General features: G+C 55.6%; 184 protein-coding genes (2 of these 184 cut by a window edge). 94 read left to right on the plus strand and 90 right to left on the minus strand.

All coding sequences use genetic code 11. The features are described 5' to 3' along the window. From sucC to tnpA, 5 genes are all read right to left on the minus strand, one after another. A protein-coding gene (gene sucC / locus A3850_RS12040; protein WP_068216821.1) for an ADP-forming succinate--CoA ligase subunit beta crosses the window boundary here: on the minus strand, nt 1-166 show its beginning. 1037 nt of this gene lie to the left of the window's left edge; 166 of the gene's 1203 nt are visible here — the first part of the coding sequence; the start codon lies at nt 164-166; the stop codon falls past the left edge of the window. A 135-nt stretch (nt 167-301) separates the two neighbouring features. Continuing rightward, nucleotides 302-799: an RDD family protein gene (locus A3850_RS12045; RefSeq protein WP_068216823.1), complete on the minus strand. Its 498-nt coding sequence runs from the start codon at nt 797-799 to the stop codon at nt 302-304. A 129-nt stretch (nt 800-928) separates the two neighbouring features. After that, on the minus strand, nt 929-1408 hold the full coding sequence (locus A3850_RS12050; RefSeq protein WP_068216825.1) for an RDD family protein: 480 nt from the start codon (nt 1406-1408) through the stop codon (nt 929-931). 52 nt (nt 1409-1460) lie between these two features. After that, on the minus strand, nt 1461-3005 hold the full coding sequence (locus A3850_RS12055; RefSeq protein WP_068216827.1) for a cryptochrome/photolyase family protein: 1545 nt from the start codon (nt 3003-3005) through the stop codon (nt 1461-1463). Between the two features lie 398 nt (nt 3006-3403). After that, nucleotides 3404-3892, minus strand: coding sequence for an IS200/IS605 family transposase (gene tnpA / locus A3850_RS12060; RefSeq protein WP_076639948.1), 489 nt, complete (start codon nt 3890-3892; stop codon nt 3404-3406). Nucleotides 3893-4084: 192 nt separating this feature from the next. On the opposite strand from tnpA, the gene A3850_RS12065 reads away from it, so the two are divergent. From A3850_RS12065 to A3850_RS12095, 7 genes are all read left to right on the plus strand, one after another. Then, nucleotides 4085-7210: a glycosyl hydrolase gene (locus tag A3850_RS12065; protein ID WP_076639949.1), complete on the plus strand. Its 3126-nt coding sequence runs from the start codon at nt 4085-4087 to the stop codon at nt 7208-7210. 302 nt (nt 7211-7512) lie between these two features. Beyond that, a complete protein-coding gene (locus A3850_RS12070) occupies nt 7513-8718 on the plus strand; it encodes a M48 family metalloprotease (protein ID WP_197494044.1) in 1206 nt (401 codons plus the stop codon). Nucleotides 8719-8733: 15 nt separating this feature from the next. Next, on the plus strand, nt 8734-10251 hold the full coding sequence (locus tag A3850_RS12075; RefSeq protein ID WP_157501101.1) for a DUF6770 family protein: 1518 nt from the start codon (nt 8734-8736) through the stop codon (nt 10249-10251). Between the two features lie 393 nt (nt 10252-10644). Then, a complete protein-coding gene (locus A3850_RS12080; RefSeq protein WP_068216836.1) occupies nt 10645-11694 on the plus strand; it encodes a hypothetical protein in 1050 nt (349 codons plus the stop codon). A gap of 75 nt (nt 11695-11769) precedes the next feature. Then, entirely contained in the window at nt 11770-14778 is a 3009-nt protein-coding gene (locus A3850_RS12085; protein WP_068216839.1) for a T9SS type A sorting domain-containing protein, read from the plus strand. 60 nt (nt 14779-14838) lie between these two features. Beyond that, entirely contained in the window at nt 14839-15108 is a 270-nt protein-coding gene (locus A3850_RS12090) for a hypothetical protein (RefSeq protein ID WP_068216841.1), read from the plus strand. A 250-nt stretch (nt 15109-15358) separates the two neighbouring features. Continuing rightward, a complete protein-coding gene (locus A3850_RS12095) occupies nt 15359-15568 on the plus strand; it encodes a hypothetical protein (RefSeq protein ID WP_068216843.1) in 210 nt (69 codons plus the stop codon). A gap of 121 nt (nt 15569-15689) precedes the next feature. On the opposite strand, the gene rplT is transcribed toward A3850_RS12095, so the two are convergent. Together rplT and rpmI are read right to left on the minus strand one after the other, a co-directional pair. Continuing rightward, nucleotides 15690-16034, minus strand: coding sequence for a 50S ribosomal protein L20 (gene rplT / locus A3850_RS12100; protein ID WP_068216845.1), 345 nt, complete (start codon nt 16032-16034; stop codon nt 15690-15692). 115 nt (nt 16035-16149) lie between these two features. Continuing rightward, the gene (gene rpmI / locus A3850_RS12105; protein WP_068216847.1) at nt 16150-16344 is read right to left on the minus strand and encodes a 50S ribosomal protein L35; all 195 of its coding nucleotides are present in this window, start codon (nt 16342-16344) and stop codon (nt 16150-16152) included. A gap of 305 nt (nt 16345-16649) precedes the next feature. Here rpmI and A3850_RS12110 point away from each other — a divergent pair, with 305 nt between their 5' ends. Beyond that, nucleotides 16650-17351, plus strand: a complete 702-nt coding sequence (locus A3850_RS12110) for an alpha/beta hydrolase-fold protein (protein WP_068216849.1) — start codon at nt 16650-16652, stop codon at nt 17349-17351. Nucleotides 17352-17512: 161 nt separating this feature from the next. Here the strand turns inward: A3850_RS12110 and A3850_RS12115 are convergent, their stop codons facing one another. Then, nucleotides 17513-18127 carry a uridine kinase gene (locus tag A3850_RS12115; protein ID WP_068216850.1) on the minus strand — a complete coding sequence of 205 codons (615 nt, stop codon included), beginning with the start codon at nt 18125-18127 and terminating at the stop codon, nt 17513-17515. 174 nt (nt 18128-18301) lie between these two features. On the opposite strand from A3850_RS12115, the gene smc reads away from it, so the two are divergent. The 3 genes from smc to A3850_RS12130 all read left to right on the plus strand — a co-directional run bounded on the left by smc (nt 18302) and on the right by A3850_RS12130 (nt 30806). Continuing rightward, on the plus strand, nt 18302-21862 hold the full coding sequence (gene smc, locus A3850_RS12120) for a chromosome segregation protein SMC (protein WP_068216851.1): 3561 nt from the start codon (nt 18302-18304) through the stop codon (nt 21860-21862). A gap of 248 nt (nt 21863-22110) precedes the next feature. Further along, entirely contained in the window at nt 22111-29715 is a 7605-nt protein-coding gene (locus A3850_RS12125) for a T9SS type A sorting domain-containing protein (RefSeq protein ID WP_068216852.1), read from the plus strand. Between the two features lie 122 nt (nt 29716-29837). Beyond that, complete coding sequence (locus A3850_RS12130) at nt 29838-30806, plus strand: transglutaminase domain-containing protein (RefSeq protein WP_082921783.1); 969 nt, start codon at nt 29838-29840, stop codon at nt 30804-30806. Here the strand turns inward: A3850_RS12130 and A3850_RS12135 are convergent. Both A3850_RS12135 and A3850_RS12140 read right to left on the minus strand, forming a co-directional pair. After that, nucleotides 30793-31908, minus strand: coding sequence for a glycosyltransferase family 1 protein (locus tag A3850_RS12135; RefSeq protein WP_068216854.1), 1116 nt, complete (start codon nt 31906-31908; stop codon nt 30793-30795). The two genes, A3850_RS12130 and A3850_RS12135, sit on opposite strands and share 14 nt — an antisense overlap. Next, nucleotides 31905-33911 (minus strand): glycosyltransferase, encoded by a 2007-nt coding sequence (locus A3850_RS12140; protein ID WP_068216856.1) that lies wholly within the window; start codon nt 33909-33911, stop codon nt 31905-31907. Before A3850_RS12140 ends, A3850_RS12135 begins: the two co-directional genes overlap by 4 nt. A 168-nt stretch (nt 33912-34079) precedes the next feature. Here A3850_RS12140 and A3850_RS12145 point away from each other — a divergent pair, with 168 nt between their 5' ends. From A3850_RS12145 to A3850_RS12175, 7 genes are read left to right on the plus strand one after another with little or no spacing between them, the layout of a single operon-like run. Continuing rightward, entirely contained in the window at nt 34080-35459 is a 1380-nt protein-coding gene (locus tag A3850_RS12145) for a sulfotransferase family 2 domain-containing protein (protein ID WP_068216858.1), read from the plus strand. Beyond that, nucleotides 35452-36321, plus strand: coding sequence for a sulfotransferase family protein (locus A3850_RS12150; protein WP_068216860.1), 870 nt, complete (start codon nt 35452-35454; stop codon nt 36319-36321). Before A3850_RS12145 ends, A3850_RS12150 begins: the two co-directional genes overlap by 8 nt. Nucleotides 36322-36324: 3 nt before the next feature. Then, nucleotides 36325-37401 carry a glycosyltransferase gene (locus tag A3850_RS12155; protein ID WP_068216862.1) on the plus strand — a complete coding sequence of 359 codons (1077 nt, stop codon included), beginning with the start codon at nt 36325-36327 and terminating at the stop codon, nt 37399-37401. A 32-nt stretch (nt 37402-37433) separates the two neighbouring features. After that, a complete protein-coding gene (locus tag A3850_RS12160; protein ID WP_068216864.1) occupies nt 37434-38252 on the plus strand; it encodes a hypothetical protein in 819 nt (272 codons plus the stop codon). A gap of 27 nt (nt 38253-38279) precedes the next feature. Continuing rightward, the gene (locus A3850_RS12165) at nt 38280-39239 is read left to right on the plus strand and encodes a glycosyltransferase (RefSeq protein ID WP_068216866.1); all 960 of its coding nucleotides are present in this window, start codon (nt 38280-38282) and stop codon (nt 39237-39239) included. Between the two features lie 7 nt (nt 39240-39246). After that, a complete protein-coding gene (locus A3850_RS12170; RefSeq protein WP_068216868.1) occupies nt 39247-40671 on the plus strand; it encodes an MBOAT family protein in 1425 nt (474 codons plus the stop codon). A gap of 4 nt (nt 40672-40675) precedes the next feature. Next, a complete protein-coding gene (locus tag A3850_RS12175; RefSeq protein WP_068216870.1) occupies nt 40676-41599 on the plus strand; it encodes a hypothetical protein in 924 nt (307 codons plus the stop codon). 154 nt (nt 41600-41753) lie between these two features. Here A3850_RS12175 and A3850_RS12180 read toward each other — a convergent pair whose 3' ends face one another. The 3 genes from A3850_RS12180 to A3850_RS12190 are packed head-to-tail and all read right to left on the minus strand — an operon-like array spanning nt 41754 to nt 44064. Then, the gene (locus A3850_RS12180; protein ID WP_068216873.1) at nt 41754-42380 is read right to left on the minus strand and encodes a sulfotransferase family 2 domain-containing protein; all 627 of its coding nucleotides are present in this window, start codon (nt 42378-42380) and stop codon (nt 41754-41756) included. Next, entirely contained in the window at nt 42377-43213 is an 837-nt protein-coding gene (locus tag A3850_RS12185) for an ABC transporter ATP-binding protein (RefSeq protein WP_068216875.1), read from the minus strand. Before A3850_RS12185 ends, A3850_RS12180 begins: the two co-directional genes overlap by 4 nt. Beyond that, nucleotides 43213-44064, minus strand: coding sequence for an ABC transporter permease (locus A3850_RS12190; RefSeq protein WP_068216877.1), 852 nt, complete (start codon nt 44062-44064; stop codon nt 43213-43215). The genes A3850_RS12185 and A3850_RS12190 overlap by 1 nt, the downstream gene beginning before the upstream one ends. Nucleotides 44065-44215: 151 nt before the next feature. Here A3850_RS12190 and A3850_RS12195 point away from each other — a divergent pair, with 151 nt between their 5' ends. Beyond that, entirely contained in the window at nt 44216-44698 is a 483-nt protein-coding gene (locus A3850_RS12195) for a hypothetical protein (protein WP_068216879.1), read from the plus strand. Between the two features lie 12 nt (nt 44699-44710). Here the strand turns inward: A3850_RS12195 and A3850_RS12200 are convergent, their stop codons facing one another. The 4 genes from A3850_RS12200 to A3850_RS12215 are packed head-to-tail and all read right to left on the minus strand — an operon-like array spanning nt 44711 to nt 49963. Beyond that, a complete protein-coding gene (locus A3850_RS12200; protein WP_068216881.1) occupies nt 44711-45802 on the minus strand; it encodes a glycosyltransferase family 4 protein in 1092 nt (363 codons plus the stop codon). Next, complete coding sequence (locus A3850_RS12205) at nt 45799-46146, minus strand: DUF2304 domain-containing protein (protein WP_068216882.1); 348 nt, start codon at nt 46144-46146, stop codon at nt 45799-45801. Before A3850_RS12205 ends, A3850_RS12200 begins: the two co-directional genes overlap by 4 nt. A 53-nt stretch (nt 46147-46199) precedes the next feature. Next, nucleotides 46200-46889 (minus strand): glycosyltransferase family 2 protein, encoded by a 690-nt coding sequence (locus A3850_RS12210; protein ID WP_068216884.1) that lies wholly within the window; start codon nt 46887-46889, stop codon nt 46200-46202. Then, the gene (locus tag A3850_RS12215; RefSeq protein WP_068216886.1) at nt 46886-49963 is read right to left on the minus strand and encodes a hypothetical protein; all 3078 of its coding nucleotides are present in this window, start codon (nt 49961-49963) and stop codon (nt 46886-46888) included. Before A3850_RS12215 ends, A3850_RS12210 begins: the two co-directional genes overlap by 4 nt. A 188-nt stretch (nt 49964-50151) precedes the next feature. Between A3850_RS12215 and A3850_RS12220 the strand changes: the two genes are divergently transcribed. After that, nucleotides 50152-51636 carry a xylulokinase gene (locus A3850_RS12220; RefSeq protein ID WP_068216888.1) on the plus strand — a complete coding sequence of 495 codons (1485 nt, stop codon included), beginning with the start codon at nt 50152-50154 and terminating at the stop codon, nt 51634-51636. A 5-nt stretch (nt 51637-51641) separates the two neighbouring features. Here A3850_RS12220 and A3850_RS12225 read toward each other — a convergent pair whose 3' ends face one another. Both A3850_RS12225 and argB read right to left on the minus strand, forming a co-directional pair. Continuing rightward, nucleotides 51642-51818 (minus strand): hypothetical protein, encoded by a 177-nt coding sequence (locus A3850_RS12225; protein WP_157501103.1) that lies wholly within the window; start codon nt 51816-51818, stop codon nt 51642-51644. Nucleotides 51819-51891: 73 nt separating this feature from the next. After that, a complete protein-coding gene (argB, locus tag A3850_RS12230) occupies nt 51892-52662 on the minus strand; it encodes an acetylglutamate kinase (RefSeq protein WP_068216892.1) in 771 nt (256 codons plus the stop codon). A 163-nt stretch (nt 52663-52825) separates the two neighbouring features. On the opposite strand from argB, the gene A3850_RS12235 reads away from it, so the two are divergent. Then, nucleotides 52826-54013, plus strand: a complete 1188-nt coding sequence (locus A3850_RS12235; protein WP_068216894.1) for a hypothetical protein — start codon at nt 52826-52828, stop codon at nt 54011-54013. Nucleotides 54014-54169: 156 nt separating this feature from the next. After that, a complete protein-coding gene (locus tag A3850_RS12240) occupies nt 54170-54706 on the plus strand; it encodes an NUDIX hydrolase (protein WP_068216896.1) in 537 nt (178 codons plus the stop codon). Nucleotides 54707-54713: 7 nt separating this feature from the next. Here the strand turns inward: A3850_RS12240 and A3850_RS12245 are convergent, their stop codons facing one another. Next, nucleotides 54714-55961 (minus strand): VWA-like domain-containing protein, encoded by a 1248-nt coding sequence (locus tag A3850_RS12245; protein ID WP_068216897.1) that lies wholly within the window; start codon nt 55959-55961, stop codon nt 54714-54716. After that, entirely contained in the window at nt 55948-57177 is a 1230-nt protein-coding gene (locus tag A3850_RS12250; protein WP_068216898.1) for an AAA family ATPase, read from the minus strand. The genes A3850_RS12245 and A3850_RS12250 overlap by 14 nt, the downstream gene beginning before the upstream one ends. A 161-nt stretch (nt 57178-57338) precedes the next feature. On the opposite strand from A3850_RS12250, the gene A3850_RS12255 reads away from it, so the two are divergent. Continuing rightward, nucleotides 57339-57584 (plus strand): GlsB/YeaQ/YmgE family stress response membrane protein, encoded by a 246-nt coding sequence (locus tag A3850_RS12255; protein ID WP_068216899.1) that lies wholly within the window; start codon nt 57339-57341, stop codon nt 57582-57584. Between the two features lie 57 nt (nt 57585-57641). Here A3850_RS12255 and A3850_RS12260 read toward each other — a convergent pair whose 3' ends face one another. Continuing rightward, complete coding sequence (locus A3850_RS12260; RefSeq protein WP_068216901.1) at nt 57642-59381, minus strand: 1-acyl-sn-glycerol-3-phosphate acyltransferase; 1740 nt, start codon at nt 59379-59381, stop codon at nt 57642-57644. 11 nt (nt 59382-59392) lie between these two features. Beyond that, nucleotides 59393-60010, minus strand: coding sequence for a ribosome biogenesis GTP-binding protein YihA/YsxC (gene yihA, locus A3850_RS12265; RefSeq protein ID WP_068216903.1), 618 nt, complete (start codon nt 60008-60010; stop codon nt 59393-59395). Between the two features lie 278 nt (nt 60011-60288). Between yihA and A3850_RS12270 the strand changes: the two genes are divergently transcribed. Further along, nucleotides 60289-60753 carry a DUF805 domain-containing protein gene (locus A3850_RS12270; RefSeq protein WP_068216905.1) on the plus strand — a complete coding sequence of 155 codons (465 nt, stop codon included), beginning with the start codon at nt 60289-60291 and terminating at the stop codon, nt 60751-60753. A 129-nt stretch (nt 60754-60882) separates the two neighbouring features. Here the strand turns inward: A3850_RS12270 and A3850_RS12275 are convergent, their stop codons facing one another. Next, nucleotides 60883-61641, minus strand: a complete 759-nt coding sequence (locus A3850_RS12275) for a heme exporter protein CcmB (RefSeq protein ID WP_197494045.1) — start codon at nt 61639-61641, stop codon at nt 60883-60885. Between the two features lie 153 nt (nt 61642-61794). On the opposite strand from A3850_RS12275, the gene A3850_RS12280 reads away from it, so the two are divergent. Further along, entirely contained in the window at nt 61795-63132 is a 1338-nt protein-coding gene (locus tag A3850_RS12280) for an N-acetylmuramoyl-L-alanine amidase (RefSeq protein WP_068216907.1), read from the plus strand. 220 nt (nt 63133-63352) lie between these two features. After that, nucleotides 63353-63847, plus strand: a complete 495-nt coding sequence (locus A3850_RS12285; protein WP_068216909.1) for a TlpA disulfide reductase family protein — start codon at nt 63353-63355, stop codon at nt 63845-63847. Nucleotides 63848-63974: 127 nt separating this feature from the next. Here the strand turns inward: A3850_RS12285 and A3850_RS12290 are convergent, their stop codons facing one another. The 4 genes from A3850_RS12290 to A3850_RS12305 all read right to left on the minus strand — a co-directional run bounded on the left by A3850_RS12290 (nt 63975) and on the right by A3850_RS12305 (nt 67162). Next, on the minus strand, nt 63975-64181 hold the full coding sequence (locus tag A3850_RS12290; protein WP_068216910.1) for a dodecin family protein: 207 nt from the start codon (nt 64179-64181) through the stop codon (nt 63975-63977). Between the two features lie 40 nt (nt 64182-64221). Further along, nucleotides 64222-65088, minus strand: coding sequence for a hypothetical protein (locus A3850_RS12295; RefSeq protein ID WP_157501107.1), 867 nt, complete (start codon nt 65086-65088; stop codon nt 64222-64224). Between the two features lie 80 nt (nt 65089-65168). Then, on the minus strand, nt 65169-66404 hold the full coding sequence (locus A3850_RS12300) for a 3-deoxy-D-manno-octulosonic acid transferase (RefSeq protein WP_068216912.1): 1236 nt from the start codon (nt 66402-66404) through the stop codon (nt 65169-65171). Further along, nucleotides 66401-67162 carry a hypothetical protein gene (locus tag A3850_RS12305; RefSeq protein WP_068216913.1) on the minus strand — a complete coding sequence of 254 codons (762 nt, stop codon included), beginning with the start codon at nt 67160-67162 and terminating at the stop codon, nt 66401-66403. The genes A3850_RS12300 and A3850_RS12305 overlap by 4 nt, the downstream gene beginning before the upstream one ends. A 161-nt stretch (nt 67163-67323) precedes the next feature. Here A3850_RS12305 and A3850_RS12310 point away from each other — a divergent pair, with 161 nt between their 5' ends. Continuing rightward, on the plus strand, nt 67324-68664 hold the full coding sequence (locus A3850_RS12310; RefSeq protein WP_068216916.1) for a pitrilysin family protein: 1341 nt from the start codon (nt 67324-67326) through the stop codon (nt 68662-68664). Between the two features lie 585 nt (nt 68665-69249). Here the strand turns inward: A3850_RS12310 and rpe are convergent. The 8 genes from rpe to A3850_RS12350 all read right to left on the minus strand — a co-directional run bounded on the left by rpe (nt 69250) and on the right by A3850_RS12350 (nt 79930). Beyond that, the gene (gene rpe / locus A3850_RS12315; RefSeq protein ID WP_068216918.1) at nt 69250-69921 is read right to left on the minus strand and encodes a ribulose-phosphate 3-epimerase; all 672 of its coding nucleotides are present in this window, start codon (nt 69919-69921) and stop codon (nt 69250-69252) included. Nucleotides 69922-69960: 39 nt separating this feature from the next. Continuing rightward, on the minus strand, nt 69961-70773 hold the full coding sequence (locus A3850_RS12320) for a bifunctional 2-polyprenyl-6-hydroxyphenol methylase/3-demethylubiquinol 3-O-methyltransferase UbiG (RefSeq protein ID WP_068219743.1): 813 nt from the start codon (nt 70771-70773) through the stop codon (nt 69961-69963). Nucleotides 70774-70857: 84 nt separating this feature from the next. Beyond that, nucleotides 70858-72591: a sulfatase-like hydrolase/transferase gene (locus A3850_RS12325; RefSeq protein WP_068216920.1), complete on the minus strand. Its 1734-nt coding sequence runs from the start codon at nt 72589-72591 to the stop codon at nt 70858-70860. 13 nt (nt 72592-72604) lie between these two features. Then, nucleotides 72605-73399 carry a hypothetical protein gene (locus tag A3850_RS12330; RefSeq protein ID WP_068216925.1) on the minus strand — a complete coding sequence of 265 codons (795 nt, stop codon included), beginning with the start codon at nt 73397-73399 and terminating at the stop codon, nt 72605-72607. A 31-nt stretch (nt 73400-73430) separates the two neighbouring features. Next, nucleotides 73431-75974 carry a TonB-dependent siderophore receptor gene (locus A3850_RS12335; protein WP_068216927.1) on the minus strand — a complete coding sequence of 848 codons (2544 nt, stop codon included), beginning with the start codon at nt 75972-75974 and terminating at the stop codon, nt 73431-73433. Further along, nucleotides 75974-77887, minus strand: coding sequence for a gliding motility-associated C-terminal domain-containing protein (locus A3850_RS12340; RefSeq protein ID WP_068216929.1), 1914 nt, complete (start codon nt 77885-77887; stop codon nt 75974-75976). The genes A3850_RS12335 and A3850_RS12340 overlap by 1 nt, the downstream gene beginning before the upstream one ends. A 47-nt stretch (nt 77888-77934) precedes the next feature. Then, a complete protein-coding gene (gene lspA, locus A3850_RS12345; protein ID WP_068216930.1) occupies nt 77935-78489 on the minus strand; it encodes a signal peptidase II in 555 nt (184 codons plus the stop codon). A gap of 88 nt (nt 78490-78577) precedes the next feature. Next, nucleotides 78578-79930, minus strand: coding sequence for a TlpA disulfide reductase family protein (locus A3850_RS12350; RefSeq protein ID WP_068216931.1), 1353 nt, complete (start codon nt 79928-79930; stop codon nt 78578-78580). A 201-nt stretch (nt 79931-80131) separates the two neighbouring features. On the opposite strand from A3850_RS12350, the gene A3850_RS12355 reads away from it, so the two are divergent. From A3850_RS12355 to A3850_RS12365, 3 genes are all read left to right on the plus strand, one after another. Continuing rightward, a complete protein-coding gene (locus tag A3850_RS12355) occupies nt 80132-80620 on the plus strand; it encodes a hypothetical protein (protein WP_068216932.1) in 489 nt (162 codons plus the stop codon). A gap of 6 nt (nt 80621-80626) precedes the next feature. Next, complete coding sequence (locus A3850_RS12360) at nt 80627-81832, plus strand: glycosyltransferase (RefSeq protein WP_068216933.1); 1206 nt, start codon at nt 80627-80629, stop codon at nt 81830-81832. 95 nt (nt 81833-81927) lie between these two features. Continuing rightward, the gene (locus A3850_RS12365) at nt 81928-82944 is read left to right on the plus strand and encodes a DUF1015 family protein (protein WP_197494046.1); all 1017 of its coding nucleotides are present in this window, start codon (nt 81928-81930) and stop codon (nt 82942-82944) included. On the opposite strand, the gene A3850_RS12370 is transcribed toward A3850_RS12365, so the two are convergent. Next, the gene (locus A3850_RS12370) at nt 82907-83758 is read right to left on the minus strand and encodes a sterol desaturase family protein (RefSeq protein WP_068216935.1); all 852 of its coding nucleotides are present in this window, start codon (nt 83756-83758) and stop codon (nt 82907-82909) included. The two genes, A3850_RS12365 and A3850_RS12370, sit on opposite strands and share 38 nt — an antisense overlap. 248 nt (nt 83759-84006) lie before the next feature. Here A3850_RS12370 and A3850_RS12375 point away from each other — a divergent pair, with 248 nt between their 5' ends. Continuing rightward, a complete protein-coding gene (locus A3850_RS12375) occupies nt 84007-84780 on the plus strand; it encodes an ion transporter (RefSeq protein WP_231915317.1) in 774 nt (257 codons plus the stop codon). Nucleotides 84781-84810: 30 nt separating this feature from the next. Here A3850_RS12375 and A3850_RS12380 read toward each other — a convergent pair whose 3' ends face one another. Together A3850_RS12380 and prmA are read right to left on the minus strand one after the other, a co-directional pair. After that, entirely contained in the window at nt 84811-89496 is a 4686-nt protein-coding gene (locus tag A3850_RS12380; RefSeq protein ID WP_068216936.1) for a hypothetical protein, read from the minus strand. Nucleotides 89497-89502: 6 nt separating this feature from the next. Next, nucleotides 89503-90324 carry a 50S ribosomal protein L11 methyltransferase gene (prmA, locus tag A3850_RS12385; RefSeq protein ID WP_068216937.1) on the minus strand — a complete coding sequence of 274 codons (822 nt, stop codon included), beginning with the start codon at nt 90322-90324 and terminating at the stop codon, nt 89503-89505. Between the two features lie 66 nt (nt 90325-90390). Between prmA and rlmH the strand changes: the two genes are divergently transcribed. From rlmH to A3850_RS12410, 5 genes are all read left to right on the plus strand, one after another. Further along, nucleotides 90391-90864, plus strand: a complete 474-nt coding sequence (gene rlmH, locus A3850_RS12390; protein ID WP_068216939.1) for a 23S rRNA (pseudouridine(1915)-N(3))-methyltransferase RlmH — start codon at nt 90391-90393, stop codon at nt 90862-90864. Nucleotides 90865-91227: 363 nt separating this feature from the next. Next, nucleotides 91228-91794 (plus strand): RNA polymerase sigma factor, encoded by a 567-nt coding sequence (locus tag A3850_RS12395; RefSeq protein ID WP_068216940.1) that lies wholly within the window; start codon nt 91228-91230, stop codon nt 91792-91794. A 2-nt stretch (nt 91795-91796) separates the two neighbouring features. Then, nucleotides 91797-93362, plus strand: coding sequence for a hypothetical protein (locus tag A3850_RS12400; RefSeq protein ID WP_068216941.1), 1566 nt, complete (start codon nt 91797-91799; stop codon nt 93360-93362). 81 nt (nt 93363-93443) lie between these two features. Beyond that, nucleotides 93444-95135 (plus strand): DUF1800 family protein, encoded by a 1692-nt coding sequence (locus tag A3850_RS12405; RefSeq protein WP_068216942.1) that lies wholly within the window; start codon nt 93444-93446, stop codon nt 95133-95135. Between the two features lie 166 nt (nt 95136-95301). Beyond that, a complete protein-coding gene (locus tag A3850_RS12410; protein ID WP_068216943.1) occupies nt 95302-96861 on the plus strand; it encodes a DUF1501 domain-containing protein in 1560 nt (519 codons plus the stop codon). 16 nt (nt 96862-96877) lie between these two features. Here the strand turns inward: A3850_RS12410 and A3850_RS12415 are convergent, their stop codons facing one another. Then, nucleotides 96878-99844: a GDSL-type esterase/lipase family protein gene (locus A3850_RS12415; protein ID WP_068216944.1), complete on the minus strand. Its 2967-nt coding sequence runs from the start codon at nt 99842-99844 to the stop codon at nt 96878-96880. 318 nt (nt 99845-100162) lie between these two features. Here A3850_RS12415 and A3850_RS12420 point away from each other — a divergent pair, with 318 nt between their 5' ends. After that, a complete protein-coding gene (locus A3850_RS12420; protein WP_068216946.1) occupies nt 100163-101200 on the plus strand; it encodes a hypothetical protein in 1038 nt (345 codons plus the stop codon). 257 nt (nt 101201-101457) lie between these two features. Here A3850_RS12420 and A3850_RS12425 read toward each other — a convergent pair whose 3' ends face one another. From A3850_RS12425 to A3850_RS12440, 4 genes are all read right to left on the minus strand, one after another. After that, nucleotides 101458-102339, minus strand: a complete 882-nt coding sequence (locus A3850_RS12425; RefSeq protein ID WP_068216948.1) for a glycosyltransferase family 2 protein — start codon at nt 102337-102339, stop codon at nt 101458-101460. Between the two features lie 33 nt (nt 102340-102372). Continuing rightward, nucleotides 102373-103107: a 5-oxoprolinase subunit PxpA gene (locus A3850_RS12430; protein WP_068216950.1), complete on the minus strand. Its 735-nt coding sequence runs from the start codon at nt 103105-103107 to the stop codon at nt 102373-102375. Nucleotides 103108-103123: 16 nt separating this feature from the next. Further along, nucleotides 103124-105820, minus strand: coding sequence for a TonB-dependent receptor (locus A3850_RS12435; RefSeq protein ID WP_068216951.1), 2697 nt, complete (start codon nt 105818-105820; stop codon nt 103124-103126). A gap of 69 nt (nt 105821-105889) precedes the next feature. After that, nucleotides 105890-106639 carry a GLPGLI family protein gene (locus tag A3850_RS12440; protein ID WP_068216953.1) on the minus strand — a complete coding sequence of 250 codons (750 nt, stop codon included), beginning with the start codon at nt 106637-106639 and terminating at the stop codon, nt 105890-105892. A gap of 320 nt (nt 106640-106959) precedes the next feature. On the opposite strand from A3850_RS12440, the gene A3850_RS12445 reads away from it, so the two are divergent. The 8 genes from A3850_RS12445 (at nt 106960) to A3850_RS12480 (ending at nt 113069) form a co-directional block, all read left to right on the plus strand. Then, nucleotides 106960-108342 (plus strand): ATP-binding protein, encoded by a 1383-nt coding sequence (locus A3850_RS12445; RefSeq protein ID WP_068216955.1) that lies wholly within the window; start codon nt 106960-106962, stop codon nt 108340-108342. A 3-nt stretch (nt 108343-108345) separates the two neighbouring features. Next, complete coding sequence (locus tag A3850_RS12450) at nt 108346-108921, plus strand: hypothetical protein (RefSeq protein WP_157501109.1); 576 nt, start codon at nt 108346-108348, stop codon at nt 108919-108921. A 107-nt stretch (nt 108922-109028) separates the two neighbouring features. Continuing rightward, complete coding sequence (locus A3850_RS12455; protein WP_068216957.1) at nt 109029-109772, plus strand: response regulator transcription factor; 744 nt, start codon at nt 109029-109031, stop codon at nt 109770-109772. Nucleotides 109773-109812: 40 nt separating this feature from the next. Then, nucleotides 109813-110073: a NifU family protein gene (locus tag A3850_RS12460; protein WP_231915318.1), complete on the plus strand. Its 261-nt coding sequence runs from the start codon at nt 109813-109815 to the stop codon at nt 110071-110073. 18 nt (nt 110074-110091) lie between these two features. Next, nucleotides 110092-110796, plus strand: a complete 705-nt coding sequence (locus tag A3850_RS12465; protein WP_068216959.1) for a 16S rRNA (uracil(1498)-N(3))-methyltransferase — start codon at nt 110092-110094, stop codon at nt 110794-110796. Between the two features lie 5 nt (nt 110797-110801). Next, nucleotides 110802-111470: a DUF4159 domain-containing protein gene (locus A3850_RS12470; protein ID WP_068216960.1), complete on the plus strand. Its 669-nt coding sequence runs from the start codon at nt 110802-110804 to the stop codon at nt 111468-111470. Between the two features lie 31 nt (nt 111471-111501). Beyond that, the gene (locus A3850_RS12475) at nt 111502-112173 is read left to right on the plus strand and encodes a GDSL-type esterase/lipase family protein (protein WP_068216961.1); all 672 of its coding nucleotides are present in this window, start codon (nt 111502-111504) and stop codon (nt 112171-112173) included. A 65-nt stretch (nt 112174-112238) separates the two neighbouring features. Continuing rightward, on the plus strand, nt 112239-113069 hold the full coding sequence (locus A3850_RS12480) for a glycosyltransferase family 2 protein (RefSeq protein WP_068216963.1): 831 nt from the start codon (nt 112239-112241) through the stop codon (nt 113067-113069). Here A3850_RS12480 and A3850_RS12485 read toward each other — a convergent pair. Further along, nucleotides 113066-113833 carry a glycosyltransferase family 2 protein gene (locus A3850_RS12485; RefSeq protein ID WP_068216965.1) on the minus strand — a complete coding sequence of 256 codons (768 nt, stop codon included), beginning with the start codon at nt 113831-113833 and terminating at the stop codon, nt 113066-113068. The two genes, A3850_RS12480 and A3850_RS12485, sit on opposite strands and share 4 nt — an antisense overlap. Nucleotides 113834-113960: 127 nt before the next feature. Between A3850_RS12485 and A3850_RS12490 the strand changes: the two genes are divergently transcribed. From A3850_RS12490 to A3850_RS12510, 5 genes are all read left to right on the plus strand, one after another. Continuing rightward, the gene (locus A3850_RS12490; RefSeq protein ID WP_068216967.1) at nt 113961-115085 is read left to right on the plus strand and encodes a glycosyltransferase family 4 protein; all 1125 of its coding nucleotides are present in this window, start codon (nt 113961-113963) and stop codon (nt 115083-115085) included. Nucleotides 115086-115231: 146 nt separating this feature from the next. Beyond that, nucleotides 115232-118732, plus strand: a complete 3501-nt coding sequence (locus tag A3850_RS12495; RefSeq protein WP_068216969.1) for a pyruvate carboxylase — start codon at nt 115232-115234, stop codon at nt 118730-118732. A gap of 131 nt (nt 118733-118863) precedes the next feature. Further along, nucleotides 118864-119106, plus strand: coding sequence for a hypothetical protein (locus A3850_RS12500; RefSeq protein ID WP_157501111.1), 243 nt, complete (start codon nt 118864-118866; stop codon nt 119104-119106). A gap of 11 nt (nt 119107-119117) precedes the next feature. After that, nucleotides 119118-120017, plus strand: coding sequence for a hypothetical protein (locus A3850_RS12505; protein WP_068216972.1), 900 nt, complete (start codon nt 119118-119120; stop codon nt 120015-120017). A gap of 88 nt (nt 120018-120105) precedes the next feature. Further along, nucleotides 120106-121179 (plus strand): nucleoside hydrolase, encoded by a 1074-nt coding sequence (locus A3850_RS12510; RefSeq protein ID WP_068216974.1) that lies wholly within the window; start codon nt 120106-120108, stop codon nt 121177-121179. A 63-nt stretch (nt 121180-121242) separates the two neighbouring features. On the opposite strand, the gene dnaA is transcribed toward A3850_RS12510, so the two are convergent. The 4 genes from dnaA to A3850_RS12530 all read right to left on the minus strand — a co-directional run bounded on the left by dnaA (nt 121243) and on the right by A3850_RS12530 (nt 125169). Next, nucleotides 121243-122685 carry a chromosomal replication initiator protein DnaA gene (gene dnaA, locus A3850_RS12515; protein ID WP_231915319.1) on the minus strand — a complete coding sequence of 481 codons (1443 nt, stop codon included), beginning with the start codon at nt 122683-122685 and terminating at the stop codon, nt 121243-121245. A gap of 349 nt (nt 122686-123034) precedes the next feature. Further along, nucleotides 123035-123949: a bifunctional UDP-sugar hydrolase/5'-nucleotidase gene (locus A3850_RS12520; protein WP_068216977.1), complete on the minus strand. Its 915-nt coding sequence runs from the start codon at nt 123947-123949 to the stop codon at nt 123035-123037. A gap of 52 nt (nt 123950-124001) precedes the next feature. Then, on the minus strand, nt 124002-124778 hold the full coding sequence (locus A3850_RS12525; RefSeq protein WP_068216979.1) for a 5'-nucleotidase C-terminal domain-containing protein: 777 nt from the start codon (nt 124776-124778) through the stop codon (nt 124002-124004). Continuing rightward, the gene (locus tag A3850_RS12530; protein ID WP_068216981.1) at nt 124771-125169 is read right to left on the minus strand and encodes a DUF423 domain-containing protein; all 399 of its coding nucleotides are present in this window, start codon (nt 125167-125169) and stop codon (nt 124771-124773) included. The genes A3850_RS12525 and A3850_RS12530 overlap by 8 nt, the downstream gene beginning before the upstream one ends. Nucleotides 125170-125276: 107 nt before the next feature. Here A3850_RS12530 and fabD point away from each other — a divergent pair, with 107 nt between their 5' ends. From fabD to A3850_RS12555, 5 genes are all read left to right on the plus strand, one after another. Continuing rightward, a complete protein-coding gene (gene fabD, locus A3850_RS12535) occupies nt 125277-126158 on the plus strand; it encodes an ACP S-malonyltransferase (protein WP_068216982.1) in 882 nt (293 codons plus the stop codon). A gap of 96 nt (nt 126159-126254) precedes the next feature. Further along, nucleotides 126255-126503 (plus strand): CcmD family protein, encoded by a 249-nt coding sequence (locus A3850_RS12540; RefSeq protein ID WP_082921786.1) that lies wholly within the window; start codon nt 126255-126257, stop codon nt 126501-126503. Beyond that, nucleotides 126496-127917 carry a Glu/Leu/Phe/Val dehydrogenase gene (locus A3850_RS12545; protein WP_068216986.1) on the plus strand — a complete coding sequence of 474 codons (1422 nt, stop codon included), beginning with the start codon at nt 126496-126498 and terminating at the stop codon, nt 127915-127917. The genes A3850_RS12540 and A3850_RS12545 overlap by 8 nt, the downstream gene beginning before the upstream one ends. 98 nt (nt 127918-128015) lie before the next feature. Beyond that, nucleotides 128016-128495, plus strand: a complete 480-nt coding sequence (locus A3850_RS12550) for an Lrp/AsnC family transcriptional regulator (protein WP_068216988.1) — start codon at nt 128016-128018, stop codon at nt 128493-128495. A 75-nt stretch (nt 128496-128570) separates the two neighbouring features. Beyond that, nucleotides 128571-129449, plus strand: a complete 879-nt coding sequence (locus tag A3850_RS12555) for a carbon-nitrogen hydrolase (protein ID WP_068216990.1) — start codon at nt 128571-128573, stop codon at nt 129447-129449. A gap of 18 nt (nt 129450-129467) precedes the next feature. Here the strand turns inward: A3850_RS12555 and A3850_RS20020 are convergent, their stop codons facing one another. Both A3850_RS20020 and A3850_RS12565 read right to left on the minus strand, forming a co-directional pair. Beyond that, nucleotides 129468-130256: an NINE protein gene (locus A3850_RS20020; RefSeq protein ID WP_068216991.1), complete on the minus strand. Its 789-nt coding sequence runs from the start codon at nt 130254-130256 to the stop codon at nt 129468-129470. 177 nt (nt 130257-130433) lie between these two features. Further along, nucleotides 130434-131963 (minus strand): aldehyde dehydrogenase family protein, encoded by a 1530-nt coding sequence (locus tag A3850_RS12565; RefSeq protein WP_068216993.1) that lies wholly within the window; start codon nt 131961-131963, stop codon nt 130434-130436. A gap of 140 nt (nt 131964-132103) precedes the next feature. Between A3850_RS12565 and A3850_RS12570 the strand changes: the two genes are divergently transcribed. The 3 genes from A3850_RS12570 to A3850_RS12580 all read left to right on the plus strand — a co-directional run bounded on the left by A3850_RS12570 (nt 132104) and on the right by A3850_RS12580 (nt 136679). Then, nucleotides 132104-132715: a Uma2 family endonuclease gene (locus tag A3850_RS12570; RefSeq protein ID WP_068216995.1), complete on the plus strand. Its 612-nt coding sequence runs from the start codon at nt 132104-132106 to the stop codon at nt 132713-132715. A gap of 227 nt (nt 132716-132942) precedes the next feature. Further along, on the plus strand, nt 132943-134667 hold the full coding sequence (locus A3850_RS12575; protein ID WP_068216996.1) for a DEAD/DEAH box helicase: 1725 nt from the start codon (nt 132943-132945) through the stop codon (nt 134665-134667). Between the two features lie 215 nt (nt 134668-134882). Beyond that, nucleotides 134883-136679 carry an acyl-CoA dehydrogenase gene (locus tag A3850_RS12580; RefSeq protein WP_068216998.1) on the plus strand — a complete coding sequence of 599 codons (1797 nt, stop codon included), beginning with the start codon at nt 134883-134885 and terminating at the stop codon, nt 136677-136679. Between the two features lie 98 nt (nt 136680-136777). Here the strand turns inward: A3850_RS12580 and A3850_RS12585 are convergent, their stop codons facing one another. After that, nucleotides 136778-137539: a sterol desaturase family protein gene (locus A3850_RS12585; protein ID WP_068217000.1), complete on the minus strand. Its 762-nt coding sequence runs from the start codon at nt 137537-137539 to the stop codon at nt 136778-136780. 142 nt (nt 137540-137681) lie between these two features. Here A3850_RS12585 and A3850_RS12590 point away from each other — a divergent pair, with 142 nt between their 5' ends. Together A3850_RS12590 and A3850_RS12595 are read left to right on the plus strand one after the other, a co-directional pair. Continuing rightward, the gene (locus A3850_RS12590; protein WP_068217002.1) at nt 137682-139601 is read left to right on the plus strand and encodes a UbiD family decarboxylase; all 1920 of its coding nucleotides are present in this window, start codon (nt 137682-137684) and stop codon (nt 139599-139601) included. Nucleotides 139602-139788: 187 nt separating this feature from the next. Continuing rightward, nucleotides 139789-140868 carry a GNAT family N-acetyltransferase gene (locus A3850_RS12595; RefSeq protein ID WP_068217005.1) on the plus strand — a complete coding sequence of 360 codons (1080 nt, stop codon included), beginning with the start codon at nt 139789-139791 and terminating at the stop codon, nt 140866-140868. Here the strand turns inward: A3850_RS12595 and A3850_RS20200 are convergent. Further along, nucleotides 140858-140995: a hypothetical protein gene (locus A3850_RS20200; RefSeq protein WP_157501115.1), complete on the minus strand. Its 138-nt coding sequence runs from the start codon at nt 140993-140995 to the stop codon at nt 140858-140860. The two genes, A3850_RS12595 and A3850_RS20200, sit on opposite strands and share 11 nt — an antisense overlap. 171 nt (nt 140996-141166) lie before the next feature. On the opposite strand from A3850_RS20200, the gene A3850_RS12600 reads away from it, so the two are divergent. Both A3850_RS12600 and A3850_RS12605 read left to right on the plus strand, forming a co-directional pair. Next, nucleotides 141167-141973 carry an enoyl-ACP reductase gene (locus tag A3850_RS12600; RefSeq protein WP_068217006.1) on the plus strand — a complete coding sequence of 269 codons (807 nt, stop codon included), beginning with the start codon at nt 141167-141169 and terminating at the stop codon, nt 141971-141973. A 191-nt stretch (nt 141974-142164) separates the two neighbouring features. Then, nucleotides 142165-144207 carry a putative porin gene (locus A3850_RS12605; protein WP_157501117.1) on the plus strand — a complete coding sequence of 681 codons (2043 nt, stop codon included), beginning with the start codon at nt 142165-142167 and terminating at the stop codon, nt 144205-144207. A 102-nt stretch (nt 144208-144309) separates the two neighbouring features. On the opposite strand, the gene glgB is transcribed toward A3850_RS12605, so the two are convergent. Beyond that, entirely contained in the window at nt 144310-146232 is a 1923-nt protein-coding gene (glgB, locus tag A3850_RS12610) for a 1,4-alpha-glucan branching protein GlgB (protein WP_068217010.1), read from the minus strand. Between the two features lie 472 nt (nt 146233-146704). On the opposite strand from glgB, the gene A3850_RS12615 reads away from it, so the two are divergent. Next, nucleotides 146705-147103: a PEGA domain-containing protein gene (locus tag A3850_RS12615; protein ID WP_082921787.1), complete on the plus strand. Its 399-nt coding sequence runs from the start codon at nt 146705-146707 to the stop codon at nt 147101-147103. An 83-nt stretch (nt 147104-147186) separates the two neighbouring features. Here the strand turns inward: A3850_RS12615 and A3850_RS12620 are convergent, their stop codons facing one another. From A3850_RS12620 to A3850_RS12630, 3 genes are all read right to left on the minus strand, one after another. Continuing rightward, on the minus strand, nt 147187-148011 hold the full coding sequence (locus A3850_RS12620) for a DUF4332 domain-containing protein (RefSeq protein ID WP_068217014.1): 825 nt from the start codon (nt 148009-148011) through the stop codon (nt 147187-147189). Nucleotides 148012-148251: 240 nt separating this feature from the next. Then, nucleotides 148252-148923 (minus strand): CatA-like O-acetyltransferase, encoded by a 672-nt coding sequence (locus A3850_RS12625; protein ID WP_068217016.1) that lies wholly within the window; start codon nt 148921-148923, stop codon nt 148252-148254. Between the two features lie 200 nt (nt 148924-149123). Next, nucleotides 149124-149723 carry a hypothetical protein gene (locus A3850_RS12630; protein WP_068217018.1) on the minus strand — a complete coding sequence of 200 codons (600 nt, stop codon included), beginning with the start codon at nt 149721-149723 and terminating at the stop codon, nt 149124-149126. A 363-nt stretch (nt 149724-150086) separates the two neighbouring features. On the opposite strand from A3850_RS12630, the gene A3850_RS12635 reads away from it, so the two are divergent. Continuing rightward, nucleotides 150087-150923, plus strand: coding sequence for an AraC family transcriptional regulator (locus A3850_RS12635; RefSeq protein WP_231915320.1), 837 nt, complete (start codon nt 150087-150089; stop codon nt 150921-150923). Here A3850_RS12635 and A3850_RS12640 read toward each other — a convergent pair. The 4 genes from A3850_RS12640 to A3850_RS12655 all read right to left on the minus strand — a co-directional run bounded on the left by A3850_RS12640 (nt 150920) and on the right by A3850_RS12655 (nt 155730). Next, nucleotides 150920-151885, minus strand: a complete 966-nt coding sequence (locus tag A3850_RS12640) for a sugar phosphate isomerase/epimerase (protein WP_068217022.1) — start codon at nt 151883-151885, stop codon at nt 150920-150922. The genes A3850_RS12635 and A3850_RS12640 overlap by 4 nt on opposite strands. 133 nt (nt 151886-152018) lie before the next feature. Beyond that, nucleotides 152019-152948 (minus strand): alpha/beta hydrolase, encoded by a 930-nt coding sequence (locus tag A3850_RS12645; protein WP_068217023.1) that lies wholly within the window; start codon nt 152946-152948, stop codon nt 152019-152021. 77 nt (nt 152949-153025) lie between these two features. Then, complete coding sequence (locus A3850_RS12650) at nt 153026-154345, minus strand: Gfo/Idh/MocA family oxidoreductase (RefSeq protein WP_068217025.1); 1320 nt, start codon at nt 154343-154345, stop codon at nt 153026-153028. Between the two features lie 29 nt (nt 154346-154374). Then, complete coding sequence (locus A3850_RS12655) at nt 154375-155730, minus strand: DUF1080 domain-containing protein (protein WP_068217027.1); 1356 nt, start codon at nt 155728-155730, stop codon at nt 154375-154377. Between the two features lie 71 nt (nt 155731-155801). On the opposite strand from A3850_RS12655, the gene A3850_RS12660 reads away from it, so the two are divergent. From A3850_RS12660 to A3850_RS20325, 5 genes are all read left to right on the plus strand, one after another. Continuing rightward, nucleotides 155802-156410: a hypothetical protein gene (locus A3850_RS12660; RefSeq protein WP_068217029.1), complete on the plus strand. Its 609-nt coding sequence runs from the start codon at nt 155802-155804 to the stop codon at nt 156408-156410. A 98-nt stretch (nt 156411-156508) separates the two neighbouring features. Continuing rightward, nucleotides 156509-158002 (plus strand): sulfatase, encoded by a 1494-nt coding sequence (locus A3850_RS12665; RefSeq protein WP_068217031.1) that lies wholly within the window; start codon nt 156509-156511, stop codon nt 158000-158002. Between the two features lie 429 nt (nt 158003-158431). Continuing rightward, nucleotides 158432-161512, plus strand: a complete 3081-nt coding sequence (locus A3850_RS12670; protein WP_082921788.1) for a TonB-dependent receptor — start codon at nt 158432-158434, stop codon at nt 161510-161512. Between the two features lie 21 nt (nt 161513-161533). After that, the gene (locus tag A3850_RS12675; RefSeq protein WP_068217034.1) at nt 161534-163147 is read left to right on the plus strand and encodes a RagB/SusD family nutrient uptake outer membrane protein; all 1614 of its coding nucleotides are present in this window, start codon (nt 161534-161536) and stop codon (nt 163145-163147) included. Nucleotides 163148-163266: 119 nt separating this feature from the next. Further along, nucleotides 163267-164826: a glycerophosphodiester phosphodiesterase family protein gene (locus A3850_RS20325; protein ID WP_068217036.1), complete on the plus strand. Its 1560-nt coding sequence runs from the start codon at nt 163267-163269 to the stop codon at nt 164824-164826. Between the two features lie 15 nt (nt 164827-164841). Here the strand turns inward: A3850_RS20325 and A3850_RS12685 are convergent, their stop codons facing one another. From A3850_RS12685 to A3850_RS12695, 3 genes are all read right to left on the minus strand, one after another. Next, complete coding sequence (locus A3850_RS12685) at nt 164842-165543, minus strand: VanW family protein (protein ID WP_068217038.1); 702 nt, start codon at nt 165541-165543, stop codon at nt 164842-164844. Further along, a complete protein-coding gene (locus tag A3850_RS12690; RefSeq protein ID WP_068217040.1) occupies nt 165540-166214 on the minus strand; it encodes a class I SAM-dependent methyltransferase in 675 nt (224 codons plus the stop codon). The genes A3850_RS12685 and A3850_RS12690 overlap by 4 nt, the downstream gene beginning before the upstream one ends. A 218-nt stretch (nt 166215-166432) precedes the next feature. Next, a complete protein-coding gene (locus tag A3850_RS12695; protein WP_068217042.1) occupies nt 166433-166798 on the minus strand; it encodes a hypothetical protein in 366 nt (121 codons plus the stop codon). Nucleotides 166799-166947: 149 nt separating this feature from the next. Here A3850_RS12695 and A3850_RS12700 point away from each other — a divergent pair, with 149 nt between their 5' ends. After that, the gene (locus tag A3850_RS12700) at nt 166948-167538 is read left to right on the plus strand and encodes an RNA polymerase sigma factor (RefSeq protein ID WP_068219753.1); all 591 of its coding nucleotides are present in this window, start codon (nt 166948-166950) and stop codon (nt 167536-167538) included. Continuing rightward, nucleotides 167519-167770 carry a hypothetical protein gene (locus A3850_RS12705; protein ID WP_157501119.1) on the plus strand — a complete coding sequence of 84 codons (252 nt, stop codon included), beginning with the start codon at nt 167519-167521 and terminating at the stop codon, nt 167768-167770. Before A3850_RS12700 ends, A3850_RS12705 begins: the two co-directional genes overlap by 20 nt. A 124-nt stretch (nt 167771-167894) precedes the next feature. On the opposite strand, the gene A3850_RS20205 is transcribed toward A3850_RS12705, so the two are convergent. Next, complete coding sequence (locus tag A3850_RS20205; protein WP_157501121.1) at nt 167895-168071, minus strand: hypothetical protein; 177 nt, start codon at nt 168069-168071, stop codon at nt 167895-167897. A 270-nt stretch (nt 168072-168341) separates the two neighbouring features. Here A3850_RS20205 and A3850_RS12710 point away from each other — a divergent pair, with 270 nt between their 5' ends. The 6 genes from A3850_RS12710 (at nt 168342) to A3850_RS12730 (ending at nt 177445) form a co-directional block, all read left to right on the plus strand. Continuing rightward, the gene (locus tag A3850_RS12710; RefSeq protein WP_068217046.1) at nt 168342-169790 is read left to right on the plus strand and encodes a hypothetical protein; all 1449 of its coding nucleotides are present in this window, start codon (nt 168342-168344) and stop codon (nt 169788-169790) included. Next, nucleotides 169787-170806, plus strand: coding sequence for a RimK family alpha-L-glutamate ligase (locus A3850_RS12715; RefSeq protein ID WP_068217048.1), 1020 nt, complete (start codon nt 169787-169789; stop codon nt 170804-170806). The genes A3850_RS12710 and A3850_RS12715 overlap by 4 nt, the downstream gene beginning before the upstream one ends. Beyond that, a complete protein-coding gene (locus A3850_RS12720) occupies nt 170772-171761 on the plus strand; it encodes a succinylglutamate desuccinylase/aspartoacylase family protein (RefSeq protein WP_068217050.1) in 990 nt (329 codons plus the stop codon). The genes A3850_RS12715 and A3850_RS12720 overlap by 35 nt, the downstream gene beginning before the upstream one ends. A gap of 345 nt (nt 171762-172106) precedes the next feature. Then, the gene (locus A3850_RS12725) at nt 172107-176360 is read left to right on the plus strand and encodes a hypothetical protein (RefSeq protein ID WP_157501123.1); all 4254 of its coding nucleotides are present in this window, start codon (nt 172107-172109) and stop codon (nt 176358-176360) included. A 67-nt stretch (nt 176361-176427) separates the two neighbouring features. Next, complete coding sequence (locus A3850_RS20210; RefSeq protein ID WP_157501125.1) at nt 176428-177108, plus strand: hypothetical protein; 681 nt, start codon at nt 176428-176430, stop codon at nt 177106-177108. A 19-nt stretch (nt 177109-177127) separates the two neighbouring features. Further along, nucleotides 177128-177445, plus strand: coding sequence for a hypothetical protein (locus A3850_RS12730; RefSeq protein WP_157501127.1), 318 nt, complete (start codon nt 177128-177130; stop codon nt 177443-177445). 45 nt (nt 177446-177490) lie between these two features. Here A3850_RS12730 and A3850_RS12735 read toward each other — a convergent pair whose 3' ends face one another. Continuing rightward, nucleotides 177491-177958 (minus strand): helix-turn-helix domain-containing protein, encoded by a 468-nt coding sequence (locus tag A3850_RS12735; protein ID WP_197494047.1) that lies wholly within the window; start codon nt 177956-177958, stop codon nt 177491-177493. Between the two features lie 68 nt (nt 177959-178026). Between A3850_RS12735 and A3850_RS12740 the strand changes: the two genes are divergently transcribed. The 4 genes from A3850_RS12740 (at nt 178027) to A3850_RS12755 (ending at nt 184979) form a co-directional block, all read left to right on the plus strand. Then, nucleotides 178027-180570 carry a toprim domain-containing protein gene (locus A3850_RS12740; RefSeq protein WP_068217054.1) on the plus strand — a complete coding sequence of 848 codons (2544 nt, stop codon included), beginning with the start codon at nt 178027-178029 and terminating at the stop codon, nt 180568-180570. A 60-nt stretch (nt 180571-180630) separates the two neighbouring features. Continuing rightward, nucleotides 180631-181548: a tyrosine-type recombinase/integrase gene (locus A3850_RS12745; protein WP_197494048.1), complete on the plus strand. Its 918-nt coding sequence runs from the start codon at nt 180631-180633 to the stop codon at nt 181546-181548. Further along, nucleotides 181535-182410, plus strand: a complete 876-nt coding sequence (locus tag A3850_RS12750) for a tyrosine-type recombinase/integrase (protein WP_068217056.1) — start codon at nt 181535-181537, stop codon at nt 182408-182410. The genes A3850_RS12745 and A3850_RS12750 overlap by 14 nt, the downstream gene beginning before the upstream one ends. A gap of 709 nt (nt 182411-183119) precedes the next feature. Further along, the gene (locus A3850_RS12755) at nt 183120-184979 is read left to right on the plus strand and encodes a hypothetical protein (RefSeq protein ID WP_068217058.1); all 1860 of its coding nucleotides are present in this window, start codon (nt 183120-183122) and stop codon (nt 184977-184979) included. Between the two features lie 25 nt (nt 184980-185004). Here the strand turns inward: A3850_RS12755 and A3850_RS12760 are convergent, their stop codons facing one another. Both A3850_RS12760 and A3850_RS12765 read right to left on the minus strand, forming a co-directional pair. Then, complete coding sequence (locus A3850_RS12760; RefSeq protein WP_068217060.1) at nt 185005-185592, minus strand: aminotransferase class IV; 588 nt, start codon at nt 185590-185592, stop codon at nt 185005-185007. A gap of 49 nt (nt 185593-185641) precedes the next feature. Further along, entirely contained in the window at nt 185642-186646 is a 1005-nt protein-coding gene (locus tag A3850_RS12765; RefSeq protein ID WP_197494049.1) for an aminodeoxychorismate synthase component I, read from the minus strand. Between the two features lie 208 nt (nt 186647-186854). Between A3850_RS12765 and A3850_RS12770 the strand changes: the two genes are divergently transcribed. From A3850_RS12770 to mnmH, 4 genes are all read left to right on the plus strand, one after another. Next, entirely contained in the window at nt 186855-188099 is a 1245-nt protein-coding gene (locus tag A3850_RS12770; RefSeq protein ID WP_068217062.1) for a VCBS repeat-containing protein, read from the plus strand. A gap of 18 nt (nt 188100-188117) precedes the next feature. Continuing rightward, nucleotides 188118-189335, plus strand: coding sequence for an FG-GAP-like repeat-containing protein (locus A3850_RS12775; protein ID WP_068217064.1), 1218 nt, complete (start codon nt 188118-188120; stop codon nt 189333-189335). A gap of 239 nt (nt 189336-189574) precedes the next feature. Then, nucleotides 189575-192607, plus strand: coding sequence for a CotH kinase family protein (locus A3850_RS12780; RefSeq protein WP_068217066.1), 3033 nt, complete (start codon nt 189575-189577; stop codon nt 192605-192607). A gap of 28 nt (nt 192608-192635) precedes the next feature. After that, on the plus strand, nt 192636-193655 hold the full coding sequence (gene mnmH, locus A3850_RS12785) for a tRNA 2-selenouridine(34) synthase MnmH (protein WP_068217068.1): 1020 nt from the start codon (nt 192636-192638) through the stop codon (nt 193653-193655). A gap of 87 nt (nt 193656-193742) precedes the next feature. On the opposite strand, the gene A3850_RS12790 is transcribed toward mnmH, so the two are convergent. The 4 genes from A3850_RS12790 to A3850_RS12805 form a co-directional block, all read right to left on the minus strand. Then, nucleotides 193743-196142, minus strand: coding sequence for a choice-of-anchor B family protein (locus A3850_RS12790; RefSeq protein ID WP_068217069.1), 2400 nt, complete (start codon nt 196140-196142; stop codon nt 193743-193745). Between the two features lie 158 nt (nt 196143-196300). Next, nucleotides 196301-197443: an LOG family protein gene (locus A3850_RS12795; RefSeq protein WP_068217071.1), complete on the minus strand. Its 1143-nt coding sequence runs from the start codon at nt 197441-197443 to the stop codon at nt 196301-196303. A gap of 71 nt (nt 197444-197514) precedes the next feature. Next, the gene (gene coaE / locus A3850_RS12800; protein WP_068217073.1) at nt 197515-198114 is read right to left on the minus strand and encodes a dephospho-CoA kinase; all 600 of its coding nucleotides are present in this window, start codon (nt 198112-198114) and stop codon (nt 197515-197517) included. Next, the gene (locus A3850_RS12805) at nt 198107-200791 is read right to left on the minus strand and encodes a TonB-dependent receptor (protein WP_197494050.1); all 2685 of its coding nucleotides are present in this window, start codon (nt 200789-200791) and stop codon (nt 198107-198109) included. Before A3850_RS12805 ends, coaE begins: the two co-directional genes overlap by 8 nt. Before the next feature lie 226 nt (nt 200792-201017). Here A3850_RS12805 and A3850_RS12810 point away from each other — a divergent pair, with 226 nt between their 5' ends. Next, nucleotides 201018-201950 carry a D-2-hydroxyacid dehydrogenase gene (locus tag A3850_RS12810; protein ID WP_068217076.1) on the plus strand — a complete coding sequence of 311 codons (933 nt, stop codon included), beginning with the start codon at nt 201018-201020 and terminating at the stop codon, nt 201948-201950. A gap of 53 nt (nt 201951-202003) precedes the next feature. After that, the gene (locus A3850_RS12815; RefSeq protein ID WP_068217078.1) at nt 202004-204124 is read left to right on the plus strand and encodes a helix-hairpin-helix domain-containing protein; all 2121 of its coding nucleotides are present in this window, start codon (nt 202004-202006) and stop codon (nt 204122-204124) included. Here A3850_RS12815 and A3850_RS12820 read toward each other — a convergent pair. The 8 genes from A3850_RS12820 to A3850_RS12850 all read right to left on the minus strand — a co-directional run bounded on the left by A3850_RS12820 (nt 204121) and on the right by A3850_RS12850 (nt 210477). Next, on the minus strand, nt 204121-205614 hold the full coding sequence (locus A3850_RS12820) for a hypothetical protein (RefSeq protein WP_068217080.1): 1494 nt from the start codon (nt 205612-205614) through the stop codon (nt 204121-204123). The genes A3850_RS12815 and A3850_RS12820 overlap by 4 nt on opposite strands. Nucleotides 205615-205650: 36 nt before the next feature. Continuing rightward, nucleotides 205651-206298 (minus strand): protein-L-isoaspartate(D-aspartate) O-methyltransferase, encoded by a 648-nt coding sequence (locus A3850_RS12825; RefSeq protein ID WP_068217082.1) that lies wholly within the window; start codon nt 206296-206298, stop codon nt 205651-205653. Between the two features lie 100 nt (nt 206299-206398). Then, complete coding sequence (locus tag A3850_RS12830) at nt 206399-206866, minus strand: nucleoside triphosphate pyrophosphohydrolase family protein (RefSeq protein ID WP_068217083.1); 468 nt, start codon at nt 206864-206866, stop codon at nt 206399-206401. 238 nt (nt 206867-207104) lie between these two features. Beyond that, nucleotides 207105-207794 (minus strand): 50S ribosomal protein L27, encoded by a 690-nt coding sequence (gene rpmA / locus A3850_RS20605; protein ID WP_068217085.1) that lies wholly within the window; start codon nt 207792-207794, stop codon nt 207105-207107. Nucleotides 207795-207970: 176 nt separating this feature from the next. Continuing rightward, nucleotides 207971-208282 carry a 50S ribosomal protein L21 gene (gene rplU, locus A3850_RS12840; RefSeq protein ID WP_068217087.1) on the minus strand — a complete coding sequence of 104 codons (312 nt, stop codon included), beginning with the start codon at nt 208280-208282 and terminating at the stop codon, nt 207971-207973. A 94-nt stretch (nt 208283-208376) separates the two neighbouring features. After that, nucleotides 208377-208517, minus strand: a complete 141-nt coding sequence (locus tag A3850_RS20215) for a hypothetical protein (protein ID WP_157501133.1) — start codon at nt 208515-208517, stop codon at nt 208377-208379. A gap of 86 nt (nt 208518-208603) precedes the next feature. Beyond that, nucleotides 208604-209701, minus strand: a complete 1098-nt coding sequence (ychF, locus tag A3850_RS12845; RefSeq protein ID WP_068217089.1) for a redox-regulated ATPase YchF — start codon at nt 209699-209701, stop codon at nt 208604-208606. A gap of 131 nt (nt 209702-209832) precedes the next feature. Further along, nucleotides 209833-210477 (minus strand): rhomboid family intramembrane serine protease, encoded by a 645-nt coding sequence (locus A3850_RS12850; RefSeq protein WP_068219763.1) that lies wholly within the window; start codon nt 210475-210477, stop codon nt 209833-209835. A gap of 68 nt (nt 210478-210545) precedes the next feature. On the opposite strand from A3850_RS12850, the gene A3850_RS12855 reads away from it, so the two are divergent. Genes A3850_RS12855 through A3850_RS12865 form a run of 3 tightly spaced genes read left to right on the plus strand, consistent with a single transcriptional unit; the run spans nt 210546 to nt 211542 of the window. Continuing rightward, nucleotides 210546-210866, plus strand: a complete 321-nt coding sequence (locus A3850_RS12855; protein ID WP_197494051.1) for a Dabb family protein — start codon at nt 210546-210548, stop codon at nt 210864-210866. Between the two features lie 10 nt (nt 210867-210876). Further along, nucleotides 210877-211116: a MoaD/ThiS family protein gene (locus A3850_RS12860; RefSeq protein ID WP_068217091.1), complete on the plus strand. Its 240-nt coding sequence runs from the start codon at nt 210877-210879 to the stop codon at nt 211114-211116. A gap of 9 nt (nt 211117-211125) precedes the next feature. Beyond that, nucleotides 211126-211542: a molybdenum cofactor biosynthesis protein MoaE gene (locus A3850_RS12865; RefSeq protein WP_068217093.1), complete on the plus strand. Its 417-nt coding sequence runs from the start codon at nt 211126-211128 to the stop codon at nt 211540-211542. Here the strand turns inward: A3850_RS12865 and A3850_RS12870 are convergent. The 3 genes from A3850_RS12870 to moaA are packed head-to-tail and all read right to left on the minus strand — an operon-like array spanning nt 211539 to nt 214093. Further along, complete coding sequence (locus tag A3850_RS12870; protein ID WP_068217095.1) at nt 211539-212570, minus strand: HesA/MoeB/ThiF family protein; 1032 nt, start codon at nt 212568-212570, stop codon at nt 211539-211541. The two genes, A3850_RS12865 and A3850_RS12870, sit on opposite strands and share 4 nt — an antisense overlap. After that, nucleotides 212570-213088, minus strand: a complete 519-nt coding sequence (gene moaC, locus A3850_RS12875; RefSeq protein WP_068217097.1) for a cyclic pyranopterin monophosphate synthase MoaC — start codon at nt 213086-213088, stop codon at nt 212570-212572. The genes A3850_RS12870 and moaC overlap by 1 nt, the downstream gene beginning before the upstream one ends. A gap of 27 nt (nt 213089-213115) precedes the next feature. Further along, nucleotides 213116-214093 carry a GTP 3',8-cyclase MoaA gene (moaA, locus tag A3850_RS12880; RefSeq protein ID WP_068217099.1) on the minus strand — a complete coding sequence of 326 codons (978 nt, stop codon included), beginning with the start codon at nt 214091-214093 and terminating at the stop codon, nt 213116-213118. A 189-nt stretch (nt 214094-214282) separates the two neighbouring features. Here moaA and A3850_RS12885 point away from each other — a divergent pair, with 189 nt between their 5' ends. Both A3850_RS12885 and A3850_RS12890 read left to right on the plus strand, forming a co-directional pair. Next, entirely contained in the window at nt 214283-216811 is a 2529-nt protein-coding gene (locus tag A3850_RS12885; RefSeq protein WP_068217102.1) for a DNA translocase FtsK, read from the plus strand. A gap of 281 nt (nt 216812-217092) precedes the next feature. Then, a complete protein-coding gene (locus A3850_RS12890; protein ID WP_068217103.1) occupies nt 217093-217401 on the plus strand; it encodes a DUF3817 domain-containing protein in 309 nt (102 codons plus the stop codon). Nucleotides 217402-217472: 71 nt separating this feature from the next. On the opposite strand, the gene A3850_RS12895 is transcribed toward A3850_RS12890, so the two are convergent. Next, nucleotides 217473-220745, minus strand: coding sequence for a caspase family protein (locus tag A3850_RS12895; protein ID WP_068217105.1), 3273 nt, complete (start codon nt 220743-220745; stop codon nt 217473-217475). Between the two features lie 68 nt (nt 220746-220813). Continuing rightward, on the minus strand, nt 220814-222352 hold the full coding sequence (locus tag A3850_RS12900) for a DUF4384 domain-containing protein (protein WP_068217107.1): 1539 nt from the start codon (nt 222350-222352) through the stop codon (nt 220814-220816). Between the two features lie 208 nt (nt 222353-222560). On the opposite strand from A3850_RS12900, the gene A3850_RS12905 reads away from it, so the two are divergent. Continuing rightward, nucleotides 222561-223370 (plus strand): DUF547 domain-containing protein, encoded by an 810-nt coding sequence (locus A3850_RS12905; RefSeq protein WP_082921794.1) that lies wholly within the window; start codon nt 222561-222563, stop codon nt 223368-223370. A 75-nt stretch (nt 223371-223445) separates the two neighbouring features. Here A3850_RS12905 and murA read toward each other — a convergent pair whose 3' ends face one another. Both murA and A3850_RS12915 read right to left on the minus strand, forming a co-directional pair. After that, nucleotides 223446-224759 (minus strand): UDP-N-acetylglucosamine 1-carboxyvinyltransferase, encoded by a 1314-nt coding sequence (murA, locus tag A3850_RS12910; RefSeq protein WP_068217109.1) that lies wholly within the window; start codon nt 224757-224759, stop codon nt 223446-223448. 401 nt (nt 224760-225160) lie between these two features. Further along, on the minus strand, nt 225161-226189 hold the full coding sequence (locus tag A3850_RS12915) for an LLM class flavin-dependent oxidoreductase (RefSeq protein ID WP_068217111.1): 1029 nt from the start codon (nt 226187-226189) through the stop codon (nt 225161-225163). Nucleotides 226190-226347: 158 nt separating this feature from the next. Between A3850_RS12915 and A3850_RS12920 the strand changes: the two genes are divergently transcribed. Beyond that, nucleotides 226348-228402 (plus strand): M13 family metallopeptidase, encoded by a 2055-nt coding sequence (locus A3850_RS12920; protein WP_068217113.1) that lies wholly within the window; start codon nt 226348-226350, stop codon nt 228400-228402. A gap of 273 nt (nt 228403-228675) precedes the next feature. Here the strand turns inward: A3850_RS12920 and aroC are convergent, their stop codons facing one another. The 3 genes from aroC to A3850_RS12935 all read right to left on the minus strand — a co-directional run. Beyond that, the gene (gene aroC / locus A3850_RS12925; RefSeq protein ID WP_068217115.1) at nt 228676-229758 is read right to left on the minus strand and encodes a chorismate synthase; all 1083 of its coding nucleotides are present in this window, start codon (nt 229756-229758) and stop codon (nt 228676-228678) included. A gap of 47 nt (nt 229759-229805) precedes the next feature. After that, complete coding sequence (locus tag A3850_RS12930; RefSeq protein WP_068217117.1) at nt 229806-230204, minus strand: hypothetical protein; 399 nt, start codon at nt 230202-230204, stop codon at nt 229806-229808. Between the two features lie 142 nt (nt 230205-230346). After that, nucleotides 230347-230686, minus strand: partial view of a bifunctional nuclease family protein gene (locus A3850_RS12935; RefSeq protein ID WP_068217119.1) — the 3' portion only. 251 nt of this gene lie beyond the right edge of the window; 340 of the gene's 591 nt are visible here — the last part of the coding sequence; its start codon lies off the right edge, out of view — the gene reads right to left on this strand; its stop codon occupies nt 230347-230349.

A 230686-nucleotide genomic window follows, 5' to 3' on the forward strand; every position in this document is an offset into this window, starting at 1 on the left:
CGGCGTGGATCTGCGCCTTGATGACAGCGAATTCGCTGCCGGATTCCGCGCTGAGTTTATCGTAATTGGCCATGGCTTCTTCCACCGTGTCGGCTGCGTAGCCCTTCTGGATGGGGACGCCGTACTTTTCGAGGATGGATTTGCCTTGGTATTCGTGGAGGTTCATATGTGGGCTATTGTATTTAGCGGGTTGGTTACCGGGCGCGAAGATAGTTCGCGGCGGCTTATCTATTAAGGCTTCAGCTTAGGGGATGTTGAGTAGCTACGGGAAAATCAACGCAGGAGCGATGGAAATTCGGCATTAGTCCCAATTGGAGGTTCCCCGTGACTTATCGCTCTCATCAATCACGATGGTTTTGGACCATTTGTCGTGCCAGCCGATGATGGGCTCTTTGCCCAGAAAGCTGAGAGGATCGAAGGGGACAATTCTGCTAATCGTCCGAATCATGATGTCTTCCATGGACACCGGATTGCCATCCCGCTTCACCGTCCTTGTTTTGGTGATCATCTTGCCCAGTGATTTGCCTTCGAGCAGACCTTCGGTAAGTGGGTAATAGATGATGATCAGTAGCGCGCCGAGCAAGTAGTCCGTAATCTGATTGTTCTCATCGAATAGGGCGGTATCCAAAATTTCAGGATAAATGGCACCTAAAATAACTCCGATAACTAGGCCAAGCACGGTGTACCCCGCGTAATCAATGAGGTAATTCAAAAAGCGTTTGCCGCGGCTGGCGATGGGGAAGTTTTCGTAGGGGGTGGTGTCGGAGAAGCCTTGGTCTAGGAGGGTGTCGTTTAGCATTTCTAGGTGGGGTGTGGTTTAAATGTAAGCAGATTTTCGAAGTCATAGGCTGACATACATCTCAAGGGAAGGCCCATGCACCGACCGACTAATTCTATTTTTATAGCCCGAGCCTTAACAGTATTGCTATCAAAGTAGGTCCTCATTTAAGACAGATCCCACTTCAATCACCAGCGTCTGACTGTAACGGTCGTGTAAGCCAATAGGCCGTTCGTCTCCAAAATAGGACAGCAGTTCCAGTGGGATCAGCCGGCAAAGTGACCGTTTTAACACCTGAGTAAAAGAGATTTTTGAACCATCAAGTCGGACAGCACGTGTTTTGGTTATAAGCTTCCCGAGAGACCGGCCACTCAGTAGTGATTCACTGATCACGTAATACAAAAAGTACAGAAGAAGGTAGATCAAGCCAGGCAAATGGCTATCGATGAAAATAAGAGCCTCCGCCGAGAGAAATTGATGAAGCGTTACCATCATCAACCAGTACGTCAAGGTTGAGAAGAAAAAATAAAACAGAAGGTCCAGTGCGAATGCATAAGCTCGGCGTTGCTTCGAGGCAATCATTATGATACGCGAATCGCTCGCTAAATCTCCGTCTAGTGTTTCTCGCATGTCAGCTGCATTTGCTGACCATGAAGGTAAGCATCGTCTAATCAGCTGCTACCTACAACTCCTCCCGGTGCGCCTTCACCCACTCCGCCCGCTCCAAAATGGCGGCTTTCTCTTCCCCATCCTTTTTGTCCCAGGTCCGGTACATGAAAGCCATGCGAAAATTCTTCTCAAACTTGTCACGGTGGCGCTCCAGGAAATCCCAGTAAAGGGAGTTGAAGGGGCAGGCCTTTTCGCCGACTTTCTTCTTGTGGTCGTAGTGGCAGTTCTTACAGTAGTCGCTCATCTTGTTGATGTAGTTGGCGCTGCTGCAGTAGGGTTTGGTAGCGATTAGACCGCCGTCGGCGCGTTGGGACATCCCCCTCGTATTGGTGATTTCCACCCATTCAATCGCATCGATGTAGACGCCGAGGTACCAGGCATCGACGTCGTCCGGGTGGGCACCGAGGACGAGGGCGAAGTTCCCCGTCACCATTAAGCGTTGGATGTGGTGGGCGTAGGCGTTGTCCAGGCTCTGGTTAACGGCGTGGGAGAGGCAGTTCATCTTGGTGTCGCCCGTCCAGTACCACTTGGGGAGGCTAAGCTGGTGGTCCAGGTCATTTTTGTAGGAGAACTCCGGCATCTTGGCCCAGTAGACCCCGCGCATGTATTCCCGCCAGCCGATGATCTGACGGACGAAGCCCTCTAGTTGGTTAAAGGTGATCTCGCTGCTTCGTTTGCGGTAGGTCTCGATGGCCGCGTCGATCACCTCCTTTGGAGAAATCATCTTGAGGTTCATCGCGAAACTCAAGTTAGCGTGATAGAGGAGGGGGTGCTTCTCCGTCATCGCATCCTGGTAGGTGCCGAAGAATTGGAGGCGGTTATCGCAGAAATCGTGCATCGCCTCCAGGCACTCGTTGCGGGTGACGGGGTAGGTGAAAAGGTTATCACGCATCCGCCCCATAGTTTCGATCCCGTTGCGTTCGATCATGGCGACGATGTCGCTGGCGTCCCGCTCGAAGATGCTGGCTTCGGGGAAAACAATGTCCTTGGGCAGGGAGCCCCGATTTTCCTGGTCGTAGTTCCACGTCCCGGTTTCTGGCTCGCCGGAGGGATCCATTAATACCTGATGGCGCTTGCGCATTGTCCGGTAGAAGGTCTCCATGAGGTAGGTCTTCTTCCCCTTGAAGATCTCCTCCAGGTCGTCGCGGGTGGACATAAAGTGTTCGGTATCTACCACTTCGATTACTCCTCCAAAACTTTCTGATAATGATTTAAGCTCTTCGTCTAGCCGGTATTCATCCGGTAGCTGGTAGCCCAACTTCTTAGCGCCGATTTCCTCAGCGAGCGCTAGCAGGTTATCGCTAATGGATTCCAGTTGCGCCTCCCGCGTTTCATCGAGCGTTCGGTATACGACTTGGTGGCCGGCGTCCCGAGCCCACTCCGCGAAGTGCCGCATCGCCAGGAAGAACCCCGTGATCTTCTGGACGTGGTGCTTTGTATACGTCGCCTCCGACCAGGTTTCGAAGAGGGCGTAGGTGACGTCGTCGTCGACTTCGTTGAACCAGCTGTGGTGTTGGTTGAGTTGGTCGCCGAGGATGAGGCGGAGGGTTTTGGGCATGGGGTGGTTCCTTTTTTGGTGGAACGGTGGGGTGGGGGTTTGGTTTTTTGGGAGGGTGGGTTTAGAAGTCATCGAAAGCCCAGGGTCTTCAGCCTTCGGCTTCGGGACCCTGGGTTTCGGGGGACCCCTTCAGGGTCTAACGTTCTAAGTGTCATCGAAAGCCCAGGGTCTTCAGCCTTCGGCTTCGGGAACACGGGTTACGGTGACCTGTTCAGGGTCTAGCGCCGTAGGTGTCATCGAGTACCCAGGGTCTTCAGCCTTCGGCTTCGGGACCCTGGGTTTCGGGGGACCCCTTCAGGATCTAGCGTCCTAGGTGTCCTCGAATACCCAGGGTCTTCAGCCTTCGGCTTCGGGACCCTGGGTTAAGGGGGACCCCTTCAGGGTCCTGTGTGCCCGTACTAGGCAGCCAGTACTTCAGGGTCTGGTGGGAAGAGGTATCGTAAATCGAACTCTACGCCATGCCTAGTTAGCAGACCGATTAATTCACTCTGAAAGGAGCTATTTCGCGCTGAGGAAGCGTGGTGAAGCTTTTGATTTTCCACGTATTCCGTCAGCTCATCGAGGTTCGCGTAGTGGGCGGAGAATGATGCGAAGCCATTTTGCCACCCGATCCAATCGTAGTGAGAGTGGCGTAATTTTATGTACTTGGTCGACTTCTTCTTGACCTCCCGAATCAACTCTGCTATCGACCGTGTCCGCGGTAGCGTATGGATGATGTGGACGTGGTCCTCTACGCCATTGATACGAATGACGTGGCTATCCAACGTCTTAAGAATCCGTGTCATCTCGCGATATAAGTCGGGCTCGAACTCAGAAGATATTAGCGGCCTCCGGTATTTGGTGGAGAAGACCGAATGAATGACGATCCGGGAAAGTGATTGTGCCATGCTGCTGTAGTTTTGTTTGTTTTTCACGTAATATTAAACATAATTCTATAAATAAACACGAATTGTGTCAAATTTACTGAGTTGGACCCTGAAAGGGTCCCCATTAGCCCAGGGTCCCAAGGTCCGAAGGACCGACGACCCTAGGCGAATTATCCACCCCATCCCTATCTTCCCCCTCAAATCACGCCCAAAATGCGCTACCTCCTCCTCCTAGCCCTCCTCCTCGCCCAAATCCCCTTCCCCCAATCACTCGGCACCCGCGTCAGCGCCCAGGAACTGGAGGCGATGGCGAAAACCAGTTCCCTCCAATTCCGCAACATCGGACCCTTCCGCGGCGGGCGATCGTGTGCCGTGACGGGCGTGGCGGGCAAGCCGAACCTCTACTATTTCGGGGCAACCGGCGGCGGCGTTTGGAAGACCAAGGACGGTGGCCAGACCTGGACGAACGTTTCCGACGGCTATTTCGGCGGCTCCGTCGGGGCGATCGCGGTGGCACCCAGCAACCCGAACGTACTCTACGTTGGGGGCGGGGAGAAGACGGTGCGCGGAAACGTCAGCTACGGCTACGGAGTCTGGAAATCGATCGACGGGGGGAAATCGTGGCAACAAACGGGGCTCAACAACTCGCGCCACATCGGCCGCATCCGCGTGGACCGCAACGACCCGAACCTCGTCTACGCTGCCGTGATGGGCGACCTTTATAAAGACACCGAAGAACGCGGCGTTTACCGCTCCAAAGACGGTGGCCAGACCTGGGAACGCATTCTCTTTGCGGGCGCTGCCGCAGGTGCCGTGGATTTGGACATCGACGCCTCCAACCCGAGGATCCTCTTCGCTAGTACCTGGAAAATCCGCCGAACGCCGTACAGCCTCTCCAGCGGAGGTGAAGGGAGCGCCCTCTGGAAAAGTACGGACGGCGGCGACACCTGGCTGGATATCTCCTCCGCAAAAGGACTGCCGAGCGGCACCTGGGGCATCAACGCCGTGGCCATCAGCCCCGTGGACGGCGAACGCGTCTACGCCATCATCGAAAACGAAAATGGCGGCGTTTTCGTGAGCAACGACGGCGGCGAAACCTGGGCCAAACGCAACGACGACCGCGCCCTCCGCCAACGCGCCTGGTACTACACCCGGATCTACGCCGACCCGGTGGACGTCGACGGCGTCTACGTCATGAACGTGAACTACCACTACAGCCTGGATGGCGGGCAGACCTTTGAATTCCACCGTGCGCCCCACGGCGACCATCACGACCTCTGGATCGCCCCCGAAAACCCCGAACGGATGATCATCGGCGACGACGGCGGCGCCCAGGTGAGTTTCGACCGGGGCGAAAACTGGTCGACCTACTACAACCAACCCACCTCCCAATTCTACCGGGTAACGACGGATAACCACTTCCCCTACCGCATCTACGGCGCGCAGCAGGACAACTCAACCATCCGCATCCCGCACCGGACGGACGGCGGCACCATCGGAGAAGCCGACTGGGAAAGCACCGCCGGTGGGGAATCCGCCCACATCGCCCCGGATCCCAATAATCCGGACGTCGTCTACGGCGGCAGCTACGACGGTTTCTTCACGCGCTACGACCACGCGACGGGCCAACGCCGCGCCATCAACGTGTGGCCGGATAACCCGATGGGCCACGGTGCGGAAGGGATGAAATATCGCTTCCAGTGGAACTTCCCCATCTTTTTCGGGGCCGATGGTGAGACCTTATATACTACGAGCCAACACGTCCACAAAAGCACGGACGAAGGGGAGACGTGGGAGATCATCAGCCCGGACCTCACCCGCAACGAAGCCGAAAAACTCGGCCCTTCCGGAGGCCCCATTACGAAGGACAATACCTCCGTGGAATACTACGCGACCATCTTCGCCGCCACCGAAAGCCATCGCGAGCCCGGTTTGATGTGGGCGGCTTCGGACGACGGCCTCGTCCACGTGAAAACGCCCGGCAGCGCCGACGGTGAGTGGACGAACGTCACCCCACGCGACGCACCGAAGTACATCATGTGGAACTCCGTCGAAGTGGACGACGCTCGGGAGGGTGCCGTATTCCTCGCTGGCACCAGTTACAAATCAGGCGACTACACCCCTTACCTCTACCACCTGACGGATTCCGGCAAAAAGGCCAACCGGATCGACGCTGGCATCCCGCGTGATGAGTTTACCCGCGTCGTTCGTCAGTACCGCAAATCACCGAATATCCTTTTTGCGGGGACGGAAAAGGGCCTGCACATCAGCTACGATACCGGCCGCTCGTGGGAACCTTTTCAGCAAAACCTCCCCATCGTCCCCATTACTGATCTGACGATCAAAGACGACAACCTCATTGTCGCTACCCAGGGTCGCGCCTTCTGGATTTTGGACGACCTGACGATACTAACGCAGTTGAAGGACGTTGCCGCCGACGCTGCCTTCCACCTCTTCCAACCCGCCGACGCCTGGCGGATGGGTGGCTCAACGCGCAGTAGCCGGACGTCCGGCCAGAACCACCCCGGTGGCGTCAACTTCCACCTCTGGCTTACGGAGGACACGGCCAAGGATACCAATGAATATTTCCTCCGCATTGAGCAGGGTGGGGAGGTCATCCGCGAGTGGACCACCACCGATAAGGATAACATGCTGGAGCTGAAGCCCGGTGGCCAGGTTGTTAACTGGGACCTTCGCTATCCCTCCGGTACCAAGGTGCCGGGGATGATCCTCTGGTGGGCGGGCACCGGCGGGCCGATGGCGCTGCCCGGCGACTACGTGGCCACCTTTGGTACGGAGGGCAACGAGCAATCCCGCGAATTCACCGTCAAGGCAGACCCCCGCGTGACGGCGAGCGAGGCGGACCAACTGGCCCAGTTCAATTTCATGAAGGAGGTGCGGGATAAGGTCAGTGAGGCCCACCAGGCCATCATCGACTTGCGGGAGGTCCGCGACCAGATCAAGACCTTTCAATCTCGCTTACCCGAAGATTCCGCGGAGGAGTTGAAGGCGTTCGGCAAGACCATCATCGAGGAGTTAACCGAGGTGGAGGAAACGCTGTACCAAACCAAAAACCGTTCCGGGCAGGATCCGCTCAATTATCCCATCCGGCTGACGAATAAACTTGCTCATTTGAATAGCCTCGTCGGCGTTGGTACCTTCAAACCGACAGCGTCCTCCTACGCGGTGAAGGCGGAGATGACGGCGGCTATTGATGTGGAGTTGGCGAAGTATCGCTCGGTGATGCAGGAGAAGGTCCCGGCGTATAATCGGATGATCATGGCGGCTGAGGTGCCGGTGATCGCGGTACCGGTGGGGGAGAAGGATGCGCGGAAGTAGCGGTCTGGTTCTCCTACGAAGTAGGGTGCCTGAATTTTATCCGTACTTTCGCTAACGCAAACGCCCTATTAAGTTGACCGCCAGCTTTTGTTGTGTTGTCGAGTCTGGAATTTTAGATCACCCCCGTTATTTTACGTTTTTCTATTAGCCTCCTATTGTTATTGCCTTTTCTAGTTGCCCCTTCACTGTTCGGGCAAGTAGCCTGGCAAGGTATAGGCCCTTACTTACCGGCGGATACGGCTTCTACCTTTACGCTAATTCGCAACAAAGTCGAAGAAGCAACTTCAACTTGGGAGGGTGAAGTGCCCCCCTCCTACCTCCAAGTGTTTGAACGACGATCCGCAGCCTTGATTGAAGGCGTATTGGACGAAGAATTTTATTTCGAACCAAGCGCCACCGCTTACCTGGAAGGGATTTTGTTGGAAGTTGCCGCAGCCAATGGTATTGAATTTTCTCCACTGCTATTGATTGAGCGATCTCCTACGGTGAATGCCTACAGTATGGGCCACGGGCTCTTCGTAGTCACGACTGGCTTGTTGGCAAACATGCCCCGGCGCGATCAACTTGTCTTCATTCTGGCGCATGAACTGGCCCACGACCAGCTGGATCACCTGGGTGATAAACTCGCCCAGCTTCCACCAATCCCAGAGGACGCTCAAAGTGAAAGAGATAAGCGTGCCGCCAGGAGAGCGCAGCGAAAAGAACTGAAGGAGCGCGGCCAATTCGCCATGATGAAAGACCAGCGTGACCAACTGTACAACGCTCGACGCTTCAACCGCGCCAATGAGTTGGAAGCCGATTCTATGGCTGCCGTCTACCTACAGCAAACCAAGTACGACGTTCTGCGTGCAGCAGATGCACTGGCCAATCTCAACCCTGGCGTTGCTTTCAATATTACCAGGGAACAAACCGTATCCGCCCTTACCAGTGCTGGTTACCCACTACAGGAACATTGGTTACGCGCTAAGGCAACGATGTTTGGCGGTTCCTTTGGCAAGAAGGAAACTGAGGAGGCAGAAGAGGAATATTTCTGGGCGGCTGACAGCCTCCGAACACACCCGGATATTGACTTACGACTGGCCAGGTTAGGCCTGGATTCTGCGCTCGCACGCAACGGTGCGTCCGCTGTCGACCATCCGCTGGCTACCCTGGCCCAGCGAGAACAGATGGCCCTGTACGATGCGGCTGAGTTGCCCATCCACACCATTTGTTTGGCTATACCTTACCTGGATAAGCCGGAAGACCCTAATTACCTGATTGCCCAGGCTTTTGTCGCCCGGTCTCTCGATCGTATCGGTCGCTCGATCCCGGAACACAACTACGCGAAAATGGTTCCCCCAGCCGCTCACTTCGAAGCGGAGGGTGCCCACCTTTTAGTGGAAATGACTCAAAGAATGAATGCTGGTGATCTGCGGCAGCTTGCCCTCGCCCTAGCGGAAGATGCCAAAAGAGAATTTCCGGATTCATCAATATTTACCGCGCTCCTATTAGAGCTGCGCGCTGACTAATACAACCCCACAACCATGTTATCAAGACTTACGCTAACAACTTTGCTTTGCCTTTTCACCCTTTCCTTCTTAAGTGCGCAGAGCGTCACCATGAACGAGCTCTACGGTGTGAACCTGCGCCAGAGCGGTGCCATCGACAATAACGGTACGGTAACCGGCTACTACTTTCTGACGGTCCGCCAGAAAGAGCGCCGCGTAAAAGGAAAGAAGAAACCTCAAATCACTAAGAATTATCACCTCGAGCTTTACGACGTCGATATGGCGAAAATTGGTGAGAAGGTAATCAGAGATAAGCCTGGCTTGGCGATTCGGCAGGTCGCCTACAACGGAACCTACCTGGCCGTCAAAATGGCTAACCACGTTGATGAACGTAAGTGGGTGGAACTCCTGGACGGAAGCGGCGAAACCGTTAATCGCGCTACGTTGAAATACAGCGCTTACGATGATCCTAAATTAGTCGCCAGTTTTGCAAATTATGGTTTCAAAGAGCTACATTCTATCCCGGGTGGTTTCGTCAACGTCGACGTCATGGCGGAGAAGAAGCTAGGCCGTAGTAAGTACGAGGTCAAGTTCATCTCGAACGAGAAGGAGGTAAAAGGTTGGACGAAACGGAGCTCCTCAAAAAGTAAGGACTACGAGTTCTCTACCTTCATTACGACAACCGATAGTCTAGCCATCTACAACGTATGGACGCGCCCGAACTTGCTTAGCCAGAAAATGGAGGGTGCCATTGCCGGTGTCCATTTAAGAACGGGCAAGCTAGTCTTCAAGCGCCAAGTAAAAGGTGATGAAAACACAGTTGCCTGGTCATCTGGCCAAGTGGTTGATGACCAGATCATGATTACCGGCCATGACGTTGGCTCCAGCAATAAAATTTACACGGACTCGCCCAAGGGGCTGAATGCCGTATGGTTTGATCTAGAAGGGAAGCAAATCAACCAGAAGCGCCTGTCGATGGATGAAGTATTTCAGTTTACCAGCGCCTCAATCGGTGGAATTAAGGGTAAAAACCTCTATATCCACGAAACAGCCATTGACGAAAAGGGCAATTTTATCATCGCCTGCGAATACTACAATAGCTTCAACGGTGGCCTCTCCGCTCTTGAAGGTTTGGTCATTGGCCTTGACGAAACCTTTAATCTTGAGGCCGTAGCGCTGGTTGAGAAGGGTAGGTCGCGAAACGGTGAAGGCATCGCAAGAACACTCTCGGGTGGTATTAGTCTTGGCCGGAAGGAAACTGTCGCTGCGATCGCGGCGGCTAACGGGGAGTTTGACCATGCGCTGCTGCACACGGAGGCGGGCGCGACAACCGTTGCCTACTTTGGTGGAAATAAGACCGTTCGTCAAGACGGCAACCTTTCGATTTTCGTCAACTTGGTGAAAGATGGCCAAATCAAGCAGGAGAAAATGTCTTTCAGCGCCAACACTGATTTTGTGCGCATCCTACCCGCTCGCCCCGGCTACATCGCGGTTGCCGAGTACGACAAAGACACTAAAAGCCTCAACGTCCGGGTAGAACGACTCAATTTCTGATCATTCTATACCTACTCATTGCCAATCATCAACCATTCAGAACGTTTGAGGAACTGCATGGCTGATGATTGGCTTATTTTTTTCAGGGCGCTGCCGCAGGTGCGGTGTGAATGAGGGGAAGGATGGGCAGAAGTAGGAGGGCAGCTTTTCTCTTAAAGACCGTTGTTTCCCATCCCCCACCTATATTTAACCCGTCTTAGTCTTACAACACCCTATTGTTTACCCTTTACCTATTAACATGAAACACTTAACCTGTACCTGGTAGCCCTGTTTTTAGGGACTACCGGCCAACTCTTCGCGCAACAAATTCCCTACGGTGTTGGCTTCATCGATGCCGAGCAAACCGCCGAACAAACGCGCGTTATTCAAGGAACCTACCCTGTTAGCAACGGCGTGTATCTGGATTTTGTCGAATCCGGTACTAACGACGGTATTATCAGTTATTTTGATGGTACGACTGCGCGGGACATCTTCACCACTGCTCAGCCCATCCGGGTGATTGGTGTGAGCGAAGATGGATTGTTTCTCCGCTCGTTTGATGGAAGCAATTTGGCTACCCTTATAGGTCTATCACGAGACGGAGTTGCAACGAATCTCAATCCTGACGGCTTTGCCCTGGAAACTACCGCCGTCGTCGATGACAAATTGTGGGTCTTTACGGAGCAGGGCATCTTTAGCTACGATGTTGCCGGGACAGAGACCATCGTCGAAGCTGATTACGCTGGTTGCGCATGCGGGGAATTCATAGCAGCCCCGGTGTTGACGGAAGACTACATCTTCTATCCATTGGGCGATGCATTTCAAGTGCGGCGGCGGACTGGGGACTTGGTTGCCTCCAGCATCCTCTCCTCCGCGGAGGCGCTCGTTGAGTCCAACGGGGTGATGTTCGGCGTTAGCCAGGAAGTGCTAAAGGCCTTCAACCTGACTGACCTGGTAGAGAATGATCTTAATCGAAATAATGAGTTTGTAGAAATCGAGCGGGTTACCAAAACCACCTCGGGAATCGTCTTTTTCGCGGATGACGAGGATGGTGTTCTACGCGAGCTGTATGGAACGGATGGCACGGTAGCCGGTACCCGCTATTTGGCAGTTGATGCACCAAGCAGCATTTTCGATCGCCTCATCGAGCCCTACGAAAGTGGGCGTAATGATGCAGGTGTATTTGTATTTACAGGTTTTCAGGATGACGGCGAACAGTACCAGCTGTACGCCACTGATGGTACGCTAAACGGTACCCTCGCAATCGCTGACCCCTTCCCGGTAACGAATCTCCGAACCTTCAAGGTGAGAGCCGTAGACCGCTTATCCGATGGTTCCATCGCCACAGAAATTATGGATGGCCGTACAGATATGGATACTTCCTTGATCTATAACATTCAGTTAGATGGCGCGGCTCCGTCGGCAACGCTCGTCGCAAGTCTGGAAACGGACTTTGCCGTATAACCGCCACTACTAATTGGTGATCGCTACTTCATTGGTGACAGTAGGTTCAGCAAAAATTACTATTCGATCGGGCAGGTGCCCGGTGACGTTTTTGAACTCGAGGGTGGGCCATACGAGGAAGCTTATCATCAGGATGGTGAGGACGCCGTCTATCTGCGGAAGGATTTATTTCGAGAGGATTTTACTGAGCTATACATAAGCGACATCGCTTCACCGGCGGTCACCTTAATTACCGAAATCCGGGAAGATTTTTCCCTAAATGGCCGTAACGCCGTGCCGATCGCTTTCGGCAGCCGGCAGTACGTCTACACGTTTGACGACCTCGAGGGCGAATCCATTTATGAAGCCCTCCTGGACCAACCGAGCCAGCTGTTGGGCGACTTTTCGGACCGCACCATAGGGGATAGAATTGATGCCCTGGTGGACCTGGAAGATTACTTCCTGGTCGGAAAAACCGCAAGAAGTGGCAGTATTTCGAGTGCTTGGGTTTCCGACGGGACCGAGGAGTCCTCCCAACGAGTTCCCGGGCTGACCACGGTGAGCGGTGATTACCGGTATGTCGGGCAAATTGGAAATAACCTATACCTAGGCGGACGGGGTTCCAATGGAGGGGATTTCGTTGAATATGATCCGACAACCGGCCAATCCACTGTATTACCCCAATTCCCGGACGAATCTCCAGGAATTTATCACAGCCCTACCGTATACAAAGGGAGCCTTTACGTAATGCAGACGCTGGGCTTTTTTTCATCGGCCCGCCATGAACTCAGGGTATTGCGTTACACACCCGGCCAGGAAGCCGTAGATACCATTTACTTCTACGACAATCAGTTTTCTCCCATCAACGCAGGATTGGACGCCATGGGTACCGACGGGGAAACGCTGTATTTTACCTCGATGCGTCGCAGCGATCAAATCGATATCTTCAGCTATCAGGGTAACGATACCGACCCGGTTATAACTGATTTTGTAAGTAGCTCAGAAAACGGTGAGTTTCCCAGCTTTCACCGTGATGGTGATCGCTTATTCTTTTACCACGGTCGAGGCTTCCAAGCCTCCAGACTCAAGCAACTAAAGAACGGTTTGCTCAGCGAATACTTTGTGGAAATAGGTGCGGTTGAAAGCATTGTTCGATCGGGGGGTCTATCCATTATCGCCTCACGATTCGGGCGCGCGAGCGCCTTTGGGGAAAACGATGCCGTTGTGTTGGTAGAAGACCCAATGTTCTTGATCCGAGAAAATACGCTCGCAGCTTCCGCTACTCAGGGTGCCTACTTCATCCGCGAAAACCGGGATGATGGATTCCGACTCTGGAGAACGGACGGTACCCTTGAATCAACCGCTGAAGTACTTGCCTTACCCGTCGGCGACAATAACTTTTTGACTGATGTCGCTATGCGGATTGTCGGTGATCTTGCGGTGGTCGTATCAACGGATGAGCAAGGTGCCACCGCTCTGGTCATCAATTTACTCACGCTGGAAATAACGGAGTTGGACGTAGAAGTGACTGGTATCGAGGGTAGCCGCATTCCCATACTACAACAAGGTAACCGCGTCTATTTCCCCGCTTTCGCCGAAGGCTACGGTATTGAACCTCACTACATCGAAATTGCCGGGCAGGACTTCATCACCGGCCGGGTGTTCCGAGACTTCGACGCTGACGGGGAATTGAACATGGAGGATATCGGTCTGAAGGGCGTCACCATCAGAAACGGGGAGGGGCTACGAAGCTTCACCGGCCAAAACGGGGAATACGCCATCCCGGCTGAGGCTGGCGTTGAGTACACCATCTCCGCGGACCCACCCGAATGTTACGAGCTAACTACCGCCGGAAGCTATCCGGTCACCTACGAATCGGGCTTCTCGACTTCACTTGATTTTGGTTTCAAACTCAATAAGTCAACCGCCAGCGTAAGGTCGCTCGTCGTCTCCGGCCCGGTCCGCTGTAACGTGGAGGTCCCCTTCTGGCTGACGGTCCTCAACGACGGTTGCCAACCCCATGCCGGGACGGTGGATCTTATCCTCAGTGACCAGGTGAGTTTCGTCTCCAGCGATAGCACGCCAGTATCCCAAACTACCGATCGCATTCAATTCAGCTACGATACGCTCCAACCGGGCGGGGAATCGCAGATTGAAGTCATCCTGCAAATGCCCGATGAGTTGTCAACTGGCGACCTCATTACGCTAAGTATGGTCGCCGCCTTTGAAGACGCAACTACGGAAGTCGTCGCCGATACGTTTGAATTTCGGGAAGTCCTCCGTTGTGCTTATGACCCCAACGATAAGCAGGTCAGTCCGAGCCGGACGGAACCCTCCAACAGCAATTACACCCAACTCGACGAGATGCTGCGTTACACCATCCGCTTCCAGAATACCGGAAATGATACGGCCCAAACCGTGCGGATTGAGGACCAGTTGAGTTCCGACCTGGACTGGGAGACCTTCCGCCCCCTTACGTCGAGCCACCCATTCTCTACCAACCTGACCAAGGCCGGAAGAGTTACCTTCACCTTTGACGATATCCTTCTGCCGGATTCAACCACTAACCTAACGGGCAGCCAGGGCTTCGTCACCTTCGAGATTGCCGCGAATCCTGATCTGACGGACTTCACCCGAATCAACAATACGGCCAGTATCTTTTTCGACTTTAATCGGCCCATCGTCACCAATACGGTGAGCTCCACCCTCGTCGAATTTTTGGACCAGGATGAAGATGGTGCCCTCTTCTACGAAGATTGCAACGATATGGACCCACTGATTTCTCCGTTCGCCGAAGAGATCCCGGGTAATGACGTGGACGAGAATTGCGACGGCTCACTGTTCCCGGTCAGCACGGATCAACCGGCCTTGGTCGGCGTGAGCATCTTCCCGAACCCAACTTCTGGCCGGGTAACGGTAACCTACTCCGGCAACCAACGCCTATCGTATAAAGTCTTCGATCTCTTCGGGCGCCAATTGCGCGCCGGAGCGTTTAGCGGCAGAGCAAGTGTAGATATCAACGATTTGCCGAGTGGCGGCTACTTCCTGCAAGTTGTTGATATTGCGTCCGGAAGGGTAGCGGTAGAGCATCTGCGGAAGTGGTAGGTGTGGATTGTAGCTACCACCATAAAGTGATAAATTGGTGATTGGAAAATAGCTGATGATATGTCCACAACCACCATTGTTTCCAGCTACGCCGCCATCATCTTAATCGGCATCTTCCCAATCCTCTCCGTCATGCTTTGCGCGGCGTTGGCCAACTACTGCGGCTGCCGGGCCGACGAGTCGAAAGTCCACCCCTGTAAATGCCACGGCGTCGAAATCGGCGGGTTTCTCTATACTGCCGGCGTCATGGGCTGGCTGATGCTTGTCACTTTGCCTATCGCGGGCATCTTACTGGTGCTGTTTACGCTGCGGCTGTTGATCTGGGGGTAGGGCAGTTAGCGGTTGTTTAGGCGCTGCCGCAGGTGCAGCGTGATGAGGATGAAAACAAAGTGATGAATCAATAGAAAGCATTCTCTCCGTAGTCTGGACAGACCACGAAGTACTGGCGCGCAACCGAAATTCTTGGCTGTTAAAAGTAGCGTGTTGGCCGTTCCGGTAGGGTTAGAGGCAGCTTGTAGACACAGATAGGCTCTACCTCTCCGTATTTTTCCGCATATTGAAGCCCTAAAACAGCAACGATATGAAAACACAGAACATCGGATTCGTACTGATGATAATTGCCATCGGCTTGATCGGCTTTCAAATTGGAGCCACTGCAAAGCATGAGGATAACAGGTACTTCTACCTTTTACCCATTGCCATGGCATTCTTGCTCACGGGTATGTTTTTATGGATGAGGGTGGCACTGAAGAGCAAAAGTAAAACCAACGACGCTTCGGAAGAGGCTTAGCTTTCCACTGACTTGAGCGAGACGTGCTCTCCGCATTGAAGTAATACTATAGTACAATATGAAAGCCCCGCTCATCCAACGGACGAGCGGGGCTTTACTTGTTTTAGCTGGTTGCTAAGGCTTACTTCACGCTATTCACTACCGCCGTAAACGCAGCTGGGTGGTTCATCGCCAAGTCAGCCAGAACCTTACGGTTCAATGGGTTACCCGCTTGAGCGAGACCGTGCATAAGGCGGCTGTAGGTAGTACCGTTCTGGCGAGCGGCGGCGTTGATACGTACGATCCACAGGCGGCGGAAAGCGCGCTTCTTATTGCGGCGGTCGCGGTAGGCGTAGGTAAGGCCTTTTTCAACGGCGTTCTTGGCTACGGTGTAGACTTTAGAACGTGCACCAAAGTATCCTTTGGCGGCTTTGAGGTAGCGCTTGCGGCGCGCGCGGCTGGCAACCGCATTTACTGAACGTGGCATAAAGCTCTGTTTTTGTGCAGTACGGAGACCGAGTGGTTCTTTTTGGCCCGTACTCTCGTGGAAAATAGAACCCCTCCCTAAGACGCTGGGAAGGATGGAGAAGAGAAACCTCTTCTTACTTACAAAGAAGACGCTTGATTCGCTTCTCGTCCGCCGTAGAAACCATCGCCGCGTCACGCAGACGAAGCTTAGCTTTGTTGGACTTGTTGCGCATCATGTGCGACGTGTAAGCCTGGAAACGCTTCACTTTACCAGATCCGGTAATCTTGAAACGCTTTTTTGCACTACTGTGCGTTTTCATCTTAGGCATAGCACCAAGTTTTAAAATGGAGCGCAAAGGTAATTAATCTCCCGCTGACAAACAAATACAACCCGAGCACTAATCTTTCGATCTCGAAGACTACAGACTAAAAATCCCCGGCCGCTCCAGGAACCTCCCATTGTCGCTGCGCTCGGATGCGAGGCCACCTGGAGAACCTAAGTCGCGTGACTACAGACTAAAGACTAAAGACTATAGACTACAGACTGAAGACTACAGACTGAAGACTGAAGACTACAGACTACAGACTATAGACTCTAAACTCCAGACTACAGACTAAAAATTTACCTTGCACCATGCGCAACCTCCTCCTTACCCTCTTACTCCTTCCAATCGGATGCCTCCAAGCCCAGTGGCAACCCGGGATGCTGGACCGTGGCCTGGACACCATGCACTACCTCGTCCACTTCCCCGAAGGTTACGATCGGGATACCGCCGACTGGCCCGTGATCCTTTTCCTTCACGGAGGTGGCAACAGTGGCTCAGATCTCCAACGGGTACGCGAGTCCGGTTTGCCAAAGGAGATTGATAATGGCCGGAAGGTGCCCGCCATCATCATCGCCCCCCAGAACCGATTCGTGGCTGGTTTTTGGGACCACGTCACCCTAACCCATTTGCTCGACGATTTTATCGCCCACCACCGCGTGGATGAGCACCGCCAGTACATTACCGGGTTCAGCCGCGGCGGATTCGGTGCCTGGATGACGGCCATGCACAACAATGGCAGGTTCGCCGCGCTCGCTCCCGTCTGCGGAGCCGTTCCCCACAGCTATAATGTCTGGATCGATCCTGAACTCCCCATCTGGGTTTTCCACGGTGCGCAGGACCAGTCCATCTACCTCTCCGAATCCGTAGATATGCTGGAGATCCTACAGCGCAAGATGACCGTCAAACCCAAATTCACCGTCTTCGAAAATACCGCCCATAATGCCTGGGATCCAGCGTATGCTACCGACGAGCTTTATGAGTGGATGCTGGCGCAAAAGAAAAGTCTATAGTCTACAGTCTTTAGTCTATAGTAGCACCACTACAGACTGTAGACCAACGAGGCCCGGCCGCTCCTGGAACCCTTCACTGCGCTACGCTTGGGTGAAGGGCCACCTGAAGAATCTAAAGTCCGATGACTGCAAACTACAGACTATAGACTACAGACTGTAGACTAAACAAGACTCTCCACAAAAGCCCGAACCACCCGCAGCCCCATCCCAAAGTCCGTATTATTATTCACGATGATGTCCGCCTTCTCCTTGTAAGGGGATAGGTACTTTTCGTAAGCGGGCAGCACGTGGAATTCGTAGCGGTACAGGACGTCATCCAGTGGGTAATTCCGCTCTACCCGGTCGCGCTTGATGCGGCGGACGACTTTAAGGTTATCCTTGGCGTGGAGGAAGATCCGTAGGTCAATCATCTTCCGTAGTTTCTTGTAGTGGAAGACGAAGAGGCCTTCCACGATGATGACCGGGGCCGGCTTGAAGACCAGCGTTTTCGGCTCAGCTACCTCATTATTAAAGACGTACTCCTGGCGGTGGACGGTCTTTCCTTCCATGAGCAGGGACAAATCCCGCACGAATTCCCGTTTGTAGATGGACCAGGGAATGTCGAAATTTTCGATCCCATTATCGTCCTTGCGCTGCAGGTGGATGGGCTTATAGTAGTCATCCATACTAAGGTAGCAGACCTGATCCTCGTCCAGCCCTTCACGCAGTTGTTTGATGAAGGTGGTCTTGCCCGATCCGGACCCGCCGGTGATGCCAATGATGAAGGGTTTCTGCATGGGCCGTAAGGTAGGAACTAGGTCCGGAAAATGAAGCTATTCACCTTAGCTGCTCGGTAGTCCTATTTACCACCCTTTACTCCGCACCCGCGGCAGCGCCCTAAATATTTAGTGCGTGCACACTTAACCCGAAATTCAGCGCGGATTTCCGGACCGCTAATTACCTTCGCCGTCATGCGCCTACGCCAGCTCGAAATCAAGGGGTTCAAGTCCTTCGCCAACCAGACGATCATCAACTTTGATAAGGACGTGATCGGGGTCGTGGGGCCGAATGGCTCGGGTAAATCGAATATCGTCGACGCAATCCGCTGGGTGCTCGGCGAGCAGAAGGGTAAGGAACTGCGCCTCGATAAGATGAGTTCCGTGATCTTCAACGGCACCAAAAAGAAGAAGGCCGGTAACCTCGCCAGCGTAAGCCTGACCTTCGATAACGACAAAGGGCTGCTGCCCACGGAGTACGGCACGGTACAGATCACCCGGATGCTCTACCGCAATGGCGACAGTGAGTACCGCCTCAACGGCGTGCAGTGCCGGCTGAAGGATATCAGGTCCTTATTACTGGATACCGGGATCGGGTCCAACTCCTACGCGATCATTGCCCTGGGGATGGTGGACGATATCCTGGCCGACAAGGACAACTCCCGCCGCCGCATGTTCGAGCAGGCCGCCGGGGTGAGTAAGTACAAGCAGCGCAAGAAGGAGACACTCAACAAACTCAAGAATACGGAGGGCGACCTGGATCGGGTAGAGGACTTGCTGCACGAGATCAACAATAACCTCGTCAGCCTCGAAAAGCAGGCCAAGCGGGCACGTCGCTACCTGGAGATCAAAGCCCAGTACAAATCCATTAGCCTGCAACTTACTCAGGCCCGGGTGGGTGCCCTGCGCAAACGCTTCGGAGAGCTGAAGGGGCAGATCACCACCGCCGAGGACGACTACCGCAACGTGGACGTAAAGATCCGCCAACTCGAAGCCACCCTTGAATCCGAGAAGGCCAAGCACATCGATAAGGAGAAGGCACTCGGTGAGCGCCAGAAGATGCTCAATGCCCTGGTCAATGAACTCCGCGGCCTGGAGAACGAGAAGAGATTGCTCGCCCAGCGCAAGACCTTCGTGAAGCAACAGAGCGAACAGTTGTACCGGGACATCAGCACGGCCGGTAATCAGTTGACGGATCTTTCGGAGCAGATCACCCGCATGCAAACCCAAATTGGGGAAGAGCGCGTCACGGAAGCCGAACGCAAGCAAGCACTTGATGCCGCCGAGGCCGCCCTAACGGAAATCCGTGAGGGCCACCAGTCCATTAAGGGCCGCCTGGAAGAAGGGCTCAAAGAACAGCAGACCGAGGAACGCAAGATCTTCGAGTTCGAAAAGCAACGGGCCATCAAGGCCAACCAGATCGCCAACTACCGCAGCCAGATCGAACGCAACGAAGGAGAGATGGAAGGCCGCCGGGGCGAAAAGGAAAGCCTCGAAGCCGCCCTCGCCGAACTGGAGGCCGAAGAGAAAACCGCCCTCCAGGAATTGGAGCAACTCGAGCGCGCCGAAACCGAACGCCGGGAACAACTCGACCAGGCCCAGGAGGCCACCGACCGCCTGCAGCGCGAACAACAAAAGATCAACCGTAAGCTGGATCGCTTCCGCAACGAGTTTAAGCTCACTAAGAGCATGATCGATAGCCTGGAGGGCTTCCCCGAATCCATCCGCTTCCTCAGCCAGAGCAAGAAGTGGAACTCGGAAGCGCAACTCCTCAGCGATCTGCTGCTGGTGGAAGAAGACTACCGCGTTGCGATCGAGAATTTCCTCGGGCCACTCCTGAACTACTACGTCGTAAACGATGCCGCCGAAGCGAAGGAAGCCATTGAATTGCTGACCAAGAGCCAGAAGGGAAAGGCCAACTTCTTCCTCCTCGACCAAATTCCCGCACGCAACGGCATCGACCCACCCGCGCCCGCCGGCACTCGCCTGGCCAGTGGGGTAGTAAGCGTGGACGCGAAGTACCGTATACTCATGGACATGCTCCTCGGCTACACGGTGATCTCCGAAAAAGACGAGTTCCCGGAAATGCCACCGGCCAGCGAGGCCCACTACGGCGTCATCACCAAGAGCGGCCGCTTCCAGCACACGGGCATGTCCGTCAAGGGTGGTTCCGTAGGCCTGTTCGAAGGCAAAAAAATTGGCCGCAAGAAAAACCTGGAAGTACTCGAAGGCCAGATCCAACAGGCTGAAACGGAACGCAAGGAGGTCGACAAGTCCTTATATAACGAACGCAACCGCCTCAACGAGCTGCGGCAACGCCGGGTGGATAAGGATATTCAGAACAAGCAGCGCGAACTCAGTCGCCTACAGCAAAAACGCGCCGGCCTCAAGGCACGGGTGGAAAGTTTCGCCAATTACTTCCTCGAAACCCAAACCAAGAACGAGCGGCTCGCCGAGCAAGTGAAGGCTACTACGGACGCCATCAAACTGCTGGAGGTAGACCTGACGGGGGCACAAACAGCCGTGGAAGCACTGCGCGAACAGCTGGCCGGGACGGATGGCAATTACCGCCAACTCAGTGAGCAGCTGACCGAAGCTTCGGGTGCCTACAACCAGCAGAACATCGAGTACATCCGCCAGCAGAATAAGGTCCAGACGCTGGAGCAAGAAGTCCAGTTCCGCCAGAACCGCCTGCAGGAGCTAGGCCGCCAGGAAACCTCCAACAAGGATCAACTGGAGAAACTCGCCAAAGAATCCCGACAATTCGAGGAGCAGGAGCAGACCATCGCCCGCAACCTCGAGCAGATGTACGCCAACCGAACGGACTACCAAACTACCCTGAATTCCGTCGAGCAGGAATACTTCGCTGCTCGCACCCACATCAATAACCTGGAAGACGAGCTTCGCCGGGAGAACCGCCGCCGGCAGGATGGACAGATTCTTGTCAACCAGCTAAAGGAAAAGTTCACGGACGTCAAGTTCAAGATCAACGGTATTGCCGAACGCCTCAAAATTGAATTCGACCTGCAGCTGGAAGCCCTGAATGAGATGGACATCCCCGAGTGGGTAGGTTCGGAAGGTGACCTGGAATTGAAGGTAGATCGCCTCCGCTCCCGCATCGCTAACTACGGCGAGATCAACCCAATGGCCGTCGAGGCCTACGACGAAATGAAGGAGCGCCACGAGACTATTTCGGGGCAGCGCGACGACATTCTCAGCGCCAAACAGACCCTGATCAAAACGATCAAGGAGATCGAGGAGACGGCTACCGTCCAGTTTTTAGAGTCCTTTGAAAAGGTCCGCAATCACTTCATCGAGGTCTTCCGCAGCCTCTTCACGGAGGACGATAATTGTGACCTCATCCTCGAAACGCCGGAGGACCCGCTGGAGTCCAAGATCGAGATCATCGCCAAGCCCAAGGGCAAGCGGCCCACGACCATCAGCCAACTTTCTGGCGGGGAAAAGACGCTTACGGCCACGGCGCTACTCTTTGCGCTCTACCTCCTCAAGCCGGCGCCCTTCTGTATTTTCGACGAGGTGGACGCGCCGCTCGATGATGCCAATATTTCCAAATTCAACCGCATTATCAAGAAATTCTCGAAGGAGAGCCAGTTCATCATCGTCACTCACAACAAGCTCACGATGGAAGCCGTGGACACCATTTATGGCGTTTACACCAACGAGCAGCAGGGTAGTGGGGTGTTGCCCGTCCAGTTTACTGAGCTAGAGGGTAGTTCGGTTTTCTCCGCCGTCTAGTGGTTCTGAGCTATTGGATTCTGGGCGCTGCCGCGGGTGCCAGGTAATGGGGAAGGAAAAATGGGAATCACCGAGTTAATACGATAACGGGAAGCAAATAATAATTCCGCGATTGATTACCGTGACGAATATTGTCCGCAAACGAACATTGAAAGGATGTTTAACCTACCTTAGCGGGGTCTAAACACCTGTCAAATGTTTGGGCCCAGTGTTTTCCTCCAAGTAATCTCATTTTAGAATCCTCTTACATGATGAATTTTTTACCCCAGTGGAGCCGGACGGCTCTCTGCTGCCTGCTGCTTATCGGCGGGCTTCCCCTATTGGCCCAGCCCGCAAATGATTTGTGTGGTGACGCTGTATTGATCGCGCTCGACGTACCTACTGACGGTACGACCGTAGAGTCTACGCAAACGGATGCGCCTACGTGCGACTCTGGTTCAAGCGTCGGCCGTGGTGTATGGTACACCTTCGCCGGTACCGGTGACCAGGTGGTAATCACCGTCGACCTGGTAGGTTGGGATGCTGAGATCAACGTCAGTTCCGGCACGTGTGATGACCTGACGAACATCATTTGCCGCGATTCTGGAAACCCAGAAACAGCTACGATCGACACGGAAGTAGGCACGAACTACTTTGTCTACGTCGCTGACTGGATCACAGGCGAAACACGGACGAACGACGGTGAATTCACCATTACCATCTCCGCTCCTCCAGCCCCAGCCCCGGTGCCCGCCAATGATGAGTGTGATGCTGCGGTTGCGCTTACCGTAAATGCTGACCTTGATTGCGCCGTTTTCACGTCAGGTTCTACTGAGTCTGCTACCGAATCTGCGCAGGGTAACGGCACCTGTGGTGGTACTGCTGACGACGATGTATGGTACAGCTTCGTAGCTACTTCCGAAAGCCATACCATTGAACTCTCTAACGCGTCTGCTACCTTCGGTACGACGAGCACTGATCTCTACCACATTGTGTGGAGCGGTACATGTGACGCTCCCGTACAGGTGCAGTGTAGCGACCCTAATACGTCCAGTCTCTCTGGCCTTACCGTTGGTGATACGTACTTGGTTCAGGTCTACAGTTGGTCTGCGACGGGCAGCATTGCCTTTGATATCTGCGTAGGAACGCCTCCACCGCCCCCCGCTAATGACGAATGTGATGCGGCAGTAGCAGTGACCGTTAACGATGATTTTGAGTGTGGTACCACTACTCCCGGTACCATCACCTCAGCTACCCAATCTCCTCAGGGCAATGGCACGTGCGGCGGTACTGAAGACGATGATGTATGGTTCAGCTTCGTTGCAACCAATGAAGCTCACCGAATCACCCTCGGTGACATTGATGGTTCAACCACAGATCTTTACCACGTTGTGTGGAGCGGCACTTGTGATGCTCCCGTACAGGTAAATTGTAGTGACCCGAATACCAGCAATCTTACTGGCCTGACGGTAGGCGAAACCTACCTGATCCAAGTGTACACCTGGACGGCTACGGCTGGCCAAACGGTAGACTTTACGGTCTGTATTGGTACGCCTCCCCCGCCACCAGCGAACGATGATTGTGTGGACGCTATTGAGCTCAATGTTGAGTTTGAAGGTTTCACTTCTCCGGACACCTTTGATAACATTAGCGATACGCCATCGGACCTGCCCGCCCCTACTTGTGGTGGCACCTTCGGTGATGGTGCCGACGTGTTCTTCACCGTAACGCCCACCAGTGATACCCTCATCGTAGAGGTTGCTGATGGTGGCGACGGTTCTAACGACTTCGCCATGACGGCCTACTCCGGCCCCTGTGATGATGCCACGCAAATCGAATGTGATGATGATGACGGCCCCGGCTCTTTCCCCCGCCTTGAGCTTGGCGGTCTGACGCCCGGTGAGCCCATCCTCCTGCGCGTTTACGAATTTGGTCAGAACGGTGATGGTGCCTTTACCATCTCAGCCTTCGAGCCCGCACCAGCTGCGATTGTCCTCGACTGCCCCACACTCGATACGATCTTCGTAAACAGCGATTGTTCCGCCACTATTGAAGACATCACCGGTGACGTTACCGCGGATGATGACGAAGCTACCTTCACCCAGGATTCCGTTGCTGGCACCATGCTAGCCTTCGACCCCGCTGTGCCTACTGCATTTGACGTAACGGTTACGGCAGTAAGCCCCAACAACCCCGCTCCATCGACTTGTGTCGTCAGCGTAGAAATCATTGACACCATCGCTCCCATTTTAGTCTGCCGTGATGTAACCGTAGACTTGGATGACATGGGCAATAGCACGTTGGATAGCATGATGCTGGCTGATAGCGTGTTCGTAGAAGTGGTAGAAAACTGCGCTGGCGAAGTGCTTGTCGCTCAGGACGGTGACCTAAGCATCAGCTGTGCCTCCAACGGTACCGCTCGGATCACGCTCATCGGCACGGATGCTTCCGGTAACGTTGGAACTTGTATCCAGACCATTACGGTACTGGACACTAGTGAATTCTGCCTCGGCGAACTCGTCCTTGAATGTGGCGAGCCTACCGATTCCATCGCCGTTGGTGATGACTGTATGGTTGCCCTCGAAGATTATACGGGTACCGTCATGACGAACGCCAACAACATCACCCAGGAGCCTGCTGCTGGTGAAATGGTTGGCCTGGGTGATACTACCATTTTGGTTATCGCTACGATTGGTGATCAGATTGATACTTGTACTATCCTGGTTAACGTGGCTGACACTACCGCACCCACCGCCGTGTGTGCTGACCTGGTAATCACGTTGGACGACGACGGCAACGCTGCGGTAGCCGATTCAGCTGCTGCCCTGGGTGCCGGCTCTACGGACAACTGCACCGTCGATGCCCTCACCTTCGCCACTGACGTAATGACCCTTACTTGTGCAGAGGCTGGTGACTCCACGGTTACTGTTACCGTTACCGATGAAAGTGGTAACTCTTCTACCTGTACCTCTGTAATTACCATTGCCGATTCCATCGCTCCGGTCATCACGGTAACGACACCAACCATCACTCTCAGCGACGATGGTGAGGACGAAGTTGACGTAACTGAATTCGCTACGGCCACCGACAACTGTGACCCAGCTCCGGTACTTACGGCCAACCGCTCCCTAACGTTCGGTTGTGGTGATATTGGCGCTCAGACGGTAGTAATCACGGCGACTGACGCTAGTGGTAACACTTCTACCGACAGCGTCGAAGTTATTGTTCTCTTCGAACAGCCCGACCTCGCCTGTATTGCTCGCCTGAACGTCACGCTGAACGACGACTGTGCATTCATCGTAGAACCTAGCCAGGTACTTCGCGGCAATACCAACTGTCTCGATGCATTCGGCTTCGACATCATCGTTATGGACGGAGATACCAGCAACGGCCCCATCGTTGACGGTTGTGGTACTTACGACTACATGATCCGCTCCACTGCTTCCCCGACCATGACGGCTACCGGTTTCGTTGGCGATTACGCCGAGGAGTTCTGGACCATTGAGGAAGGCGCCAACAGCAGCGTTGAATTCACTGAAGAAACCATTACCCTACTGTCACCCGGTGACGTAACGATGGGTGGAACGGACGATGACCCCAGCGTGAGCTACCAATTCATGGAAACGGCTACCGTGACCATGACGATTGATTACTCCCTGGAATCAGAGATCCTTCCCGATGTACTTGTCGTTGATTTCAATGGCAATGTTGTATTCGAAAGCGTCGATGCGGGCACTGATGACCCGGACACCGGCAGCGAAGACTTCGAGCTTGAAGTAGAGCCTGGCAATACCCTCATTATCGGTATTGAAGGTGACGGGTTTGTCACCGGTGGCGTACAGTCCGTCGTCACGGTAAGTGACTTCACCGTTACAACTGCTAACCTACTGGGTCTCGACTTTGAAACCTGCTGGGGTACCATTACTGCCGAAGACAAGACGCCCATCGAACTGGAAGAAACGCCGGATGATATCCTCAGCGGTCTGCTCTGTGCAGACGTAGATGCTAATAACATCAACACCCTTCCTGCTTCCGTAAGCAAGTGCTTCCTCGTTGATAACGAAGGTGAAATCATCGCCGGCTCCATGGACGCTGAGTTGATGTCCATCCTTAGCCCCGATATGTTCGACGACGTTGAGCCCGATACCGCACTCATCCCAACCTTCACGGATGGTTGTGCTTCAACCATCGAGGTTTGTGTGTCTGATGTAGTTGCTTCTTCTCCCGACGGTTGTGGTCAGACGATCATCACCCGTACTTTCCGGGCCAACGAAGCTGACGGTTGTGCTCCGCTCAACCCCGACGAAGAAGGTGCCGATGAAGAAGTTGTTACTTCCTTCACGATCTCTTTCGACCGTCCTACTTTGGATAGCCTGAACGCTAACAACATTCAGCCCGTAGTAGAAATCGAAGCTTGTGGTTCTGCCACCAGCCCACTCGAGTTCCTACCCGGTGAGGACGATTACCCCTTCCTCCAGTTGGGTGAGCGTACGTTCTCCCTCGCTAGCAATGAAGCTGCTTGTTCCATGATCGCAACGACGTTCGAGAACAGCCCTAACATCATCCAGACTTGTGCCAATACGGTTAAATTCCAGCGTACCTACACCGTTGTCGACTGGTGTAACCCTACGGAAGTACAGACCTTCAGCCAGTTCGTGAAGATTGGTGATACAACCGGTCCTACTTTCTCTGCTCCTTCCGCTACCGTTGACAATGACGGTAACCTGGACGCTACGCTGACTTACCGTACTAACGTAGGTGGTGAGTGTGCCGCAATGGTTCGCCTCGACGGGCCAGGCGTTGGTGCAGTCGACGAATGTGCCGGAGAGATCACCATGTCGGTAGCCATCTACCCCGAAGGCGACCTGACCCGTGCTCCATTTGGCGCTTACCCCGTGATCATGGATAACGGTGCTCCGGAAATGTCCGACCCACTGGAAGTTGGTGACTACGCCTTCGTGTACACCTCCACTGATGTATGTGGTAACCAAACCGTTTCTACCGTTCCTTTCCAGGTAGTTGACGGTAACGGCCCCGCTGCCTTCTGTGAAGATGGCCTCAACATTGGCCTGAGTCGCCCCGCCGGTCTCGCCGTCGTTACGCCAGACCAAATCGATAAAGGTTCTTCCGACGATTGTTCCTCTGAGCTTACCTACCAGGTAGGTGTCAGTGCGGACATGACTTCCATCCCTACGGAATTCTCCGATGAGGTGGTCTTCACTTGTGATGACCTTGGTACGCAATTCGTAACCCTCGAAGTCACTGATGAAGAGGAGAACGTAAACTACTGTTGGACGACCGTCCTTGTAGAGCTCAAGGTTGGTGACACGCCAACCTGTATCGCTCCTAGCGCTGTAACCCTGACTTGTTCTGAATTCACCACTGCACTTCCTGGCAACCTCGAAGAAGCTACCGACGAAGAGTTGAACGCTGCCTTCGGTGTAGCTACTGGTGTCGGCACCTGTGGCGCTGAGGTAACCGGCGAGTTTATCGTCAACAACCTTAACGAGTGTGGTATCGGTACCGCCGTACGTGAGTACCAGGCGACTGACCCACAGGGTGGCGTTTCCCAGAACACCTGTACGCAGCTGATCACCATCGTTGGGATCTACGACTACCAGATCGTTCTTCCTGGTAACGCCCGCACGAACGACTGTATGGATGAATTCGAAGCTGATGAGCTTGAGATCGTTGGTGGTGCTTGTGACCTCCCCGTTGTTACTCCGGTAACCGAAGAGATCTTCAACACTGCTGGTGAAGAGTGCTACCAGATCCGTACTACGTACACGATCGTTAACACTTGCGAATTTGACCCTGCCACCGGCGGTACTACCGTCATCTCCCGCGACGGTCTTGACGTTTCCGACAGCGACCCCATCTACCTAAACGTAGTGAGCCGCAATGCTGCTACTGAAGGTGATGACCTTGCTTTCGTTTCCGGTTCTGACAACCTGCAGTTCACGCCAAACGATGATGATGATCTCGAACTCGTTGGTTACGCTGCCTCTGCTGGCCGTGGTAACTTCACGTACGTTCAGAACATCAACGTATTTGACCGCACGAGCCCAGTTGTAGAAGCTGCTGCTCCTACCGCTTGTATTCCTGGTTGTACGGCTGACCTCAGCTTGCCATTCACGGCTACTGATGAGTGTCTTGCTCCTCGTATCCAGCTTGAGCTCGATCCTAACTTCACGGGTACCTTCGAAGCGGCGACTGTTGACGGTGTGGTAATCACGCTTGACGCTGCTGATGCTGACAACGGTAACTACGTAATCAATGCTACCGGCGTACCTGCTGGAGACCACGCTATTCGCATCACGGCCATCGACGGCTGTGGTAACGCAACCCCCGTCATCGTACAGGTGAGCGTTTGTGGCGACGTAGCCCCGGTTCCACTCTGTATCCAGACGCTCGTTGCAACGCTGCAAATGAACGAGGACAGCACGATGGCAATGGCCGAAGTATGGGCAACCGACTTCCTGACCAACTCTGCTCTCGTCGACTGTTTCGGAGACGAGGTAACCAAGTACGGTATCGTTCGCGCTGGTGAAGGCCCCGCGACGGAAGACCAGATTGGTGCCAAAGTGTTCTGTGATGACATGGGCGAACTCGTACCATTCGAAGTGTACGCTTTCTCTGATAATGTCAGTGATGACGTCCCCGCTGCTTTCTGTTCCGTACTGGTACAGGTCGCCGAAGGCGAAGGCGTTGAATGTGGAATGGGTGGCAACCTTGCCGGTACCGTAATCACCGCTTCATCCCTTACCATGGCTGATGTAGAAGTGACACTGACGGGATCCAACGACATGGATGAAATGCAGCTGACGGGTACCGACGGTACCTTCAACTTCACGGATTTAATGATCGGTGGTGACTACACGCTTACGCCAGCCTACCAGGAAGCCGTGAACCTGCAAGAAGTGAAGATCTCTGACGTGGTCATGATCTCCAGCGTAATCCTTGGCGCGGCTGACTTCGACTCTCGCTACGATTACCTGGCGGCAGACGTCAACCAGGATATGACGCTCAACGTCCTCGATATGGTCGCTATCCAGCGGGTCATTCTTGGCCTTGACGACATCTACCGTACCGGTGAGAGCTGGGGCTTTGTTCCTGCCAACGTCGACGTAAGCAACCCGTACGCCGTTGCCTTCCCCGAAGTGATCAATACGAACAACTTCGACGCCAACATCCTCAATGCTGACTTCGTAGCCTTCGCTTACGGTAACGTAACCGGTGAAGGCCGTACGGCAATGACCGTCGAAGTTGCTGATGCTGCCCTCGCCGCTGGTGAGACGCACACGCTGACTATCGACGCCGCTGACCTTGCCGGTTTCCAGGGCACGATTGAACTGGCCGCTGGCCTCGAGCTTGTTGCTGCTGACTACGCTGGCGAAGGTGCACTGAATCTGAACTACGCGGCTCAGGGCCAGATCGCCGTTGCTCTCCTCGGTGGTACTGTAACTCTAGAGGTACGGGCTACTGAAGCTGGTAAACTTAGCGACCTCGTTACGCTAACTGACGCCATCGCCGTTCGCGAAGGTGTTGCGGCTAACGGTGCGTCCGGTGCCATCAACCTGACCTTCGGCGCTACTGTCGCTGGTGAGGTTGTAACCATGCTTGGTGAGGCTACGCCCAACCCAGTTGTTGAGTCTACCATGATCAACTACACACTTGCTGCTGACAGTGACGTTACGCTGAGCATCCAGGACGTTCAGGGCCGTACGATCCTCGTACGTAACCTCCGCGGTACTGCGGGTGTGAACGGTGAGCTGATCAATGTTGCCGACCTGAATGGCGCTACTGGCGTCCTCACGTACACACTCGTTGCCGGAGACTTCTCCGCTACGAAGAAGATGGTTGTCGTTCGTTAAGCGATCGCATCAATTGCCTTAAATGCCCCGGCTTACACCTGTAAGTCGGGGCATTTTGATTGCGGCTCAAAAACTTAAGTGTTCCTTATTAGAGGATTCCAGCGGTTAGGTGTTGTGACAGTATGAATGCATCGAAAGTAATCATGGCGTTTTCCATCCTGCTTGCATTGGTGTCTAGCCATCGAGCGGGAGCGGAAGCTGCCTACGATTGGTCCCCCTATCAATATTTGCTCGCCGAACGCTATACGAGCCCTGAAGATTTGGCCTCGGAAGTAAGTGTCAGATTTGCGGGGGATGAAGAGCGTGCCGCGGCTTTATTTTATTGGGTGGCCAATAGTATTAGCTACGATACGAAGTTGATGAACCGCATCGCCGGGTCATCAATAAAAAGCTACACACTGGCAGAGATTGAACGCTTGTATGAAGACCGGATTCAATACGCCTGGAAGAAGAGGAAAGGTGTGTGCGAAAATTATGCACGGCTCTACGAGCGCCTGGCAACCTTAGCCGGCCTGGAAGCGGTGATGATCAGCGGCCACGCCCGCGGAGACTATCTGACTGCAGGCATGATCGGAATAGGCCACGCCTGGAACAGAGTGAAAATAGATGGAAAATGGCAACTGTTGGATGCCACCTGGGGTGCCGGCCACCTAAATGAAAACCTGCAGTTTGAGGCCGAATTTAAGCCACAGTATTTCCTTCCAGAACCGGTGACGTTCAGCTATTCTCACTTTCCTGAAGATGCTAATGATCAACTGCTGGCTAACCCCGTCTCCAAAGTGACTTACCTCATGCGCCCGGCCGTCGGGGAAGGTTTCTTACGCTATGATATAACGGAGCTTAATCTCGATACGTACGCGATTGAGATTGGCCAGGGCAACCAGTTGACGATCTCCGGAATGGGTACGGACCTTCCGAGCCAATTCATTTTAGCTAACCTGTCCACGGGGTATCAAATTGGTGGAAGTACCGAAATTGCTGGGAATCAGTTCTCCATCACGATGTATGCTGAGGAAGTTGCGCCGATGAAACTGGGCGTTCTAAATCCTCGTGGTGAGATCGTGCTGGCCTACGAGCTTACCGTTCGGTAGCTCCGTCCAATGTTGAAAGGACATCATTGAATCTACGGGCGTAATCCGCCCAACTGAAGCGGGCGGACCAGGCTGGGCCGGCTGCCGCCCTTTCCTTTACATGCTGACCGCCGACTAGTACTTCTTGCATTCGGTCCGTCAGCGCAGCGGTATCGTGGGTGGGGTAGTAGTAGGCCAATTCTCCGCCTACTTCTGGAAGGCTGCTGTTGTCCGGACAGATAACGTTGGTGCCGCACGAAAGGGCCTCAAGAATGGGAAAACCGAAACCTTCGTAGATGGAGGGATAGACCAACGCTTCCGCGTGGGAATAGGCTTGCAGTAAATGGTCCTTGCTGACGTACCCCGTTACGATGATATCGTTCCGGTAAGGGTGATCCTTTAAGGCTTGGTCCAAAAGCTCATTCTTCCATCCTTTGCCCCCTACCAAAACACACTGCACCTGCGGCAGCGCCCGCTTTCTTAATTGCGTGAATGCTTGGAGTAAGAGGACGAGATTCTTCCGTGGTTCCAGTGTGCCAACGTAGAGGAAATAGGGTTTGGTGATTTTGTATTCGGAAAGGAAATCGCGGTCCGTGACCGGCTGGAAGGATTCATTGCGGCCCAGCAATATAGTCTGGATTTTACCTTGGGTAAAAGGGTAGTATTGTTCTACATCCCGCTGCGTGTTGAGCGAATTACTGATGATTAGATCGGCCCGTTGAAGGATGCGGTTAAGAAACAGCCGCTGTAATTGTTGGCTGTGCCACCGGTGAAATTGGGGGAAAAGGATGGGCGTCAGGTCGTGGATCATGGTGATCCGCTTAACGCTTTTTGGTAAGTTGAAGGGGCCAAAGTGGGCCGGCTCAAATACTGCGTCCACTTTAAGCCGGCGCAGAATGCGGGGAATAATGAAGAATAAACGCGCCGAAGCGTAACCTATTGGAAGGCGAATATTCTTCACGGCTACCTGTCGGAGCGATAGGTTCGGGTCCACCTTCTCTCGAATAAGGATGTATTCGTGCTCGCCGGGATTGGCCGCCAATGCCCGAACCAACTCCCGTACGTAGACGTGGACACCGGCGTTCTGATTATCCAGCGGATCCGCAATGATCGCCACCCTCATGATCGTGAATAAAGGATATCCTCGTAGGCACTGAGGGTGAGCAAGGCAGTTTTCAGCCAATTCATACGGTGACTTTGGCGACGGGCCTCCTGGCAAAGTTGATCATGGCGCTCTTGATCCGTGAACAGGGTTGAAATGGCCGTTTGGATATCGTCTACACTTTCGGCGTCCACGGCGATTCCTCCCTGGCCGGCCACCTCCGGCTGGGAACTATTATCCCCGTAAATGACGGGTGTGCCGCAGGCAAGCGCTTCCGCGATGGGGAGGCCGAAACCTTCGTAAAGACTGGCGTATAGGAGCCCACGTGCGTTTGCGTAGAGCGCGGGAAGGTGCTCATCTTCAATGAAACCAGTCAGAACAATGTCTGGTCGGTCCAGCGGCAGCCCGGCGAAGATCTCACTGGTTTTCCAACCCTTTTTTCCGCCGATTACTAAAAGGTCCTGCCTTTCCGGGAAGGCATCCTTATGGGCGATGAAAGCCTGAATCATCCGCCGCAGATTCTTCCGTGGCTCAATGGTGGACAGGCAGAATAGGTAAGGTCCCTCCAGAATCCCGTACTTGCTGCGAATGCGGGTAAAGTCCTGCCGCTTTACCGCCGGGTTGAAGAGATTCACGTCGGCGGCTTCCAGGACGACGTGGCGGTGGTCGCTCGGTACTCTGTATTCTTTCTCAAGGTCCTCGTCGGTGGCGGAGGAAACACTCAGGAAGTGAGCGCCCGCCGCGAGGGCTGCCTGCATGCCCCGCTCGGAAAAAGCAACGTTGGCTTCCTCGTGGTACTGCGGAAATAGTCGGTGGGTCAGGTCGTGGACGGTGACCAAAGCTTTGGCATTACCCAGTGGTAATTCGTGAAAGTGTTGCGGTAGGGGAAAGTGGATCAGATCCGCCTCATCAACCAACTTTGTCAGATCCGACGTGCTGAGGCGACCGCCGACTTTGCGGGCTTGCATCTTAATGGCCGCCAGATATTTACGGTAGGGCCCGCGTTCGTACTGACGGGCGAGCGCGCCGTAAAGACTATTCGGGACGATGCTTTTCACCGCATTCTTGATGAGCAACAACAGCTTCTCGTAGCCCATCGTCCGGCGGTCCTGGAGGATCTCTTCGCGGCGGCTCAGGTTGCGGAAGACCGGATCCGCCCGCTGGGCATCCGTCTGGCGGACGAGGACGCCGTTGCCGTAGTACAGTGCGACTTTTAAATGCGGGAAGTAGGGCAAGAGTGGGGCCAATCCGTAGTCGAGACCCGTTAGGTACCGCTTTATCCCGTCGTTATCGTTGGTGAACATCTTGGACGCTTCCACGAGGACAGTCTTCTGTTCCGGCACAGGGGGGAGCTCATCAACGTAACCCATTTTTTGGAGAGTCGGGCCGTGGACGGCCATCAGCAAGCGGTACAACTCCGGAGTGAGGTCCTCTTTGTAGCCGCCGACCTTCCCTTTGCGGAAGTGTTTGCGGTTGTTGGCGGGGTTGAACTTAGCACCCTTGCCACCCCCGTATGCGGGTTCACCCTCCCGCAAGCTTTTGAAGGTGGGGAGTTTGGACCGGTCCGGTTGGGGCAGGTCGATTACGGTACGCAGTTTTTCCACCTCGCGGATCGGGTCGGCGATCAAATCCTGAAAACGGATGACGACGGCGGCGCGCTCCGTCCACTGCCGTACGTTCTCGCTCCAACCGCCAAAAAAGCTGCCGTTTTGGGCGAGGGTAGCCTCGATCAGGTTGTTGTAGAAATCCGTGCCCGGCGCCACGATGTCCTTACGGTGGTGGGCGATGGATACGAGGGAGTCCCGACCGTCACGGACGATATATACGGCGGGCCAATCCTGGGTTTCTTCGGGTAATTGACCGGGCAGGAGGTGGGTCTTAACCACCCGGTAGCTGGCGAAGTTGTCGTCCACCTTGCGGGTACTATCCAGGTGGAAAGTACTGCTCTCGATGCCGTACACTTCGTGCAGGACGTTGCGAAAAAAGGTGTTCCCGGACCGAGGAAAAGAGGCAAGCCAGAGCATGGGGCGAAGGTAGGGATTAGCGGGCGGGCCGGGTAAGGGCAGCGAAGGGAATCATGGGGCCGGTACCGTATTGTTACAGTTAGGCGTTGGTCAAGTCTTCTAGCTAAGCGAGCGGCCCTTCATTCTTGCGGCCACCGTGGTATCTTTGGCCCCGTTAACCCACCCTGTATGTTGTCGAAGCTCCTGCAGCAGATTCGCTCCCCCCGCCGCCGTAAGGACGTTCAGCTCGAGCTGATCTCCCTGCACATTCCGAAGACGGCGGGCACGAGTTTTCGGCACATCCTGAAGAGCAAGTACGGGGAGCAGGAAGTTATCCGCCTGGACATCCCCGCGGGGAAGCGGCGGGTACGCATCAACGAGAAGCGATACCGGGAAACGACGATACCGTCCGGTACCCGCGTCGTCCACGGCCATTTTTACCTGCCGGAACTCTACGCCAAATTCCCGGAGACGAAGGACTTACCCGTCATCACCTGGCTGCGGGATCCCGTTGAACGGGTGATCTCCAACTATTTCTACCTACAGAAGATCCTGCGGCAACTGCTCGACGAGGAAGGGAAGGGCGTTAACCTCCTCAGTAAGATGCAGCGGTCGCTCATCGAGTACGCCCGTGCTGAGGTGAACCAAAATCGTCAGAGTAAATTCCTGGCCGGTAAGGATCTGGAAGACTTTGCTTTCGTGGCCATCCAGGAATATTACGGTGAGGAACTGGTCGAACTGTCGAAAGTCCTGGGATGGTCCGGCGTAGAGGAAAAGAAAGTTAACGTTACGGGTAAGGACCGGCCTGAGGTATCCATCGAAATCAGAGAAGAAATCGCCCGCCTCAACGCTGCCGACGTCGCGCTCTACCAACGTGCATTGCACCTGCGGCAGCGCCGTATGAGTCGAAGACGGCTGGAAATTATCTCCATCCACGTGCCAAAAACCGCGGGCACTTCGTTCTACCACGCCCTACAAACGGCATATGGAAAAGCCGTGAGCCCATCCTACCGCCGGCGGGACGTGAAGCAGTTGGCCGAACGGCACGGGAGTTTTGCCAACGGGATCGACAAGAGTGATGTCGTTCTCCACGGCCACTTTTACTACGAGGAAATTAAGCGCCTGCACCAACCAAGCCGCGTAAAATTGATCACTTGGCTACGCGATCCTGTTGATCGGGTCATCTCCAACTACCGGTTTTTCCGGGCCGGCCTGAAGAATCCCGACCGGAACCCGGAGCAATTTGCGGCCAACCAGCACCGGTTGGAGGAATCGCTGCTCACCTACGCCGAGCGGCCGGAGAATCGTAACGTAATGAGCAAGTTTTTGACCGGTATCCAATTGGAGGAACTGGATTTCGTTGGCTTGCAGGAACACTACGCAACCGACCTCGCCAGGCTAGCAAAGGTGACCGGCCTGCCCCTCATAGCGGTGAAGAAAAACGTCAGCAATCAAGGCGACTGGGACTTCAGTTTCGACGACGAAGCAACGCGCGCCCAAATAGCCAAGTGGAACCGCGAAGACCTCGATCTCTACCAACGCGCGCTCAAAATGCGGGCGGGTGAATAGCTTCCGCCCCGACCGAAAAAACCGCCTCCAAAACGCGTGGGCGCTGCTCAAATCTTACCGTGGCTACCGGTCAACTATCGACTTTTCGGCGATGGATCGGCTCCTACTCTTCACCGGCTACCCCCGCAGCGGCCACACCTTGGTCGGTGCCCTGCTCGACGCCCATCCCCAAATCGTGATCGCCCACCAGGCCTACGCGCTGGAGTATTTTCAATGGGGGATCGCGAAGGAAAGAGTACTCCAGCTACTCATCGACAACTCGACCCGCTTCACCAATTCTGGTCGGGAATGGATGGGCTACCCCTACCGTATCTCCGGGCAGTGGCAGGGAAAACACGAAAATCTGCAATTGATTGGCGACAAGAGTGGCGGCATCACCACGCGCAAAATATTTGAGCGCGGAGACTTCAGCGCATTAAACGAGTTGAAGGAACGGGCCGGATTATCGCCGGTCTTCATCCACGTGATCCGCAATCCCTTCGACATCATCACGACCATGACTACACGCTCCGCTACCCGGCGGAAGACGCTGGTTTCGGAGGAATTACTGGACCGGAAAATTGCTCACTTCCTGAAACACGCCGAAGGCGTTCAGCGGCTAAAGGAAAGCGGCGACTATACGATCATTGACGTTTATTCGGAAGACCTCGCCTACGAAACCGAAGCTACTCTCGGTCAACTTTGCGATAATTTAGGCCTGCCCGCAAGCCGGGAATACCTGGCGGCAGCTGCAGAATTAGTGTGGGATAAACCTAAGCAGTCACGGGGTACAATTAACTTATGGTCAGCGGATAAAGTAGATTCACTAATGAATCGTATTAAGCCCTTTGTCTGGTTTTCGCGCTACACTTTCAACGATTGACGGATGAGTAGCAGCAAAAAACCACGCGTGCTCTTCTACCGGGATCTGCGCAGCCTCAACTCCGGTTCCAACGGTGGCAACCTGAAAGTCCGGGATGCCTTTGACTACTTCCGGGAGTCAGATCTTTGGAATCCCAAAGTGTGCTTTTCCCCCGAAACCAAGTGGTTCCCCGAACGGCCAAATCTTTGGACGGATCTGCGTGACGAGGGTATTCCCAGACTCGATCCGCAGCCCGGCGATCTCCTCTTCTTCTCCGGCCGTGATTGGTTGGCACTGCCCGCAGCCGAACGCCGCAAACCGCCCGTCCCCGTTCTGAATATCGCTCAACCCCGCCACGTTCGGCCCGAAGATGGTCGCCGCGAATTCCTCGCTCATCCCGCGTTGCGTATCGCAAAAAGTGCGCACGGAGCCAGTATCCTGAGCGAGCACGGCGTCAATGGTCCGCTCGTCACCATTCCCGATGCCATCGATTTAGGGGCGCTGCCGCAGGTGCCCAAGCAAAAGGATATCGACATCCTCATACTCGGTTTGAAACAGCCAACCTTCGGGAAACAGGTTTACGAAGGATTATCCGCCTGGAATGAGGAAATGGGTTTAGGCCTCCGGCTCCACCTCCAACTCCCTCCTAAACTCCCTACTCGGAATGATTTCCTTGAACTACTGGCCCGCGCCAAAGTGGTGGCCTGCATCCCGCTGGAATTGGAACGCGGCGGCGAAGGATTCTACCTCCCCGCCCTCGAGGCGATGGCGCTGCAAACCCTGGTTGTCTGTCCCCATTCAGTGGGGAACCTCGGCCACTGTATTGACGGGGTGAACTGCATCGTGCCGCCCTTCACGCCGGAAGGGTTGATACGAGGGGTAAAACAAATGTGGGAAGCGGATTCGACGTGGCAGCAGGCCCTGCGCACCGCCGGCCGGGAGACGGCGGAAGCCCACGATCGACCCGCCGAAAAGCGAGCATTGTTGGAATTAGCGGACCAGGCTTACGATATGTGGTCAAGCTATCCTTTCTCGCTACCTTTGCCCACGGACGAGACCACGCCGCAAAGACGTAAGTGGTGGCAATTTTTCAACCGTTAGACACGGGTCCACCACCCTGAAAATCCATCTTTATGACGAACAACCGGGACATCATTCTTACGGGCGTGCCCCGCTCCGGAACGACGCTGGCCTGCTTCCTGCTCAGTAAGATCCCGCACGTGGTTGCCCTCAACGAGCCGATGCGTACGGCGAAATACCGTTCCCGGAGCGAGGCGCTCAGCGCGGTGCCAGAATTTTACGCGGATACCAGGAAGTCCATCCTGGAACGCGGCGTCGCTACCGCCCGGGCGGTCAAGGGAAAGATGACCACGAACCATTTTGCTCAGGTGAAGGGCAAGCGGGTAAAACTGGTCTCCAAGCAGGAGATCGAAATTGACAAACCGCTCGGCCCCGATTTTCGTCTGGCCTGTAAGCACAATGCGCTCTTCACCATTTTGCAGGATGACTTGCGCCAGGATCATCCTTTTTTCGCTATCATCCGTAATCCACTTGCGGTGCTGGCTTCCTGGAAGAGCGTCGAGATCCCCGCTAGCAGGGGAGAGGTGCGGGCCTTGGATTACCTGCTCCCGGAAGCGGGAGAGAGGCTGAAGGCCGCCGGTGACGTCGACCAACGGCAACTCTTTATCCTGGATTGGTACTTCCGCAAGTACGCCGAATTGGAGGCGAACCAGGTCATCAAATACGAAGACATCATTGCCACCGATGGCAAAGCATTGTCCGTCGTTGACGCTGGCGCTAAGGATCTCAACGAAGACCTCAGTAGCCGCAACCGGAGCAAGGTATACGACTGGGATACGATGGGCCCATTAGCCGAGAAATTGCTGGCTTCCGACAACGCCTGCTGGCAATTCTACGAAAGGGCTGAAGTCGAGAAATTGATCGCTCGCTAAGCGGTGGCTTCCCCAAAACCTATCACTATGTCCGATACTGGTAACGCCTCCTCCGCGGTGGATCTCACGCAAGCATCCGAGCAGTTTGCCATCGTGACGGTGTGTACGCCGCCCTTTCTTCCGGGGACGGTCGTGATGCTCAAGTCCTTCCTCGAGACCAACCCCTGGTTCCGGGGCGACGTAGTGATCCTTACTGACAAGGTGACGGAGGAGCTGCGGGCCATTCTCACCGAGATCTATCCCGTCAAGTTTCGCCTGATTGGTCAGCGCATTCTCGATAACGCCGCCATCGTCCGGGAAGCGGTGACGGACAGGTTGATTCTGGAGGTTCGCTTTTTCGCGATGGAGCTCTTCGCCGTATCCGGTTACCGGAAGGTCCTCTACTTGGACAGCGACCTACTGATTACGCGGGACCTGACGGAATTCTGGTCTCACCCCGAACCCGTCGTTGGGGTAGGTGATGGCTTCCATTACCGCGACAAATTGCGGACGGGGCCGGATTACCTTCCCCACAAGTTGCGCTTCTGGCAAAAACGCTCCAATTACTGGAGTGGCCAGTTCAACGCCGGGGTTTTGTTGATCGACGATACGGTCACGACGCCCGAGCGGTACCAGGAGTTGGTCGACATGATCAACCCGGGCAACTTCAGCAATAAGATCCGCCGCTTCCACAACCAGAAGTTGCTGAATATCTACTTCTACCAGAAGGCAAAGCTCATCTCCGCCAAGTTCAATTACCGGCTCGGGATGGCGGAAGAGATCCTGCAAAAGGATGGCGTTCGCTTTGCGGATGCTCACATCATCCACTACACCGCCAAGCGGAAGCCCTGGATGGCCGAGCAATCCGCTGAACGTCTGGAAGCAGGTGGCGACTACCTGACCGCCTTCGAAATGTGGCAAACTTGTTGGCAAAGTCTTCCCCTGAGTCTACGCGAGCGAGTGGAAGCTGCTACGATGCCTTACGAACCCCACGCCCCCAAAACCTGACTGAGCCTTGAGTTTTAATACGCTCGAATTTGCGGTGTTCTTTGCGGTGTTCTTCGTCCTCTACTGGTTCGTGACGAATAAGCACCTGCGCGTCCAGAACGCCCTGATCGTCGTGGCGAGTTACATCTTTTACGGATGGTGGGATGAACGTTTTCTCGCCCTCATCGCCATCAGCAGCGCGGCGGATTACGCCATCGGCCTACAAATGGGGAAGTCGGAAAATGACCAGGTGCGGCTCCGCTACTTGTGGCTAAGTCTCGCGATTAACCTGGGAATTCTGGGCTTTTTCAAGTACTTCAACTTCTTCCTGGATAACCTCAACGGGGTCAGTTCGCTACTGGGCATGCGCCTGGACTGGCCGATGTTAAACATCATCCTGCCCGTCGGGATCAGCTTCTACACGTTGCAGACCCTTTCCTATACATTCGACGTTTACAAGCGCAAGATTGAACCTACGCGGGATGCCATTGCCTTCTTTGCCTACGTCAGCTTCTTCCCCCAACTCGTAGCGGGGCCGATCGAGCGGGCGACGCAGCTTTTACCCCAGTTCCACCGTACCCGGAAGTTCGATTACGCCGGCGCGGCTGATGGTGCTCGCCAAGTGGTCTGGGGACTGTTCATGAAGATGGTCATCGCCGATAATATCGGCCCCTACGTGGATGCCAATTACTTTAATCCGACGGACTTCAACCAGCAGACTATTTGGATCATGGCCTACCTCGGTGTCGTGCAGATGTACTGCGATTTTGCTGGCTACTCCAATATCGCCATCGGTCTGGCCCGCATTCTGGGCTTTGACCTGATGAAGAATTTTGATTACCCCCTCTTCGCCCGCAACATCTCCGAGTTCTGGCAGAAGTGGCACATCTCCCTCATCACCTGGCTGCGGGACTACGTCATCGTCTGGCTGAAGGGGATGTCCAAGTGGAAAGTCGCGCGCAACATCTTCGTGATCTTTTTCGTCGCGGGGCTCTGGCACGGTGCGGATTGGCGGTACATCATCTGGGGCGTGGGCAACGCCCTCTGGTTCATTCCCTTACTCATCGGGAAGCGGAAGAAATACCGCAAGCCGGTGGCTCACGGAAGAATTCTGCCCACCTTTTCCGAGCTACTCGCGATGTTCTGGGTCGTTACCCAGTTCACATTGGTGGGAATGATGTTCCGGGGCTTTTCCCTCTCCAGCAGTATGGGCGTTTACAAGCAGGCCGTCAATTTCTCGGCGATGGGGGTACCGGTGATCCCCGATTGGCGTTTTGTCTTCGTCATCGTTCTATTCGGCGTCGAATGGTGGCAACGTGAGCAGGACCACGGCATGGACTTCACCAAGCGCAATCTGCCCGGTTGGGCGCGGTGGGCATTCTACTTCGTCGTCATCTTCCTGACGCTCTTCTACGGCGGGCAGGCCAACGATTTTATCTACTTCCAATTCTAAGCGCATGCGTACCTGGCTCTGGAAAATGATCGTCACCATTGGTGTCATCCTCGCCGTTCTCTACGGTGTAGAGCGCTACGCCATCGCCCACGATAATAGCGGCTTCGGAAAACGCGTCGCTTGGTTTGGCGCTAACGCAGGTGCGGTGAAAGGACTGGTATTCGGACCGTCCCTCCTTGTACAGGCCATCGATCCAACTGGATTGGATGCCCCAACGGCCAGCCTGGCCCTCAGCGCAAGCGCTCCGGACGTTGATACCAAGCTACTGACCAAGGCCCTCAAACGCAGCAACCCCGACTTTATCCTTTTCGACCTGACCGTCGGTACGCTGGACCGGCGAAAACCCGTTAAATACTACGAGCAACGGAAACTCTACCAGTACATGGGCATCCCCTTCGAAGGAATGCAACTCAAAGATCGGTTCTTCACCAGCTACCCACTCTACCGCTATTTCTACCCTGACCCTCCGGAAAAGAACTACAACGAACGGGGATTCCCCACTTCCGTGAAAGAAAGCGAAGACTACTTCCGCCTCCTGGATTACGACCCAGAAAAGATCGCCGCGGAAAAGCGTTTGATGCGTAAAATGCGCAAGCAAGGCCTCTACAGTGACGCCGATAATGCCCTCAACCAACGCGACCTGAAAATGGTGATTGAACAGTGCCGGGAACGGGACATCAAATTCATCTTCCTGGCCCCTCCAAAGTATCGTCTCTTCAACGAAAATGTAGAGCCCCTACACCCGGGCCGCCGCCAGGCTTTTCTAGATGAAGTCGTCGATAACGAAACCGTTTTCTTCTGGGACTACGCCACCTTCGGCCAGGATGAGCCGGAGTACTTCCACAACATCAACCATACCAGCCCGCTGGGTGGCCAGGCCTTTACGGCGGAGTTGAATGAGCGCTTGAATGCGTTTTTGGCGGAGTAGTGGCTCCGGAGACCCGACCTCCGGTCGGGTTGCTTTGTGGGACTTTAGATTTTAGATTTTCGATTTTAGACGCAGGGTATTGTAGTTCGTGGCCCTCCCGACATCAAGTCGTGTTGTTTACATCAACTGACCCCGACCAGAGGTCGGGGCTCCATCACCAATTCGCGGGGAAACTATACCCCCACTCAGTAAAAATCCGCCCAAAATAAGCCTTCGCCTGCCCTCGAATAGCCGGCGTATAGTAGCTCAAAAAGTCCTTCTCTTTCCCCTCCGTTCGGTTAAAGACCGGAATGTTGTGCGCCGGCCATCCGCGTTGATTACAGAGCTGGTTGTAATCTTCCGTCAGTGTCTCGTAGCGTAGGACGTGATCAACTTTTGCTAGGGTTTCTTGGTGACGCGGCACCTGGTACTCACCCCGGTGAAATTCAGCGAAGTAGGTTGCAAAGTCAGCGTCATTCTCTACGATGAACCGGTACTCCGCCATCGCACGTGGTGCGATTGGCCGGCCACTTTTAAAGGTGCCGCGGCTGAACCGTCCGTTATGGTCCGATTTCTTTTTGAAATAAGCGCTCACCACGGAATCCATGGGGTTGCGGACGGTAGCGAAGGTGAAATAGTTACGCACGGAGCGATTGGCAGCTTTCATGAATTCCGCGTAGCTCAAGTGCATCGGTTTGATCTCCTCCCCATCAAGGTGTTCGATCATTGCTTTGGAGATGGCTTTGCTGGCCGTCCGAGGCACGGCGAAGAAGCAGGTCCGGTGGGCGTGGCTGACGATCATAGCTCGTAGTTGCGGATCTTCTCAATCTTGGCGGCCTGCTTCTGCGGGTCCAAATCACTGTAGCAGTTACGGATGTAGAAATCCAGCCCGGCGGGTACGTCCTCCGTCCGGTGGATGATGCGGCCCTTTTCCATTACGATCAGGCGGTCGGCTACCTTCAGCACCTTCCCGATCTGATTGGATACGAAAATGACGGCTTTGCCCGGTTGCTCCACGAAACTCCGGAGGTTATCCAGGCACTTTGCTTTGAATGCGGAATCGCCGACGGCAAGGGACTCATCAATAATGAAGACGTCCGGATCCGTTGCCATCGCAATGGAGTAGGAGAGGCGGGCCTTCATTCCGGAGGAGTAGTTGCCAAAGGGTCGGTCGATGCGGTCGCCCAATTCCGAGAAGGACTCAATGAAAGAGATCTTAGCGTCGATCTGTTCTTTGGTCATTCCGTACATGGCGCCCTTGATGTACACGTTTTCGCGGCCGCTGAACATCGCCTGCATCCCCGCGCTGAGGGCAAATATGGCCGTGATGTCCAGATCGGGGCGTCCCCGGACGACGCCGGTATCCGGTTCGTAGATGCCGGAGATCATCCGCATCAGTGTTGTCTTTCCGGAGCCATTTACCCCAACTACGGCCAGGATCTCTCCCGTGCGCAGTTCCAGGTCGATCTTGTGAAGGCCGAAAAATTCTCCTTTCCGCAATTGGCCACGGTCAGTCTTCAACCCAATGATCTGCCGCCCCAGGTCAGACATCCCGTAGAGCATGCTCCGGCGCACTTCCTTGGTGAAGCGTTTGCTCAACCCTTCTACCTTCAGCAATGTCGGTTGGTCAGTCATCAGTTGGCGATTAGTCTTTCCCGGACGCGGGGTTCCGCGAGGCGGAAGAAGCGGAGGGCGAACAGGAAGAATAACAGGGAAGCTAGCGCGCAGATGGCAAATAAGCCCGGCCGGTAAAAGGTGCCCGAGGTGAGTAGCTCCCGGGGGAAGCTGATCAAGTAAGTAAGCGGATTTATGTCAATGATGAAGGAGAGCCCCCCCACTTCCAGCTTCGGTGAATAAACGACCGGGGAAAGGAACATCAGTAATCGAATGCCCTCATCGGCCAGCTTGCTAAGGTCCATCGCCACGATCTTAAGGAGGGAGGCAATCAAGCCAATAGCTGCGGCAAGTAACAGCAGGGGGATTAGAGCAAAAGGAAATAGCAAGGCCGCCCAGGTGAACTTCACCCCGAAGAGGAGCAACACTATGATGTTGAGCCCAAAAGGAATAGCGAACCGAATCAGGTGGACGATCAGCGCGGAAACCACAAAGGTCTGCGGTGGAAAGGGCGTCATCAACAACAGCCGGCCATTCGATTCCAGAATTTTGGCGCAGGCCTTGTAGAGTTCAGAAAAGAAGCCCCAGATAGAAGTACTCAGTAGGACGTAGGCGGGGTAGGGGATGTCCATCTGCCCGGGCTCCAGCACGCCGGCGCGATTGAGTAGGATCCAGATCACCACGGAGACCAGGGGCATCAGGATGAGCCAGGTCAAGCCTAGAAAGGAACGGCGATATTCTGTGACCAGATCGATCCGTACCAGCTGGCGCACTAAGTAGCGGTAGTCGCTTACGCCATCCCGTTTACGATCAATCCGGCCCACGGCAGCGTGAAGGATGGCGTGGTCGGACTTGGAGGATGGGTGGGACAAATTCTGGCGCTGAATGGTGGGGCGAAGTTACAAGATTACCACAAGCCTGCGCGTTTCGTATTTTTGCGGCCCCGAAGGAAAGCTGGCCGCTAGGTTGAGCCCTCTGGGTACTTAACTAAAATACCGCTCCCGAAGCGTTTAAGACCATACCATGAAAAGCATCTACTTCTTCTTCGCCATTGCTTTGCTGGCTTCCACCGTCTCTTGCGACCGCACCGCCGCCGTCCAGGAAGCCAAAGAGGATAACGCAGAACTGGTCCCTACCACCACCGCCGGAGAAACACCAACGACCGCACAGGATGGCGTCAAAACCGACGATGAGAACACCCTCGAGCTGAAGAAAGTGGAAGTGTCCACCAGCCCACTGAAAGACCTGTCTGAAGCCGAACGTAACACCAAACTCATTGAAGCCACCGACGACGGGGTAGCCTCACAGGCCATCGCTTTCATGGAATCCCGCGTCACCCTCACGGCTACCCAAAAGGAGCAAATCGTTGCTTTCGCGGATGAGCTCAACCTCTCCGATAAAAACGCCGGTAGCCGCCGCGCCGCACTGAAGACGATGCGCAAGAAGATCAAAAATGAGATCCTTACGCCGGACCAACTCCGCCAGTTCAAGGCCAGCCGCCGGTAGCATCGCGCTGCCTCAGGCAGTGATCTCCGCGTAAAATTCCAAGTACTGGTCAATCGACTCCCGCAATGGGAAGCGTTTTAGTGGGGTCTCATCCCATTCGCTCCGGTACGCTCTAGTCAAACATTGTACCAGTGCCGGTACGCTCATCTCCTGCATTGTCAGGTGCGGACCGCTTACGGTTTCCACCAGTGCTCCTCGCCCGGAAGAAATGATGGGAATCCCCGCCGCTGCCGTCTCTGCGGCGACGAAGCAAAAGCCTTCGCTGTAAGAGGTGATCAGGACGCAGGAGGAAGTGTTGACCGCCGACCGTAATTCGGCCTCCGGTAATTCGTGGAGCAACTCCACGTATTCACCAATACCCTCGTGGTCAATCATCGCGAGGATGTTACGGTACATCCCTGCCGGTCCTTTCGGGATGATCAGTCGCAACTTCGATTTAGGATACGTTTTGCGGAACTCAGCGGCGGCGGGAATGATCAGGTCCAGTCCTTTACTGACGCCCAGCCTTCCGAAATAGGTGTAGGTGAATAGGTCCGGAGCTTGAAGCTCACTCCCTTCGTACCGCGTGTAGTCCAGGCCGTTGTAGATCCGTCTTACGCGGTCACTTGCCACTCCACCCCGCACCAGCGCCAGCGCCGTAAAATTGGAAACGGCTACGTAGTTATCGAAGGGTAGGGCGAGGATAAAGCGCTCGTAAGCGCGGTAGACCCAGGCCGCAGTGGAAGACAGAAAGGGTAACTTGTTCCAGAGCGCGCCCCAGTACTCGTGAAAGGTGATGACGGTCTTCGTGCCCCGAAATTTGGCGCCCACCCAGGCGGGGAAAGCAGCGTTGTAGGTGGTGGTGTGCACGAGGTCCGCCCAACCGGCCCATTTGATTACGGCGGGCAGCGCCAGTGCGGAAAAAAGGAATCGGTTGCGGCAGTTGATGCGCTCGACGATAACTCCGTTCAGTGCTTCTTCAGCGGGGAGATCCGGCCGGTAGCGGGTGGTGATAACGCGGATTTCGTGGCCATTTTGAGCAAGTGATTCGCAGAGCGTAGTGAAGAGCGTTTCGGCGCCGCCAATGTAGGGATGGTAGTGCTCGAGGACAAAGAGGAGCTTCATTCTCCCTCCTTTTCCGCTTCCAGCAGGGCAATCTTGCGGGCTAATTCCGTGACCTGCCGGCGGTTGAGCCGCATCTCATTGTAAAGCCGGAAAATGAGGTAAAGCAGGACGCCAATGCTCAAAAAGATGATGGCGTTAACGTTATCCTTAATGCCAAAGAGCCGGCCGACGAACTTACTGATCCGGTCGGGCCAGATGGCGATGGCCGCTACGCCCAACCAAAAGCCGATGGTGAGGATCATCTCCCCCAAACTCACCCGCCCCTTTCCGTAACGGACGACGATCACGGCCATGAACAGCAGCGTGAGCAGCGGGACGATGATTTGAAAGACACGTAATTCCATACGGCGAGAACGGTGGTTGCGGTCGCTAAGGTACGGCGCACGCGGAACTGCGATCAGGCCCGGAAAAAGAGGTTCCACAGAAAGTGGATGGCCGTCGTAAAGCCCATCGGCAGGTCCTGCCCCTTGCTCTGCGAGTAATCCGTGTACAGGACCGAGATCGGAGTTTCCCGCAAATCCAGCCCACTCGCTTCTGCCTGGTGGATCATCTCGCTGCAAAACCCGAAGCCGTCAATACGCAATTCCAGTTGCCGAATCGCACGGTGGTTCAGTAGTCGTAGACCAGACTGGGTATCCGTGTAGTTTTGCTTGCAGAACAGATTAGTCATCTGGTTTCCGATGGCATTAAAAATGCGGCGCGAACGCGGGATGCCGGGCGATGGATCCAGGAAGCGGCTACCAATGACCAGGTCGCAATCCGTTTCGGACATCTTCTCGCAAAGACGAGCCACGTCGCTGATGACGTGTTGCCCGTCGGCGTCCATGAAAAGGATGTACTTCCAGCCGCGTAACCTGGCCAATTCGATCGCCGTCTGCACGGCCGCCCCCGCCCCCCGGTTGATGGGGTGGCTGATGGTGTAGGCCCCGGCCATGCGGGCTACTTCCGCGGTGCCGTCACTACTCCCATCGTCGACGACGGCCACGTTGGGGTACCCGGCGTCCAGCAGGTTACGGATCACTTCACCCAAAACGCTGGCTTCGTTGTAGGCTGGCAAACAGACGTATAGGTCGCTCGGGTGAATCATTTGATCTCCATTAGAATAACGCTGCCCTTAAAGACGGTTTTACCCTTGATTCTGCGCCGGGCGTTGGCCCGTTTGCCATCCGGAAGCATAATGACGGGAGCTTTGGGATCGGCAACGTAGTTGTCCGTACTGACCAGTTTTAATTTTTTGGTGGAGAAAATGGCCCGCGCCAAACTGAGGAATTTCTTCTTCAGCGTCTGTTCCGGCGTCCGGTCGACGGCGCCCAGGTTGAGATCGAAGAGTACGTACTTGTACCCTTGCGCCTTAAGCATGTCAAAGAACTTCTCCTCCTCGCCCGGACGGAGGCGGGAGGCAATCTCATCATACCGCGTCAGGACCGGATCGCTAAATACCCGCCGGTCGTTCTGCTTGATGAAGTGGCCCAGCTGGGTAGCTACCCGGTAGATCTTATCGTCCATATCCGCATTTAGTGCATCCAGAATCTCGTTGGAGGCGGGATTGAAAGCCGCCTGCACCTTCCGCTCGTTCATGTCCGATGAGGTTGCCATTTCTACGAAGGGATAGCGGAACAGCCCGGCCGGATCTCCCTCACTTTCAAACGGCGAGGTAAAGTACAGCGCTCCCTGAACGAAAATGGTCAGACCAATCACTACGCTACCGAATACGCTGGTGAAGCGCGCCAAACCAGGACCGAGGAACCGGTCCGGTCGGTCGAAGAACCAAACCAGGAAGACCGGTGCAAGCACAAAAAGCGGCATCGCATACCATATGACGCCGTTGCCCATGATCCAGAAGAGGATGGCGTAGATGGAGAGAAAGGCACCGAACTGGCGGAAGCGTACCGGCAAGCTGGCCAGCCGCCGCTTCGCCCCCAGCGTCAGCAACAGGCCAACACCGAGAATAGAAGTGAATACGGCAGAGAGCGGCAATTCCCCCAAAGATTTAAAGGTGCCAGAAAGAGCCGCGGAAAGATTGAGCAGTGGCGTTGTAGCCGCCCGAACTATCCCGCGCATCGATCCCGGAACCTGGGTAGTAATGAACCGCTTCTCCATATCCACCCAAATGGCTTTTTGGAGGATCTCCCCGTCGCGTTCGTACAGGCTGTAGAGCACGGCGGCCAGGTAAATGAGAATGGGAACGAGTAAAGCCAACTTGGCCCACTTGATTGATCCGCCCGGAGCAATCAGCAGGATAATGGGCAGTAGGAGTAAGCCCAGCCAGCCAATGTCTACCAGCCGAGAACTCAGGTTGCTATTTACCGTCATGTCGTACGGTAAACTGAAGTAACGCCAGAACGGAGCCTCGTAACCGAGGTAGCGTTGGACGTCCTCTCGCGCTCCCTGGTTGATCTCGAAGCTGCTGGCTTCTTCCGCAGGTGCTTCAGCAGCGGGCTGCTGGTCGTACTCCGCAAATTGGAAGGTGGGTTGCTCTACGCTCGGCGATTGATGAGTAAAGTAGAATTCAGGAGTACCCCAGTTATCCAGGAAGGAAAGTTGGTGGATGTAATCGAGCGAAGGCGCTACCGACTCCCCCTGGATAAGGTGATTGACGGAGACGCTGCCATTTTCAGCCACGTTCTTAATTCCCCAGGGTGCAAAGGTCAGCAGGAAGGACGCGGTAAAGAGCCCAATCCCTTTCGCTAGACCAATCCCCGCGGTAATATTCTTTCTGAAAGCGTAGGCAATAAAAGCCAAACCCAGTACCAGAGTAGCCCCGCCAAATGCTAATGACTCTGCCCGTGGCATGGAAATGTAGCCCAGTCGATACACCCCCGTGAAGAAGAGGAAGCCAACGCTACCGAGCACGGAACCCAAGAATGCGATCTTCCCCGCCCGCTGGTACAACCAGTAGCCGCCGAGGGCCAGCACGAAAATGATCGCGGTGTACTTAATGGTGAAGGCAAACCCCACGAGCAGCCCAAGCAACAGCCAAACGTAGTTGTCGGAACTCTGTGCGTGAGTGGATGGGCCAGTCTCGATTTCCTGCGCTTCCTGGACAGTCGTAGCGTCGCTTGCTACCATCACATTGAATGGATTGGTTAGCACAGTCGCTAAGTAGAAAGCAGCAAGACTGATGAAGGTGAAGGCCAGATCCACCTTTTCATCCACCAAGCTGTGGAACACGAAAAAGGGTGCAATCAACACCAGGAGGCAGGCGAGCAGGGCACCGGATTCTGACAAGTAGATGCGAGCTACCCGGTACAGCATCAGTAGGCAAAGCACATTCATGAGGTGGCTGAGCAGAATGCCCATCGTCAGGCTACCGAAGAGGATGTCGCCTACGCCCATCATCACCGACCAGGCGAAAGCTTGGCCACCGTAGGGGAGGCCACCGCTGTCGGCCGTCAGCATCGCCGTATTCAGGTAAAGGGCCGCACCGTCGAAACCTACCGGGAAGGTTTTAAAGGCGCCCACGAAGGTCACGCCCAGAATGGCAACCAGTGCTACCAGTACGGCGGGCACCCAGGCTCTGCTGATGGTAATTTTCTTCTTCGTCCAGAGGGTATTGATGAGAAACCCAAGTACGGATTTGTAGCCAATTCCGATACCTACGGCAATCACGATCCAGCAAACGATGGGAATCAACAGATTGGTTAAACCAATGATTGCAAATAGAATGCCCAGTACGCTGATTCCCAGCGCAATGGAAATGAGGTTGAAACTGGATTTTAACCGTTCCCGGTAGCGGGATAGCAGCACGCTCCCAATGCCAAAAGCCGAAGTGGCCAGGATAAATAGACCCGCCACGTGGTAGGTGCCGTAAGCCGTGAAGTAGAATAAACGCTGGGATAATCCAGTTTGCGGAAGGCGCTCCGCCAATGAAAAGGCCGCAATGGAGCAGAGGGCAGTCAGCAGTACCAATCCGTAAACACTGATGCCCCGAAAGGAAATTTGAAAAGCTTGCCCCTCCGTCTTGCTCAATTTACGGTGAGCCAGAAAAGAAGCGACACCGCCCAATACAACGTAGGTACCCACAAGACCGGCGTAAGGGAAGGCGAGAAAGTCCTTGAGCATCCGTCCGTGGAAGCCGAGGTAATCCAACAACAGGTAGATCGTCCAGATAATGACGGCGGCAATACTGAGGTAGTGGGGTGTCCGTAAGGTTGTCGGCATAGAAAGGGGCAGAATACGAGTCCGCTAAGGTAAGTACTCGGCCGCATCACTTGGCTCCAAGCTTGCTTGACGGTAACACTTTGCCCCCGAGGTTCAGCGCTGAACTTTCCCTTTCCTCTTTTTTGAAACGCGCAAACGTTTGCGTCAGGCACCTTTGGCTATCTTGGGCGCCACTTAAAAAATCACCTATGTACACGATCGGCTACGACCTCGGTTCTTCCTCTATCAAAGCGGCGCTCGTCGAAGCGGCCACCGGCAAAGTCCTGGCGCGCGTTACCGCTCCGGATACCGAAATGGGAATGGACGCTCCCCAACCCGGTTGGGCGGAGCAGAACCCTGAGGACTGGTATAAGTACGTCGGTGAAGCCACCCGAAAGGTCCTGGAAGTCTCCGGTGCTAAGGCCGAGGACGTCAAAGCCGTCGGCATCGGCTACCAAATGCACGGCCTCGTCCTGGTTGATGATAAGCACGCCGTGATCCGCCCCAGCATCATCTGGTGTGACGGCCGGGCAGTAGCCACCGGCGACCAGGCATTTCAGGGAATTGGGGAGGAAAAATGCCTCAGCCACCACCTCAACAGCCCGGGCAACTTCACCGCCAGCAAGCTCAAATGGGTGGCCGAGAACGAACCCGAGAACTACGCCCGCATCAAGTACGCCATGCTTCCGGGCGATTACGTTGCCCTCCGCATGACGGGCGAGGCGACCACTACCGTTACCGGATTGAGCGAAGGTGTCCTGTGGGATTTCGCCGAAAACACGCCCGCCAATCTCGTCCTGCGGGAAATGAACCTGAACGCTAGTTTGCTGCCAAAGCGCGTCCCAGCCGTCGGCCAACAGGGCGTCCTCACCGCTGAAGCTGCCGCTGAACTCGGGCTCGCGGTCGGTACCGTCGTCGGTTACCGGGCTGGCGACCAACCCAATAATGCCCTTTCCCTCAATGTCCTCGCGCCAGGAGAAGTCGCCGCTACGGGCGGCACTTCCGGCGTAGTCTATGGCGTGAGTGATCAACTGGCCTTCGACCCCGACCAGCGAGTCAACTCCTTCGCCCACGTTAACCACATCGGCGATACGCCGCGGATCGGCATTCTGCTCTGTATCAACGGCAGCGGAATCCTTCACCGTTGGGTGAAGAACCTACTGGGTGGTGAAACCCTATCCTACGGCGAAATGGAAGCCATGGCCGCCAGCGTTCCTCAGGGATCCGACGGCCTGCACTTCCTACCCTTCGGCAACGGACCGGAGCGAATGCTCAACAACAAGAATATCGGCGCCCACCTACTGGGGCTCGACCTCAACCGCCACGACCGCAACCACGTCGTCCGGGCCGGATTGGAGGGCATCGCCTTCTCCTTCGTCTACGGGATGAAGATCATGGAAAGCCTTGGTGTTGACCTTAGTACCATCCGGGTGGGGAACGATAATCTCTTCCAGAGCAAGGTTTTTGCAACAACGATCGCCACGCTCACCGGGGCGACCATCGAGGTACACAATACAACCGGAGCCGTTGGGGCCGCCCTCGCCGCCGGTGCGGCCGTAGGTCTGGCCGATTCCCTTGAGACGGCCGTAGGGAAACAAGAAGTATTAGAGCGCATCACGCCCGGTGCGGGTAAAGAAGCACTGACGGAAGCCTACGAAGTTTGGGCGGCCAGTCTCGCCGAGAAGCTGGCCTAGACTGGTCATTCTTCTTTAGATTTCTTCTCCTCGAAGAAAGAAATGGCCATCGAAGCAATCACGAAAACCATGGCGAGGGCGCTCAACCAAGCGCCACTCTCACCGGTCTGGTAGTAGATCACGGCCTGGGCGACGATGATGGCCGTAGCGACGGTAATGAGGATGATTCTAGTGCGGGTCATTTTGGTTTCGCGGATTTGGGGAATGGTGGAGGCGATTGCATCTAGGCTGCCGATCATTCACTAAACTGCTAAATCAGCCCACCAGTTTGGTTCCACCCCGGCCTTCCAGTCCCGGTAGATCCGAGATCACCACTTCCGCTACTCCGCGATTAATCGCATCAAATGCGTTGTCGAGTTTGGGGATCATTCCCCCGGCGATCACGCCGTCGGCCTTCAGTTGCGCGTAGGTGGCCTGGTCAATGGGGGAGATGACGGAGGTTTTGTCATTGATGTCCCGCAGTACTCCGGGTAATTCGAAGCAGTAGCGAAGGGAAACGGTGTGGCCAGCGGCCGCCATGGCTTTCGCTACTTCGTTGGCAATGGTGTCGGCATTCGTATTTAAAAGTTGACCCTTCTGGTCGTGGGTGATGGGGCATACCACGGGGCGGAGATCAAGTTTCAAAAGACCTTCCAAAAGGTCGGCACTCGCTCCTTGCACGTCACCCGCGAAGCCGTAGTCGATCTCTCCGACTGGCCGTTTGCTCGCCTTAATAATGTTGCCATCGGCACCACTCAGGCCAATGGCGTTAGTACCCCGTGCCTGTAATTGGGCCACTACGTTCTTATTGATCAGCCCCGCGTAGACCATCGTTACGATCTCCAGGGTGGGGGCATCCGTAATTCTTCTACCACCAACCATCTTTGGTTCGCGGCCCATTTCGGCAATCACTTCGCTCGCTTTCCGGCCGCCGCCGTGCACGAGGATCGCCGGTTCTTGCAGGCTCGCAAAGTAGTCCAACGCTCGGTGCAATATCGGTTCGTCGTTGAGGACGTTGCCGCCAATTTTAAGAATAGTCAGATTCATAATCTGGGCGCTGCCGCAGGTGCGGGGAAGATGGGCGAATAATCAGAATTGACTTTAAATGTAACGGACCGCGCCTTAACACTTCTTAATTTCCCTTAGCTTTTTCGTAGGCAAATCCGTTCGTTAAGGCCCGTATGTTTGAAGGGTACTAAAGACGTTAGCTATGACACACGCCAAGTTATTCGCCGCCCTATTCTTCTTACTTGCCTTTACCCTGACTTCCTGTAAGTCCGTCGATACCCTGGTGGAAGACGGGAACTACGAGCGGGCCATCCGCATCGCCCAGAACCGACTCACCGGTAAGCAAAAGAAGAACCCCAAGTACGTCGCCGCCCTCGAAGATGCCGTGAACCGTTCCATCGTCCGGGATATGCAGGCCGCCGCCTACCTCGCCAGCTCCGGTACGCCGGACTGGGGGCGCATCCACGGCATTTACGTTGACATCGATAATCGCCAGCGCGCGCTCCAGCCGTTGCTGCCCCTGACGGATAAGAATGGTCGCGCCGCCAACTTCAACTTTGTCGACCTGGGGCCACTACTCGCCAACGCCGAGAATAAAGCCGCCGACCAAGCCTACACTAACGGACTGGAAGCACTCGCCCTGGGCCGTACTGGAGACAAAGCCGCCGCCCGCGCCGCCTACAATGACTTCCTGATCGTCGGGGATTTCAAAGATAACTACCTCGATACGGACGCCCTGATGGCGGAGGCCCGGGAACTCGGAAAGGTCTGGATCTACGTAGCAACCGTCAACGAATCCGGAAGCTTCCTGCCCCGTGGCTTCGAAGAAGAGTTGCTCCGCCTGGAAAGCAATAATATCGACTCGGAGTGGAGATTTTACGACTTCACGCCACGCCCCGAGGTCCAGTACGATTACGACGCCCAAATTGTCATCCGCGACATCCGGGTCAGCCCCGAACGCATCACGGAGCGGGTTTACACGGACGAGCGCAACATCACCGACGGAACCGAGTACGTCCTGGACGCAAACGGAAACGTTGCCAAGGATACCCTCGGTAACGACATCACCCGCCCCCGCCAGATCACCGTCCGTGCCGAAGTGGTCGAAGTCCTGCAAGAAAAGACGGCCGAAGTACGCGGAAGCCTCGTTCTCTACGACAACGACCTTAACCGGATTGTCCAGGAAGATGCCATCACGGCCGAAGCGTTCTTCCGCAACTACGCCAGTACCTACCGCGGCGATCGCCGGGCCCTGAGCCGGGATACCCGTCGGTACATCGGTAGCCGGGCCCGCCCCTTCCCGACGGACGAGGACCTCATCCTTACCGCCGCCGATGAATTGAAGCCTCGGCTGCAAACGCTGCTCTCGCGGAGTTACCAGACCAGGTAAGTCCACAGCCGGAATAGCGATAGATATTGCTTCGCGCTGATGGATGGTCTGCATGACCTTCAGCAAGCCTTCATGAAAGGGGAATGGTAGTTTTCATACTACCGTTCCCCTTTCTAACTGTCCTTGCTAAACACTGGCAACCTATCTTGGCCAGCAATGAAATTTTGCCCCAATTGCGGTTCCGATAGACTTGAAAAGCGTATTCCCGCCGGCGATAACCGGCCCCGGCTGGTGTGCCTCAATTGCAAAACCATCCACTACAGCAACCCCAAGGTCGTGGCGGGGTGCCTTCCGGTTTGGGAGGATAAGGTGCTACTCTGCCGCCGGGCCATCGAACCCTGCTATGGATTGTGGAACATCCCCAGCGGCTACCTGGAAAACGGAGAGACAGTAGAAATGGGCGCGGAAAGGGAAGTCCACGAAGAGGCGGCCGCCAAGGTCAGGATCACCTATCTCATCTCCATGTACAGCCTCCCCAAGATCAATCAGATCTACCTGCAATTCGTCGGTGAGCTCATCAACGGAGCATACGGGGTAGGGGAGGAATCCCTGGAATCCAAGCTATTCACCGAAGCGGAAATTCCGTGGGAAGAGATGGCCTTTACCTCCTCCACCTTTGCGCTTCGACGGTACTTCGAGGATCGTAAGGCCGGCCTGCAACGGCTGCATAGAGGTGAATATCCCATGCTGTAGGCGCAGGCTAATCCTTGATGATCAGTACGGTTTCCGGCGTAAACGGTGGCATCGGTGGTTTAGGAATCTCCGCTGCCTGGCTTTCCTCTTTGACGAGTAGGCCGAAGACAACCGGGATCACCGACCGCTCTTCGGGGTAAGGCGTGAACCCATCCGTGAGCACCAGGATCACGTCCGCCCTAGGGCGAAGTTTCTCCGCCTGAGCAATGCCGGCCCGCATGTCCGTTTGCCCACCACCGGGGAGAGAGGCGATGCCATAAGCTTCCCTTTCTGCCAGCACCCGTACCGGCTCAAAGGTCCGGTCGTCGCAGGGTATGATGGTGACGGGGTAGCGGAAGGTCCGGATCACGCCCGCCACTTCCGCCAGGGACCGTTCGAGTTGGGTTGCCCCCATAGAACCACTGGTGTCCACTACGATGACGATGCGCGCCGTCCGGTCACCCCGTAAGCTCGGGGTGAGGATGGGGTGGTAGACGGCCTGTCGCCGGCTTGGACGCTCAAAGCTGTAGTCGATCCTGCTGCCGATACCGCGTTGCAGGGCGATGCTCATTCGGTGGGAGAGGGAGCGGCGCCAGTTGGTTTTACTGGAGAGTACGTTCTCACCCCAATTTCTCCAGGAAGGTGGGATGGCCTGGGGCCCGGCCTTCTTCATCTCGTCGGCGACTTTGCGGCGGATGAGTTCCTCGTCGAGGGTGGAGAGATCCTGCCGGTCGCCGGTTTCCCACTCGCGGTGTTCGCCGTGGACGCCGCTGCCTTCGTCCGGAAGGAAGGTCCAATCACGGCCGGATTGTTCCATGAAAGTCAGGTACTCTTCGGCGAGGCGGCCGTCTTCGAAACCGTGTTGCCGGGGCAGCATCCCGGGGTAGGCGGCCGGCATGTTGAGTCCGGGCCAGGGGTTATCGTTGATCTCGAAGTCAGCGGCGATGTTCCAGGCACGGGCGTCCACTTCGCGGGAAGCCTGCAATTGTTCCCGCCGTTCCGCGTGTTGGCGCAGCCGGTGGCTGATCTCGTGGATCCACAAGAAGCCGAGTTCCGTTAGGGAGTGGAGTTCGGTGTTGTTGGCCCAGATGTCCTCCACTACGTCCGGGTTCCAGTACACGTTATAGTGGAGGTCGATGGAGGCGACGCTTACGCTTTCCGTTACGATAATCCGGCAGCGGAAGAGAGCCGGGGCGAACCACGGGAGTTTCTGAGCCGCGTAAGCCCGCGCGAAGCGCACCCTTTCCGCCGTGGTGGTTTCTTTAGCCGAGGGCATCTACGAATTGTTGTAGGCCTTCGTCCGCAAAAAAGCGCTCGATCCTTTCCGTTATTCCTTCCCCGGCACCCGCGGCAGCGCCCGAATCATTTCGCTGAACGCTGGCAAAAACCTCGGGCAACCAGCCGGAGCGCGCCAGATCGCGCAGGGGGACGAAAGCAATATCGCGGCGGCCGTCATCAAAAGTGGCGGCCATGAGGTCGAGGTATACCTTGGAATAGGGAAGGAGATGATCGGTACCCACGGCCTGTTTGAGGTAGGGATTGAGGCTGGCGAAGAGCACGTATAGTTCACCGTCGTTTAGGTCCGTTACGTCCACGGTAGTTTCACCGGATAGTAGCTCAGCCGGGGCCGGCAAACGGAGGTTTTGCAGGTACTCCAGAAGCGCAATCGCGATGCCTTCGCCAAGGCAACCCGTAGCAAGTTCCAGGTAGACCTGATTACTTTGGGTATCCTGTAGATCGTAGCCAAGACAAGTAGCACTGGCGAAAAGGGCGGCAACGAAATCCCAACTCCGGGGGCTGGCGAAACCGTACGGATTGTCTTCCGGGCTGGCGTGCAAGTACTCGGGCTGGATACGGAGGAAGGCAGCTACTCTGGCTTTGACCATGGCTAACTCCTCACTATGCTTGGCGGAGTCTATTTGGCGTAACTGTCCGCGCTCCCAACCCGCCAGCAGCGCATTGACGTAGAGATCGCTATCAATATCCCAGGTAAGGTGGAGAAAGCGATTGCGCAGGGGAGGGGAGAGCTCCCAGCCGCCTACCATTAGATCGGGTGGGTTAGCAGCTGCTACGATGCGCACCCCACCGGGCAATTCGTGGAAGCCCACGCGGCGTTCGAAGACTACCCGCAGGAGAGCAGACTGTACGGACGGGGGAGCCGTGCTCAGCTCATCCAGAAACAAAATACCCTGCTGAGTCTCGGTAAAATCATCTACCCACCGCGGGATAGCGTACCGCACCTTACCATCTTCCAGTACGGGCAGGCCACTGAAATCAGTTGGGTCGTGAATGGAGGCAATGAGGGTAGTTACGGGGAAGTCGTCCGTTGCCAATGCTTCAATAAAACTGGACTTACCGACGCCAGGCCGGCCCCAGAGTAGGACGGGGATCCCCGTGAGGCCATTTTGTGTTGGTGTCGCTAACGCAATCAAAAGCGCCGCGGCGCCCTGAGGCAAATTGTGGGTGGGGTAGTTTTCAGTCACGAAAGCCATTAACAGCAGGTTGGTGGGAGAGTTGTACTGGGAGTCGGCAAGCGTAGACTTAGCAATTCTGAAAAGTTGTTTCGAACATCCGGGCTAAGCATCTGCGTTTCAGAATTAGCAGTCGGTCACCCGATTGTAAGATTCATTTACCATCATCAAAACACAGTTCCATGGGCATCTTCGCTTGGATTATTCTCGGCCTCATCGCCGGCGCAATTGCAAAAATGATTCACCCCGGTCCCGATCCCGGTGGTTGGATCGCTTCCCTCATCATCGGCATCGTCGGTGCCGTAGTCGGCGGTTGGGTTTTTAACCTCGTCGGAATGGGCGGCGCAACGGGCATCAACCTGTGGTCCATCATCGTCGCCGTAGTGGGTGCCATCATCTGTTTGGCCATCTACCGTCGGGTAGCCTAAATGAAAATACCGGGTTGCAATTATGGTAAATCTACTGTAAGTGTAACCCGGTAACTCTTACTTGATCAATACCTTAGGGTATTTGATTCGACCTTTCAGTTTGAACGTACTCAGGCGATTGTGGTAGTAATACAACATCGCGTAGCTATCGCAAATAACCCTTCCCTCGGTGTCTCGGTGGAGGGGTTTGTCAATATGGAAGTTACCAATGTGCGCGATGGCGTGGCGGAGGATGCTCGCCGGACTCTCGTACAATTCAGGGGAAACCTGGGCCCTGCCGCTATTGCTCAAGGCCAGCAATTGGTCCCGCAATTGGCCGATAACGTTCAGTAGCGCTTCCTCCTCAAAGTAGTAGTCGTCGGCAGGAATGCGGAGAAGGCCGTACAGGTCCGTTCCGGGGTTAGCCCGCTCCACCATCGCGAACGCTGCGTGGGAGGCAACGTGGCCAGCCAATATGATTCCGTCCGCGTGGTAACGCTCCACAATTTTTTCTCCCAACATTCGCGTGTATTCGCTCTCCCGCTGGTAGTCCGTATTGATCTCCCCGAACTGGTCGCGGAAGTAGGCGCGGGTGCTCACGTGGCGGCCGCTTTTCGTGAAGCTCTTCCCCTCACTATCAACGTGGTTCCCCAGCACGTCCAACGGCTGGCCCAGGCTAATGGTGATCTCGTTACCCTTCGCAAATACACCCCAAATAAATTTGAGGATGGACCGGATAGAATGGAAACTGTCCTCCGATTTAATGTAGCGATCCTGCCCTTCCCGCCGGAGGTGTTCTTCCACCAGGAACTGGGCCTCCAGGACAAAGGGATAGCTTAGGATGACTGGGACAATGAACACCTTATCGTCCCGCCCTTCCAAGTAACGGCTGCGCTGGGCTTCGACGGCGGTTCCGAGCAAGCCAAGCTTCAACTTGGTTTCCAAGGCGCCCGATCGGGAGCGCGTCCCACCCGGGAAGAACAGACTCGGCACGCCCCGCTGGATGATGAGTTTGGAGAACATCTTCAGCGCCGTCATGTAGATCGGGTTCCGCTTGCGGCGGTCCACCCGGTAGGCCCCCAGGCGGTTCATGAAGTAGGCGGTGTAGCCCGTATTGTACAGGTTGAGGCCGGCCCCGAAGCTTACGGCTGGAAGCCCGGCCACCTGGTCGAGCGCGTAGCCGATCAGGATAGAATCCAGATTGGAAAAGTGAGTCGGGACGAACACAACCGTGCCCTTTCCCGAGAGCTCTCGTACCTGTTCCACGAAACCGCGAACCAGTAACTTTTCTTCCAGCAGGATCTTCTTCGAAAAGAAGGACCGGAAACTGCGCCCATCCGCCGCGTTGAGCAGTCTGCCAAAGAAAAAGGTGAGGAAGCGCCGCGCGAATTTGAAGGTGGGAATCTTGAAGTGGCCAACGATCTCATTGGAATAGCGGTGGACGATCTTGCGCAGGATTGACCGCGCGGCGTCGTCGCCCTTCGTTTCCACATCTTCGTCGAGGGAGCGGCTCGCCAGTTTTTTGGCCAGGCTCTTCCAGTAGCCGCGTTCTTTGGGTGGATCCACCTTCCACGGCTCCTTGCGCGTTCTTTCCTGTTCGCTGTAGAGGGTTTTACTGAGAAGTTCCTTCAGGTTGTCGCCGTGTTCTTCGAGCAGACGGCTATACGTTTCCTCGTCGAGGCTCTCCACAAAAGCTTCGCGGTTTTCGTGGAGTTTATAAATATCCCAAGCCTCCAGATCGGGGGCGATGTGGTCGTAGCGCTTTCCAGCGTGTTGAAATTCCTCTACGGGGGCGGTCTTTGGTGTGGTGGCAGTCAAGGAGCGCTAAGTTAGGTGGTTTCGGCGTAGGGCCAGTCGAGCGTCTCGAGGGTGCTTTCGATGAAGGCGAGCAGCTCGTCGCGGCCTTCAAATTTGATGGCGCTCGTCAGGAAGGTGGGAGGAAGTTCTTCCCAGTACTCCAGTAGCTTCTGCTTAAATGCCTCCACATTTTTCAGGCCGCGGGCCTGCTTGCGGTCGGTCTTAGTAAATACCAGCACGAAGGGTACGCCGTGCTCGCCGAGCCAATTCACGAATTCCAGGTCGATCTTCTGAGGTGGCACGTTGCTGTCGATCAGGACCATCGCGCAGGCCATCTGCTCGCGTTTCAGGAAATAGTTGGTGGTCCGCGTTTCCCATTTGGAGCGGGTTTTCTTGCTGTGCAGGGCGTAGCCGTAGCCGGGCAAATCGGTTAGGTTCCAGCTATTGTTGATCAGGAAGTAGTTGATCAACTGCGTTTTACCGGGCTTCCCACTCGTTTTGGCCAGCTCCTTGCGGCGCGTAAGCATATTGATCAGGCTACTCTTACCCACGTTACTGCGCCCAATGAAGGCAAACTCCGGGCGCTGCCCCTCTGGTATTTGGTTCACCCGCGCGTAACTGGTAGAGAAACTGGAAGAAGTAATGGACATCAGTAGGTCGGTAAAACGTGGTGAAGCAATAAGTGCTGGGCGCTGTCGCAGGTGCACTGCAAATGAATAACGGGCAAAGGTAAGCCTCCGCCGTTCCCTTCACCATTCACTGTTCACGGATAGCTAAAGTGATAACAGCAGGAGGGGAAAAGGGGTTGGGCCACGCCGATCACTGCCGTCCGTCGAACTTCCATCCCACTTCGTCGACCAAAGTGGCGCCGTACCACCCTTTGATCCGATCATTGCAGCGTAACCATCAATAAACACCCACTACAACCATGATTAAGTACTTTACCCGGGCCATCGGAAAGTTCGCCACCTTCACTGGGCGCTCGCGCCGCAAGGAATTCTGGTACTTCGTACTGGCCGTCGCCATCATCAAAGCCATCCTCCTAAATATTCACGGTAGCGTGATTGGCAATGAAAAGGGGCTAGAGAAATTTCTGGATCTCCTCTTTTTCGTTCCCTCCCTCGCCGTAGCTGTTCGCCGTCTCCACGATACCGGCCGCAGCGGTTGGTGGATGCTAATGGCACCCACCGGGATCGGTTTCATCATTCTTCTCTTCTGGTTCGCTCAGGACGGAGACCCCCACGCTAACGAATACGGCGCCAACCCCAAAGGATATGATGATGGTAACGGTGACGACCGTACCGGCCGCCGCCGCCGTAAGAATAAGAAGTACCGTAAGCGCCTCTACAAAACCCTGAAGGAATGGGAGCAGGACGACGACCAGCTCGTTTAACGCCTCGCAACCTTGTAGTAAAGAGAGAAACCCGTTAATAACAATCGTTGCCGTGATTCGCAACGATAATTACAAAACCCCGCGCCACGCAACTGGCCGGGGTTTTTCTTGCGGCCGTTCCATCAACGGTCAATCCCTCCACACGAAGGGGAATAGCACCAGGCCAACGGCCAGTCCAATCAAATCGAGGGCCGCGAGGTAAATAATGATGCTTCCCGCCTGGCCAGACGTCAGGCCAAAAGCATTTCCTCCTAAATTGACCAGCAGGTAGAGTAGGGGAGTAAGCAAGGGTAGCGAAAGGATGGCCATCAAAGTTCCATTCCCCCCGGCCCGAGCAGAGATCGCCGCCACAAAAGTGAGGACGGCCGACAGCCCGATCCCACCCAGCCCGATGGCGGCCAGGAAGGCTCCCGTCTCAAACAGGTAGGATTCCCGCGCGAAAAAGGTAAGGATGCCATAGCTCAGCCCCGACACGATCCAAATGATCAGTGTATTGTAGATCCACTTACTCGCCAGCAGGGCCTCCGGGCTCGCCAGTTGGTAATAATAGAGGTGACGCCGGCCCCCTTCCCGCAAGAAACTACGTCCGCTGGCGACCAGGGCGCCAAAGAACAGGACGATCCACAGCACGGCATTGAACGTCATCGCCGAAAAGTTGGTGATCGCCAGGTAAACGATCGTCGCCGTCACCGCCACGTACAGGAATACGCTGCTGATGGCGCTGCGGTCCCGCCACTCCGTTTTGATTTCCCAGCGTAAAAGGTGGGCGATTTGCTCCAGGGTAGTCACGGTCACAATGATACGGCGGTTGGCGGGACGAGGGAGGAGTGCCGGGTAAGTCTTACGTAAAAGGTGAGCCGCCACGGTACTGGTTAGTCCTTTCCGCAAATTTGGTCGCTTACGGTACCCGCCACATTTTAATACGGCCTTAATAATCAGTCACCCGTCTAAAACGTTAGCTGTTTGCTACGATAAGGAAGTGGCTTTCGTACCTTCGCCTACCACTGTCCGTGCATTGTTCCGTCTAGCTTTCACCAACTTATGTTCCCCCAAAAACTAACCCTCCTCTTCCTGTGCCTGCTCTGTTGCTCGGTCTCCCTGAGCGCAGAAGCCGTCACGGTGGTAGCGAAGCGGGGGGACGGCGTCTACTCCATTCTGCGCCACTACGGGCTGCTGGAATTCCCCTGTAACCTGGATGAGTTCTACCGGCTCAATATGTTGCCTAAAAACGCTGGCCTGCGGGTCGGCCGTAGCTACAAGTTGCCCATCGAGGAGGTGACCTACAACGGGAAGAGCATCCGCAGCACCACGAACAACAAGAACTACAACCGGGCGCTGGACATCCAGTACTTCAATGACGGCCTCCTTGAGAAAGGCGTTCGGAAAAAAGACTTTCGGGAGGACAAGAAATTATGGGTGCCCTTCCACATCGACAATTGCCCCACGCCGCCGAAGGTCGAATCAACGACGACGGTGCCCTCCGCCTCGAAACCTACCCCGACGCCAAGCCCGGATAAGGAAATCAAAGATTTAGGGGAGATTACCAAGAACGACGGGATCAAGGAACAGGCTGGTGACGACAACCCCGTGCAGTCCAGCCCCCGCTCCGGTGGGCGACCAACCGGCCCCGCGCCTGAGCAGTCGACGCGCAGCAAGTTCCGCACCTTCGACATCTTCGGTGAAAAGTACGCCTACGTTCCCAAGATTGATGACCGTTTGGCGGGGCGGATCTACTACATCATGTCCGGCCACGGTGGTCCCGACCCGGGTGCGTCGGCTAAACGAAATGGCCGCCGGATCTACGAAGACGAATACGCCTACGACGTAGCCCTGCGGCTGACGCGTAACATCCTCGCCCACGGCGGTACGCCCTACATGATCATTCGGGATAACACCCACGGGATTCGGGACGAGCGCTACCTCCCGGCGGACAAAACCGAAACCGTTTGGGGAGGCGACGCCATCCCTCTCAACCAAAAGAAACGGCTTTGGCAACGGTGCGATATCGTCAATGCCCTCTACGAGCAGAACCTCGCTAAAGGTTTATCCGACCAAACCATGATCAGCATCCACGTGGATAGCCGCCACCGCAACAAGCGGGTAGATCTCTTTTTCTACCATGATGCGAACGATATGATCGGGAAGAAGAAAGCCACCCACATGCGGAACACGATCGGGGAGATGTACGACAAGACCCGTGCCGGACGTGGGTACGACGGGACGGTATCCGCTCGCGATCTACACGTGCTCCGGGAAGCGAAACCCAGCAGCGTCTTCATTGAGCTGGCGAACATGGCCAACCCTTCCGATCAACTACGTATCCTGGAGCCCAGCAACCGACAATTGATTGCCGACTGGCTGTTGCTCGGTCTTTACTAGCATAATATCGTAGGTACCACTGCGTTACCCAGGCGTAAGCCAATCCGTATGGTGGTTACGAAATGAAGAAGTGAGCCTGAGCTTCGCTTAATCATCTCCAGCCGACGGTAGTTTAAGTTAAAGGGTCGTCACCGGCGACTTGCGGTTTATCACTACCTTAACGGCGTCTTATGCATATTTTTGGTCACCTCACTGTTCATAATCCCACAAATACAAATACATGATTAAGCAATTGTTTTTCTCCCTGCTCCTCGTAGGGATGGCCGGTTCACTGTCCGCCCAGGCTGCTTTTCCCACACCGACGCTGAAAACCGTCGATCACCAGTCCGTAGAGCTAGCCGATAAGATTGGCAACGGGCAAGTGACCGTCGTCGCCGTCTGGGCTACCTGGTGCCAACCCTGCCACATGGAGTTGGACCATATGAGTAAGTACCTCGATAAGTGGAAGAACGAACTCGATGTCCAATTCCTCGCCATCAGCGTCGATAAGCGCCACATGGTCAACCGCATCCCCGCGCTCGTTAGCCGCAAAGGTTGGGAGTACGATATCCTCGTCGATTCCAATTCTGCCCTGCAGAGCCAACTCGGTTTCCGTAGCATTCCCCAGATGTACATCATCGACGGTGATGGGAAGATTGTCAAGGAGTTCAGCGGTTACCGCGACGGCCGGGAAGAAGAAGTGGACCGGATGCTTAACCAGCTTTCCAGTAAGTAGCAGGCACTTTCCAACCACCCTAAATCAAGAAAGGCCCGACGATGATTCGTCGGGCCTTTCTTATTGTTGTGGCTATCGTTTCAGCTTACCAGAAGGCTAGCTTTCGAAGGCCTCGTGATACGTAGACTTATACGTCCACTTCGAAGGTGATCTTCACATTCACGCGGAATTTATCCACCTTACCATCCTTGATGGTGACGGATTGCTCGTTGAGGTAAGCGGAACGGATGTTGCGCACGGATTTGCCGGTATCTTCTACCGCATTGCGAATCGCGTCTTCGTAGCTTTTGGATGATTCAGAGAGAACTTCGATTACTTTAAGCACTTTGCCCATAGTCAAATGTTTTGTGGACTGGCACTTCGCCAGGCCGGATTTATCTAAGAAGGATTCCTAGAAAAAGAATGTTTGGCAAAGTATTATTTTCTCTATGTATTCTCAAAGAATAGGTCCCTTTTTGTAATCTTTTTTCGATCAATGGTGCTTGCCCTGGCGTGTTGCTCCGGCCTTCTACTGCTCCCACATCGTTCAGGAGATAAAGTTCTTGATCGGGCGCGTCCGGCGCACTACTGAGGGCGAATAGATAGTCACCCGGGAAAGTGACGATGCCATCAATCTGCAGCTCGTTTTCCGGTACCGCAAAGGCTACTAGCACGGGCCAATTTGGAGTCGTGTCATCCAGTCTAACGTTCGGGGCTGCGGTACGTAAACCCGCGAGACTGCCAAAAAACTTTTTTGCCACAAAGTCATACCTGCTCCTTGGCAGGGTGAATCCATCAGTATCCATAAGGCCGATTCCAACGCCGAGGCGCGGTAGGTCACTGGAGCGTAGGTAGGCTCGCAATACATACGGGCCATCTGACGGCGCGGTAAACTCCAGGAAGGGGGTAGCGTCATCGCCAGCGTCCACCACAAGTAGCTGGCCATCCGCGTCGAGCAGCTGCAGATCGAGGTAAGCCCGTTCCGTTTCCGCCGAAGCGTAAAGTGTGTACGCGCGCCCGCCGGCTAGTTGGATCCGGAGATCTCGGTATTCCCCGACGTTGAGAGACGCCCCCGCCAACGTCACGCCCGTTTTCCACCGCATGGAGCTGATGGCACTCAGCAGGTTGCCCTTCTCGTAAGTCCGCCGTAAGGCTTTTTCAACGCCCATTTCTTGCTGACCTAGGATTGCTCCACCCAACAGCATACAAATCAGCAGGGCGCTGACGCGGGTACACAGTAATTGGGTGGATCGATTGGTCACGTAGATTGTAGAGTTACTCCCTGCTAACGAAAGGCCAGCCTTTTGGTTAAGTCTGGTCTTTGCCCTTGCGTAACGAAGTACTAATTAGCAAGCCCCGCCAGGACGATGTCGGCCGTCCGTCTGCCGGCGCCTGCACTGAGTTCGCTGGTGGTCATTTGTGCTTGGTGAGCTTCCTGCCAGAGCTCTTCATCCTGGAGGGTGTGGAGGCTATTCAGGAGGTCCTCCCCGTCACTAATGCTGAAGGCCCCACCGGCGGCGATGGCGACAGCGGCCTCAGGGAATTTTTCGTGGTTTGGTCCAAAGATCGTCGGTAGTCCGTAGGCCATTGGTTCCAGGGTATTGTGGAGGCCCGTTTTGAATCCACCCCCTACGTAGGCTACCCGGCCGTAGCGGTATACTTTACTCAGCATCCCAATGGTATCGAGGATCAGTACGTTGTTGGAGGCGACGTCCTTCAGAGTGGCGGTGGTGTATCGCACCCCCTTCCACTGCACCTGCGTCAGCGCCAAATCTGCCTCGTTGAGTTGGTGGGGCGCGAAAATGATGTTCCAGTGGTCCGATACTTGGTCCCAAACCTCCTCCCACACGGCCATATCCTGGGGCCATACGCTACCCGCAATAATGGTAGGGCGGCGAGCACAAAAGGCCTCAATGAGCGGATCGCTGAACGGAATGGTGGTGAGCGATCGCGTGCGGTCCATGCGGGGGTCGCCGGCCACGAAGGTGCGTTTGCGCGGATACTTGCCTGCTTGGTTAAGCAATTGCCGCGCAGCTTCCGTCTGCAAAATAATGCCGGTGAAGAACGGTAACATCCGCCGGTACCAACCGCCGTAAGGCTTGAAAAAAAGTTGGCCGGGCCGGAAACTGGCCGCCACCAACCAAGTAGGAACGCCCGACCGGTGCAGGGCCTGCAGATGGAAAAACCAGAATTCGTACTTTACGAAAAGCGCTAGATCCGGCGCCAATTCCCGCACCCAGGCTTCGGCGTTGGTGGGGGAATCTGGAGGTAAGTACAGAACGTGATCGACCAGGTCGAGGCCCTTCGATTTCTCGTAACCGGAGGGGCTAAAAAAGCTCAGAACAAATTCCCAGTCGGGAAGGCGGCGTTGCAATTCATCCAGCACCGGTCGGCCCTGTTCCCATTCACCAAGGCTGGCGCAGTGCATCCAAACGCGCTGCTTTCCGGAGGGTTTGGGGGGAGTAATCTGCTCTTCGCGCCCCGCCACCCACTGGGCTGCCTGCTGATTGCCCAGCTTACCGTAGAGGTGAATGGCTCGGTGGTACAGCGCTGTACCCAACCGGTAGATCGGCGTCACTTGTAATAAATTTCGCGGCCCTCACCGATGTAGATGGGGATGACAATGCCAACGCGTGCACCGAGCGCAACGTCCGTTCGAACCTCATCCGGCAGTGGACCGCCAGTAGGAATATCGAAGGCCCGAAGCGGCTTGGTGAAGCCGGCCAGTAGATCGGCCCCGGCATAAAAGTTGATGCGTTTGTTTTCGCTCAGGATTTGATAACCCACGAATTGGTAGATCGCCGGGCCACCGGTTAGCCGGTCGTAACCCGCCAGCCGCTCTGGCTGAAGCGGCTCCACACCCTGAATGGCATCCTGCTGCACCCGGATCCGACTGAAGAAGTAGCCGACGCTCGTCCGCACGTTGATGCCGGAACGCTTGCTCGCCCCGAGCCCGAACGTATACCCGACCATCGGCCCGACGAACAGTTGCCGCTGCCGTAATTGGATGTCGGCCGGGTCGCGCATGTTGCCGATGATGAAGCCTTGATCCGTCCGCAGATCAGCGACCACATCTTCGTTCACCTGGTTCCCAAACCCATAGTTGGCGCGGACACCGAATTCCCAATTGGTCTTTTTACCGAGGTAACTCACGCCGCCGTCGATGGCAAATCCATTACCAAATCGATCCGCCAGGTCGCCGGCAGATTGAAAAACACCGTACCCGGCCGAGATGAGCACCCCGCGGTCCTGGTTTTTCGCCCCCGCCAACCCCTGGGCGCTGGCGCTGGTGCAAAGGAGGAAGGCAAGTAAGAAAAGGAGTTGGCTTTTAGGCATAGGGCAAAGTTACGGAAAGGGGACACGGGAGAGAAAAGGTAGGTTGGCTGATTGGGCAGGAGGATCCTCGATACTTGCAACTTGCAACTTGCCACTCGCTACTCGCCACTTGCAACTCGAAGTCGATAACCAAAAGGCACCTCAAACGGTTATTCTCCCCAATGAGTCAACCTACCGTACCGAAGATATTGCCGCCGCCCATTCACCTGGCGAGCATTCCCGCCTTGTTGCCAGCCGAACGGTTTACGCTTTCCAACGGACTGAAGGTGGTCGCCCTCGGCGGGGTGGATGCGCCCGTTCTTCGCGTGGAGTTGATCTGGAATGCAGGCCGGTCCTTCGAACCCGGTAAGTTGGTGAGTGCCCTGACGGAAGAGCTACTGCTGGAAGGAACTCCAAAACACACGGGCGCTGACATCGAAGCCTACTTCGAGCAATTCGGCACCCAACTCACTCAGCCAGACCTGATGGATACGGGTAACCTCAGCGTTGCGACCACCCTCCGGTTTGCCGGGGAAGTCTTGCCGATGATGGCGGAAATTGTCGCGGAAGCCAACTATTCGGAGGAGAGCTTCCAGCGTTCCGTCCGCCAGCGAAAGCAACGCTTGCGGGAGAATCTTTCCGACAATGACACCCTAGCTTTCCGGCTCATCACCGTGGCGACCTACGGGAAGGACCACCCCTACGGTTACAATAGCACCCAGTCACTATACGACGAATTGCAGTTGGAGGATGTACGTCAATTCTACCAATCCCACTATCACGCCGGGAATGCCACCCTGTTTGTTGCTGGACAACTGAACGATGAAGTTTTGCAGTTGCTGGAACGGGCTTTCGGCGGACTAAGGTCCGGCCCCGTCGCAACCCCCAGTACGCTGCCTGCGATCCCAGCCAAACCGCGCGTAGTTCAGGTACTCCGTCCCCGCGCCGAACAAACGATGATCAGGATCGGCCGTTCCGGCATCGACATCCGCAGTGCAGACTTTCCCGCCCTCGTCGTTCTGGATACCATCTACGGCGGCTATTTCGGTTCCCGCTTGATGCGCAACATCCGCGAAGAAAAAGGACTTACTTACGGCATCGAATCCGAAGTAGATACCTACCGCTACGACGGCGACTTCGGCGTCTCCGCCGACGTAGCCAACGAAAGTCTCGGCATCGTCCGCCAGGAGATTGCCACCGAAGCCGAACGCCTACGTCAGGACCTCGTAGGTCCAGCGGAGCTAGAGATGGTAAGGGCCTACCTCTGCGGTTCCGTTTCCAATAACCTGGATGGCATTTTCGGCCACGCCTACCGCCACCGGGCGGGCATCCTGAAAGCTTACGAACCCCACGCCTTTTTGGCGGACCTCTCCCAAACCATCCTGGAAATTACTCCCGAAACCATTCGGGATGTAGCGCAACGGTATCTTGATCCTACAAAAGAATGGGAGGTTATTCTGGGTGGCGCGCCAGGAGTTGATGGGGCGGAGGTGTTGGAGAATCCGTTGGGGTTTGTGCCTTGAGTTGTGGGACTTAAGACGCTAGATTTTAGATTTTAGACTGGACACCTATAGCCTTGGAAGTCATCCGTCCCTTAACCGTGGTAGTGATTTCAGCGGGAGAAAGCGTTAAGAAATTTGCACTGTTTGAGCGTGCGATGGATTGAGGAAGAACCACTAAAATGATGCAATCTATAGTTGGTTGCGCATCGCTCAGATCGATTGGCGAGTTGGCAAATTTTAGCTTTCTGCCGCTGAAATCGCGTTAAGCCACGGTTACAGGACAAAGCTTTTGCTTCTTTTGGCTACAAAAGAAGTGGTAAAAAAGAAACTCCAGGAAGACCTAAATTTTGAGACCCGACTTGGAGGTCGGGAGCCGGAGAAAAATCGCGATAATGCCAGGGTAATAGGACGAAGCTTTTGCTACTTTGAGCTGCGGTCCTACTTCGCGGTGGTCACAAAAGAGTGGTAGGATAATCTGTCTTCAGGAGCCTCCTCGGCCTGACCTAAAGGTCAGACTACCGGGTAGCGGGCTTGACCTAAAGGTCAAACTACCAGCTAGCAGGCCCGACCTGGAGGTCGGGAGCCGAGTAAAAGGCAAGAATCGATTTAAACAATACCAACAGGATTCCCCGAAATACCCTTCAACTGCTGAATAACCCCAGCAGGATCCTCCGCCTTAAAAACCGCCGACCCCGCTACCAAAACCCTTGCCCCCGCTTCTAAAACCTTCTGCGCATTCTGCAAACCAATCCCCCCATCCACCTCGATGATGGCCGGGCTGTTGCGCACGACGATCATGTCGTAAGCCTGGCGGATCTTTTGCAGGGAGTTGTAGATGAATTTCTGCCCCCCAAAGCCGGGATTAACCGTCATGATCAACACCAGGTCTAACTCTTCGATCACGTTTTCCAGTACGCTGACGGGGGTGTGAGGATTCAGAGCAACCCCCGCTTTACAACCCGTCTCTTTGATCTGCTGGATCACCCGGTGCAGGTGGTTCGTCGCTTCCGCGTGGACGGTGATACCCGTCGCGCCGGCCCGCGCAAAACTTTCGATGTAGCGCTCTGGCTGGTCGATCATCAGGTGGACGTCCAGGTACTTTTTGGCATCCTGCGCTACCTGCTCGATGATGAACTGGCCGAAGGAGATGTTGGGGACAAAAGACCCGTCCATCACGTCCAGGTGAAACCAATCCGCTTCGGAGGTATTGACCAATTCAATGGCCTGGTCCAAACGGCGGAAGTCAGCGGCGAGTAGGGAAGGGGCAACGTAGTGCATAGCGGATGTCTGAGGAATGAACTGGTGGAAGGCGTTCGGTCAATGAGCCGTAGCCCGCAAACTATAGACCAAAGGTATGAGGCCGGGCAACTGTTTTAACCACCACTGGCCTTCTTCTTTCCCCGGTACCATATCGTCAAAACAAGCGTAGGGGGAGTATTCAAACTCGTGGAATTCATTCAGCGTGAGCCCGGCCCGGATGAGGGTGGTGATGACGGAACTTACGGGGTGGTCCCAATTCACTTCGGTACCGGTCACGGTCTGGTCCCCATCCGTATAGGTGGATTTAATTTCTTCCACGATCGGCTGCTCGTTGAAGTAGGGGTACTTGATGGCCGTCCGGTCCTCATTCCACAGGTAAGCGAAGTTGTGGAACTCCGCGAAGACGAACTGCCCTCCCGGCTTCAGGTACTGGCGGATGATCGTCGCCCACCGGTCCAGATCCGGCAGCCAGGTGATGGTGCCGTAGGAAGTGAAGACGATGTCAAAACTGGCCGCTTCGTCGAGGTGATCGGGCAAGGAGTACAGATCACAATTAATGAATCGGGCCGCCAGACCAGACTGCCGGGCGAGGTCCTTCGCAGCTGCGATCGCGGCATCACTTAAATCCACCCCCGTTACCTCGGCGCCCATGCGGGCCAGGCTAAGGGTGTCCTGTCCGAAATGACATTGTAGGTGCAGTACTTTCAGTCCAGTCAAGTCTTTCGGTAGTAGGTCAAGTTCGGGTGGCATTAGACTTTGGGCTCCGTTCAGCCAGCCGGGAACATCGTAAAAATCACTCTTCAGGTGGATGGCCGTGCGCTGGTTCCATTGGTCTTTATTCAGCGCCAGGTAATCGGGGTGGTTAATCATAGTCAGGATCATTGTACAGATTAAAGGTAGCGGTCGTCGGTGATCGATCAAACGTGGTGATTGCGCCAACTAGTTGCTGATTACTCACCGCCCGTAACTAACTCCACTCTCCTGGTAGCCGATGCGTTGGGCAACGGCTTTCAACGTATCCCCCCGTGGGTAATCGAGCGGTTCGGTGTAGACCAGCCACGGGCCGGGAATGCCTCCCTTCGGCGTCAACTGGTAGGCAATTTGCGCGCCCTCCGTCTTGCTGTACAATTCAAACCTTCCGAGGCTATCCCGCCGCGCCTGCGGGCGACCGGTAGTGGGCATCACCTCCAGCCCATCCCAGAACCGCTGGACGAGTTCGATTTCCGGTACCGCCCCCAAATCACCTATCTCCGCCAGCCAGGCATCCGTGGCCGACCTTAGTTCCGCAAGCTTCCCGGCGTAAGCTGGATCGTCCGCCAGATTTTGTAGTTCGTAAGGGTCATTCTCCGTATCAAAAAGTTCTTCCGTCGGTTTGGTCTTGCGGAACCATTGCGCCTGTGCGTCGGTCAGGGTACACGCATCGCGACCCATTAGTAGAGACTGCATCGCCGCCATCTGTTCCCGGTATACGACGGGCAGGTAGTAGCCCCGCTCCGGGTAGTAGTTGCGCAAATATTTATACCGTTTATCCCGGCAGGCTCGGATCCGGTCGTAAAAGCCATCTAGCCGGTCCGAAGCTGCGAAAACATAGTCCCGCGGCGGGGCGGCGGCGGGGCCGAGGATGGCCTGGCCTTGCAGGTAATCCGGCAGGTCAATTCCGGTTAGACTAAACACTGTCGGTGCGAGATCGACGAAACTGAAAAGGCTGGAATCTATCGTACCCGCCTTCCGCTCATCGGGCCACTTTACGATCATCGGTACGCGAATCCCACTATCGTACAGCAGTCGTTTTTGCCGGGGAAGCGGCCCGCCGTGGTCGGAATAGAAGAAGATGATGGTGTTGCCCATCAGCCCGTCGGCCTCGAGTTGGTCCAGGAGCAGGCCCACCTGCTGGTCCATGATCTCGATGTTAGAGTAGACCCGGGCGGCGTCTTTCCGTGTGGCGGCATCGTCCACGAGGTAGGGTGGGAGGGGGACGTCGGCGGGGTCCACGGTAAGCGGCGGGCGGTCCGCATCCTCGGTCCAGACGTCATCCCAGCGGTGGATTTTTGCCGTCGGCTCTTCGAAGCCTTCCACGAAACGGAGCTGCCCTTTCCCCGTGCGCCACACTTGGCTTTCGTGGGTGATCTCCATGTTGAAGATTGAAAAAAAAGGCATCTCCGGGTCCGGCCGGTGGCGCCAGTGGGCGCGGGGTCCGGTTTCGTCCCAGGCCGTTTTCGGGGCGGCGAATTGGTAGTCGTGCTTCTGGTTATTCGTGGTGAAATACCCGTGCTCCCGCATGATTTGGCTCATCATCTTTACCTCGGGTGGCGGGAGGGCACCGTAAGGCCCGGGCAGTCCGAGCGCCTCCATATCCTCTTGCCGGCTGGTCGTCCGCATGTTGTGGCCGCCAATGCTGATCGGATACATCCCGGTCGCGATGCAGTTTCGGCTCGGGGCACATACACCGGCCACGCTGAAGGTATTTGGGAACCGCACGCCCGCTGCGGCTAGCCGGTCCAGGTTCGGCGTCCGCGCGGTACTGTCGCCAAAGGCAGCGATCATCGGGCTAATGTCCTCACACGTCAGCCAGAGGATATTCATCCGGTCTTTACCCGGCACCTGCGGCAGCGCCTCCGCATCATCACGCTGGGCGCTGTCGCAGGTGCAAAGCAAGAGGGCAAGCAGAAAAAGGATAACGCGGTGCATGGGATCGAGCGATTTAATTGAGGTAGGAACGCAGCAAAATGGCCGAAGCAGCGTGGTACAACAGACCAATAGAAATACCAATGAAAAGGTAGCTCTGAATGAACTTCGGGCCCACCCCAAACGCCCGGTTGATTCCCCGCTGGAGCATCACCAGTAATAACAGGACCACCAGCGAAATTGAAATGCCAAGGGAGATCACGGAGTCTGGATACAGACTGAGGTTGAAGGGGACGGATCCGCGAACAAGTGCAATGATTTGCTGAATATCCTCCAAGCCGTGAAAGCCCAGAAGAAAGGATAAAATGCCCAAGCTCCAGTGCTTTTGCCGGTACAGGCCAATGGTGATGAGGATCAGTAGTAAAGTTGGCACTAAAAGGGGAACAAGGCTGAAGTCGCTCGCCGGCCGAAAGACATCCTGGTTTTCCTGAAAACTAAAGGTGACCCAGCGCCCCCGCATCCACCACATGCAGTACCCGATCCAGACGTACACCAGGCGCACCACCGCTGCACGATCCTGCAGTGGCTGTCGATCATCCGCGGTGATACCAGCATCGAGTAATTCTTCCCGTACCGCCTCGTTCCCTTCGCGCCCGAAAGCAAACCAGGAGGCCGATCGTTTTGGCTTCGACTTGGGGGAAGGTGGCGTTGCCGTAGCCTCGTTTCGAGGTGGAGGTACCGCCAGCCCTCTCCGGTTAAATTCCTCCAGCAATGCGGGAGCTACGGACGTAGATTGGCCTCGTTGTTCCCGGAACAACTGCTTGAGCTCCAAATTGGAAAGGTGCGTATAGGAATTGGACTTACCCGGCATATCCGGAAGGTAGCCCATCCAGGCGCGAAACTCAAAACCGAAGACTCACCCCGAAGCGAATATCCAGCCCTGGCGCCGACACCCCACTCGCAAAAGTCCGGTAGTGGCAGTCCAACAAATTATCCGCCCGCAGACGGAGGCGGAGGGAACGGGTAAGCGCGTACTCCCCCGAAACATTTAGCGTCCACCAGGCCCGGCTACCTACGAATTCGCCCGTGTTGGGGTTGATGGGTGTGAACTCGATGTTGTCCGGGGTGCCCAGGTTGATGCCAATATTGTAGCTATCCCCGGGCGGCACGACTATCGACGACACGGCATAGCGCCAAACGGGTTTGGCCACCTGGAAACGGACATTGCCATTCAACCGTAGCCTTCGCTTGCGGTAACCTATCCCAAGTTTCCCGTAGGCTGGCGGAATGTGATCCTGCGGAACAATTATGCTGTTGGGTAACTCAGGAAAGTTTTGCCGCCGCCTGCCGTAGATGTAGTGGACATCCCCATCCAACTCCCACCCCTCGGCGAATTGCCAATTGAAATAAAAGTCGCCCCCCGCAATGTTTCCACTGATGGCATTGACGTTGGTCTGCGTGCGCAGGGTATCGCCCCGGCTAACGAAGAAATCATCTCCGTTCGGCAGGGCACCATCCTCACGGATAATCGCGTTGCGCAGCCAGGTATGGTATAGCGTTGCACCAACTCGTAGCGTGCGGTCACTTGAAAAGATTTCGTAGCCAAATTCCAGCGTGTTGGATCGCTCCGCCCCCAATTCCGGGTTGGGGATGAGGATGAAGCCGTTCCGCTCCCGGAATTTACCGAAGTCATCCACGTTCGGTGCCCGAAAACCTTGGGTGGCAACGAACCGTAGGTTGGACCGTTCCCCGTTGCGGCGAATACCAAAAGCGCCCGTTGCGGATGTGTTATCGTTCCTGATCCCGTCGAGGTAGGCCCGCGGCCATTCCAACGGATCGTCCTCACCAAAGGTGGCCCGCAAGCGTTGGGAGGCCAGGCGTAGCCCGCCACGCAGCCGCCATCTTCGACCCAATTGTTGGCTCATGTCCAAATAAGCGCCCGCCGCGCTGAGGCTACTGCCCTGGCTGGGGTACCGGGTGGGAAGAGAAAGATTATCCCGCTCCCCGCTGACGATATTTTTTAGGAAGGCATCACTCACTACCCGGTCGTGGCGTAGGTCCACTCCGTACTTCAGGGTCAGGTTGCCGGGTAGCTCCTTGCTGAAATCAACCTGTAGGTTACTGACGAATACTTCCTCCTCGTTGTTCTCCTCCCAGTCATCCCCAAAGCGGCGGCGAATCCGGTCTTCTTCGATGAATTGTTGGCTAAGGAGGTAGGTCACCCGGTCGTAGAGTGCCGTCTTGCGCCGGTCCTTCAGCTCCAGGGCGGCCAGGAGTCTGGTCTGCGGCCCGTAGTCCCACCGCGCCCACCGCAGCTGACCATTCCGCAGCTCGGTAAGTGCGTCGTATCGTGGGATGTCCGAGCTGGTGGAAGCCTGTAGGTTGATGCCCAATTCCAGTTCAGGCGCCAGCTGGAAACGGAACTTCTGGAGCAGGTTGTACTGGTCATAACCCGTTCCAATCTGGACGTTTGGCCGGTCATTTTGTACCACGGTATCCCGTCCGTTGCGTCGATCGACGAACGTATTCCGCAGCCCAAAGTCTGGATACTCGGGGCGCCAGGAACCAGCGCGTAGGTCCGAGGTTTGGGTGGTGGAGAGAATTGTCAGTCCGGCCCATTTCGCTCCGCCGTATTCCAGCCGGCCGCCGAATTGGAGAGAGTTAGCTGCGGTACCAAAGGAGGAGATGACCTCGCCGGTAATTACGGGGTCAATACCCTTCACCCTATACTTCGGTTCCCTGGTCTTGAAGTGGACGACTCCACCCAGCGCATCCGATCCGTAAGCCAGGGAGCCGGCGCCGTAGATGACCTCCAATTGGGAGAGGGCCAGTGGATCCACCGTAATGGCGTTCTGCAGGTGGCCCGAACGGTAGATGGCGTTGTTCATCCGCACGCCGTCCACCACCAGTAAGACGCGGTTCGCTTCAAAACCACGCAGGACCGGGCTGCCACCACCAAACTGCGATTGCTGAACGTAAGCACCACTGAGGTTGGCCAGGGCATCAACGGTAGTGAGGGATTGCTGAGTAGTGATGGTACTGCCGGGTATGACCTCCACCGCCGCCGTCATCCGGTCAACGCGGGTTTCCCGCCGGCCTGCGACGACGACGGAAACGAGGAAGGAGGAACTTCGGGAAAGGACACCTTTGTTCCCACTAGCAATTAAGTTTTCCAGCGTAAAGGCTCCCTGCTCAAACCCCACCCAGCTTACGCGGACGGTATCAGTCAGACCCAGACCGAGCTTCGGCGTCCAGTACCCACCTTCATCGGTTAGGCTGGTATCCAGTTTGGTTTGGACGGTGGCGAAGGGTAGGGGAGACCCATCGTCGTCCGCAACGAATTGGATGGGCGTTTGGGCGATGGCACCAAAGGAAAGCAGGCTCAGGCAGAGCAGCCAGTACGTCCGCCGGTGTCTACGTAATATCCAAGCCCAGCGTGCTGGCATCAACGGACGAGGGAGAATTGCCCCTCAACGCTCATCACTTCGCCCATACCCTCAATGCGGTAGGAGGACAGGAACAAGTAGGTTCCGACGTTCTGCGGCTTCCCGTCGGTCGTGCCGTCCCAACCTTCGGTGTAGGTATTGGTACTGAATACCTCCTGGCCCCACCGGTTGTAGATGAGGAGGCTGTAATCCGTGAGTTCACACTCGCTGAAGGCGCGGAACTCGTCGTTGAGCCCATCCTGATTGGCGGAAATGATCTCGGGGAAGACCGGGTCGTCGCAAGTGCAACCCTCAATCGCCGTCAGGAAGATTAGCTCGTTAGTGGCACCACAGGAGTCGGTGACCGTGGCGGAGATCTCATCTCCTTCGGCCAACGTAAGCAGCAAACTATCCCTTCGCGTACCGTCAAAAAAGACGATGTCGACCGGGGTAGTATCATTCGCGACGTGCAGTACCCGGACGATGGCTTCGCGCCCGTCACAGATCTCCCCCCGCGTGGCGGTGACGGACAGGCGATACTCATCCGCCGTCGGGGCGCTGGTGGGGATGACCGTCTGGCAATCAAAGGTGGTCTCACAACCGTTGGTGATCGTAACACAGTATTCTCCGGGTTCCCGTACAACCAGGATAGAGTCGGTGCTCTCGTCGGACCACAAGTAGGCGTTACCCTCTACTCGTGCTGCCAACTCTAAATCGGTGTCGGGACAATTCTCGATTGTGAGCGGCTCCAGAATGATGGTGTCCGCCAGGCTGGTGCCAATGAAGATGTCATCAACGTACTGTGGCAAATTGGAGAGCCCGAAGGAGCTATTACCAGCATCAATTCGTAGTACGCCCCGGCGGAAGTCCGGCCCTGAATTGGAAGGGCAGGCGATTTCGTTGAGGAGAATGAACGTGTTTTGGCTACCTGTCTCTACCTCACTTTCGAGGTAGTAGAGATTACCGTTCGGCCCCAACTGGAAAGCCGAAGTGGGGGCACCCTGGGTGAATCCTTCGTCCAAAAGGGCCACTTCGAGGCGGGTGAAATCCTCGAGGTCGTACCGGACCAAACGCGGAATGCCGAAGTCGACGCTTTCGATGAGGTACATGAAGCGACTGTCCGCAGTGAAGCCGGCACTGACGCTATTGGAGTTGGGGAAGTTCCGCAGTATTTCACCGGGTGTCCCCGTAGCGTTATCGTAGGCTAATAGGTTGTCGCTGGCGAAGAGGAAATTGCCGTCCGGACTAAAGGTGTAGCGCTCCGTCAGGAAGGGGAAGTCTTTATTCACGGGGGCGCCGACACCGTCCGCCGTAACGGGGATGGTCACGATTTTTGGATTGCCTCCGTCGTCCAGGTTAGCGATGACCCAGTAGCCGGATCCATCCGCCATGGCGGTGGCGTCGAGGGCTTCTACGACGTTAGGGACGTAGGTCTGCCGCTCCTCCGTCACCTTGCCCAGGTTAGCGTCCTGGTTCATATCCACGACGTAGTAGGAGAGGCCGTTGCCGGGGGGGCGATTGACCTGGGCGTTCTCCCGGTCTTCCATCGTGAAAAGGTAGTAGACATTGGGGCGGCCCGGGGCTGGAAAGGCGATGCTACTCTGCCGGGCGCTGATGCCGCCGCCCCGGAAGGTGGCCCAGTCAAACATCCGGTCGTTGTTCTTATTCCAAATGACGCCGTCGATGTCCTGGTCGATCCCGCGGCCACCGCCGTTGCTGTAGAATTGGATCTCCCCCCGTTCGTTGCTCATCGATACACAACCTTCGAGGGCCACCATGGCGGAGGGGCCGGAGAGGGTGGGGCGATCGTTTCCGAAGGTGATGAGGTAGCCGTTACCGAAGTGCCAGTTCTCCGCCTGACGGGCGGGCTGGGCGACCAAGCAAGTGGCAAAGCCGAGCAGGAATACGCAACTCAAAAGGTGCCGTAAGTTCATCCGGTAAAATTAGGGTGTAGGAATAGAACGGTAGGTCGGTACTATGGCTAATCTGCCGACTGTTGAATGGCCGTCGTTTCCCGGTCGGACGGCGCTGCTTCTTCCGTTCTTTCTTCCTCGTCATCCTTTGCAAAGGCGAAAGGTAGCATGATGAACATCCCGGCCATGATGGCCATGTCCGCCACGTTGAAGATGCCTGTCTGGAGCCCGAATAGCTTAAGGTGCAGCATATCTACCACGTGGCCCAGCATCAGCCGGTCGACGATGTTGCTTAGGCCACCGCCTACAATCAGCGCAAGTGCCACCACTTGCCAACCGTTCAGTCGGCGTTCGCGGAAGATGTAGACCAACAGGGCGACTAGCAGGATAGCGGGGAAGCCTTCCAAAAGAAGCGTACGCAGTACCGGTCCGAAGTCGGCCCCTAGCGACAGGAAGGCACCCGTGTTGCGGACGAAAGTGAAGCGCAGGATATCGTTCAGGTAAAACTGATCGGGCTGGCCCTGCAGGTGTTCGATGGCCAGCTGTTTGGTCCACTGGTCCAGGATCACCGTGATGGCAATGGCGATCGCTACTGGGAGCCATCTGGCTTTGAAGTATTTCATGGTATTGTCGTTTCGTCCCCCCGGTTTGCGGGCTGCCTTTTCTTGCTTGGTCCTTAACCTGGCACCTGCGGCAGCGCCCCTGAGAACGTTACTTGCCGGCGAAGACCTGAGCGAGTTTTTGCTCGAGCGCCGCACCGCGCAAATTGCGTGCAAGGATACGACCTTCTGCGTCTAATAACACGGTTTGGGGGATGCTCGATACTCCGTAGAGGCGGCCGACGGTACTTTTCCAACCCTTCAATTCGGAGACGTGCAGCCACGTGAGATTATCATCCGCAATGGCCTTGAGCCAACGGTCGCGGTTGCTATCGAGAGATACGGCGAGGATCTCAAAACCCTGGTCCTTGTACTTCTCATAAACCTTCACGACGTTGGGATTTTCCCGCCGGCAGGGGCCACACCAACTCGCCCAAAAGTCGATGAGGACGACCTTGCCCCGTAAACTTTCGAGGGAAATGTTTTCGCCTTCGGGCGATTCGCTGGTGAAGAGTGGCGCTTCGGCACCAACGGAAAAGGTGCGCAGACCAGCCGCTTGTTGTTTGATCTGCTTGACGGGCGCGGGGTAGTCTGCGGCGAAGCGCTTTTCAATGGCGTCGGCCAGCTTGACGGCCGCCGGGTGCTTCTTCTGCGCAAGTGCGGCGAAGGCACCACTCAGGGCGAACAGCTGGGCGCGGGAGCCTTCGGGCCACTGGGAATTGACTTGCATGAGGATGTCCGCCAGGTTCTCTCCCTTCACGGCGCCAGCCAACGTATTCGTGAAGTTGCGGTTGCCTTCGTAGGACCACGGAAGGTCGTTATACCCCTTGTCGTTCCAATCAACGTTTTCGAAATAGGTATTGACAAAGTAGTCGAGCTCATTGGAGAAACGACCCTGATTACTAGTGAGATAGCTTTTATAGGTGTTCAGCGTGGCGATGCGGCCCAGGATGGGTGTTTCCTTTTGCAGGCGTTCCATCAATTGCTGCTTTTGCTGGTCGATGTCGGCCAGCGTAGCGAGGTGGGTTTGCATGGCTGCGGAGTCGCCAGCCGTCATCGCTTTCTGATAGCTACGGGTAGCGGTGGAGAATTTTCCGTTTTGCACCTGGAACTGCTTTTTCAATTCCTGATAGCCGTCATTAGCGGGGGAGCCGGCGACTTTAGCGCGCTTCATCTGCCCGCACGTAGCCGTCACGGAAGGCTGCTCACCGGGGACTAACAAAACGGGGAGGGCATCCTTTGGCGCCGGGCCGAGGTAACGGAATTTGGCCTCGTCGTAGGCAAAGTCCAACGTGAAGGTGCCGTCGGAGCCCTTGACCAGATCCATCTCCGTATCGAAACCCGCCCCGTTAAATTGGTAGAGGTGGAGGGCGGAGCAACCCTTGGCGGTAACCGTTAGCTGAGATGCCTGGGCGGAGAGGGTAGAAGCACTCAGTAAAACGAGAAGAATACGTAGATAATTCATGGGGCAAATTTACGAAAAACGGCTGCCGTCCGTCGAAGACCGGCCCCGATAAGACGGTTGAATGACGACTTTGGACGAATTCCCCCGTGATCTTAGGCAGGCCTTAACAACCTGGGGGTGATTTGCTGGTTTGGTTTAGGTACTGGCGTTGAAAATTGGCTTCACAAAGCAATTACCTTTAGGCCGGCTCAAACCACTAATATGTCCCGATTCCGCAATCCACTTGAACGATCACCCCTTGGCACCGTGGGGAGTATTCTCGTTGCCCTGTTATTTTTCTACCTCCTGTTTAAACTGCTCGGCTTCGTTTTTTCCCTCATCTGGTACGTAGCGCCGCTGATCTTCATCGCCTCATTGGTCATCGATTACAAGGTATTCGTCGGCTTCCTCACCATGCTCGGCAACCTCTTTAAAAAGAACTGGATCTGGGGCTTGGCGGCGGGCATCGCGAGTGTCGTCCTCTTCCCGCTCGTCAGCCTGTACCTGCTCGGGATGGCCATGTTCAAGAAGAAAATGAAGACCCGCGCCGAAGAGATGGACGAGCGCGTCAACGGCCGCTGGGCGGAGTACGAAGACGTCACGCCGGAGCCGATGGACATCGATATCCCCTACGAAGAACTACCGCCGGCGCCGGAGCCCCAGACCCGCGGCCGCAATAAGGGTACGGATTACGACCAGCTCTTCGAGTAGCCCGCCTTGAGCTACCTCCTCTATTTCTGTTCCGCAAGCATACTGGGTTACTGCCTTTGGCAACTCAATAATTGGCGCGTTTGGGTTCGGCTTACCAAGTTTCGGGTGCCGCCGCCGGGCCCCGTGCATTCGCTTGCGCTCATCATTCCGTTCCGCAACGAGGCCAATAATCTTTCCCGCCTCTTCGCGTCCATCCTGCAACAGGATTTCCCCCGCGAGCAACTCGAAATCATCTTCGTCGACGATAGTTCTACCGATAAGGGGAGGTCCATGGTCGAAACATTTATACGCGAAACAGCGCACGCCGATTTGGGCGCTGCCGCGGGTGCCAAGAAATGGGAGGGGATCAAGCCTCAGACAACCGGATTAAACGTCCGCCTACTGGACCTCACCGATCACCTTAGGACCCGGAAAACGGTGGCCCACAAAAAGGAAGCGCTCACCTACGCCATCAACTCCACGGAGCAAGAGATCATCCTGACGACGGACGCCGACTGCACGCTACCACCAACCTTACTCCGAACGGTAGCTGCCACCTTTCGGGATGGCGTCCAAGTAGTCTCCGGGCCGGTAGCCAATGGCCCACTAAAGAGCTTCTGCGATACCTTCCAGGCGTTGGACCTCGCTTCCTACCAATTCTTAACCGCCGTCCAGATAGAAGTCGGGAAGCCAGTATTGGCTAACGGCGCCTGCTTTGCCTTCCGCCGTTCCGCCTTCCACGATGTTAACGGCTACGTGGGGGTCGACCACCTACCTTCAGGAGACGACGTATTGCTCCTGCACAAATTTCGGGATGCCTTCCCCGGAAATGCATTCCGTTGGCTCAAAGCTGGCCCGGTTACGCTGACGGCCCCCGTAAGAAACTGGAAAGCACTCTGGAACCAACGGCTCCGCTGGGCGGGGAAGGCGGGGAACTACCAGGCGAAGGAATTAGAGCGGGCACAGAATTTAGCGGTTATGGCCGCTTTGTCGGTTTTGTTATTGTTGGTAGTCATCATACTCACCGATTATACGGTGGTGATGCTCTGGCTGTGGCTGGTTAAAATTATTATCGACGGTATCTGTTTATGGGCGTACCAAAGGCACTACCGGCAACCGTTTCCCATCATTGGCTATCTGAAGACGGCTTTGATCCACCCATTTTTTCTGGTTGGTATTGCCGTGGCCCACCTCCGCGGTAAGAAACCCAGGTGGAAGGGTAGGGCTACGTAGAATAACTTACCTTTCCCACGTCAAGCCGACGTATGGATTTAGTACTTACCCCGTTTACACAACTACTCTTCCCCCCGGGCGGTCACGTGCGACAATTGCCCGTTACTCGCAATGGCGTGGCGGCAGTACCGGCGGAAGCACTAATGGCGACCAAGCAACCGAGCTTTGGGCATTTACTCGTACGATCAACCGCAGTGGGAGCTGGTCACCAAGTGAGTGGCAAGATGCTTTGTGGCCTCGTTCCCGCCGCCGCATTCCTCGACGGGCGCATCAAACCCCACGAGAATACGCTGACCGCGCGCCTGAACCGCCAGAAGGAATTGGTCACCGCGGAGCGTGGTGCCCTCGGTAAACCCATCTTGCTTACCGCTGCTGACCTGACCTCGGCCTGGGCGGCAGTCGATCAGCAGGAGATGACCTCGGACCAACTAGTAAGGTTCTCGGGGCACAACGACTACACGTTGATTAATCTCACCGCTAGGGAAGAACAAGGGCTATGTCCTATTTCCCTGGACGGTCTGGGCACCCTCGTCATCGCCGATGGTCACCACCGGGCCGAGACCCACGCCCTATTAAGTGCGGAGGGACACGCTTACTGCGATTACGTACCCGTTTGTATTGCCGACGTTCGGGACCTCACCATCGGCTGCTTCCGCCGCCAGTTGCCGGCCTACGTCGGGACGATCGATGACTTACTCAAATCGCTCCGGCCCTACTTCCGCATTCACCAGCTTGCGTATCCCGTCGCACCCGAATTGCAGGGTAACTGGCTCATGAGCTACCAAGGGAAATACTTCGAACTATCCCGCGATAAAGTGGACGCCAGATACACCACCCAACTGGGCTGGCTGACGGGAGAAGTGCTGGCCAATGTATTCGGCATCCTCGACCCCAAGAATGATGACCGCCTGGTCAATCTCGAAGTAGATACGCTGCCCTCCGGTCTGCTGGACATTGACGGTGACCGCGCGCTCTCCTTTACGGGGAGTTCCGTCAGCCCCCAGGCTTTTTTTAGTGAGGTGGCGGCGGGAAGGGTGTTTCCGCCAAAGTCCACCCGTTTTCTACCGCGAGTGCCTAGCGGCCTGCTGGTGTGGCCGGGTTGGCGGGGGTAGTGGGAGACCGCTTCCCGTCGAAGGGAATCCGGAGCATGCGGCCGATGGATTGGTGGTCCGCCACGTCCATGTGGGTGTCTACTCCGTAAACCAATTCGTTATTGTCCACTTGCTGGTAGGTGCCGAAGAGCCGATCCCAAAAACTGAAGATGTTGCCGTAGTTGCTGTCCGTCAGGGGTAATTGGTAGTGGTGGTGGACGCGGTGCATATCCGGCGTCACGATCAACCAGGAGATCGCTTTGTTGATCCAAGCCGGCACGGTAATGTTGGCGTGGTTGAACTGGCTCAGCAGTGCGCTCATACTCTGGTAAATAAAGACCAACCAGATGGGTGCACCGACGATCAGAATGGCGAGGGTCGTGAACGCAAACCGAATCACGCTTTCTCCCGGGTGGTGGCGATTAGCCGAAGTCGTGTCCACGTGCTGATCCGTATGGTGGACGAGATGAAATCGCCACAGGACGGGAACACGATGCTCCGTCCAGTGCGCAGCGTAAGCACCGATGAGGTCAAGTAGCATCAGGCCGGCAACAACTTCGACGATTACGGGTAAGCTGACCCACTGCAGTAGTCCAAATTGCTCCGCAACGACCCAATCGCTGGCCGCAACGAGAATAAAGGCCAGAAAAAAATTAACGAGGATGGTCGTCAGCGTAAAGAAGAAGTTGATGCCCGCGTGTTTCCATTTGCGGTATTCGTGGCTGAACAGCGGCACGGCTGACTCCATAATCCAGAAGAGGGTGATGCCTCCGACCAGGAGTAGCGTCCGGTGGCTACTGGGGATGGTCGTGAAGTAGTCGATGATCGTTTGCATGTGGGTAAGGTACGGCGTTCACGCGCCTGGTCAAACCGGAGAGGGTGCGGATCAATGCGGGGCGAGGAGTAGACCAATGTTTGGTCAGCCAGTCAACGCTTGCACATAGTGCTCTGAACTGCTGTACATGTAACGCCTATCACGTCTCCCCTCTCCTTTAAAGAGGGGGCCGGGGGAGAGGAATACATAACGTCATGTATAGCGACGTGCCTAGTGCTCCCTGCGGCATTTCGTTACCTTCACGCCCGATGAAGAAGCTATTCTTTAATGAACGGGCCATGCTGACGGCCATCATCCTAAATGCGGTGGTGATCTTTGCGCTCTATTTTCCCGAGCTAAGGAACAACGATTGGCTGCTGCTCCTGGATCATGCCTTCCTCCTGTTCTTCGTAGTGGAGCTGATCGTTAAGTTAGTAGTGCTTAAACCCAAAGCATACTTCGCGAAAGGGTGGAACCGCTTTGACTTTATCGTCGTCGTTGGGAGCCTGCCGGTCTTACTGGAAGGCTTCATGAGCGTTCCCGAAGGTGCCAGTTTGCTGATTTTGCTCCGGCTCTTTCGCCTGGTCCGGCTGATCCGTTTCCTACGTTTCATCCCTAATATTGGGATGATTGTCTCCGGCTTAGGGAGGGCCCTGAAAGCCTCCGTATTTGTCCTGATTGCCTTGGTCTTCCTTAACCTGATGTTGGCCATCGTCACCTGCCACTTCTATGCGGACATCGCGCCCAGGTATTTCGGTAATCCGTTGGTGAGTGCCTACAGCATCTTCCAAATGTTTACCCTCGAAGGTTGGAACGACATCCCCGCCGCCATCGTGAACAACCCGAACGTGCCGATGTCGGACACCATGATCGGGATGACGCGCTTCTACTTCGTCCTGATTGTATTGCTGGGCGGCATCTTTGGGATGAGCCTGGCCAATGCCGTTTTCATCGATGAGATGATGATGGATAACAACAAGGCACTCGAAGACAAAGTAGACCGCCTGATCGAAGAGGTTCGCAGTTTGAAGAAGGAAGGGTAGGGGAGCCTATAAATTCGTCGTAGAGCTTGTCTAGAAGGCATCCTTTACCCTGCGCAAAAAGGTATCCGCCGTAGCGGGGCTGACGGGAAGGATTTCATAAGTTCCGCCATCCTTACCCTTGATTTTCTTGACGAGGTCCTTCGGCTTCATCCCCTCCAGCTCGTCCATGAATTGGGTGTTGTTGGAAACGACATTCAGTACGCCAGCCTGGAAACCGAAAAAGTAGTACAACTCGCTCGGCGTCTTCAGGTAGATGTACAACCGGTCATCACCGCCGGTGGGCATTTTGATTTCCGTGTAGACCTCCACCATTTTGGAGACGGTATTACCACGGATGCTGGCCAGACCATTCAGTTTTTCCGTACTGACGAAGGACTGGTAGTCGTCCGACCACTTCAGTTTCATCTTGGGGAAGAACAGGGTGTGTTCGTTGATCTTGCGCGGTACTTCGAGTACGCCGGCGTCGAGGCTGGCGATGGCGCCGGCTCGTTCCTTGCCTTCGAGGAAGAGGGTCTCGAGCCCGGTCGAATAAAACTCCCGGTCGGTCACCAAATTCAGCCCCGGTGAAGCAAAGGTTCCGGAGAGCACGTCGTTGGCCATCATGTTCACCAGCTTGTCCGGGAAGATCAGATCGATGGCCATCATGGCCTCTACCAGTACCTCCGGGCGTGATGGAGCGACGGGCGCGTTAATGGTGAGTTCCACCTTCTTTTTCTCCTGGGTCGTATCCTTGGCGGTGACGGTTTCTTCTTCCAGCAGGAACATGCTGGGAGGGGGCGTATCCTCCTCTTCTTCGGGTTCCGGCGCTGCGGGCTTCTCCTCAATCTGAACCTGGGCGGCGACGCGTTGGCCAGTGGGCATATCCATTTTGATGGTTCCGTAGGCGTTGATGTTGATGAACTCCAGTCGACCGCCGAGCCCTAACTCTCCGCTGCCATCGATCTTGCCATTGGCATTGTCGAAGCGCATCAGGTTGCCCGTGGTTTGGGTCTCGTCGAAGATGCGGAGGCTGTCGCCAAAGAGGAACACATCGTTCTCTTCGTCGTAATTCATCAACCCATTGGCGTCCAGAATGGCGTGGTCCTTCCGGAAGTCCAGGGTCTGCACCATGCTCGGATAGATGCCCCGGTTGGGCTTACTGAGGTAAAGGCCTGTGAAAAGGGGTAGGCCATCCCGGTCCTTCGGTTCCCGGACTTCCAGGGTGAGGTCTTTCTTATCCCCTTCAGATTGAACGGTGAACCACTGTGCGCCCGGCAGTTTCTCGGCGTCAATCTTGGCGTAGCCGTCAAACAAAAGCGTTTTTGAACCGGCGTCCAGGTTGATGGTGCCGAAAAACTTGGTCTTGTTATCCACGTAGAAGGAGGTAGACTCTTCCACCGTTCCCTCGGCGCGGGTAGCCGTTGCCTTATCGTTTTTCTTGCCCTTGCCGACGCGGGTACCAATGATGTTCTGGAACTCGACCTCCTGCCGGTGGGGGCCGACGTTGTACTCGTAGAAGCCCGAGGCCGTATACTCTTTTCGGCCCATTAAATTAACGGTGGCCCGCTTGATGACGTGGTACTCATTCAGAGTGTCAGCAACGATCCGAGCGTTAGTGAGCTCGCGCACCTTGGCGCCGCCTTCCACCTCAACTCTGCCGTCGCCTGGGTAGATGCGGGCGTCGGCGGCCGTGACGAAGGGTACTCCCTCCACACCCAGTACGTTGGTGTTGATATCGTAGGTGGCCGATTCTCCAGTGAAGGTGAGTTCATCCTGATCCGGGTGGGTACTCGTGAAGCGATCCTTACCGGGCTCCGCCTTGAAGGTGATGTTACCCGTTGCCATATCCCAATCGAACTCGTTGATGCTGGTTTTGAACTGGGTATAAGGAAGGTCCGTACTTAGATCCGTACTGTTATTCCGGAAGCTGGCGGACTGTTTCTCAAAATCAAAGGATGACTGCACATTAGTAGTGGTGAGTGCCAATTGGTCACCCGCCTGCAGGCTCTTAATGGAGACGTTCGAGGTATCCGCTTTGGCACCGAAAAGGGTAAAGTCCATATCCTTCGAGGTCATGCTGGCCGCGTCCCAGTCCAGGGTGCCATTAGCCTTTAGGGCTTCGGGCGTGAGGACGAGGGTACCCTCCAACTGGTGGTCACCCGCCTTGAACATGTCGAAGGCAGCTCCTTCGGCGGCCTCCACGACGAGGCTGTCTCCGTAGGGAATGAACTCGACGTTGACCTCCGTACCCGCTACTTGTGGAACCACGCGGCCATCCTTCGCAGATTCCTCCAGTGCGAAACTATTGGAGCTGGCCGTCGTCCGGTCGAGCCGGAAATCCAGGTTGTCGGATTCGATGTTGGCCTCGAGGTAGCTCAGTTTGCCGGTGCCCTTTAGCCCCTTGTTGGTCAGGACGAGTTCGCCTTCGTAGTTGCCCCGGTCTTCGTAAGTGGATTGGCCGCCCTCCGGCGTTTCCGTCACGAAGCCCAGGCTGCCGTCTTCCTGGATGGTGAGCGTTTCTTCAATGTCGGGGAAGATGCCACCACTGTTCAGTTTTCCACCTAGCGCCAAGTCCGACGCCAGCAATGAATCGGTGCCATTCAGGCTGAAGGGTTGTAGCTCAAAGTAAAACTCATCCCGATCATAGGCAGCCGTGCTGTCGGCGCCATCGTAATAGATGTAGCTGATCTCCTTGCTTTGGAGTGAGGGGAAGTAAGGGATGTTCTCCGTTCCGCTTTTGTTCTTCGGTGCGTCGATTAGCAGGTAGCCAGTTACGTGCTCGATGCGGCTGCCGGCGCTGCGGCGGTTGCCCTTCGCTTCCAGGTCGTCACCTTCGGGCAGGAAGAGATCCACGTAACGGACGGAATCCAGTTCGATGTAATACGGATCATACTTGAAGTGGAACCCCTTGCCGGACATGACGATACCACCGGCGTACACCTCTCCGCTAAAGTCCAGGTCCCGGTTGTTACGGATCGTCAACTGATTGCCGGCGGGGCGGATAGCGATCTTCTTTTCTTTGTTGAATTCTACCGGTAAAACGGCGTCGACTCGAATATCACCCGTTACCATGTTCATCACGGCGTTGGGTTTGGGAGTTCGGGAGACTACCCGGAGTTTGTCGTAATCCACCTCTTCGCGGCTGGCCTCCACGTAGAGGGAAAGCTTGCGCTTGAGGTTGATGATGTTGGTCTGGGGATTGTACAACAGGAAGCCGGCCGTCTGCAGGTCGTAGAGCAGCGGTTTGATGTCCGTTGCGGTGAAGTCTTTGCGGAAGAACTTCGCTAGGTCGTCAGCGTGCAGATCATCCATACCGCCATTTTGGTTTTGGCGGTAGGAGTAAATGCGTTCCAGTGGGTTAGAGCTAGCGATGTCCTGAGTGTACTCATACTCCCGCTGGCTGTAGTAATCCGAGCTTTCAAAAACAACGTCCGGTTTTTCCTGGAAGGATACGGTTGGCTTCCCGATCACGGCGCTGTCACCGTCCAGGTGAATGTCCAGGTAGTCACTGAAGATGGCCATTGCGTTTTTGGAATGGTAGAACGGCGCCCGGTCGGCACTCGACTTAGATCGCCGCAGACCCACGATACGATCCTCGAGATCGACGTACATCGTTACACTGGGGTGGAAGAGGCTGTCCTGTCCCACCTTCACGGTCGTGCGGACACCCTCACCACCGACGCTTTTGCCCTGGCGGACGACGAAACGCCGAGCCTCGCCCTGCACGGACCGGTCGGTCGCGCTACCCTGTAAGCGGAGGCGGACGTAAGCTTCCCTACCTTCTTCACCGATGGCGTAAACGGTGTTGCCCTTCAATTCAAAGTTGCCGAACAGGGTAACGTTTTTGCCGATGTTCTTGATCTCCACGTACCCATCGTCGGAGAGAAACTGGGGAAAGTCCCCTTCGGGCCGTACGCCGCCCACCTGGTTCTTATCGTTGAAACTGCCCATGAGGATTCGGTCGCCGAAGTACTCCGGGTACTGGAACTGGGCGGAGTCACTCTTGTAGATCATCCGGCCCGCGTCGAGTTCGTACTGAACGAGGATGACGAAGATGTCGGGGGAGAGGCCCACCCGGCGCCAATCGGTCCTTCCGCCCTTCCCGCTGGCGGCGTTCATGGCCAGATCAACCAGGAGGTTGGTCTCTTTAATTTTGATCGTATCCTTTGGGCTGATGGCGATCAGTTCCCGGATCGTATCCACCTGAATTTTCAAGCGGTTGTCTTCGGCCAGGAAGGTGGGTTTACCGCCGATGACGCGCCACCCCGTATCTTCCTTACCCGGCTTGAGCCATCCCTTTTCCAGAAAGACGGCGGCGTTCTGCAGAGTTTTGTTCAACTGATCGACGCGGGCATCCCCCGAACTGGCCACCTGCGACAGCGCCGCATGAAAACTTTCGAAAAGCGGATTAGGTGCATCTACCGCACCCGTCAGAAACTCCTGAGCGGCGAGGTAGGGAATGAAGCCGCCGGTAGCCGTGACCCGATTCTGAGAAAGCAAAACGGCCGTGGCGGCGATCTGCTTCTGTTGTTCTTCGGTGAAGCCACCGCCAAAGAAAATGCCGTTGAAATTGGAGTAACTTTCTTTGGCCGCCTTGTTGCCAGAGCCGGTCATGAAGGCTTCCAGGGCTTCGTCGAAGGCCGCTGGTTCACTGGTGGCGTCAAAATCGGCGAGCCCCTGTCCGGTAGCCTGGGCGGCGGTGAACAGGAGTGTCAGTATCAGAAAATGCAAACGCATGTAGGGTCAGTTCTTGGTAAAAACGAAGGCTCGCCAGTCTTCACGCTTACGTGTATCCCGGTGTTGAAAGCCAATGGCTGAAAGGCTTTCCAGCAGTAGTTGTTCGTCCTTTTCGAGGATACCGCTGAAGAGAACCGTGCCTTCCGGCGCCAGCCGCCCGTACAACGCCCGCGCCGTTGCCAGTATTACGTTACGGTTGATGTTTGCCAGCACGATGTCGTAGGGCAGTCCAGCGGGCACGTCTTTGAGTTCGCCAAGGACGACCCGGGAGAGTTCCACGCCGTTGCGTGTCGCGTTCTCCGCGGTGTTTTCGGCGGAGGGTTGCTCGATATCCACTGCATCAATATCGGTGGCGCCCAACTTGGCGGCGAGGATGGCCAACACGCCGGTGCCGCTACCGTAATCCAGTACTCGTTTACCCTTCAGGTCGAGTTCAAAAAGGAGCTGGCACATCATGTAGGTCGTCGCGTGGTGGCCTGTGCCAAAAGCCATTTTGGGCGTGATGACGAGCTCCAGCGGAAAGGCTGGGTTAGAGTCGTGAAAATCGGCACGGATGAAGAGACGATCACCCACCTCGAGTGGTGGAAATTGGCTTTCCCATTCCTCGTTCCAGTTGCGTTGTTCCAACGTGCTCGAGGTGTAGCTGAAGCTAAACTGCTCCGCGTATTCGTCGAGCGCCGCAACCCACTTCTCGTGTTGTGCCGCGGGGGCGAAAGCGAGCAGCCCGGCATCAGTTTCCTGAAAACTGTCAAAACCTGCTTGGCCCAGCAGGGCGACGAGGATGGCGTGGAGGTCCGGTGAATTCGTGAGGGTATACTGATTGTACAAGGGGGCGAGCTTTTGTGGCGGCGAAGATAGGCCTTCCTAACAGGACCCAGCCATTACCTTTGGGGCATGAAGGTGCAGGTCTATTACGTCGGGAAAACCAGTGAAAAATACCTCCGGGAAGGGGAGGCGATCTACCAGAAAAGACTGCGCCATTACTTGCCCATCAGCTTCGATATTTTGCCCGATATCCGCAATGCGGGCAAGTTGTCTTCCGAGGCGCTAAAGGAAAAAGAGGGCGAGCTGATCCTCAGCAAAGTCAACAATGAAGACGGCTTGATCCTGCTCGACGAAGGCGGTAAACGCTTCACCAGCGTCAAGTTTTCGGCCTGGATCGACCGTCAATTACAGATGCCCTACCGCCGGCTGATCTTCGTGGTGGGTGGCGCTTTCGGCTTTTCTGACGCCGTCTACCAACGCGCCAACGGCAAACTTTCCCTGAGCGACATGACCTTCAGCCACCAGATGATTCGCCTGTTTTTCGCGGAGCAGTTGTACCGGGGGATGTCGATTCTGCGGGGGGAGAAGTACCATAATGAGTGAGGCGTTTTTGGGCGCTGACGCGGGTGCAAAAAGATGGGGTAGGGGAAAGCCGATTTACTTTTGACGTATCGCTGTACGGTTTTCGACAAGAAGGAAAAGGGGGGAAAGGAGAAAAGGAAGTGCGGCATTTCGCGCGCTCTTTTCCTTTATCTCCCCTTGGAAAACTACAACGCTAGGTAGATTTTTTGGACCATTCTCAACAAGACGAATAAGGGGGGGAAGGAGAAAAAGGAGTGTATCACTGCACGCCCTCCTTTCCTTCTTTTCCTCCTTTGTCCCCCCTCGGAAAACAGTATCCCAAGCCTAGTAAAGAAATTCTTAAAACCCAGGCAACCCTCCCCCAAACTCCGTATCTAGTGAGTGATGACGGACAAGTTCCGCGATGATATCCAGCTGGCGAAAGCCTGCTCTACCAATGATCGTACGGCCCAACGGGCGCTGTACGAACGCCACCGGAATGCCCTCTACCGAATGGCCCTCCGCTACGCGCGGGACGACGCCGAAGCGGAAGATTTCGTCCACGACGGGCTGATCCACGCATTTGCTAAGATTGGCCAGTACCGGGGGAAGGGTCCGCTCGGTGGGTGGCTGCGCCGGGTGGTGGTGAATGTGATCCTGCAGGAACTGCGCAAGCGCCCCGAGATCACGGAGTTGGATCGGTCCGTGGAACCAGGCGTTGAGCCGGAAGGATTCGACGAGGATGCCGGGGCCATCCCACCGGCAACGCTGCACCGGTACATCAAGGAACTTCCACTCGGATACCGTACGGTATTCAGCCTCTACTATTTAGAGGATCTGACCCACGAGGCGATTGCTAAACAGTTAGGCATCAGTAGCGGCTCCAGCAAGAGCCAGCTTTCTAAGGCCAAGCGTAAACTTCGCCGGACCATCTCTACCCACCACCCCCACCTTCAACGACAAAAAAAGTGAGTATGCCGCCAGGAGAAAACAAGCACTGGGCAAAAAAACTCAGCGAATGGGAAGCCGACGTACCGGGGCCACCACGGCCCGGTGACGCCCTGTGGGATCGGTTGGATGCCTCCCTGCCGCCTCCGAAATCACGGAAGAAGGGGGCTTACTGGTGGTATCTACTGGGTGCCCTGCTATTTCTGGGATTGACAATTGGTCTCGGCCATTTCCTTGGCAACGACGAGGCGGAAATGTTGGCAGGAGAAAGTCCCGTAGAGGAAACAGCGACCGAATTGGAGGCAACAATGGGTACAGACCAATCGGTAACTGATGACAAGCGAACCTCCACTGAGGCAGCGGGTAAAACGGAAGAATTAGGCAGGGCCGAAGAGAAAGCGAAAGCTACCGCAGACGCACCGGGGACTACTGTATCAAGCCAGGGAAACAATAAGCAGCAGGTAGAAAACGTATCCCGCATCAAGCCAGCGCCTCGATCCCAGTCGAAGTCATCTGACTTGCCACCTTCGATGATTAAGGAAACGGAAAATCCAGGTACGGACCAACTCGATCAACCATCAACAACGTCCACCGCTTCAACTACGACTGGTACCAATGCGGTGATCACAAACTCGCAGGGTGCAGCGGAGGAATTTGATTCCGGAGGAAGGTTTCCCGGCAGCCAAGTACTCCCAGTGCTGGAAATAACTTCCGTCACTTCGCTCTACAAGTTCGTTCCATTCGACTTGGACGACAGTAATATTGGACTAGAGAAGTTTATGGAGGCCGCCCAGCAAGATGTAGAATGGCGGTCGTCCGACCCGACAACAGTATTCAGTCTTCAGGCTGGACCAACCTTCGCCAACTACCGGGTGATGCGCCCCAACGAAGAACGGCCGGAGGGTTTTCAACAACGCATCTGGGATGGGGTAGGTGGCCACCTCAATCTACGGGCCAGCCGTAAAAAATGGTTCGTAGAACTTGGGTTAAGTAACGCAAAACTAAAGGACGAAATCACCTTCAACCGCCCCATCCGCATCGAGCGGGAGCGGGAAACGCTGCGTACCGACGGGACCAGAGAAGGAAAGTTCTCCTTGGATCTGAAGTCGATTGACAATACCGCGGAACCCGCCAACATCACCGTCCGGCGTAATCCAGCTCAGTTCATTAACCCGAACCCCACTCTGATTCTTGAGCTAGAGGAGTTGACGGAGTTCAATCAATTCAGCATACCCCTCAAAGTTGGCTACCGGCAACCGCTCTGGAATTCGCCATTTTCCGTAGAAACCAACGCTGGTATCAGCCGCACCTGGGCCACCTTCGAGCGCTCCGTCGCCCTGCAGGAAGCCATGTTCGCTAACGGGGTAAGGCCCCAATTCTTCGAGTTGGCGGACCGCAGTTCAACGACGGACTTCAACTACTGGTCTTATTCCCTGGGTGGCGCGGTCACCTACGGCCTTAAATCTGCTCCACTGGAACTGCGATTGGGCGGAGACTACGTCCACAGTATTGGAGATTGGATCGAGAACCGTCCTGATGATCGCTTCCTGCAGGGAATTGAGCTGCGCCTTTCCGTAGGCTACCGTTTCTAAAAGATTTGAGAAAAATCTTTCAGCTGCGGGCAACCCTTGGGGTAGGGGGTCATCAGAAGGGTGTACTTAACCTACATTCCGATGACGAAAATGAATCGCCGAGCCTTTTTTCGCCCCCTGAGTAAGCAGGGACCAGCACCAGTCACTGCCGGGGTGGCGGCCGCCGTGCAAGCACCCGTGCTCTCCTCAACCGGCTTAGCTCCCTACACCGGGCCGTGGACCAAGCAGGAAGCCGGCCACTTGCTGACCCGCGCCATGATGGGCCATTCCTACGCTCAACTCAACGAAGCGGTTGGTCTCGGTATTGAAGGAACGTTGGATACATTGCTTAGCGACCTCGACCGGCCGGCGGACCCACTCATCACGAGCCGCCTGGATGGAGGAGGCGCCGTCGGGGAAACCTGGATCGACAAACCCTACGCCGCGGGTGATAATTTAATGCGGTCCGTCGTCGTCCGCATCCGTAGCCTTTACACCTGGTTAGGAAAGCAAATGCTGACCGAGGGCATGAGTGCGCGGCAGACGATGGCGCTGTTTTGGCACGACCACTTCGCCATCACCGGTGCCTTGGACCCAAAGTACAATTACCGCTACCTCACGACCATTTACAACCACATCTTCGGAGACTTCCGCCAGTTGGTGAAGGAGATGACCATCGAACCACTGATGCTCACCTTCCTGAATGGTAATCAAAACACGGTCGCTGCCCCGAATGAGAATTACGCCCGTGAACTACTGGAACTCTTTACCCTCGGGAAAGGACCACAAGTAGGGGAGGGCGATTACACCCACTACACCGAGCAGGACGTAGTGGCAATGGCCAAAAGCCTGACGGGCTGGACGGATTATGGCTACAACTCATCCACGATCGGTGAAATCGGTTCCCGGTTCCGCGCTGTGCGCCACGATCGCCAAACGGTACAGTTGAGCCACCGCTTCGGCAATCAAACCTTCGCCAGCTCGGGAGAAGATACTTACGCCCGTTTGGTGGACCTCATTCTGGAGCAAGACGAGGTGGCTCGGTTCATGGCCCGCAATATCTACCGTTGGTTTGTGTACTACGACATCACCCCGGAGATCGAGGCCAACGTCATTGAGCCAATGGCAAATATCTTCCGGGAGAGTAACTACCAGATGAAGCCGATGCTCCGGGCCTTGCTGAGCAGCGAACACTTTTTCGACGTGCTGAGCCAGGGGCCCATGATCAAGCACCCAAAGGACTTTGTCCTGACTTTGCTGCGTGGCTTTGAAGTTAAGCAGGACGGGAATGCTCGAGCACTCGATTCTCTGTACACCGCCGTATCCGGTTTTGCCCGCGATCTAGGCATGACCTACTTCACGCCACCTAACGTAGCGGGGTGGAAGGCCTTCTACCAAGAGCCCCTTTACTACCGCGCTTGGATTAACTCCGCTACGCTGCCCCTGCGGTTGAACTACGCCCGCCAATTCCTCCGGGGGCTGGCCCAGGTCCAGGGGTTTGGCGCGCTGGAGATCAGTTTGCTCGATATCGTGAGGCAGTTCCCCGACCCGGGGGACGTCTACGCGATGATCGATGAATGGGCGCTCTTCATCTTCCCTCGCCCCATTCCGGAAGCGCAACGAGAATTCCTGAAAGAGACGCTGCTACCGGGCCTGCCGGATACCCAGTGGGCCGTCGAATGGGCCGAACTCAACGCGAACCCGAACGACGATGCCTTGGCCCAGGCGCTAGAAAATAAGCTGATCCGTATGCTCGTGGCTATGGTAGAGATGCCCGAGTACCAGCTTAGTTGATTTGTCGGCCCGGCCCGGTAGTTCCAGTATAAAGTAAAGCGTGTGCTTCCGCCGGCGTCGGGCCCATCAATTTTTCACTTAAGGATCACCATCCGATCCAATTACCTCCCCTAAAGAATATCGGTTCACGTTTTGAAAAGAACTGGCCGCTCCAAAAATATTTGCCATGCTACGCAGAAAATTTCTTCAGCGCGCTGCGCTCCTTCCGCTTCCCATCCTCCTGAGCAAGTACAAGCTATCCGCGCTTACCCAGCCGTTTATGGCCGCCGCGGCGGACCCCAATAGTGATCGAGTCCTGGTGCTCCTACAGCTCAACGGTGGAAACGACGGACTAAACACCCTCATCCCGCTGGATCAGTACGATAACCTGGCGGCCGTCCGTAGCAATTTGCTGCTGCCCGAGGCCAGCCTGCTTAAGGTGTCGGACACCAACGCCTTCCACCCCAGCATGGAAGGGGTGCGGGGGATGTACGATGAAGGTAAAGTCTCCATCATTCAAAACGTAGGCTACGCCAACCAGAACCGATCTCACTTCCGGTCTACGGATATCTGGAATACTGGTTCCTCAGCCGAAACCGTCCTGACTACCGGTTGGTTGGGCCGCCACCTTGATGAGCGCTTCCCCGATTACCCCGCCGCCTTCCCGACGAACGATCAGCCCGATCCCTTTGCCATCGTTATGGGAACGGCCGTCAGTGAAACCTGCCAGGGAAGCGCCGGCAACTTCAGTATCGCCATCGCCGACGTAGATAACGTCGGCCAATTACCCACCTTCACCGGCAGCCCGGATACTACTACACCCTACGGTCGGGAACTTGATTGGTTACGCACCACCATCGAGCAATCCAACGAGTACGCCGGAGGTATTCAGGATGCGGTAGGTGCCGGCAATACGATGGCCACCTACCCAGAAGACAATGAAGTTGCCACCAAATTGCGCGACGTTGCCCGGCTCATCTCGGGTGGGCTGGGCACCAAGATCTACGTCGTCGAACTGGGTGGATTCGATACCCATGCCAACCAGGCACCCGAAGGAAATACTACCGGCGGCACCCACGCTGACCTCCTCCGTACCATCTCCGATGCCGTGGCTGCCTTCCAGGATGACCTGCGCCAGCTCGGTTTAGAGGACCGCGTCCTGGGTATGACCTATTCCGAATTCGGCCGTCGCATCCGGTCCAACGCCAGCCAGGGAACCGACCACGGGGATGCAGCGCCCTTGTTCTTGTTTGGTGGGTGCGTATCCGGCGGCATTGTTGGGGACAACCCGGAAATTGACCGTGACGTCACCATCAATGAGGGGGTTGCGATGCAGTATGATTTCCGCAATGTCTACGGTTCCGTTCTGATGGATTGGTTCGGCTTCGAGCAGAGCACCGTCAGTGATTTGCTGACCGACGAGTTTAACTACATCCCCGTTCTCAGCGCCTGCCGTACCACCTCCATAAATAACAACTCCAGTCTTCTCCGCCAGACTGACTTATCGGTGGCGCCCAATCCTTTTGGCGATGGCTTCACCGTAAGTTTCGTTACCGGAAATGAGCGGGCCCGCATTACCATTTTCGACCAACTTGGCCGCCAGGTCCGTACCGTAACGGACCAAGCCTTTAACGCTGGTGAGCACCAGCTGCGGGTGGACTTGGCCAATCTGCCTTCCGGACCTTACTACGTCCACCTCACCATGGCGGGAGGGGCGCGGAGTACGAAACGGGTCATCAAGCGATAATTAATACCCGCCGGGTCTAGCGTTTGATAAAGGACGCCGTGGCTTCTCCACGATCAGTAACTACTCGCACTAAGTAGGTCCCCGCCGGGAGGTCATGCACCTCGAACAGTGTGTCCGTGGTCCGTTGAAGTTCCTGCCCGCCCATGCTTAGTAAGCTGGCGGAAATCAGCTCCAGGCCGTCAGCCAGTTCAACTGAAACCAGGTTCGTGGTAGGGTTGGGAGAAACTACTAGCCCGATACCGGCCGCAGTAACTATTGGGTTCTTGGTATCGACGAGATATTGGCCACCCGCAGCACCAGTACTGAGCGCCAGGTTGGTGAACTTGAGGTTCATTTCACTAGCTGGATCATTTAAAGGAGAATACAGCTCAAGGCTGCCATTTAGTAGAGTATCCTGGTGCAGAAGCAGTACTTCTTCCGGATTCAGTGGAGCCCGGTAGAAGAGTAAATCTTTGATGGTGGCATCCGTAAAATCTCCGCTAGTACCCGCCACCGAGAAACTCTGTACGACGAAGTCATCTTCAGAAACTTCACCCGCTAGCTCGCCATCAACGTACAATCGTAACTGCGTCAACCAAGTTTGGTAGGTAACGGTGATTGTGTGGTTCTGCCCATCCTGCACGTCTATCATTGCTGTAAGGCCATTGCTGAAGGATGGCTTTACGGTGATGCCTTCTCCGGTGATGTTGAGTTCTCCAAGCGGGCCGGCGTCGGTATCCGGCACGAACGTAAAATTGGTCGGCCCCTCCGTTGCCCGGTAATCGAAGGATAACGTCCATGATTCGAGATCGTCTTCGACGCGATAGTCCAGTTCAGTCCTGGCAACCTCTACGCCTGGAGAAGGCACGTAAACTGGAGGGGTTTTGCCGCGGTCCAATGCGTCAAACATGCTTGGGACGAAGGCTTTGAAGAAGGCCCGGTGACCAAGATCATTAGGGTGGCCGATGTCGTCCTGCAAATTAGAGATCCAGCGGCCAGCTCCATTGTCCACCGGGCCGAGCACATTCACGCTGGGTACGTCCCGCGTGTAGATCCACTGGTTGATGTCCTTGATGAATTGGTAGTCCTCCGCATCGTAATCACCCCGCGGGTAGTTACTGACGATAATGGGCGTCAGCCCCGCCGCCCGGGAGCGATTGATCAGCGTCGTCATATTATCCTGGAACTGATCGTAGATCCGCTGGCCGCCGTTGCGGATACCTTCGTTCGCCAGACTGAGGCCAATGACGACGTAGCGACCACAGTTATCTACTACATCGGATCCAAACCGGTCTAGTACATTGACCGTGTTCTGTCCGCCGATGCTTACATTCTCAAAGGTGTAATCATTTGGACTAGCGTCGTCGTCAAAGCGATCCCGAAGGAGGTTGTTCAGTCGGAAAGCGTAGCCCATGTCCATCGGCGCACCCTGGCCGCGTGCTACGGAGGAACCGATCACGGTTATACCGACCTCGTCGCGTTGCGGGCAGATGTCGAAGTTGTCGTATTCGAGCATCCGGAGGGCGTTGATGTAGCCCGCGCCGCCGAGCGCATCGACGACGCGCAGGTTAATCGTGCCGGTCTCGTCCGGCTTTACCAGTTCGGTGATCGCGATGTTGCTGGTATTCCCATTAAATCCATTCGCCCCTAAGCCCGGTCCACTCGTTTGCAGGTCTACGCTGCTGCCGTTAAGGCCCGAGGCGTCGTACTGGGTGGTTTGGGCTACGTCCCGCGCTCTGCTACCAAACAGGTGAAAGCGGTAGCCGCGGTCGGGGTCCAGACCGCTGAAGGTCAGGATGCCGGAGTTGGAGGTGAAGAAAAAATCCTGAGTCGCTTCTGCCAGACCAAGCGGTCCGATGGTGGTTTGGTCCGGATCCAGTAAGCCACCGGCATCAGCGGCGCGGGCGGACATTGCCTTGCCGATGGTCAGCACCACGTCGGACGCCATGCCGCTACCGTCAATCATCGGAATGGGGGCAGCGCTACCAAAGGGTTGGGTGCTGTTATTCCAGTGAATGCCATTTTCGTCCGGGGCGGGGGAAGGCGCGGCATCGGTCCCACAATCCAGGTAAAAACTTCGTGCGGTCTGGTTGCTGATCTGCAATTCAATTTGGGCGCTGACGCGGGTACCGGGTTGAGTGGAGACGGCATACACCACAATAATACCATTCTCTATCGCGGTGAGCACTCCATTCTCATCAATGGTAGCCTTAAAGGGATCTTCAACGGACCAGGTAACGGTTTGGAAGGTGGCGTCCGCAGGCTCAATAGTCGCACGTAACTGGATTGAACCGCCGTTTTCACTGATGTCGTCACCTGTAATAGTGATGCTGGTGACTGGGACAAACGGGTCGCCCTCCAGCTCTTCCACCTTTAAGCCACCCAGGTAGGCGAAATCACCCGCGGTCCGCTTCACGGTAAGGGTGAGCTCTGTCTGTCCGGCTGGTACGGTAAGGCTGACGGTAGTATTGTTGTTGCCGTTGTAGCCATTCGCACCCACACCACCTCCGGACGTAGTCAGGGTGACGGACTGGCCCGCTTGCCCATCTATGCTGTAGGAGGTCTGTCGAGTCTGGGTGTTATTGCGGGTACCAAAGAAGGTGAAACGATGCTCCTTTGTACCATCCAGATTATTGATGGTGATCTTGGCACTATCCCGCGTGAAGAAGTAGTCCTGGGTGACGGTAGGAATAGCAAACTCCCCGAGCAGGTCCGCCGAGGGAGCAAGCAGGCCACCGTGGTTGATTCCATTCGTGGAGAAGGCGGATGCAGGGAAGATGTTCCATGCACAATCCGCTCCGGAAGAAGAAAGGATGCCATTCGCCATCGGCTGGGTGGGATTGATGACGCTGTTCCAGACCTCACCGGTTGCGGCATTCATACTGGTGGCATTACCGTTTGTGCCATCGTCCGGTCCAAAGTCGACGTAGACCGTCTTGGTGACGGTTTGTGCGTTGAGGCAAAGGGACAATAGCGAAATCAGGAGTAGTTGGAGGTAGCGCATACAAATCAGTTGATGCTACAAAGTACGTACCTCAGAAGTGCATTCCGTACCCTACTGTCGCACCTTCCAATGCTTTGTCGTTCGGTTCTTAAAATCAACCCGGTCCTAACTGCTTGCCTATTCCATTGCACCTGCGGCAGCGCTCTGTAATAAGTCTCGTACTTTACTCGGGCGCACCTTGATGGTGGAAGCGATCAGTGGTGGGGAAGGCGGGAACAATCATTTCCCGGTGGTCTAAATTTCTCCGGTGATTCTCCCATCGCTCCCTATCTTTCGTGCGTTCAATACGTACTTTCAGCGCATAAATCTAATTGTGATATGTCCATCTTCAGCGATCTAAAACGTGTATTCTTTGGTGCGAAATCCGTCGCCAAACACCAGGCCAGCAAGGCCGAAGGCAAGGTAAAGGAAGTGGCCGATGACGCCAGCGACGCCGCCAGCGAACTGGCCGACGCCACCCGGGAAGCTGCCCGCGAGCTAATGGACAAAACGCCCGAATACGTAGCCAAGGGTAAGGAAGCACTCGAAGATCTGACCGACAAAATCTGGCGCGAAGCAGACGCCGCCGTGGACAAAGGCAAGGAACTGAAGGACCAGGCCAGCGACGCCATCAACGCTAAATTGGATGACCTTCGTCCCAAGGAGAACGCGAGCGATCCTTTTGCGGAATTGGACCTGAGCCCGAAATCACCCACCACCAGCTCTCCGCCAGATCGTGATTTTGGTGAGCTGACCGTATCCGAACCACCCAGCGCCGCCGGCGAGAAAAAGCTGATCGATTTTGAATCCGAGTTCCTCCAGGACGCCAAAGCGAAGGCCGCCGGCGCCGCCGCGAAAGCCAACGAATTCGTAACCCCCGGCCTCGACGCCGCCGCGAAAGCCGGAAACAAAATGGCTGAGAAACTTGGCGACCTCAGCGAAACGGTAGGTAAAGTCGTCATGGAAAAAGGCGATGACCTCCTCAACCGCGCCGCCGAAACCGGCGCCACCGCCAAAGACAAATTTGATGATTTCGTGGACCACGCCAACGTGGAGGCCGAAAAGATCCGCGCCGCCGAAGCCGCCGAGGAAGCGCGCATCGCCGCCGAAGTTGCCAAGGCCCGCGATAAAGCTTTCGACGGGGCCGAAGGTGCCCGCGATACCAGCGATTCCATCCTCTCCGGTACTGACTCCTTCTTCGAACGCGCCGACCGCTTCGCCAAAGGCGACTACCACGACGAGGGCGGTAAGGACATGACGATCAAGAAAAACCCAAACCCGGAACCCAAGCCGGAAGGCGGTCTAATCGCTGGCTTCCTGGATAGCGATGGGGACGGTGATTCGCTGATTGATGACGCGATTATTGAGGAGGAGTAGGGGCTGGTGTAACTTGGTTTCGACAAGAAGTTTAGGAAGGAAAGGAGGGAAAAGAAGTTTTATAGCTAACGCTCCTCTTTCGTCTCTACCGTCTTAATCGTCTTTGCGAAATTAGAAAGAGCTCAATTGCGCGGCATATATTTAGCTACGCTGCTCCTACGGGGTCGCAAAGGCGTAAAAGAAGATTAAGACGAATGAGGAGACACATATAGCCGTCTTCTTTTCCCCCTTTATCTCCTTATCCCCCTTGTCGAAAACTACCCCAACAAGATCTTAGCAAAAGAAGTCCCCATCTCCTTCCACTCCTCCGGCGTAGCGTAGGAAGACGCTTTCTTTAAAGTGCCCATCGCCTTCATCCTTTTTCCTTTCCGGGAAAGCTGCCGCGCGTAGTGCAAGTATTGGTGCAGCACCTGCTTCCGATATAGATCAAAATCTACCCGTTCGCTGACGCCCTTCAGATTGTAGCACTCCGCCAGCGTGGCGATGTTTTGTTGGAGTAACTCATCGTTGAGGTAATTGCCACTGCGCTGGTCTTCGTGTTGGCGGACAATAGCTGTGTATTTCGGTAATTGGTAGCAGCCGTGGTGGCGCAGGACTTCATTCATCCAGGTGAAATCCTCCAGCAGGAGGCGGTGGTTGTTCCACTCAATGTGGCGGATTGGCTCGGTAGCAAAGAAGTAGCAGAACGCCCCGGTCGGTTGGGCCCAGAATTGGGGGAGGGCATCGTCAATATTATTCCAAAGATTTGTGCGCATCTCTCCCTTCGGCGTGCGGGCGACCTGACCGACGCGATAAACGGGTGACGGTTGGTCCGTCACTTCCAATTCCTCCGCAAGTTGAGCCAGATGTTGAGGATCGAGCAGGTCGTCATCATCCAGGAAACAGAAGTATCGGCCGCTGATTTCCTGCATACCTCGATTTCGTGCCGCGCTGGCCTGCTGGTTGGTTTGATGAAAAGTGCGGATACGGTCGTCCAGTAAACCCTCCAGGAATTCTTTGGTCCCGTCCGTCGAACCATCGTCGATGACGATCAACTCCCAGTTAGTGTAGGCTTGTTCCCGTACGCTTTCGATGGCCTCCCGCAGCAAAGCCAGGCGGTTATGGGTAGGTAAAATTATGGAGATGAGAAGATCGGCCATGGCTGCAAAGGGATGAACCTGCAAGGTAAAGCATTAGCTCGCCGCCAGCGTATCCAGGGCCCGCCGAATAGCCGCCGCTCGCTCCGCCGCCCCGTCGTGATCGCCGTGGAGGCACAGGGTTTGGACATTCACCCTTCCATTATTACCGTCCGGCAACTGAACTTGGCCCCTTGCTAGATCCAGGGCCTGGGCAACGCACTCTTCGGTGCTATGAAGCACGGCATTAGGCTCACTCCTCGGGACGAGGTGATTAAAACGGGCGTACCTGCGGTCCACGAAACCTTCGGCGATGAAAGACAGACCGGCGGCTTTGGCAGCATCCTCCAAATGGGATCCTTCGGGGCCATAAACGTCCAGCCCACCAAAATTAACTGCTGTAGCTACTATGCACTGGGCTACTCCGTCATCTTCACCAAACGCCGCCTCGTGGTACAGCGCTCCGTGGGGTTTAATGTGTTTCAATTGGCCACCCATCACGAGAGTCATGCCGGCGAGTGCGGCAACCTGGTAATCCAGGAGGGCGGATAGGGTAGGAAGGTCCACTGCTAGCTTGCGGCGGCCAAAGTGTTTGCGGTCCGGATAGCTGGGGTGAGCCCCAATCTGAACGCCGTCCTTCAACGCCAGTTCGATCGTCTTGCGCATGGTCAGCGCATCACCTCCGTGGAAGCCGCAAGCGACGTTGCAACTGTCCAAAAATGGCATCAGCACTGCGTCGTTGCCAACGGAGTGCTGATACCAGGATTCGCCGAGGTCGGCATTTAAGATCATGATCTATGCTTCACGCTTACAGCTTATAAAAGAAGGTCGCCAAGAAGTACCGCCCCAAACTATTCGCCGAAGTTTCACTGGTGATGAACTGCGTCACCCGGCGATTGATGACCTGATTCTGGTTGAATAAGTCCGAACCGGATAGCCGGACGTAATGTCCCTTCTTCTTGAAGGGCCGCACCTCCAAACTAACTACCGCGTCGTACAATTCCTGCTTCGGCGCAAAGTCCGTCTCCGCGTAAATGTTGTAGGCGAAGCGGCTTTCCAAGCGCAATATTGGGGTAAATTCCAGACCAGTTGAAACGCTGATGTTGTGGACCACCTGATTGGTATTCGCCGATTCGGCGTCGTCGAAACGGTTACTCTGGTCGGTGATGCCGTAGCCGAAGGTGAAGTAGCTGTCCTCGTTGAGCTCCGTGGTGATGTTGGCCGAAGCGTTGAGGTTGGCATTGATGTTGGTGCGGCTGGCTCCGTCCACAATACCCTCGCCGCGGTTCCAGAAGGCGCCGCCATTGATCTCCATCTGGCCATTCAGGAAGGCCATACCGATGGTACCTCCCAGATTGAAATTGGCCCCCCAGGCGTGGCTCACGTTAATGGGCTTGAAGACCTGCTGGTTGTTCGTAAAGGTGACCTCGTTGCCGAAGGCATTGTCCGTGTAAGTGACACCACCGTTACCGTAGATGGAAATAGCTTTGAATTGATCGTTGAACCAGAGATACCCGTTGGCATTCGCCACCTCCTGTGGCGTAAGGTCGGGATTGCCAACGCTAATCTGTCCGGTAACGGAGGGCTGAGCAATGGTCTGCAATCGCTGGATGCCCGGCTCCCGCACGGAAGTGCGTGCGTTCAGGCTGAGGTAGCCCTTTTTTAAACGCTTGCGGTAACCGATGTAGGGGAGCACGTAATTGAAGTTAGTGGATTGATCAATATCCCCCGCTAATCCTAACGTGGCGTTTTGGTAGTTGACACCAAAGTTTAGGTTACCTCCTTTCTCGTACCGGCGAATGAGGCCAACGCTTCCCTCCGCCTGCGTCCAGGTCTTTTCCAGAATGTTGGTGGTGGTGGCCTCGTTGAAGATGAACCGGTAATCACCCTCTTCGGCGTCGCGGGTAAATTCGGTACCCAAACTAAGATTCCACTTCTCACTAATTGGTTCCCGATAGGTTGCCTGGCCATTAAAATTGAGCGTGTTCGTCAGTCGGTCCTGGCGTTGGCGGCCATCTATCAAGGCGCCGGGGAGGCGCACGGCGAGATCCTCACCTAAACCTTCGGTTAGCAGGTCAACGTCGCGTTGGTTGGTGGAATAGTCGCCGCCGACGCGGAAGCGCCAGGAGCGTTCTCGGTTGGTTTTCGACCGCACGTTATAACTGGCGCTGAGACTGCCATTGCTCTGTCCCACCTCGCTGTTGTTATCTACCAAAAAGTCCTGATCGTCCACTCCCGCTTCTTTGACCAGTGTATTCGAAAAGTCCTGGTTGTCACCGGCGCTGATGTTGAAATTAGCATTAACTCGGAGGCGACCAGTCGTATCAATTTTTTGGCGCAGTTCCGCCCCGAAACTGTGGCGGTAACTCTGGGCGGCATTTGTTTCATCCGTAGCGATGACGCGGTTATCACCCGTCCGGTTAAAAGACTGAAGGTTCTCGGAGAGCTGGGTCTGGTTACGGTCGAAAAGCGCGTAATCCGCCGTCAATTGCCCGTCCTTTCCAATGGTCTTACCGAAGTTGAGGCCAGCGGCAATGGATCGGTTATCGCCCGTCGCATCACCGTCGCGTTGTAGCCCCTGGGTCTGATCGCCGCTCTCGTTGCTGGACCACCAGAAGCCACCACCCCGGCCGGAGCTGGAATTAAAGCCCGAGATCTCGTCGCCACTGAAACCAACCTTATTGATGTTGTTGATCGTCCCCAGTACGCCCCACTGGGTGGCATCGCTGATCCGGAAACCCTTACCACCCGCTTGGTAGCGTTCCTGCGTGCCGCCGCCTGCGTAGACGTCTCCGAATACCTTGGCTTTGAATTCTTCCTTGGTTTCTAGGTTAACGGTAATGTTTTCGTTGCCGTCGTCGTTACCTGTGATCTCCTCATCGTCACTCTTCTGGTCGTAGACTTCAATGTTCTTTACGGCCTTAGCGTCCAGGTTCTGGGTGAGTAGAGTAGTATTCCCACCAAAGAAGGGCTTGCCGTTGATCATCACTTCGCTGATGGGTTTGCCCCGCCAGGTGATCTGCCCGTTGGCGTCTACCGTCATGCCTGGCAGGCGGCGCAGGAGGTCTTCCACCACGGCGTTTTCACCCACGGCGAAGGCTTCGGCGTCGTACATCATGGTATCCCCGACCATGCGGATGGGGATGCGGTCCGCCGTCACCTCGATACCGTTCAATAAAAAGCCGGCGGGGTACATCCGGAGCTCCCCGAGGCCGAGGTACTGGTCTTCCGCGGTGATCTTCAGGGTTTGGTCGCCGCGTTCAAATCCGATGAAGGACAGGCGAAGCAGGTAGTCCCCTGGGGCTACATTTTCCATGCGGAAGATGCCCTTGTCGTCCGTCGTTCCGAAAGCAGTCAGGAGGCTGTCGGAACTTCTTAGCAGCACGGCATTAGCGCCGGGTAGGGTAGTGCCGCTGGAATCAACGACGGTACCAACAATCTCCGTTTGGGCGCTGACGCAGGTGCAGAAAAATAGGGTTAGGGTAAGGAGTAAAAAGTGTTTCATATGCTGGGTGAGTGTGTACAGGGTAAAGGAGGAGGCCGCCAGCCTTACTGGCGGGCGGCCTCATTTGGGCTAGTTTCGGTTCCAACTGCGGCGGCGGCGTTCCATGGCCTCCTTAGCGCGGGCCATGTGCTTGTCGAACTCTTCGCGGGTGATGACTTTTTCGTCGTCAGGTTTGGCAATCACAAGGTCAGGCGCGTTGGGCTGCATTGTCGTCATCTTGTATTCCATGGTACGGCCTTCCTTCTGGACTTTCAGGTAGAGGATGGCGCCGGGCAAGCCGCCATATCCTTTGGGGCCAATACTCATTGGGATGCTGCTCGTGAAGTAAGCAGTTAGCGTATCTCCTTCCTCGGTTATGGCCGTCGCCAACTGGGTCGGAAGTGGAAGTTCCTTCATCCCCACTTTCATGTTGGCGATGTTCCAGCTGGGCGTCTTCCAGGGCTCTTCAAGGATGAAGGCGCGGTCCATCACCCGGCGGCGGTCGGTGCGGGTGGAGTCCTTCATGTTGATGTAGTAAACCTCCGGGTTCTCGTTCATCCGTGCGTACCAGCCGCCACGCCCCTGCGTTTTGGAGGGGTCCGGTGGGACCTGCGAGTAGCTGAAGGCCTCGCCGTTAAAGCTGAGTTGGCCCTCCATATCGAAGGCGCCTTCGGCCATTTTCTTTTCCATTTCCTTCTTGCGGTCGATGCTCATCCAGTCGCCGAAATCCATCGAAAAATGTTCGTTGTAATTGATGGTCCCCTCAGTGATCTGTGCACTTGCGGAAGCAGGTAGTGCCAGGGCAAAGAGAGCCAGGGCGTAAAAAAAGACGTATTTCATTTTCTAGGAGTTAATTCAAGGTGTTAAGGTGCCAGCTGGCAAAGATGTTGCGGGTTCAACTTTTGTTAACACGCGGGGAAGTGGTTCCGCCGCGTTCAGATGGTCTGGTTGATACTGGTAAGACAGTTAGCAGCCGTGTTTTCCTCCGCTAATTGAGGCCTTATTTATCCGAAATAGGTACGTAAAAATTAGCTAAAGGTTGCTCCGTAAAGATAGGAGTCCGCTAAAGTGACCATAAGCCAAAGACGGTTAATTATCGTTAAGTCACTTTGCCTCTCCTCTTTATCCAACGTTCTTTGCGCCAGACCGATCGGCCAACCATGAAAAAATTACTTTACACCTTCAGCGCCATCCTGCTGTTGCTGGCCACCTTTTTGGGGATCTGGTGGAGCCAATCCTACCGCAAGAACGTTGCCAACCTCCGGCAAACCGTGGAGGGGGAGGTCAACCGGCTGGTGACCGACGAATTCGTCTACGCTACCCTCCAAACCTTCATGCGGGACGATCGGCCGCACCGGGCCGGCGCCATCTTCCACCAAAACTTCCCCGGCGGCCGGCAGCGGATGATCCGCATTGAACGCATTGTTTCCACCGACAATGGTAACCCCGAATACGCCGACATCACCATCATCAGCAACGGCCGGCCCATTGCGAACACCCACTTTTTCTACGAAAACAAATACATCGCCCTGGAGGAACTTCCCCAGATCGTTCGGGACAGTATGCAGCGGAAGTTTGGCATTCAACTGGAGCCCATCTTCTTCCAGGCGCCGCGGCAGCGCTACAATGATCGCTTCGGTACTCACCCCGATGACCCGCTCACGGTACGCGTCAAACACCTGACGCCGGAGGACGCCGATCTGCCCAAGGCCAGTTTCGTTATCCGTAACTACCGGGGCACGGTGTTGCTCGATCTCATCCCGGAATTCCTCTTCGGTCTCATCCTATTTGGGGCTACTGGTTTTGCCTTCGCCAGTGCCTACCGGAATATCCACGAGCAGAAGCAACAATTGCAGGCTAAGGATGCCCTCGTGGCCAACGTCGCCCACGAGCTCAAGACGCCCATCGCAACGGTTGGCGTCGCCCTCGAAGCCCTCAACGTCTTCGGTGCGGACGCCGACCCCGCCCGCCGCCAGGAATACCTGAGCATCGGCCAGACGGAATTAAAGCGCCTGAATGAAATGGCCGACCGCGCCATCGATTCCTTACAGGATGAAGATCTCGCCGGGCGGCTTTCGCTGGCCAACGTCGACCTGAAAAGTAGCGTGGACGAAGCCTGGCGGGGCCTTTCGCTTCGTTACGGTTTGCCCGACGAGTCGCTTACCCTCAGTACTTACGGTAACACCGTCGCTGAGGTGGACGAGCACTACTGGCACCACCTCGTCTACAACTTGCTCGACAATGCCTGCAAGTACGGCGGCCGCCCCCTGGCCATCGATGTCAATATCGCTGCTCAGTCCGATCAGGTGGTCCTGACCGTTTCCGATAATGGCCGCGGCATCCCGCAGCAGGAGCGGGAAAAGGTGTTCGACCGTTTCTACCGCATCTACCGGCCGGCCGAGGGGCATACGGCGAAGGGCCACGGTTTGGGCCTCAGTTTTGTCCGCCAGATCGCACGCGCCCACGGTGGTGGGGTGCGGGTGGATAACAATTCCGGCGGCGGCGCCCGGTTCACCGTCACCCTTCCTAATTACAAATCCTAGGTCATGTCTACTCGTCTGTTGCTGCAAATTGGTGGCGCGTTCGCGGTTCTGGTTATCGCCTTATTCGCATCAACGAGCCAGATGGAGCGCAACGCCATTTTCGGGTACAACCAACCGACGGAATACCGACTCAGGCAAGCCTCCGCGAACGTCATACCCCTCAATCACCCCTGGAATGACGTGGTGCGCACGCACAACGCAGGGTGGCCGGCCTTCGATCATTTCTACCGCAATCAGATTCTGGCCGAAAGCAGCGCCCCCTACCACGATCATCTTCGTTTCAAGGCCATCAGCCACCTGGTTGCTGAAACCTATTTCTTGCTCAATGCGCCGGCGGAAACGCGCTGGTTTTACCTCCGCGAACTGGAAAGTCTCCCGTACATCCCTGACCCAAACGTGGCGCTGTCGCTGGTGCAAAGTTTGTGGGAGAATAATGGACCGGTCGACGTCGATCTCTACAACTTTACCCAGGGGATCGAGCACGACAACCGGACGTACCTGGGGGAAGACGGTTTCGCTGCGCACAACGCCATGTACCGGGATACCTACGACGAACTTCGCCGGCTCGGTGACCTTTGATTGGAGGTAGCCATTAGGTTCGAAGGGTTAAAGCGGAATTTTAGCGATATGAGCTAATCCGTTGCAGCAATGGTTACTAAGTTAAGTGAGATAATAAATACATACCCATGAAAGTGCTGTACGTCGAAGATGAACCCCTTCTCGCCCGCATCGTCAAGGAATCCCTCGAAAGTAGGGGGCTCGACATTGATTGGTACACGGATGCGGAGGCCGGTAAGGATGGCATCCTGCAGGCGGGCAACTACGACATCGCGCTGCTGGACGTTCAGCTTCCCGGCGAAGATGGCTTTTCCATTGGGAGACGAATCCGGGCCTCCTTCCCGCGATTACCCATCCTCTTTCTTACCGCCAGAGTACAGGCGAAGGACGCCCTGGCGGGTTTTGAAGCTGGGGGCAATGACTACGTCCGGAAACCCTTCAGCATGGAGGAACTCCTCGTTCGCATGGAGAACCTCATCAATTTGGCGGAAGGTTCCGGACCGGGTTCACCCACTAACTCCGCACCCGCGGCAGCGCCCAATGTTGGGGTACGAGTGACCGGAGAAATCTATGAATTTGGGAATTTCATCCTTGATTACTCCAACCTGCGGCTAACGCTGGTAGGGGAAGAACCACGGGTGACTTCCCTAAGCCACCGTGAAGCGGAACTGCTTCGCTTATTTCTGCAGTCGCACGGAGAAGAGGTAATTGAGCGGAAAAAAATCCTGCTGGAATTGTGGCATGACGACGGCTTTTTCAACTCCCGTAACCTGGACGTTTACGTTCGAAAATTGCGGGCTCTCCTGGAAGCCGACCCGAAGGTGCGCATCCTGACGCTGCGCGGCGTCGGCTACCGCTTTGTCGTTGAATAGGCTCAACTAGCCGGGGCCATTTATCGTTACCTTTGTCACCATGACAGTAACTATGACCCCCGACGAAAAACAGGACTGGATCTCCAAAGTGGATAGCGCCCTCGACGAAGTGCGCCCCCACCTGGCCATCGACGGTGGAAACATTGAAGTCGTTAATATTTCTGACGGCAAGATCGTCGAAATCAAGTGGCTCGGCGCCTGCAACGGTTGCTCCATGACCGCCATGACGATGAAGGCCGGGGTTGAGGAAACGCTCAAGCGCCGCCTTCCTGAAATCGCCGGCGTAGTCGCCGTCAACTAAGCAAGTTCAGCGCCGACCATGCAGTTATTTTATGACCCAAGCATCACCGAGGGCACGCACCAATTGCGCGACGAAGAGGCTGCCCATGCCTTCCGGGTCCTGAGGAAAAAAGTTGGCGACGAATTGAATGTGGTCGACGGTCAGGGGTCATGGTACCGGGCTACCGTTACCTCCATTACCAAAAGAGAGTGTCTGCTTGACGCTCTATTGCTCAAACATGAAGCCGAACGCGCGAGCCATCACTTGACATTGATGGTGGCCCCCACCAAAAGCATCGACCGCTTCGAATGGATCCTCGAGAAGGCGACGGAACTGGGAATCGATCGCATCCAACCTTTCTACTCAGAACACTCCGAACGAAAAAGACTACGGACTGACCGCCTTGAGCGGATTTTAGAATCCGCCATGAAACAATCCCTCAGCGCCTGGAAACCGGTATTGAGTGAACCCTCAACTTTCACTGAAGCCGTTAGCCAGGTGGAGAAAGACGGCCAACGGTATCTAGCTTACCTGGGAACGGGAGGATCTCCCTTGCTCCACCATACCGCCGCGGCGAATGGAAGCGTTACTGTGGCGATCGGCCCCGAAGGTGGCTTCAGCCCCGCCGAAGCCGAACGGGCAAAATCCAACGGCTTCGAATTCGTAAGTTTAGGCCCGAAGCGATTACGGACCGAGACGGCTGCCATTGCATCCGTCCATACCATCAACCAACTAAATTGGTGATCTGCATGAAAAAGTTGACTATCGTTTTTTCCGGACTATTTGCCGTGGCCCTATTGGCTTCCGCGATGACTACACCCGCTGCTCAACTGCGCCTCGGGCTACTTAAATACAATGGGGGAGGGGACTGGTACTCTAACCCTACGGCTCTGCCCAACTTGGCGGCCTTCTGTAACGACCAACTCGGGACTAATTTGGATCTTGATTACGGCACGGTGGAAGTCGGCAGCGCGGAGCTGTACAACTACCCCTGGGTCCACATGACGGGCCACGGAAACGTCGTTTTCAATGCCTCGGAAGCGGAGAATCTGCGTAACTACCTAATCGGTGGCGGTTTTCTACACATCGACGATAACTACGGAATGGACCCCTACGTGCGGGTAGCCCTCGAACAGGTTTTCCCGGAAACCAAACTGGTCGAGGTCCCTTTTAACCACCCCATCTACAACCAGACCTTTGAGTTCACGAATGGCCTGCCGAAGATCCACGAGCACGACGGCGGCCCGCCGCAGGGCTACGGGATTTTCCACGAAGACCGCCTCGTGGTGTACTACACCTTCCAGTGTGACCTTGGCGATGGTTGGGAGGATGAATCCGTCCACAACGACCCACCGGAGATTCGGGCGGCGGCCCTGCGGATGGGCGCCAACGTGATCCAGTACGCCTTCGAACAGTAACCCACCTAAAAGTTAAAGCCACCAACGAATTATGAGAACATTACTCCTCTTCAGTTTTGCCATGATTTTTTCCGGAACAACTAAAGCTCAGGTCGGCTCCGCTGCTGATTTTGCCAATTTTGCGCGGTACGCGGATGCGAATAAGGAGATTATGGGCAAGCAAAACGGTATCGTGTTGCTCGGTAATTCCATTACGGATTTCTGGGCCACGCAAGACCCAAAGTTCTTTAAGGAGAATGGCCTAATTGGCCGTGGCATCAGTGGCCAAACCTCCACCCAACTCCTGTTGCGTTTCCGCGCCGACGTTGTGGAACTCAAGCCCGAAGCGGTCGTCATCCACATTGGTACTAATGACGTGGCGGAGAACACCGGCCCCTACAGCGAAGAGCAGACCGTCAACAACATCGCCTCGATGGTGGACATCGCGATGGCTAATGACATTAAGGTATTCATCGCAACCGTGGTGCCATCCACCACCTTCAACTGGCGTAAGGAATTGGGTAACCGTTCTGCAATGATCGTGAGCCTGAACAAGCAACTGCTCCAACTTGCAAAGGATAAGGGCGTTGGCGTCGTCGACTACCACGCCGCTCTCAGGAATGATGAAGACGGAATGGACGCAGAACTCGCCGAAGATGGCGTACACCCAACGCCAAAGGGTTACCAAGTGATGGGTGCTACCTTGATGGATGCCATCAAATAAGTATGCAAACTTATTGGAGTCACCCCCGGTAAGGGAACAACTACCCATTCAGAATCTCCCTTCGTATGCCCGGGAATAAACCGGACGTGTCCGTAATCGTCAGCACCTACCAGCAACCCGCCTGGTTGGAGAAAACGCTGTGGGGCTACGCGACCCAGGAGTTCCAAGACTTTGAAGTAGTCGTTGCTGACGACGGTTCGGACGACCGCACCGCGAAGCTGATCGAACGGATGCGAGCCGAACTCCCATATTCCCTTTCTCACGTGTGGCACGAGGATGATGGCTTTCGCAAGACAGTCATTCTGAACGAGGCCATCCGCCACGCAAGGGGTGGCTACTTTGTTTTTACGGACGGAGACTGTATCCCCCGGGCGGATTTTCTACGGCAACACGTAGACCGGCGGGAGCCCGGCCGCTTCCTGTCCGGTGGCTACTTCAAGTTGCCGAAAGCCATTTCGGAAAGTATCGCTCGCGAGCACATTACTACTCAGCAATGTTTCGACGTGGGCTGGCTGCGTAAACAGGGATTGCCCAATTCATTCAAAACCAACAAGCTGACGAGCGGACCGACGAAAGCGAGCGTATTGAACCGAATTACCCCCACCGGAGCCACCTGGAACGGGATGAACAGCTCCGGCTGGGCAAAAGATATCCTCGCGGCTAACGGATTCGACGAACGTATGCAGTACGGTGGCGAGGATCGGGAACTGGGGGAAAGATTGGAAAATGCGGGCATCCGCGGAAAACAGATCCGGTACAGTGCGATCTGTTTACACCTCCACCACGAGCGTGGCTACGTCACCCCGGAAATGATCGCTAAGAACGAAGCGATTCGTAAGGAGACCCGTCAAACGGGCCGGACGCAGACCGACTTTGGTCTTGAGCGTCTTACTTAGTTGCCGCCCCCTTTTTCACCGGAATGGGCGCGTAGTTTGGCTTCCCGCATGAATACGTAATGGGCGTCCGTACGGGCGATAAAGTAGCCGGGCAGGCCGTCCAGAAAGCCCAATTTAAAGAGGTACTTACTGACGAATCGGGCCGGGGGTTTGGTAATGAGGCGGGCCAGGTTGCCCCGCTTGCCCCGCTCGTAATAGGCCTTGGCGGCAATGGTGCTGTGCTTATTGAGTCGGTTGTACCGGTCGTGAAAGCCTTCGTCGGTGTAGTGGAGCAGGTCACCCTGCAGTTGAGTGCTCGTGGCACCCTCCACCGGGTCAAAACTATCGTGGGGGTTGATGCCACCGAGTACGTACTTCCGCCGGTCGAAGAGTCGCATCTTACGGTCCGGGTACCAACCACCGTGGCGGATCCAGGCCCCCATGAAGCGATTGAGGCGGTTCATGAAGTAGCAGTCGTGCGTCCAGTTGTCAAGTACGGAACGGATGCTTTCGCGGAGTTCATCGGAGAGGGCCTCGTCGGCATCGATGGAGAGGACGTACTCATTCCTTGCCACCGCGATGGCAAAGGCCTTTTGTTCCCGGTGGCCCAGAAAGGGTTGGCTAATGACCTTGGCCCCGGCGGCCTCCGCGATGGCAACCGTATCGTCGGTGGAGAGGCTATCTACGACCAGTACTTCGTCGGCCAGCCCGGCTACGCTTTCCAGGCAGCGGGGTAGATTAGCCTCCTCGTTTAGGGTGATGATGACGACACTGATCTTTTCCAAAGGGCGGCGGGCTTGGTGGGGGAACGGCGAAGATATACCTAAAACGCCTCGTTTCGGGTATCAAGAGCGCTGAGGCGGACCTTGCGTAAAGCGTCGGCCAAGTTGCCTGCCGTTGTACCTTTGGCGCATGGCGCAGCAACCCTCCATTCTCGTGATCAGTTCCTACCGAGAAACCCTGAATACCGTCCGGCCCGAGGGGCGCTGGTTCCTGGGCTTGGTGCGGGACCACGGCTACTCCGTCACGATCATGACGCCACGGGAAGAAGCGTCTTATTTAGATGAGATGGAAGCCGTCGGCGTCCGCATCATTGATTGGCATCCGAGCAGTAAATGGTCACGGGACGACTCCCGTAGGATTGCCGATGAACTGGCTGCCAATCACTACGATATTCTCCACCTGTTCAACAACGTAAGCGTTGTCTCCGGGATCCGGGCAGCCTCCGGGTGGCCGGGGAAGGTGGTTACCTACCGGGGCTACACCGGTAACATCCACGCCTGGGATCCCACGGCCTACCTGGGCCACCTCAACCCAAGGGTGGATATGGTCACCTGCGTCAGCCAAGCCGTGGCGGATAGCTTTCCGGGAAAGCCGTTTTTCGATCCTAAGAAGTTAGCCGTGGTGGGAAAGGGCCACGAACCACAATGGTACGCGAACGTCGTCCCCACCGATCTCCAGCAGGAATTTGGCATCCCGGCGGAAAAGACCGTCCTCATTATGGTAGCTAACGCCCGGCGGATGAAGGGGATGAACTATCTGGGAGCCGCCATCAAGTCACTGCCCGAGGACTTGGGTCTGCACTTCCTCTTTGCCGGCCGTGGCCTGCAGACGCCGGACTTTCAAAGTGACCTAAAGGCTAGTCACTACGCTGACGCCTATACCTTCTCTGGTTTTCGCACGGACGTACTCAACCTGATAGCTGCGGCCGACATCAGCCTGCTGGCCAGCGTGAAGGGAGAGGGTCTGAGTAAAGTATTGCTGGAATCCATGTTTCTCGGCCGCCCTACCATTATGACGGACATCGGTGGAAACAAGGGCCTGGCAGTGGACCACGAAACGGCGTTGGTCATCCCCCCAAAAGATCCTGTCGCCCTTTCCGCCGCGGTGGAGGAATTGGTCCTTACTCCGCACCTGCGGCAGCGCCTCGGTGAAGGAGCAAAGGAGTACATGGCGAAGCATTACGGAGCGGTGAAAACGACGCAAGACTTGCACAACGCCTACGGTAAATTGTTGGGTAGGCAAGGGAACGAGTGATAGAATCTTGGCCTGCAGGAATGGGGTAGCCAGGTTGGGGAAATTGGCCGCCAGTTTAGGAATTGTATTTCCTTTTGTTTAATCGCTAAACTAAGGTTCGGAATTGGCTGCCGGTAGGTTATCTTGCCAGCCACACATTCCAACCCATGAGCGCACCCATCACTAAGCGATTTAATAAGATCCTCGTTGCCAACCGTGGCGAAATTGCCATCCGGATCCTGCGCGCCGCCAGCGAACTGAAACTGAGGACTGTAGCGATCTACACCTACGAAGATCGGTACAGCCTGCACCGTTACAAAGCCGACGAAAGCTATCAGGTCGGCGCCGACGATGACCCGCTACGACCCTACATTGACATCCAGGGAATCATTAAGCTCGCGGTGGAAAAGAAGGTGGACGCAATCCACCCCGGCTACGGGTTCCTTTCGGAAAATACGGACTTTGCCCGCGCCTGCCGCGATGCCGGAATCGCCTTCGTCGGCCCTTCTCCGGAAAGTATGGACCAGCTGGGTGACAAAGTCGCCGCCAAAGAACTCGCTCGCAAAGTCGGGGTGCCCCTGATCCAGGATAGCGACAAGGACATTTCGGACCCGGAAACGGCCGCCGCTGAAGCTAAGCGCATCGGCTACCCGGTAATCGTCAAAGCAGCCTCCGGCGGTGGCGGGCGTGGGATGCGCGTCGTGCGCAACGAAGAAGACCTGCGGATCCAGGTTGTCGATGCCGCCAGCGAAGCGGAGAAAGCTTTTGGTGACGGCACGATCTTCCTGGAAAAGTTCATCGAAAATCCCCGCCACATCGAGGTGCAATTGCTGGGAGATCACCACGGTAATCTCGTCCACCTGCACGAACGGGATTGCTCCGTGCAACGCCGCTTCCAGAAGGTAGTAGAGATTGCACCCGCCCCGAACCTCAAACAGGAGACGAAGGATAAGCTGTACGAGTACGCCCTCCGCCTCGGAAAGGAGGTCGGGTACTACTGCGCGGGTACCGTAGAATTTTTGGTGGACCACGACGAGTCGATCTACTTTATTGAGGTGAACCCCCGCATCCAGGTGGAGCATACGATCACGGAGGAAATAACCGGGATTGATCTGGTCCGCACCCAGATGCTCGTCACGATGGGCTACCCGCTGGACCACCCGACAATCTTCATCCGCAGTCAAGACGATATCGTTGTGAACGGATACGCCGTTCAGTGTCGGGTCACGACCGAGGACCCCGCCAACAGCTTCAAACCGGACTACGGCACCTTGATCGCCTACCGGTCTGCATCAGGAATGGGCATCCGGCTCGACGCCGGTTCGGCCTTCCCGGGCGCGGTCATCAGTCCCTACTTCGATTCACTCCTCGTAAAAGTGACTGGCTCGGGCCGGACGTTGGCCGGAGCAGCTGACCGCCTCCACCGGGCGCTGCGTGAGTTCCGGGTACGTGGGGTAAAAACCAACATCGGATTCCTCCTCAACCTGCTCGAAAACGATGACTTCCAGCAGGGGAAAGCGACCGTCCGCTTCATTCCGGACCACCCCGAACTGCTGGAAACCCGCAACTTCCGCGACCGCGGTACCAAACTGCTTTCCTATCTGGCCAATACGATCGTCAACGGAAACCCGGACGTGAAGGCCTACGACAAGGACCGCACCTTTCTCAAGCCGGTCGTTCCCCAATTTGACCAGTACGCCGAAATGCCGAAGGGAAACCGGGACCGCCTCCTCGACCTGGGGCGGGAAGGTTTCGTGGACTGGCTCCGCGACGAAAAAAAGATCTACTACACCGATACGACCTTCCGGGATGCCCACCAATCCCTGCTGGCGACGCGCATGCGGATGACGGATATGCTGAAGGTGGCTCGCTCCTACGCCATGAACCAGCCCGGCGATCTCTTCAGTATGGAGGTTTGGGGTGGCGCGACCTTTGACGTCGCGATGCGCTTCCTGAAGGCCGACCCCTGGCGCCGCCTCCGCAAGTTGCGGACGGCCATGCCGAATACCATCCTCCAAATGCTGCTGCGCGGTAGCAATGGGGTAGGGTACAAGGCTTACCCGGATAACCTGATCATCAAGTTCATCGAGGAAGCTGCTCAAGGTTTTGAGACCTTCGATGAGGATGGAAAGGTGAACGGCTACACCGGTGGTATCGATCTCTTCCGCATCTTCGATTCCCTCAACTGGATCGAAAATATGGAGACCTCGATCCGGACGGTTCGGGAGAATACCAGCTCCCTCGCCGAGGCCTGTATTTGCTACACGGGTGACATCACCAATCCGGGCAAGACGAAGTTTACGCTGGACTACTACCTTAAGCTAGCTAAGCGTTTAGAAGACGCCGGTGCGCACATCCTCTGCATCAAGGATATGGCCGGCCTGCTGAAACCGCTCGCCGCGGAAGAGCTTATCCAGGGTTTAAAGGCTACGACGAAGCTGCCGATTCACCTCCACACTCACGATACTTCGGGCATCCAAAGTGCTACATACCTACGTGCCATCGAGGCTGGCGTCGACGTGGTGGACGTTGCGATCAACAGTCTTTCAGGCCTTACCTCCCAACCCGGGTACAACAGCATTGCCGCCATGATGGAAGGGCACGAACGGGAAAATAAGGTAGACCTCAAGCTCCTCAACGAGTACGCGGACTACTGGGAGAACGTCCGGAGTTACTACTATCCCTTCGAGACGGAACTCCGGGCGGGTACGGCCACGATCTACGATACAGAAATTCCCGGTGGCCAGTACTCCAACCTGCGCCCGCAGGCACGTGGATTGGGTTTGGAGGACCAGTTCCCAACCATCCGGGAGAACTACGCAGCGGCCAATGAGCTTTTCGGTAATCTCGTGAAGGTGACGCCCTCCAGCAAGGTCGTCGGCGACATGGCCATGTTCATGACCAGCAATGACCTGACGGCGGAGGACATCCTCCAACGCGGTGATAAGTTGGACTTTCCCGACAGCGTCAAAAACCTAATGCGGGGTGACCTCGGCCAAATCGAGGGTGGCTTTAACGAGCAGGTACAGCGCATCGTCCTGAAGGATGAAAAGCCCTACACGAATCGACCCAACTCCCATCTGGAACCCATCAACTGGGAGGAAGCGGAAAAGGAATACGAGGAGAAATTTGGTGCCAAGCCAACCACGAAAGGTTTGCTGGCCTACCTGCTATACCCGAAAGTCTACGCCGACTTCTACGCTCACGACGAAGAATTCGGCCAGGTGGCCAACCTGCCAACTACCGCTTTCTTTTACGGGCTGCAGCCCAACGAGGAGGTGCTGGTCCGGCTTAGTGCGGGTAAGACCATTACGGTCAAGTACCTCAACATGACGGAGGCGGACGCCCAGGGTAACCGCCTGGTGTTCTTCAGCCTTAACGGCCAGACGCGGTCGATCACCATTCAGGACCGTACCCTCAATCTGAAGATCGTCAAAAACCAAAAGGCCGTTGGGGTAGGCCAGGTCGGTAGCCCGCTCATGGGTAATCTCAGCCGCATCCTCGTCAAGGTTGGTGATAAGGTGGAGGCCGGTGATCCGCTTTTCGTCATCGAAGCGATGAAGATGGAATCAACCATCACGAGCCCAATTGACGGGGAGGTGCAGGCCGTTTCCCTCAAGGAGAAGACCCTGGTGGAGACGGATGATCTCGTCGTGACCGTTGGGTAACCCACTAGCCGATCCGATGAGTAATCGCGAAGCCCACCTGCGTCTCTGGCCGTTAGGTGGGCTTTCCGATTGTGGCTTGCCCGGTGGGGCACCCAAACTAAACGGGTGAGCACCGTGTTTTACCCCTATATTTGGAAACATATTTCATTGCCATGGATGCTCCACAGTCGAAGCGCTTTAAAGAACTGAAGAAGACCAGCCCGGACGCCGGGCAGAAGGTCATCAAGTCCAGCATTGCCGGTCGGCGGCGCTCGTGGGTGGATCGCATCTTTGAGATTGCCGGCAAGAAGTATGAAGTCGTGTCCCTCGGTGAGCGGCAGATCAGCGCCGTTCCCACCAGCAACCAACTCACCAAGAATAAGCTGGACGCATAAATTGTTAGGCTATGAGTTTGGCCATTGGCGCGTTGCTCGTAGCCATTCTTTTGCTGCCCGGCATCGTCTTTCGCTACCTCTACATCCGGAGCGACGCGCTGCGGAAGACCATCGATCTCAGTCTTCTCAGCGAAGCGGTCTTCATTCTGATTCCATCTTTATTGCTTCACCTCTTCGGCCGTTTGGTTGCGGAGCATCTGTTGGGCTGGGACATCAATCTGCGGCAGATCTACCTGTTGCTGACCAACAGCAGCGCGATCGACTTCGCGTTGATTGATGAGGGCTACCCATTTTTCGTCGGGTACATCCTTACGCTCTGCATTCTGGCCGGAGCGCTGGCGATTGGTTTCCAGCAATTAGTCGTCCGACTCGGGTGGGACGAACGATACAAGCTGCTCCGCATCTACAACGATTGGGACAAATTCTTCTCCGGCCACGCACTCCCGAAGGCGGAACGCGAGCAGATTGAGTTCATCCAGGTGGACGTCGTTTGTTCCAGCTCGGCCGGCGACGTGCTGTACACCGGGGTGCTGGAGAACTACTCACTGAATAAAGACCAAGGTATTGACCGCATCTTCCTCAGCAATGCTTTCCGCCGGGAGTTGAAGGATGATCTGCAACTCGACAGCATGACCGTCAGCCTCCCCGCCGATTACCCCAGCTACCGAACGAAGGATTTTGACGACCGCTACTACGCCTTGCCGGGCGCCTACTTCGTCATTCCATTCGGGGAGATCAAGAACCTCAACATCATCTACAATACGCTCAAGGAGACCTCCGCTCCGGCGACCGATTCGCTCATCGTTCAAAAAGCAGCGGGCGCTGCCGCAGGTGCCGGACAAGGACCGGAGAAGGGACCGGGCGCAAACGAAGGACCGACCTCTCCGAGTGATTTGGGGGATGGAAAATGATCCTCTCATCCCTGGTTAAAAGCGGACTTTCACCTGACGATCGAGCTTACGTTCTAAGATCCCTTTTGCATACTAATCAATTCGCCCCATGAAGAAGTCCTTGCCCTACTTCACCTACTTACTGCTTGCTCTCTTCCTGTGCACCTGCGACAGCGCCCAGAATATTGAGGGAGCGGATGATGCAACTGACGTGGACTCCACTAGCGAAAAACCCGCGGTACCAAGGATCATTTTTGACACTGACATCGGCGGTGATATCGATGATCTCGGGGCGCTTTATGCCCTGCACGTCTACGCCGATTCTGGCTTGTGTGAGATCGCGGCGGTGATGTCGTCTTGGTCAATGGAGCACCACGTGGAAGGAATTGATGCGATCAATACTTACTTCGGAAGGGGAGATACGCCCGTGGGTAAGTACGTGGATGGCCCGTACAGTAAGGAAGAATACACTTGGTGGCTGGGTGAAAAATTCCCACGTGACCTGAAGTATGCGTCGGCACCCGGCGCGACACCACTGTACCGGGAATTGCTTGCGGCGGCAGCCGATACCAGCCTGACCATCGTGGTGACGGGCCGCGTAAATAATGTTTACGAACTGATGGAGTCCCCTCCGGATTCCATCTCTCCAATGAGTGGGATGGACCTGATTGCCGCGAAAGTGAAGGCGTTCTACATCATGGGGGGTAACTACGTCCGTACGGGCAAGGCTGAGGCCAACTTCAAATGGAGTGGCCCCGGTGTTGCGAAATACGTCATCGAAAACTGCCCACGCCCCATCACCCTGAACGGGGGAATCATTGGGAACCGGGAGGATGGCTACGGTACGGGAACGGCCATCAACGATTTGCCTGAGGACCACCTAATGCGGTCGGGCTACGGCTATTTTTTCCAGCACCCACCGGAATGGTCGGGACTTGCACCGAGCGATACCATTCCCGAATGGTCCATTTGGGATATCATCACCGTGCAGGTCGCCGTAACCGGGACAGAGGATTATTTCACCGTCGTAGACGAAGGAAGTGTGGCTTTCGACGATGCCGAGTTAACGACTTGGGTAGCTGAACCAGACGGCCCGCACCGATTTCTGAAACCGAAAATGAACCCCAAGCGCTACGCTGACGAAGTGATCCAACCACTGCTCGTGAGGAACCCGAAATATTGATGCTCGGTTTTCATTCTGTAAGGAACGGTGCCAGATTATTGGACGAATCCTGGAGGAAAAATCTTATCCTTCCCCTTTACCGATGCGAATCTTCCGCTCCAATTCAGCAAGGGCGCGGCGGACTTCGTCGTTTGTATCTACCAAGTCTTCGACGGCGCGGAGTGAGTAGATGACGGTGGAATGGTCGCGATTGCCGAAGAGCTGTCCGATCTTCTTCAGGCTGTTATCGGTGTGTTGCTTGACGAGGAACATACTGATCTGGCGGGCGAGAACAACCTGGCGGCGGCGAGTGGTACTCTTGATCTTCTCCACGTCCAGGTTGAAGTGGTCGGCGACAGCCTTCTGTATGACTTCCGGTGTGACCTCCCGGTTGATGTCGGAGACGAAACTCCGTAGCACCTCTTTGGCCAGGTCGATGTCGAGCTTCTCCTTACCGGCGACGCCCTTCTTCATGACCATGGTGTGAAGGATGCCCTCCAGCTGGCGGATGTTGTTCTTAATGTGGAAGCAAATGAACTCGGCTACCTCGGTGGGTAGTTCCACGTTGTTCGTGTGGGCCTTGGAGGTAAGGATGGCCATCCGGGTTTCCAAAGCGGGCTCCGAAAGGTCGGCACTCAAACCCCACTGGAAGCGACTGCGTAAGCGCTCTTCGATGTCCAACTCGATGATGGGCCGGTCACAGGTCATCACGATCGCCTTATTATTCTGGCGGAGGACGTTGAAGAGGTTGAAGAAAATATCCTGGGTTTTCTTCCGGTTGACGAGCTGCTGGATATCGTCCACGAGCAGAATGTCCACGTTCTGGTACCAATTCAGAAGGTCATTGGTGGAGTTCGACGCGATGGAGTCGATCAGGTGCTGGGTGAAGGTATCGGCACCGACGAAGAGCACGGCCTTATCCGGGTACTTTTCGTTGACGTAGTTGCCGATGGCGTGGAGCAGGTGCGTCTTACCAAGGCCACTCTTTCCGTGGATGACCAGTGGGTTAAAGGCCGTCTGGGTAGGGTTGTCGGCTACCGCTTTGGCGGCGTTGCGGGCGAGGCTGTTGCAGTCGCCCTCCACGAAGTTTTTGAAGGTGAAGCCTTTGTTGAGGTTGCTGGGGATCCGCGGCCGTGCTACCCCGGGGATGACGAAGGGATTGCCCGGCATATTCTCGTGCGTCAGCGGAACTTGCTCGGTGACTTTCCCCTGCTTCTGAGGGAGGGTAGGGCGCACCTTATTCTTGACGGGGTTGATGCGGTACTGCAGGCGCCCGGGCTCGCCGAGGGCCGTATTCAGGCTGGTCTTGAGTACCTCAACGTAGTGCTCTTCGAGCCACTCGTAAAACAGCCGGTGGGGAACCTGGATGGTCAGTTCGTTACCTACCAGTTTGACTGGAGTAATAGGGGCAAACCAGGTTTCATATGCCTGGCCCGAAACGGTCTGGCTGATCGTTTGTAAGCATTGGCTCCATAGGCCTTTGTGGTCAGTATTTGAATCCAGTGGTTGAATGATATTTTGTCCCAAGAGCACAGCGAGAGTTGTTCTGAGTAGGGCCGTTGCTCCCCCTCAGGTTGGTTAAAATAGGCTGTTGATTCAGTAAGTGAAACTTCTGTGAAAGGCTAAATCCCTTACGCCCATCGTGGTGGAAACCGGGGCGGAAACTTCGAGCGTAATCGACCGTCTACTAATGACGAGTACTGAAAGTTGAGTGTTGCTTTTCAGCGCAAACGTGCCGTTGGCGCTCGACAAATATGAGGACAAAGCAGTGAGCCCACCAAGTAAAATGAATGTTAATTCAAAAGAAAAATCCTTCGCAAAATTCTGGCAGATTTTGTGCCAGTTTGACGTAAGCAGAAGGTTGAAATTTCTGTATTTATACCCGCAGATTACTACAAGCTACGCATGCCCTTGCCTGGCCACCCGGAAAGGTCAAATCCAGCCGGCCGACTCTCAGACCGCCGAATCCAACCTGGTTGACGACGACGGGAATGCCTTGTTCGTTCGGCACCTCCACCGGCTCGTTGAGGAAGGTGTGGGTGTGGCCACCGAGGATGATGTCGATGTCTTTGCTTGCCGATGCGAGTTTGATGTCATCAACCTTGTCCCCGCGGTAACGGAAACCAAGGTGGCTCAAGCAAACGACGACGTCGCACCGCTCCTTATTACGGAGCATCCCTGCAGTGCGGTTGGCAATTGCGATGGGCTCCAGGTACTGGGTGTTACCGTACAGTTTTTCCGGAACGAGCCCGTCCAGTTCGATCCCCACGCCGAAGACACCCACTTTGATATCCCCGCGCTCGATGATGGTGTAGGGTTTGGTCTGCCCGGCGAGTGGTGTACCCGCAAACTCGTAGTTGGCCGATAGCATGGGAAAGTCCGCATGCTGCAGTTGAGTCGCCAGGTTTTCCATCCCGCCGTCGAAATCGTGGTTGCCGATCGTGGCGGCGTCGTAGCCCATCTTGCTCATCAGCTTCATCTCGAGTTCGCCGGCGAAGAAGTTGAAGTAGGGCGTGCCCTGAAAGATGTCTCCGCTATCCAGCAGGATCACGTTGTCCTCCTGGGCGCGGACGCTTTCAATCAGCCGCATGCGCCGGATGGCACCGCCGCGGTTGGCGTTGCGGCCGCCGTCGTCGGGGAAGGGCTCAATCCGGCTGTGCCAATCGTTGGTGTGTAGGATAGTGAGTTTTGGGGCATCCTTTGGGAAGAGGGTAGCGCTTTGTGCGAGCGTTGGGACCAGCATCAGGCCACCACCGACGGCTGCTTTGCGGATGAAGAATCTGCGGTTCATAAGGAAAAGGGAGGCTTGATGAATAGGAAGGTGGGCGGGAGCGTTGAGGCCATTATAACTTCATCCGTTCCCCGGTGCTCTTCACGTCGATGGGAGCAGTGGAGCGGCCGGCAAAGTCAATCAGGACGTCGCGGAGGAAGTAGCCGGTCTCAATTTGGGGGATTCCCTTGAGCATGGAGGAGTTGGAGCCACCGTTGGCCACGTAATCGATGGTCGCTACGTAGTAGGTCGCGGCGGGGTCCAGCGCCCGGCCCTTGATCTTAACGTTCAACTTGCCACCGGAACGATTGACGCGCAGTTCATCGCTAACGGGCCAGCCGCCGGAGTTAGCAATGTGGTTAATGAATTCCTTTACCTGGACGCCAGTGAGGGGCAGGACGACCAACTTATTGTCGAAGGGCATCAATTCGTAGATCTCGGATACGATGAGGGGGCCGGCCCCGATCTCGCTTACCCGGAGGCCGCCGCTGTTCGTGGCGGCGAAGGCGATGGGGTGGTCCGGGTAGTATTCCGTAGCGGCCACCTGCATGATATCCGCCATCCAGTTGCCGAGGTTGCTTTCGGGGCTTCCTTTCTTTAGTGGAGTGACGATCTCGGCGAGGACGCGATTCATCTTGGCGTCCAGCTGGGCCTTGTAGGGGGCGATCAGGCCTGCAACTTCGTCCACGCTTTCGCTGGTGGTCCCCTCCCCATTACCTGGCACCTGCGGCAGCGCCCCAGTATCTGCATTAATGTTGTAAACACTTGGGCTGACGGTGACGGGACCGTAACTCGTCTTGCAACTCAGCAGGCAGGCGGAAACGGCCAGGTAGGTGAATAGCTTATTCATGGGCGGGGCTTTGGCTGGGGGCTAAAAATAGACAAACCCAACCGGCAATGAAGAAGACGCCGCCAATTGGGGTGACCGGGCCCAAAAATACCGTTGGTATACCATGGACGGATTGTAGCGCCAATAAGTACAGCGACCCGGAGAAGAGCAAAATACCCACCAGGAAAAACAAGGTCGCCCACTTCAGGTAAGGCCGACGAAGGAGAGGCGACAGCGTGAGCACGCTAACTAACCCAATGGCCATTGTATGATAAAAATGATAGCGCACCCCGGTGGCGAAAGTCTCTAGCTCCTGCGGCCCGACGAGGGTCTTGAGCCCGTGGGCCCCAAAAGCACCCAACGCAACGGCGAGGGCGCCCAGCCCAGCGAACAGGCGAATGTATTTCTGCATTGGGTAAAAATACAGTCGGTGCCGGGCGGTGCTACGATGAGATGCGTAAGTCTTTCGTCAAACCGCAGTAGCTTCGCCGCCGTACCTACAACTTAGAAAAGACCACTATGAAAGCATACGTATTCCCCGGCCAGGGCGCCCAGTTCAGTGGAATGGGAAAATCTCTGTACGACCTTAGCCCCATGGCAAAGCAACTCTTCCACCAGGCCGACGAGGTGCTGGGATACTCCCTCTCGAAAGTGATGTTTGAAGGTAGTGACGAAGAACTCAAGCAGACCCGGATCACTCAACCCGCCATCTTTGCCCACTCCGCCATTACTTACTTGGTGGCAACGGATATCGAGCAACCCACCGCCGTGGCGGGCCACAGTTTGGGAGAGTTCTCCGCCTTAGTTGCTGCTGGCGCGTTAGACTTCCCATCTGCACTCCGGCTGGTGGCCGAACGCGCCGAAGCGATGCAGGAAGCGACGGACGCTACCGAAGGCACCATGGCCGCCGTCCTCGGATTGGATGACAGCATGATCGAAGAAGCCTGCGCCGCCATCGAAGAGGTAGTAGTGCCGGCCAATTATAATACTAATGGCCAACTCGTCATTTCCGGTTCCGTCGCCGGCGTAGAGAAAGCCAGTAAGATCCTGACGGACCTCGGTGCTCGCCGCGTCGTCGCCTTGCCAGTCGGTGGCGCCTTCCACAGCCCATTGATGCAGCCAGCGCAGGACCGCCTGAAAGCAGCCATCGAAGAGGCGCGGTTCCGTCCGCCTGCCTGTGAGATCTACCAGAACGTGGATGCCCAGCCATCTACCGATCCTGACCAGATTAAGGAAAAGCTGATCGCTCAACTTACGAGCCCCGTACGTTGGACGCAGACCGTGGCCAATATGCAAGCGGCCGGGTTGACTGACTTCGTGGAAGTAGGAGGTAAAGGAAAGATTCTTGCCGGCCTAATTCGAAAAGTAGATCGGGCACTAAACGTGGAACAATTAGGGTAGAGCCATCACAAATTCGTCTTGTTAGGTCAATATTTCACATTTATTCCGAATCGTCAGACCTAAAGTGCCCTTCCAATCGTAGGGAAATATACCTTTATGCAACTAACCAATACCACCCGGCGAATGATCCGCCCCCTGCTTACCGCGTGTGTTTTGATGACCTCCGTTTCCGCCCTGGTTGCCCAGGCTTCGGCCGCCCCGCCGGCTGATTTTTTGCGGAGCATCAATAAACTGTACGTCGTAGTAGCCGTGATCGTGATCGTATTCCTGGGTTTAGCCTATTACTTATGGTCCCTCGATAGGAAGGTGACCGATTTAGAAAACCAAATAAACGATCATGTCTAACAACGTTTCCTTTTTGGATAGCGTCAACCGCTATTTTGACCAGGCTGCGCCCCATACGGGCCTCGATGACGGTCTGCTGAAACAGATCAAGATCTGCAACAGCGTCTACCAGATCCACTTCCCGGTCAAGATTGGCGGAGACGTCAAGGTTATTGAGGCCTACCGCGCCCAGCATAGCCACCACCGTAGCCCGACGAAGGGTGGTATCCGCTATTCCAACCACGTGAACCAGGATGAGGTAGTAGCACTCGCTACGCTGATGTCCTACAAGTGTGCCATTGTCGACGTACCCTTCGGCGGTGCTAAGGGTGGTGTCAAGATCAACCCCTGGGAGTACAGCGATACGGATCTGGAAAAAATCACCCGCCGTTACACTACTGAATTGATCCGCCGCAAATTCATCGGCCCCGCAGTGGACGTCCCCGCTCCTGATTACGGAACCGGCCCCCGCGAGATGGCCTGGATCTACGATACTTACCGTTCTTTCCACCCCGACGACATCAACGCTGCGGGTTGTGTGACCGGCAAGCCCGTCAACCAAAATGGCGTCCGGGGCCGTACGGAGGCGACCGGTCGTGGCGTCTACTACGGTATTCGCGAAGCCTGTAACCAGCCGGACCTGATGGAAAAACTGGGGTTGAACCTCGGAATTGCCGGTAAGACCATGGTTATCCAGGGCCTCGGAAACGTGGGTTCCCATACCGCAACGATCAGCCAGGATGAAGGTGGCGTGAAGATCATTGGCGTGAGTGAAGTAGAAGGTGCCATCTACAATCCGGAGGGTATCGATATCCACGCGCTGCTGCGCCACCGGGAGCACCACGGAAGCATCCTCAGCTTCCCCGGCGCCCAGGTCTACGGTAAGGATAAGCGCCGCGCCGTAATGGAATTTGAATGTGATATTCTCGTCCCCGCCGCCCTGGAAAACCAGATTGATAAGAACAACGCACCCAGCGTCAAGGCCAAGATCGTAGCCGAAGCGGCCAATGGACCGGTTACGGCGGACGGCGCGGCCATCCTCGCCGAACGGGGTGTAGTGGTGATTCCAGACATCTACCTCAATGCGGGTGGTGTTACGGTTAGCTATTTCGAATGGTTGAAGAACCTCAGCCACATGCGTTTTGGCCGGCTGGAGAAGCGTTTCGACGAACGCGTCTACACCAAGATCGTAGAGCAGATCGAATCCACTACTGGAAAAACCATCAGTGAACGGGATCGAGAGATGATCACCCGCGGTGCCGACGAGATTGATTTGATCCGGTCCGGCCTCGAAGAGACAATGATCACCGGTTTCCGTGGCATCTATACGCTGTACAAGAATAATGACGGGATCAAAGACCTCCGGACGGCGGCTTTTGCACTCGCAATCAGTAAGATATCCAGCGATTATATCGCTCTCGGTATCTGGCCATAATGGATTGAGGGTAAAATTTTATCCTTTTTTCCTGCCTTGTTTTGAAATAATTGTTGGTGCGGCTATCTTCGCCGCCCCAACAATTTTTATTTGTACCTATGTCAGACAGACTCGATAAAATCGACCTTCACATTCTGAAAATTCTTCAGGACAGCAGCAAAATTACCAACCTCGAACTCTCCAAGCGGATTGGCCTCAGCCCAGCGCCGACGCTGGAACGCGTCAAGAAATTAGAGAACAATGGTGTCATCCAGAGCTACCACGCTCAGGTGAACCCAGCCTCCATTGGCCTCATGGTCAAAACCTTTGTGCTCGTCTCCCTGGATTGGCGAAAGGATGCGGCCCGGGAGAACTTCCTGCAGCAGGTCAACAGCATCAAGGAGATTGTGGAATGCCACATCATCACCGGCGAGGCCGATTTCCTGATCAAAATCGTTTGTAAAGACATACCCACTTACGAGCGCCTACTCTTCAAGACGCTTCAGCAGATCGACGAGATCGAACGACTCAAAACACTGATGACGCTGTCTACCGTTAAGCACTCCAAGCTGCTTCCTTACGAGTACGAAACGGAGTAGTAGAAAACTCATTAGTGGGGCAATACCTGAGCTACATCCCGTTAGGTAGCCGCCACCGTTCAAATCAAGGTCCACATGCGGGTAGGTATCGTACAGCAAAAGAACACCGGTAGTCGCTTGGGTAACATCACTCATTCTGCGGGCGCTGCACGCAGGTGCCAGGAAATGGGTGCGGAACTGATCGTCTTTCAGGAGTTGCACACCGGCAGCTACTTCTGCCAAACGGAAGATGTGGACGTCTTTGACCGAGCGGAGTCTATCCCCGGCCCAAGCACTGAGTTTTTTGGGAAGTTAGCCAGTGAGCTGGGCGTCGTCATCGTAACGAGCCTCTTTGAAAAGCGTGCCCCCGGGCTCTATCACAACACTGCCGTGGTCATCGAAAAAGATGGCTCCATCGCCGGTACTTACCGGAAGATGCACATCCCCGACGACCCGGCTTACTACGAGAAATTTTACTTCACGCCCGGTGACAAAGGATTTGGTGTCATCTCCACCAGCGTAGGGAAGTTAGGCGTCCTGGTTTGCTGGGACCAGTGGTTCCCCGAAGCCGCCCGCCTCACCGCCATGGCCGGCGCGGACGTCCTTATTTACCCAACCGCCATCGGCTACGAGAAGGGAGATACACCGGAAGAAAAAGCTCGCCAGCGGGATGCCTGGCTCATCAGCCAACGGGGCCACGCCGTCGCCAATGGCCTACCTGTCATCTCCGTAAACCGCACCGGTTTTGAAGCCGACCCCAGCGGGGTAACGGATGGTATCCAGTTTTGGGGATCCAGCTTCGTGTGTGGGCCGCAGGGGGAGTACCTCCACCAGTTAGGAGAAAACGAACAGGCGGAGGCCGTCGTGGAGATTGACCCCAGGCGCACGGAAGCTGTCCGAAGGATCTGGCCCTTCTTCCGGGATCGGCGGATTGATAGCTATGCGGGATTAACCAAGCGGTACCTTAATGATTAAGTATCGAGGGAACTGCCATCAGCGCAGCAGCCTTTCTTTCTGAGCGGCAAATTCTTCCTGGCTTAAAATGCCGGCTTCTTTTAGTTTGGCCAAGCGCTCCAACTGGCCGAGAAAATCGTCATTGAGCTGTAGGGGCGTTTCCACCTCATCGATGATTTGCTCCTCAATGTCCGGCTGTTTGTATCCGTTTGCCTTGAAGACCTGGTAAGCGCTTTGGGAGCGCAAAAAGGATAGGTGATCGTGGGAGTTGATCCGTTGAAAATCTGCGTACCCCTGGTTGATCGCTTTCTCTAAGTGAGAAAGTGCCTTAGCTGTGTCTTCGTGCATGCTGTGGATACAGGCCAGTTTAAAATGGAGCTTCGGGTTATTACTTCTGTTTTCCAAAGAGCGCATGTACAAGGGGATGGCTTCCCGTGTTTCGTAGTCCCGGTAGAGCCGGTCACCTTCTTCCTCGAAGTGGTCCTTGTGGGCTTGACTGTTATCTTGTCTGATGACCCGATCGGCGGGAATACCCGCAAAGGCTTGCGGTTGCTGATTGTAGGCAGCAGTAGGTTGTGCACCATAGTTTTGGACGACGATCGTAGTACCGCCTGCCCCGTCGGTCACGCCGTTGTACAGCCGGTCGAATTTCCTGTCATCCATCGTCAGTAGAATAATGGCTTCGAAGAAACTGATGATGGCGGGGATAAACGTCCAGAAGAAAACGAGGTACAGCACCCCTCTACCTACCTGGCCCAGATAGAACTTATGGCCGCCAAATGCGCCCAGGAACCAAGCCAGGATGGCCGCTACAATTTTCGATTTCATGGTTGTAGGTTTAGACGCTTGAAGGTAAGGAAATCGGTACTAAGCTTCCCGTGCGCACCTCTGGGTGTAACTAATCAGTCCTGAGGGTACGCGAATGGTCCTACGTTTCCTTTAAAAGAGAACGGCCAGAGCGAGGTGCCCTGGCCGTCCGTACCATTTTGTAATTTCTAGATCGTCCTACAGATCAAACTTGATCCCCTGCGCCAGTGGTAGTTCCGTGGAGTAGTTGATCGTATTAGTTTGCCGGCGCATATATGCCTTCCAGCTGTCGGAGCCGGATTCGCGGCCACCGCCGGTTTCCTTCTCTCCGCCGAAAGCGCCGCCAATTTCCGCACCGGAGGTACCGATGTTCACGTTGGCGATACCGCAATCGGAGCCGGCTGCGCTAAGGAAGCGTTCGCTGTCGCGCATGCTGGTCGTCATGATGGCGGAGCTCAATCCCTGAGGAACGTTGTTCTGGATCTCAATGGCCTCCTCCAGGGTGGAGTAGGGCATGATGTAAAGGATTGGCGCAAAAGTTTCGTGGAGTGGCATGGCGCTTTCCTTGGTCACCTCGAAAAAGGCCGGTTTCACGTAGCAGCCACTCTCGTAACCTTCGCCTTCGATGACGCCGCCTTCAACGACGGTCTTGCCGCCTTCCGCCTTGATCTTCTCGATGGCTTCGAGGTATGTGTTGACGGAATCCTTATCGATCAGTGGTCCGACGTGATTGTTCTGATCCAGGGGGTCGCCAATGCGGAGTTGGCCGTAGGCAGTCTTGAGTTTATCGCGAACTTCCGCGTAGCGCGATTCGTGGACGATCAGTCGGCGGGTAGAGGTACAGCGCTGGCCACAGGTGCCGACGGCTCCGAATAGGGCACCGGTCAGCACGAGGTTCATATCGGCGGATTCGGTGATGATGATGGCGTTGTTGCCCCCCAGTTCGAGGAGTGATTTACCGAGGCGGGCTCCGACGGTAGCCGCGACGATCTTACCCATCCGCGTTGAACCGGTGGCGGAAATGAGGGGGAGGCGCTTGTCTTCGGTCATCCATTCGCCAACCTGGTAATTACCGTTAATGAGGCTGGAAATGCCTTCGGGCAGGTCATTATCCGCCGCCACTTTCGCCCAGATATTCTGGCAGGCCACGCCGCAGAGTGGCGTCTTTTCGGAGGGCTTCCAAATGGTCACGTCACCACAAACGAGGGCGATCATGCTGTTCCAACTCCAAACGGCGACGGGGAAGTTGAAGGCCGAAATGATACCGACGATGCCCATGGGGTGCCACTGCTCGTACATCCGGTGGAGGGGGCGTTCAGAGTGCATGGTGAGTCCGTAGAGTTGGCGGCTGAGGCCCACTGCGAAGTCACAGATGTCGATCATCTCCTGCACCTCGCCTAGGCCTTCCTGAAGGGATTTTCCCATCTCGTAGGAGACGAGTTTCCCGAGCGCGTCCTTGTGCTTTCGGAGGGCTTCTCCGTACTGACGTACGATCTCGCCGCGCTGGGGTGCGGGTACGGTCCGCCAGTGTTTGAAGGCTACTTGGGCTTGGGCGACGACGGCGTCGTACTGCTCGCGCGTCGTCTCACTTACGCGCCCGATCTCCCGCCCATCAACTGGGCTGAAAGAAACGATGTGTTTGGCTTCGTTGTGGTGGCCCTGCTGGCCGGTGCTGGTGCCATGGTTGTCTTCGCGGAGGCCGAGCTCCTGGAGAAAATCTTGGTTCATGATCTTGGTTTAAGCTTGGTTAGGGGCGGCGAAGGTACGGATTTAAACTACTGTTTTGAAGATGATTTGGGCGCTGACGCAGGTGCCAAGTGTGGGATTAAGGAGCAACTAATGTTACCCCAAATCGTTATCTTTAACCTATGACCGCACTACCAATGCAATCTGTTGCTCCCCGGGATATTAACCTTGGGGCACTTGGCATCCAACCATTCAAGATTACGCTTGAACGGTACACTGCTTTAATAGACGCGGGGTTTCTGGACGAAAACGATAAGGTCGAATTGATCTTTGGCCAACTTGTTGAAATTATGCCTGTAGGAAAGAAGCATGGAGATTGTATCGATGACCTAAATGACTTCTTTACCCCCCAATATTTTAAAACTCATCGTTGCCGGGTGCAAAATCCCGTAAATCTTGCGCATAATTCTCAACCAGAACCTGATTTTGCTCTGATCAACAGAGCATCCTACGCGCAGCGTGATGGCAACCCAATAGTCGATGACATCGATTTATTAATCGAAGTCTCAGATTCCACGTTGAGTTTTGACAGAACGATAAAGACCAACCTGTATGCTTACAGCGGGGTCAATGAATATTGGATCGTCAATTTGGTCGAGAATGTGATTGAGGTGCATTTGTCACCGGACTTGAAATCGGGGCTGTATAATTCAGTAAGTAGATTTGGTCTAGAGGAGCAGTTTGAAAGCCCTTTCTGCGGTAGGGTCAGCGTAAAAGAGCTAATTAAGCTTTAACTCTCAGTCGATAGCTACCAACAAAAGTTTGGCCATCGCCCAACAACTAACCTGCCAACCAAATAAACCGTACCTTTGCACCCAATTTCAGGGCCAACCCGGTTTACATTGATACCTCTTTCCGCAAACGTATCCCCAGTAGCATAGTGGTAAACCACGCGCCCGTTCCACTGAACCCCGCACCCGCGACAGCGCAATAGAACGCGAGGGTTTGCAAACTGGCCGTAATGACCACCTACGAAGAAAGTGACCTCCGCGACGAACTCAAACGCGCGGTAGCCGACCTCGGCTTCACTACCCCCACGCCCGTTCAAGCAGAAGCCATCCCCATCATTCTCGCCGACGGCAAGCGTGACCTCGTCGCCCTCGCCCGCACCGGTACCGGAAAAACCGCTGGTTTCGGACTGCCGACCGTCAACGATATCGACACCGACATTGAAGCCGTGCAAGCCTTGATCCTTTGCCCAACGCGGGAACTCTGCCTGCAGATTGCGCGAGATCTCGACACCTTCGCCAAGTATCGCAAGGACGTGAAGATCACCGCCGTCTACGGTGGCGCACCGATCACTCATCAGATCCGGGAAATCCGTTCCGGATCCCAGATCATCGTGGGAACCCCAGGTCGAACGCTGGACCTCATCAATCGCAAGAAGCTGAAGCTGGAAAACTTGAAGCGCGTCATCCTCGATGAGGCCGACGAGATGCTCAACATGGGTTTTCAGGAAGAACTGAACAGCATCCTCGGTGCCACGCCCGAAGACAAGCAAACTTTGCTCTTCAGCGCCACCATGCCGAAGGAGGCCCGCAAGATCAGTAAGGACTACATGACGGACCCCGCCGAGATCAGCGTGGGCCACGAAGATGCCGGCGAATCCAAAGTCGTCCACCAGTACTTCAAAGTGAAGGGCAGCAGCCGTTTCGCCCTCCTCCGCCTGCTGGTGGAACTGGACCCGGACATGTACGCCGTGATCTTCTGTCGCACCCGCCGCGAAGTGAATGGCGTTGCCGAAGACCTTCGGTATGCCGGCCACGCCGCCGACGCCCTCCACGGAGACATGAGCCAGGCGCAGCGCGATGACGTCATGCAACGCTTCCGCAAGCGCCGCATCCAACTACTCGTGGCAACGGACGTAGCCGCCCGCGGCCTCGATGTGCAGGACCTCACCCACGTCATCAACTACAACCTACCGGATGCTCCCGAGGTGTACGTTCACCGCTCCGGCCGTACGGGCCGCGCCGGTAAGGAAGGCATCGCGATGAGCATTGTCACCGGCCGCGAAGTGCGCCACATCCGGGCCATCGAGAAGTACAGCAACATCACCTTTGAGCAGGTCCCCGTACCTACCCAGAAGGAAGTGTACAAGATGCGTGCCCTACGCTTCGCAGAAAAGATCAAAGCCGCAACGTTGGACGACAAGGTGGCGGCCTACCTCCCCGAAGTGATGGATTCCTTCGAAGGCATTGAACGGGAGGAGCTGATTCAGAAGATCTTAGGTTACGGCCTCAACGAACTTTCCCGCCAGCTCACTGGCCAGGGTGAGATCAAAGCCGACAATACCCAGGAAAAGAAGAAAATGGACCGCGGTTCCGGATCCTACACCACGCTTTCCATCGCCGTTGGCCGCAAAAATGGCTACACCGTGCCGCAGATCATCGGCATGATGAACCGCCGCCTGCCCGGCAAGAAGATCAACTTCGGTAAGATCGACATCCAGAATAACCTGACCTACATCGGCGTGGATAGCAAAGCGGCCCGCAAAGTAGTTGCTGCATTTGAAGGGGCACAGGACAAGGGCCAGGACCTCAACGTACGTATCTTCGAAGGAGGCACCAACGTAGACGGTGGCGACCGGGGCGGCTACGGCGGCAAGAAAAAGAAGCAGTACCGGCCGGGTAATTTCAAGCCACGGCCAAAGTTCGGCGCTAAGAAAAAGAAGCACCGCAAGGGGTAGGGGAGGATGTAAAATTCAGACTTGAAAAGGGCCGGATTCCGCAAGGAATCCCGGCCCTTTGCTATTCGCGACTAAGCTTGATAAGTTGGGAGTAAATTGATCTTGGCTTAGTTTGGATGACAGAACCATCACTCATCAAAAGTGAGTGAAACACGGCTAAAAGAAACCCAGCGAATTTTCGCTAAATGCCTATCTTCGGCCAAAGTCCTTTGACCATGCAATACGTTTCTACCCGCAACCTCAACTTTGTCCTTAACGAAGTGCTCAACCTCGATCAACTGCGGGGTTATGATCTCTACGCTGATTTTGATGCGGATACCACCGCCATGGCCCTCGGCGCGGCGAAGGATTTGGCGGATGAACACCTCTTCCCTTACTACCGGGAAATGGATAAGAATAAAGCCTACTACGCCGACGGCGAAGTCCACGTTTTACCGGCAGTCGGTGCCGGAATGCGCGCGATGGGGGAGGCAGGATGGATCAGCGCCGCCTGGCCCTACGACCTGAATGGCCAGCAGATGCCATCGACCATCCTCAATGCGGGGGGGCTCATTTTTCAGGCGGCGAATGGTAACATGGCCGCCTACAGTTTCCTCACTACCGGCGCGGCCAACCTCATTCTGGAGTTCGGCAGTGAAGAATTGAAGGCTACCTATCTCGAAAAAATGGCCCTCGGCCAGTGGCAGGGAACGATGGCGCTCACGGAGCCGCAGGCCGGGTCCTCGCTCTCCGATATCACGACTACCTACGAAGAGTTGGAGGACGGTAGCTACGCCATCAAAGGCCAAAAGATCTACATCTCCGGCGGGGACCATAACTCCGTAGAAAACGTAGTCCACCTCTTACTGGCTCGTAAAAAGGATGGCCCGAAAGGGATGAAGGGCGTCAGCCTATTCGTCGTCCCCAAGTACCTGCCGGGAGAGGATGGGTTGACTGATAACCACGTTACCACCGCCGGCATCTACGGTAAGATGGGCCAGAAAGGCTACGTCGCCGCTCACCTTATGTACGGGGAGCAGGGGCAAACCAAAGGCTACCTTGTCGGGGAAGAATTCCGCGGCCTCAACAACATGTTCCGCATGATGAACGAGGCCCGCATTGGTACTGGTTTGATGGCGGCGGGCAGCGCATCGGCGGCCTACTACACCAGCCTCAAATACGCCAAGGAGCGGCCTCAAGGTCGCCACCCCGGCAACAAGGATATCAACGCGCCGCAGGTGATCATCGCGGGCCACGCGGACGTTCGCCGGATGCTGCTCTTTCAAAAAGCGGTCGTAGAAGGCAGTGCCGCATTGCTTCTCCAGTGTAGCTTCTGGGAGGATGTTTCAAAAGCCAGCCCGGATGCTGACGAACGCGAACAATCCCACCTCTTGCTGGAGCTACTTACCCCGATCGCTAAGTCATTCCCTAGCGAGTACGGCATCGAATCTGTCAGCACGGCCATGCAGGTACTGGGCGGAGCCGGCTACACGGACGATTTCCCCATCGAGCAGATCTACCGCGACATCCGCGTCAATTCCATCTACGAGGGTACGACGACCATTCACGGAATGGACCTCCTCGGCCGGAAGCTATTGATGCACAATGGCAAAGCTTTGCAGCTGCTTAACAAAGAAGTCTCGGGCGCTGTCGCAGGTGCTATGGAAGTGGGTGAATTGAAGGATATCGCCACCAACTTCGGTGGAAGCCTCCAAAAAATGCAGGGCGTCCTCGGGCACTTGATGGGATTGGCCCAGACGGAGGATCCCAAAGTGTTCCTCGCGGATGCGACCATCTTTTTGGATTACTTCAGCCTCCACATCATTGGTTGGTTGCTTTTGCGAGAAGCCACCGTTGCAGCGAAGGCCCTCCCCGCCGCAGATGGAGAGGACGAACGAGCGTTTTATCAGTCCAAGATCGTAACCACGCAGTACTTCTTCAACTACGTATTCACCCGCACGGCCGGCCACCGCCGGACGCTGCTGGCCACGAAACGTATTACGGTGGATCTGGATGAATCAGTCCTAGTTTAAACCTTAATAATTGGGGGAGTCATCAAGTTAATCAAGGTAGAGTGCTTCGTTAATGCAGCAGCGCTTTGGAGTAAACTATTCCATTCGCGATTTTGGCCTCAATCCCTGTCTAGTTGTTGTCGCCAATTATTGGCCTCCGTCCCCATCCACTCATCCCAGAAGGTGAAGTACAGCCCGAAGTGATACTTAGCTCGTTTGTGGTGCACATCGTGGTGCGTTGCCCCGACCAACTTCCCCAGCACCCGCGACCGCGCCCAGCTGCTTGGAAAGATCTCAACGCCAGCGTGGTTGATGGTTGCCGATAAGGTCATGATCGCCAGTAAACCCAAAAAGGCGTAGGCGTGCATGGGAATAAGCATGGCGGCAAGCGGGATAAAGATGGCCTGGAGAATGGCTTCGAGGGGGTGAAATGAAAAGGCCGTCCAAACCGTCGTCTCGATGCTTTCGTGGTGCCACCGATGGACGATCTCGTACACTCCCGGCCGGTGCATCCAGCGGTGGACCCAATAGTAATAGGTCTCTTGTGCGAGAAGAAATAAGATTGGGCCGGCGAAGAGCCACGCCCAATCCCAAGTGGAATCCAGGGTTTGGTAGAGTCGCGTCCAACCAGCATTCCAGGCGTAAAGCAACCCGATGCCGAAAGCCGCGAAAATCAGACTCACTACCGCCGAGCGCAAGATTTCCTTCCTCCGCAGCTGTGTAGCCGCTGCCGTGCGGGGGAAAATGCGTTCTCCCATTTTGCCCTTGAGTAAGTCCGTAAAAAGCCAGGCGTAGCCCCCACTGAACAGGAGGTAACGAACAAAAATGATCGCAAAAAGCGCCACGACCCACAGTAGCCAGTGGTTGAGGTCAGTCGTCATAAAAATGATTGCGCGGCAAAAGTACAATCGGTAACTCAAGGTCATCGCCGATAGTGGATTTGTGACCCTCAAGGGACAACCAAATCCAGTCATTTCGTTTGTACTGCTGTTCTTTAATCGTACCGCCGAACCACCCCGAAATATGTACGCCAGCCAACGCGAAGCCGCCAACGATCTCGACCGCCACGGGCAACTGCTCCGCATCTCCCGTGAGGTAGATCCCGATCTGGAGATGGCCGAAATCCACCGCCGCGTATTCGCGAAGGGCGGCCCCGCCATCCTGTTCGAAAACGTAAAGGGTAGCCCCTTTCAGGCACTCTCCAATATGTACGGCACTAAGGAACGAACGGACTTCCTCTTTCGAAAAACGCTCCCTAAGGTGAAGAAGGTGGTGGAGTTGAAGGCAGACCCCGCCAACCTCGCCAAATCACCACTGCGCTACACGGGGGCGCCTTTCACGGCGTTGAGTGCCCTGCCCCGGAAGCACCTGCGCCCGGCCATCAAGTACGGCCAGACGACGATTGACCAACTGCCGCTCGTCAAGTCTTGGCCAATGGACGGTGGGGCATTCGTCACCGCTCCCCAGGTGTGTACGTTGCCGCCAGGTAGCAAACAGGTGATGCAGACCAACATCGGGATGTACCGCATCCAACTCACGGGGAATGATTACGTAACGAATAAAGAGATTGGATTACACTACCAACTCCACCGGGGCATTGGTAACCATCACGTAGACTACTTAAAATCTGACGAGCCCTTCCGCTGCTCCATCTTCGTGGGTGGGCCACCCAGCCACGCATTTAGCGCCATCATGCCGCTGCCGGAAGGCCTCAGTGAGATGACCTTTGCCGGCATGCTGGCGGGACGACGTTTCGGCTACGCCTGGGACCGCGACTGGCTATTGAGTGCGGACGCTGACTTCGTGATCACCGGAACCATCCGTAAGCAGGGCATGATGCCGGAGGGTCCGTTCGGCGATCACCTCGGTTACTACTCTCTGCAGCATCCCTTCCCGGTGATGGACGTGGAGACGGTCTGGCACCGCAAAGATCCCATCTGGCAGTTTACGGTCGTTGGCCGTCCACCGGCGGAGGATAGCCAGTTTGGTTACCTGATCCACCAGATCGTGAAGGACCTTACACCGGGGGAATTCCCGGGCATCAAACAGATCAACGCAGTGGATGAGGCCGGCGTCCATCCGCTACTGCTGGCCATCGGTTCGGAGCGGTACATGCCCTTCCGGGAGGACGAGCAGATGCTGGTTCCGGAAGAGATCATTACCCAGGCCAATCGCATCATCGGTAGTGGTCAAACTTCGCTGGCCAAGTACTGCATAATCGCTAACCACGCGGATGACCCAAATTTGGACGCGGATGACCAACCAGACTTTTTCCGCCACGTGCTCGAGCGCTACAATCCGGAACGGGATCTACACTTTCAGACTCATACCACCATCGACACGCTAGATTACTCTGGTGCTGGCTGGAATTCCGGATCCAAACTTATCTGGGCCTGCCGAGGTAAAAAACGTCGCAATCTGGCATCCGAAGTGCCCGAATACTTTACGTTACCGGAAGGTTTCGCGAATCCCCAAATCGTAGCCCCCGGTATCGTCGCGGTGGAGGGGCCGGCCGTTCCCGGGGCCGATCCTGATCCAGCCCGACTTGCCGAATTTCCAGCTGGCCCACCGGAGGACAAAGAGTTATTCGCCACCGCTGCCACCCGGAGTCGCTCAGATATGAAGCGCATCGCTTCGGCGGATCTGGGCGCTGCCGCAGGTGCCGTGCTGGAGGGGGGAATAGGACTGATCGTCGTGTGTGATGACGCCAACTTTATGGCGGAAGACTTTTCCAACTTCATCTGGGCCGCCTTCACGCGGAGTAACCCGAGCCACGATGTCTTTGGGCTGGATACCTTCGTGGAGCACAAACATTGGGGTTGCCGCGGGCCGGTCATCATCGACGCTCGGGTGAAGCCCTGGCACGCACCCGGTTTGGTGGCTGACCCAGAGGTCGCACGCAAAGTGGATCAATTGGTAGCGGAAGGTGTTCTTGACTACTAATAGTATCTTGGAGGGTCAACGTATCTAAAGGACTGTGATTGATTGATTTATGTCATCCCGCTACCGTAAACAATACGCTTGCGCAACCGTGCTGGGTGCTTGGTACGTATCTTTGTAGTCCTTACAGTGCAGGGTGATGGTTTGTACCGTCACCTACCTTTTGATAGCTTACTGAGACCACGTTCAATTGCCAACCTTACTCCTTAATTTACAGGAACGACTACCGCCGGCCAAACTCGACGAATTCCTCTTCGCAGGGTGGCGGCCCGTTGGCCAGCAACTGTACATCTGCGACTTCATCCGTACGGAAACCGACGAATTATATGGGTGCGTTCAGATCAGGATGCCGCTGGCTACCCATCAGTTTAAGCGTAAGCAGCGGCGGTTGCTGCGTAATAATGGGGAACGGTTCCGCTACGTCATCCACCCCGCTACGGAAGTCACGCGGGAGATGCGGGAGGTGAACCGCCGCTACCAGGAGAGGCACCCGGACAAAGCACGGACGGACATCGATTTCCACGTTGGTTACTATCCCTCCAAGCGCTTCGTTGATACGCAACAGGTGGAGGTGTACGACGGTGATCGGTTGGTGGCCTTTAGCTACTTCGATCCGGGCGAACAGTGCATGTACTCTAAAGTCGGTGTGTACGACCCCGCCTACAAAGAGTTTAGCCTGGGGATCTACACAATGCTCCTCGAAGTGCAGTGGGCCAAGGACAATGGACTGGCTTATTATCACCCCGGCTACGTGAGTGTCGACTTTCCCATCTTCGATTACAAACTACGGCTGGGCCCAATGGACTACCGGGATTGTGCGACCGGTGAGTGGAAAACCCTTCCGGATAATGACCCCCGCCACGCTCCAGATCCACTCCACCTAAACCAGGCGGCGATGTATCGCTTGTCGGTCGATTTGGAGAAGGCGGGCTTCACCGGAAAAGTCAAAGAGTACCCTTCGCTAACGGCACGGTTCTACTACCCCGGCCACGGTGGCGGACTGGTGGACGCACCCTTTGTATTCCAATTAGATGAAGGCATCGCTAACGGTCGCCTGACGCTGATCACCTACGACCACGTCAAACGGGACTACACCGTTTTTAACCCCGGTCTTTCTTCACTGACTGACATCAAATTACAGCCGATCGGCCCGACGGGGGTACGGCGTTACCCCCGGCCAGTACCGGTGGAGATCGTTCATCTCACCACACCATCCACGGACATTATCGTGGAGCTTTGCAAGAAAGCGCGGGAGGGGTTTAACGATTAAAGAAGAACACGAAGATGATGGCGAGTAGTACGACTACAATGATCGCCGTAATGGTAAATACCTTCTTGATCTGTTCTGCTTCGTTGATTTTCGCCTGAGGCTTCTTCTTTACTGGTACTTTGGCCATTTTACTATTTGTTGATTGGTTGCACGATCCGCGGCCGGTCCATTCCGAGCGCGTAGTTGAGACGCTTAAATATAAGCACGGCGGGTTTGTCCACTCCTTAGCTGGCTTTAAACGGCAGTAGCTAAATACGAACATCGTACCTTCGCGGCCACCATCAAAACTACCTGTAACATGACCCCTCAATTACTAGCTGGCAAACGTGGAGTGATCTTTGGCGCTCTCGACGATCAGTCCATCGCCTGGTCCATTGCGGAAGTATGCGCCGAAATGGGTGCCAAATTTACCCTGACGAACGCTCCCGTGGCCTTGCGCTTTGGCCAATTGAATGAACTCGCCGAAAAACTGGGTGCAGAGATTATCCCGGCTGATGCGACGAGCATTGAAGACATGGAAAACCTTTTCCAGAAGAGTGAAGAGATCCTCGGAGGTAAATTGGACTTCGTCTGCCACGCTATTGGCATGAGCCTCAACGTCCGCAAGAACCGACCTTACACGGACATTAAGCACGAGTGGATGCTCAAGACCTTCGACATCAGCGCCATTAGCTTCCACAAAATGTGCCAGGTCCTCTACAAAGGAGACCACATGGCGGATTATGGATCTATCCTCGGGCTCACCTACATTGCAGCTCAGCGTACTTTCCCAGATTACTCAGAAATGGCGGAGAGCAAGGCCTTGCTCGAAAGTTTTGCCCGTTCCTTCGGCTACCACTTCGGAGAGAAGAATGGGACTCGGGTCAATACCATCAGCCAGTCACCAACGATGACGACTGCCGGTAAGGGCGTTAAGGGCTTCCAAGAGTTTTTCGGCTACGCGGATACCATGTCTCCACTTGGCAACGCCCCGGCGCTGGACTGTGCGAAATACTGCGCCACGCTCTTCAGCGATTATACCCGGTACGTTACCATGCAAAATCTTTTCCACGATGGAGGTTTCTCCAACATGGGCATGAACCCAAAACTGATCGAGGAGAAGTAATTGGATTGGCCTATTCCTGCAAGCCCATTCCCCTAAAATTTTCGCCGACCGGCCATCACGAAAAGCAACCCTGAAGTATCCAATCTTTGCGGTTGCTTTTCGTTCTTTTGGAACGGTGGTTGTCCATCATTCTGAAGCCCTCGCTTTATTGCTAACGCCACTTAGTTTCTACTAAAATATCACTGGCTGGATTGACCGGCCCCTTAACCCATTCCTCACTCGTTAAAGTAGTTGTCCTGCGTTCTTCGTCCGTCCATAGTCGTTTGGTGATCCTATTGTTGTTGCTTGCCTTCCTCCCCGGCACCCGCGGCAGCGCCCAGGTGCTGGACCCCTCGGATGATGGCCGCCCGATGCCCGGTGACCCGGACTACGACGCCAGCCAGGACCGACGCGCCGGACCCCAGGAACAGCGGGAATCGCAACCCGATACTTTTGGCATCTTCCAGTACAACGCCAGCAACCCAAATCTGGAAAAGAGCTGGCGCGATAGCCTCCTGGACGGTCTGCAACGGTACGAACCGGACCGGAAAGTGGCCTTCGATTACGGGACCATCGGACAACGGGGTGGGGCGGCGTACCGCCTGCGCTACGAGCCTACCCTGCGCACCGGGACGGAGATTGGTTTCCGCCAGTTTGACCTCTACCAGGTGGATGGTGAGCGCCTGAATTACTACCGGCTGGAACGCCCGTTCACCTACCTTGGCCACGTGCGCGAAAGCCAGCAGGAGGACAGCTGGACGACGGCCAAGTTCAGCCGCAACTTTGCTGATGGCGTCAATCTGCTGCTGGACTACACAAGAATTTCTCAGCAAGGCACGCAGGATCAGTACCCCAATCAGAATTTGCGGAATACTCACGTGGCCACCGGTCTGAGCGTTCGGCCACCGGGGTCTCGCTACCGTGGGTTCTTCAGTTTTGCCGCGAATACCTACGAGCAGTTACAGAATGGAGGAATCGATCCAGCCTCATTTCTTACCGAGGAGAATCCGGAGGTGCAAAATCTTCAGTCACTGACGAGCCAACTGGATCAAACCCGATTGCGCTACAGTTTCCGGGAAGTGATGGCCACCCAGTACCTGCAGTTTGGTGGGCGGACGGATACGCTATCAGGTGAAGCCAAACGCGCTTTCACCCTGCAGCACCAACTCAAAGTGGACAGTCGGAACTACCGCGTGAGCTCCGAACAGACGGTGGGTGATACGGCATTGTTCTTTCAGCGGTTCCCTCAACTTTACGTGGATCCACGCGGAGTGCGCAACCAAATCCAACACAACATCATCTCGAATGATTTTTCCCTGAGCACCTTCCGGCAGGGTAGGAGCGGCGATCGGGAAACCGTACAGAAGGACGTGCTGGAAGTTGGCCTCAATCACATCTACCACCGCGTGCGCCAAGATGGAGACTCCACGATCAATAACCTCCTTCTGCACGGGAAGATTGGCCTGCGTCCCAGCGACCGGCTTAATTTACTGGTCGATGGTCAATTCAACGTGGTGGGGCAAACCGGTGATTACCGGGTTTCTGGCACCGGAGAATTGGACTTGGGTAAAGCAGGAAAATTAGAGTTGAAAGCGCTGAACCAGCTGTACGCCCCGGATTTGGTGCAGCAGACCTTCCGGCTCAATGGCAACACGCTGTGGCAGAACGATTTTAATAAAACACTGGAACTACGGTTGGAAGGCGCCTACACCTTGCCCGTAGTAAAGATCAGGGCGGGATTGGCGTATTCAATCCTGACAAACTATATCTACTTCGATGAGCTGGGGCAACCCGAACAGGCGACTGGCCCCAACAGTATAATCCAACTGACGGGCGAGCGTGATCTGGCCTTCGGGAAATTTCGACTACAGAATCGCGTACTTCTGCAACAGGCCGATCAGGACGTGTTCAGGCTGCCGCAACTCTACGGAGAGCACAGCCTGTACTACTCCGGTAAGTGGTTCAAAGTATTGAACGTCAACCTCGGCGTGGACGTCCGCTACGCCAGTGGCTTCAAACCCTATTACTACAACACGATCACCCAGCAGTTTCAGCTGCAGGACGAACAGGAAAAAGGTTTCCAGTATCAGTTGGACCCCTTCTTTAGTATGCGGGTGACGCGGTTCCGCTTCTTCGTTAAGTACCTGCAGCTGAATTCTCAGTGGGATCAGCGCAATCCGCTCATTCTGATGGCAGACCATCCCTACCCGGACGCAGCCGTGCGCATGGGAGCTACTTGGCGTTTGCTGGATTAGTCAGCCAGACCGGATAATGCGGACAACAAGAAAGCCGGCCCTCCTTGCGGTGGTCCGGCTTCTCGCATAGTGTGTGGCTATGTGTCTTGGCCTTGTGTATGGCTATTTCTTACCCCCGAAGGTAAACACTACCGTAGAAAGTGGGGGAACGGTAAATTCCAGGTGGTAAGGGCGGCCATTCCACTCGGACTCCACCGCCGTGGCGGTTTTGATTTTGTAATCGCCCGTACCACCAAACTGCTTTTCATCTGAATTGATGAGGACTTTGTACTTGCCCGCGCTGGGGACACCCACCCGGTAATGGTGGCGGACTGTCGGCGTCAGGTTATTAACTACGATGGCCAACTCATTGTCCTTTTTCCCCCGGCGGAGGTAGGTGAGGATGCTGTTCTGGTGGTCACCTCCGTCAATCCACTCAAATCCCTTGGGGTTGTACGCCTGAGCGTAGAGCGCCGGTGTCTCCTGGTAGACTTTATTTAGCGCGGAGATAAACTTCTTCATCCCTTTGTGGGGCGCAAATTCCTCCAGGGACCAGTCCAGACCGGTTTCGATGCTCCACTCCGTCGTTTGGCCAAATTCGTTGCCCATGAAGAGCAGCTTACTGCCGGGGTGGGTGAACATGTAACCGTAGAGGGTACGGAGATTGGCGAAGCGTTGCCAGTCATCGCCCGGCATCCGGTCGATAATCGGCCCCTTGCCGTGGACGACCTCATCGTGGCTGAGCGGTAACATGAAGTTTTCCGAAAAGGCGTAGACCAAGCTGAAGGTCAGTTCATTGTGGTGGTAACTCCGGTGGATGGGGTCATTCTTGAAGTAGCTCAGCGTATCGTGCATCCAACCCATCATCCACTTCATGCCGAAGCCGAGGCCACCGACGTAAGTTGGCCGGGAAACACCGGAGAAGGCCGTGCTTTCCTCGGCGATCGTCATCGTGTCCGGGTACTCGCGGTACACGGCTTCGTTGAACTCCCGGAGGAAGGAAATCGCTTCCAGGTTCTCGTTTCCGCCGTAGCGGTTGGGGATCCATTCCCCCTCGTTGCGGCTGTAATCCAGGTAGAGCATGGAGGCCACGGCGTCCACCCGCAGCCCATCGATGTGGTAACGGTCCAACCAGAAAAGGGCGTTGGAGATGAGGAATGACCGTACTTCGTTCCGCCCGTAATTGAAGATCGCGGATTTCCAATCGGGGTGGAAGCCTAGCCGTGGGTCGGCGTGGTCGTAAAGGTGGGTGCCATCAAACTGGGCGAGGCCGTGGGCGTCAACGGGGAAGTGGCTGGGGACCCAATCCAGAATAACCCCGATACCCGCCTTGTGCAACTCCTGGACGAGATACATGAAGTCCTGCGGCCCACCAAAGCGGCTGGAGGGTGCGTAGTACCCCGTGATCTGGTAGCCCCAACTTGGGAAGTAGGGGTGCTCCATTACGGGAAGGAATTCCACGTGGGTGAAATTCATCTCCTTCATGTACTCCACCAGGTCTACGGCTAATTCCCGGTAGCTCAGGCTCTCGGTGCCCGTCGGTTTTTTCCAACTTCCGAGGTGGACTTCGTAGACGGAGTAGGGACGGTCGATACCGTTTTTCTCGATGCGGGAGTCCATCCACTTTTTATCGTCCCACTCGTAGTAGGTATCCCAGACAATACTAGCGGTCTTGGGTGGCGTCTCCCAGAGGCGGGCGAAGGGGTCACCTTTTTCCAGGCGCTCACCCATTTGGGTCTCCACGACGTATTTGTAGACGGTGCCGCTGCCTACTTTGGGGATGAAGCCTTCCCAGATGCCGGAGCTATCCCAGCGGGCATTGAGGGGGTGGCTGGTTTGGTTCCAGCCGTTGAAGTCGCCAATCACCCCAACCGATTTAGCGCTCGGAGCCCAGACGGCGAAGTAGGTCCCTTTTTGGTCCTCTACCTCAATGACGTGGCTGCCCAATTTATCGTAGGCGCGGAATAATTTACCGGCCTTCCAGAGGTTGGCGTCGTGGTCGGTGAAGAGGCTGTAGGCAATTACGTTGGTGGCGGTCTTACTCATATCTATAATTAAAATCTGGGGCCGAAACCCCTCGCGGGGCCTCGCTAATTCATCTTCTGCAACACCGTGCGCGCGGCGATGTGCACGAAATTTAAGGATTGTTTCCAAAGTAATGCGCGCTGGCCCGATTTAAGAGCTTATTCGGATTTTTGCTTCCTGATAATCAAGCATTTACGAACCTGGCGTCATCAAAATTCACTTACTTAGCCCGCTAAGTGCGCAAATTTTGATTTAGCCAGAACCGTAAATCATTGACTATCAGTTCTCAAAAATCCCAAACAAGCTCTAAAAATCAGGGACCAATTTCAGGGGCGTAAAAGGTGGCCGCTCAAACTTGCTAAAGGGAAAGTCCTGCGTGGTGTGTAATCGTGAGCGAGTACAACCATTACGGTTGGCTAGATAGTCTAATGGCCGGCTTACACTGGATTTAACTAGTTTAGTAGTCCTATTAACCGAACGAAACCCTTCATTTATGCATCACCGAATCCTTCCTCTACTTCTGGTTGCTTTGATGACCAGCAGTTGCGCGACCATATTTACCGGAACGCGCGATCCCATCCTTTTCACTACGGAACCGGCCGGCGCCACGGTATCCATTGATGGAATGCCCGTTGGCCAGACGCCCATTCTTCTCGACGTCCGCCGAACGCTTGGCCAGCGCTGGGCCACCATCGAGTTGGAAGGTTACGAGCCGGAGTACGTTAAACTCCGTTCTTCCTTCAACGCGGTATCCATTGTCAACCTCACCTGCCTGGCTTGCTGGGCGGTGGATCTGATTTCTGGTGCGGCGTCTCAGTATAAGGATACGGCCATCTTCAAAGACATGGTCCCCGTGATCGTAAGTGAGGAGCCCGATCCGAAACTACCCTGATTGAAAGGTTGTCAGGAAGTAGCTCCAAAAGAAAAAGCCTCCCGATCAGTGTTGACCGGGAGGCTTTTTGCATGGGGCGTTGATTATTTGCGGACGCCACCTTTGAGCTCATCCTGAAGCTTCTTCAGTTGCTCTTCCTTACCGGCAGCAGCCAGCTTGGCCTGCTCCTTCCAGGTGCCTGGCTTGGCGAGGCGGAAGCGAGCGCCAGCGGCTTGTAGTACGTCGGCCAATTTCTTGTCCGAAGCTTTACCGAGTTGTGCGAAGGTCATGATACCAGCTTCGTTCAACAGACCGGCGATCTTAGGGCCAATGCCTTCAATGCGCTTGAGGTCGTCTGCTTTCTTGGCGGTAGCCTTCTTAGCGGCGGGTTTTGCGGCAACTTTCTTCGCTGCTGGCTTGGCGGCGGCTTTAGTGGCCGTCTTCTTAGCGGGGGCAGCTTTTTTGGCAGGGGCAGCGGCCTTCTTAGCGGCTGGCTTGGCTACGGCCTTTTTTGCGGCTGGCTTGGCCGCAGCTTTAGTAGCCGTCTTCTTGGCAGGGGCGGCTTTCTTGGCAGCGGGAGCAGCTTTCTTTGCGGCAGGCTTTTTAGCAGCCGTCTTGGCTTCTACCGGTGCGAGAGAGAAGCAGCAGTTGGTGGTTCCGTAGCCAGAATCGGTGTAGCCGTCAGCGCTGTCGTCGTTTACCCAGTCGTTACCGTCGGCGAGGTAGCGGAATTGGTAGTGGCCAGCGGGCAGCATGGCAGAACCGGTGTACTTGCCTTTGCCGGCTTTGAGCGGCAGGCCGCCGTCCCAGCTCCAGTTGTTGAAGTTGCCGAGTACGCGTACGTCACGCTTTTCGCCAATCTCCTCCGCGGAGAGTTCGAAGCTGACTTTGTACTGCTGTTTTGATTTGGTGTAGGTGGACTTGATCATAGTGGTATTTGTTTGCGAGAGCAAAAATTAGTTAGTGTGTTTATTACACTAACGTGATAACCTGACGCAAAGTTATGCGGAAGTCACTGATAACCAAAGGTTTTGGGGCGCTGCCGCAGGTGCGATGGAATGGGTTAACAATGGGTTTACACGAGCGATTCACCCAATTGTTTGGCTTTTGCTGGATTCCCTACACAACTTTTTTTGGTTTGCTGGCAGCGGGCAAATATTACTTTGCTTTTACGAATCGGAACAGTTTCCACTGGCCGTGAAAACTTTTTTACAATTCTTCAATAAATTTTGCAGGACCCGGTAATATTCGCCCAAATCACGGCCATCCACGAGTGCGTGGTGGGCTTGTACAGCAACGGGCATGTCTACTTCCTCTACCTGTTTACGGTACTTTCCCCAAACGATCCGGGGCACGCTATCCCGACCATCGCCCGGCATGGCGTGTTGCACGGAGGTGAAAGTGGCCCAAGGGAAGGTCGATAAGAAGAGGTAGTCGTCTGCCCCCGGTTCATCCTCGAAGGAAGGGTCCTCCTTCATCCGTTCCATTTCCGCGATTGCGGCGGCGTGGAAGGCCAGCGGATCATCTTCGTAGGGTACCGTGCAGAAACTGAATACGGAACTCCGCTTTGTCGGCACCGCAAAGCTGGGACGTAGGGTGTCGTGAGCAACGACTTCTTCTCCACGGATTCGCCAGGTAAAACTGGGTACCTCCAATGCGGCCCGTGTGATCAGATAAACCAGGGCGGGCGTAAAGCGCAGGGTAGGGGACTCGCGCACCAGTTGCAGGAACTCCGATATATCCACTTCCGCCGTTATCCCGAAGTGGGGGGAGGCCATTTTGCGAAAGTGATCAAAGTGGCGCTGGCGGTGCGGGTCGTCCTTGAAAGTGATCTTTTTCATGGAGGTAAAATACTAAGCGGGAGATATCCTCTTCGTCTAAGGTGGCCCGTCCCATTTCCTGGCACCTGCGGCAGCGCCACGCAGTATGTACTGTACTCAGTCGGGGCGCCCAGATCATAAGGGAAGTATATCGCACAAAAAAGCCCTCCCCGAAAGTCGGAGAGGGCGAAACTTAAAGTCGATCATGCAAAATTCTTGAGCTACCGCAGCGTAATGGCGGTGCTGTGTATTCTTGTTGAGCGCTGGTTGACGGTGAGCGTGTAGGAACCCGCAGCCAGTTTATCGAGCGCGTAGGATTTCTTGGTGGCTTGGTCAGTGGGTAAAACTTCCCGGAAAACGGCGTTGCCCGTATCATTCTTCAGCTCAACGGCAACGGGCTTGCCCGAGTACGCAGGGTAGTTGACGACGAGTAACTTATCGTCCGTCAAGTCCACATTGGGATAGAGCATCCGGCGTGCATCGGCCGTTTCGTGGCTGACCCGACCGCGCTTGGCGGTGAAGGGCAACACCGTACGGCCCCGCTCATCCGCGAAGGTGAAGATGTATTTACCGGAGGGAAGGTCAGCGGCGGCAAAGCGCTTGCTGAAGAAGTCGTTAGCCTTGACGTGGCAGCGAAAGATCTCGTTGCCCCAGTCGTCAGCGACCGTCAGCAGGGCAGCACGCTCCACCGGAATGGTAGAACGGAAGACCGTAGTCTCCGAAGTAGGATCAGTAAGGATCTCAACGTCAATTGGGTCAATGGACGCAAAAAGGCTACAGAAACTAAAGAAGGCCAGGAAGATGGTTAAGGTAACTTTCATAAGCTGGAAGTTTTCGTTTGCGAGTGCATGCTCGACTTCCTTTGATAGGGCAAAGTTCCGGCGGAAATTCGCTGGAGTAGACGCATATTTTGGCGGTGGTCACGCAGAATTTGCTCAATTCAAGTACATGGGGTAATCAGTGCGTAGGGTAGGGTAAAATTGGACAATAGCGGTTTTTTTCATACCCTTGCGCCAAATCTATATTTCGTGTTGGACGTTCTATTGCCGAACTATCACTCCCCGGCATTCCGCCCGAATTGGCGTAATGACTGACTTTTCGCCCTCACCTTTCACGACATCGATATGGAAGCTTCCTCCCGCCCCGTCTTAGAGCGTGTTCTACAAACCCCGGATTCCTCGTTTTTGCTAAAGCACTATCCGGACCCTAGCCTGCGGACAAACAAACTACCTAATTACCACTACCACCCCGAATTGGAACTGGTTTTCGTGAATGGTGGGAATGGCCGCCGCCACGTCGGTAGCCATGTCTCACACTTCGAGGATGGTGAATTAATACTGATTGGCTCCAATTTGCCCCACTGGGGTTTTACGGATAGCAATACCCGCAACCGCGCTGAAACAGTGGTACAATTCGCGCCGGACTTCCCCGCCGCCGGCTTTCGGGAACTAGGAGAAGCCCAACAACTCAACAATCTCTTCGAGCGCGCGCGCGATGGCATCTCCTTCACCGGGCGGACGAAAGCCGTACAGGGCGCCCGCCTCGAACGTATGATCGATCTCGACCCCATGGGCCGGCTACTGACCTTACTGGATATCCTCCAGCAACTGGCCGTCTCCGAAGAATTCGAGAGCCTGAACGCAGATGGCGTCCACATCGAAATCGCCAGCCACGGTTACGACCGGTTCAATGAATTGCAGCAATTCATTTCGGATAACTTCCGCCGCGAACTGGCCGTCGCCGAAGCCGCCAGCGTTGCGGCGATGACGGTGCCCGCCTTCTGCCGTTACTTCAAAAAGGTGACGGGTAAGACTTTCGTGACCTACCTCACCAACTTCCGGATTGTCTTTGCCTGCAAACTCCTCGCAGACGGCCACGGCACCATCGCCGAGGTCGCCTTCGAGTGTGGGTTCAATAGCCTCAGCCAGTTTAATCGGGCCTTCAAGAAAATTACCGGCCGTACCCCCAGCCAGTACCGCCAGCACCTGCGGATGACGGTGGGTGGGGAATTCACCGATTAGCCAAGCGCCTTGTTTACGCTCGCCATCATGGCTCGGTGAGTCGCCTTGATCGCTAAGTCAGGACCCATTTGGTTCAGTGTTTTACTGAAGGGTTCCGCACGGAGCGGTCCGTCGTAGCCTATTTCCACCAGCGTCTGTAGGAACGCATCGAGGTCGATTACCCCGGTCGCGCCGGGCAGCTCCCGCGCTACGTCCGTTTGCTGGTGCAGGGTGAGTTGATCGTTGGCATCGTTCAGGTCGACGGCGATGATGTCCTCATTCTTCCAGATCTTCAGGTCGTCCACTCCTTCCTGCGCAGTGTACCAGTGGTAGCTATCGAGGACGACCCCGACGTTACCGGTGCCGATCATTTCGATGAGTTCCTTTAACTCTCGGCCGGAGGAGAGCCAGGCGAAGCGCCCCTGCTGGCGGACGGCCGTCGTGCCGAGGTATTCTAACCCGAGTTTGATATCGTGGTCCTTCAGGATGCGGGCGGCCTGCCGGAGCCGGTCCGCGTGGAAGCGCATGTTTTCGTTGTAGGTCCGTTCGTCACTGCTGGAAATGAGCCACGTGCCGATGCGGTCCACGCCGATATCCGCCAGGTTTTCGGCGTGGCGGGGCAGTTCGGCGAGTTCCTTTTTGAACTGAGCTTCCGTTTTCCGGAATTCGATGGGTAGGCCGTTAGCACCCCAGCTGATATCGTTCTTCTTGGCCTTTTTGGCGAAGGCCTTTTTCTGCTTCTTGCTCCACCCTTCAAGCCACTGACCGGGAACGCTGAGGGCTTCGTACCCTTCGGCGATGGCGGCATCCAGCAGTTCATCGGCGCCCATACTGTAAATACCGATGGCATCCGCCTTAAGGCTGATCTTGAATTGCCCCTTGTGTGCGGCACTCATGCGTTCATTGGAAGCGCCCTTGGAGGTTCCGGCGGAGAGGGCGGTGGGTATGGCCAGGGAAGCGGCTAAAAAGTTTCGTCTTTGCATGATCGATTAGTCTTGAGGGCTTAAGATAGGAAGTGTGGGTGCCCTAAGAAACCCAGGCTACCGCGACCCAATGATACAATCGATTGAAAATGGGAGGCGGCGCAAATTTTTTTACCGGAGCTACGCGAAGTAGTTATTCCTCGCAAAAATCACCCACAAAATCCAGCACCTTTTCCTTGTACTCATCGGGCCGCCAGATGACGTTGTGGGCGTGCCAGGCGCCCCAGTTCAGCGCGTGGTAGGTCACTAGTTCTTCTGGCGTAGCGTCGGCTATCAGTTTGGACTGGGCCGGGCCGGTCAGGGTGTCCGAATCGGAATGGAAGAGTAACAACGGTACCTCAAGTTTAGCCGCCGCCTTAACGGGGCTGACTTCGTAGAAATCCATATCGTTGCGTGCACTAGCCCAGGCAAATGCTCCTGGGGTAAGAATTTTTAGGCCTTCGCCGTAATCCTTGAGGCCACGCTCCATCACGGCGGTGTACCAATCGGAGAAGGGACTTTCGGCCACGAGCCAGGCGGGTTTGTTCTCGGCGCGCTCGGCGGCGATGATGACGGTGGAGCCGCCCCAGCTTTCGCCGTACCAGCCAATTTGGTCGGTCCGTAGCCCGGTCTTCTCTTCCAGAAAATTGGTGGCCGTGATGAGGTCGTCCGCCTCGTGATCGCCACCGCTACCGTAGGCTTCGTCTGAACTGCCGTGGCCACGGTGATCGTAGAGCAGCATCGCGCAGCCACAGTCGCGGAAGATCGGCGTATACTTCAGCATATTGGCGCGGTTGACGCTGTAGCCGTGGGCGAAGATGATGCCACACTTCACCGTACCGGGCGTGAAGAGCCAGCCCTCCAGGTTAGACCCATCGTAATCACTCGTAAAATTCACTTCTTCTTTACCGGGGAGGGTTTGGACGAGGCTGTCCAGGTCCAGATTCCACCGGTCCATATTCATCTGGTAGACGGTAGCGATGTCCCGGTCCGGCGTATTGAGGATCAGTGTGCTGAAATAGTAGGTCACCCCCGCGTAGAGGATCATTAGAACGGCGGCGGCAATCAGCAGAAATTTCTTCACGGTTTTTGTTGTGTTTCGCTTCCACGGAAATGGAAGATTAAGGTAGGGGAGCGGCTCGCCTACCAGCGTTTATCCTGTTAAACCTTTGGTGCCCACCCAGCGGCGTATTCCCGGCTCCAGAGTGCCATGGCGTCCTCATTTTTGCTGGGTTTGCCGGTAGCAGGGTCGATGTCCAACGCGGCGCCCACCCGTTGGGCGATGTTACCGAGATGGCAGGTGGTTACGCTGACATTGGCGTCTTCGATCGGGCTATTGAGCTTAGCGCTGCCGTTGAGCGTTTGGATGAAGTTGTCGATGTGCCGCGCGTCGAGGGAGCCACCACCGGAGGTACCGAGGTTTACGCTCTTACCGCCTTCTTCCTCCTTGCGGATCTCCTTGCCCCACATGTCGTAAACGATATATCCCTGGCGGTCCATGAGCACACTGCCCTTGGTTCCGTGGATGAGGGAGCCACGTCCGCGGTTCCAGAAGCCCATGCCGTTGCAGCTGCGGCCTTCCCAGTTAATGGTTTTGTCGTCCCCATATTCCATCCCAACGATCTGGGTATCGTAAGCTTCCCAATCGTCATCGTAGTGGTAGCGGCCGCCGGAACTGGTGATTTTGGTGGGATAGTCCACGCCCAAGGCCCAGCGGCACATGTCGATCTCGTGGGTGCCATTGTTGAGGATCTCCCCGGTGCCGTAGCGCCAGAGCCAGTGCCAGTTGTAGTGGACGATGTTGTCCGTATAGTCCTCGCGGGGGGCGGGGCCCTGCCAGAGGTCCCAGTCCAGCCAATCCGGTACCGGGGCGGGCTTGCCTTCGCCGATGCCATCACGCTTATTGGCGTACCAAGCCTTCCCGGCGTAGGCCTTACCAATGAGCCCGTCGTGGATTTCGGCGACGATTTTATTCAGCGTTACTGAACTGCGGGTTTGGTTGCCCATTTGTACGTAGTGGCCGTATTTCTTCTGGGCGGCGACGAGCATATCCCCCTCGGCCGGGTTGTGGCTGCAGGGCTTTTCTACGTAGACGTGCTTGCCGGCCTGCAGGGCCATGATGGCCATGGGGGCGTGCCAGTGGTCCGGGGTTGCGATTACGACGGCGTCTACCGATTTATCGTCGAGGAAGCGGCGGAAGTCCTGGTCACCCTTCGGCAATTTCCCTCCTTCTTTCATGGCCGCCATTTGGCCCTTGGCGATGGCGCGGGTATCGACGTCGCCGATGCCGATCACGTTACAGTCAGCGGCTCCCGCAAAGGTGCCAGTGAGGGACGCTCCCCGCCCGTTTGTTCCGAAAACGGCAACGTTGATCCGACGGTTGGCGCCCAGGATGTTGCCGTAGGAAATGGCCGGCATTCCGATCCCTAAGCCCGCACCCGCGACAGCGGCTGATTTGATAAATTTTCTTCTACTGGACACGATCTACTTTTTTAGGTAATTAGGTAAGGTTAAAGCTCCTTGATCTTGATGGAACGGAAGCTGACGAGGTCGCCGTGGTCCTGCAACAGGATCGGGCCGGAGGGCCAGCGGCCAAAATTTTCCCAGTCCTTATACTTAGAGTAGGCGACGAGGGCCTTGAAGGTCTGAGAGAAGCGGTCGAACTCGACGACCTTGTAGCCATTCAGCCAGTGCTCAACGTGCCCGTCCTTAGAGATGATGCGGCCGCGGTTCCACTCGCCGACCTTCATTTCTTTGTTGCGGGGCGTATCGAGCACCTCGGCCGTGATCAGATCGTAAAGCGAACCGACGGTGCGGTTTCCAGCGACGCCCTTCTTTGCGTCGGGATGGACCTTGTCGTCCAGGATTTGGAATTCTAAGCCGATCGCGCTGCCAGCACCTTTATTTAGGCTGGGATCTACGTAGTACTTCACGCCGGAGTTGGCACCCTTAGTGGGTTTAAATTCAAACTGCAGCTCAAAATCGCCGTAGTGGCGCTTGGTCACGATGTCGCCGCCGTTGGTGCTTTCACCGCCGTCGGAAGCCAGGACGCTGAGCACGCCGTCTTGCATTTTCCAGCCGGCCCGGGGGAAGGCATCCAGTTTCGCGCCACGCCAGCCGTCGGTGGTTTTGCCGTCCCAAAGCAGGCTCCAGCCGTGTTGCATTTCCCAGTCCGTCAGGCTGTTGGGCACCAAATTGTACTGGGGTGCGCTACTGTAAAGTCTGTCCGCCTTACTTGGCCGATCGTTGATCATGATGTTGCGCCAGCGCATCTGCTTGCCGGCGAGTTCTTCCTGGATGCTGTGGACCTGGAGACAGATCATTCCGGACGCGTCCATATTATCCACCAGGTTAGCCACGGCGTGGCCGTTTACGAAAGTCGTCAGGTGATTTCCGATAAATTCGATGCGGAGCCTATTCCACTCCCCGTGCTTAAAAGCCGCCCGCGCCGGCGGGTTGTAGTGGACGGGGTAGATCCAACCGCGGCGCTGCTCATCGTAGACGCCACCCGTATAAGCGCGCTGGCTGGGGTCGATCTCAACCTGGTAACCGTAGATGCGCCGGATGTCTCCGTCCTGCCGCCACTGCCCGCGGGCCATCACGCCGCTGTTGAGAGGTGCCTCGTTTTTGAACTCCATCTCGACGATGAAGTCGCCGTACTTCTGTTGGGTACAGAGAAAGGTATTGGGCGTATTGACGATGGCCGTACCCAAAATCTCGCCGTCCACTACTTTGAAGGGGGCTTCACCGCCGTAGCTTTCCCAACCACTTAAATTATTGCCATTGATCAGGGGGCGCATCTGCGCGGTCAGCAGGGTAGGGAGGACCAGCAAAAGTCCGGTCAGACAGTATAAAAGGCGTCTCATCAGAAGAATTTGCCGTAAAGTAGGTAAAAAAGCGGCATATTGGAACGTTCCAATCGCTCACCATCGCGCCCATGCAATTCCTCCTTCCGGTACTCCTGATTTTTGCGCTGTCGCAGGTGCCGGGGAAGGGGCAAGCACAAAATTGGACCCTCGAACACGATGAGGATGGCGTCAAAGTCTACGTCCGCCCCGAAGCGAATGAGGATATGTCCGTAAGGGTAGAAACCAGTACCTCCCGCTCCGTAGCCGACGTGCAGGCCGTCATTGACGAGGTCGGCACCTACCCAGAATGGGTCCACCGCTGCGGCGAGGCCTACCGCGTTGATGGTGGGTCGGACGACAACTACGTGTACTACTCCCTCATCGATATGCCCTTCCCCTTTTCGGACAAAGAAGTGGTGGCCCGCATCAACCAATCCATTGATGCGGAGACCGGAACCCTGACGCGGGTGATCAGCAGCGAGCCGGAGGCCGTCCCTCCCGTAAAGGGTCGCGACCGGTTAGCTACCTACGAGGCGGAGTGGAAAGTCAGCCCCACCGCGGACGGAAGGGTGAGCATCATCTGTACTTGCCGGACGGCCGCCGGCGCCGGGCTCCCCAATTGGCTACGCAAGGAAATCATGACTGGTGGCCCCGCCAAAACGGTCGCCAATCTCGTGGAGCGGTTGGAGGCGCGCTAACAATTTAACTGCGGGTTTACTTGGCGAGCTTATCTTGTGTTCAACGTTTCTGACCAAATGCGCTCCCCACGTGGGAATCGCGACCCAACCACCACCTGATGTTACGACTGTTTTCCCTGCTTGCGTTTGCGGCCCTGCTCGCCTGCGACGCCGAGCCATCCGCCGATAACTCACCGACTGACCGACCGCCGAACGTCCTCCTCATCGTCGTCGACGACCAAGGGTACGCGGACTTCTCGCCCTTTGAAAATTACTCTGGCACGGCCTACACCAAAAGCATGGCCCGGCTGGCTGAAACCGGGACTGTTTACACCCAGGCCTACGTCACGGCACCCGTCTGCAGCCCTTCCCGCGTAGGGATGTTGACGGGGAAGAACCAATTCCGTTGGGACGGCCCGGCGAGTTGGGGACCTGGCCTGCCGGATAGCGTCCGGACCATCGCTGAGTATTTACGGGACGCCGGGTACGCCACCGCTCGCATTGGCAAGAACGACCTCGGCCGCAACTTCCACGCGAAATTTGATAAGCGAGAATATCCGCTGCGCCACGGCTACGATGAGTTCCTGGGTTTCAACGCCCACGCCCACGATTTCTGGCTCCACAGCGAGGAGGTGCGGGATCGGACGCCGGACCCATCCGGAACGAGTGCCGTCCTCGGGCCCCTCCTCCACAATGAGGGGGAGAAGGGTTACGACGAAGGCTACCTCACCAACATCCTGACGGACGAGGCAATTGACTACGTGACGGCGGAGGATCGGGGGGAACAACCCTTTTTCCTTACCCTGGCCTATAACGCTGTTCACCACCTCATCCACGAGGTGCCGCCCGCCTACTTGGAGAAATACGACGTACCGGAGATCCCCAACTACGACCCTGATGGAGAGGTGAGCTACGGGAAACACCCGGCGGGTTCCTATTCCGCCTATTACGACAAGTATTCCCGCTTGGGAGCGATAACTGAAGGCCCGCTGCGGCAATACTACCTCGCCAATTTGCACTGCCTGGACGATAACATTGGCCGCCTCCTGGATGTCTTGGACAGCACGGGTATTGCGGAGGAAACGATGATCATCTTCGTATCCGATAACGGTGGCTCCCCGCTGACGGGTGCGGATAATACGCCGCTTACCGGGGGGAAGTACTCCTTGTGGGAAGGAGGCATCCGCGTCCCCATGGCCGTAAGTTGGCCGGGCCACGTTGCGGCGGGTAAGACGGAGGGCCGGGTGGTTTCCGCATTGGACGTCCTGCCTACCATCGCCGAAGCCACTAATCTCTCCCTGGATGACCCCACACTGGACGGCCGCTCACTGAATGTGCCCGACCCCAACCGCCTGCTGGTGTGGAAATGGCAGAAGACCTGGGCGGTGCGCAAGGGCGACTACAAACTGACGAATGCCAAAGAGAACCACTGGAAGAGTCGCCCCTCCGCCCAGTACATCGCTCCCATCGCGGATAACCTCGAACTAAAGCTCTTCAACGTTGCCGCGGACCCGGGTGAACGTCAGGACTTGGCCGATCTTCAACCGGAGAAGATGGCGGAACTTAAACTGGCGTACGAGGAGTGGTGTGCAGCTAATCTTCAGCGGTACTGATTGATTTAAGCAGTCAGGTCAACCTTCACAATAAGTCACCTCGTGTTTGCCCGTCCTTGCATAGCACCTGCGGCAGCGCCCTTACCTGATTGCCACTATCACCTTGGACGCTAGGTTGATGTTCGGTATCACTTTCTGCGCATGTTTGTTCGAAGACCAATATTATTTCTGCATTAAGGGATTCTTTATTAAAATTAAACACCGGAGGGGTAGTGTAATCTTTGTTTTAAACCTACCAATACGAGATGATTTTATTTGTGCCGAAAGAAATTAATTCGGTGATTTGATTAATTATTCCTTACATTGAACGTGGAATTAGCATTTATTAGCAAATAGTTTTGCTGACTAAGCGAAGTCTTCTGGCCTATTTTTGGAAGACCCATCTTAACCAGCCCAGCACCCTTACCAGTTATATAAAACCACCTTTTTATGAGATATTGCCTGCCCTGGCGACGACTCCGGTCGTTGCCCGCAATACTAGTGGCCTGTCTGGCCTTTTGTATTGCTCCACTGACCGCACAAACCGTAGTGAGTGGTACCATTTATGGTCTCGCCGACGGCCAACCACTGATTGGCGCTACCGTCATGGAAAAAGGGACCACCACCGGAACGGTGACCGATTTTGACGGGAAGTTTTCCCTGTCAGTGACCCAGCCCAACGCTACCCTGCGGGTTTCCTACCTTGGTTTCGCCACCCAGGAAGTGACTGCTTCCACCAGCACAATGACAATTCGCTTGGCGGCGGACGAAAACTCGCTCGATCTCATCACCGTAGTTGGCTATGGTACCCAGAAGAAGAGTGACCTCGTCAACGCCGTGGCTACTACCGACATGGAAAAGGCGCGGCTGACGCCCACCTCGGACGTCAACGAAATGCTCCGCGGCCGCATCGCTGGCTTGCAGGTTGATGTTGGCGGCGGCAGCCTCCGACCCGGTGGTACGTCGGACATTATCTTCCGGGGCCGCGGCTCCATCGAAGGTAGCGTGAGCGCGATCTACGTCGTTGACGGCATTATCCGCGACGGTGGAATTGAGGACATTGATCCGGACGACATTGAGTCGATTGAGTTCCTGAAGGACGCATCCGCCCAGGCCATCTACGGATCGCGGGGCGCCAACGGGGTAGTCCTGATCACCACCAAGCGGGGTGAGGCCGGCGGGGTTTCCGTTAGCTACCACGGTTTCCTGACGACCAAATCCATCGAGCGCAATTTTGACGTTTACAGTGGCCAGGAATTCGCCCAGTTGCGCCGGGAAGCCGTACGGTCGACGCGTGATGACGATACCTTCGCCGATGACCTCGACGTGTTTTCCGAAGTGGAACTCGACAACATTAACAACAACCGCTTCGTGGACTGGGAGGACGAATTGCTTAGCAACGGCATGGTCAACAGCCAGGCCGTCAGCATTAGCGGTGGTACGGAGAAGACCAAGGTATTCGCCAGCTTCAACTACTTCAAGGAGGATGGCATCATCCCCACTTCCAGCTACAACCGGAATACGCTGCGCTTGAACCTGGACCAGGAGATCAGCAAAAAATTCTCCGTCAATTTCGACCTGAACCTGCTGAACGACCGGACGGACCGGGCGGCCAACGTCAACGTGATCACCATCTCCCCACTCGGTACCGCGCGGGATGAGAACGGTGCCATCACCCGCTTCCCCAGCGGGGAAGAGCTTTCCGCCGTCAACCCACTCTGGAACCTGCGGGAACAGGAAAATACCCGGAAGGGCAACGACTTCGTCATCAACGTGACGCCGGTTTGGCGCATTACCGATGACCTGACCTACCAATTGAAAACCAACTTCACCCGCCGTACCGAAGAGGGTGGCCAGTACCAGTCCTCCCTTAGTTCTGCCGGCGACGACGTTGGTGGCATCGCCCGAATCGATAGCCGCCTGAGTGAGTCCTACCTCGTGGAGAATATCCTGACTTACGACAAGTACCTCTCCGACGCCCATAACTTCAACGTGACGTTGGTGCAGTCCGCCCAGGAAAACCAGTTCACGCGGAACTTCACCGAAGGGCAGGGTTTCACCAATGAGGACCTCGGCTTCAACGGCATCACGAACGCCATCGGTAACGTCTTTACGGAACGGGACCAGAACCGTCAGCGCCTCGCATCCTTTATGGGGCGGGCCCGCTATGGTCTGCTGAACAAGTACCTCTTCACGGTGACCGGCCGTGCGGACGGCGCTTCGGTCAACTCCGCCGACAATAAGTGGAGTTTCAACCCCGCTGCATCTTTCGCCTGGAAGATGCACAACGAGCCCTTCCTCGAAAACGTGGACGCCGTGCAGGAAATGAAGTTCCGTGTCAGCTACGGCTCGCTGGTCAATGACCTCGGCCGGGCTTACACCTCCCTGTTTACCGCCGACGGGCAGAACTACATCTTCGACGGGCAGTCGGCTTCGGGTTATTCCCCTTCGGTCATCCTGCCGAACCCGGACCTTCAGTTTGAACGAATCACGACCTTCAATGTGGGGCTTGACTTCTCCATTTACAAGCGCCTGCTGCAGGGTACGATCAACTACTACGATGCGCGGACGACCGACCTACTGCTGCGGCGTGGCGTTCCCTCCACGACTGGTTACCAGTTCACCTTCTTTAACGCCGGGGAACTGCAGAACACCGGTATTGAACTAGGCCTGACGGCTAACCTGATCAATACGGATGACTTCACCTGGTCGGTATCCACCAACTGGTCCAATAACAAAAACGAAATCCTGGAGCTCTACGACGATGGGGAAGGCAACGCCATTACCCGCGACGATAACTTCAACTACTTCGTAGGCCAGCCCGTCGGGGTGATCTACCAGTACCAGTTCGATGGTATCTGGCAGGAGGGTGATGACTTTGATGGCGCACCCCAGGCTAATCCAGAATCCATCCTCACGCAGGAGAACCTCCGCCCCGGTGACATTCGGATCAAGGATACCAACGGTGTGGACGAAAACGGTAACGAAACCGGCGTGCCGGACGGGAAGATCACGCCGGAGGACCGGGTGTTCATCGATCCGAATCCGGACTGGTTCGGCTCGCTCTCTACCAATCTCGCCTTCAAGGGCTTCGATCTTTTCGTGGATTTTTACGCCGTTAGCAGCGCGACGAAGGTCAACCCATTTCTCTCCGACTTCAACAACGGTGGTACCCTCTCCGGCAAGCTCAACGGCGTACGGGTGGATTACTACACGCCGGAGGATCCCTCAACGGAGTTCCCGCGCCCCAACTTTGACGCGACGCCGCTTTACTTGAATTCCCTGGCCGTGAAGGATGCCTCCTACGTGCGTCTGCGGACGGTCAGCCTTGGCTACACCTTCCCCAACTTGGTGACGGAGAAACTGCGGATGCAGCAACTGCGCCTATACGTTACTGGTACGAACCTATTCACCAATACGGATTACATCGGGTACAGCCCGGAGGTGAATATCCGCAGCACCTTCTCCAACGCCGATACTGGTTACCCGGATTCACGGGCCTTCACCGTTGGCTTGCGCACCAAATTTTAATCAACCCTAACCACTACAAACATGAAAGCGATTAATATCATTTCTCCGGCTAAGGGCCTCTGGTTACTTACCCTGGTATTTTTGGTTCTCGGCGCATCGTCGTGTGAGGATTACCTCGAAGAGCAGCCCAGCACGCTCATCGATTCTGACTACATCTATACCACTGAGGAAGGCCTGAAGTCGGGCGTCGTCAGTCTCTACAAGTTCAACCGCGACCGTTACGACCGGCGGATTGAGGACTTTATGGGCGCCACGCTCATGTCCTCCCGCAGCGATCTGGCCTTTAGCCGGACGGGATATACCGGTCTGATGGGCCGTTACCAGCGGGGGGTGTCCCCGGTGGACCAGGGAGCGAATTTTGTTTCCACCTTGTTCTGGCGCCACTTCTACAACATCACCAACAAGGCGACCGAGCTCATCAACGCCGCCGAAACGATTGATGGGGTGGACGAAGATACACGCAACCAGATCCTGGCCGAAGCACGATTTTTCCGGGCCAATTCCTACTTCTACCTGTACCGGATGTTCAACAACATCTACGTATCCACGGAAACGATTACGCCGGATAATGCTTTTGACGTCATCAACGACCGGAGCTCCGACGAGGAAATTCTTGGGCTCATCAACAGCGACCTCGACTTTGCCATTGAGCACCTCGAATGGAACGACGTCTTCGGCCGCGTTACTAAGGGAACGGCGAAGCACGTCAAGGCCAAGGTCGCGATGTGGGAAGGTGACTGGCAGGAAGCCGCTACCCAGGCTCGTGACGTCATCGAAGGGGAGGATAGCCCCCACGCCCTCGTTGGTACTACAGCCGCCGTTTTCGCTGGTGACCGTAACCACCCCGAGGCGCTTTTCGTCATCCAATCGCAGGACGACCTGCTCGGTGGCGGCGATAACACGATGATGAATGCGAACTACGTCACCCAGTACTTTCAAATCCCGAATATTGAGTCCAACATCGCTCAGGGTGGCCGCGGCTTCTCCCGTGTTCTGCCGAATCTCTACCTCCAGGGCTTGCTGGAGCAGGATTCTTCCGATACCCGGAATGATGATACCTACTTTCGCCTCCGTTACTTCTACACCTCCGGCGATCGGGTAGGGCAGCAGGTTGACGACTACGCCCCGATCACCGATTTGGATAACCCCAGCCCGACCTATCAACGCTACTACCAGCGGATGCACCCCTCCTGCATCAAGTTCGCGCAGGACGACGACAATCCGGACAGCTACCTCAACCGCAGCAACATCATGGTTTATCGTCTCGCAGAGACTTACCTGATCGCGGCCGAGGCCCTCATGCGCAGCGGTGGAGATGGTCTTCCCTACCTCAACGCCATCCGTGAACGCGCCGGGGCAGCTCCCGTCGAGGACCTGGACGAACAGATGATCCTGGACGAGCGCGCGCGGGAGTTGGCCTTCGAAGGTCAACGCTGGTTCACGCTCAAGCGCATGGGTCAGGACGTCATTGACCGGCAGATCACCAGCTTTGCGGGCGACGGCGAGTTCTTCCCCGCCAACCTCGGCGCGAAAGACCCCCGGACCAACTGGCAATCCCACTACATCAACTTCCCGATTGCCCAGCAGGACCTGGATCTCCTGGGCGCTAGTTATCCACAGAACGACGGGTACTAACGTCTCGCCTCTGGTCACTTTTCGCCGGCCAGCTATTACAACGGTGCCACGTCCGCCCAGTGGGTGGGGGTGGCGCCGTAAGTTTTACCCAACTTTCTATCCTCGAAAAATCATCTTCGATGCCTTACCGCCAATTTCACATTCTGCTATTATTCCTGCTTTTCACCACGGGGGCGCTGGCGCAGGTGCCGTGTGAAGGATCCGGGGACCAAGCCCTACGCGTGATGACCTACAACATCCGTTTGGATGTCGCCAGTGACGGGGATAATGCCTGGCCAAAGCGGAAGGAATTCCTCGCCAACCAGATCGAATTCCACGCGCCGGACGTCATCGGCACTCAGGAAGGCACCCCCGGGCAGATCGATTGGCTCGATGGCCGGCTCACCGATTACGCACGGATCGGCGAAGGCCGGGAAGGTGGTCACCGGGGAGAGTACTCCGCCATCTACTATAACCGCCACCGGCTGGCTCCGGTGGAATCGGGGACATTCTGGCTCTCCGAAACGCCGGAAAAAGTCTCCACGGGTTGGGACGCCGCCCTGCCCCGCATCGTAACCTGGGGCCAGTTTTCGGACCGCCGGGGTGGGGGAGATTTCTTCGTCTTCAATACCCACTTCGATCACCGGGGAGAGCGGGCCCGCAACGAAAGCGCCGACCTCATCCTCAGCATGATTGATTCCCTCAACAAAAATGAATTGCCCTACGTCGTGATGGGCGACCTCAACCTGACGCCGGAGACCGAGCCCATCGGTCGGCTCACCGCACGGCTGACGGACGCCTTCGAGGCGGCCCCCATTCGCCTTGGCCCCGCGGGAACGTTCACCGGCTTCAAGCACGACCAACCGGCTACGCGTCGGATTGACTACATCCTGGTGGATCCCTCCATCGAAGTAGCCAACTTCGCTACCCTGACGGACGCGGTAGAGGGGCGCTATCCTTCCGATCATTTTGCCCTGGTCTCTACTTTGCACCTGCGGCCGCGCCCGCTAATTATTGCGCACCGAGGAGCCAGTGGATACGCCCTGGAAAATTCCCTCGATGCCTTCCGCCGGGCCGTGGATATGCGGGCCGATATGATTGAATTGGACGTGTTTACCCTGAAAGACGGTAACGTCGTATGCTTCCACGATGGCGGTTTAAAACGACTGACCGGGGTAAAGGGCAAAATAGTTAACTACACGCTGGAGCAGCTTAACCAGTTGAGTTTGAAGGATGGATCGCGCATTCCGTTGTTGAGCGATGCCATGCGGGTGATGGGCAAGCAGCTGCGACTGAACGTGGAGCTGAAGGGCCCCGGGACGGCAAAACCGACCTACGAGATCATCCAGCGGTTTATCGCCGACAAAGGCTGGAAGATTGAGGACTTTCACATTTCCAGCTTCCGCCACGACGAGCTCAAGATCATGCGTGGGCTGGATGACCAAATTGAAATCGGCATCCTGCCCCACGGCTCGCCAGTCGCCGCGCTGGACGTTGCGCGGGAAGTGCAGGCATATTCCATCAATGCCTACCACGGTAGCCTCAACGAAAAATCAGTCGCTGAGATCCGCGCGGCGGGCCTGAAGATCTTTGCCTGGACGACCAATGCTTACGGTACCATCAGCCGCCTGGCGGAGCTGGGGATTGATGGCTACATCACGAATTATCCGGACCGGGTGGAGGCGGTGCTGGGGGAGTAGAGCCACCCGGTAAGGCTAGTTTCTTTGGTAAACGGAATGGGCCAAAACGGTACCGTCCCCCGCTTCGGAGATTACTTCTATACTGCTGGTATCTGAGTTCACGCGCCGGAAGTAGATGGTCTTCGCAGTTAGGTCTGTGAGGCAACACAATGAAGCGGTAAGGTCGGTATCGGCCACAGTAATTAAAAAGTGAATGGGCGCGGAAAGCCTATTGCGAAATATCAAATCGCGGTATCCGTAAACCACCGTGGCGTCGGACCCCAGCGGCGTGAAACGCTCGGCCTCCCGGTAACTGTCGACCGAATGGTGATGGCGTTCAACGATTTCCAGCCCGGCTAAAAGCGCCAGGTGATAAAGGATGCCGGATAATTGGCAGAGCCCGCCGCCGTAGTCCTCCCGTAGCCGGCCCGCAATAAGGTTCCGTCCGGGCAAATAGCCCCGCCGTTTTGTAGGTGGGCCAACGCAGTGCCAAAAGGAAAAAGCTTCACCCGGATGGATGACAATTGCCTCCACCAGTGTACTCGCTAGCCGAAGATTGTGCACCTTGTTACTGAGGTGACTGCTCGGCCGGATCGGCTGGCAGAGGCTAATTTGGATGGGGAACGCAACGCCGTCAGGACGAAACTGCGCAAATCGCCAGCCACGGTGCCGAACCTTTCTCCTGGCGAGTTGCCAGGCTATCTTCAGAAACCGAGGAGTGATGGCTCGGAACATCATATCTTTTCAATTACATAAACCCGGTAGGAGGCAGCGCGGGCAAGCGGTGTCTTCCCCAACCAGCTATCCAGCGAACGCAGCGTTGGGCGCAGGCGCCGTGGAATGCGGTGGACGGGAAAGACGGCAATCCCCCGAGTGGTAAGGATACGCCAGCGGTCCCCAAGTACCTCGGTCACGTCTGCGTGCGTAAACGCATTGGCTCCGTGCCAATGGTTTTGCCGGCGACGAAGCAGCGTCCGGCGCTCAGCGGAGGGCAAATCGAAAATAAGGCGACCACCGTGGCGTAACAGGCGGTAGCCTTCAGCGCAGAATGCCCGTAGGTCTTCCGGCTGAAGGTGCATCAACAAGTGGAAAGAAATGATGGCGTCGAAGCTGTCTTCCGTGAAGGGTGTACGGAGTGCATTAGCAACGGTAAAGTCTTTTTCCGGAAACTTCCGCCGGGCTACGGCAATCATTTCCGGGCTTAGGTCGAGGCCCACGCTGCAGTGATGCATGAAGCGGCCGGTGCCACAGGCGAGGTCCAGGACCTGGTCGTGTTCCGGCGGGCTGAGGTAGCGTTTAAGGATATTTTCTTCCTGCCAGTGCAGGTAGCGGCCGTAAGAATTGCCGAACCGATTGTGGTCGTAAGTGGGTGCAAGTTGATCGTAATAGCTTTGTACGGATGGAACCATGGGTAGTGTTTTGTGATTCCAAAGCTATTGGCGGGCAACAAAGATTTACCCGGCGATGAACCGGTGCGGTAAGCTATCTAGTATTCGTGCGTGGCTCGGTATTTTTCGAAATACCTCAGGCAAGGAAAGGGGTTCAAAGGCTACTGTCAACGAGCCCGTCAAGCTTATTTCGGTCTCGCTCAAAATGGCTTGCAGTAGCTTAAATTCAGGCGTTTGCCTCACTCTTCCTCCAACCCAACATCATCCGGATCCAGCAAATCCGCGTCGGCAATGTCCGCGTCGTCTTCGTCTACGTCGAGGTTGTCCTCGTAAGTTTCGCGGGCTTCGTCGAGGAGGTTGCCGTCGTCATCGTAATCGTCGTCGTCATCGATGATGAGGAGGGCTTCGGACTTCGTCATGCGGATGAAGTAGTACTTCTCATCCGTTTCGAAGGGGAGGCCACTGTTGAGGCGGCCGTCCACGTCGCGGAAGCGGATCAGGTGTTGGGAGAAGCCTTCCGGGTAGGCAAGTTTGATGCCTTGGATGGTTTCCTCATCAAGCTTTTCGTAATTCTTGATGACGCGAGGTTTCTGAACTGCAGACATTAGGTTATTTATTAGGTAGTGGGCGACCGCCAGATTGCCGGTGCCGGGCCATAAAGAGTCGTTATTTTGGATTGGTCACTTCGTCCTGGGCTACCTTTAACCTCCCGAAGCTATTGCAAAATACAGTCTCGGTTGAAATGTACCTAACCATGGCTGCAACTTCATCGCCGGAAAATTTACCGCCACCTCCGTCGCTATCGGACGCCGCCCTTGCGCAAGAGATAAATGCTGGAAACGAGCGCCTACTGGGTGAATTATACAACCGGTACGCGGGAAAGATTTACTACAAGTGCCTGGGGATGATGAAGGACGCCGGGGTGGCTCAGGATATGGCGCATGACGTGTTCATCAAGGTGTCCCTCAACCTGCACCGCTACCAAGGTACGGCGGACCTTTCCTTCTGGATCTACGCCATCACTTACAACCACTGTATCGCCCAGCTCAAAAAGGACAAGCGCCTCCGCTTCGGACCCATCGACGAGAACGCAGACCGGGAGGATGAGGGTGATATTGAGTTAGAAGCCAAGGTGATCAGCGATCTCCGCCTGACCCAACTGAAGCGTGTCCTCCAGCAACTCCGGCCGGACGAAGCCATTTTGCTGACCATGCGTTATCAGGACGGAATGAGCGTCAAACAAATCGCGGCCATCTTGAAACTGGGTGAAAGCGCCGTGAAAATGCGCCTGAAAAGAGGTCGTAGCCACCTCGCCAAACTAATGAATGACCTGGACGATGAATGAACAACCGAGCGTTGAACAACTGCTGCGGCAAAAGCTACTTCGCATCCGCAAGGACCGCGTCGAAAGCAATGATTTGCCGACGGACTTAAAGGAGGAGATCTTCGCCACGCTGGAACAACGGGACCAAGTAGCGGAAGTAACCGACCTCTTCGTAACGGACTGTGCGCCCACGCCTCCAGCGTTGCTGGAACGGATCGAGCCGGCGGCTGAATCCGATAATACCGACGACTAGCCAAAAGAAAAAGGCGAGAAAGCCGAAGCCTTCCCGCCTGAGTAAGTGCGTGATCGTGAGTTTCTGGTTCTTCCGGTTTAGGTGAAGCTGGTGATCGTAATTACCGCCCCACCATTACGGGTATCTACTTATTCTTCTTGGTCTTGCTCTGGTTGACGAGCGAAGGGCCTTTTTTGCCGGGGCGACCGCCGGCGACGACGTTTTTCGCACGCTGGTCACGGGCAGTTTTGCGCTGTGCTTTAAGTGCTTCCGCGTTTTTGCGGGCGAGGGATGCTTTGGAGGCTTTAGTAGTTGCAGCCATGGTTGTGGTTGTTTGTACTTGGTTGGAAGAGATTAGATTTTGCCGCGGGCCAGTCTGGCTGCCCGCGCGCCCACTAAAGAGTGTGGTTTGGGGGATCGGTCACCTTCGAGATGAAGATTTTTTCAATTTATTTTATCGCTCGATTTCGGCTCAACTGAGGAGCCGAGGGGACGACCATTTCCCAATCAAAATAAAGTCTGCCCGCAGCGTAAATTCTTGCCTCCATATTGAAATTAGGAATAGCTTTGTAGCCCCTAACCAAGCACCCACTTGATCCAAAATACCCCCGTCCAGTCTATCAGTCCGGGAACCTTCCAGGCTGAGGCACACTGGTACCCGAAGGCACTGAACGCTACGATTCACCCCCTCGTCAGTTTTTTCCTGAACCTTTCTACGGAAAGGATCGTCAGCCGCTATTGCCACCTCAACCCGAAGACGGACCGCGACGAACTGACCCGGCTCCTGGAATACAAATGCCAGCACTTTCTTTGGAGTGGGGCCGACCTCATCCACGCCACCACGGCCGAGGGAAACCGCCGTATGGTCGTCATCGAAAACAACTCTTGCCCCAGTGGACAAAAGTCCATGCCCTTGCTGGATGACCACGAGGAGGAAGGCGGCTACCGGCGGCTGGTAGAACGCACCTTCCTGCCTTTCGTAAAGCGTAAAACGGGTGGCACCAAAGTCGAGGGCCGCCTCGCCGTCCTTTACGATAAGAACCCGATGGAAACCCGGGGCTACGCCGCCGTCATTGCGGACGTATTTAAGGAAGAAGTCCTGCTCGTCACCGATTACGACGGTGCCGAATCACGGAACCTGCAGTTAGCTGACAACCAACTTCACGCCAGGGTGGGAGAGGAGTGGGTGCCCCTGCGCGCCGCCTTCCGTTACGTCACCCAGAAACCGTGGACGCGCCTGCCCCTCAACTGCCGGACGAAAATCCTCAACCCCATCGTCGCCTGCCTGGCCGGGGGGCGGAACAAAATGGTGGCCGCCAAAGCCTACGATTTCCTTAACGGTGAATTAGCCGGATCGGGCCTTCGCATCCACGCGCCAGAAACTATTCGGGACGTCGCCAAAGCGGAAATCCCCCTCTGGGTAAACCGCTGGGGTGGCCAAGCCGTCGTCAAGATCCCTTACAGCAATGCGGGGCAGGGCGTCTTCACCATCACCAACCAGCAGGAGTTGGATGACTTCATGGAGACGGACATCCATTACGACCGGTACATCGTTCAGAGTCTCATCGGTAACTACCAGTGGAGTTCCAATAGCAGCACTGGGCGTTATTTCCACGTGGGTACAATCCCCGATAAGCAAGGTAAAACCCACGTTTGCGATATCCGTATGATGGTCAGTAGCACCAAGGATGGCATCCGGCCCTTAGCCTGTTACAGTCGCCGCGCCCGGGCTCCTCTCACCGACGAGTTGACGGGCAACGACGACTCCTGGGCGATGCTTGGTACCAATTTATCGGAGAAATTGGGAGATAATCAATGGTCCAGCGACGTCAACCGGTTACTCCTTATGGACCGCCGTGACTTCAACCGCATGGGCGTCGGGCTCGACGATTTGATTGAGGCTTTCATTCAAACGGTGCTCTCCACGATTGCCATTGATAAGATGGCCAAACAACTCTACACCAAGAAGGGCAAGTTCAGCCTGCGGCTCTTCCGCAGTCTTAATGACGACGCTGCGCTGCTGGACGAAATGCTCAAATGAAAGCACTAAACTTTCTCATCCTTACCGACCACCGGGGGCACAGCGATCAGAACTCCCTCTACGCCCTGACGCAGCAATTGGTCAAGGACGCACGGACCGCAGCGGCCTTCGTCGCTAGCAGGGGGGATGCACGGAATGCGGCCTTTTTCGCTGGCGATCTGTCCGCTCCCATTTACGGATTGGTTGCCAGTCAGGCATTTAGTCAAGCAACCGCGGCGGAGGAGTTCTTGACTAGCCAAGCCACGTCCCAGTACGCGGAGGCCGACGTCATTTGGTTGCGCTTACCGCCGCCGGCTGACCGTGGATTCTTCGCTGCCCTCTCTTCCTTTGCACCTGCGTCAGCGCCCAAGAAAGCTCCCGTGATCATCAACAATCCGGAAGGAATAATCGAAACCGGAAGCAAAGCCTTTTTGCAGCACTTTACCGCGTTCACGGCACCGATCTGGTCCGTAACGAGTGGTTCGCAAATTCAGGAGCTCAGTGAACAGCACGCGCTGGTGCTGAAGCCATTACGGGAGTACGGTGGCCGTGGTTTGGTGAGAATATTGGAGGGTTTCGCCGAGGAAGAAGGACTCAAGATTCCGCTGGGGGAATGGCTCGAAAAGGCAAACTCTACCATCACCTCCGGCGCCTACCTCGCCATGAAGTACCTGAAGAATGTGAGTGCTGGTGATAAGCGCATTCTCGTCGTCAACGGCCGAATTTTGGGCGCCAGCGTACGGGTGCCCGCGCCTGGGCAGTGGCTGTGTAACGTGAGCCAGGGTGGTACGTCCCTGGCCGCGGACATCGCCCCCGAAGAAGAAAAAATGATTGCCGCCGTCGCTCCGGTTTTGCTAAACAAAGGTGTCGTGATCTTCGGCGCCGATACCCTCGTGGATGATGACGGAAAACGCGTCCTCTCCGAATTAAACACCAACAGTATCGGGGGTTTCCCCCAGGCCGAAGCCCAATCCGGCCGGCCGGTACTCCAACAAACTATTAATGGAATTTACGACTACCTCGCCGCGCGGCTATAACGACCTGCCAATCGTGCTCTCATTTAACCTGGAGGACACCCCGGTGGGCGCCATCCGTCACTACTGGTTACGGCTGGCCAGCGACGGCATGGGCAACCCCATGGTAGTGCCGCTGATGGTCGCCCGTGGTGCCAACCCTGGCCCGACCCTGGGCTTGACGGCGGCCATCCACGGTGACGAACTGAACGGTATCTCGGTGATCCAGCGCCTATTTGCGGACCTCGACGTCTCCACGCTAAACGGTACTGTAGTGGCCATCCCGGTCGTCAATATCCCCGGGTTCTTTCGCCAGCAACGCTTTTTTGCGGATGGCGTCGACCTCAACCACCTCATGCCCGGTAAGGAGGACGGTAACGCCAGCCAGGTGTACGCCTACCGCCTCGTGAACCGCTTTTTGAAGTTCGTCGATTACCTATTAGATCTTCACACCGCCAGCCGTGGCCGCATCAACAGCTACTACGTGCGGGCGGACATGAGTATCGAGGTGACCCGCAAACTCGCCCTCTTGCAGCAGCCACAATTGATCGTCCACAACCCGGCTAACGATGGAACTTTCCGGGGCACGGCGGATGACATGGACATCCCCGCCATCACGCTGGAGGTAGGCAACCCCGGAGTCTACCAAAAGAAGATGATCCGCAGTGGTCTGGTCGGCGTTCACAACGTCCTCAGCTATCTGAAAATGACGGACGATGAAGAGGAGGTTGACCCAAAAGTCAACACCATCCTCTGTAAAAAGAGCTACTGGCTGTACACACAAACGGGTGGACTGCTGCAGGTGCACGTCGATTTGCTCGAGCGCGTCAAAAAGGGCCAGTTGGTGGCTTCCCTACGTAACGTTTTTGGCGACCTCACCAAGGAGTATTTCGCACCCGAGGATGGCGTCGTCATCGGAAAATCGACCAGCCCGGTGAATCAAAGTGGTGGGCGGATCTTGCATTTGGGGATTGAGTAGGGGGCGCTGCCGCAGGTGCGGTGAAATGGGGGACAAGCGTACCCTAGAGGTATTGTGGGGCTCACAATGATGTCGTGACCCGAAGAGAAATGGAGTGGGGGGGGGACAGGAATTACGAATTGAATATTTCTGCGGCCATCGTTGAAATGAGGCGCCCAAGGAGGCTGGAATGTAGCCCAAGAAGCTAGCTTGGCGTGCTTGTAACGGGCCGGTCCGAAATCCGTACCTTTAGGCAGTATTACACTCTCAATTTTATTTGCGTCTTTACTCACAATGGCTTTGCCCTTAGCTAGTTGAGTGCTTTGGTCTCACGTAATGAACACCGGCATTTGAATCATCCTCTGAATGGATCACAATCGATTTCGTAATCTCCTGGTTTGCTTTCTGCTGTTGTCGTCGCTGGTAGGTACCGCTGCCTCGGTCTCAGTAGGGTTGCCGAATAGCCTGGATCTGCGTCTGTTGGAACGTCAATTACTCCACGAGCGAGTGGCCTTCGCTACGGCAAATCCTTACGTAGCTCATTGTTCGCTCGCCTCACTGTCGAATAGCATCGAGATAAACAACGCCAGCCTCAACGAGGAGGACGGCATTCTCTTCCAGGACCTCCGCGGTGTGGATTGTTTTGCCCAACCTGACGCACTGGTGGTCTGCGGATTGGGGGATACCATCCCCATCATGCTCTTTACCAAAAGCGTGGAACCCATCTTCGACGTTGAACTTAACGTCTCCTTTAGCCCGGGGCTTGAATACGCCACCTTTGCTTTCGTTGATGACCCAGGGAACCTTAATAATGCGGACCTGGATACCATCAACGTGGATAACGTGCGGAGCCCAACCTTCCGCATCAGCGAAGTGAACCAGGAAGACGGTGGGGTAGTAGTGTACATCGGCGTCAACGCCCAGTGTGGTATTGACTTCGACACTTACGAGCCCGAGGTAAGCTTCAATCTATCCTACGTGACCGCAAATGGCGTTCGGTGCCGGGAGACGTTCACGCCAGCAACTGGATACGCAGAGAATGTATTGAACCCACGGCCCGGTTTCACGGGAGCAGCCACGCCGACGGTGGCCAATTTCACTGATATCAATACGCCCAATTGCATCACTACGCAGTTAACCAACGTGACGCCGGGGGCCGGACTTACGGAGGCCCTGTACTTTATTGAGGACTTCGGTTTTGACCTGGGAATTGAGTTCAGCAGCCTTTCAGTAAATGGTATCGACGTACCGGTCACCGATTACACCGTGGACGATCAAACTGGTCGGGTGTCCGCTATTATTGACGGAAATACCAACCCGGCGTACTGGGGCCCCGATGGGCAGCTGACGACGATGGAATCCATACCCATCGAGGCCTGTTTCGTCACCTCGGGTTGTACTGGAGTAATGGCGACACCCGTCTTCACCGTACAGTCCGCCTGCAACGGTGAGGTCTGTGGTGGATCCGTGGATGTGCAATCCGGAGCTCAATTGGGCGACCGCTTTACGTTCAACCCTACCGTAGACCTGACCTTCGACCAGATCGCGGAGGCTGCTTTTTGTAATCCGGACGAGCCAACGCCTTACGTATACGAAGTAAGTGTGCAGAGTAGTATCCCGGATAGTATCCGGGGCGACGTCTACAACCTACGCTACTTCATCGATCGTTGCCCGGAACAGTTCCTGGACCTCGCTACTGTCGAACTGCTAGATGGTCCGGGTGGAAATGTCCTTGGTTCGTTGCCTGACACGCTCTCCGTCCTGGCCGGTGCGAATAGTAATGGCCGCGTATTTATCAACTTCCGGAATCTACCGGTCGGCCTCGATCCCGACGGCGCTGGAGGTCTGGAAGACATCGATGGGGATGGTGTGTTTGACGACTTGCAGGGAGGCAATACGCTCTACTTCCGCGTATCGCTCGTACCAAGTTGCGACCCCGATGAAGTGTCTACGGAAAGTTTTTCTGAAGTCGGTAGGCCCTGTGATTTTGTGGAGCACTTCATCAACGGAACGCGCAACTGTGGTGCCTTCGGTTTCACCTTTTCGGATCCGGTTGACGATGGCGTTGGCTCAGCAAATAATACTTCTATTGGGGAATTCACGAATACTTCCCCACTCGAAGTAAGGGACATTATTTATGATGGGTACCACAACGTTGGTAGCTACAATGAAGTCGACCCAGACACCGTCGACGTGAGCTTTGAATATACCCTGGATCCGGACGATTTTGCGGCCTGCCCATCGGACGGTACCGTACGCTTACGGGTGAATTTGGAAGACAACATCCCGGAAGCAATTGAGAGTTTCGAGATCATTGAGCCTACGTTCAATGGTACGCCGACCACCATTATTGATGACACGACTAACCTGAATGTAGCTCGCCGTAGTTTTACATTGGATGCAGGCGACGGAACACCTGGAGTAACTTATACCTACACTTTTCGCATCGTGATGTCGGAACGGTTTTGTTCGGCCCGCCGAGTCATTGCACTAACCGCTGCCGTAATTCAGGACTGTGATGCTTGCGACTGTAATCTCACCAGAGCGGGAGGATTCACTACGCTTACCGCGGATCCGGCCAACCTCGGGACATGTTCGGCGGGTAGTTCTATGGCCAGAATTCAAAGAATCAGCACGGGGTATCCATCCCGAGACCTCTCCGGGCAGCGCCTTGACCCTGATGACGTACCCTTGGAGGATCAGACCAGGCTGCTACCCGGTGACACGATTGAAGTAAGCGGGTGGATTGCTGTGGACGAACCAAATGCCTGGAACAATCTCACTCAACGATTAAGCTTCAGTTTGAACCAGTTTGAAGCGGGCTCGAGCTCAAACCGGATCTTCTCCAATCATCGCGTCGAAATCGCGGAGGCCCGTCTGCAGTACGCAAGGTTGGAAAGATTGACGGGGGAGACGTTTGACCTGGGAGCCGTCCCGGTTCCAGGGACGCAGGCGCAAAACACCAGCGGGATAAGTGGAGCAAACGTAATGGTGCAAACAGTAGCTCCCTTTGATAATGTTCACCCCGGAATTTCTAATCCGGAAGATTACGATTCAGGTATTTATCGTAATTCATCGCTGGATTTCCGGGATGGAAACGACATGCGCCTCGCATTCTTCTCCGACTACGCGGAAGGTGACCAGGATGGTTTGGCTGCCCTCTACGATCACATAAACGGTAACTTTGAACAGGACGATACGATCTACCTTGCCTGGCGCCTACCGATTGTGAGTACGCCCAAGGTGCTAGCTAATGGAGAACCAACTTTCTTTGGCCCCACCGTAGATAGTACCCAAATGGGTTTCTTCGTGGAGGCGCGGAACTGGATTGATGAGGCCAACCGCGTTGGAACCGGAGTTGGGCAAGTCGGCATCAGCCCTCGCGCTGACGCTCGAATGTTCTTCCACGAACCTGGTGTCACAACTAGTGCTAGAATTGAGTTTGATGCCTCCGGCTGCGCTGCCGAGTTCGTCCAAACCTTTGAGACGACCAATCCTTTACCCGCTGGTTGGTTTCAGCAGGAGTTCCGGCCCATAATCGGAGTAGAGTACCTCGGCCTGGAAGTTCCCCGGCCTTACTACTACGGGGGAGGCGCTACGGTAACCCATTTCGATCAGCCAAGTCAGGCAATCGTTCCGGACAGTAGCGTAGGTCTGGTCACGTTCCAGGAAGGCCCCGATGAATTCTTTTTACCGGTTCAAAGAAATAGCGGATTACTATTTTTCCGCGATGCGGAATTTAGCAACGGCCTGAGACCCGACGATTTTGTGGGGTTCGACCAGGGAGCGAACGATAAATCCCTGGTGGGTGGAACCTTTCCACTGCTAGGTGTAGGCAGGGATGCAGCCGTTGATAGCTTAGTATTCAGGGTACCCATCAGTCGCGTATGTGGCCAAGCGGTCGCAGCCCGCCCTTTAGAAACGGTGACCAGTGTATCCTACCGGGCGATCACGGATTATAATATACCTACCTATACCTGTAACGATGGTAGTTTCTATTCTGGTGATGGCAATCCCCTGGCCAGTTGCGCTGGCTTCCCTGGAAGGTACTGGCCCTACGACCGAGATGATGATGGTAACCCTCATCACTTGCTGAATGACAGTATAGTTGAAGCTACTGAGGTAGGCCCGCTTCCCACGACGCTTAGCGCCAGCCAAAGTTTTACCCCCGCAGGACCACTCGTTGATGCTCCGGGGCCGGAAATGATCGAGTACTCCGTCACCCTAAACCAAGATATTGATGGCGGGGTGATTGTCTTCACCGCCGAAAATGCCGTAGACGTAATTTCGGTAGATGGCAGCCTACCCGTGATGGCGGGCGCGACCGACTCCACACAGGCATTCGTACTTGACCTCGGCGCGCGCGCTGCCGGAACCTATACCTTTGATCTTGAGATAGACCTGCTCTTCTGCGGGCCGGGTGCCGTTTGCGCCCAAGTGATTCCGGGTTGTAATGACGACCCAGTGGAGCTAGGGCTCGTCGTACTGCGCTCAGATATTATCTGCGGTGCGGATAGCGAAACTTGCGTCGAGTACATCTCCGGCTTACCCGATTTGGAAACGGTTTTCAATTTCCAAAATAATCAGCAATTGTGTTCGGGTGGATCCGTTGGCGGGTAAATATGCGTCCTACTCGCCGTACAATTACGTGTTAGGTAATCCGGTGTCACTTGTAGACCCAGATGGCATGGAGCCAGAGCCTCCGAAGACTATAGGTGTGTTTTTCCATGGTGGACCCTCCGGTAGTGGCAAGACAACTACTCCGAATTCTTCAAATAGTGGTCAGTTTTATACTCATACTGAGAATACAGTACAACAACAGGGAGGAACCTTCGTCGGAAGGATGATTGCTCCGGGTTTGACCACCACTTCAGGAGTTGAAAACGGTATAGACTTTATTACATCCAATTATCAGCAAGGGGATCAGGTCATCCTGTACGGATATAGCTATGGAGTAGATCACACAATGGATTTGGCTACGAAATTAGGTGAGGCCGGAATAAGCGTTGATCTTGTCGTTACAGTAGATGGAGAAGATGGGCTTGGAGGGATTACAATGAATACTACTGTTCCGGATAATGTAGGAGAGAATCTAAACGTATATCAACGAAATGGAGACGGGGGAAGTGGTGGAACGACCTCCAGTCTTGGCAATTCGTCTTCGGATAGCTCTTCAGGTACTAGTAGGTCAAGTGGAACGTCCGGTTCAGCAGGTTCAGGCGGAACTACAAATACTGGTTCGGGGTCCACAGTGGTTCGCAACGTTGATGTGAGTGGCCCAGGTGTTAACCATGGTAATATTCAATCTAAAGCAAGTTCAACAATTAATACTACAATTACAGACCATGTGGAGAGGCACTATCAGTAAGGTAATCAATATAATTCTCTTGGCAGTACTAACAAGTTGTAGCCCCAACTATAGAAATGTTGAGTTGATTGGTACCGTTTTTGATGAAGCTAACGGGAAGATTGTTCAGAACGCTCAAGTGAAAGTCGTGTGGTGGACTTACGATATGAGTACTGCTGCCTGGGAATCAAGGAAGACTGAAGAAGTTCTCTACACTAATACACGAGGTGAGTTTAGTAGTAAAATAGATAAGGCGCAATCTTTTGATGTTGAAGTTTTTTTGTCTGACGGACGAACTTCAGAGTATGCTGAAAATTTGACGAACAATAAGACTTCAATCCGGATAACTATTCAGTAAAAAGGACACTGGTACATGTAGTCTAGGGCCTGACATTAGTCAAAATTACGCATAAGCTCGCCTTGTTTTAAAATCTCGCAGTACAGCATCCAGGTTAAACAAAACGTGCTGTTTTTCTTCCTCCGGTAGTTCGTTAATATCTATCAGCCGGCGCAACATAGCGGGGTCTTTCAGTAAATCACGGTCGGCGGTCTCGCCGAGCAAGTAGCCCACGGTGGTATCGAGAGCTTTAGCGAGGCGTTGGCCAACGTCGATGCTGGGCTTTACTTCGTCACGTTCATATTTTCCGATCAAGGAGTGATGGACTCCGAGAGCCTTGGCCAATGCTGCCTGCGACCACTTTTTAGACTCTCTACATTCTCTCACTTTCTTTCCGAAACTATTACTCATGGCTCCATTTTTGGTGCTAAATGCGACTACTTGCGCGCCTTGAGCAAAAATAATGATGTTTTTTGGCGTAAAAAAGTAAGGAGTTGCTTGCGTGGTGCGCTTGATTTTGTACTTTGGTGCCAAATTTGCGCAGAATCAGTTTTCTCAACTTTATTTTCAAGTGAAGCAGGAACTGATCAAACCACCCACCGATGACCATCCCCGAGATCAAAGCCGCCCTCCCCATCACCACCGTCCTAGCCCACTACGGTCTGGAAGCCGGGCCGAAGGGTTCTCTAAAGTGCCCCTTCCACGACGACCGCGCCGCCTCGATGAAGGTCTACCCCGATACCAACACGGCCTACTGCTTCGCCGGGAGCTGCGAAGTCCAGAGCGTTGACGTCATCGACTTCGTGATGCACATGGAAAAGTGCGACAAGCGGGCGGCGATCCTGAAGGCAAAGGAGTTGTGTGGCGGGCCGGTGGTGACGCCGACGACGAAGCAAACCGGACCGACGCTTGACCTGGCCGCCATCTACGAAGAAAGCCTGGCCGGCATGGAGCGCACGCCAAGTGGTAAAGAATACTGCACAACGCGGGGGCTGGACATCACCGGCATCGGCTACCGAAGTCGCAAGGCGAAGGAGCGGTGGGGTCGAGGCTGCATCATCTTCCCGCTAGTGGATAAGGGCTGCGTGATCCGGGGGCTCTACGGTCGGGCGGTGAAAGGTGGCGGGCATTACTACACGCCGGACCGGGCGGGGCTTTACCCGGAGTATCCGGACATCACCACGACGACGCTGCTGCTGACGGAAAGCGTGATCGATGCGGCCAGTATCATGGGGCTACTGGAAGGGGTGACGGTACTAGCCTTGTATGGCACGAACGGGCTGACGGCGGCGCACCGGATGGAGGTTAAAGGACTGCCAGGCCTGGCCGAGGTTGTTCTGGCCTTGGACGGTGACGCAGCTGGACGGAAAGCTACCGGGGCGATCACGGCCGAAATCAAAGCACTGCGGTCAGGCATCAAGGTAACGACGCTGGTCCTGCCGGAAGGCGAAGACCTGAACGGCATGTGGATCAGCCACGCCGACGAGGAAGCCGGCTGGCTACAAGACCTATATAAAGGACGGCGCGCCGTGGGCGAAGAGCAGGCTAATGAAAACAAGCTCGCGGATGGGTTGGATGATGAAGCCAGAGCCCTGGGCCAGTTGACGGTTAAAGCCCACTACCTGGAATACCTGGGCATGGCGGCGCGCTACCGGGTCCGCGGCGGCATCCGGGGCGGGGCGGAGAGTCTCAAGGTGAGCCTGCAAATCCAGAGCACCGGCCAGGACTACCGCGCCAAAGTCGATCTGTACGAGTACAAGCAAACCGTCAGCCTGGCCGAGCGGACGGCCGGGGTGCTGGACCTGCGCAAAGATCAGGTGCTCGACGATCTACGCCGGTTGACCGATCTGCTGGAAGCGCACCGCGAGACGGCCGCCACCGCTCCCGCGTCCCCGGGCTCGCACCCGCGCCAGCGCCCGCATATGCTGCCGGGCGAACGGGCGGCGGTACTGTCGTTTTTGCGCCGCCCCGACCTTATTGACGAGCTCGGCGAATACCTCGGCCGGGCCGGTATCGTCGGCGAGCAGCGCAGCCGGCTTTTGCTCTACCTGGTTGCGCTCAGCCACGGTACGGACGCGCCGCTGCACGCCCTGGTGCAGGGTACGAGTGGCAGCGGCAAGACGCACCTGGTGACGAAGATATCCGAGTTGCTGCCGCCGGAAGACGTGATCACGCTGACGCGGGTGACGGACTCGAGTTTTTACAATTACGGGCGCGAAGACTTGAAGTATAAGCTGATCGTGCTGGAAGATCTGGACGGGTTGAAGGAGGAAGCTTTACTGGCGTTCCGCGAGTTACAGAGTCGGGGGCGGTTAACGTCGTCGACGTCGATCAAGGATGAGAGCGGCAATATCCGGGGCGTGGTCAGGACGGTGGAAGGGCCCGTGGCCAGCCTGGCGGCCACGACGCACGGCGAGGTGTACGAAGACAACCTGAGCCGCTGCCTGGTGGTGGCCGTCGACGAGAGCGAGGAGCAAACGCGGGCGGTGGTGGACTATCAGAATCGGCGGGCGGCGGGGCTGGTCGACGTGGCCGGCGAGATGTCGCTGAAGCTGTTTTTGCGTAACTGCGTGCGGCTGCTGGACCGGTCGTTGACGGTCGTCAATCCGTACGCCACGGCGGTGGCGCTGCCGGCCGAGGCGAGTAAGCTGCGACGGCTCAACGCGCTCTACCAGAGCTTCGTCCGCCAAATCGTACTGCTGCACCAACACCAGCGGAGCCGCGACCGAGCCGGGCGGCTGATCGCTGAGGTAAGCGACCTGAAGGCGGCGTGTGAGTTGCTTTTTGACGCCATCGTTTTAAAGGTGGACGAGCTCGATGGCGCCTTGCGCTTCTTCTTCGATCGGCTGAAAAACTACGTCCTGGAACGGGGCCGGGAGTATGAGTTCACGCGGCGCGAAGTGCGCCAGGCCTTGCGGATATCGAAGACCCAACAACACGCCTACCTGACGCAGCTGCTGGAGCTGGAATACATCAAACAAGTGGGCGGCTACGCCAACCGGGGGCTAACCTACAAAGTGGAGTACTGGGACGACTCGGCCGCGCTGCGGGCGCGCCTGAAGGCGGATCTGAACGCGCAACTGGCCAGAATAGAGCAGCAAGCCGAACGCCACGGAACGCCAGGCCGAACGCCAGAAGCCGCATAATGACTAGTAAATAAGGCCAAAATGCCGCTGGCGTTCGGCGTTCCGAGGAAAAGAATAAACATGGCAAGACCGCGCACCCGAATCTTGAATCTTGAACGGCCGCAACATGAGAACTACCTGCGTGGGCTAGTGGATGAGTTGGTCACGCTGGGCTACGCGGAAAAGAGCGCGGCCAGTCACCACTGGGTGGCGCGGCGGTTTTTGTGTTGGACGGAGAAACACGGCGCGGCGCGGGTGGAACTAACCAAACGGACCGACCTGGAAGCGTACCGAACGCACGTAGGTGCCGCGCCGAGCCTAAGGGACGGCGGGCCGGTGAGTGACAAAACCGTTTACCAAAATATGCGTACGGTGCAACTACTCTTTGACTACCTGCTGCGCATTGGCGCGGCCACTGCCGACCCCTTTGCCACCTTCAGGATGAACCAGCCGAAGCGGGGCGCGGCGCGGGAAATCCTGACGGCCGGAGAAGTGCGGGCGATGTACGCGGCGTGTGATCGGTTGGGAGAGCGGGCGTTGTTGAGTCTGACTTACGGGTGCGGCTTGCGGGTCGGAGAGTTAGAGCGGCTGAACGCGGAAGACGTGCGGTTGACGGATGGGCTTTTAGTGGTCGAGCGGGGCAAGAACGCTAAGCGGCGGTTGATCCCGTTGAGCGCAGGCGTACTGCGTGACCTGAAGCATTACGACGAGCGACGGACGGGGCGGGAACCGGCTTTTTTGCGGCACGGTCGGGGCGGTCGGCTGCGGGCGCATACGGCGCAAAAGTGGCTGAAGCGGTTGGCCTGGCGGGCGATGATCACCAAGGCGGTAAGCGTTCACGTGATGCGGCACAGCATCGCTAGTCATCTATTGGCCGGCGGGATGCCGGTGGAGGAAGTGCGGGTGTTTTTGGGGCACGCGCTGCTGGCCACGACGGAGCGGTACACGCGGGTGGGGATGGAGCAGCTGACACAAATCGTGGGTGATGGAACTGACTGACTACCTGCGGCAAAAGTATAGTGATCGGAGCACAGCGGGCTATCGCTACGGTATCGAAAAGTACGTGGCGGCGGTGGGTGGTAAGGCGGCGGCGCTGACGGCGGACTACGCTAAAATACTGGCTTACGTGGCTAAGTTGCGAGAAGAAAACCGGCGAGTGCGGACGTTGAAGAACTACGTTTTTGCCGTGAAGATCTACTACCATTTTTTGCGGGACACGGGCCAGCGTGACGATCATCCATGTTTACGGTTACGGCTGCGCGACGCGGTGGATCGAAGTATCCGTATTGATGAGCTGTACACGCCGGAAGCACTGGCCGGGTTGTTGGACGGTGGCGGCAGCAAGTTGGCTGGGCTGACGGGGCGTAATCGGGTGATCATTGGGCTGCTGGTGCATCAGGCATTGTTGGTTAGCGAGGTTGTAGCGTTGCGGGTTGGTGATGTCAATCTGAAGGCGGGGACCATTTACGTGAGCGAAAGCGTCGGTAACCGGGCGCGGACCTTGCCGTTAGTGGCGGCGCAGATCATGGCTTTGCACGAATATATCGAGCGTGACCGGCCGTTGCTGATTGGTAAGCACGTAGAGCCGGGGCGGTTGGTTGTCTCTCGGTTCGGTCAACCGCTGCACGGTCATGGCATTAGTCGGCTCATCAACGGACCGAAGTACAGTAGCGAGGGTAAGCGGTTCTTGCCCTTGCGTATCCGGCAGAGCGTCATCGCGCACAAACTCAAAGCTAACCATGACTTACGGGCGGTGCAGGTCTTTGCCGGCCACCGGCAGATATCGAGCACGGAGGCCTACCGCCAGGATGACTTGGAAAGACTAAAGACGGGGATAGCGCGACATCATCCGTTACGGTAACTGAATACCCAGTGACACGCCAGGAAGGACCCACCCCCGGCGCGGCGGCGTCCAAGAAACGCTACCCGCCAATGCTCCCAAAGAAGGTCGCACTGCGGGTAGCTGGCCCTTGGCCGCCGCCGCGCCTCCCACCCTTAAAGTCACAGCTGAAGCGACCCAATATCCGCCGTCCGGTTCCGCCGAAGCTCCACCGGCCGGAGGGGACCGAGCTGAAGACTTTGGGGCCGAAAACTGAGGAACGACGGACCGAACTCGAGACGGTGGACGTGACCAGCGGGACCGCCCGTCTTGCCGCCCGTCTAACACTGGGGCTAAATCGCCGCCCCAGACCCCGCGAAGCCCAGCCTGGATGTTCACTTTGGTGACATCGATGGGTGGTTAACTCCTGTAGATCGTGCGACCAAAGCGAACATCCAGTCCGGGCCAAAAGCAACGCCACCTAGTACTAAGAGACAGAGCGCCGTGGACTGTAGGTAGCTACTCCTTTTTTCTTCAATTGAAAAGAAAACTGAAGGGATGTATCTTGTGGGCGGTGCCAACGGGTGCTGGGGCTTAGTTGACTTTGCTGAGAGGTAGCGCAGAGGTGGGATAGGAAGAATCCTATAGCATTACTTACATCAATACCGGTGACACGGATCTGGAGAATTTCTTTCCTACGCTCTATCTGCCCGAAGGCTTCCTGTTTGTTCCGGGTACTTTTGAATATAATTTGGCGGGAACCACCGTCACGAACGTCGCTGACCCGAGTGAAAATACCGACAAAAGCGGTGTTAATGGAACGGCCTTTGAGTTCCCAGTTAACACCTTTCCCCGTCTGCCGGAAGGGGAGGCGCTGGTGTTGACCTTCACGGGCCGGACGGACTGTGGCGGTAAATTTGGTACCCCACTAGCAACGGAGGTCAATAGCTCCGCGGCTTGCTCTCGAGAGTTTAACTCTGACCTTAGCCGCAGTGATGCCATTCAGGTTGATGCGGGACCTGACCTTACTCCCAGTTTTACCCTCAACGTCGCTTCCACGCAGGTGAACTGTACGTCAACGGAGCCTTTGATCATTACCGCTCTTAATACGGGGAAGGCACCCTCAAGCCAATCCGAAGTATGTTTAATCCTGCCTCCGGGAATTGAGATTACGGAGGACGACATTACTTTTCTGGCCCCCACCGGCGCGGAGGTAGAAAACTTCTCCAGCACCAACCTTGGTACGAGTGGCGCCCTTCAGGTTTGTTTCGATGCGCCCTCCACCGCAATTGGTGGATTCTTCTGCTTGAGCTTGGACATAAGCGTCGACCTGGAGTGCGGCCCTGCGGATATCGCCGTCCAGGTCAACAGGACCCAAACCTTGTTCTGTGACGGCGTAGCCTGCGACGTACAGATCGTTGATGCACCAGAACAATTTATCCCACTCGAAGTGGTCCCCGGTCTCGCTATTGACGAAGCAAACGTAGTTGCAGAATGCTCCGACGAAGCTGGCATGATCAATTTGGGCTACAGCTTAGCCCTGTCGAACCCTGGAGCCAGATATACGGGAGACGTCACAATCGCCCTTTTCTACGATATTGACGGAAGCGGAGAAGTAGAGGATTCGGACCCCCTTATCGGTGAAGAAACAATAGCCGTTGACCTCGACGCTGAAAGCGAGTTGTTGCTAACGGGCTCGTTAGCGGCTTCCGCAAACGAAGCGTGCCCCGTCCTTTTGCGTGTGACCATTCCCGGCTGCGTGTGTGCGGAGGCCACCTTTAATTTACCAGATGTCTTACCGGACTTTGTGGATGACCTGGGTTCCGACGTGGTCCTTTGTCCGGGTGAAGATTACGTGATTAATGGCCTGTGTGGGGAGGTCACTTTTGAGTTGTTGCCTGCAGAATCCGGTTCCGTCGTTATCGTCGGAGATAGCCTTACCCTCAGCTTGAATCCTGGCTTTGGCGTCATCGGTCCTGTACAATTGGAAATAGAAAGCAGGATTGGCAGTTGCGTGGAGTCCACGAGCATTGTCAACGTTAGTGCACCGCTCTCCTTCGAATTTGAAGACCTTTCGTACGACCTGTGCTCGGTGGGTTGCCAGGAAGTGGACCTAGGGATTGACATTAATCTGCTAGAAGATCTAGAAGTAAGCATTTCGCCAACGCTTTACCTCGATGACCCCACCAGCCCGAGCCCCATTATTTGTGATCCCCAAGAGAGTACCACTTACACGGTCACTTATCGGCTAAACGATGATTGCGTGACTACCTCCACCTTCCGCGTGGAGGTTACGGACCCACCTTCGGCCACCCTTCGCCAACGGACGGCCTGTAGTGTTGGATTCCGCGTAAGTGAAGTCCTCACCGTTACCCCGGCTACATTGGGTGGTGAATATTCTACTGGTGGAGACGGCCGCTTCCGTCCGGCTGACGGTCGCGGTGATCTCGTCACCTATTTGCCCGGCCCTCAGGATATTAGGGCGGGTGAAGTACAACTCACCTTCCGATCTGACAATCCCGAAGGCCCCTGTGGTGGTGCCGTAGTTCGGGAAACATTCCCTATTTTATTAGTAGACTGTGGGCAGCTTCCATGGGACGGTGAACGCTAGGTGCAGCTAACCCATAATGCCATTCTCAGGGTACGATATTTAGAATATCATTCCCTGCTCCCCAAGGGATCATCGCGTTGACCAACCGTGCCATCTGAAAGTTGCCGAGATCCCGGTCGCGAATAATGGCGGGCCGCAGGATCTTTTCTTTCAGCAACTGCTCGCGCCGCACGCCCCTAAGCATCGGGTAGGCAGGCGTATACCAATGGCGCCCGTCGTACAAGGCTAGGTTTGCGTAACTGGCGTCCATCACGTAGCCGTGCTTGACCATGATTATGTCGTCACACTTCCCCCGCCGCTCGAAGAGGTGTTTGATCCCATCCCGATTGCTGTACTTGTGCCCGTAGTCCAATCCATCAGCTTTAACGACTTTGAGGGACGTGATGGGTTTGATGGAGTAGGGATGGAACTCCGCAGAAATTAGGTCTTCACCGTAAACGATCCGCAACTTATGGGTGCCCTGTTGAGGTACGTCCAGACCATCAATGATATCGCTAATCCGTAGCTTTTTGGGCTTGCCGAAACTGACTCTCCGGGCGCGGTCCAGCCGCTTCTGGTGGAGGGCCAGGTTGGAAAATTGTCCATCTTCGAGGCGGATCGATTCGAGTAACACGTGCGTTGAGTTGTGGTAGACTGGGGTTAGGAAACTAAGAAATATTTGCTCAATTATCCGGGAAAACTTCCTCGGCCACGGGGATGCGAACTTTTGCCTTGAGCTCATTAAACTCGTCCTCCCAGCGGCTCCGGGCGGTGATGCCGCCGCCGGAACGGAAGAAGAAGGTGCCGTCCTCCCGTTTTTCGATCAAGCGGATAAGCACGCAGGTATCGAGCGTACGACCATCGAAGTAACCCCCGATCCCGCAGTAGTAGCCGCGCTCTTGTAGTTCCGCCCTCCGGATAATGTTCAGGGTAGCGGGCTTGGGAGCCCCACTGATGGAACCGGCGGGGAGGAGTTTAGCGATCGTGGACCCCAATTTCGTCCGCCAATTTACCGGCAATTGTCCACTGATATTGCTGCTGGTCTGGACCAGACCCCTACGGCTCGTACTGATTTTGTGGAAGTACCGGTAGTCCGTCACGCGCACGCGGCTGGCGACCATGCTGAGGTCGTTCCGAATAAGATCTACGATGGTGGCGTGCTCCGCAATCTCTTTCTCGCTCTTCAGTAAATCGTTGCGGTCCTTCTCATTATCCAAGGCCGTCCCTTTCATCGGGCGGCTTTCAATGGTTCCCTCCGCGGAGACGGTAACGAATGTTTCGGGGCTGAAGCACGTAAATTCCTCGGGAAGGTATATCCGATACTTCGCCTGGGCTGCGTGGTACACATCCGCCAGGCCACAATTAAGTTGGATGGGAATCGGGAAGGTGAGGTTGGTGAGAAAGCTGTCGCCCCGTTTTAGGCCAGTCTGAACGACGTCAAATGCTCTACGAAATTCTTCCATCGAGGGCGGTTCCGCGTAGAGGCGAGGGCGAATACGATTATCCGCTTCAGATGGCTTAGCGGGGCTTCCGGGAAAATGAAATTCCGGAAGCTGAGGGTCATCCAACGTCCAGATGCGGGGGCCTTTTTGCTCGAAGTCGACCAGGAAAAAGCAGGGGGTGCCCAGTGCGCCGAGCCGGTCTAGCTCTTTCGCCCAGTAGTCCATCACGAGATCATTATCCTGCATGCGGCAAAGGTAACCGCCTCCGTCGCCGGTGCCCATATTTCTCGCCTATTTCTTGGCACCCGCGGCAGCGCCACCAACTTGGTCAGCTTAGCCCACGTAAATGAATAGTGGGGACGCGGCGGCACCGCGTTGGCACGCAGGTATAACAGTAGGTGACCGGCAGCCGGAGCGAATTAGCTATGTTTACGGTCACCTAAATAAACTTAAAATGATCAAGCACACCTTCGCATTTCTTATGCTCGCCAGCCTGGCCTTCACCTGTGGCGGCGGCGAGAAAACCATGGAAGAAACTTCGACCGAACCGGAAATGACCAGCAACAAAGCCATGGAATTCACCTCCCACCGGGTGGTGGACGACGCCAAATGGTGGTGGGCCCTCACCATCGGTGACGTGACGAATGACGGGCTGCAGGACGTCGTCTACATCAACAACAACGCCAACGGCGGCTACCTCGGTTACCGCGAGGGCACCCGGGATACGGGCGTCTGGAAAACGGTAATCGTCGCCGAAACGCCCCCTACCGGAGGCACTTTCGCCGCCGGAGATCTAGAAACCGGAGACATGGACGGAGATGGCGACCAGGACATCCTGGCCGTAAAGCACACCGGCGAGTGGGACGATGCCGGCGAATCCGCCGAGATCTTTTACTACGAAAACCCCAGTTGGGAAGCTCACCCAATCGGCGAAGCAAAAGACGCCGTAAAGGACCTCAGTATCGGCGATTTCGACGGCGACGGCCGCATGGATCTCGCGGTATTAACCTTCGACGAAAATAACCTCCGCATCCACCACCAACAGGCCGATGGTACTTTCAAAATGGTGCAGGACATCACCCGCGCCGGCCTCCACGAAGGCATGGACGTTGGTGATCTGGACGGAGACGGCGACGTGGACATCGCCGCCAATGGATTCATCTTCGATAACCCCGGCGGTGACCTGACGGGCGAATGGAAAGTCTCCGTCGTAGACGAAAAATGGAATAACCAGACCGGCGACTGGAGTGCGAACGGCACGAAAGAATTCATCCGCGACGTGGACGGTGACGGAACGCCCGAGATCTTCATCAGCCACAGCGAACGCGGTGGTTACCCGCTGGCCTATTACTCCCGCAACGCCGACGGTTCCTACCTGGAACACGTCGTGGTGGAAGAATTGCCCGCCGCCCACACCCTCCAGGTATTTGATATGGATCTAGACGGAGATATGGACATCGTGACCGGCATCAATTTTGCCCGCGCCGTCAATCTGGAGCCAAAGGTCGACCACTTTGAAGTCATGGTGCTCGTCAACGACGGCACCGGCCAGTTCACCCGCAAGGTCATCGACGACGAAGGCATCTACAACGGCCGCGTTGCCGATTTTGAAGGCGACGGCGATTACGACATTTTCCGATACCCCAACCACGAGGCAAAGGAGCTTTTTCTCCTCGAAAATGAAACCGTCAGCAAGTAAGCCCCAAAATAGACTAACATGAACTGGAATAAAATCATTTTGGGCGCTGCCGCAGGTGCACTGTTAGGACTGGCAAACTGTGCCGGGCCCAGTACGGAAGAATCAACTACAACGCAAGAGGCAAAACCCCTCGCCACCGACCAGTGGACGTACATCGAGGTGGATTCCACCAAAGCCATGTGGGGCGACTTCGCCGAACCGGAATGGCTCCGCTACTTCGGCCTTGCCGCCGGTGACCTCAACAAAGATGGCCACCTGGATATCGTGACCGGCCGTAACGCTTACCTCAGCCCCGGCGGCAACCTGGAGGGTGCATGGCAGAAGGTTGATCTCGGCCAAAACGTCGACGCCAACCTGGTGTACCAGGCCACCGGCGAAAAGCGCCCCCGCATCCTCGCGGAAAACCTGCCCGACGTCGTTGAGTACCAACTGCTGGAAGACGGAACTTTTAGCGAGGGTGAAATCGTCGCCCAGGTACCCGCCACCAGCCACCACAACGGACAGGGCTACAAACTAGCCGACCTGGACCCCAAGTTGGGTGACGACGAAGTGATCTACGCCAGCCAGGGCGGCCTCTACGTAATGGACCCGACGAGCGCCAAACCTTGGACGGTCACGCTAGTCGGTAAAGACGCGAGCGACGAAGGGGTAGGGGTGGCCGATATGGACGGCGACGGTGACCTGGACCTCATCTCCGGATACCGTGTCCCCGGCGCAGACGCCGAAGTACCCACCGTCGTAGTGTGGTTCGAGAATCCCGGTAAGATCACCCCCGACTGGAAGCGCCACCCCGTTGGCAACACCATCTTCGCCACCGACCGGGTAGAGGCCGCCGACCTGGATGGCGACGGCCGCACGGACGTCGTCGTAGCCGAAGAACGTTACCCCGGCCTCGAACCGGATGCCAACCTGTGGGCCTTTATGCAGTCCGACACGGGATTCGTCCGTAAAGCACTGGTTACCCAGTACTCCATGAATAATCTTTCGTTGCCGGACATCGACGGCGACGGCGATATAGACATCATCACCGCCGAACACAAGGGGCCAAATCTGGCCCTCCAGCTTTGGAAAAACGATGGATCCGGCCACTTTACGATGGAGGAGATTGACCGTGGCAAAGAATCTCACCTCGGCGCCCAACCCTACGATCTTGATGGTGATGGCGACCTCGACCTGATTAGCATTGGGTGGGACCAGCATAAGTACGTCCACGTTTGGCGTAATGATGCCCGGTAGTTCCCGTCAACATTGACCCCTAAAGTTGTATTACTTAGCTTTATCGGTGACGCTATACCTGAAACGAAGTGGTGTGGGAAAATTAGCGCGAGGTTATTTTCGTGTCTACCTAGGCAGAAAATTTAAGCATAGCCATAGCTACGGTTCAATTTTCTAACGACGGTAGACGCGAAAAGAACAAGTGATAAATTCCTAAACCACTTTGATTCAGGTATTTTCAATCTATAAACGCCTGACCCATGTTGATGAAGCTACTGACTTGCCTTTTGGCAATCCTCCTAAGCTGTACCGTACAGGCGCAAATCCTAATTAGTGAAGCCGTCAGCTCAAACGGCCAGTACGAAGATGAGGATGGGGATACGCCGGATTGGTTAGAACTTTACAACCCGGGGCCGGACATTAATTTACACGGGTACAGTCTGACTGATGAGTTGACTGAGCCAAGGAAGTGGGTGCTACCGGATATAACTGTACCAGCAAATAGTTACCAGCTCTTTTGGGCTTCCGATAAAGACCGGCGGGAAAGTCTGCACGCTTACCCACTCTTGCAGAAAGGTAGCGTGTGTCGCTACCTCTCACCAGATGCAAGCCTTCCTGGTGAATGGACGACAATTGACTATAACGATGCTGATTGGGATATCGGAACCACTGATATCGGCAGCACCCAAGCCCTGAACGTTACCACGGAGACTGGCAGGAATGTAAAATCCTTATTCCTCCGCCAAGAGTTTGTGGTGGATGATCCAACTACGATCACCCAAATGGTTGTGGACCTGGATTTTGAGTCCGGGATAATTGCTTACCTCAATGGTGAGGAGATCTACCGCTTCAACATGAGCGGTAACACAAGTCCCCAATCCTCTTCAGTTTGGGTGAGCCCTGTCCTTTCGTTAAATGCACGTCCGTTAAAGCGCGTCGTCCTTACTGGAGATGAAGCTGGCTTGGTCGCCGGAAGGAACGTGCTAGCCGTACAAGTCCATTCGGCGAATGAACGCGGTAGTAAACTCTATGCATCTACCTTTCTAACGGCTTTCACGACGAACCCTCCGCCAACCTCGTTGCCCGTTCCACCGGAGTTAGATATCTTGGCTCCTGCACCACATCTCAATTTCAAGATCAGTGCTGGCGGGGAGACACTTTACTTATTTGACCCAGAGGGTGAAATGGTTAGTCAACTATCGGTGGAGGGCTTAGCGACGGATCAGAGTACTGGATATAGCGTTGGGGTAAGCCAGCAACTTTTCTACGGTAAGGGAAGCCCGGGTTACGCAAATCCACTAACTGGTAAACCTCGAGCCCTTACCGATCGGCCGCAGTTTAGTTTGCCGGAAGGGCAGTACGGAGGTCCAGTAATACTATCCATCGCGGGGAGTGAACCCAGTCAAATAATCCGGTACACCTTGGACGGGTCAGTCCCAGTAGATTCCTCCGCTTTATATGAGGAAGCACTGACGTTAGAAGAGAATACGGTCCTCCGTGCTCGGGCCTTCGCGGATGATGCACTTCCTTCACCGGTAGCGACAGCTACTTATCTGATTGGGACCAGCCACGATATTGACGTCGTATCCCTAGTAGCCGATCCGGAGGGTCTCTTTGATCCGGTGGTAGGGATTTATTCTTTTGGTGATCACTACACCAACAATAATCCCTATTTCGGCGCCAATTTTTGGGAAGATCGGGAGCTACCCGCTACGCTATCCATTTTTCCGGAAGACGGGAGTGAAACCTTTCAGCAGGATTTGGGCGCAAAAATTTTTGGTAACTATTCCCGGGCCAACGCCCAGCGATCGTTCGCCCTCCACGCGCGGGGCAAGTACGGGGATAAGGATATGGACTATTCCTTCTTCGCAAACCGGCCCCACGATGAATACTCCGCCCTCGTCCTCAGGAACGGTGGTAACGACTGGATGCGCACCCTCTTACGGGATGCCTTCCTGACAAGCTTGATGGAGGGGACTTCGATTGACTTAGCGGCCCACCGCCCCGTTGCCACCTACCTAAACGGTCAGTACTGGGGTCTGTACAATCTCCGGGAAAAGATCAACGAAGACTTTTTGGGCCAACGCCACAACATCGATCCGGACCTGATCGATATCGTAGAAAAGAGTGGGGTCGTCGTAGAAGGTAGTAACCTGGAATACAAAGCGCTGTCTGCATACATCCGCGATAATGACTTGAGTACAGAGGACAATTACCAGTACGTCGCGGATCGCATTGACATCGAGAATTACATTCTTTACCACGTCGCCCAGATATACTGGGGTAATCGGGATTGGCCGGGCAACAACGTCAAAATGTGGCGTCCCCGCACGGAAGGGGGGAAGTGGCACTGGATAATGTACGATACGGACCTCTCCGCTGGCTACGACAACCGCACTTCTGCGACCACCAATAGCCTCCGTAATGCGCTGGTAGCCGGTGGTACCCAGTGGCCAAATCCGGATTGGTCAACCCTGCACCTGCGCAACCTGGTCGAGAACGAATCGTTCCGCCACCGCTTCATCAATCAGTTTGCCGATGAGATGAATACGCGGTTTGTACCCGGGCGAGTGATCGACCATTTAGGTGACATCAGTTCCCGCATTGCCAGCGAGATCCCCTTCACGTTTGAGCGGTGGAACCGGCCAAACGGTTGGACTTTCTGGCTATCAAAGACCAGAACTTATTTCAACCAGCGACCCCCACGGATGAAGCAATTCATCCTCGATGAATGGAACCTCCCCGCCTACCACGAGGTAACAGTACGCGTCACCGATACGCTGGAGGGCTACGTTGAACTCAACAGTCTTGAACTGCACGATACGGTTTGGTCCGGTGACTACTTTGAGTCCGTGCCCATACGGGTGAAGGCCGTTGCAAAGGACGGGTACCAATTCAGCCACTGGGAGCTTGGGTCTACGCTGGAGGCGAATGAACTAACCGTAGACGTTGTGGCACCCCACACCTTTCTTCCCGTATTCACCGAAAAGGTGGTGGGAGTGGCCGATCAACGCGCGGATAGGTCCGTTACTTTGCTTACGGATTTGACCGTTGGTCCCAATCCAACATTGGGGCTCGCCCATTGCTCGTTCAACCTTTTGCGCAGCACCCGCGTCAGCGCCCAGGTGTTGGATGTGCACGGCGGGGTACGAGTTAATGTGATTGACGCAACTCTACCAGCCGGTGAACAGCGGCTACCGGTGTATCTTGGCAATCTATCCGCAGGAAGCTATGTTTTGCGCCTTGAAGTAGCGGGAAAGGCCATCAAAACGGTCCCAATTTTCAAGCAATAGTGAGCCAGCATCTATTCGAATTATCCACGTGAAAACAATAACGGCCGAGGAGTACTTTGCGGGAAACTACCCAAGTGGCACCACGCTGTTGGACGTCCGTTCCCCCGGGGAATACACTGCCGGCAGGCTACCCGGCGCCCAAAGTCTACCCCTCTTTTCGGACGCTGAACGAGCGGAAGTAGGCACGCTCTACAAACAAACCTCGCCCGACGCCGCGCTTTTAAAAGGACTGGAAATCGCCGGCAGCAAAATGCGGTGGTTGGTCGAGCGAGCCAGGGAACTGGCGCCTGATAATAAAGCTGTAGTACACTGCTGGCGCGGTGGGCAACGCAGCGGAAGCGTCGCCTGGCTCCTCGAGCGCGCCGGGATGGACGTCACGCAACTCACGGGTGGATACAAAGGTGCGCGAACGTTCATTCGCCATTACCTGCAGCACAGTGACCACAACTTTCAAGTACTAAGCGGGCCTACCGGAAGTGGAAAAACTCAGGTGTTGCTTGCCATGGCAGAGCTGGGCGCGCACGTTATCGATTTGGAAGGCATTGCTAATCATAAGGGGTCCTCCTTTGGTGCCATCGGTGAAGCGCCTCAGCCGAGTTCGGAGCAATTTGAGAATATCCTCTTCTCCGAATTAAGGAGTATCCCACCAGGATCTACCGTATATCTGGAGGACGAAAGCCGAATGATCGGCCACGTATACATGCCGGATGAATTCTACGGCAGACTCGCCGCGGCGCCCGTTACGATGCTGGAGCAACCAAAGGAATGGCGGGTAAATAGATTGGTTGGAATTTACGGGGACGCCGATCCTGATCTGCTAGCAGGCGCCTTTACCCGCATCCGGAAAAAATTGGGTGGCCAGCATCTGAACAGCGCTCTTGAAGCCATTGAGGCCGGAGATTTGGCGACCGCAGCAAGCATCGCCCTGGTATATTACGATAAAGCATACCACCACTACGGGGAGAGGAGAAAGGCAAACGTGGTGCGAACCATCGTAGCGGAATCAGCCGATCCGCTTGCAGTTGCCCAACAGTTGTTGATGACCTAGCTACGCAAATGCGGAATGGATAAATAGCAAGCGGGGCTACCAACCTAGTGGTAGCCCCGCTTATTCTTTTGAGCAAGTAATTTGGTCTTATTGACGTACTGCTTTGCCCGTCCAGACTCGCTGGCCGGCGTCAAGTAGTTCCACGATGTAGAAACCCTTGGGTAACGCCTCGCCGAGTTGAATTTGTCCAACGTTTGCGCCTAATGTTCGGCTGCTCATTTCCCGTCCGTTGGCATCCGTGATGCGCAGCGTTAGCTCACTCGCATTGGGTGCGGCGTAGCGAACCGTGAAAGGACCGGCGGCTGGGTTCGGATATACTTCGACACCAATGCTGGGATCAATCGTATTACTGGTAGAAGTGCTTAGCTCCTCAGTCACGAAGAAGCGGTCGAAGCCCGCCTCAACGACGTGGCCGGCGCCGGGGAGGTCACTCGCGGTCACTTCGAGTTGAAGGCCGTCAACTGCCGTAGTGAAGTCCAATACCTTGAAGCTATCCTGTACCCAAGCCTGAGTGGGTTCCGTGTATTCTTTAACCAGGAAGGTCTCGCCAGTCGCCGTTTTGAGGCTGACGGTGAGTGCATCATCAGGGCTTCCGTCACCACCAAAGTTGCTGAACCAGTAACTGTAGTGTACCGTCAGTTCACTATTGGCCGGAAGCAAGGTTCCGAAGGCGGGGGACTCAAGAGTGGTCGTGCCATCGTCAACATCATCATTGCCGACACCACCGCCATCATTACCGGTGACGTAAGCCTTATCCCCTAGGTCATTATCAACGTCCGTGCCGGGGTTAGCTAGAATACTGCCGCTGGAGGTGCCGACCGGAACGCCACGTTCCCAATTGCCATCCAGCGGAGTGCCAACAACGAGGGACCAGCCCAGATCGGTAACGAAGTCATCCTGGTAGCCAGGTACGAGCGCCGCGGAAAGATTCGTCACTTCATTTGCAGCTAAGTTTGACATCTGCTGCGCCTGGTAACCCCAAGCAGAAAAGGTGACGGTGTAAGTTTGGTTATTCCGCAGGCTTACCCCAGTGATGTTACCACTAGCGTTTGTGGGTGTATCAAAATCGGTGAACTCTCCCTGAATGTTGACCAGGCCACCGCTAATGGGCATCCCGGTCTCTGCATCCGTGAGCGTAACGCCAGCATCGAAAAATTGATTGGCCTTTTGCAGCGTAGTATCCAGCTGGAGGATCTCCCCGTTGACCAAAGTGACTTCCAAGGTAAGCGGCAAGTATTCCGCTTGGCGGAAGGTTACACTGTAAGTGCCACCATCCGCAATACCGGTTTTATACTCACCAATCACCCCCGTCATTTCCTGGTTAGGTTGCGCAGCATCAATGGTAACCTCAACACCATTGACTGGGAAACCATCATCAGCATCCGTGATGATACCTTGAATTTTGGCGGCGGATTTGTAATCTACGTCGACGACGTACAAACCGGTTTGGCGATCGGACACCAGCGTCAATCCACTAGGTAGGTAGGGGTAGGCACCCCAAGCGCCGTTAAAGTCACCGTCGGCCCCAAGGAAGGTGTCGTAGTTGGCGATCTCCACGAGGTTATCCGGGCAACTCGCATCGACAACGCGGAGGCCATCCGTGTAGTAGCTGATGGATACGAAATCGCCAATCACGTGGGCATTATGCGGGATGGCACCTTTGTTAAGGGAATTAACCGGACGGTACTCATCAAGCAGCTTGATATCGTTCTTATCGGAAACATCGTAGGAAGCAACCGGGGCATTTGCCAGCTCATCAGTCGTAAAGACGTAGCGGCCGTCATCAGTGGACCAAGCATTGTGGGTAAACGAGAAGGGCGTTTGTACGCGGCCCATTTCAACGATATTGTCAAAGTCGCTCACGTCGTAAAGCGTGAGATCACCACGGTAGATCTCAGAAGCGTACATGGTGTCCTTACGTACCGTTACATCGTGGGAGTAGATAGCGGGGCCGAGTCCCACCAGGGTGGGGTTCATCGGTGTATCGTTGACGTCAAACATCATGATGCCACCGTCGCGCAAGTCGCGGGTACCTCCGGCGGTAAAGATGATACCGGTCTCCTCGTTGATGAACAGGTTGTGGGCCCGTTCAAAGCGAACGGTCTCACCGGGAATATCGTAGGTATTGCGAGTAAAGGGGACCGAATCGGGAAGAAAAGAAAGGTCAAAAGCGGTAATGCCTTCCGTGCTACCACGTTGATCCGCCACGCTGTAGGCGTAAGTGCCGAACGTTTTCATGTCGCGCCACTGGGAAAATTCACCGGGGATACGCGCTACTTCCACCACGTTACTTGGGTCCGCTAAGCTGACGAACGAGATGCCATTCACCAGGCCGACAATAGCGTATTCCGTACCGTCCGGGGCAACGTAACCCCAGATGTCGTTGACGCCCGAATCGTAGGGCAGGTTATCCATCAGGGTGGAATTCAATTGGGCGAAAGCCGTCGTGCTGGTTAGGACCAACAGAAAAAGTAAAATACGAGTCATCTGGAAGTAAGCTAGGTTAGTGGTTAGCGCGAAAGTAAGGTTATTACCCGCGCGGGGTAGGGCAGGTTCTCTGTATTTCAGAGTAAGGGCATTTAGCGGACGAAAACAGTCGCTTAAGCCACGCGTCAAATGAAGCGTCAGATAAAAAATGGCCGGTCTTAGCCAACGAACCTTGTCGGCTCGTGCTGCTGGATAAAGGAAAGCACGTCGGCCGGCTCGTCCGTCAGGTGGAGGAAGTCAGCGTATGCTCTCCCTTCAGCTAATTGCTGAATTAGTGGATACAGATCGGTCTGCTCCGTATACCGTTCTTTTCCCAGGAAAACCATGGGGCTAACGAAATTATAGGTGCCATAATGGTTTTGGGCCGCATCCATAAAGATCTCCTGCGTCGTTCCCGCACTGCCGGGTGCATAGACAATTCCGTAGAGCGCGACGGCCAGCAAGGTGTCTTCCCGAATCGAATTACTGAAGTACTTCGCGATATAACTGGCAAAAAGATTACTTGGCTCGTGGCCATAAAACCAAGTTGGGATGGCCAGGCTTTCAGCACCCGTCTCGAAGCGCTCCAAAATACTGAGGGCCGCGTCATTAAACCCCTCATCCTTATACGTTGGTGCAACTGAGAGCGTGGAGAGGACCCACTGCAATTCCTCTTCACTACGGCCCGCCAGGTAAGCGCCAAGATTAGCGGCTTCCATAATACCGGGGCCACCACCACTGGCGATGAAGTAGCCGTTCTCAGTTAGCAATTTGGCCGTGCGCAGCGTCTTTTCGTAATCCGGTGAGGTCCTTGCCGTACCGTGGCCACCCATGATGCCCACGCACTTTCGTTTAGGTAGCCCCGCCGGCGTAAAGTCGAGCAGCCGCCGCAAGCCTTCATCAATACTGAAGTCGTGGATGCGCTGCCACAACGCCTCATTGATGCTGGGGCAGCGCTTACTGTTTTCGTAGTGCTGGTAGATGTGTAGGTCTACGCTATTGTCTACTTTCCGGGTATAGCCCTCCATCAACTCCTGCCAGGTGTAGAGCTGCCGTCGGGTGGGCCGGTAGGGAAGATCGGTAGGCGTATGCAGGAAGGAGACACCCCGACGCCGGAGAATTAATTCATCTTCGAGCGCCAGTTGGCACCCAATGAATAAGGTGCTTTCATTCGCCGGAACGGCCTTCCAATCAATCGACAGACCGCGGAGATCAATATCAATTAGGGTTGTATTGTGTAGATCGGGCGTTCCAGTCAGTAACCATTCATCGTCGATCGTACGGTAGATGGGGCAGGAATCCAGAGAAAATTTAGACTTCATTCTTTGGTAAGCTGGGTAGATAATGCCCTATCAAGATGATTTAGGGTGCGCCATTGTTCTAAGCACGGACACTAGAGCAGCAAAAAGCGCTGATGATGGGCCAAGATCTGGGGCCAGATCAGATCGCCCCCCCGGTTGTTGATGATGAAGTCCGCTGCCGCCAACTTTCGCTCATCCGTCCATTGCTTTGCTGCCCGGGCTTGGAAAGCCGCTTCGGTGGCGCCGTCACGTGCCATTACCCGACGCATCCGTTCTTCCAGCGGAGCATGGACAACTAGGACGGCCTCGAAAGCATGCGCGCGTCCAATTTCTAACAGTATAGCCGCCTCATAAAGCAGATATGGAGCATGATGATGACCTGCTCGCCAGCTCTCAGCGTCACGATGGACGGCCGGGTGTACGAGGGCATTAAGTGCCGCCAACGCTTCGTCGTCACCAAAAACTTGTTCAGCCAAGTAGGTACGATTTAGCTCACCATCCGTCTGATAACTGGCTTTTCCGAAGCGGTCCTGTATGGCGACACGAAGTTCAAGGTCTTCTCGCATTAGCCGTTTGGCGGCGGCATCGGCGTAGTACACCGGAATACCCAGCCGCTCAAATTCACGGCCGACGGTCGTTTTGCCGGAACCGATGTTACCGGTCAGTCCAATTAAAGGTGGGCGTTTACTCATTATTCAGGCCGTTACTTTCCCCCGCACGGACGCGGTTGCGTTTCGGTTGCAGCCGTACGCCCACCACGCCCCAGGTCCCGTACCTAGCTTCGGAGCGTAGGCGGCTATCGCTGTTACCAGGCAACCCAAAGTGCTCCCGGAAGGGATGGTCGGTCAGGTTATTGAGCCGGACATATAGGGAGAAATCCTTGTATACTCGGTAGTCCGCGGAGATGTCCAAACTGAAGAAACCGTTCTTATAGATTGCCCGGTTATCGAGCAAGCGGTCGAAGACTCGGTCGCGGTAATTGGCCGCAGCTACGAGGTTGATCCGCCGTTTCGGGTTAGCGTAAACGAAACTGAGGTTGGCCGTCTGCCGGGGGGCTTGCCCCAGACTAAAGTCCTCAATGTCTAATTCGTCATCGTCAGCCACGATAGCATTAAAGTTGTAGGTCGCGTTCAGGTTGAAGTGGCGCCAGGAAGAACCGGGGCTAAGGAAGTTCAGGTTTTGGTAGATAGCCAACTCGAGACCAAAAATGGAGGCATCATCCGTGTTGATCAATTGAGTGGTGTAGGTGGGAATTTCGGTATCGTAGTTGGTAACCGTGCTTCGCAGGGTAGGGCGGTTTAGCTGCTTGTAGTAAAGCCCAGCGCTCACCAATCCGTCTCGCCGTCCGTAGCGCTCGAAAGTCAAATCGATATTATTACTGAAGGTATTCTGGATATCCTGATTGCCCACGCTGAATTCATCCAAACTCATCAACGGTAAGCGGCGGCCGGAGATGTACGTACCGTAGTTCGCTCGTGCTACGGCTTGGTAAACGCTTAATCGGACCTGCCGTTCCCGGCGGGCGCGGTAAGTCAGGTTGATACTGGGGAGGAAGTCTCCCTCCGTGAAACTAAAGGTATCCTGATCCACTTCCGTAGTCTGGACTTCCAAGCTTTCGTAGCGACCGCCAGCACTGATGGAGAAGCGGCTGGAAAGGTTGGCGGCGTACAGCAAATATCCTGCATTGATGCGCTGTCGGGCGGCGTAGCGGCGGTTTACCTCATCGTTCAAGTTGGGGACGTCCTCGAATAGCGGCGCACCAACGGGGTCACGAAATTCTCCAGCTGCGGGTGCAGATAGGGCACGGTCAATCTCGCTCTGCGCCCCAAACACGCCGTAAGTCCGGTTCTTACTACGGTACCGAAAACCACCCCTCAGGTAGGAGGTGCGGGACTTATTCAGGTAGCGCGTTACGTTCGCACTCATGATGGCTACGTCCTCATCGAGATCAATATTTTCTTGGACGTTGCGGTTTCCACCGAGCGCGGCGCCAGAGAAAGAAGAGCGGGCTCTCGCGTCCGTTAATTCCTTGTTACCAAGGGCCGGGAAACGCGCGTCCGTTGTTGCAGAACCGTAGAAGCTAGATAGTCTATCGTCGAGGTTTTCCCGCGTTTGGCTGAAGCTCAGCGTGTAATCCACCCGGGTCCGCGGGAAGTTATTTTCCCCCTCCAAAGCCACTAGTTCCAGCTGCCGTTCTTTGTCCCAGGTGCTGGTCCGCCGGTCGAGCGTCCCCACGCCACCATCTAGGTTTCTGGCGAATAGCTGGCGATTGGTAATCTCTTCTTCGGTACGCGCGAGGTTGTAGGCGATCTTCAGCCGGTTGTAGATACTGGGGCGGAATTCAATGGCACCCACAAATCCGCGCCGCTCTACCAGTCGGTCGATGTCCGCGGGGCGGGCGGCGAAAAGGTCCTGGTTGCTACCTTCATAATCGTAAATCGTCTGCTGCGTTCCCCGGCCCAGCCGCTGGTAACTACCCGCCGCCAGCGCATAGATTTTTTCGTCGTTGATCTCACTGTTGATGACGCCCGTCACTTCCGTTGCGCCAGTTTGTTGGCCGGGGTTATCGTCAAAACCAAAATTGTTGCCTACGCCCGCTTGGACGAGCGTTTCAAATTTTTCTTCCGGCTGGCGGACGCGGAAGTCCACGGTACCACCGATGGCGTCGCCATCCATATCGGCCGTCCTGGCTTTGATCACCCGCACTTCATCGACCAAGTTACTTTGGATCAGGTCGAGCGTACCCTCCTGATCCGCTTCGGCCTGCACGGTCGGTAGCCGTTGTCCGTTCAGGGCGACCGCCGTGAATTGCTCCGGGAGCCCCCGCACTTGTAGAATTTTGCCTTCGCCAACCCCCCGAATGATGGATACGCCCGGCAACCGCGAGACGGTCTCGGCAATCGTTACGTCCGGGTACTTATTGAATAGCTCGCTATGGATGATCGTTTGCGCCGTCAGGGCCGACTGTTGCCGCCGAAGCGCCTGTGCCTGGCGGCTGGCACGGCTGCCAATCACGATGACTTCTGGCCCGGCGTTGATGGATGATTGTTCCATCACCACGTTCAGCTCAATTTCTCGGTCTGCGTTCTTGGCTACTACCACCGTATCCAAATCCCGGTACCCCAAGTAGGTAAAGACCATCCTGATACGGCCGGGTGGGATGCCCAGATCGTAGTGGCCTTCGTAGTCCGTCGTGGTACCAATTACGGATCCCAGGACCCGTACGGTTGCACCTACCAAAGGAGTGCCCTCTTCATCGATCACCTGCCCGAATACGTCGGCTTCCTGGGCGTGCAGGCTGAACGATAGCAATAAGAACAGCAACAGGGCGCTGCCGCGGGTGCAAGGTGAAGGGGTGGAAAGGGACAAATTTAAATACTTAGGGCTATCAATATAGCGGTGGAATAACGGAGCAATCGGACCCATCCCGGACTCTGGTTTGGGTATACCCTTCCTTATCCCGGAACGGCCCCGGTTTGTTTAGAACTCCCCCGAACTAATAGGAATGGCGAAGCTTGATCCTATTTGTTTTGTTAGGTAGATCAGGCGCTTGAACATCCCCAATATTCCGTTCCGATCTCCCTACCTTGCTCCTATGAAGATTGTCTTTTTGGATTCCGCCACCCTCGCCGACCTGCCAGATCAACTCTCTCGCCTGGCGGATATCGGTGACTTCCACCACTACGCATCTACGTCAGCGCCCAAAGTCATAGAACGCCTGGAAGGAGCCGACGTAGCCATCACTAACAAAGTCGTGCTCGACGCCGAGGTGATCAACGCACTTCCCGATCTAAAACTAATTTGTATCGCCGCAACGGGCATGAACAACGTGGACCAGGAAGCCGCCAGGGAGCGTGGCATTCCCGTTAGAAACGTAAGTGGCTACAGTACGGAGGCCGTCGCCCAACTGACGCTGACCGCGCTCTTTACCGTGGCGATGGATCTGATTCACCTCAACCAATCCGTGTACGACGGCACCTACGCTGGCCAGCCCCACTTTGCGGTCTGGCGCCGACCCTTCTACGAACTGAAAGGCGCTCGCTACGGCATCATCGGGATGGGCACCATCGGCCAACGGGTCGCGGAACTGGCGACGGCCTACGGAGCCAACGTTTGCTACTATTCAACTTCCGGCCGCAACCAGGAACAACCCTATCCCGCCGTCTCGCTTGAGGAGTTGCTGAGCACTTGCGAAGTGATCTCCATCCATTGCCCCCTGAACGCAAAGACCGAAAATCTGATCGATTACGCCGCCCTACGGCAAATGAAGTCTAGCGCCTACCTCATCAACGTGGCCCGCGGCGGCATCGTGAATGAGCCCGACCTCGTCCGTGCCCTCGACGAAGAATTGATTGCCGGAGCCGCCGTAGACGTTTTTACGACGGAGCCCATTCCGCAAAACCACGTCTACCTGAGCGTCAAAGACCGAAGCAAATTGCTGCTGACACCGCACATCGGCTGGGCCAGCGTCGAAGCGCGGACGACCCTCGTGGATGGCATTATCGCTAACATCGAGCAAGGTTGGTAGAGATCGGGGCGTTACGACTTCGCTGCGCCACCGTGCGGGGCTATCTTTACCGCATGCGTCAGCTCCTTCGCCCGCTTTACGTGTTTTTGCTTGTCTTAACTGCGAACGTGGTTGCCCTTGGGCAGACGAACCCACCGGACGTGACCGACCCCACCGATCTACAGGAACAACTCATCGAAGACGTTGCCACCAACGGCGGTGAAGAGACGGACGAATTTGAGTTTAACGCCGCCTTCGACGTGCTCGAGGCCTACGCCAAAAGGCCGCTCAACCTAAATAAGGCTACCTACGACGAACTGCTAGAAACCCTGCTGTTCAGTCCCATCCAGGCCACCCAACTGCTGGATTACCGTGAACGGCTCAATGGTTTCGTCAGCCAGTACGAACTGCAGGCCATCCCCTCGTTTGACCTGGAGACCATCCGCCGGATTCTTCCCTACGTTAAAGTTGGGAATGAAGAATTGGACGACGCCAAAACACCGCTGTCCCGCATGCTCAAGGAAGGCGACCGTGAACTCTACGTCCGGTGGCAACGCCGCCTGGAGCGTGCGAGGGGTTACGAACTCGGCCCCGAAGATGGGCGCAGTTTTTACCTGGGCAGTCCCGACCGCCTGTACACCCGCTTTCGCCAGAAGTACAGCAACAAGCTAAGCTTCGGATTCACCGCCGAAAAGGACCCGGGCGAAGCTTTCTTCCGGGAGAATAATGCCAAGCGCGGCTTCGATTTCTACAGCGCCCACTTCTATCTCCGCGGAATCAATAAAACGGTCAAGGCAGTAGCCATCGGCGATTACAACATTAGCTTCGGCCAGGGTCTCGTCCTGTTCAATGGCTTCGGATTTGGCAAGTCGGTACAATCGACCAATACAGCCCGGGGTGGGCAGACCCTGCGGCCTTACACGAGCGTCAGTGAATTCAACTTTTTCCGGGGGGCGGCTACGACGCTGGCCCTGGGTAAAAAGGTGGAACTGACAGTATTCGGTAGCCGCCGCGGCAGAAATGCCAACCTGGTTTCCCCAATCGATACCCTGGACGTAAACGAGGAACTACTGGGCGTAACCAGCCTCAACATCTCCGGCCTCAACCGTACGCCGGGGGAAGTGGAGGACCGCAATACGATCACCCAGATCAGTTACGGGGGCAGCCTGCAGTACCGCCCCAGCCAGCGTCTGTACGTCGGCCTGAACTTCCTCAGCGAGAATTTGAGCCGGCCGCTAGAACTACGCGACCAGCTCTACAACCGTTTCTTCTTCCGGGGCACGCAGCTAAAAAACGCCAGCCTCGACTACCGTTACCGCCTCCGAAATTTTACCTTCTTCGGCGAGGTGGCTGGTTCTGACAATGGCGCTACCGCTATGCTCCACGGCGTAATGGTTGGCCTAAATCGCTACGCCGACTTCAGCGCCGTTTACCGCAACTACGCCCATGATTACCAGGCCCTTAACGCCCGACCCTTCGGCGAAACGAGCAGTGGGCGCGACGAAGAAGGACTCTATTTTGGCGTGGCCATCCGCCCGGGGAAGAACTTCCGCGTGAACGCCTACTACGATGTATTCCGCTTCCCTTTCGCCCGCTTCCAGGTTAACGGCCCGGACGCCGGACACGAGTACCGCTTGCGCCTGACCTACTGGCAGAAGCGAAAACTGGATAGCTACATCGAGGTACGTTCCGAAACCAAGGGGCAGACCGGGAACGGGATCACCTTCTCCAACCTCGATGCCGTCGTGCCCGAAACCCGTTTTCAGGCCCGGCTTCACTTCGGCTACATCATCAATAAGCAGTTGACCTGGCGAAGCCGCTTCGATTACGGTTTTACGGACCGCCCCGATGAAGACCGACAGAACGGTTTCTCCATCTACCAGGACTTGATCTACAAACCCGTGGGCCCGTGGAGTTTTACCGGTCGTTTCGCGGTGTTCGATACCGATAGCTACGACGTGCGCTTTTACCAGTACGAAAATGGCTTACTCTACAACGCGCGCATTCTCCCGTACTACAGCCGTGGCACCCGCTCTTTTCTGCTCGTCCGGTACAAAGGCATCCGCCGTCTCACGCTGGAAGGTCGCATCGCCCAAACCTTCTTTACCGATGGACGCGCGGCGGGGACGGGCCTAGAGGATAACGGGGGGAGCTCGCGCACCGATGCCGGGCTGCAGGCGATCTGGCGTTTTTAATTTAGCTTAAGGTACTTGATGATGGATCGCGTCACCATCCGCTCGTCCGGCATGATGTCTGATTCCACGTACTGTAGAAAGTAGTCCCGTTGCGCCGCGTGAATGGCGGGTCGCTGTCCGAGTGTCCGCAGCAGTTTCAATTTAGCTACCCGCAGGCCGGGCGCCGTGCTGATGGGCATTAGGTTAGCGTTAAGCGCTTCCCAATCCGGCATGCTTTCTACCAATTTGCGTACGGCCGCGATGGCTTGCGCCGCTACTTTATCGAAACGGTGTGCGACCAAGTTGGAGAGCTCGTTCAGTATGTCGGGTTTTGGCGCTGTCGCGGGTGCCTGGCGAAGGATATAGTTCAACTGAAGCAGGGCATTATACTTCAACCGTGCCTCCGGCCGGAAAAGGTACTCCTCAATGATTTGGAGGCGAATGGCGGGGTCCGTATCCATCAAAAGCGACTTCCACGCTTCCGACAGTTGCTGTTGCCAAATCACCGGGGCTGTATCCAGGAAAATGGGCTGAGCTAATTTCTCGTTGACATCCCGTAACGTGAGCTGTTGCTCCGGCAAAACCAACTCTCTCAATAGGGCAACGTAGCGAAAAGCAACCCAAAATTTCTCCGTATCCCAGAAAGCCTGCCGGGCAATGCCTACTGGATCCTCTACATTATTATCCACGAAGATCGCCAGCGCTTCCGGGAGCGCGTTCACTTGCTGGTGAAGAACGGCCTTTGCCACCGCAACCGCCGCGGCGCTGTTTATGCGGCGGACAACCCGCAAGTATGGCCGGGCCAGGTCCTCTCCGTATTCCAGTCGATCGTGTAGGGCCAGCAAGCGATCGCCGTCCCGCTCAGGATTAAAATTGCCCAGTAAACCTTTCAGGATGGACCGGCTATAAGGGTGGAACCCTTCACTTTCCAGCGCCGATAGCATGATCTCCGCTCCGGAAGCCGTTCCCAGGTGACCGAGGGTCTCCCAAACGAGGTGAACTGCGCCCGTTGCGGCCAAATCAAACAGCGTAAGCACCCACGGCTCGAGGGCTGCGAGGGTAGGGGAGTTCGCACTCTTCTTCCGGGAAAGGTTGGCGGCGAACTTCTGCAGCGCCGCGTCCTGATTGCCATTTTGCAGGTAGAGTACGGGTAGATACTTAGGAAACCGTTTCCAGTAGTTTAGCCGGACAAGTTGAGCTTCGCTCCAGTCTGCGGGATGGTGAGCATCCCCCGTCCTTATTGCGGCAAAGGCGGAGTGGATTTCTCTGAGGTAAGGTGGCGCGCTGTCCAGAAAAGGGACTACCTCCAATTGAAAGCCTAGATTGGACTTGAGGGCCCTAAAGTAATTTCCGGCTGCCTCCGCCCGCTCACCGTAAGTCAGTTTCAGCATGGTGGGGGACAGGTTCACCGCCGAAGAATCTATTTGCTGGAGGTTACCGTCATCAGCAAAGGTCACCGTAAAGTGAGCCGGCCCGAAGGGAGTGCTAAGTTTGAAGTCGAAGAGGAGCATACGTTGAAGGGCAATGCCGTAGCGGAATAAGCTATCTTATTTAACCAGTCCTTGGGCAAAAGGGACGAATTGACAACTGCCAAGGTCTTCCTCAGTCCAGTTGTCCTTGCTCGTGCGGACGATCTTGAGCAATCGTTGTTCCTTACCTTCCGGGCCGACGGGAATGATCATTATGCCACCAACCTTCAGTTGTTCCTTTAACTTTTCGGGGACGGATTCCGCTCCGGCAGTGGCCATGATGCGGTCGAACGGAGCGAATTCGGGTAGTCCCTTGTTACCATCGCGTAAGAAGCAGCGGATGTGATCCAACCGCAATTTCTTGAGCGTCAGTTTAGCTTTCTTGTAGAGTGGTGCGTGGCGTTCGACGGTAAAGACACGTCCACCTAAAACGGACAGCACGGCCGCCTGATAACCGGAACCCGTACCAATTTCCAGGACGTGTTGCCGGGGCAGCACCTGCAACTCCGTACTCTGCCACGCCACGGTGGAAGGTTGGGAAATGGTCTGGTCGCAATCAATCGGAAAGGCCTCGTCGCGGTAGGCCCAGCCGTGGAATCCACTTTCGAGGAAAGCGTGGCGGGGAATAATTCCCATCACTTTAAGCACCTTCTCACTGAAGCGACCCGTAGCCCGTAGCTCATCGATAAGTTGGCGCCGCTGTCCTCGGTGTCGGTAAGTATCCAAAGTTGGTAGGGTATTGACGGATCGGGTTATTAGGAGAGTGCGATAGTAACTTGCGGGAGGCTGGTCCAGCTAGAGAACCAATAATTACCTGCCTTTGGGACTAATCGTTGACCAGTTGAGCAATTTTGGCAGAGGAGTAATGCACGTTCTTCAGCACCTTCCCGTCCTCAATGCGGTGAACGAGGTATACGCCTTCGCTCGGTACGATCTTGCCAGGTTGGTCCAATTTATTGTAGTGAGCAATGGTCTCTTCCGCCTCGGTGGTAGTCGCACAAGTCTTGCTCATGTTACTGCGGTGGACTTCATCAAAAATGGCCTTGAATCTATCTCCAAGCCCAAACTCCAGGATGGCGCCACTGAGTACGTACTGGAGATCGGCGAAGGCGTCGGCGGCTTCCACCAGATCATTGTTGGTGATGGCCTCCTCCAACTCCTGCAACTCTTCCCGCAAAAGATTGATCCGCAGCATACACCGCTCGGCGCTGGGGATGGTCGGTTCTTCGAGTACCGGTAGGTGAAAAGTACGGTGAAATTCGGCCACGGTGGCCAGGGCATCGGGAGATTTCATTGAGCTATTTTGGGTGACGGGCAAGGTACGCAACGGGCTGCACTTTACGAGCCATCTTAAGGAGGAAGGCAAGTTCACTCGTGACCATTAGTTGTGTCGTTGCAAACTCCCGATCAAACTTGATCCCATCATCCAAATCATCGACCAGTAGTTTGTGCTGAAGGAGCTATTCAAAACGAGAAAACCCGGCCAGGACCAAAGTCCGAGCCGGGTTTTCATTAAACTTGGTGGGGAAGGATTACTCCTTACCGCCGTCGAGTTCATCCTGGAGCTTTTCGAGCTCTTCCCACTTGGCGTCAGCGGCGAGGCGTGCCTGCTTGGCCCAAGTCTTGGGATTGTGGATACGGTAGCGGGGGCCAGCTTCGTCGAGCATGGCCTGCACCTTTTCGAGCTCAGCCGTAGCCAAACCTTCCCAGGTGTTGATGCCGATGTCGTGCAGCAAACCTTCGATCTTCGGGCCAATGCCTTCGACGACCTTGAGGTCATCCTGGTTGTACTTCTTACCGCCTACGGTTACTTTCTCGGCTTTCGCCTTTGGAGCAACGTCGGCGATACCCTGTACGGTAGTGTCCGCTGGGGCGGCGGCTGCGGGTGCAGCTTTTGCCTTTGGAGCGGCCTTTGCCTTGGGTGCAGCAGCAGCTTTAGGAGCAGCAGAAGCAACGGCGGCTTCAGCACCTTCGGGCTGGATGCTTACGTACATGCGGTTGCGGTGGCTCTTGCGGAAGGACACTTTGCCGTCTACCTGAGCGTGGATCGTGAAGTCACGACCCATGTATACATTCTCACCGGGGTGGTACTTCGTACCGCGCTGGCGAATGATGATGTTGCCGGCTTTCGCGGCTTGGCCTCCGAAGAGTTTGACGCCGAGGCGTTTACTGTTACTGTCGCGGCCGTTGTCGGTACTACCAACACCTTTTTTGTGGGCCATAATTTTATTATTTTTATTGTGTTAGCCGGTAGAGGTCACGCTTTCTAGGAAGGGTCAGTCGAAATCGCTCCATTTGTTTTCGCGGAATTCGTGACGTGGCGAAAACAAGAAAGTAAGGATTGACTAAACTGACCGTGGCTATTAACAATGCTTATGGAAATGGTCGAAGGAGTATCCTAGACCGTGACGGAATCAATTTTGATTTTGGTGAACTGCTGGCGGTGGCCATTCTTCACTCGGTAGCCCTTGCGGCGCTTCTTCTTGAAGATGACGACCTTGTCGCCTTTCACGTGATCAATTACGGTAGCGCCTACGCTGGCGCCACTGACGTTCGGCGTGCCGATGGACGTACCCGCATCACCCGAGGTGAAGTGGACATCGCTGAAACTGACGGAATCGCCAGCGTTGGCTTCTAGCCGGTGGACGAAGATCTCCTGACCTTCCTCTACTTTGAATTGCTGACCGGCTATGGTTACGATTGCAAACATTAGGAAATTGTTTTAATTGGGCCGCAAAGGTAAGACATTCTCCACAATTTCACTATGGCTTCCCCATAACTATTTCGTTACCGGCCAATTAGGGCTAACCCTCAGTACTATCCTTCCCCAACTGGCGGAAAACGAAGATGCCTACCGCAGCCACGACGGCAATGATGAGGGCCAGGACGATGTAGCTACTGGTACTACCGTTGCCGGCTAAAATGGGAGGGAACTTCAGAAACATAGAGCAATCGCTTTGGTAACGTGTCTAACCTCACCCAGGAACATTAGTTCTCGAGTGACTAGGTCAACCAGTGAGCACAAATACCTCTAGACATTAAAACGGAAGTGCATCACGTCGCCATCTTCCACGACGTATTCCTTCCCTTCCACGTTTAACTTGCCGTTGTCGCGGGCGGATGCCTCCGAACCGTACTTAACGTAGTCATCGTAGTGGATTACCTCCGCGCGGATGAATCCCTTCTCAAAGTCCGTATGAATCACGCCGGCGGCGCCGGGTGCTTTGGTGCCGGCCGTGATCGTCCAGGCCCGGACTTCTTTCTCACCGGCGGTGAAGTAGGTACGCAGATTGAGTAAAATGTAGCTGGAACGGATAACGCGGTTAACGCCCGGTTCATCCAGGCCCATATCCGTCAGGAACTCCTGCCGGTCTTCGGCCGTGTCGAGTTCGGCGATCTCGGCTTCGATCTGCGCGCTAACGAGTAGGACTTCCGCCTGTTCTGCGGCTACGTTTGCTTTGAAAGCTTCCGTGTGCTTATTGCCACCGGGGAAGGAATCCTCATCAACGTTACAAACGTAGAGGATGGGCTTGGCCGTCAGTAGAAACAGGTCGTCAATGATCGGTCCGGAATCATCGTCCGTTTCAAAACTACGGGCGGGCTTTTCTGAGTTGAGGTGGTCCAGCAGCGCATCGTAGATGTCTACGGTTTTCGCGTGCTCCTTGTTGCCGGACTTGGCGGTGCGGCGAAGTTTGTCCGCCCGCTTTTCGATGGTCTCAATATCCTTAAAGATCAGCTCGGTATCGATGATCATCTTATCGCGGACGGGGTCTACGGAACCATCGACGTGCACAACGTTGTCGTCATCAAAACAACGCACGACGTGGATGATGGCATCCGTTTCCCGGATGTTTCCCAGGAACTGGTTCCCCAATCCCTCACCCTTGCTGGCACCTTTGATCAGGCCGGCGATGTCGACAATATCCACCGTGGTGGGCTGCACCTTTTGCGGATTGACCAATTCGGCCAGTTTATCCAGCCGGGGGTCGGGTACGGTGATGACGCCTACGTTCGGTTCCTTCGTCGCGAAGGGGTAGTTGGCAGCTAACGCCTTCGCGGAAGTCAGTGCGTTAAACAGGGTAGATTTTCCAACATTCGGCAAGCCGACGATTCCACATTTCAGGGCCATGAGCGTTCAATTTGGCCGCAAAAGTAAGGTATTCTTTGCGGTGCGCTACTTATTTCTGAAGCGGGTTTGACTTGAAGTCTCGCTGAATGGTTAGTAGTGATTGAACAGGCGACAAACTTGCTTTCCCCTGGCTAGCTCACGTAAAGCGTGAAGCTGGTGTCAAAAGTAGTCAGCTTATAAAGGAAGCTGGTAAATAGGTCGTTGTAGAGGAAAAAGGTCAGTACGGCAAAAAGGAGAAAGCCAAAAACACTACCCCACAAGTGGGCGCTGTGGCCAATGTTGTCACCGCCCCGCTTATCCGCATAACTACTGTATAACATGTAGCCGACGCCCCAGACAATGGGAGGAATGATTCCCCAGAAGATGGGGGTCCAAGGAATGAAGAACGTCAGTGGCCAGATCATGCCCGATACCGCACCCGATGCACCCAGCGCGCGGTAGCCGTAATTATCCTGGTGCTTCATGTAATCAGGAATGCCAGCTAAAATGATGAGGGCAACGTAAAATAATAAGTAAGCAACCCCACCGAACGTCGGTCCGAACATCACCTGAAAGCTGGATTCCGCCTCCCCTCCAAAAATGTACAGCGTGTACATATTAAAGGCCAGGTGCATGAAATCTGCGTGGATGAATCCGCCACTCACGAAGCGGTAAGTTTCTCCCCGCTCCTTGATGGCCGCCGGCACGAACAGCAATTGATTGACCAACTGCGGGTTGTTCATGGCGTAAAGAGAAACCGCAACGGTGACTCCAATTATCAGATAGGTGATGAGCATAGGAAAGGGGGCGTTAACTTGCGCCAAATCTACGATAAGCAGTTCGTTTACCCCCTTAAGCAAAATGTATGGCTGACCGCCCCACCAAAATGATCCACACCGTCTACTTCTGGTTGAAGGAAGAACTCACCGAAGCGGAAAGGAGCAACTTCGTTGCCGGTGCCAGCGCCCTGGCAACGGCACCCACCGTACTGCATTTCTACGGCGGTGGGCCCGCCCCAACCGAAGAACGTGACGTCACGGATCATTCCTTCGATTACAGCATCCATCTCCACTTTGCGAGCGTGCCGGACCAGAAGTTGTACCAGGATGACCCAGTACACCTGAAGTTCGTAGAGGAGCAGGCCCACAAGTTTGCGACCGTCAAAGTATTCGATAGCCTCGCCTGATCATTCCTCGATGACCATCAACGTACACACTTTTGCGGCCGCTAAAGAATTATTAGGTTCACCCATCTCCGTTATCGTGCACAAAGGGGCAACCGTTGCCGAATTGCGCGCGGCCATCCTCGAGCAGTACGTTGAACTGGGCGAACTGAAAGACTTCGCCATCGCCCGTAACGAAGCCTACGCGCGGCCGGAAGATCCCATCACGGCCAGCGATAACCTCGTCATCATTCCCCCCGTAAGCGGCGGGTAAATCCTGAATATGATCGACGTACAACTCCTTGGCGAAGCTCTTAGCCTCGATGATTGCAATCAGTTCGTGGCCGATCCTGCCTGCGGCGGGCTGGCCTTTTTCGTCGGCACCATCCGCAACCACAACCAGGGGGAAACCGTCACCCACCTCGAATTTTCGAGCTACGACCCGATGGCCATCAAGGAGATGCAAAAGATCGCCGAACGTGCCATTGCCGAATTCGGCCTAGCCAAAATCAGCCTTCACCACCGGAAGGGAACTCTACAAATCGGGGACGTCGCCGTAATCGTCGCCGTCTCCAGTCACCACCGTAAGGCGGCCTTCGCGGGCTGTGAATTCATCATTGACGAGCTAAAGAAAACCGTCCCCATCTGGAAAAAGGAATTCCGGGACGACGGTAGCTTTTGGATCAATTCCCGTCCCTAACGGCCAAAAGCGACCAACCCGCCCCGCAAACTCAGGGCACGGTAACCGGCCTTTTGGAGTTGGGCGGCCAGCATCAGACTGAGCTTTCCGGAATTACAGTACAACAGGTACTCGCCGTCTTCCTTCATCTGTTCCACGCACTGCCCAAAAGGGTTGCGCTTCGTCAGTCGGATCACCCCTTCATCCGGCTCGGGTTCCCGCTGCTCGTCCAGCATCGTGAACACTTTGGTGTAGCGGCTTAGGTCAAAATCATCCGTCTCCAACTCGGCGCGGCGGGAGGTGACGTTGCGGAAGGGTGGGGGGACGTCTTTCACGTAGGTTTTCGGTACTTGCAGGCGGTGTTGCCGGTGCGTTAGCGCATCGTAGGTAATCAGGGTATTGGTTGGAACGCCGGGGAGACCTATCAGGTAGGTCAGCGCCGTCGTCGCCTGTTGCAATCCAATCGTTGCTACCGCGGTTCCTAGCACCCCGGTCGTGGCACAATCTGGAAGAGTTGGGTCGGGTTCGGGGTACAGGTCCCGCAGGTGGGGGGCATCTTTTACGTCGTTTGGGAACAAACAAAGGTAGCCGGAGAAACCTTGGGCGGCGCCGTATACGAGGGGAGTCCTAAGGGTATGGCAGGCATCGCTCAGGAGGTGTTTCGTGGCCGCATCGTCGCAGCAATCCAGCACAATATCAGCGGCCTCAATTAGTGCTTTCACGTTCCCCGCATCCAGGTAAGTTTTTTGGGCGCTGACGCGGGTGCCAAGGTGAAGGGAACGGCAGTATTCAGCCAGTGCCTCCACCTTGTACCGGGGATCATCCTCCCGGTAAAAGACCTGCCGGTGTAAATTGGAAAGGGAAATGCGGTCGCCATCCACCAACGTCAAACGGCCAACGCCGGCGCCGGCCAGGTACACGGCGGCTGGGGAACCCAGTCCACCGCAGCCGACGATCAACACGTGGGATTTGCCCAACTTCTCCTGACCAGCTTGCCCAACTCCGGGCAGGACGGTTTGCCGGACAAATCTCTTCTCTCCACTGGCCATCACTTTTGGATTTCGGAATGGTGGTAATCCGACTTTCCGCCGGTTTTGGTCACCAGGTGGACGTTCTCGATCCGGATGTCGTGGCTCATCGCCTTACACATATCGTAAACCGTTAATGCTGCCACCGTGGCTCCGTGGAGGGCCTCCATTTCTACGCCCGTTCTGCCGGCCGTCCGGACGGTACACGTCACCCGCATCGCACCCGCGGCAGCGCTCGCATTACTTGATTGGTCGCTGTCGTTGAGCGCCTCGATGTGAATCTTGCAGGAGGAGATGGGGATGGCGTGGCACAGCGGAATGACCGCCCAGGTCTGCTTCACCGCCATCGTACCCGCAATGATGGCCGTGTTAATGACGGAACCTTTTTTCGTGGAAAAGCCCGCCGCGGTGAGCTCCGCCATGATGGCTGCTCCGACGACGATCGTAGCTTCCGCGGTGGCCCGCCGATCCGTGATCTTTTTGTCGCCAACGTCGACCATAGTAGGGCGGCCGGAATCATCAAGGTGGGTGAGGGGCATGGGGTTTGGATTAGGGATGAGAAGAGCTTAGCCGCCAATGGAAGTCATTGAAGCAAAAGTGGAACTCGATTGCTCCAACTTCTGAGTAACGTGGCCATTAACGTGCTTACCCGCCACAAAAATAGTGATGAGTTCGGCGAGTTCGGATTCGCCAATGCCCGCTCGTAGAAGCGGCCGCAATTCAAGGCCTTTAGTGGAGTAAAGGCAGTTCAGCAGCGTCCCTTTCGGCGTCACCCGCAGGCGATTGCAGCTGCCGCAAAGCGTGCGACTGTAGGCCGGAATGATGCCAAAACTGCCAAGGTAGCCAGGCACACGATACCGTTGCGCACTACTGTGGCGATCGTCCGTATTAACGGCTAAATCGGGGTGCTGGGAACGAATACGAGTAAGCATCTCCGTGGCCGATAAGAAGAGATGGTGGTTGCCATCACCATCGTTAAAGGGCATGGCTTCGATGAAGCGAACGTCAATGGCCCGATCTTTGGTGAGGGCCACGAAATCGAGCAACTCGTCGTCGTTACGGCTCGCCATAACGACCACGTTGATCTTAGTATTCAGCTGCGCAGCTTGAAGCAATTCCAGCGCCCGCCAGGTGCCGTCAAATTCATCCCGACGGGTAATTTCGAAGAAGCGTTCCGGCCGCAAAGTGTCCAGGCTGAGGTTATAATTGGTCAGGCCCGCCGCTACTAAACGGTCGAGGTGTTGGGGCAAAAGGATACCATTCGTCGTCATCGCCAGGGTGGGGAAGAGGGGGCTGAGGCCGTCCACCAAGTCCGTCAAACCACGGCGCGAGAGTGGTTCACCACCCGTCAGCCGGACTTTGTTGACGCCCAGATCGGCCAACGTTCGGCAAAGGAGCAGGATTTCCTCGAAGGTCAGCAGTTCGGAACGGGGGCTGAAATCGATACCTTCCGCCGGCATGCAGTACCGGCACCGCAGGTTGCACCGGTCCGTAACGGCCAGGCGCAAATAGGTAGTTTGGCGGTGGTGATTATCGAGTAGCATTACTTGCTCACGAAGGTAGTGCATTTGCCGGCCGGGAGGCGCGGGGAACAAGTGTATTGGATAAATATGACTTTCCGCCCGGATTCGAGGGGAAATCCCTAACAATACCGCTGCAAGTATCCCGCGGAATCACCTTGCGTACCGTACTTTCGCACCTAGCCCTCAGCGGGGCAGGATTTCACTTACTGTATGGCCAAAGCAAAAAAGAAAACTACCCAACCGGGCCTGAAGATGGGCTTCGGCGACGAGCGGGTGCCGAAACTCTTCGGCATTCTCCTCATCCTAATGGCCGTGTACCTTGGGGTAGCTTTCATTTCCTACCTCTTCACCTGGAAAGTGGACCAGGACCGCGTCCTCCGCTTCAGCTGGAAACTCCTCCTGAACGACGGCCCAACGGTAGACAATTGGCTCGGCCGCCTCGGCGCCTTTCTCTCTAATTTCTGGATGTATTTCCTCTTCGGAGTGCCCTCCTTCGGGGTGGTCTACCTGCTCTGGAAATTGGGCCTGAACTTCCTCCGCCGCCGCGTAATCAAGGAGATGATGGGGCCATTCGTAACCGTTATGCTCGCGATGATCGGCGGGGCGGTTCTACTGGAATTTCTCTTCGGGAGCGTTACCAATTTTCCCCTTGGTGGGGCCGTGGGCGCCTACCTGGTAAGCCACCTCACGCGGGTGCTCGGCGCATTTGGCGTGGTACTACTACTGTTCGCCCTCGTGGCGATCTATCTCGTCATTGAAGTCAAAATCGACTTCAACGGGACGCCGGAGCAGATCAAAAACGATATTTACGACCACTTTTCCGGTCGCCTACCCAAGCGCAAGGGCGCTGCCGCGGGTGCCGTGGAAGGGGGAAACGCCGGTGCCTTTACGCCGGGCGTTGCCCTGGAGGAAAGTTCCGGGCTAAAAATTCGGTCCACCGTTAACGTAAACGAACCGCTGCGACCCTCCAAGGAACGGGCCTCCGTCCTCCGGCCGGGTGGGGGAGACGACTTCGAAGTCGAAGGCCCCGCCACCCTGGGCGACAAGGGCATCGAACAGATCCCCGGCAAACAACTGGAAATGCCAATTGATGCCGTTGGTGACCTCACCGTCATCAGCCCGGACCCACTCGCGACGGGCGTAGACAACCTCATCATTGCGGATGGCGATACCGGTATCAATACCGACCTGGCCGCGACGGCCCAAAACCAAAACCACTCGGAGCCCTACGACCCGACGCTGGACCTGCCGAACTTTACATCCCCCATCGTTGAGCTGCTCATCGACCGCGACACGGGTTCCGCCGAAGTGGACCGAAGCGAGCTGGAGGCCAATAAGGACCAGATCATTGAGACCCTCCTTAATTACAAGATCGAGATCACCAAGATCCGCGCCACCATCGGGCCAACGGTAACGCTCTACGAGATCGTCCCCGCACCCGGCGTACGAATCAGCAAGATCAAGAACCTGGAGGATGACATCGCCCTCTCCCTGGCCGCACTTGGTATCCGGATCATCGCGCCGATCCCCGGCCGTGGCACCATCGGTATTGAGGTGCCGAACAAGAACCCGCAGATGGTCTCCATGCGCGAGGTCATCGAATCGGATAAGTTCCGCAACGCCAAAATGGATCTCCCGCTTGCGCTTGGTAAGACCATCAAGAACGAGGTGTTGATCGCCGACCTTGCTAAGATGCCTCACCTCCTGGTGGCCGGTGCGACGGGCCAGGGTAAATCGGTGGGTATCAACTCGATCATCATGTCGATCCTCTACAAAAAGCACCCCTCGCAGGTGAAGCTGGTGATGATCGACCCGAAGAAGGTGGAACTCTTCCCCTACGCTAAGTTGGAGAGCCACTTCCTGGCCTTCCTCCCCGGCCAGACGGAGCCCATCACGACGGAGACGACCAAGGTCATCCACATCCTTAACAGCCTCTGTATTGAGATGGACCAGCGGTACGACCTGCTGAAAAAAGCTTCCGCCCGGAACATTAAGGAGTACAACCAGAAGTTCGTGGCCCGCAAGCTGAACCCGGAGAAAGGCCACAAATTCCTCCCCTTCATCGTACTGGTCATCGACGAGTTCGCCGACCTCATCATGACGGCGGGTAAGGAGGTGGAGATGCCGATTGCGCGGCTCGCACAGCTCTCCCGTGCCGTCGGGATTCACCTGGTGATAGCTACTCAGCGCCCGTCGGTGAACATCATCACGGGGGTTATCAAAGCCAACTTCCCGGCCCGGATTGCCTACAAAGTGACGGCCAAGGTGGATTCCCGTACCATCCTCGATGGCGGCGGCGCCGACCAACTGATCGGCCGTGGTGATATGCTCCTGTCTAACGGCGGCGACATCGTCCGCCTCCAGGGTGCCTTCGTCGACACCCCCGAAGTGGAGGAGGTGATCGACTTCATCGGTAAGCAGCGCGGTTACGTGGAACCCTACTTGCTACCGGAGTACAACACCGACGAAGAAATGGCCGGCAGCGGCGCCCTCTCCTACGCCGACCTCGACGATATGTTCGAGGATGCCGCTCGCCTGATCATTCAGCAGCAACACGGCTCTACTTCCATGATTCAGCGCCGCCTGAAGCTGGGCTATAACCGCGCTGGACGGATTGTCGATCAGATGGAACAGTTGGGCATCGTTGGGCCAGCTCAAGGTTCTAAGCCGCGGGAAGTACTCGTGTACGATGAGCAGGAATTGACGCGGTTTATTGATGATCTGAGAAATCGGGGGTAGACTCGGTGCGCGGCCTTCAGTCGGGATTTTTCGACAAGAAGATCAAGGGGATAAGGAGGAAAAGAGGTTTCTGGTCACGTCCTGCGGCCTGATTGGTTTCGCAAAGATGAATAAGAAGTTTAAGAAGAAAGAGACGCCCAGGTTCGCGGCCTCCGGCCGGGGAAAAGTGCTAATTATTGCTACGGGTTTAGTGTCAGGCTAAAGCCTAAGAGATGCCCGGATTCATGAGATATTGACAATCCCCAAACACCCACCCCAACCGCAGCTGCGATCTTTGCGCCATGCTAAGTAATCACCTCTCTTCCGAGTTCGGCCGCTTCCGACTGCTCGGCATTATTGAAGGCATTTCTTTCCTGCTGATCCTGGGGATCACGATGCCGCTGAAGTATATCTATGACCAGCCGGAACCCAACAAGATTGCGGGGATGATCCACGGCGCCCTGTTCATCTTTTATTGCGCCGGGGCGCTGATGTTCTACTGGCAACGGAAATGGCCGGTCTGGAAATTATTGGCCTTGTGGGGCGCGGCCATCATCCCATTCGGGACTTTTGTGGCGGATTGGAAGTTGTTGGCGGACCAGGAAGGGTAAGACCAGACCCGTACGGATTCAATTTAGTGCTGAGGTAGCCTCAGCGGAAACCCTGTATCCTCTCCCAATGCCTATCTCCGGCCGACCGCAACGGGGAAATCCTGCCCAAAGCCAAAGCTGGCGGGGTATTGGGCGGTCCCCGTTTTCTGCTCGGTCAGTTCCGGGACGACGCGGTCCAGGTACGCCTTTAGTTCATTCACGGTTACCCTTGTGTCGTCGCCGGCTGCCTTTCCCTTCAGCGCTTCCAACACGGCGTAGGTGAAAGCCCCGTGCCCCAGGTCGTCAAACTCGCTGGCTAGTTGTTCCGAGCCGGTCGAAGTGAGCCAGTGCGTGCCGGTGGAACGGGCCAGTTGGGCGATGGCGCGCTCCTCGGCAGCGCCCCTGGTGGCGATGGTTTCAACGGCGCTAGCGCTGTGGCAGGCATCGAGAATGTACAACTGCTTGCGGGCGGCTATGGCACTGGAGATGGCCTTCAGCTCCGTCGCGCTAATGCCCTTTGCCTTCAGGCCGTCATCATTTCCGTACAATTGAGTCAGGTCGTGGGGGATCAGGTAGAAGTCTCTGTCCACTCCCTCGGTCATCACCCCGTGCCCGGCGTAGTAGAATACTAGTAGGTCTTCTGGCTTTGCTTCCTGGCGGATTTTTTCCAGCGCCGCAATGATGTCCGATCGCGTCGCCCGGTCATTTCTGATGGGGTAGCGGCGGGTTTCGCTTACGATGCTCGCCATGCCTCCGGATAGCTGGGCGTCGATCCCACCGGCGTCGGCCTCCGCGTAGTTGAGGTTGTACTTTCGGTTCTTGTATTCGTTGATCCCAATGGTTATAAGGTGCAGCGTGATCCCCTTCTTCTCGGGCGCTGACGCAGGTGCGGTGTACGTAAGGCGGAGCAGGGCGGGAGCTGATTCGGTCCGCTGAGCGTTGACGGCGACGGCTCGGAAGTCATTATCACCCTCCAGTAAGCGGACGTTGTAGGTCTTGGTCTCTCCGTCCTCAGTATCGTCCTCGACGACCAAATTTCGGTCGGTCCGGTCGATGAGTTTTCCGTTGTGGTAGAGGCGTAGTTCTTCGATGGCGCTTCCCCTCCCGGTGCCCTCTATCACCAGCTTGGCATCCTGCGTCAGCGCCCTGATTGTTTGGATACTTTCGTCGTCATCTTCCACGATGAGGTTGCGCGTTCCGGCCAGGTAAGTCAATTTCACGGTGGGTGGGTCCTGCAATTGGCCAATTTTGATGGAACTGACTGGCGGTAGGGGTGAGCGCGTAAGGACCTGACCCAGCAAATTGGGCGTGAGGAAATTTTCAAAGTACTGCTCCAAAGGAACCAAGCGAGAACCTACCCGGTAGTGCATCAAGCCCAGCGCGCCTTCGGTTGCATCGAAGCGGCCATCGGGAGCGATGGTAACCCACTCGTTGGGGTTCGCGAAGAAGAAAAACTTGGCTTTTTCTTCGCCCGTACGCTCGTCCCAGAGCCGGATGGTGTTGTCAAACCCGGCGCTCAAGTGAAAGCCATCCACCAAAAATCCATTGGCGATAATCATGTTAACGTGCCCGGAAAAGGTCTGGCCGGTGCGTTGACTGCCGACCTCCATGATTCGTATGTCTTCTCCCATTTTCCCGTCACTCCGTACAGTTAATTTATCTCCGCTGGGGTGCTTTGCTCCGTCCATTGCGAGAGGGCCGCGGGTTGAAAATTCGGTAACGGGTTTTCCATTGGTAGCCCGCCACTGGAAGACGTCTTTATAATCGCCCCCCGTCAGCAAAGTACCGTCAGCGTTGAAGGCGTACCCGGTGAGCGATGAGGCTTTGAACCATTGCTCCTTTCCGTCGCTAGTCCGAAACGCGGCGGTGATAGCTGTATAGTCGTTACCATTGCTCCCACCCGCCCGGTAGCCCGTGGCGACCAACTGCTCTCCATCGGGCGAGATGGCGATACCGTGGTAAATATCGAGGGCATGGTTTGGGTCGGGATCAAAAGACTTGACCCACGCCGCCGCAGTTGACCCAGGCGGATAGAATGCTACCCCGGCGGCCGATACGACCCCAATCACTCCCTCTCTACTCACGGCAGACCAGAGTGGCTTACTGAACGGCAACGCTAATGATCGCGTCCTACCGGTAACCACGTCATGGACCAAGACGGATCCGTTCTTTGTGTCCACCGTCGTCAGAAACTGCCCGCCGGGGCTTAGGGCTAATTTTACGTAATCGGGTACCTCCGTAGCGTAGCGGAGCCGAGGCCCCCGCCCGGTCAGGTCGTAGACGCGAACACTCCTTTCCCGACCGGATACCGCAAAGCGAGAACTATACGGATCGGTCACGAAATCGCTGATAGAAAGTGTCCCCGCCCCAAAGACGCGCGGAGCCGCACCGCCCGCCGGATCGGTAACTTGAATGGACACTGGCGATTGCGTAGTAACCACCAAATCTCCGTTGGTGCTGATCAGGAGCGCCTCTCCCGTCGCGCCAGCGGGCTTTTGTCGATACCCGACATTTGCCCCGGTACGGTAGTTGCCGGAGATCATTCCACCGTCCTTAAGGCCATAGTAGAATTGCTGATCGGGGATGCTGAAGGCCAGGTTACTGAATTCCGGCTGCCACTGCTTGAAGATCGGGTTGGAGATCTTCTTTTCCCAGATCGTTTCTCCCGCCACCGTGACGGCGCGAAGGGTAGTTGCCCCTTCCTCCCTGAACTGGACGAGAAGATTTCCGTCGGGGAGGTAAGACTCGCCGTAGTTATAGTCAAAAGCTTCCCGCTTGGTTAAATTGATGATCTTGTTGCCCATCGTGGAAGTGAAGGTCACCAGCACCAGATTACCGTCGGGGCTGTAACTGATCCGCCGCGCGGGTTTCTTCACCTCTCCGCTGACGTCGAACGTAGCTACAGTTGTCAGCCGCCGATCAACAATAGTGTATTCCTCCAGACTCGTCTTGCCATCAATCAGCCGTTCAAAGTGAAAGCGGCTGCCATCGGGGTGAGCAGACACGGCCCCCGTGTGGGAAGTCCGATTCAAAATGCGGTTCTCCGTCGTGAAGAGTTGCTTTTGGTCGACTACTTCCAGGGAACGGAGATCAATCAAGTGTAGAGCCTCATCGGAGAGCGCCAGTAAATATTTGTCGTCGTTGCTGAAGGCCAGAAAGTCCTTGTAACTAGTGAAGGATGACTCGCCGGGGAAATTAAAGTTCTTGATCAGCCGGCCGGTCCGGTACTCCCACAACTTGACGTCCGTGCCCGAACTTGAAGCCACCGTGCGGCCGTCTTTTGACAGGACCAACCCGCGGATGGGCTCCGTATGGTTAGTGGGCAACACCAATTCCGGCCCCTGAGCCAGTAGGCTGGTGGACACGAGAACAAGTAGAAATATAAGGGCACGCATGGCGCTACGTTCTGGAGGGCTAGGGTAAAGGAATCGGATCAGTCGTGGCGCAACTCAATCAGGATAGGGACAACCGTGCCGGCGGTTTCCCCGACGACTTCGAACCCGACTTGATTGGCCGCGTAGTTTATTTGGGAGGGATCGATCAAGGCATCACCCAGCGCAGCGCGGAGCTTGGTGGCCAGGCCGCCTTCCACCTCCGCCATCCGTAACTCAAGTTTGTTTACGTCCAGGGCTTGCTGGCTAAAGAGGACCATCAAGTAATCCGTACCGGGGTTATTGTCCATTCGGATCACCTTGGTGTCCGCTGGGAAGGGAATGATGGAGTTCCGGCCCACGAGGGGAGAAACGCTATTATCGTAGGGGAAGATCCGATTTACCTGGCGACTCAGATCGCTGGCAAATGCGTAGAGATAACCTTCGACTTTCGTCTCCAGATAGAAGCGGAACCGGGTGCCGCTGGGGTAGGCTTCCCGCATTCGGTAGGCCGGTGCTGCGGGGGCGGAACCGTCATCGTCTTCCACGATCAGATTGCGGGTAGAGACGCGCGAGACGGGCATGGTTTCGCCATTCCGTAAAACGAATTCAATCCCCCCGGAGGGAGCCTCCGCCGCGATCGGGGCCGGGGCCGGTTTTGGTTGGGGTGGGCTGGGCATTGGCGTTGGCGCGGGTGCCGGCGGCTCGGGGGTAGGTGCCGGGGCGGGGTGGGGGTTCACCGGAAAGGGGAACGCCTGGTAGGCGCCGTAGCAGAGCTCACCCGTCGTCTCGTAAGGGACCCAGGTGAAACCACCGTCGCCCCATCCCGTGCCCCAGGAGTTGAGGTAGCGGAAGGCGCCGCCGTATTTTTCGTCATCGTAACCAACAATCACCATTGCGTGGCGGCCGTGCTCAGGGTGTAGCTTTTCTTGAGGGGTGACCTTCCATACATCCTTGGCCGTTTGAAAGCTCTCGAAGAGAATGTGGCTAACCAGCACCGGGTAACCTTCGGCCAGTACTTTTTTAATGGTGCGGATTTTCTCTTCGGCCGATACTACGGGTTCGGTTTTAAACAGGATCTGTAAATCACGGATGCGCGCGGCTTGGGCTTCTTCAAAATAGGCGTCTAGTTCCGTTAGCCGTTCCTCCCGGGTGCCCGTCATACAGGCGAAGGGCAGGCTGGCGTAACTCGGCACACCCAACTTCTGAAATACCGCCAGGGTATTGACCGTGGATAGCCCCATGTTGCAAGTTTCGTCCTCGTCCTGCTTCAGGATCTCATTGACCCAGGTAGGGCTGTACGCCAACTGATCAATCGCTGCCTGATCCTCAACGCCACGTTGCTTGGCTTCGATGATCGTCCGAAAATGATAGGCAGATGCCCAACTGCTACAGGTTCCGTAAGGGCCCTGATCTCCCGGCGTCGGCGCGTATTGCTCCAGGCTAACCCTTGGTGGGAGAATTGATCGGGTGGAAATTTTGGCCTTCAGCGGAAGGGCGTTATACGCCGCTTCGTCAAAGGTTTCTCCCATCATGTACCGCTGGGCCGCGGCGGGAAGGGTAATCAGAAGGAGGCTAAAAAAGAGCGAAAGCCGGATCATAGCTGACGGGTGTTTGGACCCCTAATTTCCGAATCCAGCCATTATTCCCAAAATAAATTCAATTTTTAGCCCGATACGCGTTGAAAGGGATCACCTTGACCTGTAAACCACCGGTGCGGAGTAACTACAGTCGCTTTCGGACATTCACCACAAAATCCTTACCACACAATTAGGGAATAATACTGTTTAGATTGGCAAATAACCACCTATGCTACGCTGCTCCTCACTGTTGACGTTCGCTCTCGCACTTCTATTCTCCTCCTGCGGCAGCTACCAACCCACCGAAACCTACCCACCAACGGACCCCGATTTCGTAAGCCCGAACCAACTCAGTGAAGAGCTTCTCCAGGGACTTAAAGATGGGGAAGACGTATCCGCCCTGGTTACCGATCTAGCTGATTTGAATCCCAAATTGCTGGCGGCCGCCCTCGATACGCGGGAGAAGCAACTCTCCTTCTGGGTCAATACCTACAATGCGATGGTACAACATCTACTGACGGAAGACCCAAGTTTGTTCGATAACCGTGGCGACTTCTTCTCAACGCCCGCCTTTACCGTAGCCGGCAAAACCATGTCGCCGAACGAAATGGAACACGGCATCATCAGGGGAGGGGAGAACCGCTTTGGGCTAGGCTTCATTCCCCAGATCTTCTCCAACAAGTTTGAACGGACCTTTGCCATCGACGGCGGTGACTCCCGCGTCCACTTTGCGCTGAATTGCGGGGCCGCCGACTGCCCTCCGGTCGAGATCTACGAACCCGAAACTTTTCAGGATCAGATCAACGAAAGGGTGACCAAGTACCTGGCAAAACACTCCGAGATCAAAGAGGTAGACGGAGAAAAGACTATCTACCTAACCCCACTATTCTCCTGGTTCCGCGGCGACTTCAAAGACCGCGGCGGGATCGCCGACTACCTGGTAGAATACGGCGTGCTCACGGAGGAACAGAAGGACATCAACCGCGAGTTCAAAGACTACGACTGGACACTGAAGACGGGGATCTGGGCGGAGGATTAGTCGGGTAGTCAGGTAGTAGCGTAGTCGGGTAGTGCCGTAAGTACTACCCGACTACCGGACTACCCGACTACGCTACTATTCCCGGATGATGCTTGCACCCAAAGCCCGCAGACGCCCATCAATATCCTGGTACCCCCGGTCAATTTGGTGGATGTTATCAATGCGGCTCGTCCCCTCGGCGGAAAGGGCGGCAATCAGTAGCGATACACCGGCACGGATGTCGGGCGATGACATCGAAATACCCCGTAGCGGAGCCCGGCGGTCCATCCCGATGACGGTGGCGCGGTGCGGATCACAGAGGATGATTTGAGCACCCATGTCGATCAGTTTATCGACGAAGAATAGGCGGGACTCAAACATCTTTTGGTGGATGAGCACCGATCCTCGCGCCTGAATGGCCGTTACCAGGCAAATGCTCATGAGGTCGGGCGTAAAACCTGGCCAGGGTGCATCGTAGATGGTCATCAGACCGCCGTCGATGAACGATTGGATTTCGTAATGATCGTGGGCGGGGATGTGGATGTCGTCCCCCTTAATGTTCAAGGTGATCCCCATCCGCTCGAAGGTGCGGGGGATGATCCCCAGGTTTTCTACGGAGACGTCCTTGATCGTGATGTCCGAACCCGTCATGGCGGCCATCCCGATGAAGCTGCCGATCTCAATCATGTCGGGCAGCATCCGGTGTTCCGTGCCACCAAGGGTATTGACGCCCTGGATTTTCAGCAAGTTGGAGCCAATGCCTTCGATCTTCGCGCCCATCCGGTTCAGCATCTTGCAGAGCTGTTGGAGGTAGGGTTCACAGGCGGCGTTATAAATGGTGGTCTCCCCGTCAGCCAGGGCGGCGGCCATGACGACGTTGGCGGTGCCGGTCACGCTGATCTCATCCATGTGAATGTAGGCGCCCTTCAGTCCGTCCGTGGAGAAGGAATAAATGTGGCGGTCCGCGTCGTACTTGAAGTCCGCGCCGAGAGTTTGTAATCCTAACAGATGAGTATCCAGCCGGCGGCGGCCGATCTTGTCACCACCGGGTTTGGGCAGTGTCGCGCGTCCGTAACGGTTGAGGAGGGGCGCGATCAACATCACTGACCCACGGATGTGCTGAGCGTCGCGCACGTAGTTGGCGCTCTGCATGTACTCCACGTCGATGTTCTTCGCCGTCACCCGGCAGGTATGGCGGTCGATACGGTCCACTTCGGCACCCAGTCCTTTCAGTAGATCGAGCAGCTTATTGACGTCCCGGATGTCCGGCAGATTGGTCAGCATTACCGGTTCCTCGGTCATCAGCGTGGCGCTGATGATCTGTAATGCTTCGTTCTTAGCCCCCTGTGGGATGATCTCGCCGGAGAGCTTATGCCCGCCTTCGACGATGAATGTTCCGTTGTCCGTCATAGTGGGCGCGAATATAGTGTTGCCGCTTGCGCTATTCAGAAAACCGGTTTGATGATTTGCAATTTGTTGCATCGCTCTGTGTTTTGGTACGCTACAAATCACGGGGCGCTGCCGCAGGTGCCGGGTAGGGGATTAGGGAGCGAGGGAATGGGGGTAGGATTCGACGCGTGGCTGGGAGGATTCGCGGCGGGGGAATAGAATCTTTGAGTTGTTGTGATTTTAGAGAGGCCTTAATCTTACTGCCAATTTCGATTGGTGCTTTGGTGCTGTGGTCTTTTGGGCTGCCGCACGTAACAGCGGCAGCCCAAAGCACCAAAATACCAAAGCACCGTTTCCTCAGCAAAGGCCAAACCACCAGTTCCTGTTAAGTAGAGCCACAATCCGGAATGCTAATTTCTCCATTAAACCTCCGCCAAAACCACCGGCATCACCTCCTCCCCAATCAAGCGAATCGCCTCTAGTTGGCCCGCGTGCCCGCCACCCGTCGGTGAGTTCATGACCATATCCATCTGGAAGGTGAAGCGATCAATCCCGCCGAGCGCTTTGGAATGACGGAGGATCTTCTCCGCTACCTCCGAAGGTTCACCGACTACGAGCGCACCCGTTGGACCCACTTGCCCGCGGTAGCCATCCGGCGTGACGGGGGCGCCGCCGCGTTCTTTGCCAATCTTATCAAACATCTGTTTGTAGCCTGGGTAGAACCCCTCGTGCGCAGCCTCCGACGTCGCGGCAACGTAACCTAAACTGTGGAGGCCGACCCGCATCTCTGACTCAGGGTGCCCAGCCTGGAGCCAGGCTTCACGGTAAGCGTCCACCAGGGGAGCGAAGCGGTAGGTTTGGCCACCGATGACGGCCACCATCAACGGTAAGCCCAGTTGGCCCGCCCGGACGAAGGACGCCGGCGTACCCCCAACTCCCAACCAAATGGGGAGCTTTTCCTGTGCCGGGCGTGGGTAAATGGACTGCTCTACTAACGGCGCCCGAAAGCGTCCGCGCCAGGTGATGGTTTCTTCGTCGCGGATCTTCAGCAATAATTCGAGCTTCTCCTTGAAGAGCTCCCGGTAGTCCGCCAAGTCGTAACCGAAGAGGGGGAAGGATTCCACGAAGGAACCGCGACCGGCAACGATCTCCGCCCGACCGTTACTGATCAGATCCAGCGTTGCGAAATTTTGGAAGACGCGTACTGGGTCCGCGGCGCTCAGTACCGTCACGGCCGATCCTAATTTGATGCGTTTTGTCCGCGCCGCAGCGGCCGCCAGGTACATATGGGCCGCTGAGTCCAGGAAATCACCCCGGTGGTGTTCCCCCAGAGCGAAGAGATCCAGCCCTGCCTCATCTGCGGCGACAATCCGATCGAGTAAGTCCGCAACGGCTTGCGCGTCGTCCTGACCGGGGCAGGTGGCGACGAAGCTGTCAATTCCAATTTCCATAGTTTAAGTGTTGTCCTCCAATAACTTGCTTGTAGGTACAATGGTTGATGGGCTCGTCCCCCTCCATCGCGTTTGGTCCTGTTTGCTAGCCTATTAACAAAGCACCTGCGGCAGCGCCCAAATCGTATCTTTGGCGCGACTAATTCATAACCTGACTAATGACCAGACTTTTATCCGCCTCCCTCGTCTTATCACTACTCGTACTGGCTGCCTGTTCGCCCGACGTGAATAACGCAGAATTGACTCCCGCCCAGCCCGGCATCATCCTGGCAAACATGGATACGACCGTGAGTGCTAAGGACGACTTCTACAATTTCGTTAACGGCAACTGGGTGAAAAACACCGAGATCCCCGCCGACCGCACTACCTGGGGTGGTTTCAGCGTACTCCGCAAAACCACGGACGCTGACGTACTCGCCATCATGGACGAAGCACGCGCCTCCGGCAACTATGCCCCGGAGACCGATCAGGCCAAGGCGTTGGTTCTGTACCAAAACTACCTCGATACCACGGCCCGCAACAAGATGGGCGTGGAGCCACTGAAGGCCGCGCTCGAACAAATCGATGCCGTCAAAAGTATCGCCGACTTGCAAGCAATCATGCAGGATCTGGAAACATCCGCTGCCGCCCCTTTCCTGAGCCTTAGCGGTTTCCCCGACCTGAATAACTCCAGCGTAAACGCCGCCTACGTGGGTGGTGGTGGCACCGGTCTGCCGGACCGCGACTTTTACCTCGATGAGGACGAAAAATCAGTCGAGATCCGGGAGGAATATGTGAAGCACGTCAGCCGGATGCTGCAATTATTGGGTGACGAAGCCAGTGAGGCCGATAAAGCCGCGGCTACCGTTCTCGATCTCGAGAAGCAACTCGCCGAACCTACCCTGGATAAAGTGCAACGTCGCAACCCCAGCAATTACAACAACCCCCGCACCATCGCGGAATTCCAGAAAATGATTCCCGTGCTAGACGTCGAAGAGATGCTCGGTGCCCTCGGCCTCGAGAGGTTGGATACCGTGATGGTCACCGAACCAAAGTACGTAGCCGCACTGAATGACTTCCTGCAGAACACCCCCCTGGAAGACGTCAAAACGCTGATGCGGTGGGCGACCATCAACAATAACACCAGTCGTTTGACCACCGAAATTGACCAGGCCAACTGGGAATTCTTTGGTAAGTACCTCAACGGCGCCAAGGAACAGCGCGCCATGGATGAGCGCGCCCTCGCCTTCGTAAGCGGCTCCGCCGGCGAAGCCATTGGTCAACTCTACGTGGATGCCAAGTTCCCACCCGAGGCCAAGGCCAAGGCGGAACTGATGATCGCCAACATCATCACCGCCTTCCAACAGCGCATCGAAAAGCTGGACTGGATGACCGAGGAAACCAAGCAAAAAGCCATCGAAAAACTGGACAAGTTCACCGTCAAGATTGCCTACCCGGACGAGTGGGAAGACTACTCCAAAATGATGGTCAGCAGTGACAAATCCTACTTTGAAAACAGCAAGGCCGTCTCCAAATGGGCCACTGAAAAGAACCTCGCCGAGATTGGCCAGGAGGTTGACAAGGGAGAGTGGGGCATGGCGCCACAAACCGTGAACGCGTACTTCAATCCACTCAACAACGAGATCGTATTCCCCGCCGCAATCCTGCAGCCGCCGTTCTACAACTACCAGGCGGACGAAGCCGTGAACTACGGTGGCATCGGCGCCGTAATTGGCCACGAGATCAGCCATGCCTTCGACGACCAGGGTTCCCGGTTCGACGGTGACGGCAACCTCATCAACTGGTGGCAGGAGGAAGACCTGGAAAACTTTACCGCCCGCGGCAAGGCCCTCGCCGATCAGTACAGCAACATCGAAGTGATGGAAGGCGTCAACATCAACGGTGAGTTCACCCTCGGCGAAAACATCGGTGATCTCGGTGGCGTCCTCGGCGCTTACGACGGCCTCCAACTCTTCTACGCCGAAAATGGCCACCCCGAACCCGTGGACGGCTACACCGCCGAACAACGCTTCTTCATGAGCTGGGCCACTGTCTGGCGGACGCTACAACGCGATGAAGCTCTCCGCAACCAAGTCAAAACGGATCCACATAGCCCCGGCAAAGTAAGAGCCACCCAACCGCTGGTGAACATCGATGCCTTCTACGAAGCTTTCGACATTAAGGAAGGCGATGGGATGTACTTGGCGCCGGAGGAGCGGGTGCGTATCTGGTAAAAGAGACGGGTTGTTTTCGACAAGAAGGATAGGAGGGAAAAGAAGTTAAAGAGGGCGTTACACTGCGCTATCCCACTTCTTTTCCCTCCTTTTCTTCTTTGACACCTTGTCGAATACTAGACCTCGCTCCCCGCTGCCGTAAAGCTATTTTAGTATATCCGGCTGATTGTTTTCGACAAGAGCTTAAGGGTGGAAAGGAAGTAAAAGGAGGCACAGTAGCGCGCTTGCGCGACCTCCTTATCTTCTTATCCTTCTTGGCCCCCTTGTCGAAAACTAAACCCGCGCCCCCCGCTGCCGCAACGCCATATCCGCCAGCACCAGCGCCACCATATTATCCACAATCGCCACTGCCCGCGGAAGGACGCAGGGATCATGCCGTCCCCTCCCGGACACGGTGACGTCCTCGCCCGCTTCGTTGACGGATTGTTGGTCCTGAATGATGGTGGCTACCGATTTAAAGGCCGCCCGGAAGTAAATATCCTCCCCGTTACTGATGCCACCCTGGATGCCGCCGCTGCGGTTGGTTTTCGTTTTTACCGTGCCTTCATCGTCCGTGTAAAAGGCATCGTTGTGCTGGCTCCCGCGGAGGGTCACCCCGGCGAAACCGGAACCGTATTCAAAGCCTTTGCAGGCGTTGATACTTAGGATGGCCTTGCCCAGTTCGGCGTGTAATTTGTCAAAGACGGGTTCCCCCCATCCGGGCGGGACGCCCTTCACTACGCAGGTGACGCAACCGCCGATCGTATCTCCGTCTTTACGGACGGCGAGGATCTCTTTTTCCATCGCTGCGGCAGTTTCCGGATCGGGGCAACGCACGTCGTTGGATTCGATGAGGGAAAGGTCCAATTCCTGGTAGGGCCTATTCACCGTGATGTGTCCCACCTGGCTTACGTAGGTTTTGATGTCCACGCCCTGGCTGCGCAGGAAGAGTTGCGCTACCGCTCCGGCCGCCACTCGTGCTGCCGTTTCCCGAGCGCTGGACCGTCCGCCACCACGGTAATCGCGGGCACCGTACTTAGCGTGGAAGGTGTAATCCGCGTGGCTGGGGCGGAACTTATCGAAGATGTGGCCGTAATCCTTACTCCGTTGGTCCTTATTGTAAATGACCATCCCGATGGGCGTGCCGGTGGTCTTGCCTTCGAAGACGCCACTGAGGACTTGCACCCCATCATTCTCTTTTCGCTGAGTGACGATGCGGCTTTGCCCGGGCTTGCGGCGGGCCAGTTCAGCTTGGATAAAATCTTCGTCAAAATTAATACCGGCGGGGCATCCGTCGATGATGACGCCTAATCCAACGCCGTGGGACTCCCCAAACGTGGTGATCTTAAATGCGGATCCGTAAGTGCTACCGGCCATATCCTGCTTCGTTTACGGGCAAAGATAAGTAGCCGGCCGGCCCGCGCTCAGACTAAGTCGGCCTCATTGTACAACGGCCGGGAAACGGGCTCCGCGGAATCCGTCCAGATGCTACGATCGTACCCACTTTGGCTACGCGGATTATTGACGGAGTAAGTATACACTTGGCGTGGATAGCGGCCAGATTCGTCGTGGATACAGATTCCGTTTTTCAGTACATCCACGGCACAGCCGTACCAATTTCTGAAGCTGGTCGTAAACTCAACCCGGTAGTGATCTACGTTGCCGGTGCTTTCGTCCGAGACCATAAATTCATGGACGCCACTGAACCAGTTGAAGGCGCGGGCTACGCGGTAGCCGTTGAAGTAAACAGTTTCTACACCCGTCAAAAAGTTGTTGTGGACTTCAATGAGGTTTCCGTCGTGTTTTAAGGATACGATTTTCATGGCGCGAATAATTTGAGGCTTCGTTGCTTGTTGATGCCACAAATAACGGTCCGTAATCTTGCCGGAGCGCGATTGCTTCGACGAGCGTCCAGAAAATATCGATTAGGGAAAACTTGAAGTTACTGGGTGGAAATTCTTCTATTTAGTTGCTGCCGCGGCGTTGCAACTCGTCCCGAATCAGCGCTGCCTTCTCGTAATTTTCGTTGCTGAGCACTTCGTCCAGCATCGTGTTGAGTTCCTTCACGTTGTAGCGGGCGAGGTTGTCCTTATCGCGGGCGGCGGTTTGGGTGCCTACGTCATCCATCTCCTCTTCGGTCTCTTCGTCTTCCATCGTGACGCCAGCCTCACTCATGATGTGGTCGTAAGTGTAGATAGGGCAACCGAAGCGGACGGCCAGCGCAAGCGCATCACTCGTACGGCTATCAATCTCAATGATGTCTCCGTCGCGATCGAGAATGAGGCGGGAGAAAAAGATGCCTTCG

The sequence above is a fragment of the Lewinella sp. 4G2 genome (genome assembly GCF_001625015.1).
GTDB lineage: Bacteria > Bacteroidota > Bacteroidia > Chitinophagales > Saprospiraceae > Neolewinella.

What these genes read in the sequence shown, in the direction of transcription:
- A3850_RS12815 (WP_068217078.1), top strand. Translation starts at nt 202,004, where the DNA reads ATGCGTCAGCTCCTTCGCCCGCTTTACGTGTTTTTGCTTGTCTTAACT.
- rplU (WP_068217087.1), bottom strand. Translation starts at nt 208,282, where the DNA reads ATGTTTGCAATCGTAACCATAGCCGGTCAGCAATTCAAAGTAGAGGAA.
- A3850_RS20205 (WP_157501121.1), bottom strand. Translation starts at nt 168,071, where the DNA reads ATGGCTGCAACTACTAAAGCCTCCAAAGCATCCCTCGCCCGCAAAAAC.
- ychF (WP_068217089.1), bottom strand. Translation starts at nt 209,701, where the DNA reads ATGGCCCTGAAATGTGGAATCGTCGGCTTGCCGAATGTTGGAAAATCT.
- A3850_RS12245 (WP_068216897.1), bottom strand. Translation starts at nt 55,961, where the DNA reads ATGCCCTCGGCTAAAGAAACCACCACGGCGGAAAGGGTGCGCTTCGCG.
- A3850_RS12290 (WP_068216910.1), bottom strand. Translation starts at nt 64,181, where the DNA reads ATGGGCAAAGTGCTTAAAGTAATCGAAGTTCTCTCTGAATCATCCAAA.
- A3850_RS12055 (WP_068216827.1), bottom strand. Translation starts at nt 3,005, where the DNA reads ATGCCCAAAACCCTCCGCCTCATCCTCGGCGACCAACTCAACCAACAC.
- A3850_RS12130 (WP_082921783.1), top strand. Translation starts at nt 29,838, where the DNA reads ATGAATGCATCGAAAGTAATCATGGCGTTTTCCATCCTGCTTGCATTG.
- A3850_RS12355 (WP_068216932.1), top strand. Translation starts at nt 80,132, where the DNA reads ATGTCCCGATTCCGCAATCCACTTGAACGATCACCCCTTGGCACCGTG.
- A3850_RS12725 (WP_157501123.1), top strand. Translation starts at nt 172,107, where the DNA reads ATGGATCACAATCGATTTCGTAATCTCCTGGTTTGCTTTCTGCTGTTG.
- A3850_RS12580 (WP_068216998.1), top strand. Translation starts at nt 134,883, where the DNA reads ATGCAATACGTTTCTACCCGCAACCTCAACTTTGTCCTTAACGAAGTG.
- A3850_RS12205 (WP_068216882.1), bottom strand. Translation starts at nt 46,146, where the DNA reads ATGGAATTACGTGTCTTTCAAATCATCGTCCCGCTGCTCACGCTGCTG.
- A3850_RS12180 (WP_068216873.1), bottom strand. Translation starts at nt 42,380, where the DNA reads ATGATCGTCAGCCACGCCCACCGGACCTGCTTCTTCGCCGTGCCTCGG.
- A3850_RS12590 (WP_068217002.1), top strand. Translation starts at nt 137,682, where the DNA reads ATGTACGCCAGCCAACGCGAAGCCGCCAACGATCTCGACCGCCACGGG.
- A3850_RS12335 (WP_068216927.1), bottom strand. Translation starts at nt 75,974, where the DNA reads ATGCCAGCACGCTGGGCTTGGATATTACGTAGACACCGGCGGACGTAC.
- A3850_RS12235 (WP_068216894.1), top strand. Translation starts at nt 52,826, where the DNA reads ATGACACACGCCAAGTTATTCGCCGCCCTATTCTTCTTACTTGCCTTT.
- aroC (WP_068217115.1), bottom strand. Translation starts at nt 229,758, where the DNA reads ATGGCCGGTAGCACTTACGGATCCGCATTTAAGATCACCACGTTTGGG.
- A3850_RS12065 (WP_076639949.1), top strand. Translation starts at nt 4,085, where the DNA reads ATGCGCTACCTCCTCCTCCTAGCCCTCCTCCTCGCCCAAATCCCCTTC.
- A3850_RS20215 (WP_157501133.1), bottom strand. Translation starts at nt 208,517, where the DNA reads ATGTTTCTGAAGTTCCCTCCCATTTTAGCCGGCAACGGTAGTACCAGT.
- A3850_RS12075 (WP_157501101.1), top strand. Translation starts at nt 8,734, where the DNA reads ATGTTATCAAGACTTACGCTAACAACTTTGCTTTGCCTTTTCACCCTT.
- A3850_RS12285 (WP_068216909.1), top strand. Translation starts at nt 63,353, where the DNA reads ATGATTAAGCAATTGTTTTTCTCCCTGCTCCTCGTAGGGATGGCCGGT.
- A3850_RS12395 (WP_068216940.1), top strand. Translation starts at nt 91,228, where the DNA reads ATGACGGACAAGTTCCGCGATGATATCCAGCTGGCGAAAGCCTGCTCT.
- A3850_RS20200 (WP_157501115.1), bottom strand. Translation starts at nt 140,995, where the DNA reads ATGGCCAAAGTACCAGTAAAGAAGAAGCCTCAGGCGAAAATCAACGAA.
- A3850_RS12930 (WP_068217117.1), bottom strand. Translation starts at nt 230,204, where the DNA reads ATGAAAATCGTATCCTTAAAACACGACGGAAACCTCATTGAAGTCCAC.
- A3850_RS12625 (WP_068217016.1), bottom strand. Translation starts at nt 148,923, where the DNA reads ATGAAAAAGATCACTTTCAAGGACGACCCGCACCGCCAGCGCCACTTT.
- A3850_RS12865 (WP_068217093.1), top strand. Translation starts at nt 211,126, where the DNA reads ATGATCGACGTACAACTCCTTGGCGAAGCTCTTAGCCTCGATGATTGC.
- A3850_RS12705 (WP_157501119.1), top strand. Translation starts at nt 167,519, where the DNA reads ATGACCTGGACGATGAATGAACAACCGAGCGTTGAACAACTGCTGCGG.
- A3850_RS12565 (WP_068216993.1), bottom strand. Translation starts at nt 131,963, where the DNA reads ATGAACCAAGATTTTCTCCAGGAGCTCGGCCTCCGCGAAGACAACCAT.
- A3850_RS12380 (WP_068216936.1), bottom strand. Translation starts at nt 89,496, where the DNA reads ATGCGTTTGCATTTTCTGATACTGACACTCCTGTTCACCGCCGCCCAG.
- A3850_RS12660 (WP_068217029.1), top strand. Translation starts at nt 155,802, where the DNA reads ATGCAATTCCTCCTTCCGGTACTCCTGATTTTTGCGCTGTCGCAGGTG.
- A3850_RS12640 (WP_068217022.1), bottom strand. Translation starts at nt 151,885, where the DNA reads ATGCAAAGACGAAACTTTTTAGCCGCTTCCCTGGCCATACCCACCGCC.
- A3850_RS12410 (WP_068216943.1), top strand. Translation starts at nt 95,302, where the DNA reads ATGCTACGCAGAAAATTTCTTCAGCGCGCTGCGCTCCTTCCGCTTCCC.
- A3850_RS12095 (WP_068216843.1), top strand. Translation starts at nt 15,359, where the DNA reads ATGAAAACACAGAACATCGGATTCGTACTGATGATAATTGCCATCGGC.
- lspA (WP_068216930.1), bottom strand. Translation starts at nt 78,489, where the DNA reads ATGAAATACTTCAAAGCCAGATGGCTCCCAGTAGCGATCGCCATTGCC.
- A3850_RS12420 (WP_068216946.1), top strand. Translation starts at nt 100,163, where the DNA reads ATGTCCATCTTCAGCGATCTAAAACGTGTATTCTTTGGTGCGAAATCC.
- A3850_RS12490 (WP_068216967.1), top strand. Translation starts at nt 113,961, where the DNA reads ATGGCGCAGCAACCCTCCATTCTCGTGATCAGTTCCTACCGAGAAACC.
- A3850_RS12045 (WP_068216823.1), bottom strand. Translation starts at nt 799, where the DNA reads ATGCTAAACGACACCCTCCTAGACCAAGGCTTCTCCGACACCACCCCC.
- A3850_RS12740 (WP_068217054.1), top strand. Translation starts at nt 178,027, where the DNA reads ATGACCATCCCCGAGATCAAAGCCGCCCTCCCCATCACCACCGTCCTA.
- A3850_RS12655 (WP_068217027.1), bottom strand. Translation starts at nt 155,730, where the DNA reads ATGAGACGCCTTTTATACTGTCTGACCGGACTTTTGCTGGTCCTCCCT.
- A3850_RS12440 (WP_068216953.1), bottom strand. Translation starts at nt 106,639, where the DNA reads ATGAAATACGTCTTTTTTTACGCCCTGGCTCTCTTTGCCCTGGCACTA.
- A3850_RS12270 (WP_068216905.1), top strand. Translation starts at nt 60,289, where the DNA reads ATGATTAAGTACTTTACCCGGGCCATCGGAAAGTTCGCCACCTTCACT.
- A3850_RS12480 (WP_068216963.1), top strand. Translation starts at nt 112,239, where the DNA reads ATGCCCGGGAATAAACCGGACGTGTCCGTAATCGTCAGCACCTACCAG.
- A3850_RS12915 (WP_068217111.1), bottom strand. Translation starts at nt 226,189, where the DNA reads ATGGAAATTGGAATTGACAGCTTCGTCGCCACCTGCCCCGGTCAGGAC.
- A3850_RS12765 (WP_197494049.1), bottom strand. Translation starts at nt 186,646, where the DNA reads ATGCAGGATAATGATCTCGTGATGGACTACTGGGCGAAAGAGCTAGAC.
- A3850_RS12855 (WP_197494051.1), top strand. Translation starts at nt 210,546, where the DNA reads ATGGCTGACCGCCCCACCAAAATGATCCACACCGTCTACTTCTGGTTG.
- A3850_RS12750 (WP_068217056.1), top strand. Translation starts at nt 181,535, where the DNA reads ATGGAACTGACTGACTACCTGCGGCAAAAGTATAGTGATCGGAGCACA.
- A3850_RS12435 (WP_068216951.1), bottom strand. Translation starts at nt 105,820, where the DNA reads ATGAAACACTTTTTACTCCTTACCCTAACCCTATTTTTCTGCACCTGC.
- fabD (WP_068216982.1), top strand. Translation starts at nt 125,277, where the DNA reads ATGAAAGCATACGTATTCCCCGGCCAGGGCGCCCAGTTCAGTGGAATG.
- coaE (WP_068217073.1), bottom strand. Translation starts at nt 198,114, where the DNA reads ATGAGTAAACGCCCACCTTTAATTGGACTGACCGGTAACATCGGTTCC.
- A3850_RS12890 (WP_068217103.1), top strand. Translation starts at nt 217,093, where the DNA reads ATGCTAAGTAATCACCTCTCTTCCGAGTTCGGCCGCTTCCGACTGCTC.
- A3850_RS12370 (WP_068216935.1), bottom strand. Translation starts at nt 83,758, where the DNA reads ATGCAAACGATCATCGACTACTTCACGACCATCCCCAGTAGCCACCGG.
- rpe (WP_068216918.1), bottom strand. Translation starts at nt 69,921, where the DNA reads ATGCACTACGTTGCCCCTTCCCTACTCGCCGCTGACTTCCGCCGTTTG.
- glgB (WP_068217010.1), bottom strand. Translation starts at nt 146,232, where the DNA reads ATGAGTAAGACCGCCACCAACGTAATTGCCTACAGCCTCTTCACCGAC.
- A3850_RS12510 (WP_068216974.1), top strand. Translation starts at nt 120,106, where the DNA reads ATGAAGAAGTCCTTGCCCTACTTCACCTACTTACTGCTTGCTCTCTTC.
- A3850_RS12220 (WP_068216888.1), top strand. Translation starts at nt 50,152, where the DNA reads ATGTACACGATCGGCTACGACCTCGGTTCTTCCTCTATCAAAGCGGCG.
- A3850_RS12690 (WP_068217040.1), bottom strand. Translation starts at nt 166,214, where the DNA reads ATGGTTCCATCCGTACAAAGCTATTACGATCAACTTGCACCCACTTAC.
- A3850_RS12185 (WP_068216875.1), bottom strand. Translation starts at nt 43,213, where the DNA reads ATGACTGACCAACCGACATTGCTGAAGGTAGAAGGGTTGAGCAAACGC.
- A3850_RS12870 (WP_068217095.1), bottom strand. Translation starts at nt 212,570, where the DNA reads ATGGCCAGTGGAGAGAAGAGATTTGTCCGGCAAACCGTCCTGCCCGGA.
- A3850_RS12215 (WP_068216886.1), bottom strand. Translation starts at nt 49,963, where the DNA reads ATGCCGACAACCTTACGGACACCCCACTACCTCAGTATTGCCGCCGTC.
- A3850_RS12375 (WP_231915317.1), top strand. Translation starts at nt 84,007, where the DNA reads ATGAAGAAGCTATTCTTTAATGAACGGGCCATGCTGACGGCCATCATC.
- A3850_RS12715 (WP_068217048.1), top strand. Translation starts at nt 169,787, where the DNA reads ATGAAAGCACTAAACTTTCTCATCCTTACCGACCACCGGGGGCACAGC.
- A3850_RS12200 (WP_068216881.1), bottom strand. Translation starts at nt 45,802, where the DNA reads ATGAAGCTCCTCTTTGTCCTCGAGCACTACCATCCCTACATTGGCGGC.
- A3850_RS12160 (WP_068216864.1), top strand. Translation starts at nt 37,434, where the DNA reads ATGACGAACAACCGGGACATCATTCTTACGGGCGTGCCCCGCTCCGGA.
- A3850_RS12770 (WP_068217062.1), top strand. Translation starts at nt 186,855, where the DNA reads ATGATCAAGCACACCTTCGCATTTCTTATGCTCGCCAGCCTGGCCTTC.
- moaA (WP_068217099.1), bottom strand. Translation starts at nt 214,093, where the DNA reads ATGCTACTCGATAATCACCACCGCCAAACTACCTATTTGCGCCTGGCC.
- A3850_RS12850 (WP_068219763.1), bottom strand. Translation starts at nt 210,477, where the DNA reads ATGCTCATCACCTATCTGATAATTGGAGTCACCGTTGCGGTTTCTCTT.
- rlmH (WP_068216939.1), top strand. Translation starts at nt 90,391, where the DNA reads ATGAAGGTGCAGGTCTATTACGTCGGGAAAACCAGTGAAAAATACCTC.
- rplT (WP_068216845.1), bottom strand. Translation starts at nt 16,034, where the DNA reads ATGCCACGTTCAGTAAATGCGGTTGCCAGCCGCGCGCGCCGCAAGCGC.
- A3850_RS12685 (WP_068217038.1), bottom strand. Translation starts at nt 165,543, where the DNA reads ATGATGTTCCGAGCCATCACTCCTCGGTTTCTGAAGATAGCCTGGCAA.
- A3850_RS12905 (WP_082921794.1), top strand. Translation starts at nt 222,561, where the DNA reads ATGCTACGCTGCTCCTCACTGTTGACGTTCGCTCTCGCACTTCTATTC.
- A3850_RS12810 (WP_068217076.1), top strand. Translation starts at nt 201,018, where the DNA reads ATGAAGATTGTCTTTTTGGATTCCGCCACCCTCGCCGACCTGCCAGAT.
- A3850_RS12670 (WP_082921788.1), top strand. Translation starts at nt 158,432, where the DNA reads ATGAGATATTGCCTGCCCTGGCGACGACTCCGGTCGTTGCCCGCAATA.
- moaC (WP_068217097.1), bottom strand. Translation starts at nt 213,088, where the DNA reads ATGCCCCTCACCCACCTTGATGATTCCGGCCGCCCTACTATGGTCGAC.
- A3850_RS12460 (WP_231915318.1), top strand. Translation starts at nt 109,813, where the DNA reads ATGACAGTAACTATGACCCCCGACGAAAAACAGGACTGGATCTCCAAA.
- A3850_RS12790 (WP_068217069.1), bottom strand. Translation starts at nt 196,142, where the DNA reads ATGACTCGTATTTTACTTTTTCTGTTGGTCCTAACCAGCACGACGGCT.
- A3850_RS12665 (WP_068217031.1), top strand. Translation starts at nt 156,509, where the DNA reads ATGTTACGACTGTTTTCCCTGCTTGCGTTTGCGGCCCTGCTCGCCTGC.
- A3850_RS12425 (WP_068216948.1), bottom strand. Translation starts at nt 102,339, where the DNA reads ATGGCCGATCTTCTCATCTCCATAATTTTACCTACCCATAACCGCCTG.
- A3850_RS12575 (WP_068216996.1), top strand. Translation starts at nt 132,943, where the DNA reads ATGACCACCTACGAAGAAAGTGACCTCCGCGACGAACTCAAACGCGCG.
- argB (WP_068216892.1), bottom strand. Translation starts at nt 52,662, where the DNA reads ATGAATCTGACTATTCTTAAAATTGGCGGCAACGTCCTCAACGACGAA.
- A3850_RS12155 (WP_068216862.1), top strand. Translation starts at nt 36,325, where the DNA reads ATGAGTAGCAGCAAAAAACCACGCGTGCTCTTCTACCGGGATCTGCGC.
- A3850_RS12405 (WP_068216942.1), top strand. Translation starts at nt 93,444, where the DNA reads ATGACGAAAATGAATCGCCGAGCCTTTTTTCGCCCCCTGAGTAAGCAG.
- A3850_RS12175 (WP_068216870.1), top strand. Translation starts at nt 40,676, where the DNA reads ATGCGTACCTGGCTCTGGAAAATGATCGTCACCATTGGTGTCATCCTC.
- A3850_RS12570 (WP_068216995.1), top strand. Translation starts at nt 132,104, where the DNA reads ATGACCGCACTACCAATGCAATCTGTTGCTCCCCGGGATATTAACCTT.
- A3850_RS12530 (WP_068216981.1), bottom strand. Translation starts at nt 125,169, where the DNA reads ATGCAGAAATACATTCGCCTGTTCGCTGGGCTGGGCGCCCTCGCCGTT.
- A3850_RS12465 (WP_068216959.1), top strand. Translation starts at nt 110,092, where the DNA reads ATGCAGTTATTTTATGACCCAAGCATCACCGAGGGCACGCACCAATTG.
- A3850_RS12525 (WP_068216979.1), bottom strand. Translation starts at nt 124,778, where the DNA reads ATGAATAAGCTATTCACCTACCTGGCCGTTTCCGCCTGCCTGCTGAGT.
- A3850_RS12090 (WP_068216841.1), top strand. Translation starts at nt 14,839, where the DNA reads ATGTCCACAACCACCATTGTTTCCAGCTACGCCGCCATCATCTTAATC.
- A3850_RS12445 (WP_068216955.1), top strand. Translation starts at nt 106,960, where the DNA reads ATGAAAAAATTACTTTACACCTTCAGCGCCATCCTGCTGTTGCTGGCC.
- A3850_RS12620 (WP_068217014.1), bottom strand. Translation starts at nt 148,011, where the DNA reads ATGATCAAGTCCACCTACACCAAATCAAAACAGCAGTACAAAGTCAGC.
- A3850_RS12320 (WP_068219743.1), bottom strand. Translation starts at nt 70,773, where the DNA reads ATGATTAACCACCCCGATTACCTGGCGCTGAATAAAGACCAATGGAAC.
- A3850_RS12305 (WP_068216913.1), bottom strand. Translation starts at nt 67,162, where the DNA reads ATGCCTAAAAGCCAACTCCTTTTCTTACTTGCCTTCCTCCTTTGCACC.
- A3850_RS12900 (WP_068217107.1), bottom strand. Translation starts at nt 222,352, where the DNA reads ATGATCCGGCTTTCGCTCTTTTTTAGCCTCCTTCTGATTACCCTTCCC.
- A3850_RS12720 (WP_068217050.1), top strand. Translation starts at nt 170,772, where the DNA reads ATGGAATTTACGACTACCTCGCCGCGCGGCTATAACGACCTGCCAATC.
- A3850_RS20020 (WP_068216991.1), bottom strand. Translation starts at nt 130,256, where the DNA reads ATGAAATCGAAAATTGTAGCGGCCATCCTGGCTTGGTTCCTGGGCGCA.
- A3850_RS12450 (WP_157501109.1), top strand. Translation starts at nt 108,346, where the DNA reads ATGTCTACTCGTCTGTTGCTGCAAATTGGTGGCGCGTTCGCGGTTCTG.
- smc (WP_068216851.1), top strand. Translation starts at nt 18,302, where the DNA reads ATGCGCCTACGCCAGCTCGAAATCAAGGGGTTCAAGTCCTTCGCCAAC.
- A3850_RS12600 (WP_068217006.1), top strand. Translation starts at nt 141,167, where the DNA reads ATGACCCCTCAATTACTAGCTGGCAAACGTGGAGTGATCTTTGGCGCT.
- A3850_RS12195 (WP_068216879.1), top strand. Translation starts at nt 44,216, where the DNA reads ATGAAAAGCATCTACTTCTTCTTCGCCATTGCTTTGCTGGCTTCCACC.
- A3850_RS12340 (WP_068216929.1), bottom strand. Translation starts at nt 77,887, where the DNA reads ATGAACTTACGGCACCTTTTGAGTTGCGTATTCCTGCTCGGCTTTGCC.
- A3850_RS12430 (WP_068216950.1), bottom strand. Translation starts at nt 103,107, where the DNA reads ATGATCTTAAATGCCGACCTCGGCGAATCCTGGTATCAGCACTCCGTT.
- yihA (WP_068216903.1), bottom strand. Translation starts at nt 60,010, where the DNA reads ATGTCCATTACTTCTTCCAGTTTCTCTACCAGTTACGCGCGGGTGAAC.
- A3850_RS12745 (WP_197494048.1), top strand. Translation starts at nt 180,631, where the DNA reads ATGGCAAGACCGCGCACCCGAATCTTGAATCTTGAACGGCCGCAACAT.
- A3850_RS12495 (WP_068216969.1), top strand. Translation starts at nt 115,232, where the DNA reads ATGAGCGCACCCATCACTAAGCGATTTAATAAGATCCTCGTTGCCAAC.
- A3850_RS12330 (WP_068216925.1), bottom strand. Translation starts at nt 73,399, where the DNA reads ATGCCGGGTAAGTCCAATTCCTATACGCACCTTTCCAATTTGGAGCTC.
- A3850_RS12050 (WP_068216825.1), bottom strand. Translation starts at nt 1,408, where the DNA reads ATGCGAGAAACACTAGACGGAGATTTAGCGAGCGATTCGCGTATCATA.
- A3850_RS12795 (WP_068217071.1), bottom strand. Translation starts at nt 197,443, where the DNA reads ATGAAGTCTAAATTTTCTCTGGATTCCTGCCCCATCTACCGTACGATC.
- A3850_RS12165 (WP_068216866.1), top strand. Translation starts at nt 38,280, where the DNA reads ATGTCCGATACTGGTAACGCCTCCTCCGCGGTGGATCTCACGCAAGCA.
- A3850_RS12585 (WP_068217000.1), bottom strand. Translation starts at nt 137,539, where the DNA reads ATGACGACTGACCTCAACCACTGGCTACTGTGGGTCGTGGCGCTTTTT.
- A3850_RS12475 (WP_068216961.1), top strand. Translation starts at nt 111,502, where the DNA reads ATGAGAACATTACTCCTCTTCAGTTTTGCCATGATTTTTTCCGGAACA.
- A3850_RS12310 (WP_068216916.1), top strand. Translation starts at nt 67,324, where the DNA reads ATGAGTCAACCTACCGTACCGAAGATATTGCCGCCGCCCATTCACCTG.
- A3850_RS12505 (WP_068216972.1), top strand. Translation starts at nt 119,118, where the DNA reads ATGAGTTTGGCCATTGGCGCGTTGCTCGTAGCCATTCTTTTGCTGCCC.
- A3850_RS12325 (WP_068216920.1), bottom strand. Translation starts at nt 72,591, where the DNA reads ATGCACCGCGTTATCCTTTTTCTGCTTGCCCTCTTGCTTTGCACCTGC.
- A3850_RS12140 (WP_068216856.1), bottom strand. Translation starts at nt 33,911, where the DNA reads ATGCTCTGGCTTGCCTCTTTTCCTCGGTCCGGGAACACCTTTTTTCGC.
- A3850_RS12545 (WP_068216986.1), top strand. Translation starts at nt 126,496, where the DNA reads ATGTCTAACAACGTTTCCTTTTTGGATAGCGTCAACCGCTATTTTGAC.
- A3850_RS12555 (WP_068216990.1), top strand. Translation starts at nt 128,571, where the DNA reads ATGCGGGTAGGTATCGTACAGCAAAAGAACACCGGTAGTCGCTTGGGT.
- murA (WP_068217109.1), bottom strand. Translation starts at nt 224,759, where the DNA reads ATGACGGACAACGGAACATTCATCGTCGAAGGCGGGCATAAGCTCTCC.
- A3850_RS12700 (WP_068219753.1), top strand. Translation starts at nt 166,948, where the DNA reads ATGGCTGCAACTTCATCGCCGGAAAATTTACCGCCACCTCCGTCGCTA.
- A3850_RS12775 (WP_068217064.1), top strand. Translation starts at nt 188,118, where the DNA reads ATGAACTGGAATAAAATCATTTTGGGCGCTGCCGCAGGTGCACTGTTA.
- A3850_RS12455 (WP_068216957.1), top strand. Translation starts at nt 109,029, where the DNA reads ATGAAAGTGCTGTACGTCGAAGATGAACCCCTTCTCGCCCGCATCGTC.
- A3850_RS20325 (WP_068217036.1), top strand. Translation starts at nt 163,267, where the DNA reads ATGCCTTACCGCCAATTTCACATTCTGCTATTATTCCTGCTTTTCACC.
- A3850_RS12210 (WP_068216884.1), bottom strand. Translation starts at nt 46,889, where the DNA reads ATGATTCACCCGAGCGACCTATACGTCTGTTTGCCAGCCTACAACGAA.
- A3850_RS12255 (WP_068216899.1), top strand. Translation starts at nt 57,339, where the DNA reads ATGGGCATCTTCGCTTGGATTATTCTCGGCCTCATCGCCGGCGCAATT.
- A3850_RS12550 (WP_068216988.1), top strand. Translation starts at nt 128,016, where the DNA reads ATGTCAGACAGACTCGATAAAATCGACCTTCACATTCTGAAAATTCTT.
- A3850_RS12110 (WP_068216849.1), top strand. Translation starts at nt 16,650, where the DNA reads ATGCGCAACCTCCTCCTTACCCTCTTACTCCTTCCAATCGGATGCCTC.
- A3850_RS12250 (WP_068216898.1), bottom strand. Translation starts at nt 57,177, where the DNA reads ATGGCTTTCGTGACTGAAAACTACCCCACCCACAATTTGCCTCAGGGC.
- rpmA (WP_068217085.1), bottom strand. Translation starts at nt 207,794, where the DNA reads ATGGCCCACAAAAAAGGTGTTGGTAGTACCGACAACGGCCGCGACAGT.
- A3850_RS12240 (WP_068216896.1), top strand. Translation starts at nt 54,170, where the DNA reads ATGAAATTTTGCCCCAATTGCGGTTCCGATAGACTTGAAAAGCGTATT.
- A3850_RS12280 (WP_068216907.1), top strand. Translation starts at nt 61,795, where the DNA reads ATGTTCCCCCAAAAACTAACCCTCCTCTTCCTGTGCCTGCTCTGTTGC.
- A3850_RS12415 (WP_068216944.1), bottom strand. Translation starts at nt 99,844, where the DNA reads ATGCGCTACCTCCAACTACTCCTGATTTCGCTATTGTCCCTTTGCCTC.
- A3850_RS12350 (WP_068216931.1), bottom strand. Translation starts at nt 79,930, where the DNA reads ATGAATTATCTACGTATTCTTCTCGTTTTACTGAGTGCTTCTACCCTC.
- A3850_RS12225 (WP_157501103.1), bottom strand. Translation starts at nt 51,818, where the DNA reads ATGACCCGCACTAGAATCATCCTCATTACCGTCGCTACGGCCATCATC.
- A3850_RS12885 (WP_068217102.1), top strand. Translation starts at nt 214,283, where the DNA reads ATGGCCAAAGCAAAAAAGAAAACTACCCAACCGGGCCTGAAGATGGGC.
- rpmI (WP_068216847.1), bottom strand. Translation starts at nt 16,344, where the DNA reads ATGCCTAAGATGAAAACGCACAGTAGTGCAAAAAAGCGTTTCAAGATT.
- A3850_RS20210 (WP_157501125.1), top strand. Translation starts at nt 176,428, where the DNA reads ATGGAGCCAGAGCCTCCGAAGACTATAGGTGTGTTTTTCCATGGTGGA.
- tnpA (WP_076639948.1), bottom strand. Translation starts at nt 3,892, where the DNA reads ATGGCACAATCACTTTCCCGGATCGTCATTCATTCGGTCTTCTCCACC.
- A3850_RS12125 (WP_068216852.1), top strand. Translation starts at nt 22,111, where the DNA reads ATGATGAATTTTTTACCCCAGTGGAGCCGGACGGCTCTCTGCTGCCTG.
- A3850_RS12470 (WP_068216960.1), top strand. Translation starts at nt 110,802, where the DNA reads ATGAAAAAGTTGACTATCGTTTTTTCCGGACTATTTGCCGTGGCCCTA.
- A3850_RS12820 (WP_068217080.1), bottom strand. Translation starts at nt 205,614, where the DNA reads ATGCTCCTCTTCGACTTCAAACTTAGCACTCCCTTCGGGCCGGCTCAC.
- A3850_RS12540 (WP_082921786.1), top strand. Translation starts at nt 126,255, where the DNA reads ATGCAACTAACCAATACCACCCGGCGAATGATCCGCCCCCTGCTTACC.
- A3850_RS12830 (WP_068217083.1), bottom strand. Translation starts at nt 206,866, where the DNA reads ATGAAATCTCCCGATGCCCTGGCCACCGTGGCCGAATTTCACCGTACT.
- A3850_RS12630 (WP_068217018.1), bottom strand. Translation starts at nt 149,723, where the DNA reads ATGAAAGTTACCTTAACCATCTTCCTGGCCTTCTTTAGTTTCTGTAGC.
- A3850_RS12145 (WP_068216858.1), top strand. Translation starts at nt 34,080, where the DNA reads ATGTTGTCGAAGCTCCTGCAGCAGATTCGCTCCCCCCGCCGCCGTAAG.
- A3850_RS12780 (WP_068217066.1), top strand. Translation starts at nt 189,575, where the DNA reads ATGTTGATGAAGCTACTGACTTGCCTTTTGGCAATCCTCCTAAGCTGT.
- A3850_RS12520 (WP_068216977.1), bottom strand. Translation starts at nt 123,949, where the DNA reads ATGAACCGCAGATTCTTCATCCGCAAAGCAGCCGTCGGTGGTGGCCTG.
- A3850_RS12860 (WP_068217091.1), top strand. Translation starts at nt 210,877, where the DNA reads ATGACCATCAACGTACACACTTTTGCGGCCGCTAAAGAATTATTAGGT.
- A3850_RS12400 (WP_068216941.1), top strand. Translation starts at nt 91,797, where the DNA reads ATGCCGCCAGGAGAAAACAAGCACTGGGCAAAAAAACTCAGCGAATGG.
- A3850_RS12675 (WP_068217034.1), top strand. Translation starts at nt 161,534, where the DNA reads ATGAAAGCGATTAATATCATTTCTCCGGCTAAGGGCCTCTGGTTACTT.
- A3850_RS12695 (WP_068217042.1), bottom strand. Translation starts at nt 166,798, where the DNA reads ATGTCTGCAGTTCAGAAACCTCGCGTCATCAAGAATTACGAAAAGCTT.
- A3850_RS12920 (WP_068217113.1), top strand. Translation starts at nt 226,348, where the DNA reads ATGACCAGACTTTTATCCGCCTCCCTCGTCTTATCACTACTCGTACTG.
- A3850_RS12135 (WP_068216854.1), bottom strand. Translation starts at nt 31,908, where the DNA reads ATGAGGGTGGCGATCATTGCGGATCCGCTGGATAATCAGAACGCCGGT.
- A3850_RS12115 (WP_068216850.1), bottom strand. Translation starts at nt 18,127, where the DNA reads ATGCAGAAACCCTTCATCATTGGCATCACCGGCGGGTCCGGATCGGGC.
- A3850_RS12615 (WP_082921787.1), top strand. Translation starts at nt 146,705, where the DNA reads ATGCATCACCGAATCCTTCCTCTACTTCTGGTTGCTTTGATGACCAGC.